General features: G+C 56.9%; 183 protein-coding genes, 2 tRNA genes, 1 pseudogene, 2 CRISPR repeat arrays and 1 riboswitch (1 of these 189 cut by a window edge). Of the genes and pseudogenes, 107 read left to right on the top strand and 79 right to left on the bottom strand.

Features of this window, described 5'->3' with window-relative positions; genetic code table 11:
- The 7 genes from dnaA to V3C20_RS00035 all read left to right on the top strand — a co-directional run bounded on the left by dnaA (position 1) and on the right by V3C20_RS00035 (position 8,826).
- Complete coding sequence (dnaA, locus tag V3C20_RS00005) at positions 1-1,407, top strand: chromosomal replication initiator protein DnaA (RefSeq protein WP_130083520.1); 1,407 nt, start codon at positions 1-3, stop codon at positions 1,405-1,407.
- A gap of 161 nt (positions 1,408-1,568) precedes the next feature.
- On the top strand, positions 1,569-2,504 hold the full coding sequence (locus tag V3C20_RS00010) for an ABC transporter ATP-binding protein (RefSeq protein WP_130083519.1): 936 nt from the start codon (positions 1,569-1,571) through the stop codon (positions 2,502-2,504).
- Between the two features lie 49 nt (positions 2,505-2,553).
- Positions 2,554-3,336: an ABC transporter permease subunit gene (locus V3C20_RS00015; RefSeq protein WP_130083518.1), complete on the top strand. Its 783-nt coding sequence runs from the start codon at positions 2,554-2,556 to the stop codon at positions 3,334-3,336.
- Between the two features lie 40 nt (positions 3,337-3,376).
- Complete coding sequence (locus V3C20_RS00020; protein ID WP_130083517.1) at positions 3,377-4,954, top strand: Gldg family protein; 1,578 nt, start codon at positions 3,377-3,379, stop codon at positions 4,952-4,954.
- A 27-nt stretch (positions 4,955-4,981) separates the two neighbouring features.
- Entirely contained in the window at positions 4,982-7,048 is a 2,067-nt protein-coding gene (locus V3C20_RS00025; RefSeq protein WP_130083516.1) for a DUF4340 domain-containing protein, read from the top strand.
- A gap of 16 nt (positions 7,049-7,064) precedes the next feature.
- Positions 7,065-7,838 carry a Nif3-like dinuclear metal center hexameric protein gene (locus tag V3C20_RS00030; protein ID WP_130083515.1) on the top strand — a complete coding sequence of 258 codons (774 nt, stop codon included), beginning with the start codon at positions 7,065-7,067 and terminating at the stop codon, positions 7,836-7,838.
- Between the two features lie 13 nt (positions 7,839-7,851).
- Positions 7,852-8,826 (top strand): RluA family pseudouridine synthase, encoded by a 975-nt coding sequence (locus V3C20_RS00035; RefSeq protein WP_238623796.1) that lies wholly within the window; start codon positions 7,852-7,854, stop codon positions 8,824-8,826.
- Between the two features lie 43 nt (positions 8,827-8,869).
- Here V3C20_RS00035 and V3C20_RS00040 read toward each other — a convergent pair.
- Together V3C20_RS00040 and V3C20_RS00045 are read right to left on the bottom strand one after the other, a co-directional pair.
- A pseudogene (locus V3C20_RS00040) lies at positions 8,870-9,172 on the bottom strand (hypothetical protein); the annotation flags it as partial.
- Positions 9,173-9,184: 12 nt separating this feature from the next.
- Complete coding sequence (locus tag V3C20_RS00045) at positions 9,185-9,403, bottom strand: hypothetical protein (protein WP_130083513.1); 219 nt, start codon at positions 9,401-9,403, stop codon at positions 9,185-9,187.
- Between the two features lie 452 nt (positions 9,404-9,855).
- On the opposite strand from V3C20_RS00045, the gene pheA reads away from it, so the two are divergent.
- The 4 genes from pheA to pgsA all read left to right on the top strand — a co-directional run bounded on the left by pheA (position 9,856) and on the right by pgsA (position 16,083).
- Positions 9,856-11,013: a prephenate dehydratase gene (pheA, locus tag V3C20_RS00050; protein ID WP_067952082.1), complete on the top strand. Its 1,158-nt coding sequence runs from the start codon at positions 9,856-9,858 to the stop codon at positions 11,011-11,013.
- A gap of 55 nt (positions 11,014-11,068) precedes the next feature.
- Entirely contained in the window at positions 11,069-12,721 is a 1,653-nt protein-coding gene (locus V3C20_RS00055) for an alpha-L-fucosidase (RefSeq protein ID WP_130083512.1), read from the top strand.
- A gap of 24 nt (positions 12,722-12,745) precedes the next feature.
- Positions 12,746-15,058, top strand: coding sequence for an NAD-dependent DNA ligase LigA (ligA, locus tag V3C20_RS00060; RefSeq protein ID WP_130083511.1), 2,313 nt, complete (start codon positions 12,746-12,748; stop codon positions 15,056-15,058).
- 416 nt (positions 15,059-15,474) lie between these two features.
- Positions 15,475-16,083 (top strand): CDP-diacylglycerol--glycerol-3-phosphate 3-phosphatidyltransferase, encoded by a 609-nt coding sequence (pgsA, locus tag V3C20_RS00065; RefSeq protein ID WP_130083510.1) that lies wholly within the window; start codon positions 15,475-15,477, stop codon positions 16,081-16,083.
- Between the two features lie 242 nt (positions 16,084-16,325).
- On the opposite strand, the gene V3C20_RS00070 is transcribed toward pgsA, so the two are convergent.
- Positions 16,326-17,576 carry a hypothetical protein gene (locus V3C20_RS00070; protein WP_130083509.1) on the bottom strand — a complete coding sequence of 417 codons (1,251 nt, stop codon included), beginning with the start codon at positions 17,574-17,576 and terminating at the stop codon, positions 16,326-16,328.
- A 593-nt stretch (positions 17,577-18,169) separates the two neighbouring features.
- On the opposite strand from V3C20_RS00070, the gene V3C20_RS00075 reads away from it, so the two are divergent.
- The 3 genes from V3C20_RS00075 (at position 18,170) to V3C20_RS00085 (ending at position 22,141) form a co-directional block, all read left to right on the top strand.
- Positions 18,170-19,435, top strand: coding sequence for a DEAD/DEAH box helicase (locus V3C20_RS00075; protein ID WP_130083508.1), 1,266 nt, complete (start codon positions 18,170-18,172; stop codon positions 19,433-19,435).
- A gap of 137 nt (positions 19,436-19,572) precedes the next feature.
- The gene (locus V3C20_RS00080) at positions 19,573-20,178 is read left to right on the top strand and encodes a hypothetical protein (RefSeq protein WP_067569902.1); all 606 of its coding nucleotides are present in this window, start codon (positions 19,573-19,575) and stop codon (positions 20,176-20,178) included.
- A gap of 517 nt (positions 20,179-20,695) precedes the next feature.
- The gene (locus tag V3C20_RS00085; protein ID WP_130083507.1) at positions 20,696-22,141 is read left to right on the top strand and encodes a Gfo/Idh/MocA family oxidoreductase; all 1,446 of its coding nucleotides are present in this window, start codon (positions 20,696-20,698) and stop codon (positions 22,139-22,141) included.
- Positions 22,142-22,500: 359 nt separating this feature from the next.
- On the opposite strand, the gene V3C20_RS00090 is transcribed toward V3C20_RS00085, so the two are convergent.
- Positions 22,501-24,885, bottom strand: coding sequence for a glycoside hydrolase family 95 protein (locus V3C20_RS00090; RefSeq protein ID WP_130083506.1), 2,385 nt, complete (start codon positions 24,883-24,885; stop codon positions 22,501-22,503).
- Between the two features lie 220 nt (positions 24,886-25,105).
- Here V3C20_RS00090 and eboE point away from each other — a divergent pair, with 220 nt between their 5' ends.
- Positions 25,106-26,248 carry a metabolite traffic protein EboE gene (gene eboE / locus V3C20_RS00095; RefSeq protein WP_130083505.1) on the top strand — a complete coding sequence of 381 codons (1,143 nt, stop codon included), beginning with the start codon at positions 25,106-25,108 and terminating at the stop codon, positions 26,246-26,248.
- The gene (locus V3C20_RS00100) at positions 26,245-27,204 is read left to right on the top strand and encodes a hypothetical protein (RefSeq protein ID WP_130083504.1); all 960 of its coding nucleotides are present in this window, start codon (positions 26,245-26,247) and stop codon (positions 27,202-27,204) included. Before eboE ends, V3C20_RS00100 begins: the two co-directional genes overlap by 4 nt.
- A gap of 93 nt (positions 27,205-27,297) precedes the next feature.
- Here V3C20_RS00100 and V3C20_RS00105 read toward each other — a convergent pair whose 3' ends face one another.
- Together V3C20_RS00105 and rpoN are read right to left on the bottom strand one after the other, a co-directional pair.
- Positions 27,298-28,449, bottom strand: a complete 1,152-nt coding sequence (locus V3C20_RS00105; protein WP_130083503.1) for an MFS transporter — start codon at positions 28,447-28,449, stop codon at positions 27,298-27,300.
- 160 nt (positions 28,450-28,609) lie between these two features.
- The gene (gene rpoN / locus V3C20_RS00110) at positions 28,610-30,004 is read right to left on the bottom strand and encodes an RNA polymerase factor sigma-54 (RefSeq protein WP_161981325.1); all 1,395 of its coding nucleotides are present in this window, start codon (positions 30,002-30,004) and stop codon (positions 28,610-28,612) included.
- A gap of 136 nt (positions 30,005-30,140) precedes the next feature.
- Between rpoN and V3C20_RS00115 the strand changes: the two genes are divergently transcribed.
- From V3C20_RS00115 to V3C20_RS00130, 4 genes are all read left to right on the top strand, one after another.
- Positions 30,141-30,866, top strand: coding sequence for a GDSL-type esterase/lipase family protein (locus V3C20_RS00115; protein WP_130083501.1), 726 nt, complete (start codon positions 30,141-30,143; stop codon positions 30,864-30,866).
- A gap of 334 nt (positions 30,867-31,200) precedes the next feature.
- Complete coding sequence (locus tag V3C20_RS00120; protein ID WP_130083500.1) at positions 31,201-31,791, top strand: manganese efflux pump MntP family protein; 591 nt, start codon at positions 31,201-31,203, stop codon at positions 31,789-31,791.
- Positions 31,792-31,916: 125 nt separating this feature from the next.
- The gene (locus V3C20_RS00125; RefSeq protein WP_130083499.1) at positions 31,917-34,145 is read left to right on the top strand and encodes a discoidin domain-containing protein; all 2,229 of its coding nucleotides are present in this window, start codon (positions 31,917-31,919) and stop codon (positions 34,143-34,145) included.
- Between the two features lie 27 nt (positions 34,146-34,172).
- The gene (locus V3C20_RS00130) at positions 34,173-35,390 is read left to right on the top strand and encodes a hypothetical protein (RefSeq protein ID WP_130083498.1); all 1,218 of its coding nucleotides are present in this window, start codon (positions 34,173-34,175) and stop codon (positions 35,388-35,390) included.
- A 521-nt stretch (positions 35,391-35,911) separates the two neighbouring features.
- On the opposite strand, the gene V3C20_RS00135 is transcribed toward V3C20_RS00130, so the two are convergent.
- The 7 genes from V3C20_RS00135 to V3C20_RS00165 all read right to left on the bottom strand — a co-directional run bounded on the left by V3C20_RS00135 (position 35,912) and on the right by V3C20_RS00165 (position 44,720).
- Positions 35,912-38,425, bottom strand: coding sequence for a two-component regulator propeller domain-containing protein (locus tag V3C20_RS00135; protein WP_161981326.1), 2,514 nt, complete (start codon positions 38,423-38,425; stop codon positions 35,912-35,914).
- 221 nt (positions 38,426-38,646) lie between these two features.
- Positions 38,647-40,026 (bottom strand): replication-associated recombination protein A, encoded by a 1,380-nt coding sequence (locus V3C20_RS00140; protein WP_130083537.1) that lies wholly within the window; start codon positions 40,024-40,026, stop codon positions 38,647-38,649.
- Between the two features lie 192 nt (positions 40,027-40,218).
- Positions 40,219-40,605, bottom strand: a complete 387-nt coding sequence (locus V3C20_RS00145; protein WP_130083496.1) for a hypothetical protein — start codon at positions 40,603-40,605, stop codon at positions 40,219-40,221.
- A 366-nt stretch (positions 40,606-40,971) separates the two neighbouring features.
- A complete protein-coding gene (locus tag V3C20_RS00150) occupies positions 40,972-41,898 on the bottom strand; it encodes an NAD-dependent epimerase/dehydratase family protein (protein WP_130083495.1) in 927 nt (308 codons plus the stop codon).
- Positions 41,899-41,927: 29 nt separating this feature from the next.
- Positions 41,928-43,022 (bottom strand): aminoglycoside phosphotransferase family protein, encoded by a 1,095-nt coding sequence (locus tag V3C20_RS00155; protein ID WP_130083494.1) that lies wholly within the window; start codon positions 43,020-43,022, stop codon positions 41,928-41,930.
- A 9-nt stretch (positions 43,023-43,031) separates the two neighbouring features.
- Entirely contained in the window at positions 43,032-43,940 is a 909-nt protein-coding gene (locus tag V3C20_RS00160) for a sugar phosphate nucleotidyltransferase (RefSeq protein WP_162851510.1), read from the bottom strand.
- Positions 43,941-44,015: 75 nt separating this feature from the next.
- Positions 44,016-44,720: a hypothetical protein gene (locus tag V3C20_RS00165; protein ID WP_130083493.1), complete on the bottom strand. Its 705-nt coding sequence runs from the start codon at positions 44,718-44,720 to the stop codon at positions 44,016-44,018.
- A 118-nt stretch (positions 44,721-44,838) separates the two neighbouring features.
- Between V3C20_RS00165 and V3C20_RS00170 the strand changes: the two genes are divergently transcribed.
- The 6 genes from V3C20_RS00170 (at position 44,839) to V3C20_RS00195 (ending at position 50,319) form a co-directional block, all read left to right on the top strand.
- Entirely contained in the window at positions 44,839-45,531 is a 693-nt protein-coding gene (locus V3C20_RS00170) for a site-2 protease family protein (RefSeq protein WP_130083492.1), read from the top strand.
- 42 nt (positions 45,532-45,573) lie between these two features.
- On the top strand, positions 45,574-47,094 hold the full coding sequence (gene proS, locus V3C20_RS00175; RefSeq protein ID WP_130083491.1) for a proline--tRNA ligase: 1,521 nt from the start codon (positions 45,574-45,576) through the stop codon (positions 47,092-47,094).
- Between the two features lie 568 nt (positions 47,095-47,662).
- A tRNA-Gly gene (locus V3C20_RS00180) sits at positions 47,663-47,737 on the top strand.
- 234 nt (positions 47,738-47,971) lie between these two features.
- A complete protein-coding gene (locus V3C20_RS00185; protein ID WP_130083490.1) occupies positions 47,972-48,511 on the top strand; it encodes a hypothetical protein in 540 nt (179 codons plus the stop codon).
- 1,098 nt (positions 48,512-49,609) lie between these two features.
- Positions 49,610-49,996, top strand: a complete 387-nt coding sequence (locus tag V3C20_RS00190; protein WP_130083489.1) for a hypothetical protein — start codon at positions 49,610-49,612, stop codon at positions 49,994-49,996.
- Positions 49,963-50,319 (top strand): hypothetical protein, encoded by a 357-nt coding sequence (locus tag V3C20_RS00195; protein ID WP_130083488.1) that lies wholly within the window; start codon positions 49,963-49,965, stop codon positions 50,317-50,319. Before V3C20_RS00190 ends, V3C20_RS00195 begins: the two co-directional genes overlap by 34 nt.
- Positions 50,320-50,569: 250 nt before the next feature.
- On the opposite strand, the gene V3C20_RS00200 is transcribed toward V3C20_RS00195, so the two are convergent.
- From V3C20_RS00200 to V3C20_RS00220, 5 genes are all read right to left on the bottom strand, one after another.
- A complete protein-coding gene (locus tag V3C20_RS00200; protein WP_130083487.1) occupies positions 50,570-51,067 on the bottom strand; it encodes a hypothetical protein in 498 nt (165 codons plus the stop codon).
- A gap of 117 nt (positions 51,068-51,184) precedes the next feature.
- Positions 51,185-51,820, bottom strand: coding sequence for a hypothetical protein (locus V3C20_RS00205; protein WP_130083486.1), 636 nt, complete (start codon positions 51,818-51,820; stop codon positions 51,185-51,187).
- Between the two features lie 50 nt (positions 51,821-51,870).
- Positions 51,871-52,335 carry a hypothetical protein gene (locus V3C20_RS00210; protein ID WP_130083485.1) on the bottom strand — a complete coding sequence of 155 codons (465 nt, stop codon included), beginning with the start codon at positions 52,333-52,335 and terminating at the stop codon, positions 51,871-51,873.
- 120 nt (positions 52,336-52,455) lie between these two features.
- Entirely contained in the window at positions 52,456-54,522 is a 2,067-nt protein-coding gene (locus V3C20_RS00215; protein WP_161981327.1) for a tetratricopeptide repeat protein, read from the bottom strand.
- Between the two features lie 202 nt (positions 54,523-54,724).
- Positions 54,725-60,583, bottom strand: a complete 5,859-nt coding sequence (locus tag V3C20_RS00220) for an RHS repeat-associated core domain-containing protein (RefSeq protein ID WP_130083483.1) — start codon at positions 60,581-60,583, stop codon at positions 54,725-54,727.
- A gap of 784 nt (positions 60,584-61,367) precedes the next feature.
- On the opposite strand from V3C20_RS00220, the gene V3C20_RS00225 reads away from it, so the two are divergent.
- Positions 61,368-62,225: a glycosyltransferase gene (locus V3C20_RS00225; RefSeq protein ID WP_161981328.1), complete on the top strand. Its 858-nt coding sequence runs from the start codon at positions 61,368-61,370 to the stop codon at positions 62,223-62,225.
- 137 nt (positions 62,226-62,362) lie between these two features.
- Here the strand turns inward: V3C20_RS00225 and V3C20_RS00230 are convergent, their stop codons facing one another.
- The 3 genes from V3C20_RS00230 to V3C20_RS00240 all read right to left on the bottom strand — a co-directional run bounded on the left by V3C20_RS00230 (position 62,363) and on the right by V3C20_RS00240 (position 65,400).
- The gene (locus V3C20_RS00230; protein WP_153812546.1) at positions 62,363-62,518 is read right to left on the bottom strand and encodes a hypothetical protein; all 156 of its coding nucleotides are present in this window, start codon (positions 62,516-62,518) and stop codon (positions 62,363-62,365) included.
- A gap of 5 nt (positions 62,519-62,523) precedes the next feature.
- On the bottom strand, positions 62,524-63,912 hold the full coding sequence (gene lpdA / locus V3C20_RS00235; RefSeq protein WP_130083481.1) for a dihydrolipoyl dehydrogenase: 1,389 nt from the start codon (positions 63,910-63,912) through the stop codon (positions 62,524-62,526).
- Positions 63,913-64,077: 165 nt separating this feature from the next.
- Positions 64,078-65,400, bottom strand: coding sequence for an amidohydrolase (locus tag V3C20_RS00240; protein ID WP_130083480.1), 1,323 nt, complete (start codon positions 65,398-65,400; stop codon positions 64,078-64,080).
- 145 nt (positions 65,401-65,545) lie between these two features.
- Between V3C20_RS00240 and V3C20_RS00245 the strand changes: the two genes are divergently transcribed.
- Positions 65,546-66,148 carry a porin family protein gene (locus V3C20_RS00245; RefSeq protein ID WP_130083479.1) on the top strand — a complete coding sequence of 201 codons (603 nt, stop codon included), beginning with the start codon at positions 65,546-65,548 and terminating at the stop codon, positions 66,146-66,148.
- 448 nt (positions 66,149-66,596) lie between these two features.
- Here the strand turns inward: V3C20_RS00245 and V3C20_RS00250 are convergent, their stop codons facing one another.
- The 3 genes from V3C20_RS00250 to V3C20_RS00260 all read right to left on the bottom strand — a co-directional run bounded on the left by V3C20_RS00250 (position 66,597) and on the right by V3C20_RS00260 (position 73,614).
- The gene (locus V3C20_RS00250) at positions 66,597-68,939 is read right to left on the bottom strand and encodes a beta-galactosidase (protein ID WP_130083478.1); all 2,343 of its coding nucleotides are present in this window, start codon (positions 68,937-68,939) and stop codon (positions 66,597-66,599) included.
- A gap of 386 nt (positions 68,940-69,325) precedes the next feature.
- Complete coding sequence (locus V3C20_RS00255) at positions 69,326-71,458, bottom strand: ABC transporter substrate-binding protein (RefSeq protein ID WP_130083477.1); 2,133 nt, start codon at positions 71,456-71,458, stop codon at positions 69,326-69,328.
- A gap of 149 nt (positions 71,459-71,607) precedes the next feature.
- A complete protein-coding gene (locus V3C20_RS00260; RefSeq protein ID WP_130083476.1) occupies positions 71,608-73,614 on the bottom strand; it encodes a TonB-dependent receptor in 2,007 nt (668 codons plus the stop codon).
- Positions 73,615-73,650: 36 nt separating this feature from the next.
- A riboswitch (cobalamin riboswitch) is annotated at positions 73,651-73,787 on the bottom strand.
- A 516-nt stretch (positions 73,788-74,303) separates the two neighbouring features.
- Between V3C20_RS00260 and V3C20_RS00265 the strand changes: the two genes are divergently transcribed.
- From V3C20_RS00265 to V3C20_RS00305, 9 genes are all read left to right on the top strand, one after another.
- On the top strand, positions 74,304-74,864 hold the full coding sequence (locus tag V3C20_RS00265) for a hypothetical protein (protein ID WP_161981329.1): 561 nt from the start codon (positions 74,304-74,306) through the stop codon (positions 74,862-74,864).
- On the top strand, positions 74,861-77,458 hold the full coding sequence (locus V3C20_RS00270; protein ID WP_130083474.1) for a cobyric acid synthase: 2,598 nt from the start codon (positions 74,861-74,863) through the stop codon (positions 77,456-77,458). Before V3C20_RS00265 ends, V3C20_RS00270 begins: the two co-directional genes overlap by 4 nt.
- A 3-nt stretch (positions 77,459-77,461) precedes the next feature.
- Entirely contained in the window at positions 77,462-78,463 is a 1,002-nt protein-coding gene (gene cbiB, locus V3C20_RS00275; protein ID WP_130083473.1) for an adenosylcobinamide-phosphate synthase CbiB, read from the top strand.
- On the top strand, positions 78,460-79,500 hold the full coding sequence (gene cobT, locus V3C20_RS00280; RefSeq protein ID WP_130083472.1) for a nicotinate-nucleotide--dimethylbenzimidazole phosphoribosyltransferase: 1,041 nt from the start codon (positions 78,460-78,462) through the stop codon (positions 79,498-79,500). Before cbiB ends, cobT begins: the two co-directional genes overlap by 4 nt.
- A 16-nt stretch (positions 79,501-79,516) precedes the next feature.
- Complete coding sequence (gene cobS / locus V3C20_RS00285) at positions 79,517-80,260, top strand: adenosylcobinamide-GDP ribazoletransferase (RefSeq protein WP_130083471.1); 744 nt, start codon at positions 79,517-79,519, stop codon at positions 80,258-80,260.
- The gene (cbiR, locus tag V3C20_RS00290) at positions 80,257-81,069 is read left to right on the top strand and encodes a cobamide remodeling phosphodiesterase CbiR (protein ID WP_161981330.1); all 813 of its coding nucleotides are present in this window, start codon (positions 80,257-80,259) and stop codon (positions 81,067-81,069) included. Before cobS ends, cbiR begins: the two co-directional genes overlap by 4 nt.
- A complete protein-coding gene (locus V3C20_RS00295; RefSeq protein WP_130083469.1) occupies positions 81,053-81,631 on the top strand; it encodes a bifunctional adenosylcobinamide kinase/adenosylcobinamide-phosphate guanylyltransferase in 579 nt (192 codons plus the stop codon). The genes cbiR and V3C20_RS00295 overlap by 17 nt, the downstream gene beginning before the upstream one ends.
- A 182-nt stretch (positions 81,632-81,813) precedes the next feature.
- On the top strand, positions 81,814-81,978 hold the full coding sequence (locus V3C20_RS00300) for a hypothetical protein (RefSeq protein WP_153812544.1): 165 nt from the start codon (positions 81,814-81,816) through the stop codon (positions 81,976-81,978).
- A 238-nt stretch (positions 81,979-82,216) separates the two neighbouring features.
- Positions 82,217-82,299 (top strand) — tRNA-Leu (locus V3C20_RS00305).
- Between the two features lie 184 nt (positions 82,300-82,483).
- Here V3C20_RS00305 and V3C20_RS00310 read toward each other — a convergent pair.
- The 3 genes from V3C20_RS00310 to V3C20_RS00320 all read right to left on the bottom strand — a co-directional run bounded on the left by V3C20_RS00310 (position 82,484) and on the right by V3C20_RS00320 (position 86,097).
- On the bottom strand, positions 82,484-82,774 hold the full coding sequence (locus V3C20_RS00310; protein ID WP_130083468.1) for a hypothetical protein: 291 nt from the start codon (positions 82,772-82,774) through the stop codon (positions 82,484-82,486).
- Between the two features lie 210 nt (positions 82,775-82,984).
- Complete coding sequence (locus tag V3C20_RS00315; RefSeq protein WP_130083467.1) at positions 82,985-84,172, bottom strand: hypothetical protein; 1,188 nt, start codon at positions 84,170-84,172, stop codon at positions 82,985-82,987.
- Positions 84,173-85,449: 1,277 nt separating this feature from the next.
- Positions 85,450-86,097: a hypothetical protein gene (locus V3C20_RS00320; protein ID WP_130083466.1), complete on the bottom strand. Its 648-nt coding sequence runs from the start codon at positions 86,095-86,097 to the stop codon at positions 85,450-85,452.
- 957 nt (positions 86,098-87,054) lie between these two features.
- Between V3C20_RS00320 and V3C20_RS00325 the strand changes: the two genes are divergently transcribed.
- The 5 genes from V3C20_RS00325 to V3C20_RS00345 all read left to right on the top strand — a co-directional run bounded on the left by V3C20_RS00325 (position 87,055) and on the right by V3C20_RS00345 (position 92,293).
- Positions 87,055-88,161: a GntR family transcriptional regulator gene (locus tag V3C20_RS00325; protein ID WP_161981331.1), complete on the top strand. Its 1,107-nt coding sequence runs from the start codon at positions 87,055-87,057 to the stop codon at positions 88,159-88,161.
- Between the two features lie 415 nt (positions 88,162-88,576).
- Positions 88,577-89,821: a 6-phosphofructokinase gene (locus V3C20_RS00330; protein WP_130083464.1), complete on the top strand. Its 1,245-nt coding sequence runs from the start codon at positions 88,577-88,579 to the stop codon at positions 89,819-89,821.
- A 160-nt stretch (positions 89,822-89,981) separates the two neighbouring features.
- A complete protein-coding gene (locus V3C20_RS00335; protein ID WP_130083463.1) occupies positions 89,982-90,917 on the top strand; it encodes a hypothetical protein in 936 nt (311 codons plus the stop codon).
- Between the two features lie 80 nt (positions 90,918-90,997).
- Positions 90,998-91,285 carry a putative quinol monooxygenase gene (locus V3C20_RS00340; RefSeq protein WP_130083462.1) on the top strand — a complete coding sequence of 96 codons (288 nt, stop codon included), beginning with the start codon at positions 90,998-91,000 and terminating at the stop codon, positions 91,283-91,285.
- Between the two features lie 513 nt (positions 91,286-91,798).
- Entirely contained in the window at positions 91,799-92,293 is a 495-nt protein-coding gene (locus V3C20_RS00345; RefSeq protein WP_130083461.1) for a GNAT family N-acetyltransferase, read from the top strand.
- Between the two features lie 436 nt (positions 92,294-92,729).
- Here the strand turns inward: V3C20_RS00345 and V3C20_RS00350 are convergent, their stop codons facing one another.
- The 4 genes from V3C20_RS00350 to V3C20_RS00365 form a co-directional block, all read right to left on the bottom strand.
- Positions 92,730-94,625 (bottom strand): amidohydrolase, encoded by a 1,896-nt coding sequence (locus V3C20_RS00350; protein ID WP_130083460.1) that lies wholly within the window; start codon positions 94,623-94,625, stop codon positions 92,730-92,732.
- Positions 94,615-95,211 (bottom strand): antibiotic biosynthesis monooxygenase, encoded by a 597-nt coding sequence (locus V3C20_RS00355; protein ID WP_161981332.1) that lies wholly within the window; start codon positions 95,209-95,211, stop codon positions 94,615-94,617. The genes V3C20_RS00350 and V3C20_RS00355 overlap by 11 nt, the downstream gene beginning before the upstream one ends.
- Positions 95,212-95,301: 90 nt before the next feature.
- Complete coding sequence (locus tag V3C20_RS00360; protein WP_202975647.1) at positions 95,302-95,976, bottom strand: hydrolase; 675 nt, start codon at positions 95,974-95,976, stop codon at positions 95,302-95,304.
- A 315-nt stretch (positions 95,977-96,291) separates the two neighbouring features.
- Positions 96,292-98,100: a beta-N-acetylhexosaminidase gene (locus tag V3C20_RS00365; protein WP_238623794.1), complete on the bottom strand. Its 1,809-nt coding sequence runs from the start codon at positions 98,098-98,100 to the stop codon at positions 96,292-96,294.
- On the opposite strand from V3C20_RS00365, the gene V3C20_RS00370 reads away from it, so the two are divergent.
- Entirely contained in the window at positions 98,099-99,478 is a 1,380-nt protein-coding gene (locus V3C20_RS00370) for a replication-associated recombination protein A (protein WP_161981333.1), read from the top strand. The two genes, V3C20_RS00365 and V3C20_RS00370, sit on opposite strands and share 2 nt — an antisense overlap.
- Here V3C20_RS00370 and V3C20_RS00375 read toward each other — a convergent pair.
- The 3 genes from V3C20_RS00375 to V3C20_RS00385 all read right to left on the bottom strand — a co-directional run bounded on the left by V3C20_RS00375 (position 99,473) and on the right by V3C20_RS00385 (position 108,412).
- Positions 99,473-102,040, bottom strand: a complete 2,568-nt coding sequence (locus tag V3C20_RS00375) for a glycoside hydrolase family 2 TIM barrel-domain containing protein (RefSeq protein WP_130083457.1) — start codon at positions 102,038-102,040, stop codon at positions 99,473-99,475. The genes V3C20_RS00370 and V3C20_RS00375 overlap by 6 nt on opposite strands.
- 339 nt (positions 102,041-102,379) lie before the next feature.
- A complete protein-coding gene (locus V3C20_RS00380; protein ID WP_130083456.1) occupies positions 102,380-106,249 on the bottom strand; it encodes a glycoside hydrolase family 2 TIM barrel-domain containing protein in 3,870 nt (1,289 codons plus the stop codon).
- Positions 106,250-106,276: 27 nt separating this feature from the next.
- Entirely contained in the window at positions 106,277-108,412 is a 2,136-nt protein-coding gene (locus V3C20_RS00385) for a glycoside hydrolase family 2 TIM barrel-domain containing protein (protein WP_130083455.1), read from the bottom strand.
- A 320-nt stretch (positions 108,413-108,732) separates the two neighbouring features.
- On the opposite strand from V3C20_RS00385, the gene V3C20_RS00390 reads away from it, so the two are divergent.
- A complete protein-coding gene (locus V3C20_RS00390) occupies positions 108,733-109,824 on the top strand; it encodes a site-specific integrase (RefSeq protein WP_330935400.1) in 1,092 nt (363 codons plus the stop codon).
- A gap of 53 nt (positions 109,825-109,877) precedes the next feature.
- Here V3C20_RS00390 and speA read toward each other — a convergent pair whose 3' ends face one another.
- Together speA and nspC are read right to left on the bottom strand one after the other, a co-directional pair.
- On the bottom strand, positions 109,878-111,815 hold the full coding sequence (speA, locus tag V3C20_RS00395; protein ID WP_130083453.1) for a biosynthetic arginine decarboxylase: 1,938 nt from the start codon (positions 111,813-111,815) through the stop codon (positions 109,878-109,880).
- A 23-nt stretch (positions 111,816-111,838) separates the two neighbouring features.
- Positions 111,839-113,041: a carboxynorspermidine decarboxylase gene (gene nspC, locus V3C20_RS00400; protein ID WP_130083452.1), complete on the bottom strand. Its 1,203-nt coding sequence runs from the start codon at positions 113,039-113,041 to the stop codon at positions 111,839-111,841.
- A gap of 223 nt (positions 113,042-113,264) precedes the next feature.
- On the opposite strand from nspC, the gene V3C20_RS00405 reads away from it, so the two are divergent.
- Entirely contained in the window at positions 113,265-114,044 is a 780-nt protein-coding gene (locus V3C20_RS00405) for a hypothetical protein (RefSeq protein ID WP_130083451.1), read from the top strand.
- A 419-nt stretch (positions 114,045-114,463) separates the two neighbouring features.
- On the opposite strand, the gene V3C20_RS00410 is transcribed toward V3C20_RS00405, so the two are convergent.
- The gene (locus V3C20_RS00410) at positions 114,464-116,134 is read right to left on the bottom strand and encodes a sulfatase (RefSeq protein ID WP_130083450.1); all 1,671 of its coding nucleotides are present in this window, start codon (positions 116,132-116,134) and stop codon (positions 114,464-114,466) included.
- A 180-nt stretch (positions 116,135-116,314) separates the two neighbouring features.
- Here V3C20_RS00410 and leuS point away from each other — a divergent pair, with 180 nt between their 5' ends.
- Together leuS and rpe are read left to right on the top strand one after the other, a co-directional pair.
- On the top strand, positions 116,315-118,888 hold the full coding sequence (gene leuS, locus V3C20_RS00415) for a leucine--tRNA ligase (protein ID WP_130083449.1): 2,574 nt from the start codon (positions 116,315-116,317) through the stop codon (positions 118,886-118,888).
- 25 nt (positions 118,889-118,913) lie between these two features.
- The gene (rpe, locus tag V3C20_RS00420; RefSeq protein ID WP_130083448.1) at positions 118,914-119,567 is read left to right on the top strand and encodes a ribulose-phosphate 3-epimerase; all 654 of its coding nucleotides are present in this window, start codon (positions 118,914-118,916) and stop codon (positions 119,565-119,567) included.
- Between the two features lie 137 nt (positions 119,568-119,704).
- Here the strand turns inward: rpe and V3C20_RS00425 are convergent, their stop codons facing one another.
- The 5 genes from V3C20_RS00425 to V3C20_RS00445 form a co-directional block, all read right to left on the bottom strand.
- The gene (locus V3C20_RS00425) at positions 119,705-120,391 is read right to left on the bottom strand and encodes a hypothetical protein (protein ID WP_130083447.1); all 687 of its coding nucleotides are present in this window, start codon (positions 120,389-120,391) and stop codon (positions 119,705-119,707) included.
- Positions 120,392-120,671: 280 nt separating this feature from the next.
- Positions 120,672-121,565 carry a phosphatidylserine decarboxylase gene (locus V3C20_RS00430; protein ID WP_130083446.1) on the bottom strand — a complete coding sequence of 298 codons (894 nt, stop codon included), beginning with the start codon at positions 121,563-121,565 and terminating at the stop codon, positions 120,672-120,674.
- A 62-nt stretch (positions 121,566-121,627) separates the two neighbouring features.
- Positions 121,628-122,275, bottom strand: a complete 648-nt coding sequence (locus V3C20_RS00435; RefSeq protein WP_161981334.1) for a tetratricopeptide repeat protein — start codon at positions 122,273-122,275, stop codon at positions 121,628-121,630.
- 93 nt (positions 122,276-122,368) lie between these two features.
- A CRISPR array of direct repeats spans positions 122,369-122,725; the repeat unit is 31 nt; unit sequence GTTTCAATCCACGCACCCGTGAGGGTGCGAC.
- A 3-nt stretch (positions 122,726-122,728) separates the two neighbouring features.
- Positions 122,729-123,732: a CRISPR direct-repeat array (repeat unit 31 nt; unit sequence GTTTCAATCCACGCACCCATGAGGGTGCGAC).
- A 533-nt stretch (positions 123,733-124,265) separates the two neighbouring features.
- Positions 124,266-126,119: a biosynthetic-type acetolactate synthase large subunit gene (gene ilvB / locus V3C20_RS00440; RefSeq protein WP_130083444.1), complete on the bottom strand. Its 1,854-nt coding sequence runs from the start codon at positions 126,117-126,119 to the stop codon at positions 124,266-124,268.
- A 151-nt stretch (positions 126,120-126,270) separates the two neighbouring features.
- Positions 126,271-126,879: a beta-phosphoglucomutase family hydrolase gene (locus tag V3C20_RS00445; protein WP_130083443.1), complete on the bottom strand. Its 609-nt coding sequence runs from the start codon at positions 126,877-126,879 to the stop codon at positions 126,271-126,273.
- Between the two features lie 160 nt (positions 126,880-127,039).
- Here V3C20_RS00445 and rpsT point away from each other — a divergent pair, with 160 nt between their 5' ends.
- The gene (gene rpsT, locus V3C20_RS00450) at positions 127,040-127,303 is read left to right on the top strand and encodes a 30S ribosomal protein S20 (RefSeq protein ID WP_130083442.1); all 264 of its coding nucleotides are present in this window, start codon (positions 127,040-127,042) and stop codon (positions 127,301-127,303) included.
- A gap of 78 nt (positions 127,304-127,381) precedes the next feature.
- The gene (locus V3C20_RS00455) at positions 127,382-127,603 is read left to right on the top strand and encodes a hypothetical protein (protein ID WP_205068539.1); all 222 of its coding nucleotides are present in this window, start codon (positions 127,382-127,384) and stop codon (positions 127,601-127,603) included.
- Positions 127,604-127,723: 120 nt separating this feature from the next.
- Here the strand turns inward: V3C20_RS00455 and V3C20_RS00460 are convergent, their stop codons facing one another.
- Positions 127,724-128,923, bottom strand: coding sequence for a 4-hydroxy-3-methylbut-2-enyl diphosphate reductase (locus V3C20_RS00460; protein WP_067570032.1), 1,200 nt, complete (start codon positions 128,921-128,923; stop codon positions 127,724-127,726).
- Positions 128,924-128,993: 70 nt separating this feature from the next.
- Between V3C20_RS00460 and V3C20_RS00465 the strand changes: the two genes are divergently transcribed.
- From V3C20_RS00465 to V3C20_RS00475, 3 genes are read left to right on the top strand one after another with little or no spacing between them, the layout of a single operon-like run.
- Positions 128,994-130,052 carry a tRNA-dihydrouridine synthase family protein gene (locus tag V3C20_RS00465; RefSeq protein ID WP_161981335.1) on the top strand — a complete coding sequence of 353 codons (1,059 nt, stop codon included), beginning with the start codon at positions 128,994-128,996 and terminating at the stop codon, positions 130,050-130,052.
- Positions 130,053-130,064: 12 nt separating this feature from the next.
- Complete coding sequence (locus tag V3C20_RS00470) at positions 130,065-131,204, top strand: transglutaminase-like domain-containing protein (protein WP_161981336.1); 1,140 nt, start codon at positions 130,065-130,067, stop codon at positions 131,202-131,204.
- Positions 131,201-132,058: a diacylglycerol kinase family protein gene (locus V3C20_RS00475; protein ID WP_130083439.1), complete on the top strand. Its 858-nt coding sequence runs from the start codon at positions 131,201-131,203 to the stop codon at positions 132,056-132,058. Before V3C20_RS00470 ends, V3C20_RS00475 begins: the two co-directional genes overlap by 4 nt.
- Positions 132,059-132,129: 71 nt before the next feature.
- Here the strand turns inward: V3C20_RS00475 and V3C20_RS00480 are convergent, their stop codons facing one another.
- The 10 genes from V3C20_RS00480 to V3C20_RS00525 form a co-directional block, all read right to left on the bottom strand.
- Entirely contained in the window at positions 132,130-132,507 is a 378-nt protein-coding gene (locus V3C20_RS00480; RefSeq protein ID WP_130083438.1) for a hypothetical protein, read from the bottom strand.
- A gap of 216 nt (positions 132,508-132,723) precedes the next feature.
- Positions 132,724-133,509 carry an enoyl-ACP reductase gene (locus tag V3C20_RS00485; protein ID WP_130083437.1) on the bottom strand — a complete coding sequence of 262 codons (786 nt, stop codon included), beginning with the start codon at positions 133,507-133,509 and terminating at the stop codon, positions 132,724-132,726.
- 67 nt (positions 133,510-133,576) lie between these two features.
- The gene (gene folD / locus V3C20_RS00490; RefSeq protein WP_130083436.1) at positions 133,577-134,452 is read right to left on the bottom strand and encodes a bifunctional methylenetetrahydrofolate dehydrogenase/methenyltetrahydrofolate cyclohydrolase FolD; all 876 of its coding nucleotides are present in this window, start codon (positions 134,450-134,452) and stop codon (positions 133,577-133,579) included.
- Positions 134,428-135,153, bottom strand: a complete 726-nt coding sequence (locus V3C20_RS00495; protein WP_130083435.1) for a lysophospholipid acyltransferase family protein — start codon at positions 135,151-135,153, stop codon at positions 134,428-134,430. Before V3C20_RS00495 ends, folD begins: the two co-directional genes overlap by 25 nt.
- A gap of 15 nt (positions 135,154-135,168) precedes the next feature.
- Positions 135,169-136,815, bottom strand: coding sequence for a hypothetical protein (locus tag V3C20_RS00500; RefSeq protein ID WP_149877066.1), 1,647 nt, complete (start codon positions 136,813-136,815; stop codon positions 135,169-135,171).
- 19 nt (positions 136,816-136,834) lie between these two features.
- Positions 136,835-139,333, bottom strand: a complete 2,499-nt coding sequence (locus V3C20_RS00505) for an Amuc_1098 family type IV pilus outer membrane protein (RefSeq protein ID WP_161981337.1) — start codon at positions 139,331-139,333, stop codon at positions 136,835-136,837.
- 133 nt (positions 139,334-139,466) lie between these two features.
- Positions 139,467-140,672: an alpha-amylase family glycosyl hydrolase gene (locus V3C20_RS00510; protein ID WP_330935401.1), complete on the bottom strand. Its 1,206-nt coding sequence runs from the start codon at positions 140,670-140,672 to the stop codon at positions 139,467-139,469.
- A complete protein-coding gene (locus V3C20_RS00515) occupies positions 140,644-141,231 on the bottom strand; it encodes an alpha-amylase family glycosyl hydrolase (RefSeq protein WP_330935402.1) in 588 nt (195 codons plus the stop codon). The genes V3C20_RS00510 and V3C20_RS00515 overlap by 29 nt, the downstream gene beginning before the upstream one ends.
- Positions 141,232-141,316: 85 nt before the next feature.
- A complete protein-coding gene (locus V3C20_RS00520; RefSeq protein ID WP_238623793.1) occupies positions 141,317-142,699 on the bottom strand; it encodes a CCA tRNA nucleotidyltransferase in 1,383 nt (460 codons plus the stop codon).
- A 7-nt stretch (positions 142,700-142,706) separates the two neighbouring features.
- Positions 142,707-143,969 carry a redoxin domain-containing protein gene (locus tag V3C20_RS00525; RefSeq protein ID WP_130083431.1) on the bottom strand — a complete coding sequence of 421 codons (1,263 nt, stop codon included), beginning with the start codon at positions 143,967-143,969 and terminating at the stop codon, positions 142,707-142,709.
- A 669-nt stretch (positions 143,970-144,638) separates the two neighbouring features.
- Here V3C20_RS00525 and V3C20_RS00530 point away from each other — a divergent pair.
- Positions 144,639-144,770 carry a hypothetical protein gene (locus V3C20_RS00530; protein ID WP_275668547.1) on the top strand — a complete coding sequence of 44 codons (132 nt, stop codon included), beginning with the start codon at positions 144,639-144,641 and terminating at the stop codon, positions 144,768-144,770.
- A gap of 103 nt (positions 144,771-144,873) precedes the next feature.
- Here V3C20_RS00530 and V3C20_RS00535 read toward each other — a convergent pair whose 3' ends face one another.
- From V3C20_RS00535 to V3C20_RS00545, 3 genes are all read right to left on the bottom strand, one after another.
- Positions 144,874-147,114, bottom strand: a complete 2,241-nt coding sequence (locus V3C20_RS00535; RefSeq protein ID WP_130083430.1) for an inorganic phosphate transporter — start codon at positions 147,112-147,114, stop codon at positions 144,874-144,876.
- Between the two features lie 118 nt (positions 147,115-147,232).
- Positions 147,233-149,818, bottom strand: coding sequence for an ATP-dependent helicase HrpB (hrpB, locus tag V3C20_RS00540; RefSeq protein WP_130083429.1), 2,586 nt, complete (start codon positions 149,816-149,818; stop codon positions 147,233-147,235).
- Positions 149,819-149,853: 35 nt separating this feature from the next.
- Positions 149,854-150,813, bottom strand: a complete 960-nt coding sequence (locus V3C20_RS00545; RefSeq protein WP_161981338.1) for a phosphatidate cytidylyltransferase — start codon at positions 150,811-150,813, stop codon at positions 149,854-149,856.
- Between the two features lie 310 nt (positions 150,814-151,123).
- Here V3C20_RS00545 and V3C20_RS00550 point away from each other — a divergent pair, with 310 nt between their 5' ends.
- The 3 genes from V3C20_RS00550 (at position 151,124) to V3C20_RS00560 (ending at position 156,100) form a co-directional block, all read left to right on the top strand.
- A complete protein-coding gene (locus V3C20_RS00550; protein ID WP_130083427.1) occupies positions 151,124-153,343 on the top strand; it encodes a carboxy terminal-processing peptidase in 2,220 nt (739 codons plus the stop codon).
- A gap of 179 nt (positions 153,344-153,522) precedes the next feature.
- Entirely contained in the window at positions 153,523-155,211 is a 1,689-nt protein-coding gene (rpiB, locus tag V3C20_RS00555; protein WP_289508768.1) for a ribose 5-phosphate isomerase B, read from the top strand.
- Between the two features lie 496 nt (positions 155,212-155,707).
- A complete protein-coding gene (locus V3C20_RS00560; protein WP_149873316.1) occupies positions 155,708-156,100 on the top strand; it encodes a hypothetical protein in 393 nt (130 codons plus the stop codon).
- A gap of 291 nt (positions 156,101-156,391) precedes the next feature.
- On the opposite strand, the gene V3C20_RS00565 is transcribed toward V3C20_RS00560, so the two are convergent.
- The 5 genes from V3C20_RS00565 to V3C20_RS00585 all read right to left on the bottom strand — a co-directional run bounded on the left by V3C20_RS00565 (position 156,392) and on the right by V3C20_RS00585 (position 163,154).
- Positions 156,392-157,444 carry a TQO small subunit DoxD gene (locus V3C20_RS00565; protein WP_130083425.1) on the bottom strand — a complete coding sequence of 351 codons (1,053 nt, stop codon included), beginning with the start codon at positions 157,442-157,444 and terminating at the stop codon, positions 156,392-156,394.
- 93 nt (positions 157,445-157,537) lie between these two features.
- A complete protein-coding gene (locus tag V3C20_RS00570; RefSeq protein ID WP_130083424.1) occupies positions 157,538-158,269 on the bottom strand; it encodes a M15 family metallopeptidase in 732 nt (243 codons plus the stop codon).
- A 38-nt stretch (positions 158,270-158,307) separates the two neighbouring features.
- Positions 158,308-160,368: an RNA polymerase sigma factor RpoD gene (gene rpoD, locus V3C20_RS00575; RefSeq protein ID WP_130083423.1), complete on the bottom strand. Its 2,061-nt coding sequence runs from the start codon at positions 160,366-160,368 to the stop codon at positions 158,308-158,310.
- Positions 160,369-160,427: 59 nt separating this feature from the next.
- Positions 160,428-162,236, bottom strand: a complete 1,809-nt coding sequence (gene dnaG / locus V3C20_RS00580) for a DNA primase (RefSeq protein ID WP_161981339.1) — start codon at positions 162,234-162,236, stop codon at positions 160,428-160,430.
- A gap of 570 nt (positions 162,237-162,806) precedes the next feature.
- Entirely contained in the window at positions 162,807-163,154 is a 348-nt protein-coding gene (locus V3C20_RS00585) for a hypothetical protein (protein WP_330935403.1), read from the bottom strand.
- 38 nt (positions 163,155-163,192) lie between these two features.
- Here V3C20_RS00585 and V3C20_RS00590 point away from each other — a divergent pair, with 38 nt between their 5' ends.
- Both V3C20_RS00590 and rimO read left to right on the top strand, forming a co-directional pair.
- Positions 163,193-163,894, top strand: a complete 702-nt coding sequence (locus tag V3C20_RS00590) for an NfeD family protein (protein WP_330935404.1) — start codon at positions 163,193-163,195, stop codon at positions 163,892-163,894.
- A 27-nt stretch (positions 163,895-163,921) separates the two neighbouring features.
- On the top strand, positions 163,922-165,280 hold the full coding sequence (rimO, locus tag V3C20_RS00595; protein WP_130083420.1) for a 30S ribosomal protein S12 methylthiotransferase RimO: 1,359 nt from the start codon (positions 163,922-163,924) through the stop codon (positions 165,278-165,280).
- Positions 165,281-165,413: 133 nt separating this feature from the next.
- Here rimO and V3C20_RS00600 read toward each other — a convergent pair whose 3' ends face one another.
- On the bottom strand, positions 165,414-166,031 hold the full coding sequence (locus V3C20_RS00600; RefSeq protein WP_130083419.1) for a hypothetical protein: 618 nt from the start codon (positions 166,029-166,031) through the stop codon (positions 165,414-165,416).
- Positions 166,032-166,242: 211 nt separating this feature from the next.
- Here V3C20_RS00600 and V3C20_RS00605 point away from each other — a divergent pair, with 211 nt between their 5' ends.
- The gene (locus V3C20_RS00605) at positions 166,243-168,102 is read left to right on the top strand and encodes a 4-alpha-glucanotransferase (RefSeq protein WP_161981340.1); all 1,860 of its coding nucleotides are present in this window, start codon (positions 166,243-166,245) and stop codon (positions 168,100-168,102) included.
- A gap of 464 nt (positions 168,103-168,566) precedes the next feature.
- Here V3C20_RS00605 and V3C20_RS00610 read toward each other — a convergent pair whose 3' ends face one another.
- Complete coding sequence (locus tag V3C20_RS00610) at positions 168,567-168,890, bottom strand: hypothetical protein (RefSeq protein ID WP_130083417.1); 324 nt, start codon at positions 168,888-168,890, stop codon at positions 168,567-168,569.
- A 74-nt stretch (positions 168,891-168,964) separates the two neighbouring features.
- On the opposite strand from V3C20_RS00610, the gene V3C20_RS00615 reads away from it, so the two are divergent.
- Positions 168,965-169,840 (top strand): 50S ribosomal protein L11 methyltransferase, encoded by an 876-nt coding sequence (locus V3C20_RS00615; RefSeq protein WP_130083416.1) that lies wholly within the window; start codon positions 168,965-168,967, stop codon positions 169,838-169,840.
- A complete protein-coding gene (locus V3C20_RS00620) occupies positions 169,818-170,177 on the top strand; it encodes a hypothetical protein (RefSeq protein ID WP_130083415.1) in 360 nt (119 codons plus the stop codon). The genes V3C20_RS00615 and V3C20_RS00620 overlap by 23 nt, the downstream gene beginning before the upstream one ends.
- A gap of 28 nt (positions 170,178-170,205) precedes the next feature.
- Here V3C20_RS00620 and V3C20_RS00625 read toward each other — a convergent pair whose 3' ends face one another.
- On the bottom strand, positions 170,206-170,808 hold the full coding sequence (locus tag V3C20_RS00625) for a riboflavin synthase (protein ID WP_130083414.1): 603 nt from the start codon (positions 170,806-170,808) through the stop codon (positions 170,206-170,208).
- Between the two features lie 23 nt (positions 170,809-170,831).
- Positions 170,832-172,445, bottom strand: a complete 1,614-nt coding sequence (locus V3C20_RS00630) for a putative Na+/H+ antiporter (protein WP_161981659.1) — start codon at positions 172,443-172,445, stop codon at positions 170,832-170,834.
- 226 nt (positions 172,446-172,671) lie between these two features.
- Here V3C20_RS00630 and V3C20_RS00635 point away from each other — a divergent pair, with 226 nt between their 5' ends.
- The 14 genes from V3C20_RS00635 (at position 172,672) to V3C20_RS00700 (ending at position 189,175) form a co-directional block, all read left to right on the top strand.
- Complete coding sequence (locus V3C20_RS00635; protein ID WP_161981341.1) at positions 172,672-174,093, top strand: polysaccharide deacetylase family protein; 1,422 nt, start codon at positions 172,672-172,674, stop codon at positions 174,091-174,093.
- 663 nt (positions 174,094-174,756) lie between these two features.
- Positions 174,757-176,001 (top strand): NADH dehydrogenase (quinone) subunit D, encoded by a 1,245-nt coding sequence (gene nuoD, locus V3C20_RS00640; protein WP_130083411.1) that lies wholly within the window; start codon positions 174,757-174,759, stop codon positions 175,999-176,001.
- Positions 176,002-176,049: 48 nt separating this feature from the next.
- Positions 176,050-176,631, top strand: a complete 582-nt coding sequence (locus V3C20_RS00645; protein WP_130083410.1) for an NAD(P)H-dependent oxidoreductase subunit E — start codon at positions 176,050-176,052, stop codon at positions 176,629-176,631.
- Positions 176,632-176,661: 30 nt separating this feature from the next.
- Complete coding sequence (gene nuoF / locus V3C20_RS00650) at positions 176,662-178,062, top strand: NADH-quinone oxidoreductase subunit NuoF (RefSeq protein ID WP_130083409.1); 1,401 nt, start codon at positions 176,662-176,664, stop codon at positions 178,060-178,062.
- Between the two features lie 48 nt (positions 178,063-178,110).
- Positions 178,111-179,847 (top strand): molybdopterin-dependent oxidoreductase, encoded by a 1,737-nt coding sequence (locus tag V3C20_RS00655; RefSeq protein WP_238623792.1) that lies wholly within the window; start codon positions 178,111-178,113, stop codon positions 179,845-179,847.
- 35 nt (positions 179,848-179,882) lie between these two features.
- A complete protein-coding gene (locus tag V3C20_RS00660) occupies positions 179,883-181,151 on the top strand; it encodes a complex I subunit 1 family protein (protein ID WP_130083408.1) in 1,269 nt (422 codons plus the stop codon).
- A 30-nt stretch (positions 181,152-181,181) separates the two neighbouring features.
- Positions 181,182-181,745: an NADH-quinone oxidoreductase subunit I gene (locus V3C20_RS00665; protein ID WP_130083407.1), complete on the top strand. Its 564-nt coding sequence runs from the start codon at positions 181,182-181,184 to the stop codon at positions 181,743-181,745.
- 36 nt (positions 181,746-181,781) lie between these two features.
- Positions 181,782-182,708, top strand: a complete 927-nt coding sequence (locus V3C20_RS00670) for an NADH-quinone oxidoreductase subunit J (protein WP_130083406.1) — start codon at positions 181,782-181,784, stop codon at positions 182,706-182,708.
- Positions 182,709-182,734: 26 nt separating this feature from the next.
- The gene (gene nuoK, locus V3C20_RS00675; RefSeq protein ID WP_067571636.1) at positions 182,735-183,052 is read left to right on the top strand and encodes an NADH-quinone oxidoreductase subunit NuoK; all 318 of its coding nucleotides are present in this window, start codon (positions 182,735-182,737) and stop codon (positions 183,050-183,052) included.
- A gap of 24 nt (positions 183,053-183,076) precedes the next feature.
- A complete protein-coding gene (nuoL, locus tag V3C20_RS00680) occupies positions 183,077-184,909 on the top strand; it encodes an NADH-quinone oxidoreductase subunit L (RefSeq protein ID WP_130083405.1) in 1,833 nt (610 codons plus the stop codon).
- Between the two features lie 21 nt (positions 184,910-184,930).
- Positions 184,931-186,355: an NADH-quinone oxidoreductase subunit M gene (locus V3C20_RS00685; RefSeq protein WP_130083404.1), complete on the top strand. Its 1,425-nt coding sequence runs from the start codon at positions 184,931-184,933 to the stop codon at positions 186,353-186,355.
- A 46-nt stretch (positions 186,356-186,401) separates the two neighbouring features.
- Positions 186,402-187,784, top strand: a complete 1,383-nt coding sequence (locus V3C20_RS00690; protein WP_130083403.1) for an NADH-quinone oxidoreductase subunit N — start codon at positions 186,402-186,404, stop codon at positions 187,782-187,784.
- A gap of 348 nt (positions 187,785-188,132) precedes the next feature.
- Positions 188,133-189,020, top strand: a complete 888-nt coding sequence (locus V3C20_RS00695; protein WP_130083402.1) for a DUF3472 domain-containing protein — start codon at positions 188,133-188,135, stop codon at positions 189,018-189,020.
- Positions 189,021-189,022: 2 nt separating this feature from the next.
- Positions 189,023-189,175: a hypothetical protein gene (locus tag V3C20_RS00700; protein WP_153812542.1), complete on the top strand. Its 153-nt coding sequence runs from the start codon at positions 189,023-189,025 to the stop codon at positions 189,173-189,175.
- Between the two features lie 129 nt (positions 189,176-189,304).
- Here the strand turns inward: V3C20_RS00700 and V3C20_RS00705 are convergent, their stop codons facing one another.
- Together V3C20_RS00705 and sufT are read right to left on the bottom strand one after the other, a co-directional pair.
- The gene (locus V3C20_RS00705; RefSeq protein WP_130083401.1) at positions 189,305-189,778 is read right to left on the bottom strand and encodes a hypothetical protein; all 474 of its coding nucleotides are present in this window, start codon (positions 189,776-189,778) and stop codon (positions 189,305-189,307) included.
- 4 nt (positions 189,779-189,782) lie between these two features.
- Positions 189,783-190,328, bottom strand: a complete 546-nt coding sequence (gene sufT / locus V3C20_RS00710; protein ID WP_130083400.1) for a putative Fe-S cluster assembly protein SufT — start codon at positions 190,326-190,328, stop codon at positions 189,783-189,785.
- A gap of 329 nt (positions 190,329-190,657) precedes the next feature.
- On the opposite strand from sufT, the gene V3C20_RS00715 reads away from it, so the two are divergent.
- The 4 genes from V3C20_RS00715 to rsgA all read left to right on the top strand — a co-directional run bounded on the left by V3C20_RS00715 (position 190,658) and on the right by rsgA (position 196,262).
- A complete protein-coding gene (locus tag V3C20_RS00715; RefSeq protein ID WP_130083399.1) occupies positions 190,658-192,433 on the top strand; it encodes a SurA N-terminal domain-containing protein in 1,776 nt (591 codons plus the stop codon).
- 152 nt (positions 192,434-192,585) lie between these two features.
- Positions 192,586-193,944: an MFS transporter gene (locus V3C20_RS00720; protein ID WP_130083398.1), complete on the top strand. Its 1,359-nt coding sequence runs from the start codon at positions 192,586-192,588 to the stop codon at positions 193,942-193,944.
- 486 nt (positions 193,945-194,430) lie between these two features.
- Positions 194,431-195,210, top strand: coding sequence for a class I SAM-dependent methyltransferase (locus V3C20_RS00725; protein WP_130083397.1), 780 nt, complete (start codon positions 194,431-194,433; stop codon positions 195,208-195,210).
- The gene (rsgA, locus tag V3C20_RS00730; RefSeq protein ID WP_130083396.1) at positions 195,207-196,262 is read left to right on the top strand and encodes a ribosome small subunit-dependent GTPase A; all 1,056 of its coding nucleotides are present in this window, start codon (positions 195,207-195,209) and stop codon (positions 196,260-196,262) included. Before V3C20_RS00725 ends, rsgA begins: the two co-directional genes overlap by 4 nt.
- 106 nt (positions 196,263-196,368) lie before the next feature.
- Here the strand turns inward: rsgA and V3C20_RS00735 are convergent, their stop codons facing one another.
- Both V3C20_RS00735 and V3C20_RS00740 read right to left on the bottom strand, forming a co-directional pair.
- Positions 196,369-196,926: a pentapeptide repeat-containing protein gene (locus tag V3C20_RS00735; protein WP_130083395.1), complete on the bottom strand. Its 558-nt coding sequence runs from the start codon at positions 196,924-196,926 to the stop codon at positions 196,369-196,371.
- Between the two features lie 1,211 nt (positions 196,927-198,137).
- Positions 198,138-199,148 (bottom strand): polyprenyl synthetase family protein, encoded by a 1,011-nt coding sequence (locus V3C20_RS00740; protein WP_067571620.1) that lies wholly within the window; start codon positions 199,146-199,148, stop codon positions 198,138-198,140.
- 201 nt (positions 199,149-199,349) lie between these two features.
- Between V3C20_RS00740 and larC the strand changes: the two genes are divergently transcribed.
- The 13 genes from larC to V3C20_RS00805 all read left to right on the top strand — a co-directional run bounded on the left by larC (position 199,350) and on the right by V3C20_RS00805 (position 210,481).
- Positions 199,350-200,579 (top strand): nickel pincer cofactor biosynthesis protein LarC, encoded by a 1,230-nt coding sequence (gene larC, locus V3C20_RS00745; RefSeq protein ID WP_130083394.1) that lies wholly within the window; start codon positions 199,350-199,352, stop codon positions 200,577-200,579.
- The gene (locus V3C20_RS00750) at positions 200,551-200,967 is read left to right on the top strand and encodes a hypothetical protein (protein ID WP_330935405.1); all 417 of its coding nucleotides are present in this window, start codon (positions 200,551-200,553) and stop codon (positions 200,965-200,967) included. Before larC ends, V3C20_RS00750 begins: the two co-directional genes overlap by 29 nt.
- Positions 200,906-201,367 (top strand): hypothetical protein, encoded by a 462-nt coding sequence (locus V3C20_RS00755; protein ID WP_330935406.1) that lies wholly within the window; start codon positions 200,906-200,908, stop codon positions 201,365-201,367. The genes V3C20_RS00750 and V3C20_RS00755 overlap by 62 nt, the downstream gene beginning before the upstream one ends.
- Positions 201,364-202,119: a nickel pincer cofactor biosynthesis protein LarB gene (gene larB / locus V3C20_RS00760; RefSeq protein WP_130083392.1), complete on the top strand. Its 756-nt coding sequence runs from the start codon at positions 201,364-201,366 to the stop codon at positions 202,117-202,119. Before V3C20_RS00755 ends, larB begins: the two co-directional genes overlap by 4 nt.
- A 105-nt stretch (positions 202,120-202,224) precedes the next feature.
- Positions 202,225-203,685, top strand: coding sequence for a family 10 glycosylhydrolase (locus V3C20_RS00765; protein ID WP_130083530.1), 1,461 nt, complete (start codon positions 202,225-202,227; stop codon positions 203,683-203,685).
- Positions 203,686-203,905: 220 nt separating this feature from the next.
- Entirely contained in the window at positions 203,906-204,550 is a 645-nt protein-coding gene (locus V3C20_RS00770) for a superoxide dismutase (RefSeq protein WP_130083391.1), read from the top strand.
- A 148-nt stretch (positions 204,551-204,698) separates the two neighbouring features.
- A complete protein-coding gene (locus tag V3C20_RS00775) occupies positions 204,699-205,790 on the top strand; it encodes an adenylyltransferase/cytidyltransferase family protein (protein WP_130083390.1) in 1,092 nt (363 codons plus the stop codon).
- 9 nt (positions 205,791-205,799) lie between these two features.
- Complete coding sequence (gene murJ, locus V3C20_RS00780; protein ID WP_130083389.1) at positions 205,800-207,365, top strand: murein biosynthesis integral membrane protein MurJ; 1,566 nt, start codon at positions 205,800-205,802, stop codon at positions 207,363-207,365.
- A gap of 169 nt (positions 207,366-207,534) precedes the next feature.
- On the top strand, positions 207,535-208,701 hold the full coding sequence (locus V3C20_RS00785) for a pyridoxal phosphate-dependent aminotransferase (RefSeq protein ID WP_130083388.1): 1,167 nt from the start codon (positions 207,535-207,537) through the stop codon (positions 208,699-208,701).
- Between the two features lie 345 nt (positions 208,702-209,046).
- A complete protein-coding gene (locus tag V3C20_RS00790) occupies positions 209,047-209,292 on the top strand; it encodes a hypothetical protein (RefSeq protein ID WP_149873771.1) in 246 nt (81 codons plus the stop codon).
- 30 nt (positions 209,293-209,322) lie between these two features.
- On the top strand, positions 209,323-209,529 hold the full coding sequence (locus V3C20_RS00795; RefSeq protein ID WP_130083386.1) for a hypothetical protein: 207 nt from the start codon (positions 209,323-209,325) through the stop codon (positions 209,527-209,529).
- A gap of 12 nt (positions 209,530-209,541) precedes the next feature.
- Positions 209,542-209,847: a hypothetical protein gene (locus V3C20_RS00800; RefSeq protein WP_130083385.1), complete on the top strand. Its 306-nt coding sequence runs from the start codon at positions 209,542-209,544 to the stop codon at positions 209,845-209,847.
- Positions 209,848-209,965: 118 nt separating this feature from the next.
- Positions 209,966-210,481, top strand: coding sequence for a YlbF family regulator (locus tag V3C20_RS00805; RefSeq protein WP_130083384.1), 516 nt, complete (start codon positions 209,966-209,968; stop codon positions 210,479-210,481).
- A 382-nt stretch (positions 210,482-210,863) separates the two neighbouring features.
- Here the strand turns inward: V3C20_RS00805 and V3C20_RS00810 are convergent, their stop codons facing one another.
- The gene (locus tag V3C20_RS00810) at positions 210,864-211,505 is read right to left on the bottom strand and encodes an ankyrin repeat domain-containing protein (protein WP_130083383.1); all 642 of its coding nucleotides are present in this window, start codon (positions 211,503-211,505) and stop codon (positions 210,864-210,866) included.
- A 128-nt stretch (positions 211,506-211,633) separates the two neighbouring features.
- Here V3C20_RS00810 and dusB point away from each other — a divergent pair, with 128 nt between their 5' ends.
- The 8 genes from dusB (at position 211,634) to V3C20_RS00850 (ending at position 220,369) form a co-directional block, all read left to right on the top strand.
- Positions 211,634-212,635, top strand: coding sequence for a tRNA dihydrouridine synthase DusB (gene dusB / locus V3C20_RS00815; protein ID WP_130083382.1), 1,002 nt, complete (start codon positions 211,634-211,636; stop codon positions 212,633-212,635).
- A 220-nt stretch (positions 212,636-212,855) separates the two neighbouring features.
- Positions 212,856-214,502, top strand: a complete 1,647-nt coding sequence (locus V3C20_RS00820) for an ATPase, T2SS/T4P/T4SS family (protein ID WP_130083381.1) — start codon at positions 212,856-212,858, stop codon at positions 214,500-214,502.
- A 28-nt stretch (positions 214,503-214,530) separates the two neighbouring features.
- On the top strand, positions 214,531-216,189 hold the full coding sequence (locus V3C20_RS00825; RefSeq protein ID WP_130083380.1) for a GspE/PulE family protein: 1,659 nt from the start codon (positions 214,531-214,533) through the stop codon (positions 216,187-216,189).
- Positions 216,190-216,255: 66 nt separating this feature from the next.
- Positions 216,256-217,524 (top strand): type II secretion system F family protein, encoded by a 1,269-nt coding sequence (locus tag V3C20_RS00830; RefSeq protein WP_130083379.1) that lies wholly within the window; start codon positions 216,256-216,258, stop codon positions 217,522-217,524.
- A gap of 20 nt (positions 217,525-217,544) precedes the next feature.
- Positions 217,545-218,210 carry a prepilin-type N-terminal cleavage/methylation domain-containing protein gene (locus V3C20_RS00835; RefSeq protein ID WP_130083378.1) on the top strand — a complete coding sequence of 222 codons (666 nt, stop codon included), beginning with the start codon at positions 217,545-217,547 and terminating at the stop codon, positions 218,208-218,210.
- 131 nt (positions 218,211-218,341) lie between these two features.
- A complete protein-coding gene (locus tag V3C20_RS00840; protein WP_130083377.1) occupies positions 218,342-219,271 on the top strand; it encodes a glycosyltransferase family 2 protein in 930 nt (309 codons plus the stop codon).
- A gap of 24 nt (positions 219,272-219,295) precedes the next feature.
- On the top strand, positions 219,296-219,880 hold the full coding sequence (locus V3C20_RS00845; RefSeq protein WP_130083376.1) for a glycosyltransferase family 2 protein: 585 nt from the start codon (positions 219,296-219,298) through the stop codon (positions 219,878-219,880).
- Between the two features lie 315 nt (positions 219,881-220,195).
- A complete protein-coding gene (locus V3C20_RS00850; RefSeq protein WP_153812540.1) occupies positions 220,196-220,369 on the top strand; it encodes a hypothetical protein in 174 nt (57 codons plus the stop codon).
- 134 nt (positions 220,370-220,503) lie between these two features.
- On the opposite strand, the gene V3C20_RS00855 is transcribed toward V3C20_RS00850, so the two are convergent.
- Positions 220,504-220,959, bottom strand: coding sequence for a nucleoside-diphosphate kinase (locus V3C20_RS00855; RefSeq protein ID WP_130083375.1), 456 nt, complete (start codon positions 220,957-220,959; stop codon positions 220,504-220,506).
- 103 nt (positions 220,960-221,062) lie between these two features.
- Positions 221,063-221,845: a hypothetical protein gene (locus V3C20_RS00860; RefSeq protein WP_130083374.1), complete on the bottom strand. Its 783-nt coding sequence runs from the start codon at positions 221,843-221,845 to the stop codon at positions 221,063-221,065.
- 93 nt (positions 221,846-221,938) lie between these two features.
- On the opposite strand from V3C20_RS00860, the gene V3C20_RS00865 reads away from it, so the two are divergent.
- From V3C20_RS00865 to smpB, 3 genes are all read left to right on the top strand, one after another.
- Positions 221,939-222,505 carry a pseudouridine synthase gene (locus tag V3C20_RS00865; protein ID WP_130083373.1) on the top strand — a complete coding sequence of 189 codons (567 nt, stop codon included), beginning with the start codon at positions 221,939-221,941 and terminating at the stop codon, positions 222,503-222,505.
- A 72-nt stretch (positions 222,506-222,577) separates the two neighbouring features.
- The gene (locus V3C20_RS00870) at positions 222,578-222,799 is read left to right on the top strand and encodes a DNA-directed RNA polymerase subunit omega (RefSeq protein ID WP_067571584.1); all 222 of its coding nucleotides are present in this window, start codon (positions 222,578-222,580) and stop codon (positions 222,797-222,799) included.
- Positions 222,800-222,891: 92 nt separating this feature from the next.
- Positions 222,892-223,350: an SsrA-binding protein SmpB gene (gene smpB / locus V3C20_RS00875; protein ID WP_130083372.1), complete on the top strand. Its 459-nt coding sequence runs from the start codon at positions 222,892-222,894 to the stop codon at positions 223,348-223,350.
- A gap of 63 nt (positions 223,351-223,413) precedes the next feature.
- Here the strand turns inward: smpB and V3C20_RS00880 are convergent, their stop codons facing one another.
- Both V3C20_RS00880 and V3C20_RS00885 read right to left on the bottom strand, forming a co-directional pair.
- Positions 223,414-223,716: a hypothetical protein gene (locus tag V3C20_RS00880; protein WP_130083371.1), complete on the bottom strand. Its 303-nt coding sequence runs from the start codon at positions 223,714-223,716 to the stop codon at positions 223,414-223,416.
- A 19-nt stretch (positions 223,717-223,735) separates the two neighbouring features.
- A complete protein-coding gene (locus V3C20_RS00885; protein WP_130083370.1) occupies positions 223,736-224,299 on the bottom strand; it encodes a ribonuclease H-like domain-containing protein in 564 nt (187 codons plus the stop codon).
- A gap of 80 nt (positions 224,300-224,379) precedes the next feature.
- On the opposite strand from V3C20_RS00885, the gene V3C20_RS00890 reads away from it, so the two are divergent.
- Complete coding sequence (locus tag V3C20_RS00890) at positions 224,380-224,856, top strand: tRNA (cytidine(34)-2'-O)-methyltransferase (protein WP_130083369.1); 477 nt, start codon at positions 224,380-224,382, stop codon at positions 224,854-224,856.
- Positions 224,857-224,875: 19 nt separating this feature from the next.
- Here the strand turns inward: V3C20_RS00890 and V3C20_RS00895 are convergent, their stop codons facing one another.
- From V3C20_RS00895 to tsaB, 3 genes are all read right to left on the bottom strand, one after another.
- Positions 224,876-225,523, bottom strand: a complete 648-nt coding sequence (locus V3C20_RS00895) for a DUF2238 domain-containing protein (RefSeq protein WP_130083368.1) — start codon at positions 225,521-225,523, stop codon at positions 224,876-224,878.
- Positions 225,524-225,596: 73 nt separating this feature from the next.
- Positions 225,597-226,739 (bottom strand): citrate/2-methylcitrate synthase, encoded by a 1,143-nt coding sequence (locus tag V3C20_RS00900; RefSeq protein WP_130083367.1) that lies wholly within the window; start codon positions 226,737-226,739, stop codon positions 225,597-225,599.
- 73 nt (positions 226,740-226,812) lie between these two features.
- The gene (tsaB, locus tag V3C20_RS00905) at positions 226,813-227,481 is read right to left on the bottom strand and encodes a tRNA (adenosine(37)-N6)-threonylcarbamoyltransferase complex dimerization subunit type 1 TsaB (RefSeq protein WP_161981660.1); all 669 of its coding nucleotides are present in this window, start codon (positions 227,479-227,481) and stop codon (positions 226,813-226,815) included.
- Positions 227,482-227,702: 221 nt separating this feature from the next.
- On the opposite strand from tsaB, the gene V3C20_RS00910 reads away from it, so the two are divergent.
- From V3C20_RS00910 to V3C20_RS00920, 3 genes are all read left to right on the top strand, one after another.
- Positions 227,703-228,515, top strand: coding sequence for a hypothetical protein (locus V3C20_RS00910; RefSeq protein WP_130083365.1), 813 nt, complete (start codon positions 227,703-227,705; stop codon positions 228,513-228,515).
- An 80-nt stretch (positions 228,516-228,595) separates the two neighbouring features.
- Positions 228,596-229,120, top strand: coding sequence for a hypothetical protein (locus V3C20_RS00915; protein WP_130083364.1), 525 nt, complete (start codon positions 228,596-228,598; stop codon positions 229,118-229,120).
- Between the two features lie 116 nt (positions 229,121-229,236).
- Positions 229,237-229,680, top strand: a complete 444-nt coding sequence (locus V3C20_RS00920; RefSeq protein WP_130083363.1) for a hypothetical protein — start codon at positions 229,237-229,239, stop codon at positions 229,678-229,680.
- A gap of 25 nt (positions 229,681-229,705) precedes the next feature.
- On the opposite strand, the gene V3C20_RS00925 is transcribed toward V3C20_RS00920, so the two are convergent.
- Together V3C20_RS00925 and V3C20_RS00930 are read right to left on the bottom strand one after the other, a co-directional pair.
- Positions 229,706-230,629: a hypothetical protein gene (locus V3C20_RS00925; RefSeq protein ID WP_130083362.1), complete on the bottom strand. Its 924-nt coding sequence runs from the start codon at positions 230,627-230,629 to the stop codon at positions 229,706-229,708.
- Between the two features lie 17 nt (positions 230,630-230,646).
- Positions 230,647-230,686 carry the 3' end of a hypothetical protein gene (locus V3C20_RS00930; protein WP_161983221.1) on the bottom strand. 770 nt of this gene lie beyond the right edge of the window, so the window shows 40 of its 810 coding nt (coding positions 771-810); its start codon lies beyond the right edge, outside the window — the gene reads right to left on this strand; it ends in the stop codon at positions 230,647-230,649.

Here is a 230,686-nt window from a genome sequence, read left to right on the forward strand (position 1 = left end):
ATGACCCCTTCATCCGAATTGCCAGCAGCATGGACCAAAATCACAGGAGCCCTTCAAACGATCATGTCCCCGGAGGTTTACGGGCTGTGGTTCCCCAAATTTTCCCTGCTGGAAGATTCCGGAAAAACCCTGACGCTGGTATGCGATGATCCGATGGCCGCCCTGTGGGTGGAAAACAGCTACACGCCGGAGCTGAAACAGGCGGCCATGCTGGCACTGGGAGGGGAACGCAATGTAAAATTTGTCTGCGCGGACGAGGTGGCTTCCGAACAGGAAACGGACGCGCCGGCACAGAAATCCTCCGCACGCAAAAAAAACGCCCAGCCGGACGAATCCCCGGCCCGCACCGCCAAAAAGACACGCCCCCAGGGAGCCAGAGCCGCGTTGAATGATTTGTACACGTTTGACTCCTTCGTGATGTATGAAGACAGCAGGTTTGCGTACCAGGCGGCCATTTCCGCCGCCCAGTCGGAACGCCCCCTCTTCAATCCCCTCTTTTTATACGGAAAATCCGGCGTAGGAAAAACCCATCTTCTGCAAGCGATCGGCCATGAAGTTCTCCGTCAGGAATCCTCCGCAAACGTGGTGTACGTGACGGGTGAACAATTCGCGAATGAATTCATTGACGCTTCCCGCACCCAGAACGGCCAGAGCTTTGCCAAACTGCGCCGCAAATACCGCAAGGCGGACGTTCTGCTGGTGGACGACGTGCAGTTCATTTCCGGCAAGGAAAAGACGGTGGAAGAATTCCTGCACACGTTTGACGCCCTGTTCCATGCCCACAAGACCATCGTGCTTTGCGCCGATGCCGCCGCCTGCGACATTTCCAACCTGGACGTCCGCCTGGCCGCCCGGCTGGAATCCGGCCTGACGGTGGAACTGACCCTGCCCGGAGACGAAGACCGGCTGGAAATCCTGCGGAGCAAGCGCGACCGTGCCGGAATGAACGTATCCGACGAAATTCTGGAATTCCTCGCCAGCCGCATCCAGAAAAGCGTGCGCCGGCTGGAAGGCGCCCTGCTCCGCGTAGCCACATTTACTTCCCTGTCCGGAGACATGCCGGACATCTCCAAGATCGAACAGCTCCTGCGCGACATCCTCCGGGAGGAAACCAGCCGTGTCCTCTCCGTGGAAACCATCCAGAAACGCGTGGCGGACTTTTATGAACTGAAGGTGAGCGACCTGACCGGAAAACGCCGGCCGAACAGCATTGCCTTCCCCCGCCAGATAGCCATGTACCTGAGCCGCCGCCTGACGGAATGCTCCCTGAAGGACATCGGCAACGCGTTCGGCGGCCGTGACCACGGCACCGTCATTCATGCCAACAAGCTCGTAGCCTCCCGCATGGAAAACGACGTCCGCGTCCGCGATATTGTGCTCCGGCTGGAAGAAGACCTCCAGGGCTGATTTCCGCCTTTCCTTCTCCGGCGCCTCAGGGAAATTCCAATCCCTTGCGCCGTTCCCCTCCCCTTCCCGCCGGTACCTCATCCGGCTCCGGTGATCAAATGGGAGAATTAGCTTGAGGCTGCGGCGGTTTGGATTAGAATCACCCTGTTCCCACTGATTCTATGATTCACGCCGACCAGCTTTCCAAAGAATTCGGCCGCTTTCAAGCGGTTAAAAATGCGTCTTTCACGATTGAAAAGGGAGAGATTGTAGGTTTTCTCGGACCGAACGGCGCAGGTAAGACAACAACCCTGCGCATGCTCACCGGCTATCTTCCCCCTACTTCCGGAACGGCCTCCATCGCGGGATTCGACATTGTAAAAGACCCTCTGAACGCCCGCAAGCACCTGGGCTACCTGCCGGAGCACGTCCCGCTTTACGACGATCAGCGCGTAACGGAATACCTGAAATTCCGCGCACGCCTTAAAGGCATCTCCTCCAAGCAGATATGGCCGTCCGTCTCCAAGGTGGTGGAACAGTGCGGGCTGGACCCCGTGCGCCGCAAGATGATCCGCACCCTCTCCAAGGGCTACCGACAGCGCGTGGGCCTCGCGGACGCCCTGCTGGGCGAGCCGGACCTGCTGATTCTGGACGAACCCACCAATGGACTGGACCCCAACCAGATACGCCAAATACGGGAACTGATCAAGGGGTTGGCGGAAAACCACACCATCATTCTCTCCACCCACATCCTCAGTGAAGTGGAAATGATCTGCAATAAAGTCATCATCATTGACCAGGGCACGATCAAGGCGGCGGACACCCCTTCCAACCTGACGGCCAACCTCCGCGCCGCCGGAAAAATCACTCTGGAATTCCGCGGGGACCTCCCCCTGGTCACGGAAAAGCTGGAAGCCATGGAACACGTCAAGAAAGTGATCCACGAAGGCACGGACGCCGACGGATGGCACACGCTCACCGTGCGCGCGGAAGCCGGAACGGACACCCGTGAAAAGGCCGCCCGGCTCCTGGCGGAACAGGGCTGCCCCCTGCGCCACATCTACCGCCATACTCCCACTCTGGAAGAAGTATTCGTGGAAATGACCCGCAAAGACTAGCCCGACCGTTTTCCCCTTCTCCCCCTCAACCAGCACCCCTTTTCCTCTCATGTCACCGGTACTCACCATTTTCAGAAAAGAACTCAGAAGCTATCTGATGACCCCCTACGGCTGGGTCATTCTGGCCTTCATCGTGGCCCTGCAAAGCGTCTCCCTGTCCGGCACGCTCAAGGCGTTCCAACTGGCCCCGCAAAAGGAAGGCATTCTGTTCTTCATCCTGCATTCCCCCATGTTCTGGTTCTACTTCCTGTTCATCTTCCCGCTGATCACCATGCGTTCCCTGGCGGAAGAGGAAAAGACGGGCACGCTGGAATCCCTGCTCACCGCTCCCGTCAAAACCTGGCAGGTCGTTCTGGGCAAATACTTTTCCGCCTATGTCTTTTACATCATCCTGTGGCTGCCCATGCTGCTGTACCCGCTGCTCGCGGACTGGTCCAACCTGATTGTGCAGTGGGCTTACGGATATGACGCCGGCATGGCCCTCCCCTACCGTCTGGCGGACTGGGCCGGAGCATACGCCATCCTGCTGCTGATAGGTGCATGGTTCACCTCCATCGGCATCTTTGCCTCCTCCCTCACGGGCAGCCAGATCATCTCCGGCATCATCACCATCGGCCTGCTGGTGCTGATCTTCTTCATGGGGCTCATTCCCGTGGTCTGGGGGGAATTCCCCGCGGCGGGCATCTTTCACTATATTTCCTGCTCGGAACACCTGGACCGCTTCTCAGCCGGGCTCGTTGACACGCGCCCCCTTGTCTTTTACCTGACCATGACCGTCCTGACGCTGGCCGTCTCCATACGCATCATCGACCACCGCCGCTGGAAGCATTGATCCCCCTCCCTGCCTTTTCACCCCCTTTCCATCTCCATCCATGAGTGAAACACCAGCAACACCCGCCCCGGCTCCCCAGGAGGAAAACCGGCCTGCCGCCCGCAAGGTCAGACGCCCCTGGATGACGTGGATCAAGCTCTTCCTGCTGTGCATCATCGTCATCTGCCTGAACTACGTGGGCTGCCATGAATACTACCGCCGGGACCTTACGGAAGACCAGCGCTATGACATTTCCCAGCAGAGCATCAACATGCTCCAGTCCCCGGAAATCCAGAACCGCAAAACTCCCATTAAAATCACCTTCGCCTTCCTGCGTACCACGCAGAACTATACCCGCATGCGCTCCCTGCTTGAGGAATACGAACGTTATTCCAACGGCAAAGTGGTGGTGGACTACGTGGACCCCCTGCGCCAGCCGAATAAGGCCCGTGAGATTTCCATGATTTACGGCGTTGAATTCCGGAAAAACCAAGTGGTCATTGACGCCCGGGAAGACACGGAAGTGGCCCTCAAGGATTCCGCAGGCAACTACCAGCCGGACGCCGCCCACGTGCGCATCCTCTCAGGAGACTCTTTCATCGTGTACGCTCCCGGTCCGGACGGCAAGAGCATGAAAGCCGTGGCCCTCCAGATTGAGGACATGATGACGGCGGGCATCTTTGGAGCCGCCAACGGGGAACCCCGCAAAATGTATATCGCGGCGGACAAGAGCAACTTCAACGAAGCCATGAGCAACAGCAATGAGGAAAGCATCTTCACCACCCTTTCCCGCCTCTGCCGCTCCGTCAACCTCCAGCTTGTCCCCATCCGCCTGAGCGGCCTGCAGGAAATTCCGGAGGATGCCGCCGGATTCATGATCGTCGGCTCCAAATACGATCTGACTCCCCAGGAGGCGGAAGTTCTGCAAAGATACTGGGACAGGCCGAACGCCGCCCTGTTCATCATGCTGGAACCCCAGCAGGACACCCCCAAGCAACTGTACAGATTTCTCCGGGAACAGGGGCTGCGCCCCCAGAACGACCGGGTAATGCTCCGCAACAGGAACAAGCGCTCCGTATTTGAAATCAACGCCATCTTTGCACCGGGACTGAACTGCACCAGGGAATTCTGGAACTCCAGCACCGGCCTGGAAGGGGAAAGCATCTCCCTAATTCTGGACTCGGACAATGCCGCCATGGAGCACAAGCGCATCACGCCGTACCCCCTGCTGGTGACCACGGAAGAATACTACGGGGAAACCAAGTACAACCAGTTCCCCGTCCAGTTTGACGCCCACGAGGACAATCCCGGCCCTCTGATGATCGGCGCGGCGCTTATCCGCGGCAACTCCGGGGACGTCAATCAAACCAAGACCACCGGACGCCTGGTTCTGCTGGGCAATACGGATCTGCTCCAGCCCCGGCAGATCAAACCGGAACAGCGGGACTTCGTGCGCACGCTCATCGCATGGATGACGGACCGCGAAGAACTGCGCGGGCTGGGCTCCCGGCATGACCTGACCGTTAAACTGAACCTGGACCGCAACGCACTCGGCGTCCTGGAACTCCTGACAAACATCGGCCTGCCCCTGCTGGCGCTTCTCATAGCCCTGATCATCTGGAACACGCGCCGCCATTAACCTGTCACGCCCCATTACCGGAAGCACATGCGCATACTCCGCTTCATCCTTCTCGTCCTCGTCACCCTTGCCGCCATCGGGGCGGCGGTGCTGCTGACCATTGACGGCAACCTGTCCCGCATCATCGGACGCACCGCCTTCAGTTCGGGAGAACGGCTCTTCCCCTACACCAAGGAGGAAATGAACGAAATCTCCTGGATGCGCATCAACTGCGGCGGGGACATGGCGGAATTCCGCCGCAGGCCCAACGGCGTGTGGTGGGGCGAGAAACCATGGGACGACCGCATGGACCCGCGCGCCGCGGCGGCCATCCTCCAGTACACGTACTCCACCAGCATCGTGGATGCGCTCCCCCTGCACAAGATTGATTCCGCTTCCCTGAAGGAATTCGGCGTCAAGACCACGCCCATTACCATCACTCTGAAAGAAATGAGTGCCGACGGCAAGCGTTCCTCCACCGTGGCGCGCTACACCCTGGGGTCCACAGCCCCCTGGCTGGTGGACGATCCGGAAAACCAGACGACGGACGACACTACCTACATGCAGACGGACTTTTACGGCCGCGACTCCCGCATTCTGGTGGGCACCGGCAACATCCTGCCACTCTTCAAGTCCGGCATCCGCCAGCTTCGTGACCATCGCCCCCTGCTGATCCATCCGGCAATGCCCGCCTCCATTGAAATCAACAACAAGGGACAGCGCATTGCCCTGGAACGCCCCTCTCCCGATCCCCGGACTCCCTGGAAAATCACTTATCCCCTCCCGCTGGATACGGACCCGCAGATGATGAACGTCCTGCTGGGCACCCTCCAGAAATTGACGGCCGTGCGCGTATATGACCCGGAGGAAACCAGCGTTCCGGACATGACGGACGACCAGGTCACCTCCGTTTCCATCAGGAACTTCACGGGCCGCCTTGCCGGAGACGGCAAATCCCTGGCCGTGGAGGAAAAGCCCGTCACTCTCCGCATTTATCCCCCTTCCGACAACAGCAACCTTGCAGAACTGGTGAAAGCCACCGTCTCCGACCGCAAGGCCGTCTTTGAACTGGCCCAGACGACGGGAAGCAACAAGGAAGTTCCCGGCGTCCGGAACATTCCCCTGGATCTCAACCTGCTCCGTTCCAAGCAGCTCACAGACATCGGGGACTACAAGATCACGGGGCTTTCCATCCGCCGCAGCCTCCAGGATTACCCGACCATCGTCCGTTTTGTCCAGGGAGACGAAAAGACCGGCCAGCAGCCCACATGGATGTACACGGCGGAAGGCTCCCGCTACCAGGAAGTCAACCCGGACCACCTCGTTTCCCTGCTGAAAACCGTGAAAACGGGCAACGTGGCCGGATTCGCCTCTGACAAGGCCACGGACCTTTCCGTGTACGGCCTGGACAACCCGCTCCTGACGCTCACGATGTCCCTGCTGCCCAAGCCCAATGAAAAGCCTCGCCCTCCGGTCATCGTCTTCTTTTCGAAGGGAACGGACGGCTCCTGGTACGCCCGCCAGTCCGGAAAACCCACGGTCGTCATGCTGGACAACGAATACATGAAAAACTTTACGGCGAACGCACTCGCCTGGAAAAAGAAAATCCTCTTGTCCTTCAACAGGTACAACCTCAAGGAAATGCACCTGGAACGCATTGGTTCCGGAGGTCCGCTGGTCCTGAAATTCGACCGCCTGGACGATTCCTGGACGGCCAGCAAGGACGGCAGGGACGAAACGCTGAACATCAACCCGAACCGCGCCAACCGCTATCTGGATGAACTGGAAAAAATGGAGGTGGCCTCATGGCTCCCCTACACGAACCCCGAAGCGCGCGAAGCCCTGAAAAAGCCGGTCTTCCGCCTGAAACTAGTCATTCAGGTGTACAAGGACGTCTCCCGGCAGGAGCGCCAGGAAGTCACTGGAAAAGACGGAGTCACTTTCTCCGCCGAGCCGGAAATGGAAGAGAAAACCATCTCCATGGAAATAGCCCCTGCGGGAGAAGCCGGCTTCAGCCGGTTCTATTACGGAAAAATCAACACGACGCCCTATTACTTCATCCTGAACATGGACTCCGTCCGCCTGCTGGGCGCCTCCCTGGCGGAAGACAATTAACATCCTCGTTCTCCACATGAGTATCAATCTGAGCGCAATCACCGCCTTTCTGGACAAAACCCTGTCCGTGGACTCCCTCCCGGACGCCTCCCGCGCACTGAACGGACTTCAACTGGAAAACGAAGGTGCCGTCTCAAAAATAGCCGTTGCCGTGGACGGCTCGGAAAGAACCATCCATGAGGCCCTGGTTCTGGGCGCAGACCTGCTTATTCTGCATCACGGCATCTTCTGGCAGGACATGCAGCCCATAACGGGTATCTCCTACCGCAAGCTGAAGGCGGCCATGGACGGCAACCTCGCCATTTACTCGGCCCACATTCCGCTGGACGTTCATCCGGTCTACGGAAACAATGCCCTGCTGGCAAAGGCATGCGGCATCCGTCCCGCCGGGGAGGGACTGGACTATCACGGCGTTTCCCTGGGGGCCTGCGGAGAATTCGCGGGCACCTGCCGGGAGCTGGCGGAACGGCTGGAATCCGCCCTCGGCGCGCCCGTTCAAACCTTCTGGGCGCAATCGGAGGAAGCTCCGGCCGGAAACGTCTTCATCTGCTCCGGCGGCGCGGGAAACGAACTCGTCCAGGCCGCCAGGCTCGGCTGCCGCACCTACGTGACTGGGGAAGGCTCCCACTGGAACATCCCCATGGCTGACGAACTGGGCATCAACCTGGTCTTCGGCGGCCACTACTTCACGGAAACCTTCGGCGTGAAGGCTCTGGGACAACTGCTCAAAGACGTGTACGGGCTGGACTATACCTTCATTGACATGCCGCCCTCCGCCTACAGCCATTGATCAAACGCCACGGATGATGAACCTGACCACGGACGACGCCGACGGAAAAATTCGCCTGGACCAGTACCTGGCCGCCCACCTGCCGGAACTCTCCCGCTCCAGAATCCAGGCCCTGATCAAAAGCGGGGACGTACAGATCAACGGTTCCGCCGCCAAACCCAAAACTCCCGTCAGCCGCGGAGACTCCATCTCCGTCAACATCCCTGAGCCGGAACCGGCGGAGGCCAGGCCCCAGGACATTCCGCTGGACATCCTGTATGAGGATGAAGACGTGGTCGTCATCAACAAGGAAAGCGGCATGGTGGTGCATCCCGCCGCCGGCAACCCGGACGGCACCATCGTGAATGCCCTGCTCCACCACTGCGGGGACCTCTCCGGCATCGGCGGAGTGGAGCGCCCCGGCATCGTTCACCGTTTGGACAAGGACACTTCGGGATGCCTCGTCATTGCCAAAAACGACGGTGCGCACCAATCCCTGACCGGGCAATTCGCGGCACGCAGCACGGAAAAGCGCTATCTGGCCGTCGTCCAGGGAATTCCCCGCCAGAGTTCCGGTACCGTCTTCACGCATATCGGCCGCCATCCCGTCAACCGCCTGAAAATGGCCGTGGTCAATCCCGGTTCAGGCAAGGCCGCCATCACGGACTACGACCTGCTTTGTGCAGACCCCGCCACGGACTCGTCCCTCGTCCTGTGCACCCTGCACACGGGCAGAACGCACCAGATCCGGGTGCATATGCTTCATCTGGGCCATCCCCTGATCGGAGACCCCATTTACGCCAAGCCCTCCAGGCAGAAGGCACAGCCCGGCAGGCTCATGCTCCACGCCTGGCGGCTGGGCTTCGACCACCCGCGCACGGGAAAACGCATGGAATTTGAAGCCCCCATTCCACCGGAATACACGCCGTGGCTTCAGCTTTTCCCCAACGGCCTTTACGGAGCCGTTCCCGCCCCGCGTCCTATGAAGGAAGACCAGGGACTCGATTGAAACCGGCCTCCTTCGGAAAAGCGATTGTTCGGTGAGGAGCCGCTTATTTTCCTTCCTCCGCCTTGCAGTACTTGCGCCAGTCTTTCAACAGCTTGGCCGGATGTCCCATGACGACGATCTTTCCCGCGTGATCCACAATGCCCAAACACGGAATCGTTCCTCCGGGGGCATAACCGGGAATGCCGTTGCCCTTCTTGGGCTTGATGATAGGGAATTTCATCCGCTCCTCTTTGGCCCATGCCTTGGCGGCCTCTTCCGTTTTATCGCTGGAAAACAGCACCAGTTCCACATCGTCCGACTGCCGGATCTTCCGGTAGGTCCGCACCACATGCGGCATCTCCCTGCGGCAGGGGCCGCATCAGCTTGCCGAATAAAGAAAAAGATAATACCTGGCCTTCGTATTCGGCCTGTCCTTGGTCAGATAATCGGCTTTTTCCAGTGCTTTTCCCACCGGAGAAGAGGAGGCGTCCTCCGCCTTGGCGGCCGGCTCATCGGCACACACGGAAAAAGTTCCGGCAGCACCGCAGCCGGCCAGAACCAGAGCAAGTGAACATATCTTGATAGATTTTTTCATCATATTATTCATTATTAATTATCCACTAAAACGTCAACAAGGAATTCAGGAACACGCCCCCCTGGAAAAACCTGCATACTGCGTAGATCGGCATATGCGTCCTCCTTCCCTGCCACAGGCGAACCACTCTGTCCTCCACTTTTTCAGAGCCATTCAATCGCACGAGCAACACTGCGGCTCCCACGGCAGAGTGCCAAAAGCCTTTTACCGCGGCTGTTTATTTCAAGACACTGCGACCTTTTCTTCAACGCCTCAAAGAAACGTCAGGAAAACATCATGGCCGCGGCAGTTATTAACAATGGTATTTTCATCATGTTGAATTGTCCTCAACTTACTAGAAACGTCCCATCCGGGCAGGATCAATCCGTAGCGGAGCTCCGGGCCTTTGAACTTGATTTGCAGACGGGGAACCGCTACCCTGAACCGACTTTCAACGCATACCCCCGCACAGAAACATGGAGAACACGCACCACGGAGAATCCCCCTCTCCGGACACCCCCGCCCCGCAGCAGAAAAACGGAAAAACGGACGAACAGACCATCGCCCTGACCAAGGCGAGGCTGGCCATTGACGAGGTGGACGCCCAAATCGTGGAACTGCTTAAAACCCGTGCCCAATGGGTTCATGAAGTCGGCCGCATCAAGAAAGCGGACAACTCCCCCATCTTCGTTCCGGAACGGGAAACGGCTCTGCTGGGCAAGCTGAACCGCCTGAATGCGGGCGTTCTCCCGGAATCCTCCCTGCAAGCCATTTACCGGGAAATCATCTCCTGCTCCTTCTTCCTGGAAGGAGGGCTGACCATCGCCTACCTGGGCCCCAAGGGAACCTGGAGCCACCAGGCGGCGCTCAAGCAATTCGGAAAAAGCTGCGAGCTTATTCCCTGCCAGAGCTTCAAGGACGTGTTTGACATGGTGGACCGCGGGAAAGCCCAATACGGCGTGGTGCCCATAGAAAACTCCTCGGAAGGCTCCGTGACCGCCGTCATGGACCTCTTTGTCACCTCCAGTCTGAAAATCTGCGCCCAGATCAATCTGAACATCCGCAACAGCCTGATGGCCGCCATTCCGCGCGAACACATCCGCATCCTTTATTCCCATCCCCAGGTTCTCGGACAGACGCGGGACTGGATTCTCCGGCGTTACCCGAATGCGGAGCTCGTGGAAACCTCCTCCACCACCAAGGCCAGCATCCTGGCCAAGGAAAACGCCGCCATGGGCGCGGCCTCCCTGGGCTGTCCCCTCGCAGCGGAACTGTTCGGCCTGAACATTCTGGAGGAAGACGTGCAGGACCAGGCATGCAACACCACGCGCTTTGCCGTCATCGGCCGCCAGGACACCCGGCCCAGCGGCCGGGACCGCACCTCCCTGCTGATCCGCATCCAGCACAAGCCGGGAACCCTGGCGGAAGTGATCGACTGCTTCCAGCGGCACGGCATCAACCTGATACGCATTGAATCCCGCCCTTCCAAAGCCATCAACTGGGAATACGTCTTCCATATAGACGCCGTGGGACACGCCCTGGAATCCCCGCTCCGGGAAACCCTGGAGGAACTGGAACAGCACTGTTCCATGCTGAAAATCCTGGGCAGTTACGCGGACACGGACGTTGTCTGATCTGCGCAGCCTTCCTTTTCCCTTTACAGAACCAGCACCTATTTTCCGCAAAACCATGAACATTTCCACAATCGCCGCACTGGCTCTTTCCCTAGGACTTCCGGCCTGGTCCCAGCAGCCCGTCACCAAAATCGTCCGGGAAAACGGCCAGCCGACGCTGGCACTGGACGAAGGATTTGTGCGGGGACTAAAACAGGAAAGTTCTATCCACAAAGCAGACGGAGCCCCCCCCCCTGCCCCCGCCGGGCCCCATGCGGAACCATGGAGCCATGTATTCTCCCCTTCAGTTCCGGAGCTGCCTATGGCCGCCGACTCCAACCATGCCGCCGTCAGGGAAACCGCGGCGGAACGCAACCGGCGCATGAAATGGTGGAGGGACGCCAAATTCGGCATGTTCATTCACTACGGCCTGTACTCCGGACTGGCCGGAGAATGGAAGGGCAAGCCCGGCGGTTCCGAATGGATTCAAAAAAACGTGGAAGTGGATACGGACACGTACGCCTCCGAAGCGCTCCCCCTCTTCAAGCCGCGGGAAGGCGTCACGGAAGAATGGGCACAGCTGGCCCGGGATGCGGGCTGCCGGTACGTGGTGCTCACCAGCAAGCACCATGAAGGCTTCGGCCTCTTCGACAGTGCGCAGACGGACTATGACGCCAAAAGCCAGATCGACCGGGACATCGTCCGGGAATACGCGGAATCCTGCCGCAAGCGCGGCCTGAAGGTAGGCCTGTACCACTCCGTGATCGACTGGCACCACCCGTCCTACGACAACACGATCTGCCCGGACCTCTGCTACCCGGCCGGACAGGCGGAAATGCTCAAAAAAAAGAACATTCCGCGCGACCACTCCGCCTACCAGAAATACCTGCACGCCCAGGTGAGGGAACTGATGGCCAGCTACGCCCCCATAGACATCATGTGGTGGGACTACTCCCAGGGGGCCATGGAAGGGGAAAAGGGCTGGAAGGCCCCGGAACTCATGGAAATGGCACGCTCCATCAATCCCGGAGTCATCATGAACAACCGCCTGTACGCCTACTCCGGACTGAACCAGAACCAGGCGGGCACCCTGGACCTGCGCTGCGGGGACTACATCACGCCGGAACGCTTCATTCCGCGGCACGGCTATCCCGGCGTGGACTGGGAAACCTGCATGACGGTGAGCGACAAATGGGGCTATAACCGCTATGACACCAATGTCAAATCCCCGGAGGTCATCATCGAAAAACTCGTGGAATGCGTCACGAAAGGCGGCAACCTGCTGCTGAACGTCAACCCGAAGGCGGACGGCACCGTTCCGGAAAAAGTGGCCGCCGCGATGCGCGGCGTTGGACAGTGGCTCAGACTCAATGCGGAAGCCGTGTACGGCACGCGCGCCTGGACGGAACTGGACCAGCCCGCTTCCATCAATGAACAGGGAGACATCTTCGTTTTCCTGATCCCCCCGCCGGACAAGGGCCCCGCGGAACCTCCCAGCGAAGGAACCATGAAGGAACTGACGGAAGGCACGGAATACGCCCGCATGCAGCCCCTGGACGCCACCGGATATGAGGACGATGAAGGAGTCTCCGTCACCCTGCCGGCAGGCTATACCAAAGCGGTCCTGCTGGGCGACAATGCCGCCCTGCCCGTTGCGGATGGAAAAATCCTGTTCAAGGCCCACGAACACTCCAAATCTCCCTGTTCCGTCATCAAACTGAGCAAATAGCAACCTTTTTCACTCATTCCCTTCATGGAGGAAGACCTTTTTTCCCTGGCAGGCCGCAGGCAGGACGGAACGGAAGAGGAAGCCGTGCGCCGGCGCGCGGAATTTCTGCGCTCGGAGCTGCGCCGCCATAACAGGCTGTATTATGAACAGGCGGAACCGGAAATCTCCGACACGGAGTACGACGCCCTTTTCCTGGAACTGGAAAAACTGGAACGGGACCATCCCGAACTGGCGGACCCGGATTCCCCCACGCGGCGCGTAGGGGGAGCGCCCCTCCAGGGGTTCAACCAGATCAGGCACGCCGTTCCAATGCTCTCCATCGACGACATCTTCGAACAGCGGGACGCCCTGATTCCGGACGAGGAATTGGTGGAATTCTACAATAAGCTGGTCCGGACGCTGGGAACGGACGCCGTTCCCGTCTCCGTGGAACCCAAGATCGACGGCGTGGCCCTGTCCATCATGTACCGCAACGGGCGCATGAGTTATGCGGCCACGCGCGGGGACGGCGAGGTGGGGGACGACGTAACGGCCAACGTGCGCACCATCCGTACCATTCCCCTGACCCTCCCGGCAAACGCTCCCGCCGTGCTGGAAGTGCGCGGAGAAGTCTTCATGCCCAACGAAGCTTTCGCCAGGCTCAATGAAGAGCGGGACGCGGAAGGTCTGCCCGCCTTCGCCAATCCGCGCAACGCCACCGCGGGAACGCTCAAGCAGCTGGACCCCCGGCAGGTGGCGGCGCGTCCCCTGGCCTTCCTGGCCCACGGGCTGGGCGCTTACGAAGGACCGGAACTCAAGGATGTAAAAGACTTCTGGGACATGCTCCGCCATTGCGGCATTCCCTGCAATGAACCGGTACACTATACGGACACGCTGGAAACCACCCGCCAGGCCGTCCGCGACATCGACAGGGGGCGCCACTCGCTGCCCTACGGCACGGACGGTGCCGTCATCAAAATCCGTTCCATGGCCACGCGGGAAGCGCTGGGGGCCACGGCGCGCGCGCCCCGCTGGGCCGCAGCCTACAAATTCCCCCCGGAACAGAAGGAAACCACCCTGCTGAACATCGTCGTCCAGGTGGGGCGCACGGGCGTGCTTACCCCGGTGGCGGAACTCCAGCCCGTGCTGCTCTCCGGCTCTACGGTGGCACGGGCCACCCTCCACAACCAGGATGAAATCGACCGCAAGGACGTCCGCATCGGTGACACCGTGCTGGTGGAAAAAGCGGGGGAAATCATCCCCGCCGTACTCAAGGTAAACCTCTCCAGGAGGCCGGAAAACTCAAAGCCGTACAGCATTCTGGAAGCTACGGGCGGCCTCTGTCCCGCCTGCGGCAACCCCATCATGAAAGAGGAAGGGAAAGTAGCATGGCGCTGCACCAACTTCACCTGCCCGGCCCAGGCCGTCACAGGCATCACCCATTTCTGCTCCCGCGCCGCGCTGGATGTGGAAAGCATCGGTTCATCCGTAGCGGAGGCCCTGCGGGGCTCCGGCCTGGCCGCCTCCGCGCTGGACCTCTTCTCCCTGACGCTGGAACAGCTTGCCAACCTCAATCTGGGAACGGCGGAAGAACCGCGCCGCTACGGGGAAAAAAATGCGCAGAAAGCCCTGGACGCCCTGCAAAACGCGCGGGAACTCCCTCTGGAACGCTGGCTCATCGCCTTCGGCATTCCCCAGATCGGGGAAGTGGTCGCCAAGGCGCTGGCGGATACCCACCCGGACCTGGACCATGTGGCGGAATCACCGTACATCCGGGACATCATCCGCCTGGATGAACTGGTGGAACAGGCGCTCAAAGCCAACCCCAACACCCGTGAAAACCGGAAAGCAGTCCGGGAAGGCACGCTCTCCGCAGAAGAAGCGCAACAGCGCTACAAGGAATTGACAGATGAAATAGATGCCCTGACCGGCCACTATCTGGAAACGGGCTATCTCCGGAAAAACACGGGAAAACTCAGCTACGGCTCGGAAATAGGGGTGGCTGCCGCCAAATCCCTCAATAGCTTCTTCACCTCCGTCGCCGGCCATCATACGCTGGACGTTCTTCATGGACTGGGAATCAATCCACAATCCCAGTCATACAGAACCAACCTTCTGGAAATACCGGCAGGCGTCCTGTCCGGCAAAACCTTTGTCATCACCGGCACGCTCAGCCAGCCGCGGGACCACTTTGAACGGTTGATCGCCGAACACGGCGGAAAAGCCACAGGGGCCATTTCCAAATCCACCTCCTACCTGCTGGCCGGCAGCGGAGGCGGCTCCAAACGGGAGAAGGCGCTCAAACTGGGTGTTCCGGTCATTTCCGAGGAAGAATTCGGCAAGCTCATCGGCAACTGACAAGAGACCGTACAATACTCCTTACCGGATAAACGGTTCTTCCCAAAACGGGGAAACCGGAACCAGCATTTCCTGTATCCCGGTTTCCATCCGGTCCGGAAAGCCGCCCCTTCTCCGGAGCTATTGGAACAAAAAAAAGCACGGAACCGGGCATTTCAGAAAGCCCGGATTACCGGCCTTCCAGCCGCTTCTCCGCGAGGAGGCGCCATCCTGCCATCCCTTTTCTTCCGCTCCGCACGAAGAAAAAGCGGCCCTCCCGCCGGAAATCTCCGGAATACGGAAAAACGCGGCTTTCCATGAGCTTCTTCCCCTTTTCACTCCTGCCTTTTTCCTCCCCATCCTTCAGACAAAATTAATTCCCGGAGTATGCAAAAAACGCTTGCTACGAAACTCCATCTGCGCCCTAATGTCCGCATATGCTGAATCTGCCGAATACCATTACCCTGACGAGAATCGCGTTGGTGGTCGTCTTCACGGCAGTCATCAGCCTGGCGGCCCAACATCCCTGGGGATATCCGGCCGCGCTGATCGTCTTTGTGCTGGCCGCGTGCACGGACTGGCTGGACGGCTATCTGGCACGCCGCCTAAACCAGGTCACCACCTTCGGCAAGCTCATTGACCCCCTGGCGGATAAAATAGCCGTCTCCGCGGCTTTCATCTACCTGACGGCCGCCGGGCTGTGCCCGTTCTGGGTCACCATCATTATCATCAGCCGGGAATTCCTGGTCACCGGCCTGCGCCAGATCGCCCAGGACCACGGAGTCATCATTCCCGCAGGAACCTCCGGAAAATGGAAAACGGCCTTCCAGCTGGCCTTCTGCATCGGCTGCCTGCTGGCGCTGACCTGGGTGCACACGCCGGAATACATTCCGTCCATCCTGTCCCCGGTGGCCTCCCTCTGCCACTGGCAGGGCGACGGAATCACCAATTTCCTGTATCAATTCACACTCTGGGGCGCCGTCATCCTGACCGTGTACTCGGGAGCCGTCTACTGCGTGGGCGCACGCAAATTTTTACAGCGCTGAAATACAGTAGCTTAACGATCCCCTCACGTATTTGTCAGGTTTCCTTAAAGGAATATATTTCATTTTCCAATGGATTTTTTTTTGCTTAGAAAAGGTTATCTTCTTTCACTCATTCCCTGTGTGAGAAAACATGCGATATTCCTCTCCTCTCGCTCTTTGAATTCAGGATTACAACCTTGAATCCTTCAAGTTGTACTATCCGTTTTTCTGAAAGTGAATACTTTCATTGCTTTTAAACAATTTCACTTATCCTTGATATTGCGTTCTGCAAAAACATTAAGAGGATCGTCATGTTTAGCAGTAGGTTTGGAACCAATAGCCGCTTTCGATTTTCGTTTGGCAGCCTCTCCCCATAATTTTTCCAGAGAAATCGGATTTCCTCTTAAATCATATCGCCCAAGAGCAAAATTTTTACTGTCCAGGTCAAAATAGTAATTCCTATGATCATTCCTTGGATAACAAAGAGTTTTTTTACCCGGTGCAGAAGCAAAAAATTGCAATGAGCCTTCTTCGGAATTACGAAGTGAAATCTTTCCGTCTTGATCTAGCAAAATGAACAAGGAATAAAAAATACCCTTTCTTGCATCGTAGGTGTGCCATCGCGTCCACTCACCATCCCTTGTCCCACCTCTCATTCCGCCCAAACGGAGAACTCCGTCATCTCCCTGCTCAAAAAAAGTTTGCACAACATATAAATAATTTTTGCTGTCTTCCCTGTACCAGGCGACATATTTTACGTTATCCCCTTGATTTTCTCCTTTTCTATTTACACAAATACCAAATACAACTATTTTTTCATCATTCCCTGAGTATAAAGTATCCCATTGTTCAAGATATACATATCTTTCATCCAACGTATAGCGTGATTCCTGCATCACACTTTTCCACTCAGGTTCGTTGGCATATACGGGGGTAGGCAGGTATTCTCCGGTAAAAAGGTTTTTACGTTGGGAAATAGTTTTTTTCTTTTCTAAAATTTTATTCAGATACTTCAAATTAAATGAATTGTCTTCTTTCAAAAAATCCTTTGGATATTTGAAATGATATTCACTCACGTGTTTAAAAAGTGCATCAATAACATATTGATAGTATTTTACTCCCTCCTCAGGCGCGAGGCGTTTTTGCTTCGCTTCAGCAAGAAATTCGACAAAAGGATGGTTTCTTCCGTTCTTGCCAGAATCTGAAAGGTCAACTTTTCCTTCTCTGCTTTCCTTCTGCAGCTGATCATCCAGTAGCTGTTGATCGGTCTTCGAAAGTTTTTCCCACAAAATGGTTTTCACTTTTCCATCATTCACGAGCAAGCGAATTTTATTTCCTTCTCTTCCCTCATACGTTGCCTTCAATTGATGCCCCGTAACCGCCGTCCAAATTCGGGGTTTGCTTAAATCAACAAACTCTCCGCCTTGAGCAAAAGCAACCCAACAGCCACCGCAACACAAGGTCAACATCATCCAAAAAGGAAAAAATGCCTTTTTTATCGTCTTATAGTTCATAACTGTGGAAAAGAATTTAGATAAATGGAAATTAGACGGATTGAGAATCCGCTATCATATTTATCTGCCACCACAAAAAATACGATATACACAATACTCGAAGTACTATCCATAAAAGATATACACAAAATCTATCAACCACTAATATTTTTTCTTTCCCAACTACACCAAGCGAATAGACAACAAAGTAACATACAAAGAACAATTTATGCTTGACGCGGATTCTCAACCCGCATTTTCATTTAACCACACTTAAAATCAAGTGGGTGGAAGAAACTTCCGTAACCGCACAACATGGCTCCGGATGACAGCGGCAGCCGACTTATCAGAGTTTTCGGCAGTACCGGGAAATGGAGCCATAACGCCTAAAATGTTTTTATTTCTCTTGACGGCTCCCTTCCACCGTGCTTTTATGGATTTGTTCCCGCCGAATGGAAGCTTGGTTGTTCATTTGATGGTCATTGCGGTTGGCGGGATACGGGCGTCTCCGTATTGATTCTTTCAGTATCGCTTCCGGCGGATTTTTTCCCTGCCATTTTGTGATTCCGTCAGTTCACTGCAGCCGGGACGCATTCACAGACAAAGAAATCAATATGGTATCCACCACATTCAGGGAGCTTGGCTTGTCGGCTCCCATTCTCCGCCAACTGGAGAAACTGGAGTACAAGACCCCCACCCCCATTCAGGCCGCCTGCATCCCCATGCTGCTGCAGAAAAAGGACCTGATGGGACTGGCGCAGACCGGTACGGGAAAAACCGCCGCCTTCGCCCTGCCCCTCATTCAACACTTTTCCGAACATCCCGCCAAACCCCGGCCACGAAAGGTCAGGGCGCTCATCCTGAGCCCCACCCGGGAGCTGGCTTCACAGATTCACGACAACATCACGGCGTATGCCAAGGGACAGAACCTGTCCACGGCCGTCATCTTCGGCGGCGTGGGGTATGCCCCCCAGTTCCGCAAACTGGCGGCGGGCCTGGACATTCTGGTTGCTACGCCGGGCAGGCTGATCGACCATCTGGAACGCCAGACCGTCAATCTGGACCAGGTGGAAACCCTGATTCTGGATGAAGCCGACCACATGCTGGACATGGGCTTCGCCCCGGCCCTGAAAAAAATCGTGTCCAAAATTCCCCGGCAGCGCCACACCCAGATGTTCTCCGCCACCATGCCGGACAACATCCGGCAACTGGCCCAGGCCTTCCTCCAGGAACCGGAAACGGTCATGGTCACGCCTCCCTCCGCCACGGCGGACCGGGTGGAACAATCCCTCTGCATGGTCCGCTCCCAGGCGGACAAAAGGCCCTGCACGCTGGACCTGCTGGAACAGCGCCAACATCCGGGACGCACCCTCATCTTCACCCGCACCAAGCACGGAGCCAACCGGCTGGCCTCCTTCCTCACCGGCAGGGACTATCCGGCCTCCGCCATCCACGGGGATAAAAGCCAGGGTACGCGGGAGCGCATGCTCCGCGAATTCCGCTCCGGGGAAACGCCCATTCTCGTCGCTACGGACATCGCGGCCCGCGGCATCGACGTCAAGGACGTCCAGCTCGTCATCAACTATGACCTGCCGGCGGAATCGGAAGTTTACGTACACCGCATAGGCCGTACTGCCCGCGCCGGAGCCGACGGACAGGCGATTGCCCTGTGCGCTCCGGATGAAGTCGGAAAGGCCCGGGATATCCACAAAATGCTCGGACGCGTCCTTCCCGTGCATGCCTCCAGCACGGAACTCCCGGCAGAACTGCTGACCGTTCCCGGTGCTGACAGGAGGCAGAAAAATTCCGCCCGGGAAAACGGTGCCCCCTCCCGCAGGCAATCACGTAACGGATACAGCCGCAGCCGTTCACGCAGATAGTGAAAGGACGCCGAAAGAACCCGGATTTTAACCATTCAAAAAAATGTTTGAACGCAATCCGGGGGAAAACGGTCTCACTTGCTACAGACGGTCCGCCGGGCCGTTGCAGCCGGGAAACCCAAACCAAGGTTTCACTCATGAAAATCCTGTCGTTAATCACTAAAACGCTGTGCGCGGGCACCATCAGTTCCCTCGCCTGCCAGGCCGCCGTTCTGGCTTACGCGGATGAAGTGCCCTCCACCTTCGTGGAAGGCAAGCATTCCCCGGAAGTAGCCAGTTACGTGCAGAGCATCGCAGGCGTGGCGCTGGCATCAGGAATTCATGATTATGACGAGAACGCAACCAACAGCTATCAAGTGCTTGCCCAGGTGCTCAACAGCGGCAATGTCACCAACCTGCCGGACGACCTGAAGCGGGCCATTGAGATGCTGACCAGCTACGTTCCCGACCCGAATGCAACCATCCAGCCTATCCTGACCAAACAGCAGATAGAGCGCATGGAACACATGGCGGACCGGATCGAAAACCTTATTGAGGAAAAATACGGGGTGGACCTGGAAGACTGCATGAAAATCATGCAGCATGCGCTGGCTCCTTCCATCCCCGCCATCCTCCGCTCCTGTGACATGGAAGGCGCCAAACTGCCGACCACCACGGTTTTCCGCCCCAAGCTGGGCAAGGCGCTGAGTGAAGCCTACGCCAAACTCGCCGCGCCAGCACTTCCCGCCGCCAAGGCGGATTGACCGAACCATCAAAGACGACCGGGAAGATAATCCCGATTCTACGGCATGCGGAACCCGCGACAGGTTCCCTTACTGAATAAGCCGAAAGAAACGGGATGATCTCTCCGGCCGCCTGGAACGGCCCCGCCGCCGCACCGGCGACCACGCAACACTTTCCGGATGTCTCCGATCCAGAGCCGATCCTTCGGAACGCGGTGCCCATGATGCACCCATTTCATTCCCAAGCAACGGCCTGCAACATCGGAACAACCGGGTGATGCACCCCCAAAGGCCCTGTCCACGCACCGCGGAAGGACGGGGCCTCTTTTATTTCCTGAAGTGCCTCCTTTCACCCGTATTCGTCCCCGGCTTGCGCCTCTTCCCGCTCCCGTGGAAAACAGCGGTGAAACTCCTCTGCCCTCCCCACTGTTATTTAAAAAGCCGTGGACTTTTTGCATCATTCGTGAAAGAAAGATTTTCAAAACCCGGTATCTATGGCAACCTGAGGATTCCATCCTCCCTCACATACTATTCATTCATGGATACTTCATCATCACGTCGTCGTTTCCTCCAGACCCTGGGTCTGGCTACAGGAGCTCTGGCTGCCGGTTCCCTTGCCAACGCGCAGGAAGTAGAAGCCCTGGCTCCCAAAAAAATCATCATCCCCGATCCGAACAACATCGGTCCCATGACCACGTGGCCCGCACGCAAGCCGGGCGCCCAATACATGGGCGGATTCCGTGCCCCCAAACTGGACAAAGTCCGCGTGGCCTTTGTCGGCGTGGGCGAACGCGGCTCCATGCACGTCGCGCAAATGGCTGTCATTGAAGGCGCGGAAGTCGTCGGCATCTGTGACTTGTACGAAGACTGGGCCAAGCGCAACGCGGACCTCGTGGAAAAGAAGACGGGCAAGCGTCCCCCCATTTTCACGAAGGGACCGGAAGACTACAAGCGCATGATGAAGGAAGTCAAGCCGGACGCCGTCATCGTCTGCCCCAGCTGGGAATGGCACTGCCGCGTCACCTGCGACGTGATGAAAATGGGCGCCCACGCCTTCGTGGAAGTGCCGATGGCCGTCTCCATCAAGGAACTCTGGGAAATCGTGGATACTTCCGAACAGACCCGGAAGCATTGCATGATGATGGAAAACGTCAACTACGGCCGTGAAGAACTCATGTACCTGAACATGGTGCGCCAGGGCGTCATCGGAGACCTCCTGTACGGAGAAGCCGCCTACATTCACGAACTGCGCGGCCAGATGAAGCAGGTGGAGCGCGGAACCGGTTCCTGGAGAACCTACCACTACGCCAAGCGCAACGGCAACGTGTACCCCACGCACGGCCTCGGCCCCGTGGCTCAGTACATGAACCTGGCCCGCAAGGACGACTGCTTCGGCAGGCTCGTTTCCTTCTCCAGCCCGGCCCTCGGCCGCGCCGCATATGCCAGGAAAAACTTCCCGGCGGACCACAAGTGGAACAAGCTGGACTTCGCCTGCGGAGACATGAACACCTCCATCATTAAAACCACCATGGGCCGCACCGTTCTGGTGGAATGGGACGAAACCAGCCCCCGCCCCTACTCCCGCCTCAACCTCATCCAGGGCACCCTGGGCACGCTGGCCGGCTTCCCGACCCGCGTGGCCGGTGAAAAACTGGGCAACGGCAACTATCACGAATGGATTGAAGGCAATGAAAAGCTGGCGCCCATCTTTGAAAAATACGAGCACCCGCTCTGGAAGCGCGTCGGCCCGCTGGCCCTGAAAATGGGTGGCCACGGCGGCATGGACTTCGTGATGCTTTTCCGCATCATTGAATGTCTCCGCAACGGCGAACCCATGGACCAGAACGTCTATGAAGGGGCCTTCTGGTCCTCCGTTTCCGAGCTTTCCGAATACTCCGTGGCCCAGGGCGGCATGCCCCAGGTATTCCCGGACTTCACCCGCGGCGACTGGAAGACGACCGCCCCGCTCGGCATCGTGCAATAATTAAGCATTACCTGTCTTTTTACAACAAGGCTGTTCCGTTTACGGCGGAACAGCCTTTTTTGCAGGTCCCGGCCGCAAATCGGTTTAATGCCTTCCCTTCTCAAACAGGTTCGTCCGTTGTTCTTCCTCCCTGCTGCCTGTCTTCTCCCGGACAACCGTTCCAGTTTTGACAGACACACCCTCGCGACCACCTTTTTTCATCCAGACGGTCCCCTGTTCTCCGGCAGCATAACTCCGTCCGGAATCCGGCGCCGTTCACGGTATCTTCTCCAGCCCCGGTTCAAAGCATCCTGCAATATTTGAACCCGGCACTTGAAAAAGCCGCTCCCTCCCGTCCGAAAGCCGTCGAACCACCGCCCCTACTTCTCTTTAACGGCAACTCCCGGCGTCAACGCATAAGTCTTTTCCTCCCCATTGAAGAACACCTTGACGGACTGGGCGGCGGGAGAGGACAGGCTGAACTGTGTCACCCTGCCGCCTTTCCAGGCCATGTCCACGGAAATATTGCCGCGGGCTTTCAGCCCCCGGACGCTGCCGTCCTTCCACGCTCCGGGAAGTGCCGGCAGCAAATGCAGCCGCCCCGTATGGGATTGGAGCAGCATCTCGGCAAAACCCGCCACGATGCCCATGGTACCATCCACCTGCATGGGCGGATGCGTGGTGAACAGGCTGTCCATCATGCTGTAGCGGATCATGCCCTGAATCATCTCGTACGCCTTCCGTCCGTCCAGAAAGCGCGCCCACAGATTGGTGCGCCATGCCCAGGTCCAGGAACGGCGGGAATCACCCGTCGTTCCGCGCGCCAGCAGGGACTTGCGCGCGGCTTCCGCCCATTCCGGCGTCTTTGCCGGACTGATCTGGCTGCCGGGATAGACGGCAAACAGGTGGGAGGTGTGCCGGTGGTGCGGGTCCCAGGAACCGCTGCCCGGCTTTCGGTCGATCATCCATTCAAGCAGCATACCTTCCTCCCCCACCCTGGGCCCTACCAGCAGGTCCCTCTTGGCGGCCAGTTCCTTTCTCCACGCCCGGTCCACATCCAGCACCTCGGCAGCCTGCACGGTGTCATGGAACAACTCCCACACGATCTGCTGGTCATGGGCACAGCCGTCTTCCTTCGGCCCGTGTTCCGGAGACCACCCCATGGGAGCCGCCAGCATGCCTGCCCTGATATCCTTCAAATCACGGGAAACCACCTCCGGAGTCACTTTTTTGTCCTCCGTCCTGAAATTGCTTCCTCCCTCATTCATCACCTTCAACTGGCTTTCCCAGAACTGGCAGATCTCCTTCATCATCGGATAGGCCGTCGTCTTCAGGTAATCCCGGTCCAGCGTAAAAAGGTAATGTTCCCACAGATGCAGGGCATACCAGGCGGAAGCGGGCTTGTTCCACTTGAACCCCTGGCCGCCGAAAATATTCTGGGCGGTTCTGCTCGTCCACCCCGGAGCGGGAGTTCCGGACGCCGCCTTGAATTCCGCCGTCTCCCGGGTAATCCTGCGCGCCGCGGGCGCCATCTCCCTGATATAACGCACCAGTGGCTCATAGCATTCCGGCAGGTTGGCGGGCTCCACGCCCCAATAACACATCTGGATATTGATATTGTTGTGGTAATCGGAATCCCACGGCGGAATCAGGCTGTAATTCCAGAGCCCCTGCAGGTTGGCGGGCAAATTGCCCGGCTGGGAGGAGGAAATGATGACGTAGCGGCCAAAGTTGAAAATCAATTCCTCCAAATCAGGGTCCGGAGATTCCGTTCCCTCGTTCACAGCCTTTTTATACTTCTTCAGGCGTTCGTCGATGGGAAGTCCGGCCGTGGCGTCCTCCGTTTCTCCTAAATCTAGGGAAACCCGGTTGTAAAACTTTCCATAGGCCAGCAGGTGATCCCGCTTCATTTTCCCGGAAGGCACCTTGAGCGCCCGCGCCAGAACGGCGTCGTTCCTTTTCCGCGGAGATTCGCCCTTCCAATTCCGGGCGGCATCCAGGACATAATCCGTGGCCAGGGAGACCAGCACACGGCAGGAATCCGCCTTTTCCACAACGACAGCACCGTCGGAAGCCTTAACGGTTCCCCCCTTGGGAAGAATGGCGATGCGGCCTTCATACGCCAGCCCGTTCTTCAACTTGCCCTGGATCAGAATCATGCCCCGTCCTCCTCCGGCGGTGGACGTAATCCGGTCCTGCGGATGGAGAGTTGTCAGCCGGAAGACAGCATCCACGGAACGGGGTTTGTCCCCTTCCACCGTCATGGAAATCACCTGATGGGGAATGCTGGCAAAATATTCCCTCCTGTAACGGACATCCCCCGTGGAATAGGACACGGAGGCCAGCGCCCTGCCCACGTCAAGCTCCCTCCTGTAATCCTTCATTCCATCCGCAGCCGGATAAGTGATTTCCAGCGTTCCAAACGGCTGATAAGACCCGAATTTCAGGGAATCCGGCCCCTTGTCCTTGGCTTCCGAACTGCAAAAGCCGCCCGACCACATGCTGATCTCCGTCAGTTCCAGATGGTCCTTCCCCAGGCCGCCATAAATAAGCGCGCCTATTCTTCCATTGCCGATGGGGGTGGCATCCTTCGCCCACGACGTATCCCCCGTCCCTTTCTGGGGCCGCGTCTCTTTCCATTCGGCCGGACGGCTGAACCAGAATCGGGAGGATTTCCACCCTCCACCGCCGTCCTCGGCATGCAGAACAGACGCGTGCAGGAAAACTCCGGAAGCCAGAAAAAAAAGCGGGCGAAAGTTGAACATGGAAGTTGTCCTTTACCATAGGGGACAGTATTTCAGCAAGCCTATTCGTCCCACTGCGCGAAATGCATTTCCCATGACGGCCAAAGACGCAATTCCGTGAAATTTCTCCCGTCCCGCCGTTCGTAAGTATGTCTGAGGAACGCATCCCAGGCACAGCCATCTTCCGACATCTCGCCCCGAAGCGGAAGGCCGTTCCCCTACAACACCCATCCGCCCCGCCATGCTTTCCTACTGCACCAATATCCACCCCGCCGAATCCTGGGCGGAAACCATGGAAGCGCTCCGACTCCATGTGCCGCGCATCGCCAGTGAACTCTCCTCTCCCCTCCGCAACCAGCCTTTGGGTATCGGCCTGCGCCTGTCGGCGCGGGCGGCGAGGGAACTGCTGGAATCACCTGAGGCTGTTGATTCCCTGAAAATCTGGCTGAATGACAACCACGCACGGGTGGAGACCCTCAACGGGTTCCCCTACGGCAACTTTCATGGAGAACGGGTGAAGGAGCGCGTCTTCCAGCCGGACTGGACCACTCCGGAACGCTTTGAATATACCTGCAACCTCTTCCGCATCCTGGCCCTCATCGGCGATGAACGGGCCGACACGCTGACCGTCAGCACGCTTCCCGCATCCCACAGCTGGTTCCACGCGGATGAAGAGCGGATTTTCGCGCGGCTGGAAGCCATGAGCGGATTCCTGGACGCGCTGAGCAGACAGACGGGACGCCTCATGCAGCTCGGCCTGGAGCCGGAACCCTTCGGCCATTTTCACGACACATTCGGGGCCATTCGCTTCTTTGACAACCTGCGCAACCGTTCCCGCCGCCCGGAACTCATCGAACGCCACATAGGGCTGACCTACGATACCTGCCACTTCGCCATTCTTCGGGAAGAACCGGATTTCACCCTCTCCGCCTGGGAGGAAAACAACATCGCCCTGTGCAAGGTCCAGCTCTCCAACGCCCTGGAATTTCACATGAACGAACTGGAAAGCCTGGACCTTCTCCAGGAATTTGACGACGGAGTCTATTTCCACCAGACCAGCATCCGGCACGGAAACCACACCATGCTTTTCCCGGACATGCCGAATGCCCTGGCCTACGCGCGGGATTATGCGGAGGAAACACGGAACTCCGTCTGGCGCATTCATTACCACATTCCCCTGTACGCGTCTCCGGAACCGCCTCTGAAAGACACGGGGTCTTTCATCGCCAAAACACTGGACTACCTGCACTCCCATCCCTCCCTCCGCCCCCATCTGGAAGTGGAAACCTACACATGGAGCGTCCTTCCGGATCACATGAAAATTCCCCTGGCCTCCCAAATCGCACGGGAAATGAACTACATTGCCGCGCTTCAGCATTCATGACATCCCCATACACATACGCCGTAAAACTTTCCGGAGGCCTGTTGCTGGCCGCCGTCCTGTCGTCCTGCACCCTGTTTCCGTCCTCCCCCGGCGGCCCGGACACCCCCCGTTCCCTGGCGGAACGCATGGAACGCCATACGCAAGTCCTGCAAAAAACCATAGGCCCCAGAAACTCCCGCCAGCCCAAATCCATGGAGGCGGCCGCCAAATACATTGAAAACAACTTCTCGGACATGGGGTATGCCGTGACGCTCCAGCCCATCACGGGCGGCAATTCCAAAAAGGAAGCCGCCATCTACAACATTGTGGTGTACAAGCCCGGCCTCTTCTCCGACAACCAGAGCATTGTGGTAGGGGCCAATTACGACTCCGACGAGCGCTTCAACAACGGCAGCGGAGCGGCCGTGCTGATGGAAACGGCCAGGGACCTCAGGGACATTGCGACCAACCACAACATCTACTTTGTAGCCTACGCCAACGGGGCGCAGTCCGCGGGGCAATCCGGTCCCTCCGGAGCCGGCGTGCATGCCAAAATGCTGAGCGGCCTCATCGGAGCCTCCAACATCCTGGGAATGATCAACCTGGAACCCCAGAAAACCGCCGTTCCCGGAGAAGGGGAGCAAACGAAAGAAGTCGAACCCCAGACACCGGTCCTGTTCCTGACCACTCCACGCGGACAGGAATTTGCCGCGCAATGCGCAGCCCCCTTTGCAAAAAGCTGGGAACAGCCGCCCTCCACCCTTCACCGGAAAACAGCGGCCATCAACAGCAATGACCGCCATTATGCGGCCCTGGACATCCCCACCCTCTCCTGCAAATGCGAATACAGCGTCACGGACTCCCGGACAAAGAACTATGTGCAGGCGCTGACGGACATGATCCACCAGGTGGCGGACAACGACGTATCCAAAACGGACAAGCAGCCGGACGCCGCCCAAAAGCCGAAACAGCCCTGACCGGGAAGGAACGCTTCTGAAAGCCACCCTCTTTCATGAATTATCCCCCTGCGGGAAAACATGTTTCCGCCCTGCTCCGGCGGGGTACTACTCCTACCGGGACGCCCTGCCCGCCCGGTGTCCCCCTACGATCAGCACGGGCATGTACAGCAGGGCCACCAGGGCAATGACCAGCGGCATCCAGTTGTCCGAATAACGCTGCATCAGGAACGACGTCAGGGAAGGACCGGCCAGCGTCCCCACGGAATAGCTCAGCAGCAGGAGCTGGTTCATCGTCACCAGCTCGTCGCGGGAGGCTTCTTCGCATCCCCAGGCCATGGCGATGGGATACAGGGAAAAACCCGCCAGGCCGAGGGCGACCAGGGAGGGGGCCATCAGTCCGCCCCTGGCCATCAGGCCGGCGCAGGCGGCTATCACCAGCAGGGACTGGCACTTCATCACGAAGGCGCGCCCGTACCTGTCAGACAGCCGCCCCATGGGCCATTGCCCTAGAATGGCCGCGGCAATCAGCAGGGCCATCCAATACCCCACGGAGGAATGGCTCATGCCCTGGTGTTTCAGGAACAGGGGCATCAGGCAGTAAATCGTTCCCAGAACCACGCCGGAAATCATGCAGCCCGCCACGCCCAGCACCACGCTGCGGCGTCTCAGCAGGGGCCGGATTTCCACGCGGGGGGAAAGCTCCCCGCTGCCGGCATCCGACTTCAAGCGGACGAACAACAGCGGAATCATGCCGGCGACGGACAATCCGCACACTTCGGAGACCACCACAACCATGTCGCTGGGGAACCAGCCGATCAGCAACTGGCCCAGCACGGTGCCCAGATAATAAACCACCATGTAGGAAGCCAGAAGAACGCCGCGGGTCTTCAGCGTTCCCGCCCTCAGCAGGGCGCTCTCCACCACCACCCAAACCAGGGCGCAGCTTGCTCCCGTCAAAAACCTGAGACCGCTCCAGGCAGCAACTCCGGAAACGGCCACCAGCAGGAGCGTGGACACGGCGCACAACACGCACGCGCAGCGGTAGCTGCCGTTGAACCCCGTCCTGCGTATCAGCCATCCGGCCATGAGCGTGCCGGCCAGGTTCCCCAGAAAAAAGAAAGACCCCACCATGCCCGTCTCCCACACGGCCGCATCCGCCTGCTCCATCCACAGCGGAACCACCGTATTCAGTACGGCGAACGCCACGGTCTGAAACAGCAAACCGAGCAGCAACAATGCAATAGGCCATGTAAATGTACGCATAACGATAAAGCAATAAAGGGAGGCGACTATATCACTAAAGCCGCGTCAGTCAACCGTTGCCTCCGCCAGAAACGGCAGTATCCGGCATGCCTTTTTCAATCCTCACAAAAACAACCTGCAATCAACGTGTTGAATCATCTGAAAACGCTCTTTAAAAACGTCATATCCCCTTGCGCAGGGAGGCGGGCAGAATCTTCATCTGTTCGCGGTACTTCGCTACCGTTCTGCGGGCGATATTCACCCCCTTCTCCTGGAGGGCGGCAGCCAGCCTGGCATCGCTGAGGGGCTTGGCCGGATTCTCCGCCGCGATCAACGCCCGCATCAACTCCTGGACAGCTCCGGAAGCGACCGAATTCTCCCCGGCGCCGGATGCGGCCTCACCGCCCGCGGAGAATCCGGAGCTGAAAAAGGACCTCAACTCCCTCATCCCCCACTTGCACAACAGGTATTTGTCACGGCAGGCGCGGGAAACGGTGGAAACATGCACGCCCAGCTCGACCGCAATCTCCTCCATGCCCATGGCCTTCAAATGGGACGGCCCGGCCCTGAAAAAGGCTTCCTGTTTCCGGACAATGGCCCGGGCCAGCTTGAGAATGGTCTCCTGCCTCATGTCCAGCGCGCGTATCAGTTCCTGGCCCTCCCGGAACGCCTTGCGGAGGTACTGGCGCAAATCCCGGCTTCCGGAACCTTCCGCCATCATCTCCATGTACTGTTCATTCATGGACAATTTCGGAAGGTATTCCGAAGTCAGCGTCACTTCCAGTTCACCGGAAGCCGACTCTTCCACGACCACATCCGGCAGAATATGCGGATTGCCACCCGGCGCATAGGCACAGCCGGGATCGGGGGTCAGGCTCCTGACAATTTCCAGGGCCGCCGCCACTTCCTCCGGTTCCGCACCCAACAGGAGAGCGGCCTCTCCATACTTGTGCGCCGCCAGCTCCCGCCAGCACCGTTTGACCAGACGGAACGCCAGCGACCGCTTCAGCCCGCGCTGTTCCAGCTGAATCAGAAGGGAATCCCTCAAATCCCGGGCCCCCACTCCGGGCGGGTCCATTCCTCTCAGCACCGCGAGAGCCTCTCCCATATCCTTCATGCTGAAACATTCCCTCTCTTCCAGTTCTTCCGGGGACTCCGTCAGAAATCCCCGGTCATCCAGGGAATCAATCAGCAGCAGCAGGGCTTCCCTGGACCGCCCGGTCAGTGCGGAATGAACCGCCTGGTCCATCAAATGGGACTTGAGAGACTCCGGAGCCACGACGGATTCATACATGAAATCCCGCCGGGCCGCGGCCTCCGCAGAAGGGTGTCCTTCAACCGTAAACTCGTTCCAGCCGTCATCCTTCATGTCGTCAAGGTCTCCGGACGGCTCATCGTCAAGGGCCTCCGGAGAAGCGTCCGGGACATCCTCCAGCAGAGGGTTCGTCTCCAGGGCCTGACGGATCAACTGCTTCAGCTCCAGAGAGGAAGCCTGGAGAATCTGCATACCCGTCTGCATGGACTGTCCCGCCACCATCTGGCGCGTCATTCCGTGCTGCAGGGACACCTCGCTCATACCGGGACAAACTACACCAGCCGCCGAATTCTGGCAAGGGGGAAGGGACCCGCACACAATGTGCCTCATCCATGGAAATCAAAAAAAACCACCTGTTTGGCGCAACATTTTTCCCGGATTTCCGTATCATTAGCATATGAGGAATTTACATGCACTTGTCCTGGCCTGCCTGGCGCCCTGTCTCGCCCTGTCCGCCCTGGCGGACGCCCCGTCCCCTCTGTCCCCCATTTCCCGGGAAGGGACGAAAAGCTGGAAAGACCGCTACGATCAACAGGTGGAGCAGCTCAGGAACAATCCCTGCGGCGTCCTGTTCCTGGGGGATTCCATTACGGACTACTGGGACCGGGACGGAAAACAGGCATGGGATAAGATGTTCAAACCCTACCATCCCTGCAACTTCGGCATTTCCGGGGACCAGACTACCAACCTGATCTACCGCATCACTCATTCCGGCATGCCGGCACAGACGGATCCCAAACTGTGCATCGTCATGATCGGCACCAACAACACCGGACATTTCAAGGGAGGGGAAGACCCGGAAAAAACGGCCATCGGCATCCTGGGGGCGGCGCAGCACCTGCTGGTGCGCTTCCCGGACACGCACGTACTGCTTCTGGGAATTTTCCCCCGCGGCAGCGGCCCGCAAGACAAGCTGCGCCAGCACAATGATAAAATCAACGCCATTGTGGCGCAATGCAAACTGCCCCGCACCACTTACGTCAACATCAACAAGCGTTTTCTGGACTCCTCCGGCAGGCTTCTGCCCGGCATCAGCAGGGACAACCTGCACTTCACGGAAAAAGGCTACGCCATCTGGGCAGACGCCGTACTCCCCTACATCAAGAAATACTGCAGGCCGTAAGGGAAGCTTCCAAGGCAGTGCCGCCTGCTGCTGCCAGCGCGGCCTTGCCTCCTTCCTTTTCCCATCCTGCCTAAAGCATCAGCGGCAGATGGAATCACCCCTTTTGCGGATGACAGGAAAACCATGAAGGCCGGGTGCCCGAATGCCGGGAGCTGCCGGGTCCGGAGGGATGGAAACCTCCACGGAAACGGCCCTGGAGAATCCTTTGAAAAAACTCTCCATCCATGGGGGAAAACCTGGCGGAGGCGCCCGCAAGGCAGGCCGCATCTCCAGGCCGGAAAATCGGAAAAACATTGATTTTTTCTCCATCTGCCCCTAAATTCCCCCTCCCTTCATGAATCCGGCTGATTTACTCTTTCTGGCATTTGCGCTATCCGTGGACGCCTTTGTAGTAGCCTTCTCCTTCGGCCTGATCATCAAGAAAAACCGGTTCCGCAACGGCATGGAAATATCCCTGGCCACCGGGGGCGGCCAATTCCTGATGCCCGTGCTGGGCTTCTTCCTCACGGGAACCGTACACGGCTACATAGCGGAATGGGACCACTGGCTGGGATTTGCCGTCTTCACCATACTGGGGATCAACGTCATCCGGGAGGGCAGGAACCACAGGACGAACAAGGAACTGCCCGACGTCTCTTCCCTGACGGCCTTCACCCTGCTGGGCGTCGGCATAGCCACCAGCATAGACGCCCTCGTAGCGGGCATCAGCATTTACCTTTCCTCTGTCCAATGCGGGGCCTCCCCGCCGTTCCACGCGGTATTCCTACCCGCGGCAGTCATTGGAACCACCACCTTCCTCTGCACGGCTGCCGGCTTTTTCCTGGCCCGCAAACTGCACCGGTTCCCCTCTTTCCATCTGGAAGCTGGTGCGGGAATCATCCTCATCGGCCTGGGAGTGAAAATGCTCTGCGACCATATGTGCTGACCCCCGGAATGGCGGAGGTTTTTCATTCCATCACTGAAAAAAACGCTCTTATCCAACCGTAATAAGCCGGAAAAGGAACTGGTACCGCGCACCCTTTTCTGCTATTCTTGTAAAAGCTTTTCCACATGAATATTTCACATCTCATTCTCTGTACCTCCCTGCTTGCCGCGCCCATCTGCGCGGCTCAGGACTTTACGGAACCGGAAGCGGCAGCTCCGGTCGTTGCCAGTCCCCTGCCTTCCTCCATGGCTCAAAAAATTTCCTCCGGCGACTTTGCCGGCCTGCAAACGGAAATCAGGGAAGCCCTGCAAGCCGCCGGCGAACAAACCAAAGCCACACAGAAACTGCTTCAGGATAACAAATACCGGCACCTGCTGGACATTCACGAGCTGCTGCGCGTTACGGGACCGGACAACATGAAAGCCATCTTCTCCAAAAGCCCCCAGGATGCGGCCTTCGTCAAGGCATTTCTGCAAGACCCGGGGTGGATGGAACTCTACCTGGGCGCGGGCCTCATTCCGGAAAACTCCCCGACCGGCATCCAAATTCTTTCCGATATCTGGAAAGCCGACGGCAAAAGCCCGGACTTCCGCACCTACCAGTCCCTAGCTACGGGAATCGCCTCCGTCTTCTCCACGGGTCCCTTCGCCGGAAAACTGAAGGCCAACTCCGCCAACTGCAACCCCGTGCGCCGCTACCAGATCTTTAAAAAACTGCATCAGGAAAACAAGCTGCACCCCGGCTTCATCAAGCTGCGCCCGTGGGAAATCCGCTTCGTCACCGGCATCCATTGGGACGACAAATCCTATGAATGGCTCAACGAGCACATCAACCTGCCCTGGCGGCGCTACACGGACGCCTGCTGGGCCGCTCCCTATACGGGCAACAACTTCTTTGGAGACACCATCCAGGGCCCCCTCTTCTACGTCCCGTGGCGTGACTCCAGCGGCGAGGCGGAAAACACCCGGACCATCGGCGGCGTCTGCGGCGGCCTCTCCCACTTCGGGACCATGGCGGCGCAGGCGCACGGCATTCCGGCCTATCCCGTGGGCCAGCCCGGCCACTGCGCCTATGCGGTGCGCGTGAAGCGCGGACAATGGAAAGGCGGTTTCGGCGGTCCGGACGGCGGCATGCACAACCACATCTTCGGCAGCGAGGCGCCTACCTCCTACCTGCTGATGGAAGCCGTTTTTGCGGACAATGAAAAAATAGACCTGGCGTACCAGTGGGCGTACCAGGCCCGGCTTGACGAAATCCTAGGCAACAAGGACAAGGCCATCCAATCCTGGCAGGAAGCGCTCAAACAAACGCCCCTCCATCCTTTCTTCCGCACGGAGCTTCAGCGGCTTCTTCTGGAAAAACAGGGCATGCAGCCCATCGACTGGTACGTGTACGCCAAGGACGCCCTCTCCCACTACAAGGGCAACGGATTCGCCGCCTTTGGCATCCTCAAGGACGTACAGAACAAATTCCTGATGGACATTCCCCCTGCGGACCGCATTGCATGGTTCCGGGACCTGCATGAAACAATCGCCGCCACTCCCACCTCATGGGCGGTAAAATTCCAGCCTGTGCTGGACTCCCAGTCCGCCTTCCTGACCACGCCGCAGGAAAAGGCGGCCTATCTGGAAACGGTTCTCTCCACCCACCTGAAAACGGGAGACGGCACCAACTTCGGCCAGGCGCTGGAATGGGCCGTCAAAACCTTTGTGGAAAACGGGCAGGCGGACACCTTCTCCAGCGCGTTCGCCAAGGTGGCCCAGCAGGCGGGCGGCAATGGAGCCTCCGGCTCCGCTCCCGATCCCAAAAAGTTGAAGGAAGCGTATGGAAAGGCCATTTACGCCACGGAAGTGGCACGCTCCATTCCGGCCTTCCAGACTCTGAGCAAAGCCGCGGCTTCCTTCTCGGACGCCAATACTTCCTCCAACACCGTTAATACACCTGTGCCCCAGGACTGGAAGCTCGTCCCCGCCGACGGCATGGTCAGGTGTTCCACCACCTGCCAGTGGGACAGCCCGTGGGACCACATCAACCTGCTGCGCCCGTGCGGCGGCTCCCACCACACGGACAAGGAAGCCAATCCGAACGTTATTGTGGAACTGAAAAACGGCGTGAATCTGGCGGGACTCATCATCACCAAGCGCAACGGCAATGAAGACCGCATGAAAAAGATGGAAGTCTCCACCTCCACGGACGGCGCCACCTGGTTCCCCCTGGCTTCCACGGACAACATGTCCAAGGAATGGGTAGTCACCGCTCCGGAAGGCACCAGGGCAAAATGGATCAAGGTGGAAGCCAAAAACGCCCAGCCCGAATTCATGCACCTGCGCCACATCCTCGTTTACGAAAAGTAACATCAACCACTCTCCGCCACTCACTCCATGTTTTACAGCATCACTACACTCCCCCGCCTTCTGGCGGCGGCCGTCATCCTTGCGGCGCCTCTTCAGGCCGCCCTGCCCGCCTACCATGCCGTCAAGGATGAGGCAAAAACCGTCAACAAATACATGATCGTCGTCTGGGCCGGCACGGACTGGTCTCCCAAGTCACGGGAAGTCACGCGCGCCGCGGAACACCTTTCCAAAAGCTCCGCGGAACCTGTTCTCTGGTGCGTCCAGGACGAGCGGGAGGAAATGACGGAAGAAGAAAAGAAACTGCCCAAGCCGCCCGGTGCCGTCTGGAACATTCCCGCCATCCAGGTAGTCTCCCCGGACGGCCACACGGTATTCCTTTCGGAAGGCGTTTCCAGAGACACACTGCCCGCCGTCGTGAAACAGGCGGTGGAAGCCGTCAAGCAGCAGAACAAGGCCAATGCGCTGTGGGAAAAAGCCGCTGCCGCCTCCGGAGCTAACGCGGCCGCCCTGTACGGGGAAGGCCTTCAGCAGCTCCCGCCCTATGCGGCACGGGAAAGAAAAGACATTCTGGAAAAAATCAGAAAGGCGGATCCGGAAGATACCCGGGGCATGCACTTCAAATACACTTTCAACCACTTGCCCTACATTGAAAAAATCCAGAGGATGGTGAACGACTCCGCCAAGGACGGCGGCCAGAAGGACTACAAGGCCGCCCACGCCTATGTGGACAAGCAGCTTAAAATACCGGGCATGACTCCCCTGCAGAAACAACAGGTCATGGCCGCCAGATTCTGGCTCTACCGCAATGAGGGGAAAAAGGATCTCGCCCTGAAAACCCTGACAGACATCGCCCGCATCTCCCCCAAGACACTGATGGGCGTGGGAGCGCAGAGCTACTACCGTTACCTGACGGAACCCGTCACTCTCAAGGAACCGCGCATCACGGGCTACTATCTCCGCCCGGAAATGACGCCTACCCGCGTCAACATTGCCGGCATGCTCAACGGCCCGGGCAATTACAAAATAACCTTCAAGATGAACAGCGGCGGATGCAGCATCCGCAATCCCCGTTTCATGAGGGGTACGCGCGTTGTCAGTGAACTGCCCCGTGACCAGCAGGACAAAAATGGCAGGGAATTCATCCTGCGCCTCTCCGGCTCGGAAAAACCGGACCTGGTCTTCGACTGCCAGGGCCACGGCTGGTTTGACGTGGACTGCGACATCATCGTTACCAAGGAATCCTGATACCCTGGCATCCGAGTCAATTAAAAGAGCTGTTCACATTACTTGTGGACGGCTCTTTTAATTGATACCTTAATCTATTTTTGATCTACTTAACACTTACCATGTAAGTAACATCTCTGAGCATCACATCTTCTCGGAGTATTATTTACTGCTACTCATAATGTTTCAAATGTGCATCTTTATTGCAACAGATATAGACAATATGAACTGGTAAAAAACCTCATTCATTTTTCGTACGTTAGTACCAATGTTAAATCCATCATCATCTTTCACACTAAGAGTATCTCACTCCGATTTTGCTTGAACATCATCTTCTTCCATCAATTCGTGTCGTTCATTATCATCGTTCTTGATATGAAATGCAAATGCAACATCGCTATCGGCATATCTTCTCCATTAAACATATCCAATACATCTTCAATGCCACCATCACCCATTGCAAGTTGATCAAGATGATCGCATCGGCTTCTACTTTTACCTCACTCCGTATGAAATAGCCCAAGAAGCTATCGTAGTCGGTATTATTTTATTTCATTTTTTTGCATCTTATATTGCTTATATAACTCAAATCTATTTTTAGACTTGGTAATTTCATACGACTTTTTCTTCATTTCATCAACTGACATTGGTGGCTCGGAAGAAGAACCGGGCAAATATGATTTCCATTCTATACCCAATAATTTCATATCAAAAATTTCTAAAGGAGTAAACGGAATTACACGCGGACTTTTCGGAAAAACTAAAGAAGAACAATAAATACCGCTTAGACGTTCCTGTTTATTAAACCAAGACTTTGCCATCAGCTCTTCCATGGCATTTCTTTCTTCTTGATTCCATAAATTCAAATGCCATCGCATAAATTTAATAGTATCTAATTTTTCTCCATTTTTAACAGCAGTCCGGTAAATATATGTTTTCAATGCCTCACTTCTTGAGGCATCGTTAGCATTTGCAGGAATTTTAGCAACGTTATCAAAAATATTAATTATTCCTTTTGTAGTTTCTTCTCCATTGATGGAGGGAGGTTTCGGATAGATATTACAATATTGACGGGAGGGATGTTCTCGGACATGTTTGTTTCCTTTTCCATCCAAGAGTTTTGTCACAAAAATACCGTTTAAAATAGTATTAAAAGAATTATTCTTACAAATTCTGATCGCATAAAGACATCCACCTTTGGCAAGGAAAGATTTATAAACACCTGAGCGTGTGAAGAAATTAACTCGGCTTCTTGCAAGAACAGGATATTTAGTCAACTTGGAAATATCACCTTTTTCAAGAGTATCTTTTAACTCATAATTATTATTAGGTGATTCCATAAGGGGAAATTTCCTGACCTCTATCAGATAATCGCGCAAAGCCGGATTTTTCTCATGTCCATTCGGGTTATAAAAATAAAGAGCGAAATGATACCATCCCTGAGGCAATGAGAGAAAGGCCCATACATCTGGACCATCAAATGATCTTGCATAATTTTCACCATGATCATCCCATTCAGCCTCTGTCCGAATACCAGACATAATATTCCTTAATACATTTTCATTATTATTGGCACATCCCCAATGAATCCAATGTCGAAGCCCTTCTCCTTTTTTCTGATTCGCTCCTGTTTTCCCTACCACAGAAATTTTTTGATTAGGAAAACTGTAAAAATAGTCATCTCGTGGAGCATTGGTAGCACATAAAAGAGCATAATCACGACCATAGCGTTCGCACCAATCCCCTTTTGTGTTCCAATCCTCTTTCCAGAAAAAAACATCTCTTTTATCACTATGGAGTTTATTTTCCCCTAAGGCTGTCAAATTCTCCACAGAAAGCACTGATGGCTCCTTAGGAAAAGGAGGACACTGGTCTATTTCATGTTTATCAAAAGTCCATTCTTTTTTCCCCCGTTCAAGCATGACTAGCCCTTTTCCATAAGTTCCAGCTAATACCGTACCATTTGGATAAGCTACAATGGTTGTAACGAATTGAGATGAAAGTGAATTTCTTTTATCTTTACCGTAATCCTTAATAACTGAATGAGTTTTGTGATCTAGCAAGATTGCTCCGTAACTTCTAAACCCTACAAAAATCCCTTTCTCCGTAGATTGTAAGGCAGATACATAATCCTCTTTCAGAAAATAATCATTTTTTACAACTCTTTTTTTATTTCTAGAGATTTTTGCTCCAAACACACCTTCATTTTTGAAATTATAATCTGTTCCTCTCATATATTGCCAATTACCTGTTTTAGAAGTCCAAGCTAAACCGCCGCAGGTAGCAAGAAGAATACTGCCATTATGCCCTTCCATAATAACATTGCAAAGATTGGAAGGTAGCCCTTCCCCTGAGGGAGTTTCCGGCTGGCGGATATTTTGTTTTTCATCCCAATACCATTTAGACTGTATTGTCTTCCATTTCAAATATCTATTTTGAGAAGAGGAATAGGAAACTCCCCCACAATGATAAGCTACCCATAACATTCCCTTTTTATCAAAGCATAACGAAGAAACTTGATCTGATACCAAACCATCGGCACGTGTTAGATCCTTCCAACTTTCATCCTTGGGATTATAAATGCTTACTCCACCGGAAGAAGCTATGGCTATTTCCCCACTTAATGGAGACACGGCCAGAGCGTACACTCTGTCCCCTAAAAGAACAGTTTCCTGAGTGTAAGTTTTCCATTCCTCCCCATTGAAGACGGCAACCCCACTATGGTCTGTTCCTACCCATATACGCCCCTGTTTATCCTGTACTATGCAACGAAAATCAGAAGTATTCGGAAAATTTTTAAAATAACGAAGATCCAACCACGAATCGTTTTCTCTTGATCCAGCATCCAATCGGTAAATGGACGCGTTTTCACCAATCACCCATAACGAGCCATCAGTAGCCAACATTGTACCTGTAACATAGGAAATGGGGCATACGGGAAATATATCTGGAACAGATACTGTCGTTGGAACTCCAAGAAGAGACGATGGTGAAATCATTCCTAAAAATGGAAAAAATATCCCACATAAAAAACGTTTAACAACGGATAATTTCATGAATCGGATCATCTTATGATATTTATGATCCTCATATAAAAAAAACAGGAGTCAATCTATTTCATTCAATAATGGTAAAAATATACTATTTAGCAAATATCATTCTATATATGAGATTGGAGATTAAAAATACTAATCTATTAAAATAAAAAAGGAAAATTCAATATTCCAAAAAATAAAGATGTGAAATAAAGAAGAATGATATACATATAATCAAAAAGCTATAACTCTATTTCATTCTTTCCAATTTCTTCCGCCATTTTGCGGCGGTATTCCATCCGTTCGCTGATGCGTAATTCCAGGCCGTTCCGGGTGGGCGTGTAGTACACGCGCCCTTCCGGCAAGTAGGCCTGCGGAACGTAATGCTCCGGATAATCGTGGGAATACAGGTATTCCAGACGGGCGGCGTCCGCCCCTCCGGCCGCGGCCAGTTTTTTGCGCGTGGGCGTCCGGAGATGCTCCGGCACGGCAAGTGTCTTGCCATTCCTCACGTCGTTCATGGCGGCGTTGATCCCCATGTAGGCGGAATTGCTCTTGGGAGCGGTCGCCAGATATACCGTAGCGTGAGCCAGGGGAATGCGGGCTTCCGGCATCCCGACCATTTCCGCCGCCCGGGCCGCATCCAGGGCCACGCGCAAGGCATTGGAATCCGCCAGACCGACGTCCTCCGAAGCGGCGATCACCAGCCGCCGCCCAATAAAACGGATATCCTCCCCCGCCTCCAGCATCATCCCCAGCCAGTACAGGGCGGCGTCCGGGTCGGAACCCCGCATGGACTTGATAAAGGCGGAAATCGTATCGTAATGGGAATCGCCCAGGCGGTCATACTTGATCGCCTTGCGCTGGATGGACTCCTCCGCCACAGACAGATCCACGTGGACGATTCCGTCATCCCCCGCAGGCGTGGAAAGCACGGCCACTTCCAGGGCCGTGAGAGCCTTTCTGGCGTCTCCGTCCGCCTTGGCGGCCAGATGGTTCAGGGCTTCCTCCCCCATGTCCACGCGGGATGCCCCCAAGCCGCGCTCCGCATCCGCCAGAGCGCGTTTCAACAGGGAAACCAGTTCCTCTTCCGGAACAGGCTCCAGCGGAAACACCTGGGAACGGGAAAGCAGAGGGGAATTGATCGCAAAATAGGGATTCTCAGTCGTAGCGCCGATAAATCTGACGGTTCCTTTCTCCAGATGGGGAAGCAGCACGTCCTGCTGGGCCTTGTTAAAGCGGTGCAGTTCATCCACGAACAGCACGGTCTTGCGGCCATGCATGCTCATGCGCATCTGCGCCTGGGCGATGCGCTCCCGGATCTCGGCCACGTTGGACTCCACCCCGTTGAGCATCATGAAATGGGCGTTTGTCGTGCGGGCGATGACGGAAGCCAGCGTGGTCTTGCCGCAGCCGGGAGGACCGTAAAAAATCAGGGAAGTGAACCTGTCCGTTTCAATAGCGCGCCTCAGCAGCTTGCCGGGAGCCAGCAAATGCCTCTGTCCGGCCACTTCATCCAGGGAACGCGGCCGCATGCGCGCAGCCAGCGGCATGACGGACGTATCCGCACCTGGCTCAAAGCCCTCCCGGGATTCGGCCTCCTGTAAACTGAACAAATCCATCACCGACATGCTAGCAACAAACCCTACGCCGTGAAATGGGAAAGTCTGACTTGTCCGGCAAAAGGCACGAAAAGCCGCGCAGGCAATCGCAAAAAACACGGTGACCCCATTCCCGCACCCATGGCATAACGCCCCCGGCCATCTTCAAACGGAAATCCCCGCGTTCCCTATCCTCCCCGCTTTCCCCTTTCTTCAGAGAACGGACCAAGCCGCCAGCATGCAAACCATGCACGCCGGAGCAAGCAAACTGAACAGGAAAGCAGCTACGGCAACGGCCCGTTGCCTCACTTCCCAATACCGCAGGGAAGCTATCAGCATCCAGATGGGAAGAATGATCAAATGTACGAGGGCCAGAAAGCCCCATCCCAGCAAAATAAACATGCAGGTCCACGCACCTTCCGGGTCGCCCTCAGGAAGGCAGAGGCCGAACAGCCAGTCAATGAACAAAAAGGCGATGAATGCCGCAAAAGGAATCCAGCCCCAACTGGCTTCTTCCTTCCGACGGGCAAAGACCAGCTCCAGATAAGGGTTCTCCGCCACCAGGGCAGAATCAAATGTGGAATGACCTGAACCAAACATATTGTCAGGTTCTCTATTCGTTTGCCCCTTTCCTGTCAACGCTATTCAACGGCAAAAACGGGCCGTTTATTTCAACTATCCTTTTATCTAACAAATATTAAATATCAGGCATACTTACACTTCCATCCGCAGTAAAAACACATCGTCACATTTGCTGACCGCTCATTTTAAATACGTGAATATTCCTTTTTGGAAAACCTCTCTAATCATACCCACCACAGTAACAAATACGACTGAAGGACATAAATTGCGGCACACGGAAAATTTGTCATACAGGACCTAGCCTAAACGGAAAAACAACGGGGACCACCCCGCCGGATGCAGCGGAATGGTCCCCGGAAAATCAGAAATCAAAACCCCGGAAGCTTACTTGCCCAGAATGCCCTTGAAGTAGTCAAGGGTGGTGGCAAGACCCTCCGGCAGCGTATATCCGGGCTGCCAGCCGGCATTGCGGAGCTTGTCGGCACAGGCGCGGGAATGCTTCACATCCCCGGCGCGTTCAGGAGCGTGGAGCACCTTGGAGGAGGAACCGGCTGCCTTGATGATATTGTCCGCCAGCTCTTCAATGGTGATCTGTCCGCCGTACCCGGCATTAAACACGCCGGTCACTCCCGGATGCTCCGCCACGAAGGTGAGGGCCCCCACAATGTCCTTCACGTAAATGAAGTCGCGCGTCTGGGTTCCGTCTCCGTAAACGGTGATATCCTCCCCTTTCACGGCCTTCTCAATGAAGATGGGCACTGCGGCAGCATAAGCGCCCTTGGGATCCTGCCTGGGGCCAAACACGTTGAAAAAGCGGACGGCTGCGGTGTTGACTTTCCCTTCAGAACGGAACATGTTGAGGTAATATTCCCCGTCCAGCTTGGTGATGGCATAGGGGCTCTTGGGTTCCGGGTACATGGTCTCCAGCTTGGGAACCGTGGGATTGTCCCCGTAGATGGCGGCGGAAGACGCCAGCACGATCTTCTTGACTCCGGCGGCGGACGCCTCTTCCAGCACATTCAGCAGGCCGTTGACATTGATATCGATGCATTCGCTGATCTTACTCATGGACTCGGGCACGGAAACGAGCGCGGCCATGTGGAAAATGTAATCCACGCCCTGCACGGCCTGGCGCACCAGTTCGCGGTCGCAAATGGAGCCTTCGATAAAAGTGTGCTTGAGGCCGTCCAGGTTCTTGAGGTACCCGGTGCGGAGATTGTCCAGCACGCGGATTTCCTCCGCCTTGTCCTGATAATGTTCCACGATGTGGGAACCGATGAATCCGGCGCCGCCGGTTACGAGAATCTTCATGATTATCCGATATAGGTTGAATGGTTTGCTTAATAACGGTCCACGACCGCCTTCATCTCGTCCATCTGCGCTTCAATGGACTCCACCAGGGCCATCTGCGTGCGGCAGCGGTCCAGGTTGTGTTCCGGGCGGTGGATCTTGAAATACACGTCCCCGGAAAGGTAGTCCGTCAGGAAGCGGATGCCGCACTCCATCGTCAGCAGCTTGCCGGAGAACGGAAGAAGGCTCTTTTCCAGAGGGGTCAGGAAGCTCTTGGCGGAGCTTACATAACCCTGAACGAGAGCTTCAAACATGAACATGCGCATGGTGACCTTGGAAATATCCTTTTCATCTTCCGCTGCGGGAGACGTAGCGGTGCGGATCATGTCCCCGAAGTCGTAAATGGCGGAACCGGGCATCGTGGTATCCAGGTCGATCACGCAGATGCCTTCCCCGGTCACGTCATCCAGCATCACGTTGTTCAGCTTGGTATCATTGTGCGTGCAGCGCAGGGGCAGTTCTCCGGACTTCAGGTAATCCACCACCAGGTGGCAGTCCGCCTCACGGGAAAGGTACCAGTCGATTTCCTTCTGCACCTCCTTCACACGGCCGAGCGGATCAGCCTGGATGGCATCCTTCAGGGCGGCCAGCCTGGAAGTCGTGTTATGGAAATCCGGAATGGTCTCAAACAGGGGTTCGCCGGGAAGGTCGGCCGTCAGCTTCTGGAAGTCGCCGAAGGCGCGGGCCGCTTCCACGCACTGCTTGGTAGTTTCAATCTGGTCGTAGGTCCGGGCGCGTTCGATGAACGGATACACGCGCCAGCAATTGCCGTCCGCATCCAGGGCGTAGGGCTTGCCGTCCACGGCGGGCACCAGCGTGAGGGTCCGGCGGTAGGCTTCCGGACAGTTTTCCTCCTTCAAACGCTTCAGGGCGTGGTCTGTCACGCGCTTTACGTTCTCCATCAGCGGAATGGGCTGTCTGAACACGTTATGGTTCACGCGCTGGAGAATATAGCGGATGCGCAGGCCGGCCTGGTCCACCCAGACGCAGTAGGTATCGTTGATGTGGCCGCTGCCGTAGGAATAGCCCTGGACGAAATCGCCCCGGAGGTCAAACAGGGAAGAAACAGCCTTGAGATCGTGCATTGCGGGAACTTAGTTGAGCTTTTCAGGGTACACGCCCTGCTTGATCAATTTGTTGATGCCTTCCACAACCATGGGCTTGTCATCCGGATAGGTGACGCCGAACCAGGTGGAGGTAGTAGGCAGAACCTTGCAGTCCGCCCGGTCCGCATGAATCAGGGCGTCCACCACGGTGGGAATGAAGCATTCGCTCTTGGGCTCCTGTCCGTATTCTTTCAGGAAGTCAATGAAACGGTCTTCCGTCAATTCGACAAAGGAGGGGGAGAAGAGCCAGAAATTCATGGACACCAGTTCTTCCGGATTCACGGGCAGGCGTTCGCCCTTCAGGTTATTCCCGCGCACCACTCCGTCTTCATCGGCCTGAATCTTCACGAACTCTTCCACACCGTCCAGCAATCCCTCCTTGATGGAGCAGATGCCGCGGTTCACGTCCCCGTTGTCGGACAGGGTATTCTTCAGCGGATACCCGATCATGCCGTAATGGGCCTTGTTCGGTTCATCCGTGGTGGAAGTCAGGAACTTGGCAGCCTGGACAAAAGCGTCCGCGCCGTAAAAATCGTCAGCGTTCACGACGGCGAAAGGCTCCTTCACCACATTGCGGGCGGCGCGCAGGGCGTGGGCGGTGCCCCAGGGCTTTTCACGGCCTTCCGGCACGGAAAAGCCTTCCGGCAGGTCGTCCAGGGACTGGAACGCATAATCCACTTCAATCTTGTCGGCAAATCGGCTGCCGACCTTTTCCTTGAACACATCTTCAAAATCGCGGCGGATGATGAATACCACCTTGCCGAATCCGGCGCGGATGGCGTCATAAACCGAATAATCAAGAACGACTTCACCATTGGGGCCCATCGGGTCAAGTTGCTTGAGGCCGCCGTAACGGCTGCCCATGCCAGCTGCTAAAACAAGAAGTGTAGGCTTCATAATACGCGGGCCATTATGACCAAGCCTCCCGGTTTGGCAACTGGAAAATGCCGGGAGAAGGGAGAAAATGCCCGGTCAGAAAGAGTAAGAGCACCAAAGCCCCAGCACCACTTTTTTAAAATCGTCGCGCCCGTAGCCGCAATACAATCCGATGAAAGGCTCCACCCGCAGCCCGGTGGATGCGCCCCACAGGAATCCTGTGCGCACCATCACCTCCTTCAGGCCGGTTCTGCCCATATAATCCTGAGAAAAGCCCAGGGACACCGTATTCACCATGGCCACGGACTCACACAGCAGTGGCTGCCAGGTAGCCGCCCACTCCGAATAAAATCCATCCTGCCCGGCATCGTAAAGCAGGGAACCGCGGAACGACCAGTCCCTCTTGGGATTCCACCTCAGCACCAGCCCCGGCTCAGCACCGCTCTTCAGGGGACAGGAATCATACCACTGCCCGTTGAGGAAGAAGCCGGCCGTACACTCGTCCGCCAGGTAATACTGGACCTCCCCGTGCAGGGAAGTCTGGTTGAAATTCCGACTCTGCCAGTTGCGGACGGAAAAAAGCTCCCCACTCATGGCCCAGGAATCAGACAGGGAAAAACCGCCGGAAATCTGCCCTTCCACAGAATTGTTCCCCATCTTCTCCCCCCGGTAAACGTAATGGGAACGGTAGCCGCCCAGCAACTCGCCGCCCATGCGTATGGGGGAACGCCCGTCCATCTCCGTCAGTGGCGGCGGCCCCTCGTAGCCCAGCGCCGCCAGCGCGGCACAGCACAGGATCATGGCAAAAAGCCTCATTCCATTCATTTAACACATTCGGGAGAGCCTTTCCAACGCCAAAACGGTGCATGCACATTCTCCGGGCTTGGCAAAAAGGGATTATGCCCTTACCCTCTCGCGCATGATCCACTTCACGCTGTTCGGGATACCTATCTATATCCGCCCCACATTCTGGATAGTGCTGGCCATCTTCGGCGGCATACTCGGCGTAAGCAGTGTGGAATCCCTCATTTACCCGGCCCTGTTCGTCATTGCCGGATTCATCGCCATCCTTTCCCATGAACTGGGGCATGCACTGGTGGGCCGCAAACTGGGAGGAGGCCAGCAAACCATTATCCTGGAACTCTTCGGCGGCGTGACCAGCAGCCACGGCATGCAGCTCACCCGCGCCGGACGTGTCCTGATGATTCTGGCGGGTCCCATGATGACGCTGATTCTGGGCGTCATCAGCATCCTGATTGCGTGGAATATCGTTGGTCCCGTCCTGACCGCCAACGGAAAGGACTTCTGGGATCTGGTGCTCTATCCCTACTTGGCAACGGCCGTCTCCCCCAAACTGTACATCCTCTCCTGCCTCATCATGATCGGCGAATGGTGGACTGTCCTCAATCTGCTGCCCATCTATCCCCTGGACGGCGGCCAGTTGGTCGCCCAATTCGTCCGCTCTCCCAAAAAAGTATTCATGACCGGGTTCATCACCTCCATCGTTATCGGCCTGGTCAGCTTCCAGCTCTTCCACGGCTACTTTATCCCCATATTCATGGCCCTCTTTGCCTTCAGCAACTACCGGGAATATAAAAACGCCCCCTTTTAATGCATTCGCGGGCTCTCCCCTTCCCTTCAACACACCATCCATATGTCTCAACAAACCGCAATCACCCCCACCCGCGCCCAGGACTTCCCCGAGTGGTACCAGCAAGTCATCAAGGGAGCCGACATGGCGGAAAACTCCGAAGTGCGCGGCTGCATGGTCATCAAGCCGTGGGGCTACGCTATCTGGGAGCTCATCCAGAAGGACCTGGACCAGCGCTTCAAGGACACCGGCCACACCAATGCCTACTTCCCCCTGCTCATCCCCATCTCCTACCTGGAAAAGGAAGCCGAGCATGCTGAAGGCTTTGCAACGGAATGCGCCGTAGTTACCCACCACAGGCTGGAAGCCCAAAAGGATGAAGCCACCGGAAAAACACACATGATCCCTACCGGGGAGCTCACGGAACCCTTCGTCATCCGCCCCACGTCGGAAACCGTTATCGGCGCAGCCTTCGCGCGCTGGACGTCCAGCTACCGCGACCTTCCCCTCAAGATCAACCAGTGGTGCAACGTCATGCGCTGGGAAATGAGGCCCCGCATCTTCCTGCGTACCGCGGAATTCCTGTGGCAGGAAGGCCACACCGCCCATGAAACGCGGGAGGAGGCCATTGAAGAAACCCTCACCATGCACAAGGTGTATGAGGAATTCCAGCGCGACGTGCTAGCCATCCCCACCATTCCCGGAGAAAAAACGGAAGCGGAACGCTTCCCCGGAGCGGAACGGACCTACACCGTGGAAGCCATGGTGCAGGACCGCAAGGCCATCCAGGCGGGCACCTCCCACTTCCTGGGCCAGAACTTCTCCAAATCGCAGAACATCTGCTTTGCCGGACGGGACAACACCCAGCAATTCGCGTGGACAAGTTCCTGGGGCGTCTCCACCCGCATGATCGGCGCCCTGATCATGATGCACTCCGACGACGACGGCCTGGTATGCCCGCCCCGCGTGGCCCCCCAGCAGGTAGTCATCATTCCCGTTACCCCCAAGGAAGACACGCGCCAGGCAATTCTGGACCACTGCGAGGAACTGGCCCGCACCCTCCGCGCCAAAACCTTCCACGGCCAGCCCCTCCGCGTGCTGGTGGACAGGCGCGACCTGGGCGGCGGCGCCAAAAAATGGGAATGGGTCAAGAAAGGCGTGCCCGTTCGCTTGGAAATAGGCCCCCGCGACCTGGAAAAAGGCTCCGTCTGCTTCCAGCGGCGCGACCAGGCCCCCAACGAAAAAACCTTCCTCCCTGAAACGGAATTGGCGGACACCATCACGGATATTCTCCAGAACATTCAGGACACCCTGCTCAACAAGGCTGTTGCCTTCCGGGACGCTCACATCCGCCCCGCCTCCACACTCCGGGAACTGGAAGAAAACTTCTCCGGAGAAGGAGACGCCGACTGGCTGCAAGTGCCGTGGGACGGCTCTCCGGAAGAGGAGGAAGAACTCGCCAAACGCCTGCGCATCTCCATCCGCTGCATTCCTCTGGGAGAACTGGGCCACGGAGACCCCGCCCCGTGCATCCTCACGGGCCGCCTGACAGAACGCCGCGTCCTCTGGGCCAGAAGCTACTGACCCTCTCATAAAAACCATCCGCTTTCCCGGGACTGTTCCGCGGCCAGGTAAACAAGCCTTCCCGGAACAGTCCCGTTTTTCATGCTGCGGAGATTCTTCCAAGCCCTCCGACACTTTGTTCAGAAAAACACTTCTATCGGATATCGGGCACCAGACCTCTCTATCTTTTAATCCCTTATAAAGGATAAAACCATGGACCTCTGGTTTACCTTCCTGAATGCCAATCTCCACCATTCTTGGAATGAGTGCATTGCGTGATAACAGCCAGGCGGAATCACCTATTCGTTCATGTCCACCTGAAAACCGGGGACGATCTGAACGCGACAGACACTTTGCTGACAGGGTTCCCCGTGAAATAGGAATAGTCTGGACAAGCAAACTCCCCTCCCTCTTCCTTCAAGATGCCTCTGATAAATATGGAGACTTCCATCCGCCACACGGCAAACGGTAATTTTCAGACAGCTTCCTGGGAAAAAGACGGACTTTTCTCTAAAAAAATCTTGCCAAATTCGAATCCCCATATATATTTTCTGCCACACGGACGCCGCAAGGCAGTCGGTCATCCAAAGCGGATGTAGCTCAGGGGTAGAGCGCAACCTTGCCAAGGTTGATGTCGTGGGTTCGAATCCCATCATCCGCTCCATTTTTTCTTTTCCAACTTGTTCCTTCCGGGCAGTTTTTTTGTGTGTTCATCTGCTGATTTTGATGCAGAGCTGAATCTCCGGGTTCTGCTGTGATTGGTGACGCATTCCGTAATGCCAATAGATCGCGCTATGCTCATCATTCACTGAATCAGCAATGATCACATATAAAACGTGTTGATTACTACTCCACATTGATATAGTAAAGATGATCTGGTTATTAGCGTTACTTCACCATGAATATATTATTGCCAATAAGCGCATGTGCTTTTCTGCTCTCCGCTCATCCTTCCATGTCGGCGGAAGAAAAAAGCATTTCTCATCCTAGCGACCAGACCATTACGATTCCCGATTCCCTCGACGGCTACACGCTGACCATGACGAGCAAAAAGATAAAATACGTCCATATCAGCTTTTATACTCAAGCTCTTGACGATGGTGCAATCGTCAGAAATGGAGGAATTGGAGACTACTACGAAAAATATAAAGAACGTGTATCATATACTTCCGATTCCTCCTACAATGCCACGATCGTATTTTCCAAAGACCAATGGACAAAGGGGCAAGATTCAGAAAGTTATATTTGTGAAAAAATAGGAAAGGACAGATTGGTTATCAAATCCGTAAAGATAGAAAATGGTATTCCTAGAGCGATTGAACCCTATTTATTCCTTTATTTTAAGACATCTGATGGAGGCAATGCTTATGTTTTAGAGGAAGAAAGTATAGGAGGAAACATCTCATTCATGCTGAAAAAATCTTCAGAAAAACAATAAACGGAAAAGGGCTGCCTGAGACTGGAGCAGCCCTTCCGATTGCTAAATCGGGAGGAAGCCCCCGCAGGACGATTTCCCATGCTTCAAGAAGGGAAACATGGGAAATCGTGTTATTGGGTTACGGTGTTTTACCCCGAAGGAATCTCCTGCACCCTTTCCTTGACCAGGAGGAAGAAAGACGCAATGCTGGAAAATAGTGGCACACTATTTTATCAGATAATTACCCGATAAATGCTCTCACGCCCGATTTGTTCAATGAATCGCCCTCCATCCAGATACGTCTTACACACCTTGCCATCGTATAATCCTCATCCAGCGCTTCCCTACATTTGAAAAACCACCGGATTATATAACCTGTTCGGGCTACATTTCCATCCTTGGAGGACCCCAGCAGCAACAACCATGCCATCGTACGGGCCGTTCTCTTGGTTTCTGCTTCTTTTTGGCTGTAACCAGACCTCCTTTCGCCGACTTGGGTACAAACGCATTCGCGGACAGAGCTTTCGCCCCATAAAACAGCGTTATCGCCAGCCTCTTACAACAATTACCATCCACATTCACAACAATGGAGACAAATGAGCCGGCTAAAAAAGGACGTGTTAATATACAATGTACCATGTGATTTATCCTCCGGGAGTATCAGCATGCCAGGGAGAAAATTTGAGCCAGCTACATCAGACCCCACCCAAATAAATTACTCCTTCTAAACATCTTGTTTTATTTTATAACATTCATTATATGTATCTCTTAAAATTGTTGGTATTGACATGCATTCTATGGATGAGCGGGGCCCAAGGTTCCTTCACCCGGGAGGCTGCGGAATCTGGGCAGAAAAAATCACCCGCTCCTCGGCAAAATGATCTTGGAACGGACCTTTCTTCATTCAAATACGGCGTTTTGCCGGTCCATAATATCTTGCAAGATTGTAAATAATTAAAAGACGTTCTCGATTCCATTACAACGCCGGAAACCGGACAAAACAAGGAAGAGACAATTTCCTTTCTTTGGGAACGTGCTGTACTGAACAATGTTATTCTCGCGGACAGCATTCGGAGCAACCCCGCAAAGTACGAGGCAACGGAAGATGAAGCAAAAGAATTGTATGCCGTCCTGGTAGCAGTTAACCAGCAGCTCAAGGATACATTAAACCTGTTGCGTGACCTGCAAAAAAGAAACCTGTTGGAAATTGAATTTGAACTTATGCTGGAAACAAAATGCTCCATCCTTGAAGGCTATCTGGACAAGCATCAATCCTCTCTTTCCGATTCGGACTGCATCAATGCTTTTGAGAAGAATAAGGGATATCCCTATTTGCTCCAGGCTTTTTTTGCGATGTACCGTGAAAAAGACATGAATGCAGCGAAGCTACTCTTCCGGGAAGGTGCACAGAAAGGGAGCAAAAAGGCACAACTCATGGAAGAGCTCTGTGCGCATTCCAACCCCGCAAAATCATGGATGGCATTCTGGAAATTCTTCCCCGTTTAAATGCAGTCGCCGCCAGGATCACGGATCGGAACATGGCGGAAGCGAATGAGGAGAGCCTTGTCTCATTATTTAATTCCCTTCGTTTTCAAATTTCCCTGCTCAACAGGAGTCCCCAGTCTGAAAAAGACTCCGAATATATGCTTCAGACCTGGAATCCCGTTTATCAAAATGCAATGCAGCAATTTCATCAGGAATGGGCCAGAATAAAATCCTCTCAATATTTTGAAAATAAAAATCTGAAAAAATCCATCTCAGACAAATCAATATCCCTGAATGTGTCCATCAATTTAAAAAACCTTCTTAAATTGCAACCGAAATCATAGGAACATAAAAAGGGATGCAGTCTCGTTTCCATATCTTAAACAGTTCCTCATTGATATTTATTCCAGCCTTTGGCTGGCCTGCGCCCCAATAGCTCTCGACAAGCTACTCTTTGCCAAAACTTTCATGCAGGATCGCCATACCCTCAACGACAGCACCCTGTGCATGACCATCACAACGCGGCAGGCGTTCAGCATGATGTACCTGGAAAAATCGTAAATCGTAAAATAACGACTATGACTTCCAGGTCCTTCAGGTCAGCTTCATTGGCCTGCAGTCCGGCATCTGCTTCCTGATCACCGATTCCCTGTCTTTAATCAACATCGGCACTCCAACACCAAGAAGTATGCATGCGTCTGTCCGATGCGGCGTTCCAAAGACCAAGTGTACAGCATGTGGGAAAACGCCAAATTCCACAAGCTCCGGCCGCATGATTAAATCGACATTCTGTTGGAGGGAGCGGACTTCGGCATGGACGCCGTCCACATCGGGAAGGAAACCGTGATTTCCATTCACTTCGAGGAAAAATTCTCTGTAGTTCAATTCGGCCATATTGATACGGTTCACATTCAAAGGAAGGGCTCCGGGTGGCCGTTTTTTTTGAGATACGGGTGTTGGAGAAGAGTTACAGATTAATGTAACTATCTGATGATAACTTATCACAAATCCATCATCCACTCCGTCATCTCCCTTTTCGAAGCCTTGCAAAGCTTCTGCGTGGTAAGGATTCCTTCTTTTCTGCCTTTCCATAATTTCCGGGCAGAGAAAATCCTCTCATACTGAAACTCATAACATAAAAGAGACGTGAAATTTTAATTCAAATCTCTTTCTATTGTTATAAAAATAAATACCGATATAGATCGGTCCCTAATTTAATCTGAAATAGTAGGATTCATCTATTTTTTTTGCTGGTGTTTTATTATCAATGTATTCGTAATGAAATGTAGTCGTTTGTATTGTTATTGCTCCCTGAACATTAATACTGATGCTTCTTAATTTTTTCACAATATGAATTTTGGTCCAATCATCAATAATATTCAAATCTTCCACGCATAAGCCATGAATAATATTTTCAAGAATATCAAAATTATTTTCCCTTATTTCTATTGTTTCTCTAAAAATGAGTACATTGGAAAAACAATTCATAAGATAATTAAATTGATCCGAATTGCTGTACCTCCTCTGACGAAATGCTAGTTCAACATTATCCTCTTGATTGCCTGGTAATTGCATATCATATACGTCAAAAACGCTTTTCTCAAGATTACTATCTGATTTTCTTTCGAAGAGAACAATATTCTCTTGGGGAATAATGATGAGGAAGGTGTTTTTTCTATATTCAAACGGTCTCAAAAAAGCCATCTCCATATTTTCCTGATCCTTCCAATTTAAATATGATGATAAATTATCATAATTTTTTGCGAAATTATATTCTTTTTTAGAAGAAGGTGAGCAAGATGTTTGTACAATGATTACAATAAATGCGATGATGATCTTCTTCATGGTTCTATATAATATTGTTAAGGATAATTAATTTCTTAAATTATTAGAATTTAACCTTGCAGGGGTCTTGCTACATTTCCTGTGGGACTGGAACACGAAAAAGCGCAGAGAGGTTCCACTTTCCGGGGATCGTTGGGTGAATGGTCCTTGTGATGGAAGAGGCGCAGGACATGCGTTTCCGGATGAACTCTTCGTTCCTTTTCCAAGGCGTCGCGCAGAGTAGTAGCTTCCACCAGCGGCACGGCGTCACTTGCTCCAAAGATGAGGAAATCTTCCCTCTGCCAGCGGGAATCGGCCAGCATCCGGACCAGAGAGGCACGGGGCAGGTCTCCATGGCGCCAGCCGGGGGCATAGGCATGCAGCGGAAGTTCTTCCGGTTCCGCATCATCCAGGCCGGAGGCGTCCTGCATGGAAGGAAAGGCTTCCACGGCATACCCCAGCCGGAGGAAGTCTTTTTCACCTTCCAGAAATTCTCCCGGCGTCTGGAGCAGCAGGCAATGAAGAGGCGTATTCATGGAGAGACAGGGAAACAATTCCCAACCTACTGCTTCTTTCCCGAAAAATCCACCAGGAAAATGGAAAAACAAAGAGACTCCCGGAATATCCGGGAGCCTCGTGTAATAAGATATAGATTCTTAATGAGGGCTTTGTGCGCTTTTGGAAAAATCATCCAGAAAAGCTTGAGCTTCCTGATCTCCTTGTTCAGCGGCACGCTTCATCCAAATAAGAGCTTCCTGCATATTCTGTTGGACACCTTTTCCTTTTGCATACATGGTTCCCACATTGTATTGGGCCTCCGGATTATTTTGTTTTGCAGCCAAGGAAAACCATTGGAAAGCTTCCTGGTCATCCCGGGGAACCCCTATCCCATCCCGATACATCCTTCCAAGGTTATATTGGGCATTTGCACAACCTAATTTTGCAGCCAGGAAAAACCATTTGAAAGCTTCTTTCAAATCTTTTTCAACACCAATTCCCCGATAATACAAAGTTCCCAGATTATTTTGAGCTGGAGTACATCCCTGCTGAGCAGCAGCGGAATACCATTTAAAAGCTTCCTTCCAATTCTGGTCAACTCCTTGACCTCGTTCATACAAAACTCCCAGATTATTTTGAGCTGGAGTATATCCCTGCTGGGCAGCAGCGGAATACAACTTAAAAGCCTCTTTCCAATCCTGTGGAACTCCGTGGCCCTGCGCATACATGACACCAAGCTCACATTGAGCCGGAGCATATTGCTGTTGAACAGCAGAGGAATACAATTCAAAAACTTTTTTCAAATCTTCTTTAACACCAATACCTTGCGAGTACATAATTCCAAGAGCATATTGAGCCGGGGCATATTGGTGTTCTACGGCCTTTGAATACCACTTGAATGCCTCCTTAAAATCTTTCTCGACTCCCTGCCCATTTACATACATAGCTCCAAGATTGTATTGGGCTTCAGCATTCCCTTGCTGCGCAGCCAGGAAAAACCATTTGAAAGCTTCTTTCAAATCCTGTGGAACTCCTTTTCCATTTATATACATGATTCCAAGGCTGCATTGGGCATCCGGATCATTTTGTTTTGCTGCCAGAGAGAACCACTTGAAAGCTTCCTGATCATTCTGGGGAACCCCCATCCCATCCAGATACATCCTTCCAAGGTTATACTGGGCATTGGGGTAATCTTGTTTTGCAGCCAGGAAAAACCATTTGAAAGCCTCCTTTAAATCTTTTTCAACACCAGTTCCCCGGTAATATAACACTCCAAGATCATTTTGGGCTGGGGCGTATTGTTGCCGGGCTGAGGCACAATATAGCTTAAATGCTTCCTGATCGTTTTGGGGAACGCCCGTTCCATTCTGATACATGATTCCAAGGTTGTACTGACCCTCCCGATCATTTTGTTTTGCTGCCAGGGAAAACCATTTGAAGGCTTCTTTCCAATCCTGTGGAACCCCTTGACCTTGTGCATACATGACTCCAAGATAAACTTGCGCAAAGGCATTTCCCTGCATGGCAGCACGCTCCAACCAAATGAAAGCCTCTTTCCAATCCTGTTGAATCCCCTGACCTTGTGCATACATAACGCCAAGATTGCATTGTGCCGGGGCATACTGTTGCCGGGCAGCAGCGGAATACCATTGGAAAGCTTCTTTCCAATCCTGTGGAACCTCTTGACCCTCTGCATACATGACTCCAAGATTATATTGTGCCGCAGCATGTTGTTGCCGGGCAGCCTTTGAAAACCACTTGAAGGCTTCTTTCAAATCTTTCTTAACTCCTAGTCCATGTACATACATGATCCCAATATTGTGCTGAGCGACAACATTTTCTTTCTCAGCAGCCAGGAAAAACCATTTCATGGCTTCCTTGAAATCCTGCTCAATGCCCATACCTTCCTTATACATGGTTCCCAGGTTGTTTTGAGCGTCCGTATATCCCTGTTGAGCGGACTTTGAAAACCATTTAAACGCTTCTTTCAAATCCAGCTTTACCCCCTTCCCCTGGTAATAACATGCCGCTACCAGATATTGCCCCTCTGCACTATTTTGCTGGGCAGCTTTCCATGCCCACTGAAAAGCCTTCTGATAATCCTGCCGGACGCCCGTTCCTTTACCATAACATATGGCAAGTTGACATTGTGCTTGAACATCCCCCTGTTGAGCTGACGTTTCGATTGATTTTATTTGTTCAGGTGCGACTGGTAAATCAATCACCGGCTCAATATGGGATAGTACTTTTTCCGGAGAAGCATATGTCACTGAAGTCAGAAAAACACATGCACAGATGTTAAATACATAAAACTTAAACTCCCTTCGCACCGGTAGCGAAGGGAGTTTAAGGAATGGAATAGTATTATAATATTTCGGCATTACATAAATATATATAAACGATAATACCAAAATATCAAATGCTTTTTTAGAATGTAAAGGTTACTGTTACATTCCCTCCAACTCCCACACCACCGCTCGCCGGGAAATTAACATTTCCACCCATTTTCACTGAACCACCACCGTTGCCAATAGGGAAACTGACACTTACGCCAACGCTAACTCCTGGAACAGGATTTTCGACAGGTTTAGCGTTTCCGCCCGTCTTAACCCCTCCACTTGACCCTACATTCGCAGTGCCAGTTACTGATGTCCCCCAATTTCCAGCGAAAGCAGGAGTGGTAACTATGGCAGTGGCCCCAACTTGGGGACCTCCATCTCCAGAATTATCACTACCACCCTCTCCCTTCCCGGGTTTTCCTGTTGTTGTGGTAGGAGGCTCCGTTCCTTCTATCTTGTGGGCAGCCATTTTGGCAATTTCTTCCAGTTTTTTTGCTAGCTGTTTGCCGATTTCGGTACAGACCTGATCCGGAGTTCCTTTGGGAGCATACTCTTTACAAAATGTAATACATCTCTGCTGGGCTTCTGCCCGGGCCTGTTTCTCCAGAAAATCCTTCAATCCGGGCAAGAGACCATCAAAGTTTACCAACCCAAGATAGTCTATTGACAAACCATTACCGACAAAGTAGTAGAGATTGAACCCGGCATTTTCCGCCATCGGATCGCGGTTGATCCAGCGTCCATCAACTACGTTGTAGTAGCGGTAATTGTAGTAAACCAGCCCAAGGTCGTCATCCAGATATTCGCTGGAGAAGCGGAACGGATTGATCTCCGCCGCGTTTCCTTCCATCTTGATAATGTCTCCATAGGGTCCGTATTCATACAGGGCGCGCCTTCCTCCCTGGATGCCGAACAAGGCCGTCGTGTTCTTGAGCAGGTCGTGCGTGTAGTACAGGTCTTCCTGGTAAACACCGGCTTCGTCAAAGACACTCATGGCAAGGATGCGAGTCGCTACGGACTCCACCGGGTCCCACAGATAGGTCTTGCGCAGGATGGGGGCGGCCGTCTCCGTCTCATTGGTGGCGTCCAGTTCCGCTACCTGCAAATAGCCCAGGTAAATGAACCGCTTCCTGGACACCAGCGTGTCCCCGTCGTAGACAGTCTTTTCCACACGCCGGTTTAGGTAGTCGTACACACATTCAATGCGTTTGCTCCCCTGGGTGAAGGTGGTTGCCTGGTTCAGGGCGTTGTATGAGACCATCCATTCTCCAGAAGACGTGAGAATGGCTGTCTGGTTGCCATCCTCGTCATAGAGCATGAAAACCGTCGTGCCGTCATCATCGCAAATGGAGGAATACTGGTTAAGCATATTACTCGTGTAACTGCGCTGTCCGGACGCTTTCAGCGAATTTGTCCGATTGCCTCCGTTGTCGTAGGCAAAAGTGTATGTTCCGCCCCGGCTTAGGGCGTCGGCAATTACTTCACTGCGGTCATTGTACGTGTAGGTATGAACAAGATCCGGAGTAGGAGTATTGAAATAATCCTTCTTCGTCGCCGGGCGTCCCAGAGAATCATACGTGTAATCCACCTTGGCCGGGTAGTTCTGGCTTCCAGGGCGCAGGTAGTCCATCTTGACCACCAGGTCCCGCTTCTCTTCCAGCGTGTACCATCTCTTCAGCGTATTGGGATAGTTCAGCGTCTCCAGCAATCCGTTGGCGGCATTGTAGCCATAGGTAAACGGAGTCGCCACCGCGTTGAGGGAAACCGTGGAAGGCCTTCCTGCGGAATCATACCCCCAGCCCGTTTGTAAAACAGTGCCGCCGCCGTATTGCAGGCTGTAGCCTGAAGCTCGCCCGTAGGCGTCCTTCACTGCCGCCAGGGAACTTTCTACAAGTCCCAGCGTGCTTTCCCCTTCCACTTCCCCGTACTGGTTGTAGGTGAAGCTGCGCGTCCCGCTGGCATCGGTAATGCCGGTGAGCTGGCCCAGATGGTTATAAGTCGCCGTGATGGAGGGAGTACCCTCGCCATAGGTCTCGCCTGTCAGCAGCCCGGTCAGGGCGTCATAGCTGCGCGTCATGACATTTCCTCTTCCGTTCGTAAAGGTGGAAATGCGGTTGAGCGTATCGTAACTGATGTCCTTATGGGTGTTGTCTGCATAGGTCTTTCGGGTAGGCAATCCCGTAGCGGCGTTATAATTCCATGCCGTCATGTCTCCATCCGTTCGTTCTCGCGGATCAGTCGTGATAGCTTCCGAGGAACCGCGGAACGTCGTCAGGCCGGTGATCTGGTCCGCATCGTTGTAAGAGAACACGGCTGGCTGAATCGCCGTTCCCCATTCGGCCTCCTTGCGTCCCCTGGCGTCATAGGCATAACAGGCCGTCTTGCCCATGGCGTCGGTGATGCAGGTAGGATGGTCCAGCGGCTGCCCGTAGGCATAGGACGTGCTGTTTTCCGCGGCATCCGTCACGGAAAGGAGGCGCAGGGCTGTATCGTACACTTCCGTCGTGGTATTGCCGCGGCTGTCCGTATAGGCCATCGTCATGCCTTGAGCCGTATAGGCGCGGCTCTGGCTGGCGGAGATCCCTGCATAATCGGTCACAGTGGTGGTAAAACCGTCCACGGTATGAATCACGGCTGCATCCGATACTCCGGGCTGGATCACTTTCCGCACCCTGGCGGCAGGTTCCCCGTATTCCGTCCAATCGGCGCTGTCATGCCCCCTGGCGTCCGTCGTAACCACCTTGCTTTCCAGCACGGGGTTCAATGAAGAAACCAGCGTAGCTTCCTTCCGGACAATGGGCGTGCCTTCCGCTGCGTATTCCGTCGTCGTGACAAGTCCGTAGACGCCCTCTTCCCGTTGTTCACGGGTGTAGGTATATTCCATAACCCGTGAATTGAGCGTGGTCGGTTCGTCGGAAAGAGCCACGGTTTCCTTCGTCTTGTTGCCAAAGGAATCATATTCATACAGGATGGGAGCCAGTGTTTCAAGCTGGTCGCGGACAAGCTGGCCTTTGGCGTTGTAAGTCAGATGGCGGTAATTGCTGCCATTCCTCGTATGCACCGTTGCCACACGGATTTGCTGGCCGAAGCCGTCCGTAATGACGCGTCCCCGGACAACGCGCGCCGTCCCGTTGAGAACGGTCGTTGTCACGCGGAGGCCGTCGCTTGCCATATCGGTTTCAAACTTGAGGTCCTGCTGGCCCGTCCCGTGCTGGCGCAGGATCGTTCCATCCGCATGGCGCTGGGTGATGAGCGTTCCTCCCATGGGAGTCGTGACGGTTTCCGTCAGGCCATTCGCGCTGTAGCTGTGAGTGGTTATCCGTCCCAGAGAGTCTGTCTCGCTGGTGATGCGTCCCAGCAGGTCGTAGGCCGTTTCCGTGGCGACGCTCATGGCTCCAGTGTCGGTCCGGGTCGCAGTGGCCCGGTCCAGGGCATCCTTCGTGTAACTGACGATGGTTTCCGGAGTTGTCGCTGTGGCGGAACGGATCGTCTCAACCAGCAGCCTTGCACTGTCGTAACCGTAGTCTGTCCGCACGCCGTCTTCATCCTTTTCCCAAAGGATGCGTCCGTCGCAGATGGATTCCTGTTCGGAGACGCGCCCGTTGCCACGGGTGCGCTTCGTCCAGCGGTTCATTGTGTCAAATTCATAGTCCGCGCTGTCCGTAAGCGTCCAGGTATTGTCGGAAAGCAGTACATGGCTTTCTTCCCTCACCGTATTGCCCTGGGGGGTAATGAAGGAGACTTTTCTGACGCTCAATCCCGGAACCACTTCTCCGTTGACGCGGGTTTCCTGCGTTTCCGTATAAGCGGCTCCATGCTGCGTCGTGGCGGCATATTCATAATGGGTCTGCACGCCATTGACGGCCTGGGTCATCTTGATGCGGCCCTGCGCGTAGCTGTTGGGAGCGCTCCCCAGCCACGTTTCCTGCACTTCGAGCTGGACGGTCTCCGTCTCAAGAGCGGTCGTGCGGATTTCCACGCGCCTGACATGATCGGCTTGACTGTACGTGTAGGTTTTCTTCCACAATTCAATGGGGTTATTGGAACCGTCGCGCATGAGGCGGCGTTCTTCGGCAACATCGCTGCTTACCTCGCTGTCTCCATCCCCGGTCACATACCGATATGTCGTGTCCTGGGATTTGCCGCCGCACCAGGGCTGCCTTTCCAGCGTCAGGCGTCCCAGCATGTCGTAGGACCATTCCCATACGCCTCCATCCGGGCGCGTTTCCTTCTTCTTCCTGCCGTAGTAGTCGTATTCATAGGTGGTCGTCTGTGCAAGATCGCTGCCATAGCCATCCACTTTGGTAAGAAGCAGGTCGCCATAAGCCGTCGTCTGGTACACTTCGCAGACATGGGAGGCGGCAGCTCCGTCTTCTCCCCTGGAAACCGCCGTAACGAGCTGCCAGGTATCTTTCTCCAGTTCCGTCCGCGTGCGGCGGGTCACGATGGCTTCAGCATCCGTTCCCTGCGCCATGTTCCAGGCTTTGCCGTTAAGCCACCATTCCGTTTTGAAATCCAGCCTTCCCGGCGTCTGTTCGGTGACGGAGAAACGGCCCGTGGCGGCATCTCCGACCATCACGAACTTTTTGAACGGTTCTCCCGTAACAGTGTAAAGCCCCTGTTCATCCTGCCCGGTAATCTGGGAGGGAGTGTAAAGGGCAATCGTATAGCCGTCAGCCGTGACGGCTTCAATGTTGAGCAGGCCGTCCCAGAGGTTCCATACCTGGAGGAGGTCTCCTGCACTGTCCCTGTTGACGCGCAAATAGGCGCCAATCTGCTCGGCTGTGTAAATATTGCCCCACCTGGTCGTGTAGGAAACAAGGGCTCCGGTTCTGGCGTTATACACGGCAACGCTCTTGTCCGTCTTTATCCACTGGACGCACAAAACACCGTCCACCGTTGTGAAGAAGGCACGGTTCCCGGAGGACGTAAACTCGCCGACGATCGTCAGCGTTTCCCTGTCCACTTCACATTGAACGCAAACACGCCCGGCTCCCGTGACAATATCAAACGTGCCTCCAGCCACAATGCCAACTTCCGGAATATCCAGGAAGCTTGCCAGCATGGAGTCGTAGCAGAGGGCATGGGGATGGTTCAGCCCATCGGTGGAATCGGTCGCCAGCAACTCAATGGAGCCGGTGGGAATGCCGCCCAGCCCGCGGAAATGGCCGAAGTCCGCCCCCCAGTACATCAGGGAAGCGTCGCTGATTGCCTGTGCGTTTTCACCTCCGGAGGAAGTGTTCCCAAAAACGGGGGCCGCGCTTCTTGATCTTCCTGCCGGGGGCGGAGGGCAGCCCCCTCCTTGACCATCAAAATTGCAACAATCGCAGGTTGGCTTTTTCTTGCCGCCTGCGGTAGCGGGGCCTTCCTTGTCGATGTGGGCTTCAAATTTGTAATCACATACGGAAATATTGTTTTCCGGAGGATCATAGTCGATATTATTCTGTTCCACATGCAGGGTGTATTCACCGGATTTCAAGGTGAACTCACCGCTTTCCTTGGTCCATTTGGCATGCCCTCCCTGCGGGCCTTCTCCTCCCGAAGTCATGTCGATTTCCTGGGCAACCGTGCTGGATTGTCCCACGGACATTTTGCCCCAGTCATCTACGGTAAGGGTCATGTTGCACGTCGCTTCCAATGGTTCGGGGGGAGTGGGGGTGGGGTCTTCTTCTGTCGGTTGTGGAGTGGGAGCCGACGGTACGGTAAAGGATTTTTCGGCTGTCTCCATGTGGTCTCCACTGGTAGAGGGCTTCCCTTTGTAGTAACTGTCTGAAAAGCTTTTATTCCAGACAACATGCCAGGGTTCAGGTTCCGATTCAGGTTCCTCATTCAGAACCATGGCTCTTCCACGGGCTGCTTGAACCATTTTGGGGCTGGAATACCACCTCTGGTAGACGGGAACGGAGGAAACTCCGTTCTGAATGTTCATGGAATTATTTGTTTTCATGATTTTAATTTAATTTGTTGATGTTGATATGATGGTGCAGCCGCCCTGAAAAATGCCCGGAAGGCTGGCGGCTGCCAGGGACCTTTCCGGGAGAAATAAACAGAAAAAGCCTGTGGCTCTTTCTTATTAAAATATTGATTCATCTAAGAATCGTCATAAATAACTTAAAAATAAAAAAATCCGCTTCTTTTCAAAGGTAGCTATTTCTCTTTCTATAGGCATCCATCCAAACACGTTATATGTCGGTCGGAGAGAAGCTGCCGTCCGTAAAAGCTTGTTCATTACCCAGTACTTTCCTGCAGAGCAACTTCTGAACTTCATTTTTCCATGATCAAACCTGTCGCTGGGACTTTCACTCAAAAATCAGGATCAGGAAATCAAGTAGGGCAATCCGTCCTTCCTCTCAAATAGAAGATTCGCAATCACTGGCAACTTGCATTATCCCCATCCTGAAATCTTAAATTCCATCAAGGAGCAATTACAAATCACCGGAGGCATTTCTTCTCCACAAGAATCCACACGCTTAATCCGTTCTCTAAAAACACCTTGTTTTCTCTTGCAGGGACCTTCCCGGCATCTTATAGGTAATCATCATTTTCTTGAATCATGCGTCTTCTTGGGGACTTCCTGAACAGGTTGTCCATTTTTCAAGGATGCCATTTTCATGGCGGGAGTCCGGGACAACATATTCATTCCTCCGGAAAAGAAAATGAAGGCAATGCCGGGAATCCAGCCTAAAACAATTCCGGCCATTTCTTATGAAAGCCAACCGATGAAAAACCATATGAACCTTTACTTCGTCGCCAGCAACCGCCGCCATATTTTCCAGGCCGCCGTTACTCTCTGGAGCATCGTCTCCTGTGACGATTCCTCCACCCGCTACAACGTGTTCCTGAAAACGGAGCTGGAGGAAAAAACCTGGCGAGGCTTTTTCCTGCCAATCCCCCGTGTTTCCGTGTACGGAGTTCCGTTCAACGTTCCCTATGAACAATCCGTCCTCCTGAAAAAAATGAAGGACCTGGACGGGAACGATTCCAGAAAATACTTTTATCACAAATTCGATCTGACGTGGACAGAGTCGATCAGCCATCTTCTGACGGATGACAGGCTGCTCCTGCTGGATACGGACCTGTATGCCCGGAAGCCCCTGCGAGCGCTGTACGAGACTCCGCTTGCCGATCACGAATGCATGGCCATGGTCATTGACACGGGAATCTGGAAATACCCGGAATGGGTGCTGGAGCACAACCGTTCCCTTGGAATCGACCACCCGTGCTTCTACAACACCGGGGTAGCTCTCATCCACATAAGTTCATTCGTGGAACACCATATCTGGGAAAAAAGCCTAGAGGCCTACCCCTTCCCCACCATGCCGCCCCAGCACGACCAGGATATCCTCAACAGGCTGATTTTCAACAACGCGACCAGGGATATCAAAAGGCCCTGCTGTAAAACCATGCCAAGCGTGTACAACATGAGCACAAAATGGTTCCCCTTCATGAATCTGGAAAAGGATGACATCGCTCTCGTTCACGCCTACGGAGACACCAAGCTCCCGCACTCGTCCTGCGATTGGGCCAACAAGGAATACGAACGACTGATGGAGACATACAGGAACATGGAAATTCCCTCACCGGAATGATTCCGCGCCATAGGGACCTCATGGCATGTCCCCGCAAATCATGCAGGAATAATAAAACAATTTGGAATCTGCCGCCGGAGGTTCATCCACGGAAGGTCCCGTACCTGCGATCACAGCTCCAAATGGACTGATGCCGTTCAACGGAAGCCCAAGTTTTCCATGGACCCCTTCCTGTCCCTCCTGCGGTCAAAACCGGGATAGACGCGCGCAAACCGTTCGTCAATACCTTGCGTCAATCCCATCCATCCGGGTCCGGATGGCAGGAAGAGCCCCATCACGGAGCTCTTCCGCATGATCCTTACATGTGAATGGCGATTCCCTCCGAGGCCAGCATGGACTCATGAATGGCTTCGGACAGGGTCGGATGGGCGAAAATGGTGGCGTGAATATCTTCATCCGTCAATTCCGCCTGAAGGCTGACGCCGAGCGTGGCGATCAATTCCGTAGCTTCCGGCCCCACAATGTGGGCTCCCAGCAATTCACCGTTTTTGGCGCCGTACAGGGTCTTCACGAAGCCGTCCGGTTCTCCGGCGGCCACGGCTTTGCCGATGGCCTGGAAGGGGAATTTCCCGACTTTGTACTCCACGCCCGCTTCCTTGAGGGCGCGTTCCGTGCTACCGACGGACGCAACCTGCGGATAACAATACGTGCAGCTCGGGAAGAAGCCGACCTGTTTGGGCTGATAATCCGGATTAAACATGCCTTCCACCGCCTGCACGGCTTCATACGTAGCCGTATGGGCCAGCAAAACGCCGCCGATCACGTCGCCCGCCGCATAAACGCCGGGGACGGACGTGGCATAGCGGTCATTGACCTTGATGAATCCCTTTTCCGTCAGTTCCAGGCCGAGAGCGGCGGGAACGACCGGCTTCACGCCGATCGCCACCAGGCAAATGTCCGCCGTAATTTCCTCTTCCTGTCCCTTGCTGTTTTTTACAAGGGCCTTCACCTTGCCGTCGCAGGTTTCCGTGACGGACTCCACGGAAGTGCCCGTCATGGTCTTGATGCCCTGTTTCTTGAAGGCCCGCTCCAACGTCTGGCAGGAATCGTCGTCCTCATTGGGCAGGATGCGCGGCAGCGCTTCAATAAGCGTCACCTTTGTACCGAAAGAATTATAAATATAGGCAAACTCCGTGCCAATGGCCCCGGAACCAATGATAACCATGCTTTCAGGCCGCTTTTCCAGCACCATGGCTTCCCTGGAACCGATGATGGTAGTGCCGTTCAGCGGAAGGCTGGAAACGGTGCGGGTCACGCATCCGGTACTGATGAGAATGTTCTTTCCTTCCAGTACCTGCGTAGTGCCGTCAGCGGCCTTCACTTCCACCTTGCCGGGAGCCGTGATGGAGGCTTCCCCGGTAACGGATTCCACCTTGTTTTTCTTGAAAAGGAATCCAACCCCGCCAGCCAGGCGGTCGCTCACCTTGCGTGAACGTCCGATGACCTCGCTCCAGTCCACGCTCACGCCTTCCACCGTCATGCCAAATTCCTTGGCCCGGCTCGTCACAGTCAGGTAGGCTTCCGCATTCTTCAAGAGTGCCTTGGTGGGAATGCAGCCCCAGTTCAGGCAGGTTCCCCCCACCCGGTCGCGCTCCACGCACGCCACGGTCTTTCCCATTTGTGCAGCGCGAATGGCTCCCACATATCCGGCGGGGCCGCCACCAATGACGATCAAATCATATTGCATGAAGGTACTATAAAGGCATCCACCCCGCCGGGTAAAGAATGAATGTGATCATGCGGCTTCCCGGGAGATTCAATAACAAAAGATTAAAAAACCAAGAGAGAATCCGCCCATGGACACGGGACGAATTTCCCTTATTTATCTTTGTGTTCCAACGCGTTGTTTACCTTATACTTTCGCTTTTACCCATTCCACCAGTTCCTGCATTTCCGCGGCGGTATCCGCATACAAGCCGTCCGTGTAGCAGCCATGGTCATACAGGATGCGGCCATCCACCATCGTGAACACGCAGTCCTTGCCGGAAGCGGCATAAACCGCATGGGAAACTTCATTGAAGATCGGGCACAGATTGGGTTCGTCCAGATCCAGGGCAATCATGTCGGCGGGAGCTCCGGGAGCCATCGTTCCCAGGCCCGGGGTGCGGAAAATGCGGGCGCCTTCCACGGTTGCCATGCCCAGGGCTTTCATGGCGGGAACGGCGGTGGCGTCCCCGGTGCACCCCTTGGCAAGAATAGCCGCCAGCTTCATTGTTTCAAACATGTCCAGGCTGTTGTTGCTGCATGCACCGTCCGTCCCCAGGGAAACGGGAATGCCTGCCATCAGCATGTCCTGAACCCTGGCAAATCCGGACGCCAGCTTCAGGTTGCTGACGGGATTATGCACAATGGCCGCACCGGATGCCGCCACCGTTTCCAGTTCCTCATCCATCACATCCACCATATGGGCCAGCACGGCGCGTTCATTCAGTAACCCCATGTCCCGGGCATAGGCCACCGGCCTCCTGTCCTGGTGCAGGGAGCGGCACTGTTCCACTTCCCCCGCAGACTCGGAAAGATGAATATGGAGCATCAGGTCCAGTTCCTCCGCCAGCCGCATGGAACGCCTGAGAACATCGTCGCTCGTAGTGTACACGCTATGAGGCATCACCGCCAACTGCACCCTGCCGCGTCCTCCAAAGCGGACGGCCTGCTCGCGGTACAGGGCTTCCGCACCATTCCAGCCGTCATAGGCCGGGGACGGAAAAGCAAAGAGAGCCTCGCCACCCACACAGCGCATCCCCATGCGTTCCGCTTCCTGAAGAACGTTGATTTCCAGAAGATAGGAATCCACAAAGGCGGTCGTGCCCGTACGCATCATTTCATACATGCCCAGCCGCGCGCCCAGAGAGACTATTCTGTCCGTCAGATGCGCCTCCACCGGGAAAATATGCTTGGTCAGCCATTCCATGAGGGGCAGATCGTCCGCAAAACCGCGCAGGAAAGTCATCGGAACATGCGTATGTGCATTAACCAGCCCGGGCATCAGCAGGGCATTCCCCAAATCACACCGGACGGAGGGCATCCATGCCGCCTCCAGCTTTTCCGCAGGTCCCGCTTCCAGAATTTTCCCGTCCCGGACAGCCACTCCGGCGTTGCCTCCTATGCCGGGCTGTTCCGTTCCCGTAAGCATACGGGAGGCGGTCACCAGCAGATCGCACGCTTGTTTTTCCATGCCGCGGAATGTAGCGCAAAAAGCAGGTTTTAGCAATTTCATCCCCTCCTCCGGCATGATTTCATGTAATTATGACATTTCTGTTTGACTTCAAACGGAAAAATTGACAAGAATGCGGGACAGTTAAATTCACCATTTATCCCACATGAACAAAACTATACTGTTAGGTTTGGCCCTTGCGGCCTCCGTATCCGCCGCAAACGCGTATCATGTTGAAAAATATGACGGCCAGTTCGGCATGTCCCTTGAAGGGGCCTACGGCATTGCCACCAAGGACGCCATGCCCAATGTGGCCGGCGGCAATCTGAGCATTTTCAACTACATTGAAACAGGCAGCATTGTTCACCAAATTTCCCTGAACGGCGGCATTCTGGCCGGCTCTCACCATCCCAGCGTTCACGACCTGGGCATTAGCGGCCCTTACACCGCCAGCCTCCGTTCCACGTACATTCCGATGATGGCCGGCTATACCTTGAATCTGCCCATCGGCGACTACACCATGTTCTACCTGGGCGGCAAGGCGGGTGCCACTTACGGCGACGTGAAGACCACCATCCACGGCCTGGAAAACGGCAGCCAGTCCCGCACCATTTCCACCACCAAATTTTCCTGGGCGGCCCAGGCCGGCTTCAAATTCAGCGTGTCCAAGAGCACGGACTTCGTGATTGGCTACGAATACTATCAGATCCAGGGCTACAACGATCCCGGCTACCATATCATCAAGCTGGGCTTCTCGTGGGACTTTTAAGTACATTGCGTTCATCGCTATCTACGGCGGCTCCGCATCGTGCGGAGCCGTCTTTTTTGTATCTGACCAAGACAATTCCCTTCAGATAGCCGGAAAACAAGGCGAACGCGGCAAAGCCGGCTTTCCAAAAAGGCACCTTCCAGGAACGTATAACTGCCCAACTGCCGCAAAAGCCTGAGGCGTCCTGAGCTTTTTTAAGGCGGGAAAATCAATTCCGATAAGGAAAATTCCTCTCGGATCCGAAGAAGGAATTCCATCCACTAAACGCGGAAAAGCCGGACGGCGTCTGCCAGACAAAGGACCCCGGTGGGATGATAAAACCAACTATCCATGTCCGGAGGCCGGAGATACAGTCCAAACAAAGAAGGCCCCAACCGGGGCCTTGCATGGATGAATATCGCCCGGGAACCAAGGCTTTACGCCCCGGTTCCCAATCAAAAAAAGTCCCTCACTTGGCAGGCTTGAACGGCTTGGGAGAAGCGTACACCTCGTAATCCTTGATGCGTCCGTTTTCCCGGTTCTGGCGCGGCAGGTAGCGGAAACCGGAAAGCTTCTGCACCTTGCCCAGGTCCAGCACGATCATGTGCGGGTGCTTGGGATTGTCCCCCTGCCACTTGGTATGCCAGTAGGTGGTGGGCTGGTTGTCCATCACCAGACCCGCCTGGGCGGCTTCTCCCGTCGTCTCATGGGAGTCCGCATAAACCACGGACCACTGTTCGCGGGGAAGCAGGTTGCCGGAGGCATCCAGGAAGTTCAGTTCCGCAATGGCGGCATGAGGACCGTTGTCATGAGCGTTTTTGCTGACAAGGGCGATGTAGCGCGCCTGGATAGGAGCGCGGAATTTGATTTCCTGCTGATCCGTCCCCTTGGCAAAGGTTCCCTTGTGCACCAGCTGGCTGGCGGCGGGAGCCACAGGCTTGCCTACGCGGAACACATCCGCCATGGCGGGGTCGCGCTTAACTTCGTAAATGGCTTCCTTCACGCCTTTCACTGTACCGGAACCGCCATCCACGTCCAGCACCACGATTTCATTTTTCCCCGGTTTCAGGTATTCGCCGGGGCAGTAAAGCGCCTGCTGGGAGCCGATGAACCAGAAGCGGCCCAGATTGTGGCCGTTCACCCACACGACGCCTTTCTTCCAGCCGTCCCGCATGTCCAGGTAGGTATCCTTGGGATTGGAGACGTTGAAATATCCACGGTGGAACACGGGCTGGTCGCCACCCGGCTTCTTGCCGGAGAAGGACAGAAGCTCCACGCCCTTGCACGGGAGGTTGTAGATGAGGAAGTTTTCCAGCTTCTTCCCGTCCAGCGTGATGGGGCCGCGTATTCCCTTGCGTTCTCCCTGAATTTGGCCGCCGAAGTTGATGCGGCCCATGTTTTCCACAAAGATGTCCACCGTATGGAGACCCGCGGGAATGACCACGTCACAGGCGTCCTGCTTGTAGCGGCGGTCCGCCGCACCCTGCCTTTTGCCGTCCACGTAAACGATGGCGCGGTCCTGCATGTTGTTCATCTTCAACTCGCCCTTCACCGGGCCGTTCACCTTCGTCCGGTACAGGATGAAGCCCAAGCTCTGCCCCAGGGCTTCCATGTGCACGGGCTCCTTGCGGATGACAGGCTGCGGGAGCCGGTTGAACATGCCGGCTTTCCCCGTAAACGTGATGGGCGGCAACTCCATCATTTCCGGCTGCGCGGGTGGATCGGGGAGCTTGTACGTATCACCGTAATAGTCCTGAATGGTCTGGCGGAACGTGCGGTAGCGGTCCGTCAGGGTTCCGTTTTCAGAGATGGGCGCGCCGTAGTCGTAATTGGTCACGTCCGGCGTGTAGGCCCCTTCCCAGTTCGCCCCGTTCATGAAGCCGAAGGAGGTGCCCCCGTGCGCCATGAAGAGGTTGGGGGAGACGTTGTTTTCCAGCATCCACTTCAAGTCGCGGTTGAAGCCTTCCGTACTGCCGCCGTTTTTGGGCTTGCCCCAGTGGTCAAACCAGCCTACCCAGAATTCGCCGTTGATGCGGGGAGTCTTGCCCTTGTGCTTTTCCAGGTTGGCAAAGGCGCCCTTGGCTCCGCCGCCGAAGTTCATGGCGGAAACGATGCCGGGCAGCGTGCCGTTGTTGATCATCCAGTCATTCGGGCCGTCCGAGGTAAAGGGCACTACACCCGGAAGCTCCTTTTGGATGACTTCCAAGTGTTTTTTCACGTAGTCCTTGTCGGAGCCGTAGGAGCCGTATTCATTTTCCACCTGAGCCATGATGATGGGGCCGCCCTTGGTGATCTGCAGCGGTTCCAGCATGGAGCAGACTTTCTTGAGATAAGCCATGGCCGGTTCCAGGAAGCGGGGGTCCTGGGAGCGGACCTTCAGGTCCGCATCCTTCAGCAGCCATCCGGGGAAGCCGCCGAATTCCCATTCCGCACACACATAGGGACCGGGACGCACGATAACCCACAGTCCCGCTTTCTGGGCCTCCTTGACAAACTCTACAAAATCCCGGTTCCCGGAAAAATCCCATTTGCCCGGTTCCGGTTCATGCACATTCCAGAACAAATAGGTGCAAACCGTATTCATCCCCATGGACTTCATGCGCTGGAACCTGTCCTGCCAATGGGAACGCGGCACGCGCGGATAGTGCATTTCCCCGGAAATGATCTTCACGGGCTTGCCGTCCATCAGAAAATTTTCCTGATTGGTGGTGAAGACATGCTTGGCGCCGTCGTTGGACTCCGGCATGGGCATGGGAGCGGCCACACACAAATGGGCAGCCAGCAGCAAAATGGAAAATAGGGGCAATTTCATGATGAATAAAACGGATGGCGATCGGAATAACTTTCGCAAAAATGCGTCTGTATTCAATGTTAAAAAGGATAGACCACAAAGAGACCACTTCCGTCCCGAACGGATTTAGTCATGAATATTTAATCCTGGATAGAAAATATGACAAAATCCAATCAACGATTATTTGCTCTGCAATCTCCCATTTCCTATCATGCAGGGCCGGAAATGGCAGACGGGAATTTCTCTGTGGCCGCTATATCCATTTGAGGCGGACAGTATCTTCAACCAAGGAAAAACTCCTTCTGCTCCAGAGTTCCGGAATCTTGATACCGCTCTCGCCGTCTGTCCCTCCCTGCATCCCGTTTTCTTTCCGACTGGCCTTTAAATTCAGACCACCTGGGCAAAAATCACTCTCCAGAAGAAAATTGCGGCGGATCATCCTGGTCCTTCAGGCGTATCACCTCATGCCTTTCCTCAAACGGAATGCCGCGGCGCCGTGCCTCCTGCGTCTCCTTCTTCATCTTGCCGTCCACCCAGTACAAATGGGATTCCAGCGGATTGTAGAGCCGGGGGGAACAGAAACGCGTGGGGGATTCCGGCCAGCGTATCCAGCGCCAGCAGGCAATGTGGGTATAAGGCTCCCTCCACCCAGGAATCCATACGCAGAGTTCATGAATCCTCTTTTGAGCACGGAGAAGGGCCTCCTTTAAGGCCGGGTAATCGGAAGCTTCCCGTTCCGCATCCAGCGCGGCATCCAGTTCGGCATCCGCTACGGCGAAAATGTTGTTCGTGTTGCCTACGGGATTTCCCCGGCCGTCATACGCCAGTTCCGAGGCGAACGTCTCATAAAGACGTGGGAACGGCGTGTCCAGAGGCCACGCCCACAAAGCGGCCTGGTACCTTTTTTCAAATACCTTGCGGGAACACACCCCGTACGTAAGGGGATCCAATTTGATGTCCACCCCGCACTTCATGGCCTCCTGCCTGATGATGGAACAAACGTTGGTCATCATGTGGGAGGAATCCGCAAAAGTCAGCTCCATACACAGGCGTTCCCCACGTTCATTTTTCAGAATACCGTCCTCTCCCATCTCCCGGAAGCCCGCGCGGGCAAAATATTCCATGGCTTTTTTCTTGCTGTATTCCGGAGCTTTCAGCGGGAGTGTCAGGTCGCCGTATCCCTCCATGTAGGAGCCGAGACGCCTCATGTTCCCGCGGAACAGGGAGTCAATCACCATCCCCATGTTCACGGCGTGGGCCAGCCCTTTGCGGATGTCGGTATTCCTCAGCATCCTGTCGGAACAATTCAGGTACAAGCCATACGGAGGACAGGCATAGCCCGCTTCCAGGCTGTATTTGTCTATATAGCCCCGGTGCACTTCCGGCAGTTCCAGCTTGCCCTCCCATATTTCCGGCTTGCGGATGTTCATCATGTCCAGATCCCCGCGCCGGAACATCTCAATCGCCTTGTTCTCCAGGTTTACAAAAACATGCTCCACCTGGTCCGCATTGCAGGAATAGCGGTAATACTTTCTATCCTTCGCCCACCAATCCTTCACCCGGGCAAGAGTGATGCGCTCTCCCTGCCGGATTTTTCCGGGCACCACCACGTACCCGCCCGTGTTCGGCGCGGCCTTCCACTGGTAGCGTTCCAGAAACAGCGCATTGAAATCATGGTAAAAACCGGGATGCGCCGGATGAAAATCCACACAGGCCATGTAAGGCAGCAGAGGCCGCGGAGACGGCACGGTGAGCGCAATGACGGAATCTCCGTACACGGTGATCCGGTCGAACGTGGAGCGGAACAGGGCTGTCCAGAAAGGGTCCCTGGCGGCGTCCGACGTGCGCAGGCAGATATTCAGCAAAAAATCCTCCACACGCACGGGCCGTCCGTCCGAATAGGCCGCTTCAGGATCCAAATGATAAAAAACAGTGCGCCCATCCGCGGAAACGGCCCAGCGGTCCGCCAGCCCCGGTATGGGACGGGAAGTTTCCGGATGCAGCCCCACGAGAGGAATCCACACGTTGTCAATCGCGGAATAATTGAAAAAATTCTCGCTGCCGGGACCGAAAGCCCGCAAGGTGCCGGGGAACGGCGTATTGATCCACAGCCGGACCTGGCCGCCCTTCACGGCGCGGGGGTCCCCGATCTCCGGTTCCTCCATGCCCGTGTGCCATTCCAGGCCGGGGGGCATCTTTTCCAGAGGAAGCATACGAATATGATCCCCCTGCTCCAGCCTTCTCCTGAGGCGCTCCACGGAACGCGCACGTTCCGCCAGACGGCGGCCGTCGCCTTCCCCGCGGGAAACGGCCAGCAGTTCTTTCTGTTGCTCCCCTCCCGCCAGTTCCCGGAGCAGTTCCCTTTCCACGGACCTGTTCCAGCGTTCTACAAATCCGTCAAACACAGCCGGCATCCCCCGGTCGTCGGTATTCCCGGCCCCCTCGTTCCAGACCGCGGATTCCCGGTGGGAGAAGTAAAACACCCCCCCTATGAACACGGCCAGGAGCAATGCCCCCAGAATGGACAGCCAGCGAAACACGATCAACGATTACCCGCCCTCTTTTAACCTATATCCGGTCCTAATGAAAAAGAAAATCCCCATCCTCCGCCCGGAACAGTTTCCTTCGCCTGAAACAGTCCGCAAAACGGAAGATGGGGGTGCAATCAACAATTAACGCTGGAGAGAGTTTAGAATTCGACCGTCACACCGCCGAAGACGCCCAGTCCGCGGGCCTGGCGGGGACCAAAGTTGTAGTCGTTCGTGATGATGAAATTCTGATCGAACAGGTTTTCCACGCGCACATGTAGGGCTACGTTGTCCGTAACTTGGTACCTGGCGAACACGCGCGCCGTGAAGAAATTGTCCAGGCGGGCGTAGTTGTAGTCCGTGCGGCCCATTGCGGACGTCACGCCAAAGCCTACCGTCAGTTTCTCAAGCGGGGAAGTGTGGATTTCCGCATTGATGGTGTGGCGGGCGGTGTTGGCCATCTGGCGGGTTTCGTAACTGCCGATGGAATCGCGCTTGGGCATCGTGAACGTGTAATTGGCGTAATAGCCGCTGTTCCAGGCATCCTTGAACTGTCCCTTGAAGGCGACTTCCACACCGTAGGAGGTGGCATGGGAATAATTCGCGTACGTGGTGTAGGAATCCGGCCAGGTACCTACGGACCTAGTGCCGATTTCATCATTGATGCGGGTCCAGAACCCCGTCACGGAAGCGTAATGGTTGTCCGCCAGGCGCTGTTCCACGCCCAGGTCGCCGCCCAGGGACTTGGAAATGTCCAGATCGGGATTGCCTACGTAGCCGTAATTGGCGGCATACTGCTCAAAATACGTGGGAGCCCGGAAGCCGGAACCCACGGAACCGAAAATGCGGGTGGGGGAATCCTTGCCCGTCACCTTCCAGGAATTGGAATAGCGCCAGGTGAAATGGTTGTTCCACACGGAATCATGCTCCAGACGCAATGCCACGCTGGCGTCAAAATTGTCCGTGGGGGCCCACATCTGTTCCGCGAAAAACGCCAGCGTGCTTTGCCATTCGTCCTTGGACACGTAATTGTTTTCGCTCGTGTAGGCGGATCGGTCCCAAGCCATCCCGGCGATCGTCGTCCACTGCTTGTTCCAGGTGAGTGCATTGCGCCATTCCGTCTGGAAACGGCGGTTCCGCATCACGTTGGGCTGGAAGTCGTATTCCGGCGTGTGGGTGGAATAATTCATGTTGTAATGTCCCACCATGAAGCTGGTGGACCACAACTTGCTGAGTTCCGCATCCACGCGGCCGGTGATCAGGTTGCTGCGGTTTTTGTCTTCCGTATTGTACAGGTGGGAGTCCGGCACGGCGGGCCACTGATTGTAATCCACATACGGAGTGGGATATTCAAAATAGGAGTCCAGGCGTCGGTAGGTAAAGCTGAGCTTCACCTTGTCGTTGACGTCATAACCCAGGCGCAAAGCTTCCTGCCACTGGCGGAAATCGTTCATGCCCGTCCTGTTGTCATAAATGGAATCATAAATCGTGGGATCGTTTTCCGTGGTTTCAAAACCCACGCCCACAAAGTAGGACAATTTCTTGATCTTGCCGGAAGACGTCACGTAGCTGTTGAACGTTCCAAAGGAACCGGCCTCCGCAAAAATTCTCGTCACCGGGTCGCCTTCCCCTTCCGGCGTATCCATGGCAACTACGCCGCCAATGGCTCCGGAACCGAACACGGCGCCCTGGGCGCCCTTCACCACTTCCACATTGCCCACCGTAAAGAGATTGGTGATGCCCAGCAGCTTGTTGCCGGACATGTTGACATCGCTGATGCGCATGCCGTCAACCATCGTCAGGGTGTAGGTATCCTTGTTCATTCCGCGGATGACGGTGTTGCTCACGGAACCGCGCTGCCAGGTGCCGCCGCCGTCCAGCGTGAACACGCCGGGCGTCTGGGAAAGAGCTCCCGTCAGAGTTTCAATTCCTTCTTTCTGGAATTCTTCCGGATTGATCACGGAAACGGAAACGCCGGAACGGTTGTACGGCACGCCCACGAAGTGGGACGCCATGGTCAGTTCAGGCATGACCTGCATGGTTTCCGTCCTGGCGACGGGCTTGGCGTCTTCCTTGTTGACGGATTCTGCAAGAGAGGACTGGCCCGCAAACGCGGCAAGGCCAACGGCAATAGCGCCCATCTGAAGGGCTTTCTTGGTATAAAGCATGGTTGTAACGCCTTACGTCCGGTAACTCGCCGGACAGTTTGGACAACCCCCTGAGGCTGGTTTTCTGGCTTGCAGGATATTCTGCTTACAGTGGCGGTACCGCTCCGGATTTGCACCGGTATTCCCCATCTATTTCCTGCCCGGCTACGGGCGTCCCTGAGGTCTGTAGCCCTTCCCATAAGGGCTCATGGGATGGATGAAATACCAAAGCCCCCACCATGACAAGACAAAAAAAATTTTCTTTGAACATTTCGTCACTGGATGGATTTTCCCGGAATCTTGCCTCTTCTGGCCGGCCTGCCTCCTCCGTAAGACGTTTCTTCCAGGGAAGCCCGGAAGACAAAAAATTAATAATTGATTATAAATAACTTATTTTCCAAATCAAATATAAAGAAAAGGAATTCCAGCGGCTAAAAAACTTTTACGTTCCACTGATGAAAAAACAGGAGCATCTTTTGGGCGGCCACATCTTCCATCATTTTTTCCGCCCCATCTCTGCCCGGAATGGAAATCTCCAGTCCCGCTGCTCAATCCCTTCCGGAACACGGAGGAGCATTTCTCTCTGTTCCGCGCATGGACAAACGGACAATTTCCCATTCCCTTTTTACCCGGCAAACCCAGAAAGCCTCCGGAACCGCACCGCCATTTTTGTCTTGTCATTGCATTCCCCGCCGGAACATGATGTGCCCATGATCCGCCCTCCGTCCCCTTTTCAACATCCCGGGCGCATCTTTATCTTCAACGGGGCTTCCAGTTCCGGCAAAACCAGCCTGTGCAAGGCACTGCTGTCCCTGCTTCCTGCCGGCTCCGTCCTCCTTTCCGTGGATGATTTCCTGGATGCCAACGGAATGGGCGGCATGCATCTGATCCACGCCGTCCGCAAGACAGGACCGGAACTCGTCCGGTCTTTTCATGAAACCGTATTCCGGGCCTCCCTGCACGCGCCCTTCGTTCTGGTGGACCATGTGATCGGAGAATCTCCGGACTGGACGGAGGAACTCCGGAGCCAATGCGGGGGAGCGAAACTGCTCCTTGTGAAAGTCGCCTGCGACGTGGAAGAACTGGTCCGCCGGGAACATGCCCGCACGGACCGGAAAGCGGATGTCTTCCACGTCCTGCGGCAGCACACGTCCATTCATGAAGGGCTCTTTTACGACCTGGAGATAGACACCACCCGTCTTTCCCCGCAGCAGGCGGCGGCCCTGCTGGTTCCACACGCAGGCCATACAGCTTTAACAACAACGGCATGAACGACTTTTCACACGGAGGAAACCTGAAATCCCTGGCGGCGGATGCCCGGCGCCCCGAACGCGACATTCTGGACTTCAGCGTCAACCTGAGACCGGAAGGCCCCCCGGAATTCATCACGTCCGCCCTGTGGCGCGCCATGAACGGCGTCACGCCCTACCCTTCTCCGGACATGCAGGAACTGAGAGAAAAAGCCGCCTTGCACTACGGTCTGCTTCCGGAATGCTTCGTCTTCGGAAACGGGGCCAACGAGCTGATTCATGCCCTTCCCCGCGCCCTGAACCTGAAACGTGCCGTCATTCCGGAACCTGCCTTTTCCGAATACAGGCTGGCCTGCCTGTGCCACGGAGTGGAAATTGACTCCGTTCCTTCCGGAGAGAAAACGTCTTTTACTCCCTCTCTGGCCGCTCTGGCGGAACGCGCCGGAACAAATCATGAAGGGGAAGAACAGGAAACTGCCGTCTTCCTGGCCAATCCCTGCAATCCGTCCGGCGGCCTGCTGGATAAAAAGGAGCTGTTTCAGACAATAAAAGAAAACCCCGGAACCGTCTGGATTCTGGACGAATCATTCATTGACTATACAGGAGGGAAAGAATCCCTCCTTCCTGACGCGGCAACCCTTCCCAACCTCGTTATTCTGCGCTCCCTGACCAAATTCTACGGCATGGCGGGCGTCCGCTGCGGTTTTGCCGTAAGCTGCGCCCTTCTGGCGGAACGGCTGCGGAAAAATCTTCCCGCGTGGAATGTGAATGTCTTCGCAGCGGCGGCGGTGCGGGCCATCCTGAAACAGCCCTCTTCCTGGGCGGAACAGGAACGCACTCTGAACCGGGCGCGCCGGGAAGACCTGTTCCGCAGATTGTCCGCGCTGCCGGGAGCTGCCGTTCTGCCTTCCTGCGCCAACTTCCTTCTCTTCCGCCTTTCCGGCGCTCCTTCCGGCCTGGCTCCCCTGCTGCTGAAAAAACACGGCATTGCCGTCAGGGACTGCTCCAATTATCCGGGCCTGGAAACGGGCGGCTGGTTCCGCGCCGGAGTCCGGACTCCGGAAGAACACGAACTTCTGGAACGGGCGCTTCGCGTGGAACTGGACAAACATGCTCCCGCCATCCTGCGCAGGCCCCCCAAGCCGGCGCTGATGATTCAGGGCACCTGTTCCGATGCGGGCAAAAGCGTGCTGACGGCGGCCCTCTGCCGCATCTTCCATCAGGACGGCTTCAGCGTGGCCCCCTTCAAGGCGCAGAACATGGCCCTCAACTCCGGCGTGACCGCGCTGGGAGAGGAAATGGGCCGCGCCCAGATGGTCCAGGCCCAGGCCTGCCGGATAGACCCGGACGCCCGGATGAACCCCATCCTGCTCAAACCCCACTCCAACACGGGTTCCCAGGTCATCGTGATGGGAAAGGCGGTAGGGCACATGGAAGCCGGGGAATACTTCACGGCCAAGCGCCGGTTCTGGCCGGACGTCCGCGCCGCCTACGACTCCCTCTCGGACGAATACGACCTGGTCTGCCTGGAAGGGGCCGGAAGTCCGGGGGAAATCAACCTGAAATCCGCGGACGTGGTCAACATGAACATGGCCCGCTACGCCCGCGCTAAAGTCCTGCTCATCGGGGACATTGACCGGGGCGGCGTGTACGCCTCCTTCCTGGGCACGTGGATGACCTTCTCCCCGTGGGAAAGGGAATTGCTGGCGGGATTCGTGGTCAACAAATTCCGGGGGGATTCCTCCCTGCTTGCCCCGGCGCACCGTTACACGCAGGAACACACGGGAAAGCCCGTGCTGGGAGTCATTCCCATGATACGGAACATCAACATTCCGGAAGAGGACCGGGCAGTCCTCCCCTTTGAATACGATGAAAGCTCCAAACACCCGGACTCGCTGGACGTAGCCGTCGTGATGCCCGCGCACGTCTCCAACTTCACGGACTTCGCCCCGCTGGCGGCGGAACCGGACGTGCGGCTGCGGCAGGTAAGGACCGGGGACGAGTGGGGCCAGCCGGACCTGGTCATCCTGCCCGGAACCAAAAGCGTGGCGGCGGACCTGGAAGGAATGCGCCGGGCCGGACTGGACAGCCTGGTACGGGAGCACGCCGGAAAGGGAAAATGGATCCTGGGCATCTGCGGCGGCCTGCAAATGCTGGGAAGGGAAATTCTGGACCCGCATCATCAGGAATCGGCGGAGGAACGCACTCCCGGCCTGGGACTGCTGGAACTGACCACTACTTTCTCCCCCGTCAAGACCCTGCTCAATGTACGCCGCGCCCGGACGCCTCTGGCCCCGGACGCCTCCGGCTATGAAATCCACCACGGCATCACCAGCCATGAAACCCCTTGCGAATCCCTCATGTTCCGGGAAGACGGTTCTCCATGCGGTTACGGAAAGGGCCGCGTCTGGGCCACGTACCTGCACGGCTTTCTGGACGGCGACGAATTCCGGCGGGCATTCATCAACAGGGTTCGGGTGGATTCCGGCCTGCCGCCCAAGCCTTCCCTGCACGTATCCCATGATGTTGACGGCGCTCTTGACCGTCTGGCGGACATCGTCCGGAAACATCTGGAAATGAACGCCATCTACCGCCTCCTGCAACTGAAACGCTAACCCATGATTCCGTGCCTCCTGCTGCTGCCCGCGGCCCTGCTGCTGGACATCCTCTTCGGGGATCCGCCCAACCGTCGGCATCCCGTCTGCCTCATCGGCTGGTGCGCGCGCCGTCTCGAACCTGAGGCGCGGCGTTTGTGGGGAGGAAGTTTCAAGGCCGGCATGCTGGCGGCCCTGGGTGTCTGCGCTGCTGCGGAATGCGGGCTATTCCTGCTCTTTCTTCCCTTCTTCACGCTTTCCTCCCTGACGGCATCTCCCTGGCTGCCGTGGATTCCCGCCGTTCTGGCCGTTTACATCTGCATGGCCCCGCGCGGACTGGCGGAACATGCGGCGCGGGTGGCCTCCGCCCTGCGCAGAGAAAACGGAGAAGAAGCGCGGCAAGCCGTCTCCATGATCGTTGGGCGCGACACGGAACGGCTGGACTCCCGCGGCGTGGCGCGGGCCGCCATCGAAAGCGTGGCGGAAAATTTGATGGACGGCGTCTTTTCCACCTTGTTCTGGGCCGCCGCAGGGTGTTTGATAGGGGGCGCTCTCGGCGCGGCCGCCGCCGCGCTCGTCCACCGCGTCTTCAACATCCTGGATGCCATGTGGGGAAAGAAAAACGAACAATACAGACACTTCGGCACCTTCGCCGCCCGCACGGACGACGCCCTCAACTTCATTCCCGCCCGTCTCATCCTGTCCTGCATTTCCCTGGCGGCCCTGTTCCTTCCGGGCGCCTCCTCCTGCCACGCGCTCACCGTGGGCTGGACCTTCCGCCGCGCCCACGCCAGCCCCAACTCCGCCTGGAGCGAGGCGGCCTTCGCCGGGGCGCTCGGACTCCGCATCGGCGGCCCCGTCTCCTACAAGGGCATGCCCGCGGACTATCCCTGGATAGGCTCCGGACGGAAAGAAGCCACGGCCGGCGACCTGGACCGCGCCATACGGCTCATGTGGCTCACTACGGCCATGGGCACGCTCCTCTTCTCCCTCATCCTTGCCCTTCCCCACTTGCAACCATCATGAACAAACTGCACATACCCCCGCTGGACGAACAGGCCGCCAAGGCCGCCCTGGAACATCAGAAAATCCTGGCCAAGCCGCCGCTTGCGCTGGGAAAGCTGGAACCGGTAGCCATCCAAATAGCCGCCATGACCGGCAACCCAGCTCCGCGCCTGAAAAACAAGGCGGTGGTTCTCTTCGCCTCCGACCATCACATTGCCGACCACGGCCTCAGCCTGACCTCCACGGACGTAACGTACATCCAGACGCGCAACTTCCTTCAGGGAGGGGGAACCATCAATGCCTTTACGCGCAATGCCGGAGCACGCCTGACCGTGGTGGACGTGGGCGTGAACTACGACTTCGGCGACCTGCCGGGCCTCGTCAAAAGAAAAGTCATGCACGGCGCCAATGATTTCAGCAAAGGTCCGGCCATGACCCGGGAGCAGGCGCTGGAATGCCTGCAAGTGGGCATTGACATCGCGCGGGAGGAAAAAGCCAGGGGGCTGGACATCGTGGCCGCCGGGGAAATGGGCATCGGCAACACAACGCCGTCCTCCGCCATTGTGGCCGTTCTCACGGGAACCCCGGTGGAAACGGTGACCGGGCGCGGCTCCGGCGTCAAAGGAGAAGTCATCCGCAAAAAAATAGAACTCATTGAACGGGGAATCGCCCTGAACAAGCCGGACCCCGCCGATGCCATCGATGTGCTCGCCAAGGTGGGCGGCCCGGAAATAGGGGCCATGGCGGGGCTGATGCTGGGGGCGGCATCCCTGCGCGTTCCCATCGTCATCGACGGTTTCATCGCCGGGGCTGCGGCGGCCATTGCCCAGGGAATCCGCCCGGAGGCGGCCCGGTACTTCCTCGGCTCCCACAACTCCGCGGAACCTGGGCACAAACTCATCATGGACCACATCGGGGTCACCATGTACATGGACCTGGGCCTCTGCCTGGGAGAAGGCACGGGCGCGGCCCTCTTCTTCCCCGTGCTGGACGCCGCCACGCGGGTTCTTTCAGAAATGAAGACCCTGCCGGAACTGGACATCACCGTACCCCGCTAATACTGTACCTCTCCAGATGACCGTCATCACCGCCATCCGCTCCGCCTTCGGCTTCCTGACCCGCCTGCCCGTGGGGCCGTGGCCCCTGCAAAACAACCTGAACGGAATTTCCGCGTGGCTTCCGCTGGTCGGCATTGTGGTGGGCGGACTGGTCGGAGGACTCACCTTCCTTTCTTCCCTTCTCTTTTCCCCCCTCCTCTGCGGGGTCATCGGCTGCGCCTGCTGGGTGGCCGTCACGGGCGGTCTGCATCTGGACGGCGTGGCGGACTGCGGGGACGGCCTCCCGGTGGAAGTCACGCGGGAACGCAGGCTGGAAATCATGAAAGACTCCCGGCTGGGCACCTTCGGCGGAACGGCCCTCTTCTTCAATCTGGCCTTCAAGGCGGCCGCCCTGGCCGTGCTGGCGGCCTCCGGTTCATGGCTTCTCCTGCTCACGGCCTGCATTCTGGCCGGACTCCTGGCCCGCAGCCAGATCTTCATCGCCATGCGTTTTCCCGGCGCGCGGCCCGGCGGCATGGGGGAAGCCTTCAGGCAGGGCACGCGTCCCGTCCACGCCCTGATTGCCGCCGCCGTCACCCTGGCCGCCTGCGTCCTGGCAGGCTGGTCCGGCCTGTATGCCCTGGGAGCCGCCCTGGCCGGTTCCCTGGCCCTGCTCCTGTATGCCCGGCACAGGCTGGGCGGCGTCACCGGGGACGTATTCGGCTGCACCGTGGAATGCACGGAATGGATTGTACTGCTTACCTTCTGCACCGCCCTATGACCCCGCATAAATGCAGCGTTCCCGGCCTCAACATCGGCTGCACCTCCTTCATCATCCCGGACTACTACGTTCCCGCCGTCAGGGAATGCGTCCGTTACGCGGACGATATTGCCCTGCTCCTGCTGGAGGCGGGAAGCAAGGGGGAAAGCCTCATCACCCCCGCGGAAATCAGGGAACTGGGCCGCATCGCCAGGGATGCGGGAGTAACGTGGAACATCCACCTGCCGACGGACGGAGGATTCGCCACGCCCGAATCCTCCCTCCGGTACACGGAAAACATCATCCGCACCATTGAACTCACCCGGGAACTGGAACCTCATACCTGGGTCATGCACGTGGTCACAGACCACATCCCCGGACCGGACATGCGTCCGTACCTGACGGAGGAGGAAACGGAAAGAATCCTCCGCTCCCTGGAGCAAATCACGCCCTATCTGCCCGCACCGGAATACCTGGCTCTGGAAAACCTGGAACGCCATCCGACAGACTATCTGGACGGGCTGGTCGCCGCCACGGAACATTCCCGCTGCTTCGACATCGGCCATGTCTGGAAGGAAGGGCTGAAACCGGAGGAACTCCTTCCCCTCTGGCTGCCGGACATCCGCATGTGCCATCTGCACGGACTGGAAAAAAGGGACCATAAATCCCTACACCACATGCCCGCCCCCGTGCTGGACGCCCTGCTCCACCCCATGTGGGACATCAGCTTCACCCCCCTCATCACGCTGGAAGTATTCAGTCTGGATGACTTCCTGAACTCCCACCAGGCCATACTGGAATCCTATCAACGCCATGTCTCCAAACACTGACACCTCCAGCCCCCGCATGACGCTCGTCGTAGGGGGCACCAGAAGCGGCAAAAGCCAGTACTCTGAAAAAATCGCCTCCGGATTCGGGAAAAAAATCCTGTATGTTGCCACGGCGGAAGTCTGGTCCGGCTCCGGCTCCCTAGAATACCGCATCCTCAAGCACCGTGAACGCCGCCCGCAGGAATGGCCCACGCTGGAATGCCCGCGCAACGTGGCCGCCACCGTGCAGGCGTCCAGTCTGCTGGAACAGGTGGACGGCGTCATTCTGGAATGCGTCACCCTGCTTGCCTCCAACATCCTGTACGACCAGAAGGACCCTGCGGAATACCTTCCGTTCCAGGATGCCCTGATCCGGGAAATAGAAGCGTTGAAGGAACTCATTTCCCGGTCTCCCGTACCGTGGGTGCTCGTCTCTTCGGAAACCGGCATGGGCATTGTCCAGCCGGACCCGGAAACGCGCCACTACTGCGACGGTCTGGGCATCGCCAACCAGCTTCTGGCAAAAAGCGCGGATGAAGTCTACTTCATGGTGGCGGGGCTCCCCGTCACCGTGAAAAAGTGACTGATGCTCAACTCTTCAGCGCAATATACCTCAATACTCCCGGACAAATCCTGCCCAGCAGGAAATAGATGCCGCTGAGAAAAACACGCCCGCACAAGTCATACCATTCACAGAACTGTGATGAGTGGAAATATGCTGGATCATCGTGAAAAGCATGTCCAGAGTCCGCATAATCTCCATCCTTGGACTTTACTCCATTACCTGCACCGGATAAGGACGGTCTGATGCCCGCACTCTACCACCGCGATCTGCGCGGAGAAAACAGCGTGGGCATCGACGGCTACTTCACCTATGGCCTCATGGACAACGACGCGGACGGCACGCCCAGCTCGTCAACGCCGGGCTGAACTGGGCCATCTCCGGCGCCTGGAGCGCCGGGGCCTTCTATCATCTGGAATGCCGGGAAAACATGACCAACCAGAACGTCACCGCCACCGTGCGCTATTCGTTCTGATTATTTTGAAAAGTCACACGGAGGGAATCCACAGCGGATTCCCTCCGTTTTTCCGAAACGGCCCCACATTCATTCCACAGTAAATTCTTGACTCTCTCTGCCGGTTGATGCTTAATCCCTGCACTGCATATGCCGACGTGGCGGAATGGTAGACGCGCTCGACTCAAAATCGAGTTCCAAAAGAGTGTGGGTTCGAGTCCCACCGTCGGTACCAACTTTTCCATATCGCAAGTTACTGTTTATCAGTGCTTGCGATTTTTTCTTTCTTGAAAGTGCAAGACAGATTGCAAGACACGAAAACGGGTTTTAAAGGCATTGTCTTGCAGGGAAAGGGTATCAAAAGCCCTCCCCCGTGTGAACAGGAGAGGGCCGGCAAGTGTCTCCGTGCAGGAAACGGTTCAGACAAGGCCGACGAGGCGGTTGTACTTGCGGTTGGCTTCCATGTGCCGGGGATGGGGCGGGTCATCCAGAGCGGCATAGTCCGGGTGGTTGGGATCCGTGAGCATGGCGTGGGCTTCTTCCGCGTTGCTGCGGCCAGGAGCGGCGTTCTTAGCACCCACAAAGGAGTCTTCCCCAGTGGCGCTCATCAGCGCGTGCAGGAGCTTAAATCCCTTGGGGGATTGCAGTGGAGCCATGTCTTCCGCTGTGAGTCCCGCCTTGACCTCCGTGCGGTCCGGCGTCACGTCCACGGAGTGCCCGCAGCCGCCCAGCAGCGCGGACGCCGCATAGGCCGCCCCCCGCCAGGACCACCCACAGGAGGCGTTCCCACCATTTCAGGCCGGTTTTGGCTTTGCTTTTTTCGTAGGCATCTTTTATGCCCTGCTTCCCCGCCTCAAGGGCGGCCTTCTTTTGTTCTTCCCTGATGTTCATATATTTCTATTCTTGTAAGATATTCATAGTCATTTTGCCGGCCAATTATCGAAAACGCCCGTGCTAGAATAACGCTCCAATCCGCTATGAAGAATATTCGCTCGCCCAACAACCACACTATGTTTCAACGTATCGTTTGCCCAAAACAAAACTCCGGCTCTGAAACCGTATGCAATTCCCGTATACTCGGCAATTTTAATCCATTTCCTGGAATTATGGGTATTGTCAGCCATAATCACCACACTGCCGTTCCTGCTCCCCGGCACGCAAACGAATTTTTTATATGTGGAGAAATTTTCCCCACCATAAGCGGGCCATTGGATCATATCGTGGTAGTTATCCCGAAATACATGCAAATGCTGATTAGTCACCATAAAAACTTGGAAATCGAGTCCCTTAAAATCTGGCTTGAAATCTGGCGATATCACTTCATCATAAGGATGGTGGTGCAAATTAAAATTGGTATCATCCCCAAAATTCCAATAACATGCAACTCCCGCGAGCTGATGATTGCTCGTGCAGCCAATAGTGCTCACTCCCGCGGAAAAAACATCCGCGCGCGGGCTAAACTGAGCAAAACCACCCGGCAAGTCGTTATTTCTCAGATTGTAATTGATACGTCGCCTGCCTGAATCGGTTCCATTTACAAAGGAAAAAGATTCAACATTGTCGGACTTTTTTGAAAATCCTTGACTATCTTCATCGTGTACGTCGCCAAGAAGCGCATAGGCATTGTCCATTTCGGCGGCAGCCAAAAGCTGCAACAAAGATAGCCCATTTATCGTCAAATCATTATTGACTGCTATAGGCCCATTGAACGTTTCAGTTCCCTCGTGCGTGTTGTCGCCCGTGAAGGTATTGGACGCTCCCGGAATGTTGCTTGCAGCATTCCAAGCAGTACGTTCTTCCTCCGTGATGTGCACGGTTGTGTTCTCGGTGTGCTCGTCCAGCCCATCCTGCGTGGCCACCACGGCTCCCTTCGTATTCCGCGCATTCCATTTCTCCTTTTCTTCCTGGCTGACATGAACCGTCGTGTTGGTTTCGTGGGCCGTGAACGTGCCCGTATCCACCTTGCCGGAAAGGGAGGACGCATCCGCCTTGGCATTCCAGGCAGTGCGTTCTTCCTCCGTAAGATGTATCGTCTTATCTTCTGCATGGCCGGCAAAGTCACTCTGCGCTGCCACCAGAACTCCGTTTACTGTATTAATGCTATTCATTATTATTTATTGTTTGTTATAAAGTAGTTGAACAACTCCACTGCCGTCCCGTCCACGATCGTGAACTGCGAATAATCCCGACTGGAGATAAGCCTGCGTCCTCCCCTGGGCATTGACTGCTTCCACGGTCAACATGACTGCATTCCTGGATTCCAGAGATAGTTCTCCTTCCTCCACAGGCGAGCTGATGATCCGGTCCGGCCATACCGCTATTTGAATTTTTTCCGATTCTCTGGATAAAACGTCAATGTGTGAAACCACTTCAAAAAAGTTTCCGTCTGTTTCACAGAAATATCATCCTGTGTGAAACGTTGTGACTGACAAATCCGTCTCCATCCGGGAAAATGGCCGGCATGATGAACTTATCCCATACACCGGGCGTGGGGAGCTGTATCTGTAATTTTTCTTTATCCCTATTTTCCAATCAGTTAATTGTGCTGTATAAGTCTGTATTATTCGTCCAGAATAGCCTCTCCATAGTAACGCAGCGTATTAATAACGTCCTCCCATTCCCTTTTGGCAAATATAAACTCCTATCAGAAATTTCCCCGGACTGGACCAAACCAAAGAACTCCGGAAGAATCTTGTAGGAAGCGAGGTACTCGGTTCCTTCGTCAAAACCCGCCGGCCACGCCCTAGAATACTTTGCAGTACCAGGCACGGCCATTCTCCCTCAATCCAAAAATCTGTGGAATGGAAAAGGAATGGCTGGAATGGGTAATAAAACCGGGCGCCCGATCCCATCGGGTCAGCCGAACAAACACGGTGTATTGATTGCCAGAGGATACACTGATCCTGGCTTCAATCCATACTTCACATAATCTTCAGGTACGGCAAAGAGGCCTTCATCCAATTTCCTGTAATCCGGACTGAAAACAATATTGCTGAAAGCAAGTGAAACAAAATTATTATTCCCGGCCAAGATCCCACGAAATAGGAATGACACAGCTGGTCAGACCTTATAGGAGTTGTTCTCGCAGTCTCGACTTTCTCCCGGCACAAGTTATTGTTTATCAGCAATTGTAGTTTTTACTTTCAGACACTGCAGTACATGGAGACTATTTTTATCAACACTAAACCGGGATATATGCGGAGATGAAAGGCCCTTCCCTGCGTGAACAGAAAAGAGCAGCAAGAAAGTGTCTCCATGTTCAAAACGGAGCAGACAAGACTAGAGACGGCTGCATTTACCGCTGGCTTCCGTATGGATAGTATTCATGTCGTGTAAAGTATCGGTTCTTTCTACATGGAATATGACATGAATATGGAAAAGGACGTCATGATTTTATAACGCCTGAGGATACCATAACACCTGTCAAGAGACTAAGCGATCCGTCAGCCCAGTGGGAACCGTCTTGGTGGCCCAAGTAGAATGTGTTCACACGCACAGAAAAGTATTGTGAGTTAACTGCTACGCCATCCTTCCCGGAAATCGTGACACCTGAACAGGCGTCGCTTAAAATGATATTGCCCTCCGTTTCCACCACAAAGGCGCGTCCGTTTACTCGAACAAAACTCTCGCCTTCTCCCCCCAAATAAATATCACCTTCACGTGAGGCCAGTACGGGAAAGCCTTTCTCATTGCGCAAATTGATCGGCCCCTGGTAATTGCCCAAATCAACCGTAGATCCATGTGCAGCCACATATTCGGCAACATATGTCTCCATCTCGGCACGCGAAACGCTGCTGGCCGCTGCGGAGTTCCATCTTTCACGCTCTTCATCGGTGATATGAACCGTAGCATCGGTCTTGTGAACCGTAAAGGTATCCACATCCACTTTGGATGCCAGTTCGGAAGTATCCGCCTTGGCATTCCATATGGTACGTTCTTCTTCTGTCAGATGAATGGTTTTGCTCTTCGCATGATTGATAAAATCACTCTCTGCTACCAGCGGAATTCCATTTACCGTATTCATTCTCTTCATGATTATTTTCTATTATTATTATAAAGTAGTGGGAAAACACCACGCCCGCTTCATCATCATGGCAGATTCCGAATAATCCTCATCAGTGAAAAGTATATCCTTTTCCTGAATCGATTGACTCGACTAACTGATAGAATTAATTGGTTCACTGGTTTCTGAAAGGGATTCTTCCCTTCCGGTGTTAAAATTATCTTGAATCAGCCAAATTCAGACTTGGAATGCTTTCCATTCGCCGGATGAAACGGCATGGAGTAATGCCACTTCTCTAAAAGTCTCTGTCTCTCCCGCGGAAATATCATCCTGCATAAAACGTTTATGCTGGATGAATCTGCAGGACTGCACTTATTCAAATAAAAAACTGTAAATTCACTTCGAATGCGGGAAGCCACTCAAATTTCCCAGGACTTCAGCAATTCCCGGCGCAAACATACCGTGCAATCTTTAATGGCCGTGATAGGCCACGTCTCTTTTTTTGACAGCCTCCTCACCACATGGAAACGCTGTATCATGATGTCCGTTCTCTTCTCCATCTTCAGCTGCCGTCCCGGGCCTTGAGCAGAATGGACTTCACCGGGATAGTTGCTCTAAAATCAGATCGTGCAAATCCCCTTGGAAAAGCCATGTCTGGAAATCGTTCAAAAACGGAACTATCTGCGCAGGTAAAACACAAATTAGGGACAAATAATTACAACACTCTTGAAATAAGAACATTAAAAATAATTTCACTTCATTTCTCTTTTTCCCAAGAGATATAGTAATTCATTAAACAAAAACATTATAGGGAATTTCCCGGGAATTCTCTACCGAATAAAAAAGACCAGACTCCATAATAATCTGAATATTTGACAGAGAAAGAATGTCTTATCAATATGCGGACGACGCAGACAGGCCTTTCCTGCCTTCCCGGCTCAACAAATGGCTCGAATTCCCGTGTTTCAAGAAGTACTAGAAGAATATATGAATCCAGCACCAGCCCTTTCATTGGCAGAAAATGTGGCCAATAAAATCAAGCAAATGATTCTTAGCGGAAGCCTGGTCAACGTATTGCCCGGAGAGCGGGAGCTGGGCAACAGATTATCCGTGGGCCGGGAAACGGTCAGGAAGGCATTGACCATTCTGGAAAAAGAAAACTGGATTGCCCCTGCACGGATCAAGGTGCCGAGACGTATTCTGAAAGCCGCCACAGACAACATGGGGCCGGACGCCTGCTCCTTCCCTGCCCAGGAAAAGAAAGCCACGATCGGTTTCCTGACCTCCCAGCCGCTTAAAAGACTGGCGCAAAGCGTCCTGGTAGAAGTGTACACCATCCTGAAAATTCTGGAGGAAGACGGAATCAGCGTGCGCATCTTTGAAGCTCCCTGGCTTCTGGGCAACAATCCGGACAAACGGCTTGCCAAGCTGGTAGGCAAATCGGAATGCGTCTGTTGGATTCTCCACCGTTCCTCGGAGCAATCCCAGCTCTGGTTCAAGACGCACGGCATTCCCTGCATTGTCCGCGGCACTTCCTATCAAAGCAGCAACCTGCCCTATCTGGACCGTCACTGGGCCGCTACCACCCATCATGCGGCACGGCATTTATGGAACAAGGGGCACAGAACCGTAGGGCTGTGCCTTCCGCCGGACCCTTTGAAAGGCCATCACCTGATGCAGAAAGGCTTCTTCGGTTTTTCGGAACAGGGCTGGAACCCCGTCCTGATTCCCACTCCGTTTGAAACCCCCGCTTTCTTCGAACACCTGACCAAGGCTTTCAAGGAGCATCCGGACATGTCCGCCCTAGTGACTACGCGCGGCAACCAGATCATTCCCATCCTTTCCTATGTGGAGGCCCGCCAGTTGAGTATTCCCGGCCAGCTCAGCCTGGTAAGCCTGACATATGAGCCTTTCATGGAACGGCTGTTCCCCGCCATTACCTATTACGAGGAAAATTCCACCAAAACGGTCCACAAGCTCATCCGGATGCTCCGTTCGCTGATCTCCGGCAAACATCTCAAAAACATCTCCGTCATTCCGGAACTCCATCCGGGGCAGTCCGTCATCCAGCGGCCCGTGCCGGCATCCTCCTGACCGTCTTGTGCCCGCTTTCGCTCCTGTAAAAGCCGGGCAATTAAGCGGCCTGTCCCTGCCGGCTGTTAAAAAGAAAAAAAGCGTCCGTCTCCCTACCGGATGCGGCGGCAGGCTCTCCACATCCATCATGCCCCGTTTCCGGTACGGGGCATGATTCAGACCACGGAGCTCCTCATCCCGTTCTCCTGCGGCACTTCCCTTTACCAAATGCTTTATCCTCCTCTGAAAAAGGAGCGGAAAAGTCCCGGCGCCCGCTAAATCCCGCATTTTCCGGCATTGCGGAAACATACCCCGGAGACTGATAATGTTTGACATCCATCCGGGGTGCGGATAGGGTCAAACTTGATTTTGTTCCCGGCGCGGAAACACGGCGGCGGAGGCGAAAACAGGCACTTCTCTCATCCAACATTCCTCCATGAACGCATTAAAAGGAGCATGCATCATCGGGCAGTCCGGCGGTCCTACCGCCGTCATCAACGCCAGCGCTTTGGGAGCCATCCAGGCAGCCCTGCAATGCGAGCATGTTACGCACGTGCTGGGAGCCGCCAACGGTATTGAAGGAGTGCTGAACGAACGCCTGTACGACATGGTCCAGGAAGACCCGGAAGAACTGGAATTGCTGAAATACACCCCAGCATCCGCCCTGGGTTCCTGCCGCTACAGGATGGCTGATCCCTCCGTGGACGATGCGGACTACCGCCGTCTTCTGGAAGTGTTCCGCAGGTATGGCGTGCGTTATTTTTTCTACAACGGCGGCAACGATTCCATGGACACCTGCAACAAGATTTCCAAATTCATGCAGCAGTCCGGGTATGAATGCCGCGTCATCGGCATCCCCAAGACTATCGACAATGACCTTTATGGCACAGACCACTGCCCGGGGTTCGGTTCCGCCGCCAAATTCATAGCCACTTCCTGCATGGAAGTGCACCAGGACTTGCGCGTGTACGACAAGGGGCGCGTCACCATCGTGGAAATCATGGGCCGCCATGCCGGTTGGCTGGCCGGTTCCGCCGCTCTGGCCACGTATGCTGGAGCCGGCCCCGACCTGGTTTACCTGCCGGAAGTCCCGTTCAACATGGAAGAATTCTGGCAGGACGTCAATGACATTTACCAGCGCAAGGGAAGCTGCATGGTGGCCGTCTCTGAAGGGGTACGGCATGCGGACGGCCGTTTCATTGCGGAATCAGGGGACAAGGATGTCTTTGGCCACACCCAGCTGGGCGGACTGGGCGCCATGCTGGCGGAATCCGTCAAAAGGCAGACCGGGGCCAAGGTCAGGAGCATTGAACTCTCCCTGCTCCAGCGTTGCGCCTCCCACGTCGCCTCCAAAACGGACATTGAGGAAGCCTACTTGGCCGGAAAGGCCGCTGTGGAAGCGGCTGTGGCCGGACAAACGGACAAGATGGTGGCTTTCGAGCGGAACACGGAAAAAGGACAGTACGTCTGCAAGACCAAACTGATCGGCCTTACGGACGTAGCCAACGTGGAAAAACTGGTGCCGCGCGAATGGATCAATGCCCGCGGCAACGGAATGGAGCAGCCGTTCATCGACTATGTTCTTCCGCTCATCCAGGGGGAAACGTGCATGCGGAAGGAACATTCCCTTCCCCGCTTCGCGAAGCTCAAAAAAATCCAGGCGGAACCGGTCCGGAACTGACAATTTTCCTTTTCCTCCGGTTTTTTCCTTATAAGGGAGGAATCCGGAACACATCCAGTCGTTCCGTACCCCGGAGCGGTCCTTTCCCCGTACCCCTTTTCCAGTAACCGGGCGCGGAGCCAGTTACAAACGATACAATGCGCAAGCATCATCAGCCTCCATGCCTGACTACCTGTTTCAGCATTTTTACTCCACTCTGGCCATCATCGCTTTCCTGCTCGCCACGCTGATCCTCCACCACTACAGCAAACGCGGCAGGGAATGGATTCCGGTACGCGCCGCCCCATCCGGCTGCTTGGCGTTCGTCATCCTGCTTACGGTACTGACCTTTCTCGCCTCATGTCTTTTCTCCGCCATTCGCACGGGGGAAACCTGGGAAGAAGCGGTTTTCATGCTGGCACGGCTGCTGGCGCTGGCGGGGGCCTTGGCCGTTATCTCCCGGCTGACGAACTATTACATGCGCCGTGACGGCATCAAAGACACGCTGAATCCAGGAGAAAGCGCGTCCTGGCTGGCCTACCGCCTCCGGAACCGGGGAATCTGCCTGTTTCTGCTCATCGGCGTCATTATCTTTATCATCGACTTCTTCACGATTTCACTCCCGGTTCCGGAACTGCCGCCGGGCTCCCCATTCCTGATATCCACGCCCGTTCCCCTGCTGGAGGAAAATGCTCCGGAAGTCCGCATTTCCTCGCGCGTCACCAACAGGTTCTTTGGAGAAAGCGATTTTGATCTGGTCGTCCGGGACACGAATGGACGCAGACACGTTTTCCCTTCCATCCTGATCAACCCCGGAGGAGCAAGCGCCATCACCATCTACAGACTGCGGCCTGCCGGAGACCGGAAGGACAGCAGCCTTATCTTCACCAATGAAATCCAGATATGCCTGCTCAATCTGGCTACAATGCAGGTCAAGATGCTGAGAGGCTCTTCCTCCAATTATCCGTCTGCGGAACCGGAGGACCTGCACGGCCCGGACATTGAAAACCGCCTGGAAATCATAGGACTCTATCGCGGACACTCCTGCATACCCGGAGTGGAATACACCCAGGAGACACGGGCCAAACTGCTGAAAAACCTTCAGGAGGTGGAATAATGACCGGAACGTCCCAAAAGGATGATTGACACTTCGTCCCCCGCCCCCTTACTCTGCCGGAAGTCAAATTATTGACAGCCATGATTAAAATCACTGCCAAAAGCATCGTCAAAGCAGGAGCCAGGGACCAATTTATCGCTACAGCAAGGGAACTGGTGGAAAAAAGCCGTGCTGAAGCCGGCAATATCTCCTACCACCTGTACGAGGACATGGACGATCCCGATATCCTGACTTTCATTGAAGAATGGAAGGACCAGGCGGCCGTGGACGTCCATGCGGATTCCGAACACTTCCAGCACATCATTCCTCTGCTCAGCGACATGGCGGAAGAAGCCATTGAGATTTCCCTGTACCGGGAAATCCTTTAAGGACTGAAACGGACCATTGGGGCTTTTTCAAGAGGAACTTTTCAGGGACGGGAAAATGGGCAAAAAAAAGGCGCGGAATGCGCCTGCAGACGGTTAGAAGCCGGTTTCGCGGCAGGGCAGTATAAAAAAACCTTACCGTCCCGAACAGGTCTTTGAACGTGACACGAAGCCCCTGACCATGCAGATTGGAAGGCTGGATAACAAGTCTGAATGTCTGCACCTGACTGTCACGCTTTGCCCTTAATCCTGTTCCCCGTTTTCGGCGGCGAAATGCCACGTCAAAATCCTGCTTGTCAATGATTCCAGGTGGATTTTTTTTCGCTCCCTTTGCGGAAAAATATTATTCTCCATCCACAGGCTGGACAAGTGGAACGGATGGAGAAAATATAACTTCCCATTGTCTGAAACGGGTGAATTCTGTATCATGATTATCCAATTCGCTTTTGGCGGAAAAGGCGTATAACCGATCATGGCTATACTAGGACAGTTATAATTGCAGGAGGTGATTTTCTTATGGAGACGAACATTCATTACGTATTTGGAAAAGAAGACTTATTAGATTGTGTTAAACCCTTGTGGCAAGAACTCAATAAGCTACATCTTGATCAATCACCCTGCTTCAAGGACTTTTATGCTAGCAATACTTTTGAAACAAGAAAAGCGGCTCTGCTCTCAACTGCCCGGAAAGGTCAGTTATCTATAATCCTGGCCTGTGACGCGGCTACTGTTGTGGGTTATTGCATTGCGAGCATCGTTGGTAACACTGGCGAAATTGATTCAATTTTTGTCTCCAGCGGCTATCGAAAAATGGGGATAGCCGGTCATCTCATGGACAAGGCATTGAGCTGGCTTAAGGAGCGCAAACCTAAAAACATGGTTGTCAAAGTAAGTGCAGGTAACGAAAAAGTTTTTGGATTCTATGCCAGGTATGGATTTTATCCCTGCTTGACGGAGCTACAGATGCTTCCTGATTCATATAATAACCCACGGCGGAAAAGGCGTGCATAAACAGCAACCTGAAACAGGGCGGCAGGACAGATGTTACCATCCCGCCTCCCTGGTTTAGTATTCCATGTCCAGCGCCCTGCGGGGTTGCTGTTGCCGCTTGTCCCTGCGGCAAGATACTGTAAGCGCTCTTCAAACTCCGCTCCGTCTTCCCGCATATGCGTTCAGCCGCCGCGTCCGGTGTTGGTGCCGGCATGGGATCAGCCCCTTTTCCTTATCCGGTTGGCGGTGGTATACTGCTTCTTAGAAAACTTCCCCTGCGCGTCCTTTCCCGCCCCGTCTGTCTGTGCCTCCTGTGGAGTGGACTGCCTGTTTTATTCGGGATGTCCCCGTTCCCTTACGGTACGCCCCCTACCTGTATTTCCCTCTTTCCCGCAAAAAGGAAACGCCCCGTCCCTTTGCAGGAGACGGAGCGCCGGAGCTTCGCATAAGTTTACCGTCAGAACGCGAAGCATCCACACCCGGAGCCCCAGAAATCGGAATATTTGGGACGGGAGGCATTGGCCATCCCCTCCATCAGCATGAAAGCGGAATGCATGCAGCCATGTTCATGGCAATGGCAGGAATGCTTGTGCTCCTGCTGGAAGGGTACGCCGGCCCTGGCCGCCTTTTTCGGATCCAGGGGCGCTCCGTAACCGCCAAATACCGCAATCGGCGACCACTCCGGCAGCACCGGAATGGGTTCCGGATCCAGATCCTTGAACGGACCCGTGGCATAAACGATCCTGCCGTCCATGATGGTCAGCACGGACTCGATCTTCTTGATATCTTCCTCCGGAACGGTGAAATAATCCTCGCTTAGAACGACCATGTCCGCAAGCTGCCCGGGGGCGATAGCTCCCTTCTTGCCCGTTTCCGAGGAAAACCAGGTACTGCCCTGAGTGTACAGGCGCAGGGCCTCCTCGCGAGAAAGGCAATCTTCCTCACGGTACATGCGCGCTCCGCCCACGGTCTTCCCGGTGGTCAGCCAGTACAGGGACACCCAGGGATTGTAGCTGGCCACGCGGGTGGCATCAGTGCCGGCTCCCACGGGAATGCCCATTTCCAGCATCTTCCGGACGGGAGGCGTATGTTCCGCCGCTTCCTTGCCATAACGGTCCATGAAATATTCCCCCTGGTAGGCCATGCGGCATTGCACGGCAATGCCCCCGCCCAGTGCCTTCACGCGTTCCAGGTTCTTTTCGTCGATGGTCTCGCAGTGGTCGAAGAACCAGTTCAGCCCTTCAAAGGGAATCTCCCGGTTCACCTCCTCATACACGTCCAGAAAGCGGGAAATGCTCTCATTATAGGTGGCATGGAGGCGGAACGGCCATTTATTGGCGGCCAGCAGGCTGACTACGCCCTTCAGTTCGGACTCCATATCTGCGGGAAGGTCCGGCCTGGGTTCCAGAAAGTCTTCAAAATCCGCGGCGGAAAAAACGAGCATTTCGCCCGCGCCGTTGCAGCGGTAATAATCGTCCCCCTCCCCGGGTTCCGTCATCTTGATCCACTTGGCAAAATCCTCCTTCTCTTCCTTCGGCCTCTGGGTGAACAAATTGTAGGCAATGCGCACAGTCATTTCCCCGCGCTTGTGCAATTCTTCAATCACCTCGTAATCCTCAGGATAATTCTGGTAGCCGCCTCCGGCGTCAATGATGCTGGTCAATCCCAGACGGTTGAGTTCCCTCATGAAATGGCGGGTGGAATTGATCTGGTGCTCCACGGGCAGCTTGGGTCCCTTGGCCAGCGTGGCGTAAAGAATGGTGGCATTCGGCCGGGCAATCAGCAGGCCCGTCGGGTTGCCGTCGCTGTCGTGCTGGATTTCTCCGGCGGGAGGGTTGGGCGTATCCTTCGTGTACCCGCAGGCCCGCAGGGCGGCCTTGTTGAGCATGGCGCGGCAGTACAGGTGCAGGACGAACACGGGCGTATCCGGAGCCACTTCATTGATCTCCTCCAGCGTGGGCATGCGGCGTTCGGCAAACTGGAACTCGCTCCAGCCGCCTACCACGCGCACCCATTGGCCGGGAGGGGTTCTTCTGGCCTGTTCCTTGAGCATGCGGAGGGCGTCCGCCAGGGAGGGAACGCCGTCCCAGCGCAGTTCCATGTTGTAATTAAGGCCGCCGCGGATGACGTGGAGGTGGGAATCGTTCAGGCCGGGAATGACCGTTCTCTTTCCGGCGTCTATGGTCTGGGTATCCGGTCCCTTGTATTTGGCGATGTCTTCGTCGGAACCGACAGCCAGAATTTTTCCATCCTTCACGGCAACGGCCTCGGCCATGGTGCCGCGTTCATCCAGCGTCGCTATTTTGCCGTTTGAGATCATCAAATCGGCGTAAACCTTGTCATTATTTTTCATTGTTTTCATTATGGTTAGGGATTGTTTCCGCAGCCGCTTCCCCCTGCCTGCTGAAAAGCCAGGAAGAAAGCATGCGGCTGATCAGAGGCATGAATACCCAGGTCAGCAGAGCCACCACGCAGGCATTGAACAGGAAAAAGGAAAGCCATGCGGGCAGTCCGTGAATCAGGTCTCCCACAGTAATATTCAAAAGAAAAATGACGAGGCAAACCCCCAGATAGGTAGCCACCGCCGTCTTGTAGCGCGGAGGCGTCTTCATGGGGCTGCCCGGCTGGTTCAGCCACGCGTCCAGCCCATTCATCTCCTGCATGTCGGGTTCGCCTTCCGTGTGGGCTCCCAGCAGCTTCATCCAGCGTTCATACTCAGGAGAGGAAACCAGGGCCTTTCTGGCGGCGGCATTGGCAAAACGGTCCACTACCACATATTCCCCGTTCCCGTCGTTCGGCCTCAAAACGCTGATGCCCACATGGCCGGGACAGGTCAGTACAAAATTGACAAAATCCCTCATGGCATGCTCAAACTGGGCTTCATGGCCCGGCAAAATGTGCCGGCGCACGACTACAGTCACTTCATCGGAAGGGTTCATGGCCTCCATGCAGTCTTGGTGTTTCCGGGGCTTTCCCCGCGGAAAGGCCGCAGAAACGGACTTTCCGGCAGGGGAGAACTCCTGGATCAATTAATTATCATGCTTCACCACCTGCGGGGACACCGCAGACTGGGGAGCGTGGTGAATCATCGTGTAGGCGTATTCCACGCCCACGCCGTAGGCTCCGCCCTGCTGCTTGAGCAGGTTCATCAGGGCATCGTAATGTTCCTTGTTCTTCCAGTCGCGCTGGAACTCGAGAAGTGCGGCAATAGTCGTCAGCCGGGTTCCGCCCGCCTGGGTAATACGGGAAAGGGCGGCCTTCTGGGCATCACGGGAGGTGGCGCCGCAGCAGTCTTCCACCACGTAAATGTTGTATCCGTCGCCCATCATTTCAATGGCCGGCCAGGTGACGCACACTTCTGTCCAAAGACCGGTAAGCAGGATATTCTTGCGTCCCGTCGCCTTAATGGCCTTGCGGAACTCGTCGGAATCCCAGGAATTCATGGAGGTGCGTTCAATCACGTGCTGGCCGGGGAATACGTCCAGCAGCTGCGGCCAGACATACCCGGAAAAGCTTTCCGTTTCCACGGCGGTGATGATGGTGGGCACCTGGAACAATTTGGAAGCCTTGGCCAGCAGGGTAACGTTGTTGATCAGGTCCGCCCGGTTGATGCTGGCTACGCCAAAGGTCATCTGGGGCTGATGGTCAATGAATACCACGGCAGTATCTTCCGGGGTGTAAAGCTGATGATAGTGTGACGACATGAATGACATCCTATGATTCTCCTATATCTATATTTATGGTTGTATCCGGGATTCAAACGGTCTTTTAAACTGCATCCCTTGCCAGTTGGAGAAAGGATTTGGCACATTTGTTGATTTCATGCCAGAGGGTGACGCAGGAACAAATCCGGGAAAAACAGCAACTCATGATCTGCAAGCCCTTCCGTCCGTGTCATACCACAGCGGAAAAAACGCTCAAAAACACCTCCCCGGAATCCCCGTCAAAAAGAGAATCCCGGATCATCGCGCCGCAGGAACAGCGGAGAAACCATGCCTCTGCCGCCCCCTCCGGCAGCCCTAACGGGTTTCCCCGTAATTGATGCCCCGTGCATCCAGAATCTCCACATATCTCTTCAGGCGCCTCAGGAAATCCGGATAATTCTTGTCTTCCTTCCGGCTCCATCCCGTTTCCGCATAAGCGGCTATGCGCGGGAACACACGCCGTTCCAGCTTGTCCGCATCCGGAATCCATTCCGTCCACACCTGGCATCCCAGCCCCAGGACCTGGTCATGATACCTGGGTTTTAATCCGGGGAAAACGGGCTCAAAGGAATAGGACTTGGACAAGGGCAGCTTCTGCTCATCCTTGTTGATGTAGGTCATGCGGGAAGTGGAATTGACCACCTGGTGGCCGTCCTCGATAGCCTTGGTGGCGATCTTGTCGGACCCGTACCAGAAATGGATGATCGCCTTCGCGTCCAGCCGGCCCAAAGCGGCTCCGTGCCCCCCGTCATTGTGAACATCGGAACCCAGGATTTCATTCCAGCCGATCGTCCTCACTCCTTTTTTGGCGAGCATCCCGGAAATGCGGTTTGTAAACATGATCTGGAGGTCAGGGAACGTCCTGATGCCCTTCTTCTTCATGAACGCCTCAATGTGGGGGACGCCCTCCCAGTACTTCTTGTAGCGCACTTCGTCGCCGCCAATGTGGATGATTCCCCCCGGAAAGAGGGAGGCCAGCTCCGTCATCACGTCCCCGATAAACTGGTAGGTGCGCTCGCTGGTGGGGTCAAAGGCCGCTCCGTCATTGAAGCTGACGGGAATCTCCGGCAGGGGACGCGCCGAAAGCTTCAGTTCCGGATAGGAGACGATGGCTGCGGCGGAATGGCCGGGCACGTCTATCTCGGGCACGATGGTGATATTGCGCTCCGCCGCATAACGCACAATGCGCCTGATCTGCTCCTGCGTATAAAAGCCTTCATGGGGTTTCCCGGCATACTTGCCGCTCCCCCAGGTTTCCACTTCCGTATCCTTCCTTTTGCTGCCCACGGACGTCAGCTTGGGGTACTTCCTGATCTGGATGCGCCATCCCGCATCATCGGACAAATGCCAATGCAGGATATTCATCTTCAGCAGCCCCATCTGGTCGATCAGCTTCTTAACCTCTTCCTCGCCGAAAAAATGCCGCGCCTCGTCCAGCATAAAGGCCCGCCATGAAAAGCGGGGATAATCCAGCATGGAAAACGGCTTCTCTGCCACTTTCCAGGCCACGGCGGACTTGTCCGCGCTGCTCTGGAAAAAGGCTGGCGGAAGCATCTGCGCCAGGCTCTGCCCGGCATAATAAACACCTCTGGGGGAAGCGGCGCGGATGGAAATCAGTCCGGGCTTTACTTCCAGCCTGTAGGCCTCCGGCCCGTACTGCTTCAGGGAGGCATCCTTCTCAATGCGGATGGCATTAGTTCCACCCGGCCCATCCAAAGCAAGCCCGGTTCCCTGTGCTAAAAACTGCTGGAGAAAATGGGCCTGCTTCTGGAATCCGGGGTCCTTCTCCCGGCAGACGACGCGGCTTCCGGCATCCAGAATGACGCCCCTCTCCGGCCCCGTTTCTCCATACTTCACGGAAACGGGCCGGGGAATGATCTGCTCCTGCCCCTGCGCGGCCATGCAGGCCGCGCCGGAAAGCATCAGCACGAAAAAGGGGCGGAAAAAGCGCATCATGGCGGCCATGATACACATTTTCCCCTCCATGTCTTTCTCTTTTCCTCCGTCCAGGCACAAAAACCCTTTCCGGACAGTTCTCCATGACACGCCGGCACCGGCAAACAGCAGCCGTGCCGCCATCCCTCCCTTGCCTTTCCCCTCCGGGCGGCGTACGATGGGCACCATGAAAAAAGACGACGCCCCCAGCCTGTTCGCCGCCTTTGCGGACCGTCCCCTGGCGGACCGCCTGAGGCCGGCCGCACTGGCTGAAATCGTGGGGCAGGACCATCTTCTGGGGGAAGACGGCCTCATACGGCGCATGGCGGACTCCGGCAAACTGACCAGCTTCGTCCTGTGGGGGCCGCCCGGCTGCGGAAAAACCACGCTGGCGCGCATTCTGGCCACGCGCACGTCCATGCACTTCGTGGCGCTTTCCGCCGTCTTCTCCGGCATGGCAGACCTCCGGAAAGCCTTTGACGAGGCGGCCAAACGCCGGGAATACGGGGAAGGCACCCTCCTGTTTGTGGATGAGATACACCGCTTCAACCGCGCCCAGCAGGACGGCTTCCTGCCTTATGTGGAAAACGGCACCGTCACGCTGGTGGGCGCTACCACGGAAAACCCCTCCTTTGAACTCAACAGCGCCCTGCTCTCACGCTGCAAGGTCTTCGTCATGCACGCTCTGGACGCCGCAGCTCTGGACAGCATCATTGAACGGGCGGAATCCCTCCTCCAGCGGAAGCTGCCGCTCACACCGGAAGCCCGCGCCACCCTGGTGGACCTGGCGGACGGCGACGGCCGCTACCTCATCAACCTGATGGAAAGCGTCTTTGACCTGTGCAGGCCGGACGACGTCCTGGACACGGAGGCCCTCCTGAAAATCGTCCAGCAGCGCGCCCCGGTGTACGACAAGGACAGGGAAGGCCATTACAACCTGATCAGCGCCCTGCACAAATCCCTGCGCGGTTCGGACACAGACGCGGCCCTGTACTGGGCCGCCCGCATGCTCCAGGGCGGGGAGGACCCCCTCTACCTGCTGCGCCGCCTGACCCGCTTTGCGATGGAAGACATCAGCCTGGCGGACCCCGCCGCGCTCCAGATGGCGATCGCCGCGTGGGACACGTACGAACGGCTGGGCTCTCCGGAAGGGGAGCTGGCCATTGCGGAACTGGTCATCTACCTGGGGTGCGCCCCTAAGTCCAACAGTGCCTACACTGCATGGGGAGCCGCTCAAAAAGCCGCCAGGGAACACGGCTCACTGATGCCGCCCGCGCACATCCTGAACGCCCCCACCAGGCTGATGAAGGAACTGGGATACGGAAAGGACTACGCCTACGACCACGATGCGCCGGACGCCTTTTCCGGACAGAACTACTTCCCGGACAAGATGCCCCGCCGCCAGTTCTACAAGCCGCCGGAACGGGGATTTGAACGGGAAATCAACAAGCGGCTGGCCTACTGGGACAAACTGCGCCGCCAGCGGGCGGAAGAAGATTCCGGCAGTTCCGGCACGCGGAGAGGCCGGAAAAAGCCCCCCGCTCCGGAGGAACAGGAACCATCATGAGGCATCCGCCGGCCATACGGCCGCTTCCGCAATCCCCTGCCCCGGCGACAGCCGGATGCGGACATACCTGGCTTCGGCGTCCTCCGGACACGCTGCGGTCAGCTCCGTCCCGTCCTTGTTCATAACGGTTTTAACGTCCTTCCAGGTGTTGCCGTCCCTGCTGATCTGCACCACGGGAGCCTGCCCCTTCCAGACCCCGGCGGCCTTCACCTCAATCCGGTCCAGGCGGAATTCAAACTCCATGTCCAGCCGCCACCACGGCGCCTTGTCTTCCGCGGACGGCAGCCACGAGGAAGCGCCATCTCCGTCGGACGCCTTCATCGCGTCCTGAAGGTTGGAGGAAGCGGAACAGGGCCGCAATGCCGCCAGATTCGCCTTCTCTCCGGTTCCGGACCGGCCATGCCGCGCCAGCTGGGCGTCCCTCTCCTGCGCAGTAAAACGCTTGTAGGGCCTGTCCCGCGTTTCCGCGCTCCTGCCCGCCACATACTCCGGGGCCTTCCGGGAAACGATTTGGAGGCTGTCTCCTTTCAATCCGGGGGAAGACGCCTTGATGACCGTTTTCCCGGCATAATAAGACCGGAACTCAATGGCTGCGCAGCCGTCAATGAGGTCGATATCCGTTCCGGGCGTGAACGTGATACTCTTGCCGGTGGGAAACTCTCCGGGGCCGGACTCCACCGTGAGCGTCACCGGAACGGCATTTGCTATCTGCCTCCCGGAGGCATCCGCCACCTTCACGGTGACGTGTACATCATCCGTGCCGTCAGCCGGGCTGATGGTCTTCTTGTCCGCGGACAGCTTCACCTGTGCCGGAGTTCCCTTCACGGGCCATTCCGGCGGGGGAATGCGTTTGAACTCATTCCTGTACCAGTACCAGGCGCGCTTGGGGATGCGGAAATAATCCACAATGCCCATGCGGCCGCCGGATGGCCAGATGCTGCCGTGGTCAAACCCGCACCAGACCGCCTCCCCCACGCGCCAGGGATAGCGCACTCCCGCCTCCTTGTCCTTCTTCATATCCCCCCAGCCCGGCGCGTACGCTCCCGGCCTCTTGCAGCTCACGGAACCGTATTCCGTCACCATGCTGGGCCTTCCGGGCGTCTTCACGCGTGAGCCGTCCCCGTTGAAAGCGGCCAAGTCCCCCAGTTTGTCAAAATTCCCGCGCTGGCCTCCCCCCGCGCACACGGGGCGCGTCGGGTCCAGCTCCTTCACCAGCGCGATGAGTCTGGAGCACAGTTCCCTGGACTCCTGCGCATGCTGGGTGAAAAACGGCTCATTGCTGATGCTCCAGATGACGATGGAAGGATGGTTCCGGAATTGCAGCACCATTTCCCTCACCTGGCGCATGCAGCTTTCCTCAAACGCGGCGCGGTCCTTCTCTTCCGTGGGGTAGGCGTCGCAATTCCAGTACCTGTTGTGCTCCTTGAACCCGCCCATTCCCCAGAAAATGCCTTCATTCAGCATGCACATGCCCTCCCGGTCGCAGGCGTCCAGAAAAGCCTGGGAATGGGGATAATGGGAGCCGCGGATGAAATTGAACCCGGCGTTCTTCATCAGCAGCACGTCACGGCGCGCCCCGGCGTCCGTCACGGCGTCCCCCCATCCTGCGTGGTCCTGGTGCACATTGGCTCCTTGCAGATAAACGGGCTTCCCGTTAATCAGCATGCCCCGGTCCGCCGTCAGCTCCAGGGTGCGGAAACCCAGGGGATTTTCTGTCCGGTCCAGCGTCTTTCCCTTCTCGTCCACCAGCTCCGTCGTCACCCGGTACATGTTGGGAGCTGACGGGCTCCACAACCTGGGAGCGGCCAGCGGAGGCAGGTCCGTTTGAACGCGGTCCGCCACTCCCGCGCCCAGCTTCACGGACTTCTCCCCGCGCAAAACCACACGGCCGCCCTTCTCCTCGCGCACCGTATGGCGCACGGAAAACTTCTTCATTTCCGGGGAATCATTCTTCACCTCCGTCAGGATGCGCACCTTCCCGCGGGCAGACGTTGCTTCCGGCGTCTGCACCCAGACGCCGTGGGCCGGAATATGCACGGGGGAACACACGTGCAAATGCACGTTCCGGTACAGGCCGCCGGAAAAGGTATGCTCCCCGGCCCGCGGGGCGATGCGGGGACTCCAGCGGTTGTCCACGCGCACCTCCACCCAATTCTCTCCGGGATTCAGAAAAGGCGTCAAATCCGTCCGGAACGCCGTATACCCCCCTTCATGCGTTCCCGCCGGCTTTCCGTTCACAGTCACCTCCGCCACCTGGAAGGCTGCGCCGCAATCCAGAAAAACCTTCTGCCCCACCCATTCCTCCGGCATCACAAGCTTCTTGCGGTAGGAACCGCGCCCCGTGTAAAAGGAATCGGACATGAAATAGGGCAGGCTGAACGTATGGGGCAGATGCGCCGTCCGCCAGCCGCTCTTTCCGGGTTCGTCTTCCAGCCGGAACTCCCAGCCGCGGTTCCAGACCATCCTTCTAGTGACAGGAGGGGCTTCTTCCCCATATCCCGCTCCGGCCGCCGACACGCACAATGCGGTCACTCCCAGCACGAATGCAACAGTCTTCAGCATAAAAAAGTTACTACCTTATGTTCCCTTTTCTTTCAAAGAAAAAACATTTCCGCCTCCGGGATATTCTTCAAAAAGTCAGATACGGAGGAAACGGAAAACGTTGAGAAATGAACACCGTTCTTCAACAAATCCGTAATTCGTCTTTCACGAACTTCCCTGACGACAGGAATGCCTCCTTTAACATGGCCATGAAAACGCCCTGCCGGGAAAAACGGCCGCCAGCGTTCCCTCCGGGTCCGTTCCGGAGACGGAGACATACCCAGGAACGGCAGGCCGCGCACCCTTTCCGGGATGCGCGGCAGGAAAGTGCCTTTATCCAAGATCACGCCGGCTCGTCCATCACTGGGTAATGATATTCAGTTCTGCCACCGTGGCGCTCTGTTCCCCGCTTCTGACGGGGGACTTGGCATCCAGCTTGAAGTAGCGAGCTTCCACGGGCTTCCCGAAGTCGATACGCTGTACGGCCGGATCCTTGCGGATATAATGGTAGGTGAACTGCCCCTTCTTGACTTCCTTCCAATTCTTCCCGTCGTCGGAGATGGAGAAGGCGTACTGGCTGATGAGCCCCTTGTCCTTGTCCATTCTGGGCGTGTAGATGAATCCGGTGAACTTCATCCTGGTACCCATGTCCACGGCGATGGAATGGGGGAAGCCCGGCAGGCCGTTGGTGTAGGAAGTGTGCCAGTAGGTGTCCGGCTTGCCGTCAATGGCGAAGTGGGCGAACCCGGTATCCGGCTCTTCCGAGGAAGCGCTGAGTATCTTCCATTCGGCCTGTCCCTTGATGAGGGGGAACTGCCGTTCGTCGGGAGACGTGGGGGCCGCACTGCCGGGTTTTCCGGCTGCGGCCCATGCCCTGACATTGCCCTCCGGAAGCTTGAAAGGCTTTTTGTAAACCTTTTCCGGCCCTTTATTGACGGAATACTTCATTTCCACGCCGGGCGTGGAAGAAGACAGGCTGACCATGCCGTCCCCGTCACGCTCGATTACGGGGGAATGGGGCACCAGCAGGCCGGAGCGGGCCAGATTCAGCAGGCCGGACGCGGGAGCCAGCACAAAGCCCAGGGGCGTTGCCTCGCTCAATGTCTGGTATTTCACCAGCGGGCGCGGCCCGCAGGAAGAACCGCCCAGCCCCATCTGGAAGGCATCCAGATTCACGATCACCTTGTTCTTTTCCGGCAGCTTGTCCAGGCTCTTCGCATTATTCAGTTCCCTGGGAGTATAGCGCAGAATGGAAACTTCCAGAGGCGCCCCGGGAGAGGCGGCCCCCACCCACAAAGCCGGGGCGGACTTGTCCTTGGACAGGGCTACCCAGTCCGTTTCCATGCGGTTGCCCATGTCCTGCGGGCGGGAATAGGCAAAGAACATGTCGTCCACGGAAGTCCGGAACAGGTCTTTCCAGCAGCTGGTGCGGCGGTCCCTGTAATTGTCCCACGGCCCCAGTCCCAGATATTCCACCTGGTCGTACGCCGCGGGCATGCCGAAGGTGAAGCCCAGCCTGAGCAGTTCCTCGCCCTTGGCGGAAGGATAAATTCTGGCGGAGGCATTGATGATGCCGTTGCCGAAAACGGTCCAGGTAATCCGGCCGGACAGGGAAAGTTCGGACCCCTTCGTCTTGAACTCCGCCGTCACGCGGGCCACGCCGGGGGAAATGACGGAGGCCTGGACATCGGAGCATTCCATCTTCATGTTCTGCATCTTCATCTTCCCCTCCACCTTGCTTCTGATCCAGGAATCGTTGTCCACGGGGGAGCGGTAGGCCTGGAGCGTCACCGGATAATCCGGCAGGATCAGGTCCTGCCCGCCATACCGGAGTGCGGAAAGCATGCCGTCCTTGAAAGTAGCGGTAAAGCCCTTCCCCTGCACCACCAAGGGATTCCCCTTCCTGACGGAAACGGCGGGGAGGGAAGCCGGAGCCTTGACGGCGGGAACCTTGTCCGCCGGAGCCGGGAACCATTCATAGGCTTCACATTCATCCACCACGTGTTCCAGCTGGCTGGCCGACAGCATCTTCACGTCTTCCGGCAGCTTGTACCGGGCGTCCGCCAGGACCATCAGGGAGCCGGACTTCATGGCGGCCGAAGGAAGGCTGACCGTCACGGACTTGCCGGGAGCCACTTCCGGCAGGGGCACGCGCTCCACGGCATGGCCGCTGCCGGGGGTGAGTGAGACCAGGTAAAGCGTATAGCCCTTCAGCGGCTTGTGGAAATACTTGTTGCGCACGGTCAGCTTGCCGTCCTGGCGCTCAAATGCCATGTACTGGTACACTTTCTTCACCTCCTTCGTCTTGGCCGTGGTGTTCCGGTTACCCAGAATAATGCCGTTGTCGCAGAAATTGGCCTGGTTGGGTCTGTCTCCAAACATGCCGCCGTACGCCTGGGTAACGCCCTTGAACGGCGCGGGCTTGTAAATGCCGTTTCCCACGGGATTGGCGCGGAGAGACTGGTCCACAAAGTCCCAGATGGCTCCACCCACCATGCGGGGGGAGGACTCGAAAGCCTCCATGTACTCCTTGAAATTGCCCAGGGCGTTCCCCATGGAATGGGCGTATTCGCACACAAAGAAAGGGCGGGAGGTTTTCTCTTTCCCCCAGTTTTCCACCCGGTCCACGGGCGGGTACATGGCGGAATCCATGTCCACGGCCTTGTGGCCGTGCGGGAATTCGCAGTAATGCAGGGGCCGGGTATTGTCGCAGGCCCTGATGGCCTCGGAGGCCGCTACAAAGTTGGGGCCGTTGCCGGATTCGTTGCCCAGGGACCAGAAGACGATGGAGGGATGGTTCTTGGAGCGGTGAACCATGCTCATGTTGCGCTCCACGTGCGCCTTCTTCCAGGAGGGTTTCCTGGAAATGTCCATGCCGCTGTTGCGGATGCCGTGGGCCTCGCAGTTGGCTTCATCCATCACGTACAGGCCGTAGCGGTCGCACAGGTCGTAGAAATAGGGGTGGTTGGGATAGTGGGAACAGCGCACGGTGTTGATGTTGTGCGCCTTGATGATCTGCACATCCTTCTCCATCACCTCCCGCGGAATGGCGCGGCCATAGTCCGGATGGGATTCGTGGCGGTTGACCCCCTTGAACTTGACGGCCTCTCCGTTGACCAGCACGGCGCCGTTGTCAGCAATTTCCACGGTGCGGAACCCGATGTTGACGGAACGGGAATCCTTGCCGTTCAGGGAATAGGCCACCTTGTACAGATTGGGCGTTTCCGCCGTCCACGGCTTCACGCCGGGATATTCCTTTTTCAGGGAGACCTGCACTTCCCCTCCGGCGGGAATGGCAGGCACCGTGAGCGTGCCGGAATCCAGCCTGCCCCTGTTATCCGTCTTCACGCTGCCGGAACCGCTTTTGCCTTCCCAGTTCAGATTGGTGGAAACCCCGTCGATGGAATATTCCAGCTTCATCCCGGCGGGAATGTCCTTTTTCCCGGAATTGCGGATGGTGAAGGTGCCATCCAGGATGCCCGTGGTGTAATTCTTCCTGTCCAGCCCGGCTTTCAGGAACAGGTCGCGCACGTGCGCCTGCGGCTGGGAGAACAGGGTCACGTCCCGGAAAATGCCGGAAAGGCGGAGGAAATCCTGGTCCTCCAGATAGGAGCCGTCGCTCCAGCGGTACACTTCCACGGCGATGGTGTTCCTGCCGGGCTTCACATACGGCGTCAAGTCAAACTCCCCGCCCGTATAGGAATCCTGGGAATATCCCACCTTCCGGCCGTTCAGCCAGACATAAAAGGCGGATTCCACCCCGTCAAACCGGATCATCACCTGCTCACCCTTCCAGGAGGGGGGCAGATTGAAATCCCGGCGGTAGGAACCCACGGAATTGCGCTCCTTGTATGCCGGCCAGTTCTTGGGCGGTTCTCCCGTCACTTTGGGAGGATTCGGCTTGAAGGGATAGGGAACATTTGTGTAGATGGCGGTTCCATAACCGTAAAGCTGCCAATTGGAAGGCACCTTGATCGTGTCCCAGGAGGAGACGGAATAGGTAGGCTTGTAAAAATCGGCAGGACGCTCGTCCGGTTTCATGGAAAACTTGAATTTCCAGTCTCCGTTCAAACTCATGGTTTTGTCTGCCGCCGGGAGAACGGCGGCGCGGGGCGCCTCCTTATTGATTCCCGTTACCTCTTCATTTTCCCAATCCGGGGCCTCTCCCAGCAGGGGAAGGGCCGGCCCCAGGCACAGCATGGAGAACAAAAAAGCCCGTGCAGATTTCATATGGATGCAGTCTTGCAAGCTGGATGCTTATTTATATTTTTTAATGGACGGGGCCTGATAGCGTTCAGAGCCTTTTTCCCCCTCCTTGCCGGGTTTCAGCGTCCACTTGCAGGAATCCGTATAAGTCTTGCCCCCGATCGTGGCCGTGGCCGTAATGGTATTGACGCCAGGCTTGAGGGCCACCTCGGGCCAGACGGCGCGCTTGAGTTCATCCGGCCTGGCGCTGCCCACAGCCTTGCCGTTGACGCTCAGCTTCACGGAGGAAGCATTGCTGTACACCTTTACGGGCACCGTTTTTTCCGTACGCTCCGCAAACCTGCGGGATGTGATGTAAACCGTGGGTTTGGGACTCCAGTTGGCCTTGTAGAAGAAGTAGGCGTCCTTGGGAGTCTTGCGGTCGTAAGTCACCAGCCCCTTGTCGTTGATGCCGGGATTTTCCCCCTCGAAACGCGCGGCGGACCCGAAGTCGAACATGTTCCAGACAAAAGAGCCCCATACTTCCGGGCGTTCCTTGATGCACTTGTAATTGATTTCATGCGCATGGGCCTGCCATTCCTCCGGATGCCAGAATCCCGTGGGAGATGGACGCTTGGGGGGATTTTCATGCATGCCGATGCTGGCGCCATGGCCGTACTCGCTGATGGCGATCCCCCTGGAGGCATGGTCGCGGATGAATCCGTTCAGGTTCCCTTTCATGGTTTCCGGGCCGCCTCCGTACCAGCCGGGGTAGGAGTTAAAGGCGATGTGGTCCGGAATATTGTTCAGCTTTTTGCGGCCCGGCTGGTTGGTGGCTCCCACCGTCATGCGGGTAGGATCCGTTTCTTTCACGAACTTGTTCAGTTCAATCAACTCCGCCTCCATGTCCACCCCCTTGGTGGAAGCCTCCGGCTGGTGGCCGATTTCATTGAAAATACCCCACATGCAGATGGAAGGATGGTTCCAGTGCTGGTAAATCATTTCCCTGGCCTGGAAACGGTTGTTTTCCCGGAATTCGGGAGTGTCCCGCACCAGGTTGACGTTGGAAACCTCAGACCAGACGATCAGTCCCGTCCTGTCGCACAAATTATAAATGTTTGTGGAAGCAGGATAATGCCCGGTTCTCAGGCCGTCCGCCCCCATGTCCGCAATCAGCCTGATATCCTGCTCTTCATCTTCCGGAGACAGGGCCCAGCCCTTGCCCTTTCGGTCCTGGTGGCGGCTGACGCCCTTGATCTGCATGGTTTTGCCATTCAGAACAAAACCCCGCCCCGGATCAACGGAAACGGTTCTAAGCCCCAGCGGCTGCACCATCTCATCCGTCTGTCCGTCCTCCGTCCGGATGGAAACCTTCACCTGGTACAGATACGGGTTTTTAGTGGCGTTCCACGGCACGGGATTGGAAATGGCCAGCATGACGGGGACCTCCAGGCTTTTCTTTTCCTCTGCAGAGGCCTTCACCGTCTTCCCGGCCACTTTCTTCCCCTGCTTGTTCAGAATTTCCACGGCAACGGTCACATCGCCCTTGGCTTCGGCAGAATTCAGCAGGGTTTTCACTTCCACTTCCGCCTTGGAATTGTCCAGGGATCGGGTGGTGATGAACACTCCGGGAGAAGCGTAAAAGAGGGGGTCAATGCAGACCTGGTCCGTCTCAATCAATTCGATGGGGCGGTACAGGCCGCCGAACATGGAAAAATCTCCCCGCTGGGGCGCGATATGATCCCGCTGCGTATTGTCCACCATAACGGAAACGGTATTGCTCCCCTTTTTCAGCAGGGACGTGATTTCATGGCAGAATGCGGTAAACGCCCCTTCATGCCTGCCGGCTGGCTTTCCATTGACGGATACCTCGGAAACGATGCTGGCCCCCTCTCCCCGAATGAAATACCTTTTGCCCGGCTTGGGAGCCACGGGCAGGGTGCGGGTGTAAACAGCAGGACCGCGCTTGTAAACTCCGCTGTCAACGGATTTGGCGTCTCCATTTTTCCCTTTCACGCCGTCGGCGGCATCCGACGCATTCCAGGTATGCGGCACGGTTACTTTTTCAGAAGGGCCTCCGTCAAAGCGGTAATCCCAGGAACCGGTCAGAGGATACACTTCACGCGCATCCGCCATTGCCAGGAGAGAACCCAGAGCGCAGCACAGGCCAGCGCATGATACATTGAGAGAATGAATTCTGATAACCATGGTAAGGATAATAAGTCTACTGCATACGTTCCCTGCCGTCAATATCTTTCATGATGCCGGACTGGCATTCCGCCGGGGATGTTTTTTACCGGAATAAGCGTTCCGGCGGCTTTCGGCACGGAATGAAGGAAGGACGGCGGCTTCCAACATTTTTTCCACTGCTTCTCTGGAACCTTGGATTTTCCGATCGGATCAAAGAAACCGGAAGTAACAACATAACCTTGTTGGTTACGCGTTTTCCGATAGAAAACATAATTTTTCTTTACTATAAGGAATGCCTTTTTCGTTAAACCCGTGTTTGTGACAACACGTGAACCAATATGAGAAAAACACCGAAAACGAATAAATTGCGATATGTTGGAGCCGCGCTCCTGGAGGGAGAATCCGTTACTCTGATTCAGGCAGCGAGGCTGGTACTGGAAATCAAGGAAGCCCTGGGTGACGAAATTTGCACCATCAACAGATGCCGGGAAGTCGTTTCCCTGGGGCTGAACGCCATCAAAAACAAGCACCATACGGTCAGCTTCGGGACGGCGGCGGTGGAATGCCTGCGTTCCAAAAGCCACCGCAGGCCCCGCACGCTGACGGACATCAGGAGCATCATCCAGAAGCTCAAGAAAAGCAATCCGGAACTGGAACAGACACCTCTGCGGAACATCAGCGTGGAAGACTGCCAGAGCATCCTGATGAATACCTTCACCACCTCCCGCCAGAGGCACAAGGCAAGACTGATCCTGAGCGGCATTTTTTCCTTCTCCGTCAAGCGCGGCTGGTGCGATGAAAATCCGATTCTGAGAGTGGACACGCCGTTCCTGAAGGAACAGGAGATCCCCGCCCTGACATTGAAGGAGGTGACGCTCCTGTTCAAGACATGCATGGACGAATTCAACGGAAGCTGCGTTGCCGGTGCGGCCCTGATGATTTTTGCGGGCATCCGTCCGCAGGAAGTGGAGCGCCTGCTCTGGGAAAACATCGCCATCCGGGACGGTTGCGTAATCCTGAATTCCAAACATACTAAAACAGGCGGAGCGCGCCACGTCACCATTCTGCCCGTGCTGGCCAAATGGCTCAAATTCTGCCGCGACAGGACAAAGCCGGGCCCTCTCACGCCCATTTGCCCGAAGGGATGGACGATCAAATGGCGCAAAATCCGCAGAAGAGCCGGATGGGGCAGCAGGAAGAGATCATGGATGCCGGACTGCCTGCGGCATACCTACGCCAGCTATCATGCCAAGCATTTCAAGGACTACAACCTGCTGCAAATGGAAATGGGGCACCGCTCCTCCTCCCTGCTCCGCACGCGGTACCTGAACATGAAGGGGATTTCCGTCCAGACGGCCAACCGCTTCTGGGCCCTGACCCCGGCAAAGGTGATTGAGGAAATGGAGGCCCCGGCGGAAATGTCCCAGTAACCGCCGTTCCGGCAGGTACGGAAAAATCCGCCGCTCCGGAGCAACACTTTTCCCTACAGTTCGTAATAGGTATAGCCATTCAGCCCGGAACGGAATATTTCCAGGGCCCGGCGGCGTTCGGACGGCGTGATTTTTCCGGAAGCTACCGCCTGTTCCGCAAAAATGCGGAACCTGTTGACGAGCTCCTTGGGATCATATTCCACGTAGGAGAGCACGTCCGCCACCGTATCTCCCTCCACCTCATGCGTGTAGACGGGGCGGCCGCCTTCCAGATGCACGCCGACGACATTCGTGTCCCCCAGCAGGTTGTGCAGGTCCCCCAGGGTTTCCTGATAGGCGCCTACCAGGAACACGCCGATGTAGTAATCTTCCTCGCCGGGCTTGATGGCGTGCAGGGGAAGAGCCGTGGCTACGTCTTCGCGGTCGATGAAATGGTCGATCTTCCCGTCGCAGTCGCACGTGATGTCCGCCAGCACGGCCTTGTTCGTGGGCCGCTCGTTCAGCCGGTGGAGCGGCATGACCGGGAAAAGCTGGCGTATGGCCCAGGAATCCGGCAGGGACTGGAACAGGGAAAAATTGCCGTAATAAAAATCCACCATGGAACAGGAAAGCTCCCTGAGGTCTTCCGGAATGGTCTCCATCTCCGCCAGCATCCGGGAAATGCGGCTGAGGATGTGCCAGTAATACGCCTCTCCCAGCCCGCGTTCCCGCAGGGTGGCGTTTCCGTAAAAAAACTGGGCGCGGAGCTGGTCGCGGTAATAGCAGGCGTCATTATAGCATTCCTGCATGTTTTTCCGGGCCAGGGTCCTGTCCGTGTCCGCAAAGGCCTTGAGCAATTCGGGCGCGTTTTCCGGCAGCTCCGGGGGCGGTTCCTCCCCTGGGGCGCTGGTCACGTCCAGCACGTTGAACACCAGTACGGAATAATAAGCCACCACGGCGCGGCCGGATTCCGTCACCAGCGTGGGGTGCGGAACCTCGTACTTGGTGCACATGTCCCCCACCACTTCCACCACGTCACGGGCGAACTCCGCAATGGAATAGTTGCAGGAGGAATGGAAATTTGTCTTGGAACCGTCATAATCCACGGCCAGGCCGCCGCCCATGTCCAGCGTCCCCAGCGGAGCCCCCTCCCTGACCAGGTCCACGTAAATGCGGGCGGCTTCCGTCAGCCCCTCTCGCACCACGGAAATATTCGGAATCTGGGATCCCTGGTGGTAATGGAGCAGCTTCAGGCAGTCCAGTGCTTCCATCTGCTTGAGCTTGTCCACCACGTCCAGCACCTGGGCCGCGTTCAGGCCGAAGACGGATTTGTCCCCGGCGGATTCATGCCACAGGCCGGATCCCTTGGCCGCCAGCTTCACGCGAAGGCCCAGATTGGGGCGGATGTCCATCTTTTTGGCGCGGGCGAAGATGGCGTCCAGCTCGGAAGGCATCTCCAGCACGATGAAAATGTTCAGCCCCATCTTCTGGGCGGTCAGGGCCAGGTCGATGAACTCGTCGTCCTTGTAACCGTTGCAGATCAGGTAGGCGTTCGGGTTGTGCATGTGCGCCATGGCCGCGATCAGTTCCGGCTTGGAGCCGGCTTCCAGCCCGTAGTCGTACTTGGTGCCGTATTCCGCGATCTCCTCCACCACCTGGCGCTGCTGGTTCACCTTGATGGGGTAGACGCCCTGGTAATGGCCCTGGTAGTCCGCCTCCTTGATTGCCTTGCGGAAACTCTCGTTCAGTTCCGCAATGCGGCTGCGCAGCAGGTCACGGAAGCGGAACAGGACGGGAACGGTCGTGCCGCGTTCGTTCAGTCCTTCCAGCAGGTCGCACAGGCTGATGTCCTTCTTTCCGCCGTCTTCATCATTCAGGCGTACGGTCACCTCCCCTTTCTTGCTGATCCGGAAATAGCCGTTGCCCCAGTCGTCAATGCCGTACAAATCTGCGGAATCATGATGGCTCCACCCCCGGACTTTCTGTTTAATGCCTTCTTTAGCTGCTGCCATGTCAATAAATCTGGTCAAATGTTTCAGCCCAGGCGGGCTTCAAAATCCTCATAGGAAAAACGGCGCACCGTCTCCACGGAACCGTCGTGCTTCTGCACGGCTATATCCGGATGGGGCACGCCATTGAAAAAGGTGGTTTTCACCATCGTGTAATGGGCCATGTCGTCAAACACAAGCTCGTCTCCCGGAGAAAGGGGTTCCGCAAAGGAATAATCTCCCAGCCGGTCCCCGGCCAGGCACGTAGGCGCCCCCAGACGGTAAGTAAAGGGCTTTTCACCCGGCTCTCCGGCCACGGCATAGCTTTCCCCCTCCATCACTACGGCGGGCTGCTGCCCGGACCGCAGGGAGGGATTCTCCAAAATCTGGAACACATCCGGCCTGTAGGGCATTTCCAGCGTGTCCGGCATGTGGGCAGAAGCGGAAACGTCCAGAATGGCGTGTTCCACCCCCTCGGAAGAAAAAACATCCAGCACCCGGCAGCGCAGCACGCCGGAATGAATGGCGACCGCCTCCCCCGGCTCCAGCCATACATCCACGCCGTAGCGGAAGCGGATGCCGCGCACCAGCTCCTCCAGCAGTTCCCGGTTGTAGCCGGGCTTGGTGATCCAGTGGCCGCCGCCCATGTTCAGCCAGGAGATCTCCGGCCGGGACAGAATGGAGCCGAAGTACTGTTCCACGGCTTTCAAAGTATCCGCCAAATCCTCCGCGCTCTGCTCGCACAGGGTATGGAAATGCAGCCCGGAAATGCCGGACAAGTCCGCCCCCTGCACCAGCTCCGGCGTCACGCCCAGGCGGGAACCGGGCGCACAGGGATCGTAAAGAGGCGTATGGCCCGTGGAAAATTTGGGATTGATGCGCAGGCCGCACTTCAATTCCCCGGACAGGAAGCGAGGATGCCCCGTCACCTCCTCCCGGAAGAAGTTCCACTGGGTCAGGCTGTTGAAATCAAGGTGGTCGGAAATCTCCGCCAGTTCCGCAATCTCCTCCGGAGCGTATGCGGGGGAATAAGTCAATACATGCTTGCCGAATCTGCGCCGGGCCAGAAGAGCCTCCCACAATCCGGAAGCGCAGCAGCCGTCCAGCAGGGGACTCAGACCCTCAAAACAGGGCCAGGTGGAAAACCCCTTCAGAGCCAGCACGACCCGGCACCCCGCGGCATCCGCTACCTCCCTGAGGATGCGGGCGTTGCGTTCCAATGCTGGCTGGCTGACGATAAAGGCGGACATGAAGCAACGACAACCTAAGCGATCTGCAACTATTTGCGAGAAAAATTTTAGTAATTTCCCATCATACCTTCAATTTAAGATATACCAAAGACTTCCGGCCCCGGCGGCCCGCTTCCCCGGGAAGCGGAACCGTAAAAAAACGCCATAAAACGGCACAACCCGCATTCTTTTCCTTGAAATGGCGTGGATTTTCCTCTTTTATAACACAACCATTGCGATTGCCATGACTAACATTCATCCCTTCACCACAGCAGCAGCCTGCATCCTGACCGCAGGGACAGCGCTCTTCACCAGCTCTTGCCAACCAACCTCTCCCGAGAGCTACGCCCGCCAGTTCGCCACCGCGCAGAACGTATCCGTGCACGGATACAACGGCCGCGAAACGCTGACCAGCAGAGTATATGCGGACTGGGGCGGCATGCCGGACAACGCGCGCCGGGCCATGACGGAATACATCAAGGGGGCCGAATGGAAAAAGGCCGACTACATCCGGCCTCAGTACTTCATCCAGGTGGACCGCTCCTTCTGGGTCATCTGCATGGACAACGACGGCAACCTCGCGGGCATCGTTCCCTTCCGTAACGGCAAGGACGCCCGCAAGATTTCCGTCAACAATCACTTCAACATGCTGGTCAACACCACGGACAAGGCTCCGGCCCTGGGCTACGCCATCCTGAAAAACCTGGCCTATGCCGACGGACTGCGCGTCAGCACCCGCAAGGCTGACGGACTGACCACTCCCATCCCGGCGCCTCCCGCTGTAAAAGTAGTCGTTCCGCCCAAGGAAGCCGCTCCGGCCGCCCCCGCCGGCAAACCTGCCGCCGCACCGGCCGCTAATGCCAATGCGGACGCAGACGCGGAAGATGCCGACAACGCGGTTGAAACGCCCGACGACGCCACGGCAACCGACACGGAAGAAACTCCCGCCACGGATGCCCCGGCTGCGGACAATGCCGCCGAAGGAGACGCCCCCGCTGCGGACGCTCCCGCCGACGACTTTTAAGACAGCCGGCCCGCCGGGGAAGCATCCCTGAACAGGCACTTTGCATCAACAGCCCCGCCCGGTCTTCCGGGGCGGGGCTGTTTCCTATCCCCCCGAACGGGGACGAAACACGGCACGGAGGCGAGCCTCCGGATGAAACCGGGCGGGAACTTTGCCCCTCCTTCAGACGCACGCCTTTCATGGCGTCCCGGAGTCCCGCAAGGAAAACGGCTTGACAAGACAACGGCGAAGTACGGCTCTTCACGTATGAAATCCGGAAGCGGAGGTGCAACATCCGGGGAAAAACCGCCATTCCATCCGCATGAAAAACGGCATGCCTTCCCAACCCGCTGCCGGAGATAGGAAAACATGCCGCGTATAGTATAAAGCGGATATGGCTCTCTCTATGCAACAACGCCGGAGAAGCACCAAGACCAGGATTACTTCACCTGGTCAGGCCACGGCACTGACGTGCCCTCGGCAACTCCCAGGGAATTTCCCTTCTTGTAAGTGGGCATCAGAGCCTTCCTCTCCCGGAGCAGCCTGCCCATCACGGAAGCCATCTCCTTCACTTTCTTCGGTTCCGCGGAAGCCAGGTTATTCTTTTCGCTAATATCCTTCCGCAGATTGTACAATTCAAAACTCTGGTCCCCGTGACGGTAAATCAACTTCCAGTCACCGCGCCGCAGTGCGGTGGAAGCGCCGTACTGCGTTGCCTGGCGGCTGCCTTCCCCCCAGTTGTTGGGCTGGTGGAACAAAAGGGGACGGTCGGCGGGGAATTGCGCCCCTTTCAGCAGGGGCACCAGGCTGAGGCCGTCCAGCTTCTGCGGTGTTTTCAAATTCCTGCATCCCGCCATATCGAGCAGCGTTGGCAGAAAATCGTCAATAATGACCGGCACGGAGCACCGGGCACCTCCCTTGGTGACTCCCGGCCAGGAAATAATCATCGGCTCACGGATGCCGCCCTCCATGCACCCTCCTTTGCCGAAGGAAAGCGGATAATTGGAATCCACGTTGCCAAGCCTTCCGGAGATGGCCAGCCCCCCGTTGTCAGACATGAACACCAGCACCGTATTTTTATCCAGATTGTTGTCCTTCAAGTATTTCATGATGTCCCCCAGGCTCTTGTCCATCCCTTCGATCAGGCCGGAGTAATGTTTTTCCCTCGGCGACCACGCGTGACCGTCCTGCGGGTCTTTATAGGCATCCGCAAACCTCTTGTCATACGCGCGTTCATCCAGCGGGGAATGAAGGGCATACTGGGCCAGGTACAGATAGAAGGGCTTTCCCGCTTCCTTGGGATTGTTCCTGATGGCCTCCAGCCTCTTGATGGCCTCCTGGGTCAGCGCCTCCGTCAGGAACACGTCGTCCTGGTAATAATTATTTTCATCCAGTCCGCGCACATGGTTGAAACCCTTTCCGTAATGCTTGGAGCCGCGATAATCCGCCGGATGTCCGATTTCCGTACCGGCAATATTGTAGTCAAACCCCATGTTCAGCGGGTTGGAGCCTGGCGTTCCCTGCGTGCCGAAATGAGCCTTCCCGCAGTGCACGGTCACATAGCCGCACTTTTTCAGCAGCTGGGGCAGCGTGATTGCCGTGGCGAAGGGACGGGTCATGTTGTAGTGCATGTCCTCTCCGGAAATGGGGCGCTTCGTCACTCCCTTGGCGGGCGTTCCGACTGGCTGAAGACCGTTGAGGGCCCAATCCGGCGGCTGGAGATTCTTGCTATTCTGGTCTGTCGTCTGGTTTTGCTGCCTGACCCAGTTGGTCACCCGGTGGCGGCTCGGATTCATGCCAGACATCAGGCTCACGCGCGACGGCGTGCAGAGGGGGTGCGCATACGCATCCGTAAACGTCATGCCCTGGGCGGCCAGTTTCTCCATGTTCGGCGTCCGGTAGCGTTTATTCAGGAAAGTCTTGACCGGCTGGCCCTTTTCATCCGTCCAGAACGGCACGGACGTATCCTGCCATCCCATGTCATCCACCAGGAAAACAATGATATTGGGCTTTTTTCCGGAAACGGCATGGGAGGAATTCTGGGCCGACGCCCCTGCAAGCAGGGAGAGTACGCCGCAGGCGGCGGAGAGGAAACAGACTGTGAACTTCATGATTTTTTAGTTAATAACGTCAGGACAAACCTTTCAACGTTAAAATACGCATCCTGCGTCTCTGGTCTTTCTTTTTTTTCCGGAAAAAGGGATTGATTCTCTGAAAGGTCCGGAAACGCCTGACGCCGCCGGGGTTTAGACTTGATCGCCCCCCGGCCGGAGTATACATTCCTCCGCATCATGTCCGAGCGCAAGAAACCATATCCTTTTGACGTCTTTGAGCCCAAATGGCAGCAGATCTGGGACGAACGGAAGACTTTCAAGACAGGCAACCCCGGGGATGAGGGATTTGACGCTTCCCGGCCCAAGTGCTACGTGCTGGACATGTTCCCCTATCCCAGCGGCGCGGGCCTCCATGTGGGCCATCCGGAAGGGTACACCGCCACGGACATTGTGGCGCGCTTCAAGCGCATGAACGGCTTCAACGTGCTTCACCCCATGGGCTGGGACTCCTTCGGCCTTCCTGCGGAGCAATACGCCATCAAGACCGGGCAGCATCCGGCCATCACCACCTTCCGGAACATTGACAACTTCCGCCGCCAGCTCAAGATGCTGGGCTTTTCCTATGACTGGGACCGGGAAATCGCCACGACGGACCACGAATACGTGCGCTGGACCCAGTGGATCTTTCTCCGTCTTTACAACTCCTACTACAACAGGGAATTGAAAAAGGCGCGCCCCGTCTCCGAACTGGAGGCCCAAGGTCTCACCCGCGAGGAAATCGACCAGCGGCGCCTGGCCTACGTGGCGGAAGTGGCCGTGAACTGGTCCCCGGACCTGGGCACCGTGCTCGCCAATGAGGAAGTGGAGGAATGGAAAGCCAAGGGCCACCACGTGGAACGCCGCCCCCTGCGCCAGTGGATGCTGCGCATCACGGACTATGCCGAACGCCTGATTGACGAACTGGAGCCCCTGGACTGGCCGGAATCCATCAAGCTGCTCCAGCGCAACTGGATAGGCAAGTCGGAAGGGGCGGAAGTGGACTTTGAGCTGGGCGGGGAAACCATCACCGTTTACACCACGAGGCCGGACACCCTCTTCGGCGCCACCTACATGGTCCTTTCCCCGGAACACCCGCTGGTGGACGCCGTCACCACGCCGGAACGGAAAGAAGCCGTGGAGCAGTACCGCGCCCAGTGCGCCTCCAAGAGCGATCTGGAACGCACGGACCTTTCCAAGGAAAAAACGGGCGTCTTCACCGGCGCGCATGCCGTGAACCCGGTCAACGGAGAGCAGATTCCCGTCTGGATTGCGGACTATGTTCTGATGGGCTACGGAACCGGCGCCATCATGGCCGTTCCCGCCCACGACGAACGCGACTTCGAATTTGCCGGAGTATTCGGCCTTCCGGTCCTCCAGGTGGTGCAGCCGCCCACCGGAGATACCGACTGGCGCGGCTACTGCGGGTATGAGGGTACCAGCGTGAACTCCGGCTTCCTGACCGGGCTGCCCACGCCGGAGGCCAAGGAAAAAATGATCCTGTGGCTGGAAGAGCGCGGAAAGGGACGCCGCAAGGTGAACTACAAGCTGCGCGACTGGCTCTTCTCCCGCCAGCGCTACTGGGGGGAACCCTTCCCCATCGTCTGGGAGGACGGCCGCCACCGCGCCATTCCGGAAAACGAACTCCCCCTGCTCCAGCCCGCCCTGGACGACTTCGCCCCCACAGGAGACCCCCGCGGACCGCTGGTCAAGGCCACTGAATGGATCGCCTACACGCCCACGGCGCACCGGGAAACCAACACCATGCCGCAGTGGGCCGGCTCCTGCTGGTATTACCTGCGCTACCTGGACCCGAAAAACAGCGAACGCTTTGTCAGCCGCGAAGCGGAACAATACTGGATGGGCTCCGCAGGCACGCCCGGCGGCGTGGACCTGTACGTGGGCGGCACGGAACACGCCGTGCTCCACCTGCTCTATGCCCGCTTCTGGCACAAGGTCCTCTTTGACCTGGGCTACCTCAGCACCAACGAGCCATTCCAGAAACTCGTCAACCAGGGCCTGATCCTGGGCGAAGACGGGCAGAAAATGTCCAAGTCCCGCGGCAACGTCGTCAATCCGGACGACATCGTGCGCGAATACGGTGCGGACGCCCTGCGCCTGTATGAAATGTTCATGGGCCCGCTGAAAGACGTAAAACCCTGGGCCACCAAGGGTGTGGAAGGCATCTCCCGCTTCCTGGCCCGCGTCTGGCGCGTGGCCTTCCAGGAAAACCAGGAAGGGGAATGGGAAATCAATCCCAAGCTCGTCTCCGGTGCGCCGGAAGCCGCCGTGCTGCAGGTCCGCAAGGAACTGCACAAAACAATCAAAAAGGTGACGGACGACATTGAAAGCATGTCCTTCAACACCGCCATCGCCAAAATGATGGAATGCACCAACGCCATGACCTCCGCGGACGTGGTGGATGTGCAGGACTACGTGGCGTTCCTGACGTTGCTCAACCCGTTTGCCCCGCATATTACGGAAGAAATCCATGCACGCCTTCAGGCGGCATTCCCCGACGTGCCGGAAACACAGCTCTGCCAGAAAAACTGGCCCGCCTGCGATGAAGCCCTGCTGGTGGAAAACACGGTGCCGATGGTCATCCAGGTCAACGGCAAGCTGCGGGACAAGCTGGAAGTGCCCAGGGACATCTCCCGGGAAGAACTGGAAAAGATTGCCCTGGCGTCTTCCAAGGTAAAAGTCTTCCTGGACGGCGTAACGGTACGAAAAATCATCGTCGTGCCCGGCCGCCTCGTCAATATCGTAGCCAATTAACCTTACAGGAAAGGATGCCCCGACCATGACCATGATCGCCCCGTCATTGCTGGCCGCCGACTTCTCCAGAATAGGGGAAGAGGCGCGCCGCGCCTTTGAAGCAGGAGCCGACTGGCTGCACCTGGACATCATGGACGGCCACTTTGTGGACAACATCTCCTTTGGTCCTGAAATCTGCGCCGCCGTCAGAAAGGCGGTGGGACCGGACCGTTTTCTGGATGCCCATCTGATGATCGAACGGCCGGACCACTACTTTGGCCGTTTTGTCAAAGCGGGCGTCAACCTTATCTGCTTCCATGTGGAACTGGGGGATGAATACTACATCCGCAACACCCTCAAACGCATCCGCAGGGCGGGCGTGAAAAACGGGCTGGCCGTCAATCCGGCTACTCCCTTTGAAACCCTGCTTCCGTTCCTGGGAGAAATAGACCTGCTGCTGGTCATGTCCGTGGTGCCCGGGTTCGGCGGACAATCCTTCATGCCCTCCGTCCTGGACAAGGTGGTGAAAGCCGCGGAATGGAGAGCAGACCACCAGGCATCCTTCCTGATTCAGATGGACGGCGGCATCGGCAAAAACAATGCCGACCAGTGCGCATTGGCGGGAGCGGACGTTCTGGTGGCGGGGTCCTCCACCTTCAAGGCCGCGGACATGGCCCAGGCTATTGCAGAAATGAAATAACTGCCGGAGAAGCCGGCATTTTCTCTCTTTTGCCCCCTCATTTCCCGTTTCTTTCCTTTCCTGCCGGGTACCCAACAAAAAACCGGCATCCCTCCACGAGGAATGCCGGACTTGGTAAGACAATTGCGAAATGGCCGTCAGGCCCTGCGTCTGCGCATCAGCAGAGCTGCCAGCCCCAGAATTCCCAGGGAAGCGGTTGCGGGTTCCGGAATGGGCGCTACGGTCACTTCCGCCTTGAAGGACGGCCCCCAGCCTCCCGACTGTACACTGGTAAACCCTGGGTTCGTATAAACATCGCCAATGTCCACTCCGTCGGCTTCCTTCCCAATCCTCAGCCGGGCGCTGACAAAATTCACGCCATCCCATACGGTATCATCCGTAATTTGCACCGTGGTGAAAGCCACGTAATAAGTCACTCCGCTATTGAGCTCCAGATTATTAAAAGAGGCACTCTGCCATGAGGCGGAGCCATCCGCCGCGCCCTCCCCTGCCATGTCAATCGTTGTAGTGGACTGCCCGACAAACGTAGAACTGTCCTTGGTGGTGGCGGAGGAAAAAATCGTGACGTACAAGCCGTTATTGGCATCCGTCCTGTTGGTGGCCTTGGCAATATCCAGGGACTGGAGATACACTGTTGAATTCTGGGCAATGCCGGACCCGGAGGAAACAAGCATATGGTCCAGATCAAAGGAAAAACCGTAGTAGGCTCCATATCCCCCCGAAGTCAGGGTGGAAGGATCATCCTGGGTCGTGGTGCTTAGAATGGTGGCAGCCTGCGCAGTTGCCAGGGATGCCACCATGCCGAGAATGCATAAACATTTCATAACCTTTATCTATGAGGGGAGTAAAACACGGGAAAAATACCGCAACAAAAAGAAAATAACGGATTCCTAATCCGTACATTTATTTTGCCGTTTGTCCCCCGTATAACTTCTAGAAGGTCATGGGTAAAGAGAAATGGTCAAAAAAGACCAGAACTAAATTAGAATGATCATTTTCAATGTTTTATGAAAAAACAAGGCATTCATTATTAATAATTCACGTTGTTAACGGATTAGGAATCCGGGGAATACCGTCTCATCCTCCCTTTCCAGATATCTGTCATTAAACAGATTTACCCATCATATCTCCCTGACGGGCAAACACTTCTATTCCTTCTCCCGTTTTTTTCAGAAGATCGGGAGCCAGCCTGATTCTGCCCGGTTCAAAAAAACACATCACTGTGGAGCCGCCAAATGCAAAATATCCCTTCTCCGCCCCTCTGGCAGCAAACTCTTCCGGAACGTAAGTCTCTTCAATAAGCCCTACGCCGGTGGCGCCCACCTCCAGCATGGCCACTTGACCCCAGGACTCCGACTGGATGAGCGTCAAATTCCGCTTGTTCGTCCACAGCCATGACAGGCTCCGGCTCAGGCAATACGGAGACACGCTGGCCAGGGGGCCGCCCATTCTCCTCCACATGCCGGGAATGCCGGAAACGGGAAAATGAAAGCGGTGATAATCCGTAGGACACAGGCGGGAAAGAACCACGGCGCCCTCCGCATACCGCTCCGCCAGGGAGGCATCCCCAAGCAGCGCGGGAAGATCGAAACGCTGGCCTTTCACAAAAACGCCGCTGATGCGGTCTGCCCGCTCCCAGCCCATGTGGCGGGCGTCCGCCGGGAAAACAGCCGTCTCCTCCCCTCCGGACAACGGACGCGCCCCGGCTTTCAGGCGACGGTAGAAAAAATCGTTGAAATGTTTAAACTCTCCCAGCCCTTTGAGGGACTCCTCCATGTTAATGCCGTACTCCTCCACAAAGGCGGGAATGCCTTTGGCGCTGGAAGGCCGGTTCTTCCACCACCCCATCAGGGCGGAAAACATGCCGCGCTTGACCAGAGCATGCAGGGCAAGCCTCCCGGAAGCGGTGCCGTAAATCCACTGGAGGTACTTCTCCCCCAGCACCTGTTCCTGCTCCACTCGGCCCGTATAACGGTTATAATAGCTTATGCCCTCCATGAAAGGCATAGAGTGTCGTTCCCTGCCCTTTTTGTCCAGTCGAAAGACAGCCTCCTGACGGACTAGGAACCCTTCAGCCGTTCCAAGGCATCCTCGGCGCCGAATGCCAGACTGCCTGCCGCACGTTCATACCATTCCCGTGCAAGGTTCAAGTCCTGCGGCACTCCGTTGCCGTGTTCATAACAGGCGCCCAGCAGGTACTGGGCATCTGCCTCGTCCCCTTCCTCCGCCGCTTTTCTCAGCCAATGCATGAATAAAGCGTCATTCTTCTTCACCAGCCCCCCTTCCCGGTACTCCAGAGCCAGCGCAAACATGGCCTCCGGCTCCTCCTGCTCCGCGGCGCGCTGAAGCCAGAGCAGAGCCTTGGCATCATCTTTCTGTACAGCCAGTCCTTCTCTGAAACACTCGTACAGGCAAAAGGCGGCGTCCCTGTCTCCGGCATTGGCCTCCCGATTCAATCCGGGAAGCGCCTTGTGAAACCACTCATCCGCCAATACGGCATCTCTGGAAACGCCATTTCCCTTCTGATACATGCGTCCCGCCTGAAACTGGGAATACGCATCGCCCGACTCCGCCTTCCGGATAATGCTCCCCCATAACTCCTTCAACGATCTGTCCACCTTCCTGAGCTGCCACTTGGAATACAGCCACAGCGCTCCCCCTGCCAGAAGTACCAGAAAGAGGGGACTCCACTCCAAAAGATCTTTCAACCAATCCTTTTGCATACCGTACTCATATCACTCTTTTTCCTCCTTCCTGTCCATCACAAACTGCAAGTATGCAACATATAACAGCGTCCCCGCGTTGCAATCCACACACTCGTGAGGGTGCGACGTAGTAGCAATATCAAACGTGGCGCCCTGACATAGTTTCAATCCACGCACCCGTGAGGGTGCGACGGAAACCATCACGGGTACCCTCAACTCCATTGACCGTTTCAATCCACGCACCCGTGAGGGTGCGACCCGGCCGCCCTGATTGTTGTGCAGCTGGCGCGTGTTTCAATCCACGCACCCGTGAGGGTGCGACTTACAGGGAATTAGGGGGAAAGATAGCAAGCATAGTTTCAATCCACGCACCCGTGAGGGTGCGACTTATGACCGACGCCGAATTTGCCAACCTCCCCGCGGTTTCAATCCACGCACCCGTCTTCCCCAATCGGAGTTTCAATCCACGCACCCATGAGGGTGCGACTGCAGCGGCAGTTGAGCCGGGAGTACGGGAAGCTGTTTCAATCCACGCACCCATGAGGGTGCGACAGGCACCTATCAAGGACCGGACTTGGTCGGAGATGTTTCAATCCACGCACCCATGAGGGTGCGACCCGGAGCTTTTGCTGATGGCGCGGAGGCGGCCCTGTTTCAATCCACGCACCCATGAGGGTGCGACATCAGGGGCAAAAATGAGAGAGGAAATGAGAGAGGTTTCAATCCACGCACCCATGAGGGTGCGACTTCTCTTCAATAAAAGGAGAGGTTAGAGAGGTAGGTTTCAATCCACGCACCCATGAGGGTGCGACTCAGTCTCATTCTTATCGCGGGTATGAGGTACAGAGTTTCAATCCACGCACCCATGAGGGTGCGACTTTATTGCATGTGTGCGAAAAGTGTGATTGCTTGTTTCAATCCACGCACCCATGAGGGTGCGACTTGTTCATCACCCCGGAAACACGGCGTCCATCAGGTTTCAATCCACGCACCCATGAGGGTGCGACCAGTTTGATTCAGGTTAATTGATTATGAGTGAAGTTTCAATCCACGCACCCATGAGGGTGCGACTGAGTGAGTTTGCCGCCCGTAGTGCGGAGGCTCAGTTTCAATCCACGCACCCATGAGGGTGCGACAACTCGCCAAGAAGTGGGCCGCTTCTGTGGAGGCGTTTCAATCCACGCACCCATGAGGGTGCGACCGGATGGTATCATGGAGTTTTGCGCAACGCAAAGTTTCAATCCACGCACCCATGAGGGTGCGACTCGATTGCCGCGTCAATCACATCGGCTGCCTTGAGTTTCAATCCACGCACCCATGAGGGTGCGACGCACTTTTCACCTCGGCTATTAACGGCGTTTGATGTTTCAATCCACGCACCCATGAGGGTGCGACATGATTCTTTTGGCAATTATGTCATAGTCAAAAGGTTTCAATCCACGCACCCATGAGGGTGCGACGGCCTGAAGCGCAGGGATTGAAGGTCAGAGGTCCAAATGGCGTTTTGCGCCAACCTGTTCAATCATCCTGCGCTTTGCAGGTCGTAATGATGAGTGGTTCGTTTGTCAATCTTCAAGCCTCAATGACGTACAGAGTGCGCCAGTTTCCCGGCGATTTTCTGTGAGCTTGGGGTTGGCGCAAGGGGGCCGCAGCAGAAAGGACATGCACGAATTGTTTCATGTTCCTGCCATGACCGCTTTGTGCACAGTCAGGTGGTATGCCGACATGCTAGCCATTCCCTGGGGGAACGTCCAGAAGCTTCTTCGAACACCACCGTCATTCCCGGCTTGTCTTTCATCCGTATTCCCGGTTCATTTTTCCAGGACAGTCCCGGCATTTGTCCACAGAGTTTTCAAGGGTGAGTTCCGCTTTTTTTCCGGCCTCCATTTTCATTCCCGCCCATTTGTTAGTTTCTTTTCCGCCAACATGAAACGGGGCCGCCCTTAAGGGCGGCCCCGTCTTGAATGATGGTGAACGGGAAATGTTTTTCGCCCTACAGGGCGGTCGGGATTTCCTTGCCGAGTTCGGACGCCTTTTTGGCAGTACCGTCGCCGGCGATGCGTTCCAGGATCACGTCCTTGTAACTCATGCCGCCCAGAATCATCGGCAGAACATGCACGTCATGGGGAACCATCACGTCCAGAACGTATGCCTCCGGGGATTCAATCATGCGGGTGATTGCTGCGGGAAGTTCCTCAATGCGGAGCACACGCTCGCATTTGACGCCGAACCCGGCGCAGATGAGCGGATAATTCGGGTAGATGATATCTTCCGTCTTGTGGGTGGGGTCGTAGTCGTCGTGCGGGTCCGCCAGGAAGGTCTGCGCGCGGTTGGAGTCGTACTTCAGGTCTTCCCACTGTACTACCATGCCCAGATGCTGGTTGTTCAGGATGATGCATTTGACGGGCATGCGCTCCACGTGGATGGTCGCCAGCTCCTGAATGTTCATGAGCATGGAGCCGTCTCCGTCTATGTTGACGACCAGCTTGTCCGGATAGGCCAGGCAGGCGCCCATGGCGGCGGGGAGGCCGTAGCCCATGGTGCCCAGGCCGCCGGACGTGGCCAGGCGGCGGGGCTTGTCAAATTTGAAGAACTGGGCGGCGAACATCTGGTGCTGGCCCACGCCGGTGCAGATGATGGGGTCCTTGTCCGCCGTCTGGCGGTAGAGTTCCTCAATCACGGACTGCGGAGCGATGTAGCCCTTGCGGTCTTCATAGGAGAAGGGGTACTGTTCCTTCCAGCCTTCGATCGTCTTGAACCATTCCGGCGTACGGGTGAAGCCGGAGGATTTGCGTTCCCACCCCTTCCCTGCCAGGGCCGCGTTGAGAACGCCGAGGGCGTCCTTCACGTTGGCGCGGATGGGATGGGCGACTTTTTTGTTTTTGTTAATCTCGGACGCGTCAATGTCAATGTGGACGATAGTGGAGTCCGGACAGAACATGCTGACGGCTCCCGTCACACGGTCGTCAAAGCGTGCGGCCAGGGCGATGACCAGGTCCGCTTCATTCACGGCATTGTTGGCAAACACGGCTCCGTGCATGCCCAGCCATCGGAGGGAGAGCGGGTGAGTTTCCGGCATGGCCCCGATGCCCATCAGGGTGGTTGCCACGGGAATCTGGGTGCGTTCCGCGAATTCCAGCAGGTCCGCGGAGGCTTCCGCGGTGATGATGCCGCCGCCGGCATAGATGACGGGACGGCTGGCGTTTTCAATCAGGGGGATGAGGGCTTCCAGCTCTTCCACGGGAACGGGCAGCACCGGATTGTAGCCGGGGAGGTCCATTTCCATGTCGAAGTCCGGAGTGAAGACGGCTTCCTGCACGTCCTTGGGCATGTCAATCACCACAGGGCCGGGACGGCCCGTGGAAGCGATGTAAAAGGCTTCCTTCATGATGCGGGGCAGTTCTTCCGGTTCCGTGACCAGATAACTGTGCTTCACGATGGGGGCGGTCATGCCGAACACGTCCGTTTCCTGGAAAGCGCCGCGGCCAATCAGGGAGCGCATGACCTGCGCGGTGATAGCCACCAGGGGCGTGGAGTCCAGATAGGCGTCCGCAATGGAGGTGATCATGTTGGTGGCGCCGGGGCCGGAAGTGGAGATACAGACGCCCACCTTGCCCGTAACACGGCCGTAGCCTTCCGCTCCAAACGCGCCGCCCTGTTCGTGGCGGGGGAGGATGGTCCGGATTTTGGGCTGATGGCTCAGGGCCTGGTGAATCGGCATGCTGGCGCCGCCGGGATAGGCAAAGACGACGTCTACACCTTCACGCACGAGGCATTCCACGAGCACTTCGGCTCCTGTCATGCGGGTTTTCGTCGGGGCGGATGATGTTTTGTCGTTTGTACTCATGTGCAAATAATATTTTTATTTGTTGCGTAGGAAAAGAGGTTCTAGCGCATTCCGCGCGCAATGTGAAGCCTTTTCATCCAAAAGTCAGAGGCGTGCCGCCTGCGGGAATACGCCGGGAAAAGACGCCGCGGCACAGGCGCGGCGGATAGTATCAGGAGAGGGACGGCCTGCGCACCCGCACGCAGTCCATGCCTGCGGCGGCAGCCGCGGCAATGCCCGGAACGGCGTCTTCAAACACCACGCAGCGGGAGGGGGCGGCCCCCAGCCGTTCCGCGGCCAGCAGGAACATGTCTGGAGCCGGTTTGCCGTGTTCCACGTCCTCAGGGGTTAAAATCACGTCGAACAGTCCCGTCAATCCGGCGGCGGCCAGGGTGCGGCGCGCGCCGGGAATGGCGCTGCCCGTGGCAATAGCCTTGGGGGCATCCCCCAGGGAGTGCACGAATTCCAGCACTTCCCCGATGGGCTGCATGCCTTCCTGCTCCAGCATTTCCAGATAAATGCGGCGCTTGTCCGCCGCGGTGGATTCCGCATCCATCACCAGCCCGTAGCGTTCATTCAGGAAGTACACCACGTCATTGGCGGATTTTCCGCCGCAGGAGTAGAATTCATCCTCCCGGAAGACGGATGCGGGAGCTCCTGCGCGGGCCAGGGCCTTGCGCCATGCCTTGTAGTGGAGGGGCATGCTGTCCACAAGAGTGCCGTCCAGGTCAAAAATATATCCTTCATATTTTTTCTCAGGCAAATCCACGCGCTTGTTCATGACGGCGCTTATGATGCCACGCCTCCGTTTTCCGGTAAAGCCCGCAGTCTGACCGCATGCGGCCGGAATGGCTTAAAAAATACATCCTGAGCTTGACATTTTATCCTGTTATTCTAATGTTTCTGCCACCTCGAAACGAAAACCGAACCTTTTTTCGAACATGGCCAATACCAAATCCGCACTCAAGCGCATCCGTCAGACCGCAACCCGCACCGCCCGCAACCGCGCCACGACTTCCAAGCTGAAAACTCTACGCAAGAAGATTTCCACCGCTGTTGAAACGGCTGACAAGGAAGCCGCCGCCACCGCTTACAACACGTTTTCCTCCGCAGTTGACAAGGCCGCCAAGGTAGGCACCATCCCCGCCAACCGCGCCGCCAACTACAAGAGCAAGGCCGCCAAGGCCATCGCAAAAATCGCCTAAGTTTTCACTTCGGTTTTCTGTCGATCTTATGGCAAGCCGCTCTGTTTATCTGAGCGGCTTGTTTTTATTATGACTCCCATGCAGCAATCCCGCCTGGATAAAGCCAAACTGATCATCGACCGCCCCGCGGATTTCAAGGTCTGCGAAGCCTGCGGCTCCATCGTATCCGAAACCACTGCGGCATGCCCCAACTGCAACGCCTACCGCTTTGACGCCAATCCGGATTACGTCGTGGAACAGGCCGTGCTGCTTGCCTCCCGCGAGCAGCGTTCCGTCACGCCGGAAGATCTGGAAAAGTAGGACTTTCGCCGCCCGGCCTTCCTTCCGGGCCGCCATTCCGCCTCAGCAGTTTTTTCAGGAGCCTCCCCTTCCGGGGCAGGCTCCTTTTTCATCTCTCCGTGCAGGAACGACAGACCGTTTCTATTTGCGGAGGTCTGCAATGCGCAGGATAGTCGCCTCAATCAGGTTGGCCGGGCACGAGGCTCCCGCCGTAATGCCCACTTTCAGGGATTTGCCCAGATTCTGCACTACGGGCTCCGTGGTCATTCTCCGGACTTCCCGCGTTTCCGTATCAAAGGCGTCCACATACTGGATGGATTTGATGCTTTCAGCGGATTCAATGAAGTAGGTGGGGACGTGTTTCCTGGCGATGTCCACCAGATGCGTGGTATTGGAGCTGTTGTAGCCGCCCACCACAAACATCACGTCCAAGGGGTTTTTCAAGAGATCGTACAGCGCGTCCTGACGGTCCTGGGTAGCGCCGCAAATGGTGTCGAACACATAGAAGTTGTCGTCGTCGCCGTCGCGCTGGACGATGGCGTCCCTGATCATTTTCTGGAGCGTCTGGGTTTCCGTCTTGAGCATGGTCGTCTGGTTGGCGATGCCCACTTCCTCCAGATCGCGGTCCGGGTCAAATCCGGGGGAACAGCAGCCTTCAAACCGTTTCATGAAGGCTTCCCGGCTGCCTTTGCCGAGGATGTAGTCGCATACGGCGGCGGCATCCTCCAGGTCATAAACCACCAGGTATTTTCCCCTGCCCTTTTCACCTAGGGCGCGGGAAGCCGTCGCGCTGGTTTCCTCATGGGTGGCTTTGCCGTGAATGATGGAGGTGATGCCCATGGAGGCGTAGTTTTTCACCCTTTTCCACACTTTCATGACGTCCCCGCAGGTCGTATCCACGATCTGGACTCCCTTTTCCTCCAGCGCGTCCATGAAGGAGGTGGGAACGCCGAAGGCGGGAACGATCACCACGTCGTCCGCGACAATTTGATCATAAGAGGCGTCCAGATGCTTCCAGGGAAGTTTTTTAATGCCCTTCCCCTCCAGCTGGCGGTTTACCTCCGGATTGTGGATGATGTCGCCGATCAGGTAAATCTGCCGGTCCGGGAAGACCTTGCGCGCCGCATAGGCGATGTCGATGGCGCGGCGGACGCCGTTGCAGAATCCGAATTCCCTGGCCAGGAAGAATTCCGTATGGCCCAGGTTGTACACATTACCCGCGGCGCGGATGTGGGAAATCAGTTCGCTCTGGTAATGCTGCTGGATTTCCTTCTCCACCAGTTCCATCACCTCGGCGCGTCTCACGTTCACTCTGGCTTTGCGGGTTGAGTCCTGATTCATGCTCACAGCTTCCACACTTTCCTTCTTTCGTCAAGACAATCACAGCTTGCCAAGCCGGGCTTTTCACGGTATGCACAAGCCCATGCTGCTGGCCCTAGCCCCGATGAAAGACGTCACGGACCTGGCTTTTATCAAGACGTTGAACGACTTGAATTCCCTGCCGGATTATTTCATTACGGAGTATTTCAGAACGGTGGCCCATCACAAAAAGATGGCCCCGTACATCATGCGCTCCATAGACGAAAACCCGACCGGGCGCCCCATTTACGGCCAGCTGGTGGGCCAGGAGCCGGAGCACCTGGTCCGGGATGCCCTGAATCTGATGAACCACGCCTGCGCCGGGGTGGACCTGAACATGGGCTGCCCCGCCCCCATCGTGTGCAGGCGGGGTGCCGGAGGCGGCATGCTGCGCTCCCTCCGGGCCATGGATTCCGCCCTGGGAGCGCTCCGGGACTCCCTGCCCGCCGGAGGCTTTTCCGTCAAATGCCGCCTAGGCTACGAGACCCCGGACGAGTTTGAACGCATTCTCCCCGTCATCGCCCGGCACACACCGGACCGGGTATGCATTCATGCCCGCACCGTGCGGGAGGGCTACCGTTCCCCCGTGCATCCGGAGTGGGTCAAATGGGCGGCGGAAACGCTGAAATGCCCGGTCATCGCCAACGGGAATATTGTGGACATGCAAACGGCGGAGGCATGGGTGAGGCTGGCGGCTCCGGCCGGCCTGATGGCAGGCAGGGCCGCCCTGCGCAATCCGTGGATTTTCTCCCAGCTACGCGCCCACTTCCGGGGGGAAGCCGCAACTGCCCCCACGTTCCGGGACCTCCTCCGCTACATCCGCAGCCTGTACAAACGCACGCTGGAAATGCAGGACCATTACGTGGAGGAAAAACACATCCACCGGATGAAAAAGTATCTGGTCTATACCGCCCGGGGCCTTCCGGAAGAGTTTGACCACCACATGAAACGGGCCAAAACCTCGCGCGATTTCATGCACATCTGCGAGGAGATTCTGGACAATGATACCCCCTTCCCGCCCACCCCTCCGGAAGATACCCACCTGTTCGCCCATTTCAACGCCCTTCTCACTCAAGAGAAGGCTTGTCTCCCCGCCGGAATTCAGCTATGAATGGCGACGTTCATGAATCCGCTGCCGCATGTCTTTCTGCTGGGCGTGACTGCCGCCCTTTGCTCCGCTCATGATTCCGTCACCCAGGGCATGGAGTTTTTACGCGCCTACATGCCGGAACAGGACAAGCCGGTGATTACGGAAGAGCGACTGAAGAGAGAGGTCAGGCTGGCCCTGGACGTCCGCAGCCGCTTCCCTTGGGCGGGCAAGGTTCCCTGGGAAGTTTACGAGAACGACGTGCTGCCTTACGCCGTGGTCAACGAACCGCGCGACGAATGGAGGGAGCAGTTCCGCAACCTTTTCGCTCCGCTCGTCTCCTCCTGCAAAACTGGGCGGGAAGCAGCCCTCACCGTAGCCGCCTGCATCCAGAAGACACTGCACGTGAAATATTCCACGGAGAGGAGAGTCCCCCACCAAGGTGTGAAGGAGTCTCTGGAGTCCGGCAAGGTTTCTTGCACCGGGCAGAGCATTTTGCTCATTTGCGCCCTGCGCTCCATCGGCATTCCGGCCCGCATGGCGGGCGTGGTCACCTGGAACCACGTCCGGGGCAACCACAACTGGGTGGAAGCCTGGTGCGACGGAGAATGGCGGATGCTGGAGTACAATGAAAAGGATTTCAACACGCCTTGGGTCATGTCCGCCATCAGCATGCTGGACCCCCGGAAACCGGAGAACGCCATTTACGCCACATCCTGGAAGAAGAAGGCGGAAGGAATGTTTTTCCCCCTGGTCTGGGAGGCCCGCTACGACAGGAAAAGGAACGCGCTGGAGTTTCCCCCTGAAAGCCGGATTGTCCCCGCCGTCAACATCACCAAACGCTACATGAAGCTGGCTTCCTCCTGGGCGGCTTCCCAGCCGGAATACGTTCCCGGCAGCAAGCTGATGCTGGACATTACGGAGGATGAGGGAGGCAAACGCCGGAGACTGCCCCTCCATGTCTCCCTCAAGACGGAAGAAGGGGAAGTTCTGGCGGAAGGCGTCACACCCGGTCCGTCCGACGACATGCGGAAGTTTCTGGAAATTACGCTGCCGGAGAAAGTGAACCGGGGCATGCTGGAATTCCTCCTTCCTGACGGGACCGTGCGCAGGGAGGCCATCACGCATACGGAGGCTCCAGTGCAGATTCTGAATCTTTCCGCAAGTCTCCGATGAAGATTCCCCTGTTCTTCAACAACACGGCGCGGAGCGCCAGGGCGGGACGCTTCCGCCGGTGGCTGGAGAGATATGGTACCGTTTTCGACGTCATGGAGCCGGAAAGCAGCGAGGACATGCTGAACCGCCTGGCTGCCCAGGCGCGTTCCGGGGCACCCGCCGTAGCCGTGGCGGGCGGCGACGGCACGCTGAGGCTGGCGGCCCGCGCCCTCTGCAATACGGATACGGCCCTGGCCCTCTTCCCTGCGGGAACGGCCAACGTTTTTTCCCGTGAAATGGGATTCCGGCAGAATTTCGACCACGCTCTGCATGTGCTGAAAACGGGACGGACCAGGAAGGTCGACCTGTTTGCCTTCAATGGTCAGCCCTTTCTTCAAATGGCGGGCATCGGAGCGGACGGACGCTCCGTGGAGCTGACGACATGGGAGATGAAGAAGAAGTGGAAGGCCTTCGCTTACGTAATCGCTGGAGCCAGGGCTTTCACGGAACGGCAGCCGTTCCTGACCCTGACGACGGATGACGGCAGGGTGCTGGAGGGACGCTCCATCATCTTCGGCAACGGCCGGAGGTACGGCGGCCCCATGAAACTGTTTGCAGAGGCAAATAATGAAGACGGCCTTTTGGATGCCGTGGTGTTCAAGCATGCGGCTCCTTCCATCATCAGAGAAAGCCTGCTGGCACTCGTTCACGGAGGGTTTCATTCCCTGCGCTACGGCGGTTTTGAATATGTGCGGATGACGGAAGGACAAGTTGCCGCCATCGGCCATGCGGCTTGTGAACTGGATGGAGATTATGCGGGAGACGCCCCCGTGCAAATCACGCGTGCCGGCAAGCTCAAAGTTTTCGCTCCGTAAAGACTCCCACCGGGCGGAAAAATCCGCTCCGGCCCATTCATCCGTACCGGGAAAATGCGTTTCATGCCGCCCTACCAGGGCAGGAAGCGCGAGAACGTATCCAGAATATGGGAATAGTGAAGAACATGGTTTTCCGGCACGCCGAAGAATATCAGAATGATGACGGCATCCAGAACGGCCGCGACGGCAATCCATTTAATGAAGACAGGCAGCAGGGAGAAAGAATCATGCAGCATGATCCATTCCTGCATCACGAATGAATAGTCCGCGCCGGAATCAAAAAGACGGAATTCCTCAGACAGTTCCTCAAAGGTCATTTCGCGGGGGCAAATGTAATTCTTGGCCTCGATTCCCACACCGCAACAATGCAGGCCGCTTCCGGCCAGAGAAGCTTCCATATAGGCGCCCTCCCCGTTGAGCAGGGAAATACGGGAGTCATGAGTAGCCATACGGTATTGGTTCAGCATTTCCTCCAGGCTGCCGCATGCCTCCCCGTTATATGAATAACGATAGGGGACTGTCACTCGTGGACTCTAATCAACTGGAAAGCGGCGTGCAAGATTTTTTTGTCCTGAATACATGAACCCAGGCCCTTTCATCCCGTTTGGCCTAAAAAAGCCGTGCCGGCAAGCGGCACGGCCCAAAAGAAAATAAATCACAGAGCATTACATGCCCATGATCTGGTAGCCTCCGTCCACGTAAATCACCTGGCCGGTGATGGCGGCTGCGCCGTCGCTGGCCAGGAATACGCCGGTAGCACCCAGTTCCTCGCCCGTACAGGAACGGCCCAGAGGAGCGTGTTCCTCATAAACCTTGAACATGGAGGAAAAGCCGGAAACTCCACGGGCTGCAAGCGTCTGCATGGGACCGGCGCTGATGCAGTTGACGCGGATGCCGCGGGAGCGGCCCAAGTCGTACGCCAGGTACCGGGTGCAGGCTTCCAGGGCGGCCTTGGAAACCCCCATCAGGTTGTAGTTGGGCACCACCTTTTCAGACCCCAGGTAGGACATAGCCAGAATGCTGCCGTTGTCGGACATCATCGGCTCCACAGCGCGAGAAAGCGCCACCAGGGAATAAGCGGAGATATCGAGGGAAATCTTGAAGGCGTCCCGTCCCGTTTCCAGGAAACTGCCGCCGCCAAGGGCTTCCTTGGGTGCAAAGGCTACGGAATGCAGCATGCAATCCACCTTGTCCGTGTGTTTGCGGACATTTTCAAAGAAAGCATTGATGGATTCGTCACTGCTCACGTCCAGATCATAAACGGGAGCGTCTTCACCGAAGTTTTCATGAATCAATTTGATCACGCCGTCCTTGAGGCGTTCGCCCTGATAGTTGAAGATGAGCTTTGCGCCCGCTTCATGCCATGCCTTGGCAATCGCGAAAGCGATACTGCGCTTGTTCGCCACGCCGACTACGACACCAACTTTGCCTTCGAGTAATTTACTTGACATAATGGTAGGTGAATACTGCCCTACTTTCCCTCTTTTGACAAGAAAAACGGGCGTCACCGGAAATAGGCTACGCCCCCGTCTGCTGGCGGCAGGCCTTGACCGTGTTGGCCATCAGCATGGCGATGGTCATCGGTCCCACGCCTCCGGGAACGGGCGTGATGGCCCGGCACCTGGGCGCCACTTCATCATAGGCCACGTCACCCACGATGCGGTATCCGCGCTTGGCGGACGCGTCTTCCACGCGGTTGATGCCCACGTCGATCACGACGGCGCCGTCTTTCACGAATTCCGCCGTTACAAAGGAGGGGCGACCGATAGCCGCGACAATGATATCTGCGGAACGGCAGAGTTCCGGAAGGTTTTTCGTGCGGGAATGAGCTACGGTCACCGTGGCGTTGGCTTGCTTGGACATCAAAAGATGGGCCATCGGCTTGCCCACGATCATGCTGCGGCCGATCACCACCGCATTGGCACCCGCGGTTTCAATGCCCGCAGCCTTCAGCAGCCTGATGCAGCCCAGCGGCGTGCAGGGTACAAAGCCGGATTCGTCCTCCATCACCAGTTTGGCGACGTTTTCCGGATGGAAGCCATCCACGTCCTTGGCCGGGTCTATTTCCAGCACAACGGCAGCCTCGTCAATATGGGGAGGCGGGGGGCTCTGCACGAGAATGCCATGGATAGAGGCATCCGCATTCAATCCCCTGATGACCTCAAACAGTTCCTCCTGGGAGGCATCCGCAGGGAGGACGATTTTCCGGGAATGCATGCCCAGTTCTCCGCATTTCTTCACCTTGGAATTGACATATACCTGGGAAGCGGGGTCATCCCCCACCAGGACTACGGCCAAGCCCGGCGTAATCCCGGCCGCCTTGAGCCGGTCAATGTCTCCCTTAACCTCTTCCAGAACCTGGGAGGCCACTAGCTTTCCGTCGATGATTTGCATAATTTTGATTGAGTAAGTGGAGGGAAGTCCGGGACACCTTCCTGCATCATGCCGGCCAGCAGCCGGCCATATTCCGCCACTTGTTCATCCGTGATGCCCGGAGGGATGAACAGCCTTTTTTTCCAGAGAATGTTTACGTTGGAACCCGGCTTCGGGATGGCGTAATGGTCCCATGCCTTGTTCAGGCGCCAGTAGCTTTCATATTCTATGCAGACGGGGATAATAGGCAAACCCGTTTGCGAGGCCAGCCTGATGATGCCCGGCTGCACTTGGTACATGGGCCCACGCGGTCCGTCCGGAGTGAAACAAAAGCAGACGTTTCCCTCCCGGATTTTCCGGAGCATTTCCATGTAGGCTATAGCGCCCCTGCGCCCGGAGGAACCTCTGACGGCTTCCAGGCCGAAGTATTTGCAAACGGCCTCCACCAGAGCACCATCCTTGCTGGCGCTTGTGAGCACGCACATGTTAAGCGGCTTGTGCGCCAGGTGCCAGGCGTATCCCGGCACGACGGTGCGGTTGTGCCAGAGGGCTACGAGGAAAGGCGTCGTGTACACATCGTCGTGTTCCTCCTTGATGGAGCGGATATTCAGACTCATGCACAAAGGCTGCAAGAGCGACCACAGACCCAGCCCGGCCATCTGCGTCCACCAGCGGGTCCGCTTTTCAGTCGTTTTCCGTAAATTGGGAAGGGGAGGAAGCATGAAACGGCGACAGTATTACATGAATCCGTCCACGGTGATGCGGCCGGGAGACGGAACGGGAGAAGCCGGAGAGGAGCCGCCCGCCCCGCCGGACGGATAAGCTGGAGGAAGAATGCCGGATTCCGCGGCGGATTTCAATTCCTGAAGCATGGCGCCGGAGTTGTCCGAGGGTGATGCCGCCGTCCCGGAAACCTTCACGGTGATGACGAAGTCATGTCCATCCTGTGTGACTCCTTTGGGAATGCGGCGGCCATTTGCCATGTAGGAGGGCAGTTTGAATACAAGTTCCCCGGATACATTGGGACCGCTGCAATGCAAGTTGCCCGTAACGCCCAGGAAGCTTTGTTCAAACAGGGATATATCTTTCAAGGAAACGGACTGGTCCGTACCATCGCTTTCCATCATAAAGGAACCGGACGAGAATACGGGAGAGGAATACGGCAGGCCCGTTTCCATCCTGCGTTCCGTCATGGCCTTCAAAAGCTGGAACACGGGAAGGCGCATCATGGAAGCCTTGATGACGGACCCGCTGATACCCTGCAGTGACGGCCTTTTCTGTTCCGGTCCTACGGGAAGGGAGAAAGTCACGCTCAATTCGCGCTTTTCCTCCACGGGTTGTTCACCCATGCGCACCTTGATCAGTGAAGAGAAACATTCCCCGACGAGCTGGGACAAGTCAAAGTTTCTGCCGGTCAGTGTCCAGTGGCGGTGACGGAAGTCGTTGTCCAGGCGCATGCTGCCCGTAATCATGAAGGGACTCAAGTCCGTAGGCTTGTTGAACATGGCCCCCTTGTCCACAAAGCCGGAGAAGGTGAGCCGCTTGATGCCGAAACTGTCCAGAATAATGGAGCCCGCATCCACGGCCAACAGGGGCCACCCCTTGATTTTCAATTTTTGCTGAGAAAGGTCCAGTACATATTCCGTGGACGTCCCGCCATTCCTGGCAGTACGGATGTAGGCTTCCGCCGTCAGGTAAAAAGGCCCTTCGTTCCTCTCCAGGGTGAAAGGCTCCAGCTCATGGACATAACCCACTTCCAGGCGCGGAACTGTATAGCGCTGAAAAGCGAACGGCAGTTCCTTCCCCGTCCGAGGCAGAGAGAATTTGGTGTATCCCGGGCGCAGGCCGATGGTAGCTTGTGACACATTGAGGCTTTCCCCCTTCACCCTGCCCAGAAACAGGGAAGTCGCGGAAATTTCCCCGGAAATTCCGTTCAGTGTGATGAAGGAAAGGCAGGAGTCTTCCGGAAAGGTGATCCTGATGCGGGAAGCTTTCAGGGAACGGCCATCCATGGCCATTCCGGAAACTTCCACATCTCCCCCCCACGCAGCGGACAGTTCTTCTTGCATGCGGCTGGAAAATTCCACCGTATTGAATGAAGTCAGCCGATACATGTACGTTCCCACCAGTCCTCCGGCGACAAGCAAAATCAGAATACAGAGGCCTATCAAGAAACGCTTGTTTTTCAAAGCGGCCTTTTTGTCGCCCTGGTGTTCATCACTGTAAGAGCGGCGGCGCTTTTCCACACGGATGACCTTGGAGCCGTCCGGGCGCACCACCACTTCCCTTCTCCGCTCCACGCCGCGGGAATCGGAGTCATGTAACTGGCGCATGATATTCCCCGCACCCTGGGAGAATTCAGGATCAGAATCGCTGTTTTTCACAGGCTTGTTTTTTAGAGGTTTACTCAACGGCACTAAGAGCGGGAAGATCCGGACCGCCTTCCGGAGTTTCCGGAACGGGAGTATTCGGCGTGTACAGTTCCTTGCCTCCCGGATCCACCACTTCCGCCTTCACCATGATGATAATGGCCTTGCGCTGTTCCTTGGAACCCTGGGAACGGAAAAGTCGCCCTACCCAGGGGATATCCCCCAAAACAGGGATTTTGTCCTCATACTGGATGGAGGTAGCTTTTTTCAAGGCTCCGATCACCAGGGTGTTGCCCGTGAGGACGCGGACGGAAGAGGTCATGCTGCGCTTGGAAAACACGGGCTGGAGAATGAAGTTGTCCGACGCCTTGGTCATGGTTACTTCATCCTTCCCGTCTTGCTGGGATACCAAGGGCAGGAAAATGGGAGTGCCGTAGTTGATGAACCCGTCAAAATCCACGAGTTCCGGTGCAAGGGTAAGATCCACCATGGACTTGTCTTCGCTGATACCGGTCACCTCCACATTGAATACGGTGCCCAGCTGCCTGGTTTCAAATGCCGTAGGATGGGCGGGCGTCATCGGCATGATGGGAATGCGTTCCCCTACGTCGTCATCGTCACCCCAATAGTCGTCATTGTTATAATCCCTGCCCGTGCTATTGGGGATTTCGGGCGGATCGTATTCCGTGGGGTAAATCAGTTCCCTGCCGCTGAAGAAAGTTGCCTTTTCTCCGGGGCGCACCACCACGGAAGGATGCTGCATGATATCCGTGCCCTTCTTCTGGCTCAGACCCCGCATGATCATGGTGATGTCTGCCTGGCTCCATATGCCGCGCATGGTCATGATGCTAGGCGCTCCTCCGGGGGTATAAACGGCATCCGAACTTCTGGCGGAAGTGCCGCGTTCGATCATGCCGTCAATGCTGTCTTCCGTAAATACCTGGTTGCCTGACCTCAGCCCGCCCACTACTCCCACAGGGGACGCTGCCCCAGCTACCCTGGCGACGCTGTCCAGTACGGTATTGTTATAATCGTTCTTGTCCGTCCCTGCCCCGCCCATGAACCATTTGTTGGGGTCAAGGTTGAGGTTCACAATCCAGTTGAATCCCAGTTCTTCCAGATCCGCCTGGTTGACTTCCAGAAACGTGGCGCTCACAATCACCTGCAGGGGCTGAGCCGCCGACTTGGCCGCCACCAGTTCTTCCAGGAAGTTCAAGTCCCTGGGAGTTCCATGAAAAAAGAGTGTGGAGTTGCCTGCGTTATATTTAACGGAGCTGCCGGCCGGCAATTTCAATCCCATGGCGGCAAGCATCTTTTGCGGGTCTACCCGCTTCAGCGTCATTCCGGAGGAACCGGAGTCACCGGAAGCAAAAGGGTCCAGGTCGTCCGAACCTGATGAGGAATCCGCCCCGGAGAAGAAACCGGGAGGAACCGGAATAGTCTTGGAAACCATGTAGGATGTTCCGGCGGAAGGGGTGACGAGTTCCGCTCCATAGGCGTTCGTGCGGAAAATCAATCCGGAGGCGCGGGCCACGTACTGCAAGGCTTCGCGCAACGGAACGTTTTGAAGGTTCAGGGTAATTTTCTTGGCGGCGATGTCCTTGGCGGTAACGCTGTCCGGAGGACCGGGATCCAGGGAAATGTTAATCCCCCTCTCGGCTTCGGTCTGGGCCGTTTCATCATGCACTCTGGACTGGTTGCGGAGGTAGTCCACGGCTTCCTCCACCGTAGCCTGTTCCAGCTGGACCCTGGGCAGACGGATCATGCCCAGCTTCTGGTTCACGCTCACCACGGGATTTTCCAGGGGCTGTGAGAAGGATTCCGGTTCCTCGGGAACTTCTGTGACGGAAGGAAGACGTTCCCAAAGGCTGCTTACCTCCGCAAGGGCGTTCCCGCGGGTTTCATCCCGCGCAGAGGAAAAATAGTTGGTACGTGCACGGTTCACCTGTTCCATGCCGCGCCGCGCCGCCGTGTTGTAGGGATCAATGAGGAGAACGGAGTTAAATTCCTTCAGGGCCTCATCGTACTGTCCCAGCTCATAATACCCGAATGCCAGGCGAAGAAGGCCGTTGACCTTTTCCACGTCCACGACATGCTGCGGGGTCAGGGACGGATTCGTCCGGATCGGGTCCTTGAGCAGTTCCAGAGTACGCTTGGCCAAAGCATGGTTCGGAGTCGTTTTCAACGCGGATTTCAATAATTCCGAGGCTTCGTCACGACGCCCCACCTTGATGTATTCCTGACTCACGGCCACGCTGGCATCCGCAATGCTGGTTTCCAGGAAGCGGCGCCGGGTCTCCATATTGGGAGCCTTGGGCAAGGTATTCAGGCTTTTACGGTAAAGTTCCAGAGCCTCCTGATACTTGCCCTCGGAATATTGCTGACGCGCCTGGTTCAGAAGCAGCATGGAAGCCTGCGCCTGTTCTTCCATCCGGGCAGCAGCACGGCGGGCGGCGCCTGCGCCGTCCTGCGCCAGGGCAGGACAGGCTCCGGCAACGGCAAGCGCCAGAGCAATCTGCTGAATGGTAGACATGGAGTAAGGAAAACGTCTAGTCATAGGAATTTCCGGGACTATAGCGAATTAAATTCCGTCCGTCATTATAAAAACGCCCAAAGGAGCAAAAAATATCGAACACGGAAAAGCGGGCTCCGCGCCCCGGCTTCTCCTATGCTTCTGACAGTTCCAAAACGCCTACTTCCCCCGGTTTCAGAGGATAGGCCATTCCCCTGTCCATCAGTTCACTTCTGTCAAAAAGCCTGTCTTTCCCCTCTTTCCACATCAGGTTCCTGGCGCGCACTTTCTCTGTCTGAATGCCGCACCAGTTGAACGCATGTTGGGGGATGGAGATGCAGAGGTTATAGAAATTGATGGTTGGAGAAAGATTTCCCACCACCAGCACCGTGGAATGGGCATGATGCCTGAGCATGGCATACACCCAGTGTCCGGAAGTGTCTTCCGCCGGTTCCCTGCCGAAGGTGGTGTTTTTCATATTGGCCCAGTTCAACCCATAAAAATCCCCGCGGTCCAGAGCAGGATGCTGGAGAAGGGGAAGCAGACGCGCATGGAAATCCCTCAATTCCGCGGAGTCCTCGTCCAGCAGGGAGGCGTCAAACCTGCCGCCTGCCACCCAGGTCTGCAACTGCGGCAGGCAGGTATAGTCAAAGATGCTGGTCCGGCCGTTATGGCCGCCATAACCGCCCGGCGCTTCTGCGCGTTCCCCTACCTCCTGCCCGTTATACACCAGCACGGGTCCCTTGCCGGAGGCATACACGAGTGTCATGATCGCCGGCAGAATGGTGCGTCCCGTCCCGCCCCACGCTATGGGCGAGCAGACGCGCTTTTCATCGTGGTTTTCCACATAACGGACGCCGTGGGTCAAATACTGGGGCTCACTACGGAAAAGACGGTCAAAATCGTTGGCCCAGTTTCCCCGCGTATACACATGTTCCGCCAGATGGTAGCAATCGGCGTCATAAACGGCATTGAACCCTGATTCCAGCAGGGCGGTACAGGGATCGCCCGGAGTGGTTTTCAGATGGTCATTGTAGGCTTCCGCCATAAAAAACACGTCGGGCAGACGCACCCGGGAGCGGGCAATGGCCCATTTCCAGAACGCCATGGGAATCATTTGGGCCATGTCGCACCGGAACCCTCCAATGCCCAGTCCCTGCCAGAATGAAAGAATATCGTCCATGATTCTCCATGTCTTGGGGACCTTCTGCTTGGGGCTTGTCCAGTCGGGCAGCAGGCGGAGGGCCGGAAGCCCTGCCAGAAAGTTATAGCCGTAATTGAGCTTGACCGTTTCATACCAGTCGCACCGGTCCGGCTCCCACGTCACCGCATTATTTCCCGTCACCCTGCCGAAAGTCATCTCCCCTTCGAACAGCCCGTCCGGGAGGCGCAGGGGGGGGGCCGTCGCCGGGACTGTTGGAAGTGAGGTAGAAATATCCCTGCTCCGGTGAAAAAAACGTATGGTGGTCGTCCCCCTCTCCAAAGTCGTCATGGCCGTCCCAGTCCGCCAGGTAGGCGCGGGATACATGGTTGGGGACAAAGTCCATGAGAGGCACCAGTCCAACGGACCGGCACCGCTTGACCAAGGCCTTGAATTCCTCCATCCTCAATTCCGGAGCGGATCCCAGGTCCGGGTCCACGTCAAAATAATCCAGAACCGCATAAGGGCTGCCGGCCAGCCCTTTAACGATGGATTCCGGCTGTGCGGGCAGTCCGGGATGGGCTGTCTGTGTGGCATGCCTCAGCACGCCCGTCAGCCAGATGTGGGTAAAGCCCATCCTGGCGATTTCCCGCAGAGCCTTGTCCGTCACCCCATTAAATGTGCCGCAGCCGTTTTCCTCCCGACTTCCCCAATCTACTCCGTGCATTTCCATGTTGGAGAAGTGGCGGACAAACAGTTGATAGATGACCGGACGCATGAATTGATATGACTTGATGCAACCCTTCCCCGGAAAAGAAGGGGGACAGGGGATGCCCTCCTTCTTCCGCAGGAATGGAGTTCGTTTATAATGCTAGTTTTTCCAGGTACTCTGCAAGTGTATTCTGATCCACCGGGGCAATTTGACCCAGCCGCAGCAAGGCCTCCCTCCTGTCTAGCAGCGCGCCTTCCAGCTGGAGTTCCTGGATATGGGAAAGCCATTTTTTGAAATCCGGACCCGGAGAAAACCCCAGAGCCTTCAGGTCGCGCCCGGTCACCAGGGGAGGCGGCACCAGAGGCTCCTGCTGGTAGGATTCCCTAGCGTCCCGGATGAATTGCCAATTATCCATCAATCCATTGGAGGAAAGACAATCCAGCCGGTGCAGCTCCAGTTCATCCTGGAAGAAGGGGGAATTCATGAACATTCTCAAGGTGGATTTCTTCATCTGCCGCACATGCATGAAGCGCATGTGGCGCTCCACCATGTCCGCCACGGCATCCACTACGGCATTGGAGTATTTCAATCTCCGCAAAATGACACGGGCCAGAACAGCACCTTCCTTGTCATGACCGGAAAAACGGATTCTTCCCGTTTCATCCACCTCCCGGCAGGCAGGTTTGCCGATGTCATGCAGAAGCACGGCCAGGGCCAGCTCCAGGGAAACGGGGCCTCCGCCCGTTCCCAGGGCTTCCAGCATCATCAGGGTATGTGTGTACACATCCCCTTCCGGATGCCACTGGGGGGGCTGTCCGCAGCCGACCATTCCGTATACTTCCGGGATGATGTGCTTCATGAGTCCCGTTTCCACCAGCATTTCCACCCCTGCCCTCCTGCGTGGAGCCAGCAGTATCCTGTCCAGCTCCTCCCGGATGCGCTCCGGGGCTATCCGGGCCAGCAGACCGGAGTTCCTGCAAACCGAAGCGTACGTTTCCTCTTCCATGATAACTTCCCTGGTGATGGCAAAGCGCACCGCCCGCATCAAGCGCAGGGAATCTTCCTCAAAGCGGCAGTCCGGATTCCCGATCGCCCGCAGAATCCCCGCCTCAATGTCCGGCATGCCATCCACATAATCCACGATGCCTCCGGGAGGGTCGGAAAAAGGTTCCTCAAACAGGCCGTTCATCGTGAAGTCACGGCGCCGGGCGTCTTCACGCGCATCCGTGAAATAGACGGCATCCGGACGGCGGCCGTCGCTGTAATTTCCGTCCCTCCTGAACGTGGCTACCTCAAAACAGAAGCCCTTGTGAAGAACCAGCACTACGCCGAAGGCGGCGCCCACCTCCCATGAACCGGGAAAAAGGCGCAAGACTTCATCAGGCCGGGCAGAGGTGGCAATATCTATATCCTTCACGGGATACCCCATCAGCCGGTCCCGGACACATCCCCCGGCAAAATACACCAGGTGCCCGGCCCGGGCCAGCAACCGCGCCACGGCTTCCGCCGCCTCTCTCATCGGAGTTCTTTCCATGAAACGGCTATTCCGGAATGGGACGCAGAGGGGGCGCGGATACGGGAGGCGCCACTGGAGCCGCCGGACGAACGGGCTGCCGTGAAGCCGGGGCCGGACGGCCCGCAGGAACGCGTGTGTCCGGGGAATTGACTCTTTCCGGAATCAGGACGGAAGGTGCGGCCGACGGAGCCTGTGGAGCCTTTTCAGCCTCCTTCCCCTTGAATTTGTTCATGGCGGCATAAAGATTGGCGTCAAACAGAAGATCCGGTGTGCCACGCATCAGAATCTTCCCCTTGGGATCGAGCAAATATACCCGTGGAGTATGGGCCACGCGGTAATCCTTGAATGCAACCGCCTGGGCATCCACCAGGGAAGGAATATCCAGGCTCAAATTCAGCAGGGCTTTTTTCACCCCTTCTTCAGAAACCGGAGCTACGGGCATCACCGTCATTCCGGGAAATTCCTTGCGCAGAGAAGCCGCCTTTTCCAAAAACTTGACGGACATGGCATCTCGCGGATCCCAGAAAACCAGCAGAACGGGCTTGTCGCCGGAGGGAATTTCCACCCAGGTTCCCGTAGCGGAGGAAGGCAGCTTGATTTTCGGCCCCGTCTGGCCGATATTAAGATTGCGGATTTCATACAGCTCCTCCTTGACCAGGTCCTTGACGGGAATGGGGCCGAATTTGGAATCATAACACTTGATAATAGCGTCCTTCAGAAGTTTGCCCCTGGCAGCAACAAGGCGGCCGTCATCCTGCTGCATCCCGGAACTTTCCTTCATGACCATCGCCAGCCCCAGGGAAGCCAGTCCCTGGTCTTCCGGAAACTGGTTCAAATCCTTGATCTTTTCCAGAATGGTACGGCAGCGCAAATCGCGCGAGTTGCTCAGTGCATGGGCCGCCTGTCCGGCGCCCTTTTCCATCACCATATTGTTCTCCAGGGCATTCAGGCAGTTCAGGAGGATTTTCCTGGCAACATTCCCGCCCGGGAAGGCTTCCTCAAGCGCCTGCGGATGATCCAGAAACCAGACAATGGCAGGAAGGGTATAAGGTTTCGAGAGATCACGCCCCACCTGCCCCCACAAATCCCTGGCTGCGGTCACGGCATCCGGCTGGCTTTTCAGCAGTTCCGCCCTTTTTTCATCTGTCTCAGCTATCTTGAACGCAGATTCCCAGTCCGCCTGCCTGCTGTTCCAGACGGACAGGACATTTTTCATGCCAATCTCGTCCGCAGAAGCCCATCCGAACAAACCGCATGTACCGGCGATCACGCAAAGCATTCTCTTCATACCGCGCCACTATGCCCTGACGGACACTCCGCGTCAATCAAACGTAACGACAATTCATGATGAAACCGTTTAGTCAAAAGCGCACATGCCATTTCCCCCAATCCGGAAATCTCCGGCTGGTTCAAATTCCCTTTCCAGTTTTCCGGGAAAGCGCCCCGCGCATGCCTCCTGGGGTCAGCCCTGCCGTCCATACTCCCTTCCACCGCAAAAAGTCCCAGACGGACGCCAATTCATGCATCCATATCAAATGACGTTTTCCCACATCAAATGGGGAAGGAAACGCCTTTTCCCCTCCGGGAGCATGACCTCCCCAATAACCCGGTAGTTTTGGACCACAACCGGATAATCCCGGATACTGACTTATTTCAGGAAAAACGTTGCGGCCTGTTTATTAGAGACGGTAAACGTCAACGTGCAGTTCTTTTACACCTGGTCACGACCGGAGTGAACGTTTGACGGCAATTCACATCCAGCTTCAGTGAAATTCCATCCATAAAAACGAACAAACCCCGGCGAATCACTTCGCCGGGGCTGCTGTTCAACTAACTACCTATGAAGACGGAGAGATCCTTGGTGGATGAAGTGCTCTCTCTTTCACTGCATCCGGATCATAACCGTTATGGGTGAGACAGCCGGGACGCGAATATGTTCAAACATTTCGTTTTTTGTATGACACAAGCCTGGAACGACGCCCTGAACGGAAAAGCGGCTACGGATTTTTTCCGCAGCCGCTTCGTCCAACTACCTGTAAAATCAATGCTGTTTAAAATAGGAGGGAGTTTCCGCGATCCCTGCCACTGAACGATCCTTTCCTGTAGAAATAACCGGGAAAGAAGGTTTCAAGACTCTCCACCCCTTTCCTGAAGAAAATAAGGAAGACCCGTTCCCATCCCGAATATTCCGTTTACGCCGCCACGAAATTCCTCTCGTCATTTGTCAGGGCGCGCACCTGAACCGCCATGAATCTCATTTCATTGAGCATATTCAGATACAGCAGGGAAGAACGCGTTCGCGTCTGATTGCGCTGGGTTCTCTTGATCTGTCGCTTGGTGGCTTTGGCCACAAGCTGGAGCAGTTGCTCCTGCGCCACCATCGTGTAGTCGAACTGAATATAGGTTCCCGTCTGGAGCATTTTGCAATATTCGTCCAGAAGTTTCATCAGGGCCGTGTGGACTTCCTTCAAGTCGCTCACCTGGTCAATGGTGAAGGGCGTATGGTTATTGTCCACATAAGTGAAGATGGATTCGGAGAACTGGGCCAGGCTCTGCGTGGCTTCATTCAAATGCTCCAAGGCCTGGACAAAGTGATAACCCATGTCCAGGGAGCGGGACTGCATCTTGTAGAGAATGGGAAGAATGTCGTACTTGTGGTGCTCGCTGCTGGTGAGCGCCAGGCGCTCCGCGGCTTCTGCCAGTTCCTTGAGGGCCTTGCGGTCCCCCTGGAAAAAATTTTCCACGGTGTCGTTGTATATTTCCCGGAGCTTGAGTGTACTGTCCACGATCTGGTGGCTGCACACGTCCAGAATGTTTTCCTCCGTGATCTGGTCAAACCGTTCGGTGGAAAGCTTGTTTTCCCGCTTGCGGTGCATGACGGTGGATTTCACCAAGATAACGGCCACCAGCGCCAGCAGGCCGAAGATGGCATATATCTGCCCGTAATGCAGCACCGTAGCCATGATGGCAGCCAGAGTGAAGGCGGCCAGTCCCGTCATGAACCAGCCGGAAATGACCGTAAGCACGCCGGTAACCCGGTAAACGGCGCTCTCCCTTCCCCATGCCTTGTCCGCCAGGGAGGACCCCATGGCTACCATGAACGTCACATACGTGGTGGAGAGTGGAAGCTGCTTGCCGGTAGCCCAGGCGATCAGCAGGGAAGCCACGGTCAGGTTCACGGTGGCGCGTATCAAGTCAAACGCCACGCGGTCCTTGGGATTCAGTGGCTGGGGAGCCGGGTCCCACTGGTGGTTCATGCGCACCAGCATGCGGGCGGGAATGAGTTTTTTCACGCCGCGCCCCAAGGCGATGGCACTGCGCACAATGGCGCGGGCCGGAGGCACGGAACCGAAGCGCTCAATGCCGCCCTCCCCCTGCCGGGAAAGCTCCACGCCGGTGGCAATAACCGTTTTGGCCTTTTTGGAAAACCACAGCGCAAAAATCATCATGCAGCCCGCCGCAAAAAGGATGTAATGGTTCACGGGACCGCCCTTGCCGGGCATCAGGCATTCCATGGCGGTGATGGAGGCCGTGCTTCCGCCGTCCGCCACGACGCCCCGGGCGTACTGGAAGGAATCCAGCCCCCCCATGAAAACACCGATGAAGTTCACCAGGTCATTGCCCGCAAACGCCAGGGCCAGGGAAAAGGTCCCCGCCAGGACGGTCAGACGCAGAATATTGGTCATGAACAGGTGCTGAAGCAGGAACATGAGCAGGGAGAAGCCTGCGAAGGCGACCAGAACCGCCAGCCCCAGGTTCTGGTCAATGTAGGCAATCATGCCGCGGTCCAGCAGGGTGGATTCCTTCAACCCCTTAAAGATGGCAAAGTACGCGATAGCCGTCATGGCAATGCCGCACCAGAAGCAGCCGAACCACTTGAAACGGGACTGGTACTTGAAGGTGAACGCCAGGCGGGAAATCCACATGACGATGGTACCCACCGTAAAGGCGATGGCTACAGAAAGAAGGATGCCGGTGACGATTTCAAACGCCTTGTCCGTATTGATGAAGTCCCACACCGTTTCCGTCATGTGGAGTTTGGAAATTTTGAAAAGGGCCGTAGCTACGGCGGAGCCGAGAATGCCGAATACCAGGGAAACCGTGGTGGAGGTGGGCAGGCCGAACGTGTTGAACGTGTCCAGAAGAATCACCTCGCTGATCATCACCCCCAGGAACAGCAGCATCACTTCATGGTAGCTGAACATGTTGGGATGGAAGATGCCGTTGCGGGCCACTTCCATCATGCCTCCGGAAAAGCACGCGCCCACCAGGACGCCAATGGAGGCCACGGCCAGGATTGCCCTGACGGGGGCGGCCTTGGAGCCGATGGCGGAGTTGAGGAAGTTGACGGCGTCATTCGCGACGCCATTGATCAAGTCAAATGCCGCCAGAAGCAGCAGGGCTACGATAATAATCCAGTAAATTGAGTCCATAACTGTCTCTTGTGTATGGTGGGCGGAGGGCGTCCGCGAGCTGCACCACCGCCTCTTTACACGGAAAAGGGAGATTTTGCCACTGTTTTGTTACAGAAAATTCACCCTTCCCGTCCCGTCAGCGGGAGGGACGCAGAAAGTCCAATTCGGAGGGGTCCGGCCAGCAGTGCCGGGGATAACGTCCGGCCAGATCCTTTTTCATCTGGCCGTAGCCGTTGCGCCAGAAACTTTCCAGGGAGCCGGTCACCTGCCACGGCCTCTGGCTGGGGGCCAGAACTTCCACTTTCACGGTTACGGCTCCGCGGGCAATGCGGGGGGATTCCGCCACGCCAAACAATCTCTGCACCGTCAGGCCGATTACCGGCGTGGAATCCTCCTCATACCGGACCTTGGCATGCTGCCCGTTGGGGAGCTTGAGGCTAACCGGGGCGTAGTCGTCCAGTGCCTTCGCCTGCCAGCCGGAAAGCCAGTCCCGGAGGACGGGCATGATCTCCCGCTCCTTGATATCCTTGTATCCCACGGCGCCTTCACAGACCATGGCGATGGCCACCAGCTTGTCTTCTTCCCCGAACAGGGGCAGTTCCAGCTCCGGCATCCAGCGGCTCAGGCCGTTCAGACGGCGTATCCACTGCTCCACGGCGTGGTCCCACTTTACCAGCTTCAAGGTGCCGTCCACCACTTTTTCCGCCAGAATGGGAGCGGCCAGTTCCGCAGGGGCATCCCCGCGGTCGCGGTCTTCCAGCACCAGGTCTTCATACATCAGGCGCTGGTGCAAGCGAACGCGGCGCAGGCCAGAGTCAAAAACGGCCGCCTCCCCGCCGGAAAAACGTTCCGGCCATACGGCGCGCAATTCTTCCGGGGTGATGAGCGTGCAGCGGCCTATGCGGGTTTCCACCGCCTTTCCGGACAGTTCTGCCATTTCCGCGGCCACAAAGTGCAGGCCGCGTAAGGCCACGCTGCCTTCGGACAGCCTGCCGCCCGCGCCGCCCGCCATGCGGCACGTGCTGGCCGCCACGCCGTTCCGGACGCCTACATGATCCGCAAACCCTTCCATTAATGCCCGGACGACGGAAGAACGCGCCGCCAGGAAATCCGGCTCCGGCACCTCCCGTGAATACCCGCGGCTGCCGATGGACAGCAACTGCCGGTAAGCCATCCACACTTCCCGCGCACCGCGGGCGGAAATGCCCAGGCGGCCGCATGCTCCTGCATCAAAATGGGAATCCAGGGCCTTCCCCACGGCGCGCCATTCCGCCTGAAAGTCCGTATAGTCGCCGGAATCCCGCAGATCATCGTTCAGGCCGCCCTTCGCTTCCACGCCTTCCCCCTGCATCAACGCCGCAATGGCGGCCAGTTCCACCGCGCACCGTTCATCCTGCCCGGCCACGATCAGGCGGCCCAGCCGTGGCGGCAGCGGAAACGCCGTCATCCTCCTGCCCGTCTCCGTCAGGCGTCCCTCCCCGTCCACGGCTCCCAAGGAGGCAAGGAGATGGCGCGCCCGCTGAAGAACCAGAGGGTCCGGCCTGTCCAGCCAGCGGAATTCCTCCGGGTCCGCCACACCCCAGGAACACAGGTTCAAAACGGCTCCGGACAAGTCCACCCGGAAACACTCCGGAGGGTCGAATTCCGCCTTCTTCGCCTGTTCGGCCTCACTCCAGAGCCGGAAGCAGCGGCCTTCCGCCACGCGGCCCGCACGGCCCGCGCGCTGGGCGGCGGACGCCTTTGAAATCCTGACCAGGTGCAGGGTGTCCATGCCCCGGTACGGGTCCCATCCGGACTGGCGCACCCATCCGGTGTCAATGACGGTCCTCACCCCCTCGATCGTCAGGGAAGTTTCCGCCACATTCGTAGAGACGATGACGCGCGGCCGCCCTCCCTTTTCCACCGCGCGGTTCTGCTGTTCCGGACTCAATGCCCCGTACAGGGGGAAAATGTCCCGGCCCCCCAGCCACGGTTTTCCCTCCAGCAGTTCCACTGTGCGCCGGATTTCGTAAACGCCCGGCATGAACAGGAGAATGTCTCCGCAAGCGGCATCCTTCACCGCCTCACGGACAGCTTCCGCGGCCTGGTCCCAGACGGACGGTGGCGCCACCCTCCCCCGGCCGTCGCTGACTGGACGGGCAGGACGGTACGTGATTTCCACCGGGTACTGCCGTCCGCAGGCTTCCAGCTCCCGGCAGGATTCCCCCATGTATTCTCTCAGGCCGGACATTTCCAGCGTGGCGGACATCACCACCACGGCAAGGTCCGGCCGCGGCCCTTCCTGCAGGTCCAGCACACGCCCCAGGGACAAGTCCCCGGAAAGGCTCCGTTCATGGAATTCGTCAAAAACCACCGCGCTCACCCCTTCCAGGCCGGGGCGGTCCGTCAGCCAGCGTTCCAGCACGCCGTCCGTCACGTACGCAATACGGGTACGGGAGGATATGTGCCGCTCAAAACGGACCATGTACCCTACTTCCCGTCCCAGTTCCACGCCGCGCAGCCTGGCGACGTGCCGGGCCAGCAGGCGTGCCGCCATCCGGCGCGGCTGGACGACGACGATGAGGCCGTTTCCCCCTAGCCCCGCATCATCCATCATCGGAGGAATTCCGGTGGACTTTCCAGAACCCGTAGGCGCCTTCAGCAAAATGCGGGGAGACGCTCCTTTAAGGGCTTTTAGAAATTCCCCGCGGATTTCCTCAATAGGAAGAGACGTACCAGGCATGCGGCTTGACGTTTTTTCTTGTCCGGCTCTTCCGCTCAATACACTACCGTCATCATCAGAATACACAGGAACGGAACGGTGAAAGACGGACTGTCAATGAGATCGAAGAGGCCGCCTATGCCCGGAAGCAGGGAGCCAGAATCCTTCACGGACAGGCTGCGCTTGACCAGGGAACCCGCCAAATCGCCATAAACGGCCAGAATAAAAATGAGGGTAATGCCCAGAACCAGCATCAGGACGGATGCCGGAGAAAGCGACGTCGCGCCGAACATCGGGAATACCAGGACTATCCCCGCGGCATTCGTCAGCAGCCAGGAGCCGATGATACCCTCCCAAGTTTTTTTGGGACTGATATGGGGAATTAATTTTTTGGTGAAGAATTTACCCCCCAGCAGCAACCCGCTGACGTAGGCGAAAATGTCGGTCATTTTCGTCACCAGGATCACCCACAGCACCATCATCACAATGCGCGGAGACTCAGCCCCCGCCTCCAGATAGCCCAGATGGATGGCGGGAATAGCGAAGGCGAACAGCCAGCCGGGGTAAATGAAAGACAGCAGCGTTGTAGCGACGGAGCGGAGCGCGCGGCTCCCGACGATGGGGCGGTTCATCTCCCGGATGAACGCCACCACAACCAGAATCACCGGAGCCGCCACAACCAGCAGCAGGGGGTCCGGCATCATTCTGAATTCATCCCGCATCGTGAGACGGAATTTGTTGAAAAAACACGCCACGGACAACAGCACCGGATAAGCCGTCCCGAAAAGGAAACTCAAGCGAGCCTGTCCCGCCTTGCCGGACCGGATGAGCATGTGGCGCCATTCCCACGCGGTCAGGATGCAGAAGATGCACACCAGCCCGTAATAGCCGGCTTCACGGTTCCAGACCAGGGCGCCGGCCAGCAGGCCCAGCAGGACAAAGGTGCTGAACAAACGCTGGAACAGCACGCGCATTTTGCTTCCGGCAGGGGCATTTTCCCGGGGTGGTGTGGTCATACTCGCGCAAAGTGTACAGAAAACGCCTCTGACCTCAATACTGAATTGGCTCAGCGTAGAGGCTTCTTCCGGAAAGCTGCCGCACGGAGGGGCCGCCGCAGGCGGAAAACGCAGTTTTTCCCCCCCTATATTTTTCCGCATGTAAGAAAGAGTCCCATTTTCCCAATTTTAAAAGGCTTCCGGGAATGCCGTCAAAAATAGCGTCATGTGGACGTTTTATGAGATAGACATTCACACGCAAATCAGTAACACTTACAACCCAGCAATACATCCCTCCGGGAATGGAGGGATTACGCACCATTTTTCCCCCATGAACACGCACTCATTCCGTTGGATCAGACTTACAGCGTTTTCGGCCCTTGCCGCGGCAGCCATAACTTCCTGCGCCTCAGCGGCCACCGATTTCAACCAGGTTGGCAAGCAGATGTCCCTTCTGCTCCAAAACTTCCACTTTTCCCGCAAGGAATTCAGCGACGATCTTTCCAACAAGTTTCTGGAAACCTATCTGCGCAAGGTCGACCCCAGCAAGATTTTCTTCACCCAGCAGGATGTGGACGCCCTGAAGAAGAAATACGGAAAGGAACTGGACGACTACCTGATGTCCGGACAGATGATGGACGCGGCCAAGGCCATGCACGCCCTGTACCGCCAGCGCGCCATGCAGCGCATTGCCTATGCGCGCGACCTGCTGAAACAGGGCGGCTTTACGTTCACGCAGGACAAGACCATTGAACGCTCCCGCCGCAAGATCGACTCCTGGCCCAAGGATGAAGCGGAAATGCAGCAGGTCTGGAAGGACTTGGTGGAGGAACAGCTCCTGTCCGAGACCCTGCGCCGAGAAACCGTGGCGCGCCTGGCCAAGGAACAGAACAAGCCTGATCCGCTGGCCAATGAAAAGCCTGTGGAAGAAAAGCTACTCATGCGCTATGAGCGCATTCAGCGCAACATTCAGGAAACGGATCTGGAAGACGTGGCGGAAACCCTGCTGAGCGCGGTAGCCCTGACCTATGACCCACACACGGACTACATGGGAGCCCGCCAAGTGGACCGCTTCAAGATCTCCATGAGTCCGGAGCTCACCGGCATCGGAGCCCTGCTGGGCGGCGAGGATGACGGCTCCACGAAAATCAACGGAATCGTTGTGGGAGGTCCGGCGGACAAGTCCGGAGAACTCAAGCTCAACGACCGCATCGTGGCCATTGACTCCAACAACACCGGAGAGATGGTGGATATCCTGTTCATGAAGCTGGACAAGGTGGTGGATATGATCCGCGGCTCGGAAAACTCCCAGATCCGCCTGAAGGTGGAACCGGCGGACGCTCCCGGCCAGGCCAAGATCATCACGCTGACCCGCTCCAAGGTGCCGTTGAAAGATGAACTGGCCAAAGCGGAAATCATTGAACTGAACGGTGCCCCGGACGGCCAGAACCGCATCGGCGTGCTGAGCCTTCCCTCCTTTTACGCGGATATGGACGGCGGCGACCGCCGCTGCGCCGCAGACGTCAAAAAACTCCTGGAACGGATGAACAAGGAAAAAGTGGACGGCCTCGTGATCGACCTCCGCAACAACGGCGGCGGCTCTCTGGAAGAAGTGCGCCTGATGACCGGATTTTTCACCGGGCGCGGCCCCGTGGTACAGATCAAGGACACCCGCGGCAACGTGGATGTGAAAACCGCCAACAATCGTGAAAAACTCTTCAAGGGCCCCATTGTAGTGCTGATCAACAAGCTCAGCGCCTCCGCCTCGGAAATTCTCGCCGCCGCCCTTCAGGACTACGGCCGCGCCGTCATTGTGGGGGACACCTCCACCTTCGGCAAGGGAACCGTGCAGCAGCCAGTGGACATCGGACAGTACCTGCCCTACTTCTCCGCCAGGGACCGGGCCGGCCTGCTGAAAGTCACTACGCAAAAGTTCTACCGGGTGCCGGGCGGTTCCACGCAGCTGAAGGGCGTGGAAAGCGACATTCAACTGCCCACCGCCACGGCTGCCTTTGAACTGGGAGAGGAAATCCTGGACTACGCCATGCCCTACGACCAGATCCCCCCCTGCCACAATTACAAGAAGGACTCCGCCATCGCCGGCATCCTCCCCGCCCTGAAAGCAGCCAGTGCCGAACGCGTAGCAAAGGACCGCGACCTCCAGATCGCCAAGGAAGACATAGCCATGATGAAGCAGCGCATCAAGGACAACAAGCTATCCCTGAACAAAAAGGTCCGCGAACAGGAAAACGCCTCCCTGGAAGAACGCCGCAAATCCATCAACCAAGAGCGGAAAACCCGCTTTGCGCAGATGGCCAAGGACGACGCCGCAAAGTACAAAATCTACCGCCTCACACTGGACGACATCAACGCGCCGGAACTGCCCCTGGCCAATCCTGAAAAGGACAATGAACAGTTCATGCACGTGGCGGAAGACCCCACGGCGGAACTGGACGACTCCCCGGAATATCCCTCCGGCCTTGATCCCGAACTCCGGGAAGGCATCAACATTGTCCAGGACATGCTGAAACAGCAAACTCCTGCAAAATAAGGGAGAGACTCCCTGCTCTTTGAAAAGCGCCCCGGTTTCCGCCAGAAGCCGGGGCGCCTTTTGTTATTTAAACGGCGATTCCGGAAGCTTCAAATTGGAATGATTCAATTCTTCATCCCGGACTTGCCAGCCGGAAAGAAATGAGGCAGAATATTTTCCCGCCAGCAATATGCACCATCATGAATACGACATTTAAAATTGCCATCGGCTCCGACCACGCCGGAGTCGACCTCAAGGAAACCATAGTAGAACTCCTCAAGGCATGGGGTCATGAAGTGACCGACATGGGTACGGAAACCAAGAATTCCTGCGATTATTCCGACTATGCCAATGCGGTCGCAAGCAGCATTGCTGACGGTACCAATGAACGCGGCATCCTGATCTGCCGCTCCGGCATCGGCATGAGCATTGCCGCCAACCGCTGGGTAGGCGTGCGGGCCGCCCTTTGCCGCACGGCTCCCGCCGCGGCCCTTTCCCGCCAGCACAACAATTCCAACCTGCTCTGCCTGGCTTCCGCCTACGTGGACAATGAAAGCGTGGAAGACGTACTGGATGCCTGGCTGCACGCCGACTTCGAAGGCGGCCGCCACGAACGCCGCGTCATCAAATCCTCCGGCAGTCCCCTGCAATGGAGCGATCCGGAACTGGCCGCCTTCATTGAAGAAGAAGGCCGCCGCCAGAGCAACAACATTGAACTGATCGCCTCGGAAAACTTCGCCTCCCCCTCCGTGCGGGAAGCCCAGGGTTCCCTGCTGACCAACAAATACGCGGAAGGCTATCCCGGCAAGCGCTGGTACGGCGGCTGCGAAGTGGTGGACAAGGTGGAACAGCTCGCCATTGACCGCGTGCTGAAGCTCTTCGGCGGAGAGCACGCCAACGTGCAGCCCCATTCCGGCTCCCAGGCAAACATGGCCGTTTACTTTTCCGTCCTGAAGCCCGGGGACACTATCCTGACCATGGATCTTTCCCACGGCGGCCACCTTACCCACGGCCACCGCGCCAACTTCTCCGGCAAGCTGTACAACGTCGTGCATTACGGGGTCTCCCAGGAATCGGAAGCCATTGATTATGATGCCTTGGAAAAACTGGCCATGGAAGTGAAGCCCAACATGATCACGGCCGGCGCCAGCGCCTATTCCCGCACGATCGATTTTGAACGCATGGCGAAAATCGCCAGAGCCTGCGGGGCCTATCTCTTTGTTGACATGGCCCACATAGCCGGTCTTGTGGCGGGGGGACAACACCCCAACCCGGTTCCCCATGCGGACTTTGTGGCATCCACCACGCACAAGTCCCTGCGCGGCCCCCGCGGCGGCTTCATCATCTGCAAGGAGGAATACGCCAAAAAGATTGACGCCGCCGTCTTCCCCGGCATGCAGGGCGGACCGCTCATGCATGTCATTGCCGCCAAGGCCGCCTGCTTTGGCGAAGCCCTGAAACCGGAATTCAAGGACTACGCCGCCCAAGTCGTGAAAAACGCCCGGGCCATGTCCAAAAAAATGATGGAACTGGGCTTCCGCGTCGTTTCCAACGGTACGGACAACCACGTATTCATGGTGGACCTCCGCAATAAGGGAATCAACGGCGCAGACGCTCAGGAAGCCCTGGACCGCGTGGGCATCACCGTGAACAAGAACGCCATCCCGTTTGACACGGGCTCCCCCATGAAGCCCTCCGGCATCCGCATCGGCACTCCCGCCGTAACCACCCGCGGCATGAAGGAAAAAGACGTGGAACAAGTGGCGGAATTCATCGCGCGGGCGCTGGCCCTGCACGTGGGCGAACAGGTTTGCCCCAACCCGGAAGGCTTTAACCAGCTCAAGAAGGAAGTTTCCGCCTTCAACCGCAACTTCCGCCTGCCCCACTAACCCCCTGTGTCCCAACATGCTTTCCAGCCGTTCCGCCTCTCCGGCGGAACGGCTTTTTTAGGGTCTGAATCATGAAAATTCCATACGGACAGCTAAACAGCTTCCAGCGACCGGAACATTCGATTCATCACGGAACGGCCAGAGTCTCTTCTAACGTCGAAAGGCCTTGAATTCGTAGCTGTTGAAATTGGATCCCCTATTGATTATTAGCAGGCAGCGATTCCTGCTAAAGGGGATGAGGCTTCTTCCGACGAATTTCCGTGAAGCGGGAAATAACCTTGCTTCCCAATCATTTATCGTATCTAATACGGGATAATGGTTTATCCAGAAAAACAATTTTATATAAGATACGATGAAAAGCCTGGTAATATACTTGCTTGCGGGAACAGCCATGCTGTGCCCCATGAACGGAAGCAGCGAAGAAAGCGCCCCGTCCACGCCTCCGCCTGTAAAAGACCCTAAAGATGATTTCCTACCGGACATGGATTTTTGTTCCATGGTATTTCAAGATATTTCATCAAAACCCATTGTCTGGAATGATGACCGCTCCCTGGCTGTTATTTACGACGAGACGGCATCGGGCGTGCTTTGCTATACGTTCTGGTGCGTAAAAAGAAACGCACAGGGAAGGATGGTTCCCATTGCCAAGTATGCAGTCTGGACAGATTTTCCCAAAAAAGGAATCCTGCTGGACGAAAAAGGGCTAACCGTCGTGCTGGAAAGTACCAAGTGGCAAAAGGTAGGAACGACGACGATCAGCCATTATTTTCCGTTTACGATTCCCCAGGCACAAATATCTTTCACACAAAAAGGAAACGAGCACCTGAACGGCGTGAAGAATGAGGATCTGGAAAAGGAATGGAAAGAATTTACGGAAAAATGGGATTAACGGATATTTCCGGTTCATTGGGAGGATGTCTTATCAATGGATTCTCAAGAAAACCGTTAATAAAAACAGGCCGGACTTAAACAGTCCGTCCTGTCGAATTTACCCCAAGGATAATTTATTGCTTATTCAAGGGACTTTCGGATGAATGGGCATGTCATTCCATCCTTCGGGCTTGGCGAAGAAACTGTATTGCTTGTTCTTGAAGAAATCATACACGCTTATCGTCCGGAAAAATTTTCCCCACGGGGGTTCTTATCCTTATTGTGCCTTTCTCCTTCTTCCGGGGCGGCCTCATGCACCACCGGCCTTTCGGACCTGAGCGGACCACTCCTTGCCGCTCACATCCGTCAGCACGATGGAGACCGGACCTGCCGGAACCACGGGCAACGTGACGGGAAGCGTTACGCCGGCCTTCGCCCCCAGCGGTATAACCAAACCGAAAGCTCCCGGCTTGATCCGCGCGATATAACTATTTTCAATAGCGGAAGGAGGGATGGCGGAAAGCTCGTCCGCCTCCATCCTCCACAGGGTGTTTCCCTGGCCGTCTGTCAGCCGGATGCGGACCAGGAAGGAACCGTAGGTGTCCACGCCCTCCGTGCGGTATATGTTGAAGCGCAGGCCATCCCCGGAGAGGGAGGCCCCGCTGACTTCCAGCAGGGGCTTCACGGATTTGTTATGGAGCGGCCCCCAGACCCCGCCATGGAAAAACTGGTTGGTTCCCAGAGTGACGAACATCATGAACACGGCGGACCAAATGGAAATCTTCGCCAGCTTTCCGTACTCCAGCGGCAACGGACCGGAAGCTACCCAGGCAAACAGGGAGGAACGGCGCGAGCAGCACGGAAGCTTGGAAAGCCTGCCGTCCAGAGAACAGGAACCGCCCCCCGTCAGGAAGAGGAGAAGTCCGGCGCACATCCCCAGAATGCCTATCTGCCATTCATCCAGGCAGGTGGTTCCCAGCCACCCGGAACCCAGCAGAATCCCCAGCGCCAGGGAGAAAACTCCTACGGCCGCCAGACGCGTCAGCAGCCCCAGCATGAGCATCAGCCCTACCAGGCATTCAATGATGGTAAACGCCGCCATAAACCACCAGAGTTCGGACGGATGCGTCACCAGATATTCAATGACCGGCTTGATGCCCAGCGCATTGGGAAGAAAATGGTTGAATTTAACGCCAATGTATCCCGGATCATCCGGAATCAACTTGTTTTCCAGAACCAGGCGGCGCCAGAAAGCGGAGAAATACGTCCAGCCCACCACCAGGCGAAGAGGAAGGGCTATCACCGCGGCCCAGCGGTAGGCCTCAGGCCGGAGGGAGGAATCATGGAAACGTTCTTCTTTCATCTGGTCAAATTTTACAGTATTTCGTTATCCTATTTCCACCGGAAAAAAATCAAAGGATAAAATGCGCGTCCGTGACAGCGGAAGTGTCCGTGCCTACCGCGCGGCCATGCCGTCCCATACCGGGAAGTAATAATGCAGGGAGGGCGCAGGTTCATTCAGCAGACGGTAGTGCCACCATTCCGGGGAATAGTTGGCAAAGCCCTGTTTCTCAAATGCCTTTTTCAGAATCATCCGGTTCCGGTGCTGGAACGGGGTCACCAGGGGGCTTTCCGTGGCGGAGCTGGGGTCCAGCAGGTCATGATGGCCGCCCATGTCCACGGGCTTTCCTGTTTTAGCATACAGCAGGGTGGCATCCACGGCCACACCGCGGGAATGTTCCGAGAAGTCGCGCACGTAGTGGTCGCCGAAGACTCTGGACTTGTCAATGTTCGGGTAATAGCGCGCCTTCATCTTCTGGTCCTCGGCATCCCTGCCCCATTTGCAAATGTCCAGCACGGCGGTATGGGGGCGGTAGGCGTCGTAGATTTCCAGCAGATACCCCTGTTTGTACAAGTCTTCCGATACTTTTTTCAATGCCTGGGCCGCCTGGGTGCGCAGAATGGCCCGCTTGCCGTGGTAGCCGTCCAGCGGACGCCCCACAAAGTTGTCATATCCGGCGTATTTGAGGTTGCTCCTCACAAGGGGGGCCACCTGGTCCACATAAACAAAGCCCGGCTGCATCACGGGCTGCAAAGGCTGGTTGAATTCAGGCTTGAATTCCTTGCTCCCTGAGCAGGAAGCCAATAAAATAAAAATGCCGCATGCCGCGGCCAGGCGGGTCTTCATGACCCGTGAGCCTAGCACGGCATGTGGCGCAAATCCGGTCAGGATTCCGTCATTTCCAGGAAGCCCTTGATCTTGCTGATGCGCGTGGGGTGGCGCAGCTTCCGCAAGGCCTTGGCTTCAATCTGGCGGATGCGTTCGCGGGTGACGCTGAACTGGCGTCCTACTTCCTCCAGCGTGCGGGGACTGCCGTCCCGGAGGCCGAAACGCTGTTCGATGACTTCTCGTTCGCGATCCGTGAGGGTGTCCAGCACATCCTTGATTTTTTCTTTCAGGAAGGAGAAGGAGGCTTCCTCCATGGGATTTTCCGCCGCCTTGTCTTCAATGAAGTCACCGAAGGAGGTGTCATCGGAATCGCCCACCGGAGCCTGGAGGGAAATGGGCTGCTGGGCCATTTTCAGCACGGAGCGCACGCGCTCCACGGGGAGGTGGATTTCCTCCGCGATTTCCTCCGGCGTAGGTTCGCGCCCGTATTCCTGCACCAGCTGCTTTTGAACGCGCATCAATTTGTTGATGGTTTCAATCATGTGCACGGGAATGCGGATGGTGCGGGCCTGGTCAGCAATGGAACGGGTAATGGCCTGGCGGATCCACCAGGTGGCGTATGTGGAGAATTTATAGCCGCGGCGGTATTCGAATTTTTCCACCGCCTTCATGAGGCCCATGTTGCCCTCCTGAATCAGGTCCAGGAAGGAGAGGCCGCGGTTGGTGTATTTTTTGGCAATGGAGATGACCAGGCGCAAGTTGGCTTCTACCATTTCATCCTTGGCCTTGCGGGCCTCGCGGAGCCATTTCCTGAGTTCCTGGTAGGCTTCGCCCATTTCATCCGCCGTCATCCACATGCGCAGTTCCAGTTCCGCAAGGTGCTCCTTGAGTTCCTTGTTGCCGGGGTCTTTTTCAATCTTTTTCTGCAGGCGCAGCACGCGGTCGCGGGCTTCGTCAATCACGGAGCAGAAGTCTTCAATCACCTTGTGCTTGAAGTACAGGCGGCCGAACAGCTTCACCAGAACGCCGGTGATTTTGTCGAATTCAGCCTGGCGGGCCTTGACGGCCTTGGCCGCTTCCTTGCTGCGGTACAGCTTGCGGAAGGCGCTTGAGGCGTCCTGGTGCGTCTGCTGGATCTGGGCGCAAAGCTGGGCCAGGCCCTTCATGTAGCGTTCCCGCGAGTCGATCTTCTTGTCCAGAATCACGCGGTCAAAGCGTTCCTCATTGTCAAGCAGGCGGTAGGCCACATCTAGATAGGCGTTGGCAATGAAACCGAAGCGGTGGACGGAGCGCTGGACGTTCTGTTCCGCGTCCTCAATCCTCTTGGAGATGGCCACTTCCTCTTCACGGGTGAGCAGGGAGACCTGCCCCATCTGCTTGAGGTACATGCGGACGGGGTCGTCCAGAATGTCCATCTTGGCTTCCAGCTTTTCCTCTTCATCCTCTTCCTCCGTGTTGATGCGGGTGCGGTCCGTGTAGCTGTCCACGTCGGAAGCGTCGATGATGTCGAATGCCATGCTGCGCAGGCGGTCCATGATGGCCTCGTAATCCTGCTGGTCTACGATGTCGTTCGGAAGGGAATCGTTGATGTCGTCAAAAGTCAGGTATCCCTGTTCCTTGGCAAGCTTGATGAGTTCACGGATTTTCTCCTGAATTTCCGGGGCGTCAATCGGGTTCGTGATCTTGCGGCTGGCAGCCTTCTTGCGTTCCTCTTCCAGAATTTCACTCAATTTTTTGGGAGTTTCATTCTTGGAAGGCTTGGACGCGGGTTTGGCAGGTTTCGCCGGCTTCTTTTCTGCCGCCTTTGCGTGGGCCTTCTTGGCAGGAACGGGAGCGGCCTTTTTGGCCGGGGCCTTCTTTTCCACGGGTTTGGCGGCGGAAGCAGCAGGCACCGCCTTGGGAGCCTTGGCCGGGGATTTAGCCGCTGGCGCCGCCTTTTTAGCAGCCGCAGGAGCGGATGGCTTGGCAGCAGTTTTTTTGGCGGGAGCCGCCTTCGGGGCGGGTTTGGAAGCTTTGGCGGCAGGTTTGGCCGCTACTTTTTCCCTGGTTTCGGAAGCTTTTTTGCTGACAGAGGTCTTCTTGGGAGAAGAGGAGGATGGGTCACCGGATTTGGACATATCTTGAAAGGAAGAGGGCACAATTCACCATTATATCAATACCCGCAGGTATCGAGGCGTTACATTGTACCCAAAAGACGTTTCAAGTCAACACTAAGTTTCGATAATTCCACCCTTCTTGCAGCATCCGTGGAGGGGTCCGCAATTTCCGCCATCAGGGAGGCAATGTGCTTTTCCAGTGCCGCCTTTGCGATGCCGGAACAGGCCTCCTGCACGCACCGGCTTACGTCCGCAATGGGGATGGGGTCCAGACTGAGCATGGCCAGGGCGTCCTTCTCCGGCTGAGGCAGGGATTCCAGAAACGCGTGGATGGAGGCCGGATTGTCCGGTTTCGGCATGCGGGCCAGGATTTTTTTCAGGATGCCCCCGCCCGGCAGCAGGCGCATCGGCTCCAGCAATTCTTCAATGCGGTCCACGATCAGCTCCTGCGCCTGCGCATTCTGCAGGGCCAGTTCGCATAAAACGGCCACGGCGCGGTTCATCTTTACGGGCGGCAATTCTTCCGGCACATTTCCGGCAGCTTCCCCGGCCCGGTCCGCGGCACGCACTTGTTCGCGCTCCTTGCGGCGTCCGGCCGTCTTCACGGCGCTGCGCAAATTGCCGATGGTCATGCGCATCCGCGTGGCGAGGTCCGTCGTGGCCAGGTCACGGGCCACCGGATCGCTCATGCAGGCCAGCAGGGCTGTCATGCCCCGTGCAAAGGAGGCGCTGGCTCCTGCGTCTTCCAGCAGGCCCTGGCTTTTGGCACGCTCCACGCGCACCTCGAAGAAGGGCCTAGCTTGTTCCACCATCGCCGTGAAAGATTCCCGCCCTTCCCTCTTCATGAAGGAATCCGGGTCGTCTCCCGGCGGCAGGTTCACCAGATAAACATCCTTGCCCAGAGGGGCCAGTTCCCGGAAGGCGCGGTCCGCCGCGGCCATTCCCGCCTTGTCCGCGTCAAAACACAGCACAATTTGGGACGCATAACGGGAAAGCGTCCGGGCATGCTCCGGCGTAAATGCCGTTCCCAGCGGAGCGACGGCAAAAGACAGCCCGGCTTCATGGCAGGCGATGACGTCGATCTGCCCTTCGCACAGGAGGGCCTTTCCGCTTTTGCCCATCGGACCGCGGGCCTTGTCCAGAGCGAACACGACGTCCCCTTTCTTAAAGATGGCCGTTTCAGGGGAGTTGACATATTTGCCTGCATTCTCCTGGGGCCTCAGAAGGCGGCCGGAAAAGGCCACGCACTCTCCGTACACGTTGTTGATGGGGAACATGAGCCTGTCCCGGAAACGGGCGTAGATATCCCCGCGTTCCCCCCGGTTGGCAAGGCCGGAGTCAATCAGCACCTGGTCCGCAATTCCTTCCTTCCTCGCCCATGCCAGGAACTCGCGGGAGGAATCCGGGGCCCAGCCCACCTGCCAGCGTTTGGCCATCTCCGCGCCGTAGCCGCGGGAATTCAGGTAGGCCCTGGCTTCCGCCGCTTTTGGGGAGCGCAGGAGCAGCTTGTGAAAAAAATCCGCCGCCTTTTTGTGGGCTACCAGCAAAGCCGTGCGCGCCTTGCGGCGTTTTTCCTCAGCGGCGTCATACACCTCCTCCACCAGGGTAATGCCAGCCTTTTCCGCCAGACGCCGGACAGTGTCCGCAAAGCCCAGGTTTTCCATCTTCATCACGAAGGTGATCGCGGACCCCCCTTCCCCACAGCCGAAGCATTTGAAGTTCTGCCTGGTCTGGTCCACGATGAAGGACGGCGTTTTTTCATTATGGAACGGACAGCACGCCTTCCAGCGGGACCCGGCGCGCTTCAGGGACAGATAGGAGCCTACCACATCCACAATGTCAGTGGCTTCCAGAACGCGCCTGATGCTGTCTTCATCAATCCTTCCCATACGGCCCGCCCAGACTATCACAAGAACCGGCTTGATACAAGGAGACAGAAGAGAAGCTCCTTCCATCAGGCGCTTGAATCATCCCAAGCTTCAGACTGCGTCCCTTTAAAACCGGACCCTCACCCGGTTTCCGGAAGCCGCCATTTCCAACGCAGCCATCATGGCAGGGAGGATGCATTTCCCCATTGAGAAAAAAGACCCGCCGTGATAGCATTTTACCATGAAGCACATCCACCTCCTGTTGCTGGCTTTTCTGGCTTTGTTTGCGGGCGCTCCGTTCCGGGCGGCCGCGGAAGAATCTTTCCGCGACAAGGTTGTCCTCATTCCCGTGGGGGAGGACGCCCTGACCAGCAAGCAGAGCTTCGGCTTCATGACCCGCATTCTGGAACGGGCGCAGAAGGAACAGGCCCGCGCCGTGGTGTTTGAGATGAACACGCCCGGCGGCCTGGCCTGGGAAACCAGCGAGATGATGATGAAGAGCATCCAGCCGCTGACCATCCCCACTTATGCCTACGTGAACCCCAAGGCAATGTCCGCGGGGGCCCTCATTTCCGCGGCGTGCGACAAGATTTACATGGCTCCCGTTTCCTCCATCGGGGCGGCGGGCATCATCACTTCCTCCGGGGAGGAGATGGACCCCGTGATGCGCAAGAAGGCGGAGAGCGCCTTCTGGGCCTTCACGCGTTCCGTAGTGACGGAGAAGGGATACCGCCCGGAAGTGATCAAAGCCATGATGATTCCGTCCGAAGAGGTGCAGGAGTTCGGCCCCGTCAAGCTGGAGAAGGGAGCCCTGCTGACCCTGACGGGCAAGGAGGCCGCCACCCGGCTAGATGACGGAAAGCCCCTGCTGGCGCAGGGAACGGCCACCTCCGTGGCGGACCTGCTGGCGCAGGAGAAAGTGGACGCCCCCGTGGTCACGGCAGTGCCTACCGCCTTTGAAAAGATCGGCCTGTGGATTGCGTGGGCCTCCCCCCCTCCTGATTCTGCTGGGCATCGGCGGCATTTACATGGAGTTCAAGACGCCGGGATTCGGCATCGGGGGCATCGTGGCCATTGCCGCGTTCGCCCTGTTCTTTTTCGGCAACAACATCGCCGGAAACCTGGCCGGATACGAAACGGCCGCCCTGCTCGTGCTGGGGGTCATTCTGCTGTGCGTGGAATTTTTCGTCATTCCCGGCACGTTCATTGCCGCCATTGCGGGCGGCATCTGCATCTTCCTGGCGCTGTTCGGCGGCATGATCAGTTCCTGGGAATGGGACAACGTCATCCGCGGAGGCCAGTGGGAAGACTTCAACACCGTCGCCCTGGTCCTGGGCGTTCCCCTGCTGAAGCTGGTGCTGGGCTTGACGGGCGGCGCCATTGTCATCACCATCTTGATGAAGTACCTGCCTGATTCCGTGCTGATGCGCCGCGTGACCAACGCCACCGTAAGCGGCGGCCCCGCCGGGGAGGCCGTGAGCATTACGCGCGTCCAGGTCGGAGACCGGGGGAACGCCGTCACGGAACTGAAGCCCAACGGCAAGGCCATGATCAATGGCGAAATATGCGAGGTTTTCTCTCGACAAGGCATACTGATTAAGGGTACCCCTGTGCGCGTCGTGGACATACGTCCGTTCGACCTCGTCGTCGTCAGGGACGAATCCCCCGCCGGGGAATAATCCGCATCACTCTTTTCCACTACTGCCATGTCTCTCACCGTTGGACTCATTTCCCTGGGTTGTCCCAAGAATTTGATCGATTCCGAAATCATGATCGGCCACCTGCAGAAGGCGGGCATGACGATGACGCCGGACGCGGAACTGGCGGACGTGATGGTGGTCAATACCTGCGCGTTCATCGACCAGGCCAAGCAGGAAGCCATAGACGCCATTCTGGACGTGGTGCGCGCCAGGGAAAGCGGAACCTATCCGGAAAACCAGAAGCTGATTGTGGCGGGATGCCTGTCCCAGCGTTTCCACAAGGAACTTCCCGCCCTGCTGCCGGAGGTGGACGCGTTCATCGGCCCGGACCAGATCACCCGCCTGCCGGAGATTATCACGGAAGTGATGAACCGGACCGTGCGGAACAAGAATTTCGTGGAAGGCAAATGCAAGTACGTTCCGGACTGGGAAACGCCGCGCTACCGCCTGACGCCTCCGCACAGCGCCTATATCAAGATAGCGGAAGGCTGCAACCACGGATGCGCCTACTGCATTATTCCGATGATCCGCGGACGCCACCGCAGCCGTTCCCAGGAGGATGTGGTGCGTGAGGCGGAAGCCCTGGTCAGGGCCGGCGTGAAGGAAATCAACCTTATTGCCCAGGATATCACGTACTACGGCATGGACAAGTGGACGGACGCGCGCCCGAACCGCCGCAGCGCGGTGGATTCCTCCCGCGGGGAATCCCTGGCCTCCCTGATCCGCGCCCTGAATGCGATTGAAGGGGAATTCTGGATCCGCCTGCTTTACACCCACCCCGCCCACTGGAGCGACGAGCTGACAGCCGCTATCGCGGAAAGCCCGAAGGTGGCCCGGTACGTGGACATTCCCCTCCAGCATATTTCCGACAACATGCTCAGCGCCATGCAGCGCGTGACGGACGGGGACTACATCCGCAACCTTCTCAGGGACATCCGGAAGGCCGTGCCGGGCATCGCCATCCGCACCACTTTCATCACCGGCTTCCCTGGAGAGACGGAAGACGACCATCAGGAACTGATGGAGTTCATCGAGGAATTCCGCTTTGAACGCGCCGGCATTTTCACCTTTTCAAGGGAAGAGGGAACCAGGGCCTACAACATGCCCGACCAAGTCCATCACCGCACGAAAGCGCGCCGCTACAATGAGGCAACCATGCTTCTCACGCGCATTGCCTCGGAGATCGGGCAAAAGCAGATCGGCCGGCAAATCAGGGTTTTGGTAGATGCTCCCGGCACGGCCAGAACAGAGTGGGACGCCCCGGACATTGACGGAACCGTTTCCGTCCCCCCCACACTGCCCGTGGGCGAATTTGCAACGGTCACGGTGACGGACGCCGTGGCCTATGAGCTGACGGCGGAATAACCGTACAAGGCGGCTGGATTCAAATATTGAAGATTAAATACTAAAGGCTGAAAGCCGCTTTTTCCAAATACTGCGGCTTCCCGCAATCTTCAGCAGTCAGTCTCTGAATGTTCCATCTCTGCCCAAAGAAGCGTCACTGCTTCACACTGGATTCGGGCAGCGGCACGTTTTCCACAGGAGCAGGCGACGGCTGGGGAATGACGGCGGGTGCCAGGGAACCGGGAGCTCCCGGCTGGACGGGGACAAGGGAAGTATTCAAATCCAGTTCCCGGGAAGCGGCCGCGGCTTCCGGACTAACGGCGCCCGTATTGGCAGGCAGCGGCAGCAGTCCGCCGTCCTGGCCGAACATATCGGTACCGGAAACGGAGAAGAATCCCACGACTTCCTGCGGATTGACGATTTCCGAAAGACTTACATAGCCCTGCCGCCCGTCCTCAAATTCCACCTTGGCGAACAGTTCACCGCAAACAAGAACTTTCGCGGAAGCCGCCCCGTTCATGACCTTTCCACTGGTGGAGAAACTGCTTTCAGGATTCTGTTCAAAAACCACCAGCTTTTCTTTCTTGAAGGTGATGGAATCCCCCGGCTTGTAAACGGCCTGTTCCGCATTGGCCTTCGCCGCCATTTTCTTGGATGTGATGCCTACCGGGTCAAGGGCGGAACTCTGGCGTTCCCATGGATTCACGTGCTTGTTCGTACTGCAGGATGCCAGCACCAGCAACAGGGCGGAAGAAAGCAATGCAAGTTTCATTGTTCCGCATCATAATCACAGGTCCCGGCCTAGGAAAGCAGAATTTCATGCAGAGTTCTCCTTCATAAGCCGCTCATGGCACTGCCACACATCAGGGCGTATGCATGCGCATTAGACTTGCCGCTTTCCCCTTTGGAATGCTACTTTCTTTTCCAGCCTGTCTCCGAACCATGTTCCACGGCGGATGAGGGCTCGCACCAGAAAATCTGCTATGGATGAAAAGAGACTAGCCGGCGTCGTTCTGCCTTTGTTTTCCCTGCGCCGCAATAATGACCACGGCATCGGGGATCTGACGGCCCTGCGCCAGTGGATAGACTGGGCGGCGGACGCTCATGTGGGATTTCTTCAGTTGCTGCCCGTCAATGCCTTGGGACGGGACGAATGCCCCTCCCCCTATTCCGCCATCAGTTCCATTGCGCTGGAACCCCTGTACCTTTCCCTGGAACCCTGGACCGTACCCGGCCTGGAAGAACGCGTCTTTAACGAGACGGGAGACACGCCGCCCTGGGAACAGCCTTCCGGCCCGGACCTGGTGGACTACCCCAAGGTCCGCTCCTGGAAGATGTGGATTCTGCGCGGCGCATGGCACAATTTCCGGACCAAGCCGGAATATGCGGGCATCATGCCCAAGTTCCGGGAATGGGTGAAGGAACAGGGAAGCTGGCTGGAAGACTTCGTGTGCTTCCAGGTGCTCTGCGACCTGTTCGGCACGGCGATCTGGTGGCACTGGCCGGAACAGGACCCGGCGCGCGCCAAGGCCATTGCCGCCGACTACGAGGAAGAGAAGGATTTCTCCCGCTGGCTTCAATGGCTCTGCGAGAAGCAGTGGGAATTCATCCGGATTTATGCGGATGAACGCAACGTGAAGCTGATGGGGGATATTCCCATCGGCGTTTCCCTGTCCAGTTCCGATGTCTTTTTTGAACGCCACCTGTTCAATACGGACTGGTGCGGCGGCGCTCCGGCGGAAGGCAATTATGCCGCGGACCCGTTCACGGCCAAATGGGGCCAGAACTGGGGCATTCCCCTGTACAAATGGGATGTGATGGCCCAGGACAACTTCGCCTGGTGGCGCCGCAGGGTAAAGTACTGCACCAAAATTTTCAGCATGTACAGGATCGACCACATCCTGGGCTTTTACCGCATTTACGCCTTCCCGTGGAAACCCACGGAGAACGACGTTTTCCTGCCCCTGACACGGGAGCAGGCCGCCGAAAGAACCGGAGGCCGCCTGCCCGCCTTCAAGCCGCGCGGCGACGACCAGGTGTGGGAACGCAACATGAATCTGGCGGACGGGGACTTGTACCTGCGCCTTGTGCTGTCCGCCGCCCCCGGCGTCAGCGTGGTGGGGGAAGACCTGGGCTGCGTGCCGGATTACGTGCGCCCGAACATGCGCCAGCTCGATATTCCCGGCTTCAAGATTCCCCACTGGGAGATCAAGCCGGACGGCTCCATCATCCTGGGCAAGGAATATCACGAATGCTCTTTCGCAGCATTCGGCACGCATGATTTTGAAACGCTCATGCAGACGTGGAACGACAGCTATGCCAAGATCGAACGCGCCCGCAAGCTGAATCTGTGGATGGGGGGCGTTCCCAAAACTCCTTCCAATCCGGAACAGGAACACATCATCAAGGAAGCGGAAGACGGCGCACGCCTGCTGAAATGGTTTGCCGACTACTGCGGAATGCAGCCGGAAACCTGGATGTCCTACTGGAATCTGGAGATCAAGACGGCCATGTACCGCGCCCTGTTCCGCTCCAAATCCCGTTATTCCGCCATTCTCTGGCCCGCCCTGTTCGATATCAACAAGCGACTGAATATTCCCGGCACCACCGGAGGCACCAACTGGAGGGAGCGCATGCCCTTCAAGGCCGTGGAAGCCTGTTCCATGCCGCAGACCGCATGGCTGCGCTCCATCATTGACGACTCCGACCGCACGCCGCTCCAGGGGGAAGACGCCATCAACGCACTCAAGGCATCCAGCAAGCGCATTTTCCCGAAGGTGACCGTGAACAACGAACGCTTCCTGAAACGGATGCTGATGTGGCCCAACGGCAAATCGCTTTAACGGGACGCCGGGAAAAACCCCGGAAAATATGCTCCGCCCGGCACGCAAAAAGGATGCGGGCTCGTCCTCTTCTGAGCCGGAACGCCAGGAAAGCCTGCCCCGGCAGGCTAGGAGAGGCTGTGCCAGATTCCGGAAAGCAGGAAGGCAGGACGTCGCCCGTCCCTGTATTAATCAGGTTTCCGGCGCACCCAAACACCGGATTTCCCGCCATTCCAGGCAAGAGAGGCTAAGGACGCGGAACCGAACATCCATCTGCGGGCGCCTATCAATAATATTTTTATCATTATTTTGGATCTCGTTAGAATAAACAAAAGTACATCAATACCGTACGGGCGATCTTTAACGGATTTGGAATCCGAAATGCATTTCTCAAGGGGAGAAACAGGTACGTGTACCGGTGAATCAGAGTTTCAGGCTTCCATGACCCGGCATACACTTCCCGTCCCTGCAGAAGCGCCATAAATTCATGAGACCAAATAAATCAGCTCCTTGCAAAGTCCCGGACAGCAAAAAACGAAGGAGCATTTTCCCTTCCCTGTGCTTCGAAATGTTTCCACTGCCAAAGCCGGAATGCCGCCATTTCCGGGCATTCGGCATGGAGGAAAACAAGGAGGAATTTGTCCAAATGATTTTTCTTCAGAATCGTAGCTTGACTCCGGATTCCAAATCCGCCAATGAAGCTCCATAATAGAAATCATGTTTTGAACTGCAGTTTCTTCTGTAGGAAATCCAGGAAAAATACCGGACTCTTCATCATACTTTCCTGTCCGAATGCGGAAAGCCTTCATCAAAATAATTCCAAGCAGCTTCCCTTTCCGCATCCATTCTTGCCTCCAAAGAAAAAAGTCTTCATACTCACACCATGAGCTGGAGCTGGAACAAATTGTCCGCCGCCAAATGGGAAGACGCCTGGAGCGAACGCATTGCCAGAAATCCGAATGCCGTCATTACGCAAATCAAGGGGGGCAAAACCATCAGAATTGTCGTTTACTGCGATACGGAACAAGATGCCCTTATATTGAAAGAACATTTCGGAGGGTCCGTCCGGGAAGTCAAGACACAGGACTGGGTAGCAGCGCAAAACAGGGAGCCGCGCCCTCCCCTGAAAATCAGGGATTCCCTGCTCATCACGGAACAAACGGATGCCGAAAAGCTGAAAGCCCTGCAACAGCAGTTTCCCAAACGCCGCATCCTGAGCGTCCCGGCGGAAATGGCCTTCGGCACCGGAGACCATGCCACCACATCCGCCTGCCTGCGCTTCATCTGCGACTTTGCCAAGTCCCGCAAGGGGGCGGACTGGAGCATGACGGACATCGGCTGCGGTACCGCCGTACTGGCCATGGCCGCGCTGGAACTGGGGGCGGCCCGCGCCGCCGCCTTTGACTTCGACCCGATGGCCATTGAAGTGGCCCGGCACAACATGGAACGCAACGGCATTACCGATGCCCGGCTGGATTTGTTTGTGGGGGACGTGTTTGAATGGACTCCCACGGCTGGGCAGAAGGGTGACCTGGTTGTCGCCAACCTGTTTTCCACCATTCTGCAGAAGGCTTTTCCGCGCATCATCACGGCCATGAAGCAAAATGCCGTGCTGGTCATTTCCGGTATTCTGGCCTCCCAGTGGGAGGAAACGAAGGCGGCCGCGGAACGCCGCGGACTCACGTTTGACAAAGTAATCAAACGGGGGAAATGGGTGACGGCCAAAGGAGGGCTGAGTGCATCAACGGCCCGCGTATAATCCCGCGGACACGGCCATAAAAGAAAACGACGGGAGAAAAAACAGCGGCGACTGGAAAAACCTGCTCACGGGAGCGTGGGTATTAAGCCTTTTGAGCTATCCGCTGGCGGGCCTGATCATAGGACTGTATCTGGCCGGCTTCATGAGCCTAATCGCGGAATATTCCTACATGGCCATCAATTTCCTGCTGTATTTCCATGCCCTGTACCATTTCCGGAGTTACTGGAACGGGAAGATGAATAAGACCATAGGCGTCTTTTACCTGCTGCTGCTCATCGTCAATATGCTGATCGCCGCCAGTATTATTCTGTCCATGATCACCTGCTGGCTTGTATAAACAGGGAACAGTTCATCATTTCGGGACATCAAATGCCTGCGCTTTCACGGGCCGTGAACAGCTTTTCCACGTATTTGGCCAGCATGTCCACTTCCAGGTTTACGGGCTGTCCGATCACGGCGTCCTGAAGGTTGGTGCGGCCGAAGGTATGAGGGGTAATCCAGAATTCCAGCAAGGTTCCGTTGAGATTGGCAATGGTCAGGGAAATGCCGTCAATGGTGATGGAGCCCTTGTCAATGCAGTAGCGGGCCAGTTCATCGGGGATGCGCACTTCCAGCCTGTGATCCTGCCCCACGGGTTCCAGCGCCGTGATCGTTCCGGTGTTGTCCACGTGCCCCATCACAAAGTGGCCGCCGAAACGGTCCATGGCGGACATGGCGCGTTCCAGATTTACCAGGCTGCCGGGTTTCAGATTCCCTAAGCTGGTCACCCGGATGGTCTGGGAAAGCAGGTCGAAGGAGACGCGGTTCCCATCCAGGGCATCCACTGTCAGGCAGCACCCGTTCACGGCCACGGAATCCCCCAGGGAGAGTTCACTGCCGAAAGGGATGTCCAGCGTCAGCCTGGCTCCGCCGTCAATGGGGGTGAACCCCACCACGGTTCCAGTTGTTTCAACAAGTCCGGTAAACATAAGAGTCAATCAGGATTCGGCGTTCAATGGCCGAAACAGGTGAAGAAGATGAACACGATCGCCGTGGGAAGGGCCGCCCACGTGAACAGCCACAGGGGATTGATTCCCTTGAAGTATTTGCCCAGAATGGCCTGCCCCGCCGGATTGGGGGCGTTGGCAATCACCGTCAGGCCGCCGCCCGTCACGGCGCCGGCCACCACGGAATATTTGACGGCCTCCGGCAGGTTGGGAACGGTGGAAGCCAGGAAGGTGACGGCGGCATTGTCGTTGAACGCCGTCAGCAGGGTGGCGCCGATCATGGCGTAGTCCCCCAGGCGCGTCAGCACCGGTTCCAGCCACCAGGCCTGCACCCCGCCCAGGATCACCAGGCCGGCCAGGAAGAAGCCCACCATCATCGGAACGCGCAGGGACATCTGGTTCTGGTACTGCGGCGTGGCAACCGTAAAGCCGATGAAGAAAAGGAAACTGCCGATGAACATCACCGGTTCATGGGAGAAGAGCACCGTCCAGGTCAGGAAGCAGACATGCGCCAGCGTCACCCACACGGGAATCCGGTCATTGCGGTCTTCCCAAGACTGGGGGATGGCGTCGTCAAACTCACTGAATTCGCGCTGCTGGGTGGCCAGACGGGCGAATTCCTTGCGGAACATCAGGAAATAGATCAGGTTGGATATGATGATGGCACACACGGCTTTCCAGCCGAAATGCTGGATCATGTGCGCCAGGCCCCAGTCCCATTTTTCCGCAACCATCACGACGGGAGGGGCGGCAAAGTGAGTCAGGGTTCCGCCGATGGAGATGTTCACGAACAGCAGGCCCAGCGTGGCATACATCAGGGAGCGCTTCGGCTTGAGGTCATAGAATTTTTTGCTCAGGATCAGCGCGCCGATCGTCATGGCGGCCGGCTCCGTGATCAGGGAACCCAGCAGGGGGGCCAGGCACATGACGGAAATCCACCAGGCCCCGGGAGTGGCCTTCCCCAGTCTGGCGCCACAGTTGACTACGGATTCCGCCAGCTTGAAGATGGGGCGGGAGGAAGCGATGATCATGATGATCATCACGAACATGGGCTCCGTGAACGAACAGTCGTAATTCAGATAAGCTGAAAAGTCTTCAAAGGAATAGTATTTCCAGCACACGAACATGAAGGGGATAATCCAGATGCCGAACACGGCTTCCACTTCCCCCAGGAAATGAAAGATGGCGGAGGCAAAGGAGACCGGCAGCCGTTCTTCCGGATGCATCACGCGGAAGTTGGATTCCTTCAGCTTTTCCTTGTAGCGCAGGGCCAGCTTGTGGGAGTAGCGTTCAAAGCGCCCCGCCAGGAACGTATGTATGATGGCGCCCAGGAATACCAGCGTCACGGCCAGGTTGAAGCCGCCGGACTGTTCGTTGCGTTCGCTCAATACCTGGGACAGGCTGGCGTCCGGGGGCATCTGCTTGTACTGGCTGAGCGGAATCGGGAAATGGCTGTATTGGGATTCTCCTCCAATTTCCGTGGCGGGATAGGCGGGCTCCGCCGCACGCACGGCAGCCTCTCCCGCTCCGGCGGCCATGAAAAAGACGGCTGCCGCCACTGCGGCAAGCCGACCAAAACGGAGTGTCAGAGCTTTGGTAAAATGACAAATGCTGCTCATGTCTGCGCACAGACTAAACATGTCCACTTTTTTGAGCGAGCGGAAAATGAGTCTGCACGCTTTTTAAGGAGAGCATGCCCGGAAAACGGAAAAATCCGCAGAGAGAGAACGGGCAGTGAAACGAAAAGGAACGGCTGTCATGCCTGCCGGAGTTTAAGATTGAACAGGACTCTCAAAAATAGTAGTTGCAGATATGCGCTCCGCCCTTGGTTTTCTTTCCGTTCTCATGATCTCAGCCGGTGTCGCCTGTGCGGAGCTTCCGCCCGAACTGCCTCCCATGACACCCCTGCCGCTCGCACCCGGACCAGTGACGGGCGGCACCATCAAGGGGGACCCCGCAGCAGGCATCGTGCCCGTCCGGGAACTGATCGAAGCCAACCGCAGGGATGAAGATATTCCCATGGCCGAGCCCATCCCCGGAGAAACGGCGACTCCGTCCGCGCCGGACGAATCCATCCCGAATGCGGAACCCATTCCCGGGGAGACGCACCTCCAGCTCCCGCCCCAGGGCTCCCCTTCCATTCCGCCCTCCGCCTTTTCTCCCGTTCCCGTCCCTCAGCATGAAACACGGGTGGCCATCCTGGGCTACCATGATTTCAGCCGCACGCTGCCCGCCACGGAGATGCGCATGAATACGGACACGTTCCGAGCCCAGATGCAGGCGCTGAAAACCGCAGGCGTGCCCATCATTACCATGAAGGATTTCCTGGACTGGAAACTGGGCGACAAGCAACTGCCCGCCAAGTGCGTCCTGATCACCATTGACGATGGATGGAAGAGCGTTTACACGGACGCCTACCCGATTCTCCGGGAAATGAAAATCCCCTTCACCGTTTTCCCCTACACCAAGTTCATCACAGGCCGCGGGTCCGCCATGAGCCGGGAACAGATTCAGGAAATGCTGAACAACGGAGCCACTCTGGGCAGCCATTCCGTCAGCCACCTGTACCCCAGGTCCTGGCGCGCAGCCCAGAGAAAGGGCACGCAGGCCGTCTTGGACCTGGCCGCCAGGGAAATAGGGGAATCCAGGAAAATTCTCCAGGAGAGATTCCCCGGTTCCGACGTGGAAGCCTATTGCTACCCGGGCGGTTTCGTTCTGCCGGAGATGATCACCAAGGCGGAGGAAGCCGGCTTCCGGGCGGCGTTTACCGTCATTCCCAGAAAAGTGACCAAGGACACGGACCGCTGGAGAATTCACCGTTACATGGTGTTCGGCAAGGATCCCAAGACGTTCACCAGAGCCGTGAATTTCAATACTCCCAGCGCGCCGGAGACGCCCTCCCCCGCCCCCGCAGGCCATGAACAGGGGCTGGGGTCCTATCCGGCGCCCTCCCAGCCCGTCTTCCCGGCGGCCAACACCGTGGTCCGCAGCCAGAATCCGGACATTTCCATTTCCCTTGCACGGGAACCGCAGCTCAATCCCAAGGACATGGAGATGCGCGTCTCCGGCTTCGGCTTGGTAAATGCCAAATATGACGCCAGGGAAAAAGTCCTGAAATGGACACCCTCCCGTCCCCTGCGCGTCAGCCCGGTCACCGTCCAGGTACGGTGGAAGGTTCCCGGCGGCAACATCTGGCAGACGGCCACCTGGCAATTCGGGATTGCGGAGCAGGAAATGCACTTCATTCCCGGAAACCTCGTCAAATGACAGACTCCGCGCACGGCGTGTCCGCCGGAAAGGCAACGCAACCCCGCCGGAGAAAAGGTTGAAGGCCGCCTCCTTTGCCGATTAACGTTCCGGATTTACGCCAACGGATAGAGTCTGGAAAAGAAAAGCCGTTCCCGACCGCCGGCAAGGCCTCCCCCCCGCACGGCTTTTGGTCTGCCCTGCCGGAAAAATCCCGGCTTTCCGGAAACGGAAGACATCTCTTTTTCCGGTCCCAAAACTGGCAAGGACAGGCAAAGAGCAAATTCACCTTTCTCCCTTTGCCGCTCAAACTCTTGCAAAGGAAGAAATACCCCTTCCCTTCCGGAAAACGGCGACCTCGCAACGGTCTTGTAAAAAACTCTTGTAAAAAACGGGATGGCTTTGCCGATTCATCGAATGCTTGCTCCCTTTCCCGCCGGAAAGGAACCGCTCCATGCCGCAAGGACATTCCGGATTTCCAATCCCCCCTCCCTGTCGCGCCATTACTCTTTCGCTCCCCGGCGCATTCCGTTGCTTCCCTCTCATGTTAGTTTAAACTAATTCTATATTAGGTAAAAAGACATGACGAAAAGACCAAGAAATCTTACATTTGGCTTGCCCGAAGGGTGCGAAGTGGCATAATCATCCGGCACCATTATCAGGTTCAGCCAGGCAGGACATTCCATGAACACGAGCACCAAAACCTTCACCGTTGCAGATACAGCCGCCAACGCCGATTATCTCACCAATACATCCGAACCGCTCGGAGAAACGATGACCCTGAACGTGGGCCCCTCCCACCCCGCCACCCACGGCGTGCTCCGCCTGGTTCTGGAACTTGACGGCGAAGAAATCATCAGCTGCGATCCCGTAGTGGGCCACCTGCACCGCGGCATGGAGAAGATCGGGGAGACGATCCAGTACAACCAGTTCGTCCCCTACACCGACCGTTTTGACTACCTGGCCCCGCTGTCCAACAACATCGCCTACGCCTGCGCCGTGGAAAAGCTGATGGGCTGGGAACTTCCGCCCCGCGGCCAGGCCCTGCGCGTGCTCGCCCTGGAGCTTTCCCGTTTTTCCTCCCACATTCTGGGAGTGGGCGTGTACGCCATGGACGTAGGCGCCATGACCGTGTTCCTGTACTGCTATGAGGAACGTGAAAAAATCCACAACTTTTACGAACAGCTTACGGGCGCGCGCTTCACGTCCTCCTACACCCGCATCGGCGGTCAGACGCGCGACGTACCGCAGGAAATGCTGAAGGAAGTGCTCGCCTTCTGCGACCAGGCGGAAAAGACCGTTGACGAAACGGAAGCCCTGCTGCTCAAGAACAAAATTTTCATCGACCGCCTCCAGGGCGTGGGCATCATTCCCCGTGAAAAGGCCCTTTCCTGGGGCCTTACCGGAGCCAACCTGCGCGCCAGCGGCGTCAAGCGCGACCTGCGCAAGACCAATCCCTACCTGGGCTACGAACAGTACGAATTCGATATCCCGATCGGCGAACACGGAGACTGCTACGACCGTTTCACCATCCGCATTGAGGAAATGCGCCAGTCCCTGCGCATCATCCGCCAGGTGGTCGCCACCATGCCGGAGGGACCCATCAACGTGGTGGACAAGAAAGGCACGCTTCCGCCCAAGGAAAAAGCGCTGACGGACATGGAATCCCTGATCCGCCAGTTCATGACCACCACCATGGGCGTGAACGCCCCCGCGGGCCAGGTTTACTTTGCCGCGGAAAACCCGAAGGGAGAGCTGGGCTTCTTCCTGGATTCCAAGGGCGGTGGTCTTCCCAACCGCCTGCGCATGCGCTCCCCCTCCTTCTGCAACCTTTCCATCCTGCCGGAGCTTCTGCCGGGGCACCTGGTTTCCGACGTTCCGGCCATTCTCGGCTCCTTTGACTTCGTGATGGGCGAATGCGACCGCTAACACGAACCCGCACCTTTTCCGCCAACCTTAACACATATTTCCATTCCCATGTCCGATTACGCTGAAAACGCCATTGACGCGCTCATCGCCCATCATCCCAGCCCCGGCGAACAATTCTACCCGGCCTTTGAAGCCACGCCGGAACTTGATGCCGCCGCAAGCGAATACATCACGCATTATCCGGAGGGCAAACAGCAATCCGCCGTTCTCCCCATTCTGCATGAGATTCAAAAGAAATTCGGCTACATCAGCGCGGACGCCATCACCTGGACGGCGGAAAAACTGGGACTCACCCCTGCCCACGTGCTGGGCGTGGTCACTTTCTATCCCGGCCTGCGCCAGACCTGCCCCGGCAAGAACCACATCCGCGTCTGCCGCACGCTTTCCTGTGCCATGGCGGGGGCGGACAGCCTCTTCAACACCATCTGCACGCGCCTGGGAATCGACAAGAGCAGCATCGACCACCACCACCCCATCGGCGTCAGCCCCTCGGGCCTGTGGAGTGTGGAAGGCGTGGAATGCCTCGCCAACTGCGGATTCGGCCCCAACATGATGGTCAACGACATCCTGTATGAAAAAGTCACGCCGGAACTGCTGGAGGAAGTGATCCTCAAATACCAGAACGCCTAATTTTCCCCACCACGCACCAGATCACCCGCCATGAGCATTACCTATCTTCCCGGTAAAGAGCCCCATCCCAGGGAAACGCGCCGCATCCTTAAAAACATCAACCGCGAAGGGTGGAACACGTCCATTGACTGCTACCTGGCCGACAGCGGCTATGAAGAGTTGAAAAAGGCGCTCGGCATGGAGCCGAAGGCCGTCATTGACGAGGTGAAGAAATCCGGCCTGCGCGGCCGCGGCGGCGCGGGCTTCCCCACCGGCGTGAAGTGGACCTTCATTCCTCCGAACAACACGAAGCCCGTCTATCTGGTCTGCAACTGCGACGAATCCGAACCCGGCACCTTCAAGGACCGCTACATCGTCCACCAGGACCCCCACCAGCTCATTGAGGGGATGGTTATTTCCAGCTACGCGGTGGGCGCCCACCTGGCGTACATCTACATGCGCGAGGAATTCCCCATCGCCGCGGAAACCATGCTCAAGGCCCTGCAGGAGGCGCGCGAACGCGGCTTTCTGGGCAAGAACATCCTGGGGTCCGGCTACGATCTGGAAATCCACCTGCACCGCGGCGCGGGCGCCTACATCTGCGGTGAGGAAACGGCCCTGCTCAATTCCCTGGAAGGCGTGCGCCCCTATCCCCGCATCAAGCCCCCCTATTTCCCGGCCGCCATCGGCCTGTACGGCTGCCCCACCATCGTGAACAACGTGGAATCCCTGTGCCAGGTGAAGCACGTCATCGCCATGGGCGGCGAAGCCTACGGACAGGAAGGCGCCAAACGCTCCCCCGGCACGCGCATCATCGGTGTCTCCGGCGACGTGCAGCGCCCCGGCTATTATGAAATCGTTTCCGGTTCCATGACCTTCGGCGAACTGCTGTACGACGTCTGCGGCGGTCCCCGTGAAGGCCGCGAATTCAAGGCGGTCATTCCCGGCGGCTCCTCCTCCAAGGTCATGCGCACGGACGTGGAGTACAAGACCCGGAATCCGGACGGCACCACGGGCAAAATCTCCTTCTTCGACATCCCGCTGGACCTGGACAGCATCGCCCAGTACGGCTCCATGTCCGGTTCCGGCGCGGTCATCGTCATGGACGACTCCCGCTCCATGCCCTGGGCGCTGAACAACATCAACCGCTTTTACGCCCACGAATCCTGCGGCCAGTGCACCCCGTGCCGCGAAGGATGCCCGTGGATGATGAAGCTCAGCACGCGCATTCTGGAAGGCAAGGGCGCCCCCTCGGACGTGGACCTCCTCATCCAGGTAGCCAACCAGATTGAAGGCAAGACGGTCTGCGCCTTTGGGGAAGCCGCCTCCTGGCCCACCCAGGCCATGGTCTCCAAGTTCAAGGAGGAATTCGTGGCCCTGACGGATCCCTTCAACGCCTGCCTGCCCCATTCTGCGGAAGGCAGGGAGCAGCGCCGCTATTTCATCCGGTAACCGCACCACGTCCCCAGTTTCAATTCCATTCCCTCCCATCACGTCATCATGAGCGAAGAAGCTTACAAACTCCCCAAAGACGCCGCTGCCGCGGAAGGCAAGGTGAACGTCCAGATCAACGGCACGTGGTACCGTTTCCCGCGCGGCACCAGGATTGCAGACGCCTGCCGCTCCGTGGGCGTACCGATTCCCTGCTTCTGCTACCATCCCAAGCTGGCCGTCGTCGGCTCCTGCCGCATGTGCCTGGTGGAACAGGGCATGCCTCCCAGGCTGGCTCCGGGGCAGACTCCCTCCTACGACGAACAGGGTTTCCAGCCCATCCAGTGGATGCCCCGCCCCATCATCTCCTGCGCGAACACGGTAGCGGAAAACATGGGCGTACGCACGGACAGCCCGCTGGCGGCCGAGGCGCGCCGCGGCGTGCTGGAATTCCTGCTCACCAGCCACCCGCTGGACTGCCCCATCTGCGACCAGGCCGGGGAATGCAAGCTTCAGGAATACTCCAACGACTACGGCCAGATTGAAGGCCGCTACGAGGAAAAGAAAACCAAGAAGGGCAAGAACCTCAGCATCGGCCCGCGCGTCAATCTGGACCAGGAACGCTGCGTGCTCTGCGGCCGCTGCGTGCGCTTCATGCGCGACATCATGCACGACGAAGTGCTCACGATGTCCCAGCGCGGCACGTACAACGCCATCACGGTCTATCCCGGCCGGGAACTGGACAGCAACTATTCCCTGAACACCGTAGACCTTTGCCCGGTGGGCGCCCTGACCTCCAAGGACTTCCGCTTCAAGATGCGCGTGTGGTTCCTGAAGGAGACCAAGACCATTGACGTGGACTGCGGCACCGGCACCAACATCACCCTGTGGACCAGGGAAGACCGGGTGTACCGCATCACCCCGCGCCCGAACGACGCCGTGAACTCCTGCTGGATGCCGGACTCCCACCGCCTGAATTACAAATACATCAATTCTCCCCAGCGCATCCCGCAGCCCGTGATCCGCACGGACGCCGGAGCTCCCCACCGCCCGGCCACCTGGGAACCGGCCCTGGCTTCCGCCGCGGAAGCCTTCAAGCGCATTTCCCCGGACAAAATCGCGATCATCGCCTCCGGACGGATGACCAATGAAGAACTTTACATGGTGCGCCACCTGGCCGCCCAGATCGGCACGGACAAGGTGGACATCGTACTCCGCACGGGGGAAAGCGACGGAATGCTGATTTCCGCAGACCGCAACCCAAACACGAACGGCGCGAAGCTGGTGCTGGGCATCGACCCCGGTTCCAGACTGGACGCCATCCGGGAAGGAGTGCGCAACGGCTCCGTCAAGGCCGTCCTCGCCCTGGGGGAAGACCTCACCGCTCCGGAAGCCGGATTCACGCCGGAAGACCTCAAGAAGCTGGACTACCTCTTCATGATCGCCCACAGCGCCAATGAAACGGGCCGCCATGCGGACCTGGTGCTCCCCGGCGTCACCTATGCCGAAAAATTCGGAACCATGATCAACGTGGCGGGCCGCATCCAGCGCCTTAACCGCGCCATCCGGCCCGTGGGCTATTCCCGCGACGACTGGCAGATCCTGAGGGACATCACTGTGGCCCTGGGCGGCAATCCCGCCCTGAAGGACTTCTCCTCAGCCCTGGATATCCTGACGGTCATGAGCACCGAATACAAGGCGCTGAACGGCCTTACCTGGGGTTCCATCGGAGACGGCGGCCTGCCCATTCTGGAAACGGGCGTCACCATTCCCATGGTGGAACGCGAAAGGAACCAGCCCCGCTAACAACACTTCACACGCATACAACCCGTTAATCCGCCATGATTGATTCGATTCTAACCTTCTGCGACGAGGTGCTCAGCAACCCCATCTGGTTCTACGTCATCACCCTGCTGATCAAGATCGTCATCTGCTTTGCCATCACCATCCTGTTCATTCCGATCTGCGTGTACATCGAACGCCGGGTGGCCGCCTGGATCCAGGACCGCGTGGGCCCCAACCGCGCCGGCATCCCGCTGAGCATCTTCCGCCGCTTCGGCATGAAGTCCGACCTGCCGTTCAAGAAGACGCTGGACTACTTCGGCCTGCCCCACGACGGCAAGATCGCCAACCTGTGCCGCTTCTTCCGCCTGGACCGGGACATTCCCATCTTCGGCCTCGTCCAGCCCATGGTGGACGGCGGCAAGCTGTTCCTGAAGCAGGACTTCACGCCGCCCTTCGTGCGCCGCGTCTATTTCTGGATCGCCCCGATGCTGGTGCTTGCCCCGCCGCTGATGACGGCCGCCGTCATCCCCTTTGCCGGAGACCTGCACACCTCCTACGGCAATGTGAACATGGCCGTGGCCAACCTGAGCGTGGGGCCGCTGTGGGTGTTCGCCATCTCCTCCCTTTCCGTGTACGGCCTGGTGCTGGCGGGCTGGTCCTCCAACTCCAAGTTCCCGTTCCTGGGCGGCGTGCGCTCCTCCGCGCAGATGATCTCCTATGAAATCAGCATGGGACTGTCCATCATCCCCGTTCTGATGATTTACAGCACGCTGGACCTGTCCAACATCGTGGAATACCAGGCGGCCAACGGCTGGCTGCTGCTTCCCGTGTGGGGAGAGGGCCTGAGCTGGCAACGCTGGATTCTGCTGGTGCCCGTGGCCATCAGCTTCCTCATCTTCCTGACTTCCATCTTCGCGGAAGCCAACCGCACCCCCTTCGACATGTCCGAATGCGAGACGGACCTCGTGGGCGGCTATCACACGGAATACTCTTCCATGAAGTTCGCGCAGTTCTTCATGGGCGAATACGCCGCCATGGTGGTGGGCTCCTCCCTGGTCATCACGCTCTTCCTGGGCGGCTGGTCCATCGGCTTCGGCCTGGACGGCTGGCTGAACGAACACGTCGCCAACTGGGTGGCGGTGCTCTGCCAGCTGATTGCCTACGTGCTCAAGCTCCTCTTCTTCGCCTTCTTCTTCGTCTGGGTGCGCTGGACGCTGCCCCGCTTCCGCTATGACCAGGTGATGAAGCTCGGCTGGATGGTCTTCTTTGAACTGGCCGTCATCAACATCTTCATCACGGCCGCCATCCTGTACTTCGTCAAGTAAACCAACCCTTTATCCCGATACACAAATATTATGGCCTTCAAAACGATCAAGCGCCCGAAGATTTCCCTCGGAGAGCGGTTCTACTTGCAATCCATCCTGGGCGGTCTGTGGATCACCATCAAGCACCTGGCCCTGGCTCTGGCGGGCAAGTCCCGCAACAAAAAGGAACTGGCCGGCTCCGGAATCGGCGTCACCATGCAGTACCCGGAATTCCGCTGGGACAAGCACCTGCCTCCCTATTACCGCGGCTATCCCGTGCTGGTGAAGGGCGAGGACGGACGCGAACGCTGCGTCTCCTGCCAGCTCTGCGAATTCATCTGCCCCGCCCGCGCCATCACCATCACGCCCGGCGCCGTCAAGGAAGGCGACTGGGACAAGGTGGAAAAAGCCCCCAAGGAATTCGAGATCGACATGCTCCGCTGCATCTACTGCGGCATGTGCGAGGAAGCCTGCCCGGAACAAGCCATCTTCATGAGCCAGGACTACCTGCTCACCCCTACGGACCGGACGCAGTCCATCCACAACAAGGCCAGGCTTTACGAACTGGGCGGCACCCGCAAGGGGCTGGTCAACAAGTGGAACCAATACAAATAACACACCCCGAACTCTTCACTCCACATTCTGCACGTTATGAACATTTTTGCCAGTGACATACTCTTCTACGTCTTCGGGGCCCTGGCCGTGATCCTGTCCCTAATGGTCGTCTTCATGCGCAACCCCGTTTCCTCCGCCATGATGATGGCCCTCTCCTTCGGGGCGACGGCCGCCGTCATGATCGGTCTGGGCGCCCACTTCCTGGGCATTCTGCAAATCCTCGTGTACGCCGGGGCTATCATGGTTCTCTTCGCGTTCATCATCATGCTGCTGAACGTAAAGCTGGAAACCTCCCCCTTCCGGCGGCCCGTTTCCGTCGCCGTGGGCGTCATCATCGCAGGGCTGTTCCTCGGCCAGCTCATCGGCATCATCTACTCCCTGCCCGGCGCGAAGGATTGCGGCCGCTGTCCGATGGCCAGCGCGGAACAGGCCTGGAACGACTTGAAGATCGGACAAAACGAGGCTAACGAAGCTACGGAATGCAACGCTGGCGTGGCCTGCGGATTGCGCGCCTCGACTTCCGCTTTTACAAATGCTGAAATCGACCGCCTGATCAACAACGGCCAGCAACAAGGAAACGTGGAATCCGCCCAGGCTCCGGGAGCAGCCGCATCCGGCAAGCACGGCGTCAACGGCCTTCCTCTCGACAAAATCGCCATCTGCGGACAGAAGCAAAGGAACTATGCCTTTTCCGGAAACTCCATTGACTGTTTATTGTTGAGTTCATCTATCCAGGCCCCCCGGATCACCCTTCCTCCGCTTTCCCCCAAATGTTCCGCGCATCTTTATCCGGAAGGCACCACCATCCGGGCGGAGATCAACAACGGGGAATTCCCGGATACCGCCCTGCTGGGCCGCACCCTGTTTGACAAGTACAACCGCACGCTGGTCATCGCAGGGCTGGCCCTGCTGGTGGCCTCCATCGGGGTCGTGGTCCTGAGCCGCCGCCCCTCCGGCAAATAACGAACATCTCAACACAGCCAATCATCATGATACCTCTTACGCATTATCTGATCCTCTCCGGCATTCTGTTTGCCATCGGCCTGGTGGGGGTGATCGTCCGGCGCGACATCATCGTCATTTTCATGTGCCTGGAAATGATGCTCAGCGCGGCCAACCTTTCCCTGGTGGCCTTCTCCCGGGCCCAGGGCTCCATGGGACTGCCCAACTATGACGGCCAGTCCCTGTCCATCTTCGTCCTGACCATCGCCGCGGCGGAAGTGGCCATCGGCCTGGCCCTGATCGTTTCCCTGTACCGCGCGCGGCGCACGGCCAGCACCCAGGACCTTCATACGCTGAAAGACTAAGAGCAACCCGAACCTCACACGAACATGTTAGACATCGACATCCAATATACCTGGCTCCTGCTCTTTCTGCCCCTGGTCGTGGCGGCTTTCAACTGGTTTTTCCTGACAAAGCGCGCGAACGTGGCGGCCCTCACCTCCACCTTCTCCTGCCTGGTCACCTTCGTTCTTTCCCTGGCCCTGCTGGACAAGACCGGAACGGATGCCTTCACCTGGCTTTCCATTTCCAGCGTCTTCTCCATTGACCTCGGCTTTGTGCTGGACCCCCTCTCCACGCGCATGATGCTGGTGGTCACGGGCATCGGCCTGCTGGTGCATATCTTCTCCCTCGGATACATGGCGGACGACAAGGCCAAGGCCCGCTACTTCGCCTGCCTGAGTCTGTTCATGTTCTCCATGACGGGCATCGTCCTGGCCAGCAACATCGCCATGACCTTCATCTTCTGGGAGCTGGTGGGCCTTTCCTCCTACCTGCTCATCGGCCACTGGTACACCAGGTCCGCCGCCGCGGACGCCGCCAAGAAGGCCTTCATCTGCAACCGCGTGGGGGACTTCGGCTTCCTGATCGGCATCCTGACCCTCTGGGCGCTGACCAATACGCTCAATTTCAGCCTGATGGAAATGCCCGCCGGCATCAGTGAAACCCTGCTGAACATCACGGTGCTGTGCCTGTTCTGCGGCGCGGTGGGCAAGTCCGCCCAGTTCCCGCTGCACGTGTGGCTGCCGGACGCCATGGAAGGCCCCACCCCCGTTTCCGCCCTGATCCATGCCGCCACAATGGTCGCCGCCGGGGTGTACATGATGGTGCGCGTCCAGCTCTCCATCGGCGTGGAAGCGTTCCCCTCCCTCTCCTGCGACGTGATCGCCATCATCGGCGCTATCACGGCCATCATCGCCGCCTTCATGGCAACCCAGCAAAACGACATCAAGCGCGTGCTGGCCTATTCCACCCTGTCCCAGCTCGGGTACATGGTCATGGCCCTGGGCCTGCTGGCCGGGGAAGCGGCCATGTTCCACCTGTTCACCCACGCCTGGTTCAAGGCGCTGCTCTTCCTCGGCGCGGGCGCCATCATCTTCGCCTGCCACCATGAGCAGGACATCTGGAAGATGGGCGGCATCATGAAGCGCATGAAGCTGACCTCCCTGACCTTCATCATCGGCACCATGGCCCTGATCGCCATTCCGTTCACGTCCGGCTTCTTCTCCAAGGAAGCCATCCTGGAAGCCGCCTTGCACAAAAACCCGGTGTTCTTCTGGATCGGCGGCGGCGTGGCCCTGCTGACCACCTTCTACATGATGAGAGTCATCTTCGTGGTCTTCTTCGGCAGGGAACGCAGCCACAGCGCGGAACATGCGCGGGAAGTGGGCGGCGTCATGCTCATTCCCCTGCTGATCCTGGCCGTGCTCGCTGTCATCTCCGGCTACGGCTTCATCGCGGACAGGCTGGTTCCCTTCAACGGTTTTGCAGTAGCGGACTTCCACATGGAAATGCCCTTCTACGTATCCATGGGCGCCCTCGTCCTGGGCATTCTGCTGGCTGCCGTCTTTTATGCGGGCTCTCCGGCTTCCGACAAGCTCTCCGGCAACGCCGTCTCCCGCGCCCTCGCCAACCGGCTCTACATCGACTGGTTCTACGACAAGGTGCTCGTTAAAGGCGTGCAGGGCATTCTGGCCTCCATCATCGACTTCATCGACCAGTTCATCATTTCCGGCCTCATCGTGGGCGGCCTGGCCCGGCTGACCGCCGCCGTCGGCTCCCTGCTCCGCCGCCTGCAGTCCGGCAACATGGCCGCCTACACGGTTCTGTTCGGAGTCGGCCTGCTTCTGGTCATTTACTTCACCGTCTTCTATTCCTGCTAACCTCCCAACCAATCACACACCATGCTTATCTGGCTTGTTCTCATTCCTCTGATTGCCTCAGCCCTCATCGGTCTGTGCAAGGCGCCCGCGCGCCCGACGGCCCTGCTCAGCGCAACGCTGACGCTGGCCCTGGGCATCTGGGCCCTGGTTAGCTTTGACGACTGCGCTTCCTGCTGGTCCCGCTTCCAGGGGCTGGATCTTCAACTGACCCTGGCCCCCGCCATGGCCAAGGTGATGCTGCTGCTGACCATCCTGGTCACCTTCGCCACGGTTCTGGGCACCAATCCTCCCAAGGGAGGGGAAGCTTCCTGGTACAACTCCGCCCTGCTGATCTCCGCGGGCGCCACCGGCGCTTTCCTGTCCAACAACATTATTTCCTTCTTCGCCTTCCATGAACTGGCGCTGATCCCCACCTTCGTGATGATCGGCCTGTACGGCAGGGGGGACAAGCGCACCACCGCCTGGCGCGCCACCCTGTACCTGGGGCTGGCCTCCATGGTGCTGCTCGCGGCCCTGCTGATGATCGGAACGCAGGCCGGGTTCACCTTCTCCGGCCTCCAGGACTTCATCCAGAACGGACAGCCCCTGGAAAATGCGGAACTGATCGGCGCCCTGCTGATCGCCGGATTCGGCACCCTGATCTCCCTGTTCCCGTTCCATTCCTGGGCGGCACCCGCCTATGCCTCCGCCCCCGCCCCGGTGGCGATGATGCACGCGGGCGTTCTGAAAAAATTCGGCCTGTACGGCCTGTTCATGTTCCAGCCCCTGATGGAAGCGGGCTTCCTGCCCTGGACGAATATCCTGCTCGTCCTGCTGGTGTGCAACGTGATCTGGGTGGGCTACGTGACGGTGAACCAGAAGCGGCTGGACCTGCTGCTGGGCAACTCCTCCGTGATGCACATGGGCTACATCTTCCTGGCCTTCGCCGCCCTGATCGTATCAGGTTCCGCGGAAGCCAACCCCTGGGCCGTGAAAGGAGCGGCCCTGCTGATGCTGGCCCACGGCCTTTCCATCGCCCTGCTCTTCATGCTCTGCGGCCAGATTGAAAAGCAGACCGGCACGCTGGAAATCAATTCCCTGGGCGGCCTGGGAACCAGGCTGCCGCGCATGGCCTTCGTCTTCGGCCTGGCAGGCATGGCCTCCATCGGCCTCCCCGGCCTGGCGAACTTTCCGGGCGAGTTCATGGTCTTCTTCTCCGGTTTCTCCGGGTTCGAGAACGGCTTCGGCCCCGTGCAGTTCGCCACGATCCTCTGCCTGTGGGGCCTGGTCATCGGCGCCGTGTACATGCTGAGGGCCTACCGCAACATCTTCCAGGGCGACCTGTCCAAGGCCGCCGCCTACGCGACGGAACTGCTGCCCGCCGAACGCGCGGCCAATTACTTCCTGGTCATCACCCTGGTCGTCTTCGGCTTCCTGCCGGACCTGGTTCTCCAATTCTTCTCCTGATCATCCCCTGAATACAATCCAAGCTTAACCTGATCTTCTTTTACCCATGCAAGCGTACATTCCGGAATTCATCCTAGCCGGCCTGGCGATGATCCTGCTCCTGGCTGAAACCTTCTTCAAGAAGGCTCCCAAATTCGTCTTCGGCCTGATCGGGGCGGCGGGCGCCCTGGCGATGCTTCCCTTCTACATGGAAAGCCTCTACGCCAATACCTACATCATCCTGGCCCTGGTCGCCACGGCGATAACCCTGCTTCTTTCCGTGGACTTCCGCGCTGTCATCAACCTGTCTTCCAACGACTCCAAGACGCAGGACGGCACCGGGGAATTCTATATCCTGCCCCTGCTCGCCTGCGTGGGGATCACCTCCCTGTGCAAGGCCGCCAACCTGGTGGAACTCTTCGTTTCCCTGGAAGTGCTCACGCTGAGCTCCTTCATCATGGTGGGCTATTTCCGCCGGAACCTCGGCTCCACGGAAGCGGGCATCAAGTACCTGATTCTGGGAGCCGTCAGCACGGGCTTCCTCGTCTTCGGCCTAGCATGGTACTTCGGCATGACTGGCACCTTTGAATACAACCACGCCATCGTCATGGCCGCCCTTTCCGGACAGACGGCACCGGGCATGTTCTTCGCCCTGGCCCTGCTCCTGCTCGGCACTGCCTTCAAGATCGGCGCCGTTCCCATGCAACTGTGGATTCCGGACGTGTACCAGGGCGCACCCACCCCGGTGACGGCCTTCCTCTCCGTAGCGTCCAAGGTGGCGGGCTTCGCCCTGCTGAGCATCATCCTGGCGCCCTTCGCCGGCATTCCCGCCGTCCAGTTCGTCATCGCCCTGATGGCCGCGACCACGCTGCTGGTGGGTAACCTGGGAGCCATTCCCCAGACCAACCTGAAACGCCTGATGGGGTATTCCTCCATCGCGCAGGCCGGCTTCATCCTGCCCCTCTTCATCGGCACGTTGAAGGGGCAGCTGGCGCCCAACGCGCCCTTCTACCTGGCGGTGTATCTGGTCATGACCTTCGGGGCCTTCTTCGCCCTCGCCATGATCCGCACCCAGCGCGGCAGCGAGGAAATCTCCGCCTTCCGCGGCCTGGGCAAAACCAATCCCCGCCTGGCCCTCGCCATCACGATCATGTTCGCCTCCCTGGCAGGCGTTCCGCTGACGGCCGGCTTCTTCGCCAAAATGATCTCCTTCGTCCACGTCATCAACACGGGCCTGTACCTGAACTGGATGCTGCCCATCATGATCATCTGCGCCGCCGCAGGTTTCTACTATTACTTCAAGGTTATCCGCTCCATGTACTGGGACAAGCCGGAAGAAGGCATGGAAGCCGTGCAGGTGCCCGTCATCTCCGGCGTGATGCTGGCGGCCTTCTCCGTCTTCATCGTGATCGGCGGCCTGATGCCCCTGTTCATCAACCCGATCCGTTAAAAAAACTTCCTTCCGTTCATCATCCTGTGAAGGCCGCTTCCGCATCCTGCGGGGCGGCCTTCCCTTTCTTCCTCCGCCGGGAACGCCGCAACCTTTTGAAATGGCTGGAAGGAATGGAGCGGAAACGAATGAAATGTTTGACGGCTTTCCAGTCATAAAATTTTCATTGCCGGAAAAACCCGCGTCTTCTCCATCTTCAGACGGCGCACCATGCCGGAAAAACCCTGAAAAAACGGAAAGACGTGAGAGATTGAATAAAACGAAAACGTAATTAGTCCGTACTAACCATGCACCGCGGAGCGCCCGAACGGACGTGCCCGGAGCAAACCGTCAACACCAATCATTCCCATGCGTCTTTTTTCCGCAACAGCCGTCGTCTGCGCCTCCCTGCTTGCCGCAGTATCATTCGTCCACGCCCAGTCTCCTGAAGTCCTGGCGAAGCGGCAGTGCCGCTCCGTGCATATCAGGCAGGACGGCCATCCGGCCCAGGCGGCCGCCCTGTACAACGAGGTGAAGGCCCGTACCTCCGTTCCCGGCACTTATTTCTGCGCCATGAACTTTGACGACGGCTACATTGGCTTCCAGGAACAGTCCAACGGCAGGAAAGTGATTATTTTTTCCATCTGGGACCCGGTTCCCCACGGAGACAACCCCAACAGCGTCCCGGAAAAAGAACGCACCAAGCTGCTGAAGCTGGGAGAAAACGCCAGGGCCGGACGCTTCGGCGGCGAGGGGACGGGCGGCCAGAGCTTTGTAGATTATCCCTGGGAAGTGGGGGAAAACATGCGCTTTCTCGTCTGCATCAAAAAAATGGGGGCGTTCAAGGAAATCAGCGGCTTTTATTTCAACAACAAGACCAACTCCTGGGACCTCATTTCCAAGTGGAAAACCCATTCCTCCAAGAAGGAACTTTCCTACTCCGTAGGGTTTGTGGAGGATTTCATGCGCAATTTTGAATCCGCCAAGAAAGCGCGCGGCGCGTTCTTCGGTCCCGGCTTTGCGTACAAGGACGGCAAATGGTTCCCCAGCACCGGCGTTACCTTTACGGGCGACCCCACCCCCTCCACCAACGTCATGGCGGAAATCCAGCCGAACGGTTCCGTCCTTCTCCAGACGGGCGGAGAAACGGTGATGACGGATTTCAAACTGTTTGAAAGCCGTCCCCTGCCGCAGGATATAAAACTTGCACCGCCCGGTGAAGACGTCACCCGGCTCGTGCAGGAGCACACAAAATAATTATGTCCCTTACCGGCTGGCTTACCATGATTTTTTCCATCAGCGGCGTTCTGATCGCCGCTGTATGGGCTTATTATAAAGTGCTCTCCACTCCCCGGGAGACGGAACATCTGCTCAGTCCCACCCCTCCCCTGCCGGAAGACCCGGACCAGTAAACCAGCCAATACGGGAATCAAGAAACAGATCATTTCCAAATGCTCGGCGCTCCATGCGCGGAGATTCGCAAAAGAGGGCTTTTCACATATGTGAGACGCCCTCTTCTTCTAACGGGAAAAAAGGCAGCTTTACCCGTCTGAAGGAGGCAGGATGAAGCCCAGGCGATCAATGCCGTATCTGGCGCATTCCTGCCACAGGGATTTTTCCAGGGCTTCCGCGGTATGGCGGCGCTCTTCCTCGGACATGTTTTCAAAGTATTCCGGCCCCAGGTGTTCGCTGATGGCCTTGTCCGCCATGCGCGTCACCAGGTCTGCCCAGAAAATGTTGTCCCGGTATTCGTCCAGGCAGTCCTGGTAAAAGGCGTTTTCCTCATATTCCCGAGTGAAGGCATAGGCACCCAGATCCTCCGCGTAAGCAATGCAGCCTTTCAGCCTGGGTGTTTCCGACAAGTTCTCCATCAGGCGGGAGATGAGCTTTCCCCACGCCACCAGGCTTCCCTCCGCACCATCCTGCTGGTTGGCGGCGGCTACGGCGGCGGCGGTAGAAAGCATTTCCGCCAGATGCCGCGCCTCTTCGTCGGATAATTTCAGAGTCACCGGCATGGGGTCAAATCAGTCCGAGTTTCATTTTCCCTTCCTCGCTCACCATTTCCTGGTTCCAGGGGGGATCCCAGACCATGTCCACATCCGCGGCTTCCACGCCTTCCAGGGCTTCAATGCGGTCCTTGGCCTCCATCACCAGATGGGGGCCCATGCCGCAGCCGGGGGCAGTGAGGGTCATTTTCACGGCCACGTGATGCAGGCCGTTTTCCAATTCCGTCACGGTTACATCGTAAATCAGGCCCAGGTCCACAATGTCCACGGGGATTTCCGGGTCGTAAATGCATTTGAGCGTGTCCCAGACGCGTTCCTCAAGCGTGGCGTTCTCGTCCAGACCGGTCGTTTCCGGGGAATTTTCCACGGGCTCGGCGCCCAGCGCGTCCGCGTCTTCCCTGGAAATGCGGGCCAGGCCGTAGTCTGTAGCCACGGTATAGGTGCCTCCCAGAATCTGGGTGATGTACACGCGCTCCCCCTCCGGCAGGGTAAGCACATCCCCGCTGGGGATTTGCACCGCCGTCACTTCTCTTTTGAGTTCTACTACCTGGTTCAACATAAATCCTTGCGTTTAAAAGGCCGTCCGGCTGCGGACACGCTCCGCGCTCCGCGGAAAACAGCGGCAGGACGGCTCTGGGCCGCCCGGCAGCGCCTGTGCACGGAGAGCATACGGCGTATTTGCACTACCGTCTAGGTCAAATACTGTTCTGCCCACGCCGGGAACATTCTTCATGACAGGAAAGCGCATGCCGCAATGTTTTGGAAAAGCCGCCGGAAGCGGAAAGCTTCGTACTTGCCTACACGTATGAAAAGGTGTAAAAGGTCCGGGCTGTCCAGACTGCCGTCAGTCCGGGACCGGTGACACACGCATATTCAACATCATATTCCATGTTAGATTTTTTACGCAAACATACAATCGTCATCATGGCGGCCATGGCCCTGGTGTTCGTGGGCCTCATGTTCATCGGTGGGGACGTAAGCGGCGGTTCCCTGTCCGGCATGTTCAAGCAGACTTTCGTAACCGTGGACGGGAAGTCCTACGGAGAGAAGGATTACGTCAATATGGGCCACACGGGCCTCAGCATGGCCTATTCCTTTTCCTCCAGCTTCGGCCCCCTGGTTCAGAACAACTTTGCCACGGAACAGGATTTGCGGAATATCTGCTACCTGCTGAAGACCAGTGATCCCAATGCCGCCTTTCTGGCCTACCGCGGCATCATCCGCCGGGAGGCGGAACGCCTGGGCCTCACCCCCAGCAATGCGGAGATTGACGAGGCCATCTGCAACATCCCGGAATTTCTGAATGACAAGGGCGTGTTCGACCCCAAGAAGTATGACGATTTCATTTCCATGCGCGGCAATCAGGGCAAGAAGCTCCAGGAAGAAATCCTGCGCGGCCTGATGGGGGACACCATGAGCCTGGTGCGCATTCAGGACGTCGTGGCCGGCGGCATTGCCGTGGAATCCAATTTTGCCCAGGCCGTGGCGGAATCCGAAAACCAGCAGATCACGGTAAACACCGCCTTCCTGGAAAAGAACGCCTTCCGCCCCAAGACGGATCCCGGTGAAGAGGAAATCAAGACATTCTGGGACAAGCACAAGGAGAATTACAAGAATGAGGAAGCCCGCTTCTTCACCGTATACACCTTCACGCCGGAAGGAGACGCCAAGGCTCCCAAGCCCGGCGACATTTCCAACGCCACCATGGAAACCATGAACCTGGTGGAAAACGACATATGGGAACCCCTGAACGCCACCAACGGAAGAAACATGGACCAAGTCATCGGAGAAGCCCTGTCCAAGACTCCCAACGTGTGCAAGATGGAGAAAAAAACCTATGCGGCCGTTACCCGCAAGAACGCTCCGGAAGAAATCAACCGTCCCATCAACCAGTCCGCTTCCGATGGACGAAGCGCCACTCTTCTGGATGTGGTCTTTTCCCTGACCGGCGCAGCGCCCCTGCATGCGGATGCAGATGCCAAGGCCATTGAAGAAGCGCGCTCCAAGGCCGGAGCCGAACAGATCAGCACCATGCAGGTTCTGGAAGACGGACAGGTGGTTCTGGTGAAGCTGGAAGGCATTACCCCCGTGAAAGCCCTGCCTTACGAACTGGCGCGCAACAGCGCGCGGGCGGACCTGCTGGACACCATTACCGAGGAATCCCTGAACAAGGCAGCCTCCGAACTCAGGGCGGAACTGGACAAGGCCCCGGACGCCATTGAACAATTCAATGCCATTGCCTCCAAGGCAGGGGCGAAAACCGCCATTTACGGCCCATTCATCAATCCGAATATCCTCCTCAACAACATCTACAGCCAGAACGCGAAGAGCCCGGAAGAATTCCAGGCCATCATGGACAAGGCCATGAGCTCCCGCCTGGCTCCCCCCAAGGAACTCCCCGTTCCTCTGGAAGTTTTCGGAGCCAGCGCCCTCGTCAATCCCGGGAAAATGGCCCAGCCCATCGATACTGGAGACGGAATCCTCCTGGTCCAGCTGGTCAAGCGAGAACTGGAAGATACGCCTGAATTCCAGATTAAGGCCACGCAGCAATATGCTCCCGTCCTTTCAACCCAAGCCAGGGCCATGCTGATGATGGACTGGCTGAAAGCCTGCATTGCCAAGTACAAGGTGGAAATAGCCCCCATTGCCAATCAGCAGCGCTAACCTTCCCGGTCATGACTGCCGCCGTTTCGCATTCAGCCTCGGCCTGCGCGCGGCGCATGGCATCCCGGCACCGTTTTCATGATGGCCCTCTTCCAGGGGCCATCATTTTTATTGCCCTTTCCGGCACTTTCTGACAACCACCCCTTTCCCCCATGAACGCCCTTCCCTCCCAGTCCAGGTTCATCATCGGCACGGAAGCCTGCGAACGTTTCAGCTTCTACGGCATGAAATCCATCCTCATGCTGTACATGACGGGCCACCTACTGATGAGTGAAAACTGGGCCACCGCCACCCTCCACGTCTTCGCGGGAATGGTCTATCTGCTCCCCTTGGCGGGCGCATGGCTGGCGGACAAGGTATGGGGCCGATACAAGACCATTCTTTACATTTCCCTGCTTTACTGCGTAGGGCACGGCGTCCTGGCCACGGCGGACCTCTTCCACACCATTGAAGCGCGCCGTTACATCTTGATGGCGGGCCTGTTCATCATTGCGCTGGGCGCGGGAGGCATCAAGCCCTGCGTCTCCGCCTTCATGGGGGACCAGATTCCGAACAAATCCCCGCAGCTGATGACCAAGGCCTTTAATGCCTTTTACTGGGCCATCAACCTGGGCTCCTTCTTCTCCTTCCTGGTTATTCCGGCCATGGAACAGCATTACGGATACAGCTGGGCGTTTGCCGTTCCGGGCATTTTCATGGGCATTGCCACCTTCGTCTTCTGGCTGGGCCGCAAGAAGTACCACAGAACGCCGCCTGAACGCAACAACGGCCGCGCCGGCTTCTGGAAAGTGCTCTTCATCGTCCTGTTCCACGGGGGCTGGAAGAATGCCGAACAACGGTGCGGTCCAGCCTCCGTGGAGGATGCCCGGCATATCCTGAAAATCCTCTCCATCTTTGTCTTCATCATTCCCTTCTGGTCCATCTTTGAACAGACGGCCTCCTCCTGGGTGGCCCAGGGCAGCAGGATGATCCCCCTTTCCATCCCGCTCCCGGGCGGCGGAGACTGGTTTATCGGGCCGGCTCAAATCCAGGCGGCCAATCCCATTTTCGTGATGGTGTTCATTCCACTGATCACCGTATTTGTCTATCCGAAGGTGGTGACGCTGGCGCGGCCCCTGGTGCGTCTCGGAACGGGGCTGGCCTTGAGCTCCGTGACGTTCCTGATTGTCGCTTTCCTGCAATACAGGCTGGAGGGAGGCGCCTCCATGTCCATCGCGTGGCAGTTGATCCCCTACTGCGTGCTCACCATTTCCGAGATCCTGCTCAGCACCACCGGCCTCGAATTCGCCTACACGCAGGCTCCGCTGCATTTGAAAAGCGTCATCACCAGCTTCTGGAACCTCACCATCTTTGCAGGCAACATGCTGGTGGCCGCCATCACCTTCTTCCTGTCCAACGGAGAATCCGCCAACGCCATTTCCACGGACCGCTTCATCCTGTACGCCATACTGGCCGCCGTGGTGGCGGTGGCCTACTCCTTCCGGGCCCGCAGGTACGGGAAAACGGAATAGAGGGAAGCATCCCGCCGCGCGGGAAATGACGGGGTTTTCCCGGCTCCGGGGAACAGCGGACGCAATAATATCTTGAAAAAGACAGCCGGACTGTGCGAAATCAGGACACGGCCCGCCCATCCTGTCAGCGGGCATACTTTCGGGAAAGTATTGGAAATACAAATTACAGAAAAGATATGAGGCGAGCGGGCATTTGCCTCTGTTCCCCGCCTTACCGGAAAAACCGCTTCTGAAACAACCTGATCGGCAGCGCATTTCCAGTCCGGCACAAGACGATATATCTTTGCTTCATGGTTAATACTTCATTTAAATCGGCCTCGGTCTTGTAAACAACCGGTACGTTCCGCACCGGTTGTCCCCTTTTTGTTTGCTCCCGGATGATCCCTTCCGGGAGGAAGTTCCGTATTATAGGAATTTCAACGTTAATCTACCTGCCACGATGACGGCACCATTGTGCCCTCATGGCATACAACATGCATTAAATTAATGAGTAACAAAAATAAAACAATTCACGAATTCGATTTTAACTTCATCTGCGATTATTTTTCCCGCCTGGAACGGCAGGGCCCCGGCAGCCCGGAGGCCACCCTCAAGGCCCTCAGCTTCATTGACAATCTGACCGGACAATCCCGCATCGCCGACCTCGGCTGCGGCACGGGCGGACAGACCAGGATGCTGGCCGCACATGTTCAGGGAAGCGTTACGGGGCTTGACCTGTTCCCGGATTTCATCCGCATCTTCAACCGCCAGGCAACGCAGTCAGGCTTGCAGGACAGGGTAGAAGGCATCGTCGGTTCCATGGACAAGCTGCCCTTTGCAGAAGAAGAACTGGACCTGATCTGGTCGGAAGGGGCCATTTACAACATCGGCTTTGAACGGGGGCTGAACGAATGGCGCAAGTTCCTGAAACCGGGAGGCTACCTGGCCGTTTCCGAAAGCTCGTGGTTTACCGCGGAACGTCCGGAAGAGATTCACCGCTTCTGGATGGACATGTATCCGGAGATAGACACCATACCCAATAAGATAGCCCAGATACAGAGGGCCGGGTACGTGCCTGTCGCTTCCTTCATTCTGCCGGAAAGCTGCTGGACGGAGCATTATTACGCCCCGCAGCTTCCCGTGCAGGAGGCCTTCCTCCATCAATATCCCGGAAATGAAGCCGCCGCGGAATTAGTCGCATCCCTGCGCCATGAAGAGGAATTGTACCGCAGGTACAAGGAATTCTACGGCTACGTGTTTTACATCGCAAAAAAGACGGGACAATGATTGATTTAACAATTTACGGCTGGAATGACAAATTAGGCCGGCTCAAACGGGAATCAGCGTACAGCGCCCTGCCCCATGGCCGCATCGCCATCGTGCACAGAACGTGTTATGAGATCGTCTCTGAAAACGGAGTGTTCCAGTGCGAATTAAGGGGAAACATGATGTATGAACAATCAGCCTTTGAACTGCCCTGCACGGGCGACTGGGTGATTTTCCAGCCCTTTGATGAAACGAAAGGGATCATCGTCGATGTACTGCCCCATGAACGGACCCTGTACCGCAGGAAAAGCGGAACGGTTTCCGACAGGCAGGCGATCGCCTCTTACGTGGACAAGGCATTCATTGTCCAGAGCCTGGATGATAATTTCAATATCCGCAGGGCCGAGCGTTTCATGGTCCAGATATTGGAAGAAGGGATCAAACCCGTACTGGTGCTGAACAAGGCCGATCTAGGGTTTGACAGGCAAGGCATTGAAGAGCAGGTCACACACCTGGAGCGCCGGATGCCTGTATTTTTTACAAGCATTCATGACCCCCGGACGATTCTCCGGCTCCGGGAGTCCATCCCGCAAGGTGAAACGGTGGTGTTTGTCGGTTCTTCAGGCGTCGGGAAAAGTTCCCTGGTGAATGCGCTGTGCGGAAAACCGCTCCTGTCCACCTCCCATATAAGCTCCTCCACGGGTAAAGGACGGCACACGTCCACCCGCCGGGAAATGGTGTTAATGGAAGGCTCAGGCGTTTTAATAGACACTCCGGGCGTCCGAGAATTCGGCCTGGCGGTCGGCCAGCCCGGTTCTCTTGCAGAAGCGCTGGATATTTCCGACTTCGCGGCGGCATGCCGTTTCAAGGATTGCGGGCATATTCATGAACCCGGCTGCGCCGTCCTGGAAGCGGTGAACACCGGAATGCTGGACCGCGAGGTTTATGAAAGCTACCTGAAGCTCCGGCGGGAAGCGGAATACTTTTCCGCTTCGGAACATGAAAAGCGCAACAAGGGAAAATCCCTTTCCAGGCTCGTAGAGGAAGTGAAGAAGCGGAATTCCAAATTCTAACCTGCGTTGAAACGGTGCGGGCATTCCTGAAACGGGAATGCCCGCACTCTTGTTTTGCCCGCTATAACGGCCTATTCCGTATTCCAGTTAAACCGTGACCGCGCTCCTATCCCCTGATGTCAATGTCCAGATGGGCGAGCAGCCCTTCCAGCCCATGCCGGGAAAAGACCGCCTTTTTCAGCTTGCACATGGCGGGATTGATCGAAAAGTTGAAAGAGGTTGAAAAATCGGCTTTCTCCAAATTGGCCCCGACGAAAGAAGCCCGTTCCAGGTCACAGCGGTCAAAAACGGATTCCGCCATGTCCGCGTCATTAAAGTACCCCTCATACATCTTGCAGCCGCGGAAAACGGTTTTCCGCAACCTGGCCTCTACAAAGCTGGCATAATCAAGATGCGAGTTTTCAAAGACCAGGCCGTCCGAAAACCTGTCTATGTCCGTGAAGTCCGCGCCAGTCATTTTGCAGTCGGCAAAGGTAACATCCCGGAAGGCTTCCTTGAAGCTGGCCAACGTGAAATTGCACGCCCTGAACTCGCACTTCTCAAAATCGGTATTCCGGATGACCAGCTTTGAAAAATCACACGCGATGAATACGCAATCATAGTATTCATCATCCAGTTCCATTTCATGGAAATCCACTTTCTCAAAGGTCTCGTCTTCAGTCATATCATGTTGATGGGAATTGCCGCACCGTGCTTGTTTCAATGGCCCGGAATCACCGTTTCCCGGGAAACAAAACACAAGAGAAAAATTTTCTTCCCTGCCTTTTAGCATGAAAGTCCACTGCCTGCAAGTCGTCCCGCACATGCACACAGGCCCGTCTGATACCTTGCGGAAAAACATTCCAGATGCTCCCTGCCGCCTCCAAAACAGCGTTGCCCCTGTCCATCCGTTATCCACCTGATCCCATCCGTGTAGTTCCAAACGAGCCTTCCAGGCAGCCATAGCACCCCGGATACTGAGCGCCACGTTCTTTTCCAACATGGTTTAGGTGCCTTTTAAAAACCGAACGCTTCCTCTCCCCAAACAATCCTTTCCGGAATTTTCCTCCAGCCGTATATCTTCATTCACCAGCTTCATAAATCCCGGTAATAAACATGACACAGAACAAATTTATCACTGAGGCTACACCGGCCTCTCGCGAAAGAGGCGTCACATGCACCGTTCCCAATACCTATCAGGAAGAAATTCCAGGACAGGTCCGTCCTTCGTGCGGCTTTTATGCGGGGGCCTGCGTGCTCAATTGCCTCAATGGGAGTTCCGAATATACAGACAAACCCTTTCCACGCAGGTAAAAAAATATTCTCTAGGAGACGGTTCAAGGGAAAAAACTAACCATCAAAGGAGAAGTTTTCCAGCCTGGAGACTTTGCCCATTTCATCAATGAGATAGAACAGGAAAGCTGCTCATCCTCCTGCAAACTCTTCCATGAACAAACCATCCGGGACACAATCAATCAGGGAGGGTACGTCCTTGTTCCGGTCCAGGTTAACAATGAAAAGGAACATTATGGTTTCCCCGGACCGGAGTCCGGAATACGGATGATCCGCATGCACATTGGTGCGTTATTGCAGGATATGTAACAGAGGAAAAATCCCTACTGCTCTCCAAGCACTGGGGGGGAACTGTTTATTTGATATAAACGCCCTCAGAGACAGCAATCAAGAATACTATCCTACCCAGCAACCAATGGAATCTCAGAACAGCGCGCCTCCCAAGTGCAGTTTCTTCAGAACATGATCATCACTATGCTGCCCCACAAGCTCCATCGGGACGAAGAGGCTGCGCCTGCTGAGCAACGAGGTATTTCTACCGTTTTCCCGTGATAAAAGGCAGCGGATCAGGAAACTGCGGAAACAGTTATACCGGAACGAAGGTCAGGAGATACGGCAATCGTTGAGCAATTCGTCCATGTAAAAGGTCATCTCCGCCAGGGCCTCACGGTATTCTGTCTGGGGGAGGAGCCACAGGATTTCACGGGCCGCCTCGTTTTTCTCCAGGGCCACCTGAATCGCCTTGTCCAGGGATTCCGCAAAGACGGGGTTGTCATGGAATTCGGAATAATCCACCGCCTCCCGGTTTTCAATGGCATCGCGCAGGGTGGCTTCCACGTTCCTGTCTCCGCATTCCAGCAGATTGAAAATGGGGAGGGTGAGCTTGCCTTTTCCGGCGTCCGTATGAAGGGTCTTGCCGGCATCATCTTCATCACCCACCATGTCCAGGCAGTCGTCATAAATCTGGTACGCCACGCCCAGAAGATCCCCAAGCTGGTAAAGGGATTCCTCCACTTCCGGAGAGACGCCGGAGATCCAGCCCGCACCGCCCGTAGCGGCGGAGAAGAGGGAGGCGGTCTTCTTGCGGATGATTTCAAAGTATTCCTCGCGCGTCATGCTCAGGTCGTACAACCGGCTTGACTGCGCCACTTCCCCCTGGCAGACGTTCCTGACAGTCTGCGCAAGTTTGCGGCAGAATTCCGTGCTGCCGAATTCCGTGCCCAGCACCATGGCGTGGGAGAAGAGAACATCTCCCAGCAGCACTGCCAGACTATTACCCCACAGGGCGTTTGCCGTGGCTTCATCCCGGCGCTTGTCAGCCTCGTCGATCACGTCGTCATGCACCAGGGAGGCCAGATGCACCATTTCCAGCAGCGCGCCCAGGCGGATGTGCTCCGGCTTGATTCCTCCCGTGGCACCGCCCACCAGCAAAGTCAGCGCGGGCCGAAGCATCTTGCCCTTTGACTGGCAGACGGTTTCCATGTAGTCAGTAACTTCGGGATCAAAACATGCTGCCTGAGCTTCCACAAATTCGGAGACCTGCTTCAACTCCGGCTTGATCAACTGGAGATAATGCTTCTGGGATCGTAATTTCGAAAAGAACGGAATGGACATGATATGGGAACGAGGAAAGCGCTGTCAGCGCTGGGGAATTGTTGCATATTTGGAGTTCTCTAGCAACGTATTTCACGGAATATCCTTGCATGAACAGACAGGATTTTTCCGAAACGCCGTCACGGAAACCCTGAAAACCGATGAACGATAAGGCTCATTTTGACCTTGAGCACGGGCATTTTCCTTTTACACTACCTTGTCATGAGAGTCTTGGTCTATGATTGCAGCGCAGGCATCAGCGGAGACATGAATCTGGCCGCCCTGATCGACTTGGGCGCGGACCGGGATATTCTGAAACGGGAATTGTCCAGATTGAACGTTCACGGGGAATGGAAATTGGAATGCCGGCGCGCCGGACAGGCGGGCATTTACGGCACGCGGGTTGACGTGCTTGCCCAGGAACACGGCCATTCCGGCCACAGCCACGAACACCATCACCGCACGATGGCGGATATCAGGCGCATCATCACGGAAAGCGGACTTCCGGCTGCCGTACAGAAGACGGCTCTCTCCATTTTTTCCCTGCTGGCGGAGGCGGAGGCCCGCGTGCACGGCACCACGCCGGACCAGGTGCATTTCCATGAAGTGGGCGCTGTGGATTCCATCATCGACATCGTGGGCGCGGCCATCTGCCTGGACCTGCTCCGTGCGGATGCCGTTTTTACCGGTCCCGTGGAGCTGGGCGGTGGCCGTGTCACCTGCCAGCACGGTTTGATGCCCGTTCCGGCGCCCGCTACCGCGCAGCTCGCGCGCCACTTCCAGTCTACCCTGAACGGCACGCCGCATGAGGCGACCACGCCTACCGGAGCCGCTTACATCGCCGCCGTGGCACAGCCCGCGCCTTCTCCGCTTTCCGGCCGCATTGCTGCCGCCGGCTACGGAATCGGCCACAGGGAAGGCCTGCCCCTCCCTAACATTCTCCGGGTAATGCTGGTGGAAACGGAGGAACAGGATACGGCCACGGAACGCCTGACGGAGCTGTGCGCCAATATAGACGACATGACGCCGGAGCAGACCGCCTACCTGGCGGAAAAGCTGATGGAAGCCGGCGCACTGGACGCATGGCAGGAGTCCATCTGCATGAAGAAGGGACGCCTGGCATTCAAGATATGCGCGTTGTGCCTGCCCGAACATGCGGACCGGGTCAGAAACGCCTTTTTCCGGAACAGCAGTACGCCGGGCATCCGCCAGTATGACGCGTGCCGCCACATCCTGCGCCGGGAATGCTCCGCCGTACAGACCCGCCACGGCACGGTAGGCGTGAAAACCTCCTTCATGAACGGGCGCCCCCACCACCGGAAAGCAGAGTTCGAGGACTGCAAGGCCCTGGCGGAAGCGACCGGCCTGCCTCTGGAAGAATGCCAGATGATGGGACTTTTCCCCCACGACGATCGTGACGACCATGACGAGTCCCTCAAAGATTCCGTTTGAACGGCTGCGCTCTGTCCTGCTTCCCTTGGAGCGCATCGCCATCGCCCTGTCCGGAGGGCTGGACAGCAGCGTGCTGCTGGCCGCTTCAGCCGATATTCTGGGAGCGGACCGCTGTCTGGCCCTGACGGCGGAAACGCCCTATGTCATGCAGGAGGAACTCCGGGACAGCACCGCCCTGTGCCTCCGCCTGGGCGTCAGGCAGGAAAGACTGGCCTTTCCCATTCTTCCGGAGATTGCGGACAATCCCCCCCCTGCGCTGCTACCTATGCAAGCGCGCCCTGTTTACCTCCCTGACCGAACGGGCCGCAGAGCTCCGTTTTCCCCGGATGGCGGACGGGTCCAACATGGACGATCTGGGCGACTACCGGCCGGGGCGCAAGGCCCTTGAGGAACTCGGCGTCGTCAGCCCCTTTCTGGAAGCGAAAATGGGAAAGGCGGACATACGCCTTCTGGCGCGCTCCCTGAATCTGCCGGAAAGCATCAGTGAAAAACCGGCCTATGCGTGCCTGCTGACGCGCCTGGAACACGGCCGTCCCGTTACGGAAAGCCTGCTGCGGCGCGTGGATGAGGCGGAAACCTTCCTGCGTTCACTGGGGCTGAAAGGCTGCCGCGTCCGGATGCATGGAGAAGATCTGGCCCGCATTGAGCTTCCCGGCCCGGAGCTCGTCCTGTTCCGCCGGGACGGCCTGTCGGAAGCCGTCGTGAGCCGTCTCCGCGAACTGGGTTTCCGACATATCACCCTGGACCTGGAAGGATATTCCCGGGGAAGCATGAACAAACCGTCATGAACAACATCACCGCCATCCTGCGCCAGCTTGAGGAAGGCCGCCTTTCCACGGAAGAGGCGGCGGAAAAAATCAGGGCCGCGGCATCCCCCGCTCTTTCCCACACGGACATCGACTACGACCGCCTGAAACGCACGGGATGTCCGGAGGTAATTTACGGGGCGGGCAAAACGCCCGTCCAGATTGAAGAAATAGCCCGAAACCTGCTGGCCGCGGGGCAGAACGTGCTGGCCACTCGCCTGAATGAAGACGCCCTGCTCCATCTTTCCGGGACCTTCCCGGAGGCGGACATGCATCCGGAGGCACACCTCATGCGCATCATCGCCTCTCCTGCGCCGCAGGCGGCTGGCTTTGTCGGCATCGTCAGCGCGGGCACGTCCGACCAGGCGGTGGCGGAAGAAGCCGCATTGACGGCGGAATTCCTGGGAAGCCGGGTATGCCGCTATCGGGACTGCGGCGTGGCGGGACTTCACCGCCTGGTGTCCCATCTGGATTCCATCCGGGAAGCCACCGTCCTAGTAGCCGTGGCGGGCATGGAGGGAGCGCTTCCCAGCGTGCTGGCTGGCCTGGTGAAGGTGCCCGTGATCGCGGTACCCACCAGCGTGGGGTACGGGGCCAACTTCCGCGGCGTGACCACGCTGCTGGCCATGATGAATTCCTGCGCCAACGGCGTTTCCGTGGTCAATATAGATAACGGCTTCGGTGCCGGATTCAATGCCCACCTTATCAACAGCCTCGCTTCCGGAATGCGGTGACCGGAAAAGCCGCCGCGTGTTCCATGACGGAACCGCCGGTATCTGTCATGGACAGGCATGCCCGATGGGCGTTAAATGAACGCACAGCATCCCCGCCACCAGATCATGACCTTATCCCCCTTTTTCCACGGCCTGGCCTGTTCCCTGCTTGCGCTGACGGTCCAGGCCCTGGCTTGGCAGCCCTCCGGAGAAACCGTGCCCGCCGCTCCACAGGAATTCCGCGCCGCATGGATTTCCACCGTCCACAACATCGACTGGCCCTCCCGTGCCGGCCTCTCCGGCGCAGCCCAGCGCTCGGAACTGCTAAATATCCTGAACACCTGCGCCCAGTTGAAACTGAATGCCGTGTTCCTCCAGGTGCGACCGAATGCGGACGCCCTGTACCGTTCCTCTCTGGAGCCCTGGAGTCAGTGGCTTTCCGGCCCCGGCGTCAACCCGGGCTACGATCCCCTGGCCTTCGCCATTCAGGAGGCCCACCGCCGCGGCATTGAACTGCACGCATGGTTCAACCCCTTCCGCGCCAAGGCGAACGTGAACCACGCCGTGGGCCGCAACCACATTTCCCTGACGCGGCCGGACCTGATGAAGCGCAACGGCTCCGTGCTGCTGATGAACCCCAGCGCCTCCGCTTCCCGCGACCACGCCATGAAAGTCATCCTGGACGTCGTGCGCCGCTACGACATCGACGGAGTCCATCTGGACGACTACTTCTACCCCTATCCCGCGCCGGGCAGAAGCTGGACCCCCGGCAGCTTCAGCGACGGCAAGTCGCCTTCCCAGCGGCGGGCCTATATTGACGACTTCGTGCATGACATGTACAAATCCGTCAAATCCTCCAAGCCGTGGGTGCGCGTGGGCATCAGCCCCTTCGGCATCTGGCGCCCGGGCGTGCCTGCCGGGATTGAAGCCGGAGTGGATGCCTACGAGCACCTGGCCTGCGACGCCCGCAAATGGCTTTCCAGGGGATGGGTGGATTATCTGGCCCCGCAGCTTTACTGGCGATGCAGTCCGGCCAAGCAGAGTTTTCCGGCCCTCATGCAGTGGTGGGCTGCCCAGAACACGCGGCGCCCGGTCTGGCCCGGCATCGCCACGGCGCGCATCATGAGCAGCGAAGATCCGGGACGCCCCGCCTCCGAAATCGCCGCTCAGGTCAACTACTCCCGCTCCCTGGCCCGCAACGCGCCGGGGCAGTGTTTCTGGAGCGTCAAGTCCATCATGAGGAACACCGGGGGCATCCAGCGCTACCTGAACAAACTGTACCCCTCCATGGCCGTTCCCCCGGCCATGCCGTGGTGCGGCACTGGAACACCCGGCCAGCCGCAGAATTTCACGGTGGCGGACAATGGCTCCACGGTAACTCTTTCCTGGCAGCCTTCTGGCAATCCCGTCCGGAAATGGGCCATTCAGGCGCGCTACGGCAACCAGTGGTCCACCCGCATCCTGCTGCCCGGCAGCCAGACCCGCGTAACGCTGCCCAAATCCTTCCTGGGGGATGCCGGTTCCGTTGCCGTGCGAGGCGTGAGCGCGTACGGGGCGCAGGGACCTGCGGCTGCGGCCAGAAGATAGCCGTCGCGGCTTTTCCGGCAGGCTTCCGCTGAAAATGGGGAAAAATAATTCCGAGCAAAGTTTTTTGAACGCTTCCAAATCCACTCATGTCCAAACTTCCATGAATTCCCATGGCGCGGACATGAAAAGAAGGCACTTTCTCGCGCTTTCCTCACTGGCGGCATTGGGAACGATCAGCCAGGCCCGGGCAACAGGGCCATTCATACAACAACAGCACAAGATGACTAAGAAGCAAAATTCCTCCACGGTCGGTTACGCCGACGGCAAGTACGTGTTACCTCCCCTTCCGTATGCCTACGATGCCCTTGAACCCCTCATGGATGAGAAAACGGTGCGCATCCACCATGACAAGCACCATGCGGCCTATGTCGCCGGCGCGAACGCTGCCGCGGAAAAGCTCCGGGAAATTGCAGACGGCAAGCTGGACGCCTCCGCCACCACCAACTGGGTACGCTCCCTGTCCTTCAACGTTTCCGGCCATGTCCTCCATACCATTTTCTGGACCAACATGACTCCCGATCCCAAGAAGGAGCCCCAGGGTCCGCTGATGGACGCCATCAAGGAAAAATTCGGCTCCCTGGACGGCATGATGAAGGAATTCAAGGCCGCAGCGCTGGGGGTGGAAGGTTCCGGATGGGGCATTCTTGGCGTGGACCCCATGAGCAAGACACTGGTGATCTGCGGAGCGGAAAAGCACCAGAACGTGGAAATTCCCGGCCTGGTGCCCATTCTGGTCTGCGACGTGTGGGAACACGCCTATTACCTGAAGCATCAGAACGCCAGGGCCAACTATATTGAAGATTTCTGCCGCCTCATCAACTGGGATGACGTGGAAGGACGCTACAAGGACGCCATGGAGTCCTGACCTGGCCCATACATCCCGATTTTTTCAACGGTACGGACGTTTAACGGTCCGTGCCGTTTTTTTATATGCTGTTTCCCGGCTCTTGCATCTTGAAAAGGGATAAGGCATACTGCCGTCAGCTGATTATCTAATACCACCCACATTGTGCATGAAAAAAGTTTTCGTCTCAGGCTGCTATGACATCGTCCATGCTGGACACATCCAGTTTTTTGAAGAAGCCCGCGCCCTAGGGGACTACCTGATTGTTTCCTTTGCCTCGGAACCCGTGCTCTGGCACCACAAGCAGCGCAAGCCCTCCATTCCGGACGAACACAAGAAGGTTCTTCTGGAAAGCCTGCGGATGGTGGACAAGGTCATCCTGGGTACGGGCATGAGGAAGGGGCTGGACTTCGAGGAGGAATTCCTAGCGGAAAAACCGGATATCCTGGCCGTGACAGAAGACGATCTGTACGGCGCGGTCAAGAAGGAACTGTGCTCGCGCGTGGGAGCCCGGTACGTGGTTCTTCCCAAGACGCCGCCCAAATTCACCCCCGTTTCCACCACCATGCTGGTTAACCGGATCAAGGCGCCGTCCTCTGTACCGCTCCGGGTGGATTTTGCCGGAGGATGGCTGGACGTTCCCCGCTACGCCAGAAAAGACGCCTATGTGGTCAACTGCGCCATCACCCCGATGGTTTCCCTCTGCGAATGGCCCTATGAAAAGCGTTCCGGCCTGGGCGGCAGCGGCGCGTGGGCCATGCTGGAAGGGCGCGATCCCGTAGCTTCCGAACTGGCGCTGGGCGTTGGCTGGCAAGACCCCGCCGTGATTGCGGAAACGGGCCTGTGTGTGTGGCGCTCCGGGAGTTCCCCCGTGCTGGACATGAAGGGCACCGGAGACTTCCTGGAGGGAAGGATGGCCATTCTCTACACAGGTTCCGAACATGATACGCCGAAAATGGCGGACGAATGCCGGGATTACGTGCGCATCGCTCAGTCTTCTCTGATCGCCCGCACGGGAGCTCTGGAACACAACATCCACACCCTGGCCGCAGGCGTGGCCCTGTATTACAGCGTACAGCTTGACGAAGGCATGATCCCCCTTCCAGACATCCCCAATGCCCTGGCGAAGAAATACCTGGGCGGCGGCTACGGCGGCTATGCCCTGTACCTGTTCTCCTGCCGGGACGACCGGGACCAGGCCGTCAAGGGCCATCCGGACATGAAGCGCGTGGAACCGTACTGCCGCCAGCTGTTCAAGTAATCTTTTGCCATGTCCCTGATGCGGAACAGCCTGATTGCCTCCGGCGCCATCTTCGCGTGCCGCCTGACCGGCATGGCAAGGGAAATCGTGTACACTTCCCTGTTCGGCGCCACGGGCGTGCTGGACGCCTTTTACACAGCCTTCCGCATTCCCAACCTGCTCAGGGATCTGTTCGCGGAAGGGGCCCTTTCCCAATCCTACACCAGTGTGGCCTCCAAGACGCGGGAGGCAGAGGGGGACGCCGCGGCCTGGGAACTGACCAACAAGGTGGCCACCCAGCTTTCCACCCTGATGGTCGCCATCGTCACGCTGGGCATCCTGTTTGCCGGCCCTATCATGGAAGCTCTTTACAGCGGGAACCATTCCGTGACGGATCAATTGTTCGCCACGGACCTGAGCCGCATCATGTGGCCCTTCATCGGCTTCGCCTCCCTGTCCGCCCTGGTGATGGGCGCGCTGAACATGGTGGGCGTTTTCGGACTGCCCATGCTGGCCTCCGCCGCCTTCAACGTCACATCCATCCTGCTGGGCCTGCTTATCGGCTGGTTCATTGACCCCTCCTTCGGTCCCAAGGCCCTGTACGGCTTTGCCTGCGGGGTGACGCTCGGGGGCATCGCCCAGATTGCCGTGCAGCTTCCCAAACTTCGCAGAACGGGTTTCCGCTGGAAGCCCAATTTCCAGTGGAATGACCCTAAAATCAAAAAAATCTGGGGGCTGATGCTGCCCTCCGTGCTGGCCTCCGGCGTCACGCAGTTCACCATTTTCATCAATACGGGCTTTGCACTGAACCTGCAAAAGGGGTCCGTCACTGCGCTGACCACGGCATTCCGGCTCTGGCAACTCCCCGTCGGCCTTTTCGGCGTGGCGACAGGCATGGTCGTGCTCCCGGCCGTCTCCCGCATGATGGTGGGGAACGGGAGGAAGGAAGTGGCGGCCCACATTGCCAGGGGGCTGCGGCTGGTAGCGTTCTTCGCCATTCCAGCCTTCCTGATCCTGTACATTCTGGGCACGGAATTCGTCTCCTCCGTGTATCAATGGGGGCGCTTCAGCCAGGATGCAGTTCGTTACACGGGAGAGGTTCTGGGAGCCTACTCCCTGGGCCTGCTGGGCTATGCCGGAACCAAGGTAGTGCAGCCCGTCTTCCTGGCTCTGGAAAAACGCTGGGTCCCCCTCATCGCCGCTGCCGTGGCGCTGGCCATCAGCATCGGCCTCAATTACTACTTCGTGTATGTGCTGCATAAAAACGCGGCGTGGCTGGCATTCACCACCTCCGTGGTCACTACATTCAACTTCCTTTTCTACTTTCTTTACCTGCGCCGCCAGCTCGGCGGCATGGACGGGAAGACACTGGTTTCCGGCCTCCTGAAAATCCTGGCGGCGGCGGCCTTTCTGGGAGCGGTCTGCTGGGCTGGAAAAACATGGTTCCTCCAGGGCTTCCTGGACTGGTCCTTCCCGGCAAGGGTGCTGGGCATTTCCCTGGTCTGCGGAAGCGCCGGCATCATTTACCTGATGGCCGCCTTCCTGCTGAAAACGCCGGAACTTGATGCGGTACGGGCCAAACTGATGAAACGCTGACCACGGCATTTCCCATCCGGAAAGGCCGTGCGTCCCGGCAGAGGAAAAAGAATGGCCCTTGCAAGCATTCTCCTTGCCAGAGCAGCACTCAGTGAGTAAAGTTTTCCCGCTTAAGCGGAAAATAGCCTGTTTTCCGCGCCGGCATTCAAAAATCTACGATCTCACCACAATGGACATGATTTCCCCCAGCATTGCTGCATTAACCCCTTCCCTGACTCTCAAGGTGACCAACCGTGCCAAGGCCATGAAAGCCGCCGGTGAAGAAGTTTACGGTCTGGCGGGCGGTGAACCGGAAATGGACACCCCCGACAACATCAAGCAGGCAGCCATCGCCGCCCTGAACAACGGCGCCACCAAGTACACCCCTTCCGCGGGCCTTCCTGCGCTGCGCCAGGCCATCGCCGACAAGCTCAAGAGAGAAAACAACCTGGAATACGATCCTTCCCAGATCACAGTGGGAGCGGGCGCCAAGCACGCCTGCTTCAATGCCATCATGGCCACTGTCTCCGAAGGGGATGAAGTCATCATCCCGTCTCCCTACTGGGTCAGTTATCCGGAAATGGTCCGCATGTGCGGCGGTATTCCCGTCATTGTGGAAACCACGCCGGAAAACGGCTGGAAGCTCACGGCCGAACAATTTGAAGAAGCCATGACCCCCCGCACCAAGATGGTCATCCTCACCACGCCGAACAACCCGACCGGAGCCGTTTATTCCGAAGAGGAACTGCGCGCCCTGGGCGAAGTGGCCGTGAGCGAGGACATCCTCATTCTGGCGGACGAAATCTACGAACACCTCGTGTATGGGGATGTCAAACACGTCAGCATCGCCTCCCTCAGCCCGGAACTGTACGACCTGACCATCACCATCAACGGCTTTTCCAAGGGCTACGCCATGACCGGCTGGCGCCTGGGCTACTCCGCCGCCCCGGCTCCCATCGCCAAGGCCATCCAGATGATTCAGGACCACACTACGTCCAACGTCTGCACCTTCGCCCAGTACGGCGGCATTGAGGCCCTCACCGGAGACCAGAGCTTCATCAGCGACATGCGCGACGAATACGACATGCGCCGCCAGTACGTCTATTCCCGCCTCAGCGCCATCCCGAACGTCAGCGTCGTGGAACCCCAGGGCGCCTTCTACTTCTTTGTGGACACCAGCAAGCTGGGCCTCACCTCCCTGAACCTGTGCGACAAGCTCTTGGAACGCTACAAGGTGGCCGCCGTTCCCGGCATCGCCTTCGGCAATGACAAGGGCATTCGTATCAGCTACTGCACCACGCTGGACATCCTGAAGGAAGCGCTGGACCGCTTTGAAGAATTCTGCAAGGCGCACTAAGCGCTGACCCAGCTATTTACCACTTTTCAAGGACCGCCTCCTTCATGGGGCGGTCCTTTTTGCTGCAAACGGGAAATACGATTCCGCCGCTCTGCAATTAAATACACAGTACCAACATATTTTTGGCTTCATTGACATTTGAATGCATGACAGGCTATCATAAGTACCGTTCCCGTTATTCGCCTTTCTGCCCCTGAATATCAGCTTCAGCAATATTTCCCTCATGGGACGGGCGGAAGACCCGGAAGGATTCACCCCCATGCATATCCCCGGGTAAACTGCTGATAAGGCCCAATGCCCTGCATGCCAACTCTACCACTTTTCCCTAACCCCTTTTACAACGCCATGAACCATTCCTGCCTCTGCTTCCTGCCATACGTTCTTTTCCTGCTATCTTTTCCCTGTTCAGCCTCTCCGCCCCAGGAACGGCTCCCCCTCCCCTCCGTTATCAGGAATCCGGACAAGCAGAATCCGGAACTCCTCCCACTTCAGAAACTGCTGGACAGCGGCCAGCTTATCCTGTTTTACCAGGGGACCGACAAGATGCGGAAAGAAGCCAAACGCTACAGGAAGAAGGACGTCACGCCCTAGGAACTGACGAACGGACTCTTTCTGTGTTACATGATTGCCAAGGCACCGTTCCTTGACCTCAGCGGCTACAACAATGTCGAATGGGTTTCCGAACATACTGATCTGGATCACACCGTAAAAGAATTCATGTCCAACAGCATCCCGTTCATCGCCCTGACGGACAAAAACAGCAAACTCCCGAACAAAGAAGAAGCCCTGCGGCTTTATTTAAGTGCCGCCGCGCTGGTAATCAAATAATTCCACAGCCAGGTGGACTACACTTTTAAAGCTACGGAGATTTGCGCCGACATGCTCATTGATTACGCCTCCGACATGTCCGGCGAGCAGGAAACCAGGCTGTTCAACACCACAAGCGCTCGCGGAGCGGGAAGCAACAACGCCCAGTACATCATCAAAAGCAAGGAACGCGGATTCATTAGGAAATTGATGGCCTGCTTCCCGGCCAAGGCACAGGAAGTCAGAAAATACCCTAACCTGGCCGGATATGAAGACAAGGAAATCCCGGCCTTGCTGCACAGAACCGCTGGAAGGGTTGCGGAAGCTGACTACTTGTAGCGGAGTCTACCTAAACGAAGTGAGTAAAAACAGCATCCCACGGGTTGACATAAAAAAGCGCATGATGCCTCGCAACCGGGTTGTCCTGTCTTGAAAGTCATGGTTAAATGAATTTTATATGAATACCCCCGTTCTCAATGACAACCTGCGTTCCGCTACGGAAGCCCTTTGCAACCTTCTTGCCAAGGAAGACCAGGTTGTGTCTTCCAAGGCTAAAATCGGCCTGTTTTTCCAGAATCCGGAAGCAACCAAGCTTTTTGAAGAAGTGAACGCCTACGGCGAAGAACTGCGCAACAAGCACCTGGCCGGCATGCCGCCGACGGAAGAGGAAATCGCCAAGTTCGATACCCTGCGTGAAAACGTGGTCAAAAATGACGCTGCCCGCGGTTTCCTGGAAGCGCGCCAGACCATTGACGAAATCCTGAACACCATCAATCATTATCTGGGCATGTCCATTGACCTCGGCCGCGCCCCCACTCCTGAAGAAATCGAAGAAGCCCGCCAGCGTGCCATGAGCGCCCAGTCCTCCTGCTCCTGCGGAGGCGACTGCAACAAGGAAAGCTGCGACTGCGACGGCACTTGCGACCACGATCACGACCACAAGGACGGCGGCTGCGGCTGCGGCAATCACTGATCAATCTTTTCAGACAATCATTTTCACTAATTTTCACCATTGGGCAAGGCTTGCCCGGTGGTGATTTTTTAGGGAATTATATACTTAACTTTAGTCTAACAATCCATCACCTTTTCTCCGCGTTTACACGAGAACCGGAACACAGGCGGCAAACTTATTGCTTTCCTAGAATCTGCCAATGGAGAAGGATGGGAAGCCATGCTCGCGGAAATTGGAATTCGTTATCTAAAAATCACTCATGCGGGACGTTTAGAAGGGGCAAAAGCAAGAAGAATAAAACAGTTCCGTGAGTCTGAACTTAAGTATATAAAACCCATTTTTTATGCCCCGGCAGAAGAGGGAGGAAAAAGACGGATCAGAGGCCTTTTTCCATGTGATGAGCTTATTGGTCCGCCCCTTTCCTGTTCATGTTGCTTTTGAGATATTGGCCCAGTTCCCGGCAGCCACTGCCGAGGGCATAATCAGCGGCGGTTTCCCCCTGCTCGTTGACGGCGTCGGGATCGGCCTTCCATCCGAGCAGCAAATCAACCATGTCACGGTCATTCCGGCAGGCGGCCAGCATGAGGGGGGTGCTTCCCATCCGTCCGGCGCTGTTGACATCCGCTCCCTGTTTGAAAAGCCATTCCGCAATCGCGGCATTTTTACCGCAAACAGCTTCCCGGAACAGGGCATTCAATTTTTCCCCTTTTCCGGGAACGGCTCCCCGGCCCAGCAGGAAGTCAAAAATATCTTTCCTGCCCAGAGCCGCGGAGGCCATCAATGTCCTGCGTCCCTCCCGTCCGTGAATATCCGCCCCCTGGCTCAATGCTTTCAAAGCCTGTTGAAGGTTGGACAGTTTGTTGGAGGGCAACTCGCCTTTCCCGGCTATTTGATCAATCCATTCCTCCACTATCTGACAAGCCTTTTCATAGGTGGCGGGTTTCACGGCGTTCGGCGCGGCCTGGACGGCGTTCCCGGAAGGCGCCCCGGCTCCCCACGCAGCAAGAGGAAACAGGGCAACACAACAAATATTCATCAGTTTCATTCTGTTATTGTATCATTCTCTCCATGCATCCGGAAAGTTACAAACTGGTTACTTTTTTGTGTTTCCGCCGGAACAGTCAAGACGCTTGAACAGGCTGTGCAGCCATGTTAGCGTCATTCTAAGGAACCATGACTTTTCCCGAACCCACATCCTCCTTCCCTCTGCCGTTCATCAAAACGGATTTCCCGCTGTTTCTGGCTCCCATGGCCGGGGTGACGGACCCCATTTTCCGCACCATCTGCAAGGAACTGGGAGCGGACGTGATGGTGACGGAGTTCGTTTCCGCGGAAGGCATTCTCCAGGCTTGGGAAAGGAATAGAAGATATACCAAAATTGAAGAATCGCACCGCCCCATAGGCATCCAGCTTTTCGGTGCGGACGGCGCCCACATGGGGGAAGCTGCCAGAATCATTCTGGACCACGAGAAACCGGATTTCATTGACATCAACTTCGGATGCCCGGTTCCGAAGGTGGTCGGCAAGAATGGGGGGTCGTCCCTGCTGAAGGACCTGCCCCTGCTGGCTTCCGTGGCGGCCGGAGTCGTGAAGGCGGTGGGCGACCGTATCCCAGTCACGGCAAAAATACGCATCGGCTGGGATTTCCAGAATCTGTGCGCAATGGATGCGTGCCGTCTGCTGGAGGATGCGGGCATCTCCATGATCACCATTCACGGGCGCACCCGTTCCCAGCAGTATTCCGGCGCCGCCAACTGGGACATTATTGACGAATGCGCTCGTGCCATGTCCGTCCCGGTTATCGGCAACGGAGACATTGCCACGGCCCAGGCCGTAGCTTATGTGAAAGAGAACACTGCCGTCAGCGGCGTCATGATAGGCCGTGCGGCCATGGAAAATCCGTGGATCTTTGCGGATGCCAAGTATTTCCTGCTGCACGGCGTCCTGCCGCCGGCCAGGCAGCCCCGGGAGAAGACGGACCTGATCCTGCGCCATACGCGGATGGCCCTGAATTCCGGCCATTACGGCGACGAACTCCACACCATGCGCCATATGAGGTCCCGCATTCTGGCCTACACGAAGGGGTTTCCCGGAGCCAAGGAGATGCGTTCCCGGCTGGTACGCGTTTCCAGCCTGCGGGAACTGGAGGAATTGCTTTCCGGCATCCCCCGGTAAACGTTCCGGAAACGGGAAGTTGCCCTTCTTTCATGGCATTCCGCAGACAGCCGGAGCGTCCCTCCGGGGAAAAGGCTGCGCCCCGTCACCGTCATCCCTGAAAAAAAATGATCTTTTGAGGGAAGCTAAGTTGACTTTGCGCCCGGAACCTGTCAGAAATAGGGGAGTATCCTGCCGATTCGTTCCGGCAGATTTCCAACAATAGAATCCAGAGATCGACGTGTACGCCAACGAATCATATCTCATCGAACTTCTTACGCAGGCCGGGTATTTGAATGAAGAAATTCTTCAATACGCGCGCAGCCAAAAATCTCCCACCCAGGACCTGATTGATTTTCTCATCCAGTCCAATTACCTCACGGAAGACGTCATCGCGCAGGTGAGTGCCTCCAATTCCCTGCTTCCCGTAGTGGACCTGGGGTCCATGCACATTCCCCAGGAAGTCAGGGAAATCATCAGCCCGGAACTGGCCCGGCGTTTCCGGGCCATTCCGATTTCTGACGACGGCTTTTCCGTAAATGTGGCTATTGATGATCCGCTGAATCTGGAAACCATGGACAGCCTGCCCCAGCTGCTGGGCCGCGACGTAATTTTCAGCGTAGCCACGCGCAGTGCGGTGGAAAGCCGGCTGAAGGAATTCTACCGGGACATGACCCTTCCGGATGCAGGCAGCGGCGCTGACGGAGAAGACGGAGACGCCCCTATCATCCGCCTGGTGCAGCAGATGCTAGTGGATGCGTTCAAGATGCGCGCATCCGATATTCACATTGAACCCATGGAAAACCGGCTCCGCATCCGCTACCGCGTGGACGGCAAGCTGGTGGAGGTGGCCACCCATCCCAAGAAGCTTCTCAGTCCCATCATCGCCCGCCTCAAGGTGATGAGCACCACGATGAGTATTGCTGAAAAACGCATGCCGCAGGACGGCCGAATCCAGATGACCATCGGGGACCGCCAAATCGACCTTCGTGTCTCTTCCGTCCCCAGCAACCACGGGGAAAGCATTGTCATGCGTATTCTGGACAAGTCCGCCCTGGTGCTCGGCCTTCCGCAGCTGGGCTTCTTTTCCGACGACGAAGCCGTGTTCGACCGCCTGATCACCCTGCCCGACGGCATCATCCTCGTGACCGGTCCCACCGGTTCCGGTAAAACGACGACTCTGTACGCGTGCCTTAACCACATCAACCGCCCGGACAAAAAGATCATCACGGTGGAAGACCCCGTTGAATACGAACTTTCCGGCATCAACCAGGTGATGGTGAAGGCGGACATCGGCATGACCTTCGCCGCTGCTTTGCGCGCCATGCTGCGCCAGGCTCCCAACATCATCATGATCGGGGAAATCCGAGACATGGAAACGGCCAGCATCGCCATCAACGCCTCCCTGACGGGCCACCTGGTGTTCTCCACCCTGCACACCAATGACGCCCCCAGCGCCGTAGCCCGTCTGGCGGACATCGGCATCAAGCGTTTCCTGATCGCCTCCTCCGTCCGCGCCATCATGGCGCAGCGCCTTGTCCGCAAGCTGTGCGACCGCTGCAAGGTGGACGGCAACCTGACGGAAAAGCAGGCCCACACGTTGAACATCGACATGTCCCGCGTCACGCCGGGCCAGATCAAGGCGCCCCACGGCTGTGACTTCTGCCGCGGCGGAGGCTTCAAGGGACGAATGGGCCTGTTCGAAATTTTCGAGATCGACGATGAAGTTCGCCGCATGATCAACGAAAACCTCACCTCCCCCCAGTTGCGCAAGCGCGCGCGGGAGCTGGGCATGAGAACCCTGAGAGAAGACGGCGTGCGCAAGGTGCTGGCCGGCCTCACCTCTCCGGAAGAAGTGCTGAACGTCACCATGGGAGACGCCAACTGATTTTTCCCCGCAATCCACTCAGAACATTATGGACACCAATCTCACACTGGAACTTTTCATCGGCCGGGGAATGATCGACAAGTCCCTAGCCAAGGACATCAAGGAGGAAATGGCGACCTCCGGCAAGGAACTGCCGGAAGTGCTCGCGGACTTTGGCATCATCGGCAACAAGGACGACATCTGGCAGATGATCGCCAGCGACCTGGGTACGGAATTCATCACGCTGGACAATTTCCACCCGGACCCCAACGTACAAAACATGATGCCCGCCACGCTCGTTCGCCTGCATGGCGCGCTGCCCGTCCGCTATGGGCCTGAGGGCCTGTACGTCTGTCTGGTGGACCCCCTGAACCCTCAAACGGTGGAAGACCTGCGTTTCGCCCTCGGCCAGGACATCCATGTTCTTGTAGCGCCGGACTATCAGATTACCGACCGCATCAACGAATTGTACGGCGGGGAATCCGCCGCCATGAAAGACCTGATGCAGGAGCTCAACAACATGGAAGTCAGCAATGAGACGGAAGACTCCGCCGCTGCTCCCGTGATCCGCTTTGTGGACCTGGTCATCACCCAGGCCATCAAGGAAAAAGCCTCCGACATTCACTTTGAACCCTTTGAAAAGGAGTTCAAGATCCGCTACCGCGTGGACGGCGCCCTCTATGAAATGCAGCCGCCGCCCGTCCACCTGTCCGTCCCGGTCATCTCCCGTGTAAAGGTCATGTCCAACATGAACATCGCGGAACGCCGTGTGCCGCAGGACGGCCGAATCGTCAAGCAGATAGGTGACCGGTCCGTGGACATGCGTGTTTCCACCCTTCCCACCCAGTACGGGGAATCCGTGGTGCTCCGCGTTCTGGACCGTTCCTCCGTCAATCTGAACCTGGACAACCTGGGCCTTCCCCCCCACATCCACGAATACATTCTGGATACGGTTCACAAGCCTAACGGCATTTTCATCGTCACCGGCCCCACCGGCGCCGGGAAAACCACCACGCTGTATGCGGCTCTAAGGGAAATCAACACGATCGACTCCAAGGTGCTGACGGCGGAAGACCCGGTGGAATACGACATTGACGGCATCATCCAGATTCCGATCAACGAGGCCATTGGCCTGGACTTCCCGATGGTGCTCCGCGCCTTCCTGCGACAGGACCCGGACCGCATCCTGGTGGGGGAAATGCGAGACATGGCCACGGCCCAGATCGCCATCCAGGCATCCCTGACGGGCCACCTGGTGCTTTCCACCCTGCATACGAACGACTCCGCCGGAGCCATCACACGTCTGGTGGACATGGGCTGTGAGCCCTTCCTGGTGGCAGCTTCCCTGGAAGGGGTACTGGCCCAGCGCCTCGTGCGCACCATCTGCCCGGACTGCCGCACGCCATACGAACCTTCCTCCAGCATCCTCTCCCAGCTTGGCGTTTCTCCCTACGAACTGGGGGACAAGCACTTCTATACGGGCCGGGGTTGTGACAAATGCTCCAACTCGGGCTACAAGGGCCGGAAAGGCATCTACGAACTCCTGGACATCAACGACACCCTGCGGGACATGATCACGGACCGAGCCCCTTCCGTGGTGCTGAAACAGAAAGCGATTGAAATGGGCATGTCCACCCTGCGCGAAGACGGCCTGAGGAACATTTACGACGGCAATACCACCATTGAAGAAGTGCTGAAATACACTTAATGGAGCAGCGGAAAGCCACACTACCATTTCACCTATCAAGCAGCGAACACTTAAAAAACAATATATATGCCTAAATATCAATATACAGCACTTGACCATAAAGGCGACCAGAAAACGGGGACCCTGGAGGCCAATTCGGAAGCGGAGGCCATGGAGTCCATCCGGGCGCACGGCCTGTACCCTACCCAGATTGTAGAAGCCGGAAAAGGCAAGCTCCAGGAAACGGGTGCGACCAAGAAGAAGGCCAAGGGAGCCAAAGGCAAGAAAGGCAAGCTGGGCGGCAGAATCAAGGCCAAGGCCCTGATGATTTTCACCCGCCAGCTCGCCACCCTGATTGATGCGGGCCTGCCCCTGCTCCAGAGCTTAAACGTGCTGGCCAAGCAGGAAGCAAACCCCACCCTGCGCGTAACTATTGAAGCCCTGGGCGACTCCGTGCAGGGAGGCTCCACGTTCTCCGAAGCGCTGGCGCAACACCCCCGCATTTTCGACCGCCTCTTCGTCAACATGGTGAAGGCAGGGGAACTCGGTGGTGTGCTGGAAGTCGTGCTCAACCGTCTGGCGGAATATCAGGAAAAGGCCCAGAAGTTGAAAAGCAAGGTCATTTCCGCCATGGTGTATCCCTCCATCGTGCTGTTCATTGCAGTAGGCATCGTGATCTTCCTGATGCTGGTCATCGTGCCGAAGTTCAAGACCATGTTCGCGGAACAGAACCAGGAATTGCCCGCCATTTCCGAATTCGTGTTCGGTATCAGCGACTGGTTCATGGCCGCCCCCTTATTCGTGCCGAACGCCGTCATTCTGGCAGCCATTGTCGCCATCCTGTACTCCATTTTCGTGGCCATGAGCAAGACACCCAACGGCCGCCGCAAGATAGACTCCGCCCTGCTGACCATGCCGGTTATCGGCAACGTGCAGAGCAAGAGCGCCATTGCGCGGTTCGCCCGGACCTTCGGCACCCTGGTTACTTCCGGCGTGCCCATCCTCCAGGCACTGACCATCACGAAGGATACGGCGGGCAACATGATCGTCGGCGACGCCATCGGCCTCATTCACGACTCCGTGAAGGAAGGGGAATCCGTGGTCACGCCCATGTCTTCCTCCAAACTCTTCCCGCCCATGGTGATTTCCATGGTGGACGTGGGTGAAGAAACCGGCCAGCTCCCGGACATGCTCCTCAAGGTTGCCGACGTGTACGACGACGAAGTGGACAACGCCGTGGGCGCCATGACCTCCATGCTGGAACCCATCATGATCGTGTTCTTGGCCGTGGTCGTCGGCGGCATCGTGTTCGCCATGTTCCTGCCCCTTCTCCAGGTCATTGAAAAGATGGGTTAACCCCCTTACGGAAAACGTAGATGAAGATTCGCACCTCATACAGCCGCCTGCGGGCGGAAAGGGGCTTCACTCTCATGGAAATCCTGGTGGTCATGGTTATCATCGTGGTGCTTGCCACATTGACCATCTCCATCTACACATGGCTTGAAACCAGGAAGAACGAGCAGGCCGCGGAATCCATCGTCCGCAAGATTGAAATGGGGCTGTCCAGCTACCATAACGACCATGACCGCTATCCCTACGGAACGGAAGCCCCCTTCCGCAACCACGGGGCAGCCGTGGCGGACGGCGAGGAATTCAGTTCCAACGTTGTTTACATGGCCCTGTTCGGCGACTACAAGAATGAAGGCGTTCCCGCCAGGGACGCCACCATTTACAACGACGAGATGAACCCCGCCACCCAGCCCAAGAGCAACCCGCTTGTCCGGCAGATCAAGGTGACCAAGGCCGGGCAGCAGGTGACCCTGTACATCCTGACGGACCCGTGGGGTTCTCCCTACCGCTACCGCCTGGGCAGCGAGCAGGCCCTTCCCACCAAGTCCGCCAGTGCCAAAAACCTGAAGATGGGAACGGGACAAAACCCGGACTACGACTTCTGGAGCTTCGGCAAGGACGGAGACAGCGACCTGAGAGATCCGCGCGCCCCTGAAAACCAGGACGACATCGGCAATCTGCCCAAATTCTAAAATCCGGCCTTTTTCCCGGTTGACCGGTTTTCGGCAGCCTTTCCCTCCCGGCGGGGGAAAGGCTGTTGTGCGTTCAAAACACTTATTTTCTGGAATCGGTAGAGGGACAGGCATATATTGTGCTCATTGGTATGAAGCGTATTTCCCTGATTATTCCCTGTCTGAATGAAGAACAAGCCATCCCGGAATTCAAGAAAGAAGTGGACCGGGTATTCAGCGAGCACTTGAATGGTTATGAGAGGGAACTCATCTTCGTAGACGACGGGTCCACGGACCATACCCTGCAAACGATCAAGGACCTGACGGCGGAGTCTCCGGAAATAAGATTCATCTCCTTTTCCCGCAACTTCGGGAAGGAGGCGGCTATTTACGCCGGGCTGGAAGCCGCTACGGGCGATTATGCCGCCGTGATGGACGTAGACCTGCAGGATCCTCCCTCCCTGCTCCCGGACATGCTCGCAGCCATTGAAGAGGAAGGATACGACTGCGCCGGCACCCGCCGGACTACCCGGGAGGGGGAACCCGCGCTCCGCTCCTTCTTTGCCCGTGCCTTTTACAAGACCATCAACAGGATTTCGGACACGCACATCGTGGACGGAGCCCGGGACTACAAGCTGATGACGCGCCCCGTTCTGGAAGCCCTGCTCTCACTCAAGGAATACAACCGTTTTTCCAAAGGGCTGTACGAATGGGTGGGCTTCCGTACCAAATGGTTTGAATATGAAAATGTGGAGCGTGTAGCGGGAAAAACCAAATGGTCCTTCTTCAAGCTCTTCCTGTATTCCATTGAAGGCATTGTCGCGTTTTCCACGGTTCCTTTGGCGCTGGCGTCCATCATCGGGGTGATGCTCTCCCTCATCTCTTTCCTTTCCATCATTGTCCTGATGGTCCGGGAACTTATCTGGCACCATTCCGCCTACGGCTGGACCTCCATGGTCTGCATCTTCTGCCTGATGGGCGGCATCATCCTGCTGTGCCTGGGCATTTTGGGCCAATACCTGGCCAAGACCTATACGGAAGTGAAAAGGCGCCCTATTTACATAGCCAGAGAGCGTTCCTGAACATCCGAATCCCCATTTTCCACTATGGACACGGAACCGGATTTCTCCATTGTCACCCCCAGTTTCAACTACACTACCTATGTCCGGGAATGCATTGAAAGCGTCCTGGGCCAGGAAGGGGCCACGTTTGAACACATCATCCAGGACGCGGGCTCCACGGACGGCACGCTGGATATTCTGCGGGAATATCCCCACCTGAAACTGCATGTGGAAAAGGACTCCGGCATGTCGGAAGGCATCAACCGCGGTTTCCTCAAGGCCACGGGCAAATGGGTCATGTGGCTGAACACGGACGACAGGCTTCTTCCGGGAGCCCTGGCCGCCATCAAGGCTTTTGCCGATTCCCGCCCGGATGCGAACGTCGTGTACGGTGCCTGGAACTTCATCGGCCCGGACGGCGGCGTCCAGCGTTCCATGAAAGATCTGCCGTACAGCCTGAGCATGCATATCTGGTACGGCACCTATCTGGCGTCCACCGCCCTGTTCCTGCGCCGTTCCACGACCATTGACGAAGGTATCCTGCTGGATGAACGCTTCCATTACGATATGGACGGGGAATATTACGCGCGGTTGGGACGCACCGGCAAAAAATGGGTTTTATATACTTAAGTTCAGACTCACGGAACTGTTTTATTCTTCTTGCTTTTGCCCCTTCTAAACGTCCTGCATGAGTGATTTTTAGATAACGAATTCCAATTTCCGCGAGCATGGCTTCCCATCCTTCTCCATTGGCAGATTCTAGGAAAGCAATAAGTTTGCCGCCTGTGTTCCGGTTCTCGTGTAAACGCGGAGAAAAGGTGATGGATTGTTAGACTAAAGTTAAGTATATAATTCCCTAAAAAATTCGCCCATTACAATAAATTGCTGGCGGACTTCCGCTAGCACAGAGACATCCTGAGCGCTCCGAACATCGAGTGCCGGGACATGGAGTCCGAACTGAAACGCCAAAAGCAGCACGGAGAAGACGCCGCTATCAAGCGCGTTTACGGCTATTCCTTTTCCAGACAAAGTTATAACAACATCATGGACGGTTTTCTCCGCGAAGCCTACCGCCTGAAAAAGGCATTCCTGTACCTGACCACCCCCTGGGAAAAATAGCCGTTCTGTTCCCGGCGGCGGCACGCATGATGCCGTAAAAACGGCCGGCATCTCTTCTAATGCCTTCCGTTTTCATGAAACAGGGCCGCACCAGCAAAAGCAGATGCGGCCCCGAATAACCGGATGATGAAATTTTAGTTGAGGCTGTCGAACAGTTCCTCTTCCCGGAAAAACCTCTTCAATTCTATTTCCGCTGATTCGCTGCTGTCGGAAGCATGGCACACGTTCATCATGCTGTCCGTTCCATAATCGCCGCGAATAGTACCCTTGTCGGCTTTCTGGGAATTGGTGGGCCCCAGCAGTTCCCGCACGCGGACGATGACGCCCGGCCCTTTCAGCGCAATGGCAATGACGGGGGAACTGGTCATGAAATCAAGAAGTTTGGGGAACAGGAGCTCTCCATTGACGACGAGATCCAGGATATGGGCGTAATGCTCCCGGAGAATGGGTTCATCAAGCTGAATCATCTTTATGCCACGCAAGCGAAACCCTTCAGACAACAAGCGTTTCAGGATGGTGCCGGAAAGATTTTTCCGAACGCAGTCGGGTTTCAATAAAATCAGCGTAGTTTCTTCTTTGGTGTTTGGCATAAATTCAGCGAAGTCTTAGAATGAGTGAGGGAATTACACCCTAAACCGCGACAGGTCAAGGATAATTACACGCCCGGAACGTTATCGGAACGGGGATATTCCGTCACAGACCCTTCTTGTAGGTGTCGCAGCGGTTCTTCCATCCGGCCAGCCAGCGACCCTCGCCCCGCCCGGGAGGACTGTTGTCCACCCGCCGTTGAAGCACCCTCTTGGCCGCTTCCGCAAATTCAACCGCGGCCGGCTGGCCAGGAGAAGCCGGGCGCATTTCCTCCAGAACCTGCCTGAGCCCCCAGCCCTGCCCGCGATACTGTTCCGAGGGATTCGTGCCCTCCCCCTTGAAATTGACGTAGTCGATCAAGGCATACATGCCATTGGGCGCCGCCGCCACGGCATTGTACCTGGCCGCCATTTCACCGGGGCGGCGGGACTGTTTCCTGATGCGGTCTAGGGCCGCCAGAGAACGGTTGATGATAAAATCCGTCTGCATTTGGAGGGCCGCCGGACTGGACAGCCACTGGCGCATGCGGTCCGGAAGGCCTCCCCGGACATCCGCCCTGATAAATTCCTCACGGGTCTTCCACGGCGCGGGGCCGTAACACCATTCAGGCAGGCGGGCGCCCCTTCTCCTGCAAAACTCGACAAATGGAGGGAAACTCTCTTCAAACTTCTCCCGGACTCCGGCCGGGAACCAGATAAAATGCCCTATGCCCAGGGATGGAAAAGCCTCTCCGCGGTTCCAGGACACCAGCCCCCTGACGGTTCCGGAACACTCGTTCTGCCAGATTTTCCGCGCTATCTTCCCTTTCACTTCCGCCGCATCGGGAGCGGCCTGCACCCATCCGACGAGGCAGCAGGCCAATATGCAGCCCAGGATTCTTGCTTGCATGGGCACACTTTCAGGCCGGAGGGGAGGCAAGTCAAGCCGCTTCCATTTCTCGTGCCAAAGCTTCCGGAGCATGATAAACTGCGCCCGCACCGCATGATTCTGGCTTTCAACAAACCCTACGGAGTGCTTTCCCAATTCACACGGGAGGCGCCCCACCACAGGACTCTGGCTGAATTCGGATTTCCGTCCGGCGTCTATCCCGTAGGCCGCCTGGACTCGGATTCGGAAGGGCTCCTGCTGCTCTCCGATGAAAAAAAGCTGGTGGACCGCCTGTTGAATCCGCGGAACAGGCATCCCAGAACGTACTGGAGCCAGGTGGAGGGGAGACCTTCCCCGCGGGACTTACTCCCGCTGGAACGCGGCGGCATCCTCATCCGGGACTACCGCACCCTGCCGTGCCGCGCGCGCCTCATTCCCAGAGAACCGGACGTCCCGCCGCGGGAACCGCCCGTCCGCTTCCGGGCCAATATTCCGACCGCATGGCTGGAGCTCACGCTGGTGGAGGGCAAAAACCGCCAGGTGCGGCGCATGACCGCGGCCACGGGTTTTCCTACGCTCAGGCTCCTGCGTGTCAGGATAGGGAATTTGCCGCTGGACGGCCTGGAGCCGGGCACATGGAAGGAGCTGTCGCCGAGTGAACGGCAGGCCGTCATGCCGTAATATGGGGTTGATTTTTCCCGAAAAAAACATTTATATGTTTTCCCGCATCAGGAGATCCTACATCTATTTTACATGAAAGCCGAACTTGTCGAACAAGCCTCCAAAATCATTCCCGAGCCCCAGCTGCTGATTAACGTGGTTTCCCGCCGCGTCGCCCAGCTCAACAGCGGCCGTGCTCCGCTGATTCCCACCACGCCCCATATGGGAAACGCGAACATCGCCCTGACGGAGATTATTGAAGGCAAGCTTGTCTATCACGTCCCCTCCGACACCCTGCAGGAGGCCGCCCAGTAACTCCCCTGCCCCCTCCCGTTCCCATCCGGAACCCATCCCCTTCATCAAGCCCCCGGTTCTTCTGGCCCGGGGCTTTTTCATCCCCGCCGAACATGAGCGCAGACATCTCCTCCAATAAAAAAGCCCGCCGGGACTACGAAATCCTGGATACCTGCGAATGCGGGCTGGAACTCAAAGGCACGGAAGTCAAATCCATCCGTGCCGGAAAGGTGAACATTGCCGATGCATTCGCCAGAGTGGAAAACGGCCAGATGCTCCTGTACGGTTGTGACATCCAGCCGTGGGAGACGGCCGGGGAATTTTTCCAGCACAAGGCGCGCCGCCCCCGCCGCCTGCTGCTCCACAAGCGGGAAATCTTTAAGCTGGAACAACAGGTCTCCCAGAAGGGCTGTTCCCTCGTAGCCCTCAAGCTGTACTGGAAAAACGGCAAGGTCAAGCTGGCCCTGGGGCTGGGCAAAGGCAAGACCCACCGCGACCAGCGCTACGACCTCAAGGCCCGCGTGGAAATGCGGGAAGCCCAGCGGGAAGTGGCCCGCATCAACAGGCGGTAAGGATTGGGGGTGCCTTTTTTCTTCAGCCTGCTTTTCAGGCGGGATGCATCACCGTTCTCAGCATTATTGCAGCACAACGTTCAGCGGTCCCCACAGCACGGAAAAATAAATAAGGGAAGTCATTCCATACACCAGAAGGCATACCGGAACCATTAGCCACAAACCTTTCCGGAACAGAAGGATGCACGCCAGCAGCCCAAAAAGGCAGTGGAAAAGCAGCAGCACGGAGAAGAGAACAATCACCATGCCATTGAACGCAGCCGGTTCAAAGATATGGAAACCTACCCCCTCAAGAATACCCACGCCGGGAAGCCCCAGAGGGATCAGCCACATATAGCGGTCCAGCCATTTCCACATCCTGTTCATGCCACGCAGACGGGACGGGTTACAGCTTCCAGTCTACGGGCAATTCCACGGTGCCCCCTTTCTTGTCGTCATAGCGGATGAAACCGTGTTCCGCTCCATACCAGTGAACATCGCGGGTAACCTTCACGTCAAAACAGCAGTAGCGCGCTATGTCCATCAGCAGTTCCACATTCCCGGTCTTCACGTAATCCGCCCACCACTTGAGGGCCTGGGTGCCCACCGCCGTCTTGGAGGAGCCTATGGAAGCCGCGGCCACGGAATCCAGCTTGACGCGGACTCCGCCGCGCTGCTCGATATCCCGGCACAGGTCCAGATTGTTCGTGATGTCCGCCATGTTCCACATCGTATAACGCTGGAGCACGCCGTAGTCGAAGTGTTCGTGGTTGTAGCCCACCACCAGGTCCGCCTGGCGGAGCTGCGTGATGAGGTCGTCCACCATTTCCTCGGAATAAATCGTGTATTTGCCGGAAGCGGTGGAATAAGTCACGCCCACGGACATGCGCATCTCGGCCGTGTTGTGCCAGCCTCCCACCTCTGCAGCGGAGTGGCGGGTTTCCAAGTCAAAATACACGATGTCTCTCATCGGAGGGAAAGGTACATTATTTGTTTCTCTGGAACAAGTCTCTCTTGAAAGGAAAGGCCGTTTGTGATGAGATCAGCCGCATGCCGCCGCGCTTCAACATCGTCATGTTTCATCCGGAAATCCCCCACAATACCGGGGCCGCCGGACGTCTGGCGCTGGCTACGGGTTCCAGACTGCACCTGGTCAAGCCGCTGGGATTCAGCCTGGATGAAAAACATGTGAGGCGTACCGGTCTGGACTACTGGGCAAAAGTGGACCTGCACGTCTGGGAAAACCTGGAGGAACTTCAGCGGAACGCCGGTCCGGAAGCGCGCTTCTGGTACCTGAGCACCAAGGCGAAGCGGACGCACTGGGAGGCGGAATTCCGCCGGGGGGACTATCTGGTCTTCGGTCCGGAGTCCAGGGGATTGCCGGAAAGCATGCTGAAAGAGCATACGGACGCCGCCCTGACCATACCCATGCCGGGGGAAGGCTCCCGGAGCCTGAATCTCTCTACCGCCGTAGCCGTCGTCCTGTATGAAGGGCTACGGCAAACGGGCGGACAAAACGGCCTTTGACATCCTCCGGTCCTGCCGCTCAGGCCTTCCTGCCGCCGCACATGTCCATCAGGCTGGGCGCGCCGCCGTCTTCCTCCTTCCCCTGCCCCTTCCAGGGACGCACCAGATAAAAAAGCGCAAGGGACGCAATGGCGCCGCAGGTATCGCAGAACATGTCTTTCTGGGCGTCCCATACATCGCCTTGGGAACCGAGGAAATCGTTGGCGTCATTCCCTCCGATGATGACTGCATACTGCCATTCGATAATTTCATAGGCCGCCGCCACGGCCATCACGAAGAAAAGGCCGAAAATCCCCGCCAGAATCTTGCCCGCGTACTGCTTGCGCACCAGGTATTCTGCCACGGGGAAAGCATAAAAGCCCACCGTGAAGTGAGCTATGCGGTCAAAAGGGTTCCTGTGCGCGCCCACCAGTTCCCGGAACCATTCGAAAGGAACTTCTGCAAACGTGTAATGGGCGCCTACCGTGTGGCACGCCAGCCAGAAAAACATCAGCGTGTAGGACCAGTTGCTGAAACGGAAGGTCCGGGACCACACCGTCAGAACCGCTGCCACGAGAACCACGGGAATCACCTCCGCCACCCAGACGGACCGGGAGGCCGGAGATATGCCCATCACAAGGAACAGCAGGAGGAAAACGGCTAGCAGAAAACAGGGATACTTCTTCATGAGAGAGTGGCAGTCATCATACGAAAAAGACGCCGGAATTCAATCTCCGGCGTCCTCTCCATGGAAAAATGCCCTACCGCATGTCGATCGTGGGAACGGGAATGCGGTCCTTCGGCCCCGTGTACAGGGTCAGGGGCCTGTAAAGCGTGTTGTCTTCCATCTGTTCCAGCACCTGGGCCACCCACCCGGAACAACGGGCAATGGAGAAAATAGCCGTAAACAGCCTGGTGGGAATGCCGATGCTGTAATAAACCGTAGCGGAATAAAAATCCACATTCGCATTGAGCCCCTTGCGTTCACGGACAAGTTTGGCGATGCGTTCCGACATGCGGATCCATTTGGGTTCTCCTATCTTGGAGGAAAGGCGGATGGCCATGCGGCGCAGATGCGGCGCACGCGGATCCAGAACGCGGTACACGCGGTGGCCCATGCCCATGATCTTCTCCTTGCGGGAAAGCTTGTCCTCAATATAGGAATCCACCCCGTCTTCCGTGCCTATCTCCTTGAGCATCTCAATCACCCCCTCATTGGCACCGCCGTGCAGCGGCCCTTTCAGGGTGCCGATGGCCGCAGTAATCGCGGAATACATGTCGGAAAGGGTGGCGATGCACACACGGGCGGCAAAGGTGGAGGCGTTCATGCCGTGGTCCGCATGCAGGATATAGGCCACGTCCAGAATATGGGCTTCATCCGGATTGGGCTCCTCACCTTTCAGCAGCCACAAAAAATGTTCGGATTCGCTCAGGTCTTCCCGCACGGGCGGCAGGTCCAGCCCCTGGCACAGGCGGTAATAATACGCCACCATCACGGGCACCTTGGCAATCAGGCTGAGGCCTATCTCCTTCAGCTGGCCGGGGTCCTTGGTGCGGTCGTCATACATGCCCAGCATGGAAACCGCCGTCCGGAGGGCGGACATGGGACGGGCGGACTTGGTGGCGGTCTTGAAAAAATCCAGAACGGGCTGGGGGAGATCACGGTCCGAACGGAGGCGGTTCCTGATGCCTTCCAATTCATCCCGGTTCGGAAGGCGCTTGTTGAGAAGCAGATAAACGACTTCCTCAAAACAGCACATTTCCACAAGATCATCAATATCGTACCCCAGATACAAAAGGCGCCCTTCCTCACCGCGCACATCACTCAAAGCGGATTCGTTGGCGATGATGCCTTTTAATCCTTTGGGGTATGTGCGTCGTTCAGAAAAAGTGTCATTGCTCATGGTCTAAAAATACTACTAGTGATGAAGATTACCGATTAAAAGTCTAACAATCTTCCAGAAAGTCAAACCCTAATTACGCCTTCACGGCCCAGGCGGGGCGTTTGGAGGAAGTGATATGGGGAGCCCGGACATACAGCGGTTCCGCCGGCGCCGCCAGAAGCTCCTCCCGTCGCGCAACATCCAGGGCCATCCATGCGGAACCCAGTGCTTCCGCATGCGGAAGAACGGGCAGGACGCCCTCCATGCTCCTGGCGGCCAGGACCCCGGCGGCCTCCGTGGAATACACGGGGATTCCGGTCTTCAGGCATTCCCGCACCCGGGCTGCGGTCTGCTCCCCGGGCAGCACTTCCGGGGAACCCTCCAGAACTCCGGCAGTCACGCGAGCCCATGCCCAGCCTCCACGCCGGGCGTCTGACATCACGCAGGCCAGCGGAGCATGAATGCCGAGTCCGTTCCATGAACTAAACGCCGCGACGCGCGAGCCATGCACCAGGGACAAGCCGTCCGCCACAGCCAGCGCCACGCGGATTCCTCCGTAGGAACCGGGACCGGAACCCACCACGATTTCCGCCAGACGGCGGCCTTCCAGGGAATCCAGGACCTTGCGTACGGCTTGAAAAATGGCTGAGGTATGGTTGCGCTCCGCTTCCCATTCCACACGGCACAACAGGACGCCTCCGGCCCATGCCGCGGCGGAAAGCCGTGCACAGGAAGTTTCCAGAACCAGAAGCGCCTCTTGCATGTGGCGGATCATACAGCAGGGAGGGACGTTCATAAAACATTTTTTGCCCCTCTTTTGCGAAGAACCAAATTTGGTTCGCCTTCTGCCGGAAATCCGGCTATCCTGATTTTACACCTCTCCACCGCATGCCCAAGGCACCAAAATACACACCGAGACGCCGCGACTGGCGCCGGTATGCAGAAACAGCCGGCCGGCCGCGCTCCGCGGCAAGCCTTCGCAATATGATGAGGCAATGCAACCGGGAAGCCTGGGACAAAACACACCGTGCCCAAGTCACGTCCGACTGCTGGGAGGATGAATACGAAGACTTCTCGTTCATGGACCTGCCCCGGAAAACCCGGTTCATCAGGCACGCGGTGGCCACCTTCCTGCTCCTGCCGCTGGCCCTTATCACGGCCATGTCCCTGTGCGACCAGCTCGCCCACGCGTCGGGCAGTCTCAACATTCTTTTCTCCATTCCGGTCTGGTATGCCCTGATGGGGGCGGCTGTCTGGATCGTGCTGGGATGCAGCAGGCTGTTCACCACTTCCCTGCTCTACCTGTACGTGCTGGGCCATGAACTGACGCACGTGCTGGCGGTCTATTGCAGCCGGGGCTCCGTCAGCAAATTCAACGCCTCCCTGGATGGCGGCTACATTCAAACGAATAAAAACAACCTGTTCATCTCCCTTTCCCCCTATTTCCTGCCCCTCTGGGGCATGCTGTGGGGGCTAGTCTGGGGAATCGTCCATATCTTCTGGCCCACCATTACCTGCGAGGCGCTGCTCTACTCCGGCCTGGGATTCTGGTGGTGCTTCCATCTGTTCTGGACGGCATGGATCATTCCCAAGGACCAGCCGGACCTGGCAGGCAACGGAACCTTCTTCTCCCTGATCCTCGTTTACTTTGCCAACCTGCTTCTGTTCCTGGGCCTCTTGCGCCTGTTCAATGCAGTAAGCATCAACAAATTCCTGGCAGACTGCCTTCACAATGCGGAACGGCTGTGGGACACAGCCAGGGATCTGGCCCTGTTTACGGTAGGACTGTTCCTATAAAAAACATCTTTTCCCGTGCAGGGAATCATGAACGGCGCAAGCCGGAAAGGAATCCAATAATTCAGAACAAAGGAGTTCCCATGCATACCACACACTTGATTGCCCTGTCCCTGGCCGCCGCCGCCCTAGTGGCCTGCAACCCCAAGGAAACCGTGAAGGCCCTGACCTCCGACCAGAACGTCACCCAGGAAATGGCCGTAAGATTTGCGGAAAACATGGTCGGCCTTCCGCGGGCGCTCGTTGTCTCGGACGCCAGAAAAGCCGCCCCCGGTGAAAAAGTCACCGTGAAAGGGGCTGTTCTGGGTGAAGAACCCGTCTTTGCGGAAAACATTGCCTCATTCACCATTGGAGATCCTGCACAACTGCTGGCCAACATGCAGGAACACGGAACATGGACTACCGACAGCGTCCCCGTGGAAATCAGGAAAGACAACACCATGACCGTCCAGTTCGTGGACGAGCAAGGCAACCCGATCAAACAATCCGCCAAGGGCGTCAACGGACTGAAGGAACGTGACGCGGTCATCATCACCGGAACCATCGACCCCCATTCCACACCGGAACGCCCCGTGCTTAACATTGAAAGCATTGTAATTGAAAAATAAATTTCCCGTGCCAGCCCCGGATTCATGTCAACGGTTCAGGCGTGTTGCTCCTAGACCGTTTTCCGCATCAGCATTCGGGCATGGGATTTGATCCGGTATCTTTAGGAATGATAGCCATGGCAGCCACCTCCGTAGCGGCGGGGACCGCTTCCGCCGCGGCACAGAAAAAAAGCGCAGACGCCACCAAAAAAGCGGCGGACGCGAACGCCGCCACGCTGAGGAACGAAGCGCAGCTTCAGAAACAAACCGGTCTGGAAAACTCCAGGCGCATGCAAAAGGACGCCACACGGCAAATGGGAGAAGCCCGGCTGGATGCCGCACAATCCTCCCTGCTCAGGGAAGGGTCTGTGCCGGTACGGGAACAGGCCCTTGCCACACGGCTCCAAACCCAAATTCAGGATGAGGCGGCGCAAGCCATGAGAAACGCCCAATCCCTGTACAACAGGGCGGACATGGAACAATACATGGGCCGCTCCAATGCCAGGGCCCAGAAAACGGCGGCAGCGGGTACCCTGCTCTCCAGCTTCGCGCAAGGGGGCAACTCCCTGCTCAAATGGTGAGCCGACTCCTTCTGGGCATAAAACCTCAGCGGGCACTCCTGCCCGCTTCCGCAACGTCCGCTGGAGCGGGAGGTAAATCCGGCATGACCCCTCCTATTCCCACCCTGAAGTCTGCCGGAATCGTCACCCAGCGCGCCGTTCCCTGGTACAGGACTTCCACATTCACAAACTTGACGGAAGAATCAAACAGGTAGGACCTGCCTATACCTCCATAGTCCATGTGCTGGAATGTCAGCCTGGGCGTTATCCTGTTTCCGTCCAAATCGTGAAATAAAAAACCCTTCGGGTGGAAAATGCTGTTCGAATACACCATGAACCTCCAATTCTCGCCCGGAACCTTATCCAAGTGCGGAACTTTGTCCTCCCTATTCCTGGTCACCTTCATGAGTACCTTGTCCAGTTTGGAAATATCAACGACATCCAGAACGCCCGTACCCTCCCTTATGGAAACGGGATCAGTCATGGAAACAGTACTCCCGGACTCTTTCAATTCAACTGTCCCGAAATCCAGAATCTCCAACTTCTCACTGACGGGAAAAAGGAAATTCCCCTTCAGTTCAAACCAGCGCGGCATGCCGGAGGCAGGCAGGACAACCTCCAGCATCACCTCCACGCCAACCAGCGGCTTGCCTTTGACAGAAAACCCGGAAAGCTCCGTTCTCGTGATCTCCAGCTCCATTCCGTCGGAACCGGTCACCGTCAAATCCTGATCCGCCCGCTCCAGCCCAAGCATTCCGGAACCAGGAAACACGCAGTACAACAGTATCTGACACACCCGGTAAGCATGGCCGTGTTCGTTGTTCCGTTTCTGAAATCTCAGGGAAGCCAGCTCCACGCAAATCTTATCGCCCTCATCTTCGTTGGCAGGGGCCATCTGCGGCACGGCATCGGAAGCTGCCAGGAGTGCAGAACTCCAGCAGGCGGCCAATAATATCCCTGGTAATTTCATTTCAGCACCAACATGGGTTACGGAGCTATCATGCCTCCCGCTCCGATTCTTAAATCC

Origin of the sequence: Akkermansia sp. RCC_12PD (genome assembly GCF_036417355.1) — a bacterium.
Classification (GTDB): domain Bacteria; phylum Verrucomicrobiota; class Verrucomicrobiia; order Verrucomicrobiales; family Akkermansiaceae; genus Akkermansia.

What these genes read in the sequence shown, in the direction of transcription:
- V3C20_RS00615 (WP_130083416.1), top strand. Translation starts at nt 168,965, where the DNA reads ATGAGCTGGAGCTGGAACAAATTGTCCGCCGCCAAATGGGAAGACGCC.
- tsaB (WP_161981660.1), bottom strand. Translation starts at nt 227,481, where the DNA reads ATGCAAGAGGCGCTTCTGGTTCTGGAAACTTCCTGTGCACGGCTTTCC.
- nspC (WP_130083452.1), bottom strand. Translation starts at nt 113,041, where the DNA reads ATGTCCGCCTTTATCGTCAGCCAGCCAGCATTGGAACGCAACGCCCGC.
- V3C20_RS00265 (WP_161981329.1), top strand. Translation starts at nt 74,304, where the DNA reads ATGATCCGCCCTCCGTCCCCTTTTCAACATCCCGGGCGCATCTTTATC.
- folD (WP_130083436.1), bottom strand. Translation starts at nt 134,452, where the DNA reads ATGCAAATCATCGACGGAAAGCTAGTGGCCTCCCAGGTTCTGGAAGAG.
- V3C20_RS00140 (WP_130083537.1), bottom strand. Translation starts at nt 40,026, where the DNA reads ATGGATTTGTTCAGTTTACAGGAGGCCGAATCCCGGGAGGGCTTTGAG.
- V3C20_RS00480 (WP_130083438.1), bottom strand. Translation starts at nt 132,507, where the DNA reads ATGGCTACTCATGACTCCCGTATTTCCCTGCTCAACGGGGAGGGCGCC.
- rpoN (WP_161981325.1), bottom strand. Translation starts at nt 30,004, where the DNA reads ATGAGCGAGGTGTCCCTGCAGCACGGAATGACGCGCCAGATGGTGGCG.
- V3C20_RS00260 (WP_130083476.1), bottom strand. Translation starts at nt 73,614, where the DNA reads ATGCTTTATACCAAGAAAGCCCTTCAGATGGGCGCTATTGCCGTTGGC.
- V3C20_RS00560 (WP_149873316.1), top strand. Translation starts at nt 155,708, where the DNA reads ATGGTATTTCAAGATATTTCATCAAAACCCATTGTCTGGAATGATGAC.
- V3C20_RS00090 (WP_130083506.1), bottom strand. Translation starts at nt 24,885, where the DNA reads ATGTTCAACTTTCGCCCGCTTTTTTTTCTGGCTTCCGGAGTTTTCCTG.
- V3C20_RS00475 (WP_130083439.1), top strand. Translation starts at nt 131,201, where the DNA reads ATGAAGATTCCCCTGTTCTTCAACAACACGGCGCGGAGCGCCAGGGCG.
- V3C20_RS00610 (WP_130083417.1), bottom strand. Translation starts at nt 168,890, where the DNA reads ATGAAGGCTTTCCGCATTCGGACAGGAAAGTATGATGAAGAGTCCGGT.
- V3C20_RS00135 (WP_161981326.1), bottom strand. Translation starts at nt 38,425, where the DNA reads ATGAAATTATCCGTTGTTAAACGTTTTTTATGTGGGATATTTTTTCCA.
- cbiB (WP_130083473.1), top strand. Translation starts at nt 77,462, where the DNA reads ATGATTCCGTGCCTCCTGCTGCTGCCCGCGGCCCTGCTGCTGGACATC.
- V3C20_RS00855 (WP_130083375.1), bottom strand. Translation starts at nt 220,959, where the DNA reads ATGCCAAACACCAAAGAAGAAACTACGCTGATTTTATTGAAACCCGAC.
- V3C20_RS00430 (WP_130083446.1), bottom strand. Translation starts at nt 121,565, where the DNA reads ATGGAGGGCATAAGCTATTATAACCGTTATACGGGCCGAGTGGAGCAG.
- V3C20_RS00125 (WP_130083499.1), top strand. Translation starts at nt 31,917, where the DNA reads ATGAATATTTCACATCTCATTCTCTGTACCTCCCTGCTTGCCGCGCCC.
- V3C20_RS00370 (WP_161981333.1), top strand. Translation starts at nt 98,099, where the DNA reads ATGAAAAAAGACGACGCCCCCAGCCTGTTCGCCGCCTTTGCGGACCGT.
- V3C20_RS00120 (WP_130083500.1), top strand. Translation starts at nt 31,201, where the DNA reads ATGAATCCGGCTGATTTACTCTTTCTGGCATTTGCGCTATCCGTGGAC.
- V3C20_RS00230 (WP_153812546.1), bottom strand. Translation starts at nt 62,518, where the DNA reads ATGCGGAAGAGCTCCGTGATGGGGCTCTTCCTGCCATCCGGACCCGGA.
- V3C20_RS00455 (WP_205068539.1), top strand. Translation starts at nt 127,382, where the DNA reads ATGCAGCAATCCCGCCTGGATAAAGCCAAACTGATCATCGACCGCCCC.
- rimO (WP_130083420.1), top strand. Translation starts at nt 163,922, where the DNA reads ATGTCTCTCACCGTTGGACTCATTTCCCTGGGTTGTCCCAAGAATTTG.
- V3C20_RS00635 (WP_161981341.1), top strand. Translation starts at nt 172,672, where the DNA reads ATGATCTCAGCCGGTGTCGCCTGTGCGGAGCTTCCGCCCGAACTGCCT.
- V3C20_RS00380 (WP_130083456.1), bottom strand. Translation starts at nt 106,249, where the DNA reads ATGAAATCTGCACGGGCTTTTTTGTTCTCCATGCTGTGCCTGGGGCCG.
- V3C20_RS00790 (WP_149873771.1), top strand. Translation starts at nt 209,047, where the DNA reads ATGAACCATTCCTGCCTCTGCTTCCTGCCATACGTTCTTTTCCTGCTA.
- V3C20_RS00165 (WP_130083493.1), bottom strand. Translation starts at nt 44,720, where the DNA reads ATGATCCTGTGCTGTGCCGCGCTGGCGGCGCTGGGCTACGAGGGGCCG.
- V3C20_RS00445 (WP_130083443.1), bottom strand. Translation starts at nt 126,879, where the DNA reads ATGAACAAGCGCGTGGATTTGCCTGAGAAAAAATATGAAGGATATATT.
- V3C20_RS00925 (WP_130083362.1), bottom strand. Translation starts at nt 230,629, where the DNA reads ATGAAATTACCAGGGATATTATTGGCCGCCTGCTGGAGTTCTGCACTC.
- V3C20_RS00885 (WP_130083370.1), bottom strand. Translation starts at nt 224,299, where the DNA reads ATGAGAGACATCGTGTATTTTGACTTGGAAACCCGCCACTCCGCTGCA.
- V3C20_RS00375 (WP_130083457.1), bottom strand. Translation starts at nt 102,040, where the DNA reads ATGCTGAAGACTGTTGCATTCGTGCTGGGAGTGACCGCATTGTGCGTG.
- V3C20_RS00795 (WP_130083386.1), top strand. Translation starts at nt 209,323, where the DNA reads ATGATTGCCAAGGCACCGTTCCTTGACCTCAGCGGCTACAACAATGTC.
- V3C20_RS00805 (WP_130083384.1), top strand. Translation starts at nt 209,966, where the DNA reads ATGAATACCCCCGTTCTCAATGACAACCTGCGTTCCGCTACGGAAGCC.
- V3C20_RS00355 (WP_161981332.1), bottom strand. Translation starts at nt 95,211, where the DNA reads ATGAACCCTTCCGATGAAGTGACTGTAGTCGTGCGCCGGCACATTTTG.
- nuoL (WP_130083405.1), top strand. Translation starts at nt 183,077, where the DNA reads ATGTTAGACATCGACATCCAATATACCTGGCTCCTGCTCTTTCTGCCC.
- V3C20_RS00565 (WP_130083425.1), bottom strand. Translation starts at nt 157,444, where the DNA reads ATGAAAGAAGAACGTTTCCATGATTCCTCCCTCCGGCCTGAGGCCTAC.
- V3C20_RS00210 (WP_130083485.1), bottom strand. Translation starts at nt 52,335, where the DNA reads ATGAATACGCCTCTTCATTGCCTGCTGCTCCAGACGCCGGGAGAATTT.
- V3C20_RS00715 (WP_130083399.1), top strand. Translation starts at nt 190,658, where the DNA reads ATGTTAGATTTTTTACGCAAACATACAATCGTCATCATGGCGGCCATG.
- V3C20_RS00385 (WP_130083455.1), bottom strand. Translation starts at nt 108,412, where the DNA reads ATGGTTATCAGAATTCATTCTCTCAATGTATCATGCGCTGGCCTGTGC.
- V3C20_RS00080 (WP_067569902.1), top strand. Translation starts at nt 19,573, where the DNA reads ATGAAAATCCTGTCGTTAATCACTAAAACGCTGTGCGCGGGCACCATC.
- V3C20_RS00520 (WP_238623793.1), bottom strand. Translation starts at nt 142,699, where the DNA reads ATGGAAAGAACTCCGATGAGAGAGGCGGCGGAAGCCGTGGCGCGGTTG.
- V3C20_RS00225 (WP_161981328.1), top strand. Translation starts at nt 61,368, where the DNA reads ATGAACCTTTACTTCGTCGCCAGCAACCGCCGCCATATTTTCCAGGCC.
- sufT (WP_130083400.1), bottom strand. Translation starts at nt 190,328, where the DNA reads ATGTTGAACCAGGTAGTAGAACTCAAAAGAGAAGTGACGGCGGTGCAA.
- V3C20_RS00405 (WP_130083451.1), top strand. Translation starts at nt 113,265, where the DNA reads ATGACTAACATTCATCCCTTCACCACAGCAGCAGCCTGCATCCTGACC.
- V3C20_RS00920 (WP_130083363.1), top strand. Translation starts at nt 229,237, where the DNA reads ATGGCAGCCACCTCCGTAGCGGCGGGGACCGCTTCCGCCGCGGCACAG.
- V3C20_RS00170 (WP_130083492.1), top strand. Translation starts at nt 44,839, where the DNA reads ATGATCCACTTCACGCTGTTCGGGATACCTATCTATATCCGCCCCACA.
- V3C20_RS00365 (WP_238623794.1), bottom strand. Translation starts at nt 98,100, where the DNA reads ATGGTGCCCATCGTACGCCGCCCGGAGGGGAAAGGCAAGGGAGGGATG.
- V3C20_RS00245 (WP_130083479.1), top strand. Translation starts at nt 65,546, where the DNA reads ATGAACAAAACTATACTGTTAGGTTTGGCCCTTGCGGCCTCCGTATCC.
- V3C20_RS00240 (WP_130083480.1), bottom strand. Translation starts at nt 65,400, where the DNA reads ATGGAAAAACAAGCGTGCGATCTGCTGGTGACCGCCTCCCGTATGCTT.
- V3C20_RS00325 (WP_161981331.1), top strand. Translation starts at nt 87,055, where the DNA reads ATGAATCCAGCACCAGCCCTTTCATTGGCAGAAAATGTGGCCAATAAA.
- V3C20_RS00845 (WP_130083376.1), top strand. Translation starts at nt 219,296, where the DNA reads ATGGACACGGAACCGGATTTCTCCATTGTCACCCCCAGTTTCAACTAC.
- V3C20_RS00055 (WP_130083512.1), top strand. Translation starts at nt 11,069, where the DNA reads ATGAACATTTCCACAATCGCCGCACTGGCTCTTTCCCTAGGACTTCCG.
- pheA (WP_067952082.1), top strand. Translation starts at nt 9,856, where the DNA reads ATGGAGAACACGCACCACGGAGAATCCCCCTCTCCGGACACCCCCGCC.
- V3C20_RS00830 (WP_130083379.1), top strand. Translation starts at nt 216,256, where the DNA reads ATGCCTAAATATCAATATACAGCACTTGACCATAAAGGCGACCAGAAA.
- V3C20_RS00350 (WP_130083460.1), bottom strand. Translation starts at nt 94,625, where the DNA reads ATGAAAAATAATGACAAGGTTTACGCCGATTTGATGATCTCAAACGGC.
- smpB (WP_130083372.1), top strand. Translation starts at nt 222,892, where the DNA reads ATGAGCGCAGACATCTCCTCCAATAAAAAAGCCCGCCGGGACTACGAA.
- V3C20_RS00705 (WP_130083401.1), bottom strand. Translation starts at nt 189,778, where the DNA reads ATGCCGGTGACTCTGAAATTATCCGACGAAGAGGCGCGGCATCTGGCG.
- V3C20_RS00515 (WP_330935402.1), bottom strand. Translation starts at nt 141,231, where the DNA reads ATGCGTCCGGTCATCTATCAACTGTTTGTCCGCCACTTCTCCAACATG.
- V3C20_RS00645 (WP_130083410.1), top strand. Translation starts at nt 176,050, where the DNA reads ATGTCCGATTACGCTGAAAACGCCATTGACGCGCTCATCGCCCATCAT.
- V3C20_RS00145 (WP_130083496.1), bottom strand. Translation starts at nt 40,605, where the DNA reads ATGTTTGGTTCAGGTCATTCCACATTTGATTCTGCCCTGGTGGCGGAG.
- V3C20_RS00900 (WP_130083367.1), bottom strand. Translation starts at nt 226,739, where the DNA reads ATGAGCAATGACACTTTTTCTGAACGACGCACATACCCCAAAGGATTA.
- V3C20_RS00390 (WP_330935400.1), top strand. Translation starts at nt 108,733, where the DNA reads ATGAGAAAAACACCGAAAACGAATAAATTGCGATATGTTGGAGCCGCG.
- V3C20_RS00330 (WP_130083464.1), top strand. Translation starts at nt 88,577, where the DNA reads ATGAACGCATTAAAAGGAGCATGCATCATCGGGCAGTCCGGCGGTCCT.
- V3C20_RS00160 (WP_162851510.1), bottom strand. Translation starts at nt 43,940, where the DNA reads ATGAAGCCTACACTTCTTGTTTTAGCAGCTGGCATGGGCAGCCGTTAC.
- V3C20_RS00485 (WP_130083437.1), bottom strand. Translation starts at nt 133,509, where the DNA reads ATGTCAAGTAAATTACTCGAAGGCAAAGTTGGTGTCGTAGTCGGCGTG.
- V3C20_RS00460 (WP_067570032.1), bottom strand. Translation starts at nt 128,923, where the DNA reads ATGAATCAGGACTCAACCCGCAAAGCCAGAGTGAACGTGAGACGCGCC.
- rsgA (WP_130083396.1), top strand. Translation starts at nt 195,207, where the DNA reads ATGATTGATTTAACAATTTACGGCTGGAATGACAAATTAGGCCGGCTC.
- V3C20_RS00075 (WP_130083508.1), top strand. Translation starts at nt 18,170, where the DNA reads ATGGTATCCACCACATTCAGGGAGCTTGGCTTGTCGGCTCCCATTCTC.
- V3C20_RS00860 (WP_130083374.1), bottom strand. Translation starts at nt 221,845, where the DNA reads ATGCAAGCAAGAATCCTGGGCTGCATATTGGCCTGCTGCCTCGTCGGA.
- ilvB (WP_130083444.1), bottom strand. Translation starts at nt 126,119, where the DNA reads ATGAGTACAAACGACAAAACATCATCCGCCCCGACGAAAACCCGCATG.
- V3C20_RS00765 (WP_130083530.1), top strand. Translation starts at nt 202,225, where the DNA reads ATGACCTTATCCCCCTTTTTCCACGGCCTGGCCTGTTCCCTGCTTGCG.
- V3C20_RS00755 (WP_330935406.1), top strand. Translation starts at nt 200,906, where the DNA reads ATGGCGGACGGGTCCAACATGGACGATCTGGGCGACTACCGGCCGGGG.
- rpiB (WP_289508768.1), top strand. Translation starts at nt 153,523, where the DNA reads ATGAATACGACATTTAAAATTGCCATCGGCTCCGACCACGCCGGAGTC.
- V3C20_RS00020 (WP_130083517.1), top strand. Translation starts at nt 3,377, where the DNA reads ATGAGTGAAACACCAGCAACACCCGCCCCGGCTCCCCAGGAGGAAAAC.
- V3C20_RS00740 (WP_067571620.1), bottom strand. Translation starts at nt 199,148, where the DNA reads ATGTCCATTCCGTTCTTTTCGAAATTACGATCCCAGAAGCATTATCTC.
- cobS (WP_130083471.1), top strand. Translation starts at nt 79,517, where the DNA reads ATGACCGTCATCACCGCCATCCGCTCCGCCTTCGGCTTCCTGACCCGC.
- V3C20_RS00880 (WP_130083371.1), bottom strand. Translation starts at nt 223,716, where the DNA reads ATGAACAGGATGTGGAAATGGCTGGACCGCTATATGTGGCTGATCCCT.
- rpoD (WP_130083423.1), bottom strand. Translation starts at nt 160,368, where the DNA reads ATGTCCAAATCCGGTGACCCATCCTCCTCTTCTCCCAAGAAGACCTCT.
- V3C20_RS00670 (WP_130083406.1), top strand. Translation starts at nt 181,782, where the DNA reads ATGAACATTTTTGCCAGTGACATACTCTTCTACGTCTTCGGGGCCCTG.
- lpdA (WP_130083481.1), bottom strand. Translation starts at nt 63,912, where the DNA reads ATGCAATATGATTTGATCGTCATTGGTGGCGGCCCCGCCGGATATGTG.
- V3C20_RS00825 (WP_130083380.1), top strand. Translation starts at nt 214,531, where the DNA reads ATGGACACCAATCTCACACTGGAACTTTTCATCGGCCGGGGAATGATC.
- V3C20_RS00010 (WP_130083519.1), top strand. Translation starts at nt 1,569, where the DNA reads ATGATTCACGCCGACCAGCTTTCCAAAGAATTCGGCCGCTTTCAAGCG.
- V3C20_RS00895 (WP_130083368.1), bottom strand. Translation starts at nt 225,523, where the DNA reads ATGAAGAAGTATCCCTGTTTTCTGCTAGCCGTTTTCCTCCTGCTGTTC.
- V3C20_RS00835 (WP_130083378.1), top strand. Translation starts at nt 217,545, where the DNA reads ATGAAGATTCGCACCTCATACAGCCGCCTGCGGGCGGAAAGGGGCTTC.
- V3C20_RS00425 (WP_130083447.1), bottom strand. Translation starts at nt 120,391, where the DNA reads ATGAAATGTTTATGCATTCTCGGCATGGTGGCATCCCTGGCAACTGCG.
- ligA (WP_130083511.1), top strand. Translation starts at nt 12,746, where the DNA reads ATGGAGGAAGACCTTTTTTCCCTGGCAGGCCGCAGGCAGGACGGAACG.
- V3C20_RS00725 (WP_130083397.1), top strand. Translation starts at nt 194,431, where the DNA reads ATGAGTAACAAAAATAAAACAATTCACGAATTCGATTTTAACTTCATC.
- eboE (WP_130083505.1), top strand. Translation starts at nt 25,106, where the DNA reads ATGCTTTCCTACTGCACCAATATCCACCCCGCCGAATCCTGGGCGGAA.
- V3C20_RS00695 (WP_130083402.1), top strand. Translation starts at nt 188,133, where the DNA reads ATGCGTCTTTTTTCCGCAACAGCCGTCGTCTGCGCCTCCCTGCTTGCC.
- V3C20_RS00195 (WP_130083488.1), top strand. Translation starts at nt 49,963, where the DNA reads ATGGATGGCATTCTGGAAATTCTTCCCCGTTTAAATGCAGTCGCCGCC.
- V3C20_RS00155 (WP_130083494.1), bottom strand. Translation starts at nt 43,022, where the DNA reads ATGCACGATCTCAAGGCTGTTTCTTCCCTGTTTGACCTCCGGGGCGAT.
- leuS (WP_130083449.1), top strand. Translation starts at nt 116,315, where the DNA reads ATGTCCGAGCGCAAGAAACCATATCCTTTTGACGTCTTTGAGCCCAAA.
- V3C20_RS00850 (WP_153812540.1), top strand. Translation starts at nt 220,196, where the DNA reads ATGGAGTCCGAACTGAAACGCCAAAAGCAGCACGGAGAAGACGCCGCT.
- V3C20_RS00770 (WP_130083391.1), top strand. Translation starts at nt 203,906, where the DNA reads ATGACTAAGAAGCAAAATTCCTCCACGGTCGGTTACGCCGACGGCAAG.
- V3C20_RS00100 (WP_130083504.1), top strand. Translation starts at nt 26,245, where the DNA reads ATGACATCCCCATACACATACGCCGTAAAACTTTCCGGAGGCCTGTTG.
- V3C20_RS00605 (WP_161981340.1), top strand. Translation starts at nt 166,243, where the DNA reads ATGGATGAAAAGAGACTAGCCGGCGTCGTTCTGCCTTTGTTTTCCCTG.
- V3C20_RS00205 (WP_130083486.1), bottom strand. Translation starts at nt 51,820, where the DNA reads ATGAAGAAGATCATCATCGCATTTATTGTAATCATTGTACAAACATCT.
- V3C20_RS00200 (WP_130083487.1), bottom strand. Translation starts at nt 51,067, where the DNA reads ATGGAAAGGCAGAAAAGAAGGAATCCTTACCACGCAGAAGCTTTGCAA.
- V3C20_RS00410 (WP_130083450.1), bottom strand. Translation starts at nt 116,134, where the DNA reads ATGAAGTTCACAGTCTGTTTCCTCTCCGCCGCCTGCGGCGTACTCTCC.
- nuoK (WP_067571636.1), top strand. Translation starts at nt 182,735, where the DNA reads ATGATACCTCTTACGCATTATCTGATCCTCTCCGGCATTCTGTTTGCC.
- proS (WP_130083491.1), top strand. Translation starts at nt 45,574, where the DNA reads ATGTCTCAACAAACCGCAATCACCCCCACCCGCGCCCAGGACTTCCCC.
- V3C20_RS00810 (WP_130083383.1), bottom strand. Translation starts at nt 211,505, where the DNA reads ATGAAACTGATGAATATTTGTTGTGTTGCCCTGTTTCCTCTTGCTGCG.
- V3C20_RS00690 (WP_130083403.1), top strand. Translation starts at nt 186,402, where the DNA reads ATGCAAGCGTACATTCCGGAATTCATCCTAGCCGGCCTGGCGATGATC.
- V3C20_RS00655 (WP_238623792.1), top strand. Translation starts at nt 178,111, where the DNA reads ATGAGCGAAGAAGCTTACAAACTCCCCAAAGACGCCGCTGCCGCGGAA.
- nuoD (WP_130083411.1), top strand. Translation starts at nt 174,757, where the DNA reads ATGAACACGAGCACCAAAACCTTCACCGTTGCAGATACAGCCGCCAAC.
- V3C20_RS00315 (WP_130083467.1), bottom strand. Translation starts at nt 84,172, where the DNA reads ATGAATAGCATTAATACAGTAAACGGAGTTCTGGTGGCAGCGCAGAGT.
- dnaG (WP_161981339.1), bottom strand. Translation starts at nt 162,236, where the DNA reads ATGGGAAGGATTGATGAAGACAGCATCAGGCGCGTTCTGGAAGCCACT.
- nuoF (WP_130083409.1), top strand. Translation starts at nt 176,662, where the DNA reads ATGAGCATTACCTATCTTCCCGGTAAAGAGCCCCATCCCAGGGAAACG.
- V3C20_RS00015 (WP_130083518.1), top strand. Translation starts at nt 2,554, where the DNA reads ATGTCACCGGTACTCACCATTTTCAGAAAAGAACTCAGAAGCTATCTG.
- V3C20_RS00320 (WP_130083466.1), bottom strand. Translation starts at nt 86,097, where the DNA reads ATGAAGAGAATGAATACGGTAAATGGAATTCCGCTGGTAGCAGAGAGT.
- V3C20_RS00025 (WP_130083516.1), top strand. Translation starts at nt 4,982, where the DNA reads ATGCGCATACTCCGCTTCATCCTTCTCGTCCTCGTCACCCTTGCCGCC.
- larC (WP_130083394.1), top strand. Translation starts at nt 199,350, where the DNA reads ATGAGAGTCTTGGTCTATGATTGCAGCGCAGGCATCAGCGGAGACATG.
- V3C20_RS00550 (WP_130083427.1), top strand. Translation starts at nt 151,124, where the DNA reads ATGAACACGCACTCATTCCGTTGGATCAGACTTACAGCGTTTTCGGCC.
- V3C20_RS00340 (WP_130083462.1), top strand. Translation starts at nt 90,998, where the DNA reads ATGATTAAAATCACTGCCAAAAGCATCGTCAAAGCAGGAGCCAGGGAC.
- V3C20_RS00865 (WP_130083373.1), top strand. Translation starts at nt 221,939, where the DNA reads ATGATTCTGGCTTTCAACAAACCCTACGGAGTGCTTTCCCAATTCACA.
- V3C20_RS00070 (WP_130083509.1), bottom strand. Translation starts at nt 17,576, where the DNA reads ATGAACTATAAGACGATAAAAAAGGCATTTTTTCCTTTTTGGATGATG.
- V3C20_RS00130 (WP_130083498.1), top strand. Translation starts at nt 34,173, where the DNA reads ATGTTTTACAGCATCACTACACTCCCCCGCCTTCTGGCGGCGGCCGTC.
- V3C20_RS00775 (WP_130083390.1), top strand. Translation starts at nt 204,699, where the DNA reads ATGAAAAAAGTTTTCGTCTCAGGCTGCTATGACATCGTCCATGCTGGA.
- V3C20_RS00360 (WP_202975647.1), bottom strand. Translation starts at nt 95,976, where the DNA reads ATGTCGTCACACTATCATCAGCTTTACACCCCGGAAGATACTGCCGTG.
- V3C20_RS00525 (WP_130083431.1), bottom strand. Translation starts at nt 143,969, where the DNA reads ATGAAGAGAATGCTTTGCGTGATCGCCGGTACATGCGGTTTGTTCGGA.
- V3C20_RS00630 (WP_161981659.1), bottom strand. Translation starts at nt 172,445, where the DNA reads ATGAGCAGCATTTGTCATTTTACCAAAGCTCTGACACTCCGTTTTGGT.
- V3C20_RS00035 (WP_238623796.1), top strand. Translation starts at nt 7,852, where the DNA reads ATGATGAACCTGACCACGGACGACGCCGACGGAAAAATTCGCCTGGAC.
- cbiR (WP_161981330.1), top strand. Translation starts at nt 80,257, where the DNA reads ATGACCCCGCATAAATGCAGCGTTCCCGGCCTCAACATCGGCTGCACC.
- V3C20_RS00220 (WP_130083483.1), bottom strand. Translation starts at nt 60,583, where the DNA reads ATGAAAACAAATAATTCCATGAACATTCAGAACGGAGTTTCCTCCGTT.
- V3C20_RS00535 (WP_130083430.1), bottom strand. Translation starts at nt 147,114, where the DNA reads ATGGACTCAATTTACTGGATTATTATCGTAGCCCTGCTGCTTCTGGCG.
- murJ (WP_130083389.1), top strand. Translation starts at nt 205,800, where the DNA reads ATGTCCCTGATGCGGAACAGCCTGATTGCCTCCGGCGCCATCTTCGCG.
- V3C20_RS00735 (WP_130083395.1), bottom strand. Translation starts at nt 196,926, where the DNA reads ATGACTGAAGACGAGACCTTTGAGAAAGTGGATTTCCATGAAATGGAA.
- cobT (WP_130083472.1), top strand. Translation starts at nt 78,460, where the DNA reads ATGAACAAACTGCACATACCCCCGCTGGACGAACAGGCCGCCAAGGCC.
- V3C20_RS00700 (WP_153812542.1), top strand. Translation starts at nt 189,023, where the DNA reads ATGTCCCTTACCGGCTGGCTTACCATGATTTTTTCCATCAGCGGCGTT.
- V3C20_RS00785 (WP_130083388.1), top strand. Translation starts at nt 207,535, where the DNA reads ATGGACATGATTTCCCCCAGCATTGCTGCATTAACCCCTTCCCTGACT.
- V3C20_RS00505 (WP_161981337.1), bottom strand. Translation starts at nt 139,333, where the DNA reads ATGTCTACCATTCAGCAGATTGCTCTGGCGCTTGCCGTTGCCGGAGCC.
- V3C20_RS00870 (WP_067571584.1), top strand. Translation starts at nt 222,578, where the DNA reads ATGAAAGCCGAACTTGTCGAACAAGCCTCCAAAATCATTCCCGAGCCC.
- larB (WP_130083392.1), top strand. Translation starts at nt 201,364, where the DNA reads ATGAACAACATCACCGCCATCCTGCGCCAGCTTGAGGAAGGCCGCCTT.
- V3C20_RS00345 (WP_130083461.1), top strand. Translation starts at nt 91,799, where the DNA reads ATGGAGACGAACATTCATTACGTATTTGGAAAAGAAGACTTATTAGAT.
- V3C20_RS00465 (WP_161981335.1), top strand. Translation starts at nt 128,994, where the DNA reads ATGCACAAGCCCATGCTGCTGGCCCTAGCCCCGATGAAAGACGTCACG.
- dusB (WP_130083382.1), top strand. Translation starts at nt 211,634, where the DNA reads ATGACTTTTCCCGAACCCACATCCTCCTTCCCTCTGCCGTTCATCAAA.
- V3C20_RS00185 (WP_130083490.1), top strand. Translation starts at nt 47,972, where the DNA reads ATGAATATATTATTGCCAATAAGCGCATGTGCTTTTCTGCTCTCCGCT.
- V3C20_RS00335 (WP_130083463.1), top strand. Translation starts at nt 89,982, where the DNA reads ATGCCTGACTACCTGTTTCAGCATTTTTACTCCACTCTGGCCATCATC.
- V3C20_RS00720 (WP_130083398.1), top strand. Translation starts at nt 192,586, where the DNA reads ATGAACGCCCTTCCCTCCCAGTCCAGGTTCATCATCGGCACGGAAGCC.
- V3C20_RS00150 (WP_130083495.1), bottom strand. Translation starts at nt 41,898, where the DNA reads ATGAAGATTCTCGTAACCGGCGGCGCCGGATTCATCGGTTCCCACATC.
- speA (WP_130083453.1), bottom strand. Translation starts at nt 111,815, where the DNA reads ATGGCAGCAGCTAAAGAAGGCATTAAACAGAAAGTCCGGGGGTGGAGC.
- pgsA (WP_130083510.1), top strand. Translation starts at nt 15,475, where the DNA reads ATGCTGAATCTGCCGAATACCATTACCCTGACGAGAATCGCGTTGGTG.
- V3C20_RS00685 (WP_130083404.1), top strand. Translation starts at nt 184,931, where the DNA reads ATGCTTATCTGGCTTGTTCTCATTCCTCTGATTGCCTCAGCCCTCATC.
- rpsT (WP_130083442.1), top strand. Translation starts at nt 127,040, where the DNA reads ATGGCCAATACCAAATCCGCACTCAAGCGCATCCGTCAGACCGCAACC.
- V3C20_RS00890 (WP_130083369.1), top strand. Translation starts at nt 224,380, where the DNA reads ATGCCGCCGCGCTTCAACATCGTCATGTTTCATCCGGAAATCCCCCAC.
- V3C20_RS00840 (WP_130083377.1), top strand. Translation starts at nt 218,342, where the DNA reads ATGAAGCGTATTTCCCTGATTATTCCCTGTCTGAATGAAGAACAAGCC.
- V3C20_RS00250 (WP_130083478.1), bottom strand. Translation starts at nt 68,939, where the DNA reads ATGAAATTGCCCCTATTTTCCATTTTGCTGCTGGCTGCCCATTTGTGT.
- V3C20_RS00495 (WP_130083435.1), bottom strand. Translation starts at nt 135,153, where the DNA reads ATGCTTCCTCCCCTTCCCAATTTACGGAAAACGACTGAAAAGCGGACC.
- V3C20_RS00470 (WP_161981336.1), top strand. Translation starts at nt 130,065, where the DNA reads ATGAATCCGCTGCCGCATGTCTTTCTGCTGGGCGTGACTGCCGCCCTT.
- V3C20_RS00270 (WP_130083474.1), top strand. Translation starts at nt 74,861, where the DNA reads ATGAACGACTTTTCACACGGAGGAAACCTGAAATCCCTGGCGGCGGAT.
- V3C20_RS00530 (WP_275668547.1), top strand. Translation starts at nt 144,639, where the DNA reads ATGACACAAGCCTGGAACGACGCCCTGAACGGAAAAGCGGCTACGGAT.
- hrpB (WP_130083429.1), bottom strand. Translation starts at nt 149,818, where the DNA reads ATGCCTGGTACGTCTCTTCCTATTGAGGAAATCCGCGGGGAATTTCTA.
- dnaA (WP_130083520.1), top strand. Translation starts at nt 1, where the DNA reads ATGACCCCTTCATCCGAATTGCCAGCAGCATGGACCAAAATCACAGGA.
- V3C20_RS00570 (WP_130083424.1), bottom strand. Translation starts at nt 158,269, where the DNA reads ATGAAGACCCGCCTGGCCGCGGCATGCGGCATTTTTATTTTATTGGCT.
- V3C20_RS00510 (WP_330935401.1), bottom strand. Translation starts at nt 140,672, where the DNA reads ATGACTTTCGGCAGGGTGACGGGAAATAATGCGGTGACGTGGGAGCCG.
- V3C20_RS00750 (WP_330935405.1), top strand. Translation starts at nt 200,551, where the DNA reads ATGACGAGTCCCTCAAAGATTCCGTTTGAACGGCTGCGCTCTGTCCTG.
- V3C20_RS00915 (WP_130083364.1), top strand. Translation starts at nt 228,596, where the DNA reads ATGCATACCACACACTTGATTGCCCTGTCCCTGGCCGCCGCCGCCCTA.
- V3C20_RS00045 (WP_130083513.1), bottom strand. Translation starts at nt 9,403, where the DNA reads ATGATGAAAAAATCTATCAAGATATGTTCACTTGCTCTGGTTCTGGCC.
- V3C20_RS00600 (WP_130083419.1), bottom strand. Translation starts at nt 166,031, where the DNA reads ATGAAACTTGCATTGCTTTCTTCCGCCCTGTTGCTGGTGCTGGCATCC.
- V3C20_RS00115 (WP_130083501.1), top strand. Translation starts at nt 30,141, where the DNA reads ATGAGGAATTTACATGCACTTGTCCTGGCCTGCCTGGCGCCCTGTCTC.
- V3C20_RS00105 (WP_130083503.1), bottom strand. Translation starts at nt 28,449, where the DNA reads ATGCGTACATTTACATGGCCTATTGCATTGTTGCTGCTCGGTTTGCTG.
- V3C20_RS00910 (WP_130083365.1), top strand. Translation starts at nt 227,703, where the DNA reads ATGATGAGGCAATGCAACCGGGAAGCCTGGGACAAAACACACCGTGCC.
- V3C20_RS00625 (WP_130083414.1), bottom strand. Translation starts at nt 170,808, where the DNA reads ATGTTTACCGGACTTGTTGAAACAACTGGAACCGTGGTGGGGTTCACC.
- V3C20_RS00030 (WP_130083515.1), top strand. Translation starts at nt 7,065, where the DNA reads ATGAGTATCAATCTGAGCGCAATCACCGCCTTTCTGGACAAAACCCTG.
- rpe (WP_130083448.1), top strand. Translation starts at nt 118,914, where the DNA reads ATGACCATGATCGCCCCGTCATTGCTGGCCGCCGACTTCTCCAGAATA.
- V3C20_RS00665 (WP_130083407.1), top strand. Translation starts at nt 181,182, where the DNA reads ATGGCCTTCAAAACGATCAAGCGCCCGAAGATTTCCCTCGGAGAGCGG.
- V3C20_RS00085 (WP_130083507.1), top strand. Translation starts at nt 20,696, where the DNA reads ATGGATACTTCATCATCACGTCGTCGTTTCCTCCAGACCCTGGGTCTG.
- V3C20_RS00295 (WP_130083469.1), top strand. Translation starts at nt 81,053, where the DNA reads ATGTCTCCAAACACTGACACCTCCAGCCCCCGCATGACGCTCGTCGTA.
- V3C20_RS00545 (WP_161981338.1), bottom strand. Translation starts at nt 150,813, where the DNA reads ATGACCACACCACCCCGGGAAAATGCCCCTGCCGGAAGCAAAATGCGC.
- V3C20_RS00660 (WP_130083408.1), top strand. Translation starts at nt 179,883, where the DNA reads ATGATTGATTCGATTCTAACCTTCTGCGACGAGGTGCTCAGCAACCCC.